Genomic DNA, 164,356 nt, shown 5'->3' on the forward strand with positions numbered 1-164,356 from the left:
TTGATCGCTGGCATGCCGGCAGCGATTGCAAGTTTGTCCGAAGATAATTGGTTTGCCGCAGCGGAAGCGATCATGACAACTGATACGCAGCCAAAGGCGGCTTCGAGTTTAATTGTGATAAATGGAATCCCGGTGACGATGACCGGGATCAGCAAAGGCGCAGGGATGATTAAACCGAATATGGCGACCATGTTGGGTTACTTGGCGTTGGATGCGAAAGTGTCACAACCCGTTCTTGATCATTTGGTTAAGCAAGCCGCAGATCAGTCATTTAATTGCATCACCATTGATGGCGACACTTCGACGAATGATTCCTTTATGTTGATTGCAACTGGAACCTCTGCTTTAGAAATCAATGAAATTGATACCCCAGAATATAAGGCCTTAGCGGATGCGGTGATTGCTTTGTCACAAAAGTTAGCGCATATGATCGTAAGAGATGGTGAGGGTGCTACCAAATTTATAAGCATTGCAGTCGAAGAGGGCAGTGACGTCGAAGAGTGTCGCAAAATCGCTTATTCGATCGCCCATTCGCCTTTGGTAAAGACCGCCTTTTTTGCATCCGATCCGAATTTGGGCCGCATTTTGGCAGCGATTGGTTATGCTGGCGTGAATGATTTGGATGTGAGTAAATTAAATCTTTATCTAGACGATGTTTGGGTTGCCAAAAATGGTGGACGCAATCCTGATTATCGGGAGGAGGATGGACAGCGCGTGATGAAACAAAGTGAAATTACGATTCGTGTCAAATTGGCGCGTGGTCTTGCGAAAGCGACGGTTTGGACCTGTGATTTGTCGCACGACTACGTGTCGATTAATGCTGATTATCGCTCTTAACACGTATGTCACAACTCGATCATTTTTTATTGCGCGCGGAGCAAGTGCTGAACCGCGTTGAAGCGCTGTTACCGGAGGTCGTATCGATTCCCGATTGGGAATCGGGAACAGCGTTCCGTTGGCGCAAGCGTGGTACGCAGGCTTATTTGCAAGTTGTGAAGCACGTTTCCAAAATTAGTTTTGATGACCTACAGCACGTCTCACAGCAAAAGAAATTAATCGAACAAAATACGCGTCAGTTTGTACATGGCAAGCCTGCCAATAATGTCTTGTTGACTGGTGCGCGTGGCACAGGTAAGTCTTCCTTGATCAAGGCTTGTTTGCACGAATTTGCTAGCCAAGGTCTGCGTCTGATTGAGGTTGATAAAGCGGATATGGCCGATTTGCCGGACATCATCGAGTTGATCGCCGAACGCCCAGAAAAATTCGTCTTGTTTTGCGATGATCTTTCGTTCGAGGAAGGTGAGCCAGGGTATAAAGCTTTAAAGGTAGCGCTTGATGGAAGTATCGCGGCACAAACAGAGAATGTCTTAATTTACGCAAGTTCAAATCGACGTCATTTAATGCCAGAAAAGATGTCCGATAATGCCGGTTATCATCATGCCGATGATGGCGATTTGCATCCGGGCGAGACGGTAGAAGAAAAGATCTCGCTATCGGAACGTTTCGGATTATGGGTGTCGTTTTATCCATTTAAGCAGGAGGATTACCTTGATATCGTGGGGTATTGGTTAAGTCGCTTCGCATGTACAACAGCACAAATTGAGACGGCGCGTGCTGAAGCTTTGCGCTGGGCCTTGCAACGTGGCTCGCGTTCTGGTCGGGTTGCTTGGCAGTTCGCACGTGATTACGCGGGTCGTTTAAATTCCCCCTAGTAAAGCGATTTTTCAAGCTTTTTGATTTTTTTAACTTGTCCTTGAATTGAATTCAAAGCGCAATCTATCAGACTATCGAATACATAGCCTTATCATGCACCCCCTCCTTTCTTGTACGCTCGCGTATTGTTATTCATGAACGCATCCAATCATCCAAGTCAAATCACGCCAGTTAATGTTGCGGTCGGTATTTTGATGAAGCAGAACGGCGACGTATTGCTTGGCCAAAGGCCTGAAGGAAAGCCCTATGCTGGCTATTGGGAATTTCCCGGAGGTAAAGTCGAACAAGGCGAGGAAATTTTCGCAGCACTTCAACGTGAGTTTATGGAGGAGCTCGGTATACGTATTTTGAGTGCTGAGCCATGGTGCTGTGTTGAGTATGTCTATCCGCACGCGCACGTGCGACTCCATTTTTATCTATCTCGTGAGTGGGAAGGCGAACCACAGAGCCTAGAAGGCCAAGCATTTGCTTGGCAAGGAACGGTCGCTGTGGAACCTCTTCTACCCGCAACAATTCCTCTCCTCGAATTTGTCGCGGAACTACGCGTCACGCCATCCTATTCAGTCTGACAGGATCTGGGTTTGGACAATAGATCTTGTTCGAATTTACTTTTAATTTGCGTGCATTCCCAATTACTGTTGCCAGATTCGATACTTGCAAGGCTATAAAATATTGTAAGCGATGAAGAATAGCGCACTTTTAGGATGAAATATTATTTTCATAATTCAGTAGTAATACCTGCCCGAAAAGCGATTCATCACGACCTTCAATTTGCAAAAAAGTTTCTGTAATTTCTAGCTAAAATGAAGTCATTAAAAATAATTCAAGGACGTTAAGAAAAACTTGTTGCTGGAATGGGATACTTCCTTTCTATCTATTAAGTATAGTGAAAAAACTATTTTAATTCCTTGTTGCTACCATTCTTGCTGTTTAATATATTGACTCCTGGTATGAAATTTTTCTTTCATATTTTGGAACTTCAATAAAAACACAAGAAAGGATTACAATGAAAAACCATCAGAAACAAGCCGGATTTGCGCAGCGAACGGCAATTGCGTTGGCAGTCAGTATGTGTTTTGCTACTTTGGCAATCGCGCAAAGTTCGGAGGGCTCAATTTACGGACGAGCTTCGCCTAAGGCTCAAGTCTCTATTGTCAATTTGGATACGGGTAACAAACGCCATATTGAAGCAGAAAGTGACGGTAGTTACGTATTTCCCAAGTTGCAACCAGGTCGGTATTCGCTTACTTCAGGCAATATTACGCGCGAAGTGAGTGTGACAACTGGAACGGGGATCGAAGTTTCACTCGATAATAAAGCGGTTGTCGTCGTTGCGGGCTCGAGAACTCGTGCCGCAATTGATATGAGCAGTACCGAATCAAATTCGGTGTTCACAGCCGCGGAGATTCGTGCGTTGCCTGTGAGTCGTGACACCACGGCTGTTGCGATGTTGACGCCGGGTACTGTGCAAGGCTCTGCGGGCTTGGGAAATTTGGCCTCTATTGGCGGGGCGTCAGTAGCGGAAAACGCCTACTATATCAATGGCTTTGACGTTACCAACATCCGAAACTTTGTTTCATACATTAATTTACCGTTTGAAGCGATCGCAGAGCAACAAGTCAAGTCGGGTGGCTATGGTGCGCAATATGGTCGTTCTTTGGGTGGTGTGATCGCGATGACGACCAAGAGCGGCACCAATACATGGAAAGGTGGTGCCTCGGTGTATTTCACACCGGCATCGATTTTACGTGCCAAATCGAAAAATATTGTCGATCAAGAATTGTATGGAACCAATACGGCGCCGACTCGCTATGTCTCGTTTGCAAGTAATGATAGGAGCGAAACTTTGACAGGAAACGTGTATTTAGGCGGACCTATCATTCGCGATAAATTATTCGTATTCGGCTTGCTCAATACCAGCATCAACAATTCAGATACCTACGATCGCACCACCAATACGAAAGGGCACAGTGAGCGTCCAAGTGGGATCTTGAAGATTGATTATTTATTGAGTCCAGATCATCGTTTTGAATTGACTGCGCTTTCAAACAAACCATCACGCTATTCCGATATTTATACAAATAAGATTGACTATTCTCTGCTGCGAGACAGTGCACCAGATCATCAGGAGTTCGAATCAAGTTCGAATGCTCTGATGGGGAAATATACTGGCTATCTGACCGATAACTTCAATATTTCTGCGCAACTTGGGCAAGTAAAGAGTCTGAGCGAAATCCGTACCAATAAAAATCAAAAAGGTCGCGATTGTCCATGGGTCTTGGATTGGCAATTAAATCCTATGGGGTGCTACGATCCCAATAACAATGGCTCTGAGAGAGATCCGAAAGCCCCACCCGATGGTGATTTGCGTAAATCGGGACGCCTTGATCTGGAATACAATTGGGGATCCCATACGCTGCGAGCTGGCTATGACGCACAAAAATTTACGACCTCACAAGCCGGCAGCGTACAGTCTAGTGGTGGTATCTACTATCGTTACTACAAGAGCACAGATGGTACGGTTAACAATGTCCCTAACGTCGTGAAGCCCGGTGAAGAATTTGTGCGTGTGCGTTTAGCCGCGAGCGGCTCTGGCGTCTTCGACGTGATCAATGTTGCGAAGTTTGTGGAAGACAGCTGGAAGGTCAATAAAGATATCTTGATTAATACCGGCTTACGCTGGGAATCTTTCGACAATCAAACCAATAGCGGAAAGAGTTTTGTCAAAGCGGACAATCTCCTGGCGCCACGTATTGGTGCAGCATGGAATGTGTTTGGTGATGGCGAGACCAAGATCTTTGGTAACTTAGGTCGTTACTATATTCCGGTCGCCTCGAATACCAATGTCCGGGCAACGCGATATGAATACACACATCATCGTTTCTATACCTTCACAGGCAAAGATCCGCGTACGGCTGCGCCAATTACATTGGGACCAGAGGTCGGTGCTGCTGAACTCATTGGTAGTGACCGTGAACCGAATCCTGGAACAGTTGCCGATACCCAGCTTCGTCCTATGTCGCAATTTGAATTTATCTTAGGATTCCAACAGGCGATCTCGAAAAACCTCGCTTTTGGTATGAAATTCAATCATCGTAAAGTGACTGATGGTATGGATGATTTCTGCGGAACCACTGGCATCGGTCAATTTATGAAAGACAAAGGGTACACTAAGTTTAATCCCAACACCTTGGCAACATGTGTCTTGATGAATCCAGGCCGTGATTTGAATTTGAACATTGATGTTGCCAACAACGGCGTATTGCAAGCTGTGACGATTCCAAGTAGTTACATTAAATTGGCAAAATACGAACGGACCTACAATGATTTACAGTTCACTTTAGATCGCCCGTTTGACGGCAAATGGGGTATGTCAGGTTCGTACACCTACTCACGTAGCCGCGGTACATCGGAAGGGTATGTATCGTCAAATAATGATCAAATCGATGCAGGCGTGACTTCTGAATTCGACTTCGCTTCTGGTACCGATGGGATTTATGGGCCGACGCCGAATGAACGTGCGCATTCAATCAAGTTATTTGGTTCGTATGCAATCAATGATGCATTTTCAGTCGGATTCAATAGCAGCTTGGTGTCCGGTCGCCCCAAATCTTGTTTAGGCAATGTACCTATTCCTGGCACACCGAATGCAGCCTTTGATTACTACGGTGCCGATGGAAAGACAACCAAAGGTGGCTCGGGAAGCTACGGCTATAGCTACTACTGCTTGAATGGCCAATTTGCGCCGGACTTGCTCAATCCCAAAAATACGATTGCGCAAAGCTCACTCGTTCCACGCGGCTCTCTGGGTAACCTGCCATGGACAAAAAACCTCAACCTCAGCGGCACGTACAAAATGAAACTTGAGAAAGGAATTCTCAGCTTCACTTTGGATATCTTTAATGTCTTCAATTTCCAAACAGAGCAGACAATTAATGAATTCAAAGACTATAGCCGAGCGACGCAACGAGCAGGTCGTGTCAACAAAAATTACGGCTTACCAAGCAGCTACCAAAGTCCGCGTTCAGCGAGGATTGCCGCGCGTTATGATTTCTGATCCTTGGGAATCGATCCGCACCTGTGCATGATCTAAAATAAAAAAAGCGCGCCGTGCCTCACGGTGCGCTTTTTGTTGGTCGATAAGTTAAGGAGATGGCGGCCACTAGCGTGTATCGTCATCTCATTTTTGTCGCCGAATAGAGAGACGATTACTTTCCGAATAGTCCTTTCAATTTGTCTTTTAGCTGTTCGTTCACCTTTTCTTTTAGTTCCTTCTTCTTTTCCTCAATGACCGGTGCTGCCTTTGCTTTGAATGCGGATTTCAGAGCTTCACTGCCAATTTGCGCAAATTGAATTTGATAGCCAAGCTTGTCGAATGGTCCGCTGATGCGTACCGGTATGGAAATGTCCTTTAGTTGAGAAAGATCGGCACCGTCTTGACCAGCGGATGTATTGACCACGGTGACTTTCGCGGTATAGTCAAGATTGCTCGCGCGTAGATCGATTCTTCCTTTCCCTCCAACTCGCAAAAATGGTGATTTCATGTCGAGATCATCGCTGTTGCCGATTCCATCGATAAACACGATGGAGGCCGAGAGTGCTGAAAAATCTGTCTTCTCATTTTTGTTTGCTGCTTGTTGTTGGTCGGTCTTATTGGTGATTTTCGCTTTGAAATCACGTAGAGACTTCGCTAGATTGATGCCTTTCACCGCACCGTCAACGAGTTGCGTATGAATGGTGCCATTTAGATTGTCTTTAAATTGACTGACCCGTTTTCCGTGAGTCTTAATTTGTAAATTTAAGTTACCTTTTCCTTCAACAATATCCTTGCTCATAAAGTCCATCAACAAAGGATGGATTTGAATGCTACTGAGCTTCTGTTGCATTTCAAATTGATTGCCATCAACTTGAAAACGCATGTTTCCTGCGACTGAGCCTTGGTATAGTTTCGCCGCGATACCGTTCATGGTGAACTCCCCATCGTGTGATCTGATAGGCAGCTGAATTTGTTCAATATGTAAATTTTTGACCTGCAATTGTCCAATTTTGATCGCGCCATCCAATTTGATTTTTTTCAAACTATCGAGTTTGAGATCTTGTTCTGGCTTATCCTCGGTTGTTGCTGTATTTTCCTTCGACTTCACATAGCGATCTAAATTGATCCGGTCGAGATTCATCGTGAAATTAATCGTTGGAGAGGAAAAATCTTGGACTTCCAATTTGGCCTGTAAGCTGCTTTCGTCGAATTTTGCATCGATATGACTTTTCAGATATTTGTCCTTCAGCCCAATCTCTGCGCGAGCTTTGATCGGTACGATAATTTGAGGCTGCCCCATTGCAGGGTCTTGAAGTTTTAATTGCACAGCGAGCTGCGACAAGTCGATTACCTGTGTGCGGGTATTCATATTGACTGGTGTCTGCAACTCAATTTGTTTCGACGCATTGCCTTGTTGGGCAGATGCATTGAGTTCGAGTCGTCCGATTTGTAATTGTTCGTCTTTCAAATCAAGCTGGTGAATCGCGAGATCCGATTTGATCGTCTGGGTGCCACCGAACTTGGCCTTTAACGAAATGAATTCACTCGCAGTTTGTTCTCTATGTAGTTTAATTTGCTTACTCTCGACTTGTAAATCCAAGCTTTCTTTATCGAATTGGCCGTTGATGAGCGTTGTTAGATTTTCTAGGATGACTGTCTTCGAATTGGCATTAAAACTGACAATCGTATTGAAATTTGTCTTCACATTGACTTTGGGCTGCTCAAACTGAAGTTGTGCATCGAAACTCACCGGTGCCTTTTGTTGATCGGCAATTTTCCCAGTTGTGAGATTTAAGCCAGTGATTTTTCCTCTAAGATCGGACTTTTGGTCATCAATCGCGAATTCAGCATTGGTAATCGCGATGCCTTCTATATCGAATCGCATAGTTTGATTTTTTGTGGTGTCACCGGTCTCTGTGTCCTTCTTGGTCTCCTTTCCGATCAAATCATCGATATTGGTTCGACCAGCTGGGTCGCGGTGATAACTTAATTGCAAGGCGTCCACCGCGATTTTGTCGACGACGATTTGCTTTTGCAATAGTGGCATTAATGCGAGTGAAATCTTGGCTTGATTTAATTTCGCAAAGACTTCTTTTGAGTCGAACTCGGATAGTTGAACTTTTTCTAAACTGACGCCTAATTTGGGAAAAAATTGAAGTTGAATCCGACCTTCAATGCTCAAGTCGCGATGATGCTTCTCTTTAACAAATTCGACCAACTGCGATTTGAACTGGTTCGGGTCAAAAATGAAGCTAAGGTAAGCGATGCCCAATCCGAGAATAAGCAAGATGGTAGCAACAAAAACAGCGAGAATTTTGAGTGGCTTTTTCATAGTGTTTCCCGAAAAATGCGATTTAATCAGTGAAGTGTCAGTACTAATTTGACCTGAATGCGTTTCCTCATTAGCTCGATCGATGATGTTTCAATCTCGTGCAAGCGAGGGTGCCAATGGGTCTTCGCTCTGACATGCAAGGATAGCTGCAATTTTATTTGCAACGTCAGGCACAAGCGATCATAGCATTATCGGAAAATGGAATCTGTTAAATGTTGATGCGAGAGTCGACGGCGGGAGGGGTATGCTAGCACTGCTAGCTTCGCTTTCATAAAGCTAGCAGTGATTTCTGAATTGATTACTTGTTGACGTTGATTAAGGGAGTGGCGTTGCCCATCAGTACAGTATTTCCCGCTTTCGATGCAACTGCAATCGCGGCATCGCGATGGATTTCCGCAAGACGCAGTTCTTTCAGGGCAGGCGTCAAGGATTCACTGATAATTTTGTTGGCTTTTGCTTCGCCCTCAGCTTGCACGATAAGACGTTCCGCTTCAGCCCGTGCGAGATCCACTTCCTTCAGTTTTTTCTGAATCGCTTGGTCGGTTTCTGCCCGTTGTCGGATGGCTGCCTCAATCGCGGGATCAGTTAATAGATTCCTGACGTTGACCGCTGTGATAAGAAATGCGCCTTTATCGTTAGCATCCAGCTCAGCTTGTAAACTTGCGCGCACCATCTCTGCCAGCTCTGTACGTTTAGTATGCATTGTCGTTGCGTCCAATTGAGCAACGGATTTGTATACAGCTTCTCGTGCTTCGCGCGACACTCGGCTGTATGCCATCACTAAATCGCTGCTGCCATCTTTAACGACTTGCTTGTGTTGTACAACATCACCTTGATACTTAGTGTAAAGCGTAGGAATTGCAGCAGGCATAGTCTTAAAATAGATATCGATATCCACGTCTTTCATCGTGAGATTGTCGCGACTCTTGGGTGTCATATCTTGCAGTTGAAAGCTCACTTCCTTGGCAGTAAATTCATCAACTGTTTTAAACACTGTAAAGTAGACACCAGGTGGAAGTGCATCTTTCCCAACCTTGCCCAAAGTCCTCTCAACACCGACGTTACCGGTATCAATCTGTGTACAAGCGGAGAGTAACGTGACGAGCCCCAAAACAAATAATGGGAGCGTTTTATTTTTGATTGTATTCATCATGGGTCCTTTATTAAAGTAAATGCAGTGCTGGTGTGTAATAAGCCGCTATGAGAAGTAGCAGCAATAGTCCTATAAATATGAATAGCCTATAGGCATGTTTGGAAATCGTCTTTGTTGCATTTTGTCTGATCAGTGGTGAGGTCAGCTGCCATACGCCATACATGGCAAGGCCGCTAATTAACAACAAAAAAAAGTGCCGCATGAGGCCTCCTTTAAAAAAATGTGATTCACTTCATTCGTAATGCAGAAAAGAATTGCAGTGTATTGGCACTTGGCAGGATCTGCATAGGTAATTCCACGTCGATAACACCGGACGCACATATTGCTACATCTGCTAGCGAGGCGGGTCCACCAAATTTGCGCACGACTGACGAGTAGATATTTTGTTACACTTGAGCCCCTTTCTCCCCACCTTTTACGTCAGGGCTATCGTGCCATTCACCGCATTCTTGTTGGTTATCCTCGCTGGTCTTATTCATGCGCTTTGGAATATTGCTGCTAAAAAAGCTGGCGGAGACGTACGCTTTGCCGGATTTTCGGCGCTGCTAATGGCAGTGGTATGGGCGCCTGTTGGTTTGTACGTCGGTTGGGATGTTGTGCCATCTTGGGGCTGGAAAGAATGGACCTTTATTTGTGCGAGCGGGGTGCTGCATGTTTTGTATTTCATTACCCTATTGCGTGGATACCGCAAGGCGGATTTGACGGTAGTTTATCCCTTGGCGCGCGGTTCTGGTCCTTTGATTTCGTCAGGCATTGCTATCGTCTTTTTGGGTGAACGACTAAGTGTGATTGGTGGCGTTGGTGTGTTAGCAGTCGTCGGCGGCGTCTTTCTGATTGCAGGTGGTCCACGTTTGCTCTTGGCGCTACGCCAAGCAGGAGCGGGGTCGGTCGATCAGCACAACGCCCAGTTGCGGATTCGGAAGGGCATTTTTTATGGGATGTTCACTGGACTTTTCATCGCGGCTTACACAGTTTTGGATGGCTATGCCGTTAAAATTTTGATGTTGTCACCAATTTTGGTTGACTATTTTGGTAACTTTGCCCGTGTAGCCTTGTTGGTTCCAGCTTTACTGAGGGATCGACAGGCCACGCGTGATTCGTGGCGTAAAGAATGGAAATATGCATTGGTCGTAGCAACGATCAGCCCTATTTCTTATGTTTTAGTTTTGTACGCGATGCAGGCGGCGCCGCTGAGTCATGTCGCCCCAGCACGTGAAGTGTCAATGTTGTTTGCCGCTCTAATTGGCGGTCATTTACTGGATGAAGGCGATCGCATCCAACGCATAATAGGCGCGATCTGTATCGCAATCGGTGTGATTGCGCTGGGAAATTTCTAATTTCGACTTTTTGCTTTTGCGATGATGCACGATTTGAATCATACATTGCATGAAGTGATGTAAATGCAACGAATGAATTAGTGGCGAGCATAAACGGCCGTTCGACAAAGCAAACCCAAGAATGGCAAAAGCACGGGATGCAAAAGCTTGGTGGAGTCGAGGACAGTTTCCTACAATCGATAGAAAATGCAGTGAAGAAGCACTGCACTTCAATCAGGAAGAGCCAAAGATATTTACACTCATCTTGCGAACATGTTGTGACAGCTCAATGCGGGAACTTTTCCCAATTTTTGTCGAGCTTGGGTTTGAATAATTGTTCATCGACTCGGTTGGGAGGAATTCTCGCGTCGCCCCTAGGTAGGCCACTGTCTTCAGAGGTCGCTTTGAAACGCTTGTCAATTTCTGCCAAGCTCCCTTTTTTGGGTTTCGCGTTTTCGAGTTCTGACTGGTGTTGCGACCACCAATAGGCTGCCAACCCGATCATCGCTGTGACGATCAATGCGATCGTCCCAGTGTTGATGCCGGATTTTTTCTGATTCACCGATTCGAGATAGAGTTCGAAATCATCTTTGCTATCTATCCGGCTTAAGGCTTGTCCCTCGTTTATGCTTAAGTTTTCAGTATGATTTGACGTGAGCGAGGAACCAGTTTGGTCAGTTTCAATTGCCAAGCTGAGTTGTGGGTTTTGCAAGGATCGAAGTTCGAGTTCGCGTTGATCGGCTGCACGGCTCAGTTCCTCAGCTTGTTGAGTCAATTCTAAGGTTTCTTTCTCTGCTCGCTGACGCGCAAGTTCTGCCTCAATCGCCTGTTCATGTAGGCTCAATCTGGCTTGTTCTGCTGCAATTGAGTTCGCGATGATTTCTGCTCGCTCAAGTGCGAGTCGCTGAGCTTCTTGTTCCCGCAATACGCGTTGTTGTGCAATCAGCATCGACGCTTTTTCTGCATTCAAGCTATTTTTTGCTTTTGCAATCAAGTCCAACTCTTGTGCGATTTGCTGATGTGCTTGTGCAAGCAAGAGTCTTTCTTGTCCTGCTTGTTCCGTAATCTCTTCAACTTTGCCATCCAAGTGTTTCACCTGTTCTTCGAGGGTCAGTCGCTGTTGTTGGAGGTTGTTGGCTTGTTGTTCTTGCTGCTGCCTATCTTCTTGTAAAGCAGAAAGTTGACGCGCTGCTTGTTCTTTGCGCTGAATCGTTTGATCATATAAAGCTTGGAGTGTTTGTAATTCTTGGAGCTGTACAGCAACTTGATTTTCCGATTGTAACCGAGCTTGTAATAATTGTTCCGCTTCTGCTTCCATTGCCAATTGGGATTGGCTACTGTGCACTAACTCAGCCTCTGTCAGAATTCGTTGTTCGACTAAGCGTTGCGCATCGAATTCCGCCTGTTGACGTTCTTGCGCTTTTTGCTGTGCTTGAATGGATATTGCGATGCGTTCGCGCGCGATCGCTTCTGCTTCAATTTCTGCTTTTGCGAGGCTTTGTGCCGCTTCTAATAAAGCTGATTCATGGGATAGTCTCTGTTGCTCGCTTTGCGCCGCGAGGCGATCATTCTCGATTCGTTGTTGGACCACGCGCTCAGCATCACGTTCTGCTTGTAAGCGCGCTTGTGCCGTGCGTTCTGCCTCTTGTGCGGCGGCAATTTGCGCAGCAGATGCCTGCTCCGCTCGTTGTTCCGCGCGCAGTCTTGCTTCAACTTGGGTGAGTAAATCTGCTTCCGCGAGTTGCTTGCGTTGACTGACAAGGAGCGCTTCATTTTCAGCTAGAACACGTTCTTCAGCTTTTTGGGTCAATAGTCGTTCTAATTCTGTCTTTTCTTTCGCCGCTTGTTCCGCTTCATCCTCAGCAATGGATAAGGCGACCGCCGTCTCCATCAACTCCTTCTCGGCTTGAATCTTTTCTTCGATCAGTGTGGCTAGCTCAATTTGCGCGGCGGCGCGCTCTTGCGCTTTTTGTTCTGCGAGACGGCTTACGAGTAGACGTTCTGTACTTTTGAGCTTGGCTTCTTTTTCAAACGCCAATTTGAGTTTGCTTGCCTTTAGCAATTCATTTTCAGCATCAATTTTCTTGTTGTTCAGTTCAATTTGCTGAACATCAATCTGCTCCTGTTCTTGAATCGCGATAATGGCTGCTTGTTCTTCTCGCAGACGCTCTTCTGCTAAGCGTATTGCCTCTTCCTCTGCCTGCAGACGCTTTTGGGTGTTGTTTTCATTTTCTCGTTGTGCAGCGTGCTTCTGTTGTTGCACTTGACTTAACTCTTGTTCCGTCGTAAGGCGCTGCTGCGCTAATTCTGCAGCTTGCCGTTCCGCCTCCATAAGATTTTTCTGTGACTCCAAAAGCGCTTGTTCAGTCAGAATCGTTTGTTCAGCGAGAGCTTTAGCTTGCTGTTCGAATTGGATTCTTTCATTCGTCAGTCGCTCTGCTTCTTGGGATGCCTTTAGTTTTTCTTCGCTTCCAGATAAAGCAATGGCTTGCTCGTGCGCTTGTTGCTGAGCAATGGCGAGTAACTGCTGCTCGTATTCTATTTTCGATTTGGCCGCTTGCTCTGCTTCTTGTTCCACTGCAACACGTTGCGCATGCAGTTGGATTGCTTGTTGTTCACTCTCTAGCCTTTGTTGCGCCAGCTTTTCAGCTTGTTTCTCTGCGATCAGACGTGTGCGAACTTTGACTAATAATTCTTGTTCAAAATTGGTGCGACTATTCGCGTCGATTAACATGTCGCGTTCAACTTTGGCGCGTGCATACGCGGCCTGCTGCAAATTCCACTCTCTGTCGATTTGGTCCAAAATACTTTCAGAGGCTTTGTCATTTTGAAAGCTAGCCACAAATTGGCTATGAGTTTCGAGCGTCGGGCTATCAGGCGTTTCAGTGCTTTGCTCGTCACTGCCTTTACCTAGAATGGATTGCTTAAAATGTTTAAACATGAATAGACCTAGATCAGAATAAATTGCTCGAGTTGCAGCAAGTCAGCTTTGTTCATTGCTCGTCGGAGTTTGGGCGCGAGGCCTTGGATGAACTGCAGACAGATAAGCCGTTCATTTTACCGAAAAACCCCCGAAATTCCTTGCAAGCAATGCCGCCTTTCGGTTGAAAAACGATTAAAACCACACTTTCTATTCAGACGAAAGTCGAATTGAAACTATCTGGCTTGAAAATTGCGCCAAAATTGATCGTTAGCTTGCGATCTTGCCGAAAGCCCTTCCCTTAAGAAATGAACCCCGAAGAACGTCAAAAGGGGGCGATACCGCGCATGAATCGCGAATAAAATTAACCTAGCGGGTTGTCAAACGAAGCATAGAGGCAATCAAGTAGTTGGGTGATTTTTTGTAAATTCTACAAATCTCCTCGGTTTAATTGTGACTGATCGCAGTAATGGGGGATAAGTTTGCTTAGAGTTCGGCAAGAATGGGTTGCAGTGCTCATTGTCGAATCAATAAAAATGAGTTTGAGTGGAACTTTCCTTTCAAACTGCAATCTAACGCGTGGGAAATATTTTCGGAATCAAGATCAAACCCCCGCTTTCTTCCACTTCTTGGAGTTTAATAATGCGTTTGCCGGTTTCAATAGCGCTCATTTGCATGAGCATGTCTGCCTTTGCGGGCGGTCAATCAGACGATAAATTTCGTCAAATAGAAGATTTATTACCAACGCCAACTTCGGTTCGAGCCGCTTCTGGTGCGCCAGGGCATGCGTACTGGCAGCAACGCGCTGATTATGTGATACGTGCGAGTCTCGATGAATCCAAGCGTGCCATTACTGGCGCAGAAACGATCACTTATCATAATAATTCGCCTGATACTTTGAACTATTTATGGGTACAGTTGGATCAGAATATTTTCCGTCCTGATTCTGACGCGAATACGACACGCACATTACCTTCGCGAGATGCTTGGAAGAACCCGAATTCAGTGAGTTTTCAGGCGATGGCTGTCATGAATGAACGTGACACATTTGACGGTGGTTTTAAGATTACAAGTGTGAAGGGCGCGGATGGTCAAACGCTGAAGCATGTGATTAATCGAACCATGATGCGGATCGATCTACCACATAGCCTCAAACCAGGCGCAAAATTTGTTTTTAGTATCGATTGGAATTACAACATCGGTAACGGGAAATTGCTCGGCGGCCGTGATGGTTTCGAGCATTTTAAAGAAGATAAAAACGACATCTTCGAAATCGCTCAATGGTTTCCACGCATGGCGGCTTACTACGATGTCTATGGCTGGCAACATAAACAATTTTTAGGATCTGGCGAATTTACCCTAGAATTTGGCGATTATGACGTGCAATTGACGGTGCCAAGTGACCATGTGGTATCCGCCACTGGTGAGTTGAGCAATGCAGAAAAAATCTTAACTGCAACGCAGCTCGATCGTTTGAAACAAGCTCGTACAGCCAAAACGCCGGTCGTGATCGTGACGCAAAAAGAGGCGGAAGAAGCCGAAAAGTCACGTGCGACCAGCACCAAAACTTGGCATTTTAAGGCAAAGAATGTACGTGACTTTGCATGGGCTTCCTCACGTAAATACATCTGGGATGCACAAGGCTACAAAGCAGGCACCAGTACTGGTTTAGCGATGTCCTTCTACCCAAAAGAAGCGAATCCATTGTGGGGTCAATATTCCACGCAAGCGATTATTCATACGATCGAACAATACAATAAGTTCTCACTTGATTATCCCTATCCAATCGCGCAATCGGTTAACGGTCCACAAGGCGGTATGGAATATCCTATGTTGTCTTTCAACGGCGGTCGTCCGACTAAAGACAAAAAGACAGGTGAATCCACTTATTCCAAGCGTACCAAGTACGGTTTGATTAGCGTGATCATTCACGAAGTCGGTCACAATTATTTCCCGATGATCGTCAACTCTGACGAGCGTCAGTGGACGTGGATGGATGAGGGCTTGAATTCATTCGTGCAAAGCTTGGCTGAACAAGCGTGGGAAGAAAATTATCCAGGAACTCGCGGTGAGCCACGTGGTATTGTGGATTATATGAAGAGTCAAAATCAAGTGCCGATTATGACGAATTCTGAATCGATCTTACAGTTTGGACCAAATGCTTATGCGAAACCAGCCGCTGGTTTGCACATTTTGCGCGAAACAATTTTAGGCCGTGAATTGTTTGATTTCGCGTTTAAAGAATACGCACAACGTTGGAAGTTTAAGCGTCCAACACCAGCGGATTTCTTCCGAACAATGGAGGATGCGTCTGGTACAGATTTAGATTGGTTCTGGCGTGGCTGGTTCTACACAACCGATCCTGTGGACATCAGCATTGACGGTATCGTCGAGTACACCATGTCGACTAAAGATCCTGAAATTGAAAAAGCATGGCGTCGTGCGCAATTCAATGCTGCACCTGTGTCGACTGCGAATCAAACCGATAAAGGTAAATTAGATCGCCGTATCGATTCTCATCCGGAACTCAAGGATTTCTATAATCAGTATGACGACTTTACGGTCACAAACAAAGATCGTAATAACTACAGCGATTTGATGAAAACATTGGATGAAGATGAAAAAGCGATGCTGAAGTCTGGCAAGCATTTCTATTTGGTCGACTTTTCGAATGTCGGTGGTTTGGTGATGCCTTTGATTCTGGAAATTCAATTGCAAAGCGGGAAGAAAGTGATTCAACGTATTCCAGCTGAGATCTGGCGTTATAACTCGAAAAAATTTACCAAGTTGATCGTCACTGACGAGCCTATGGTGAGTTTGACCCAAGATCCTTATTTGGAAACTGCCGACATCGATACAAACAATAACTCGTGGCCGCGTAAGATCACGCAATCGCGTTTGGAACTGTTCAAAATGAACTTCCCACAAGGCGATATGATGATTGATTTCAACACGCCATTGAAAACAGACAAAGCTGAAGCGAAAGCAGATGGTAAATCCGATGCGAAAACCGAAGCCAAGGATGCAGTGGCAACACCAGCTGCGAAGCTCGATCCGAATGCACCCGTGCAGGCAGCTGATAAGGCCGCAGCTAAGGTCGCGACTAAGGCAGCAACTAAGGCAGCAACTAAGCCGGTAACTAAACCTGCAGCCAAAGAAGTAAAATAATAGAAGTTTTTGTTGGAATTGAGATGAGCATGCCGAATAGCTTAAGATTGTTTAAGATTTCTCTGTTAAGCGCACTGATTGCGATCAGTGCTATGGCATATGCTCATCGTTTTCATGCAGCGATTACTGATATTAGCTTGAACTCGAATACAGGAAATACGGAAATTATCCATACCTTGATGGCACATGATATTGAGGCGATCTTAGAAAATCTGTACCAGCGTCAATTTGATCTGAGTGATCCCGATGATGTGCAGGTGTTTAGAAAGTATTTTGAGAAGCAATTTGTCATTAGTGATGTCAATGGTGTTTTACCAGTGAAGTGGGTAGGCTTAAAAGTGGATCCCAATAGCGTGATCGTTTTTCAGGAAATCGAAAAGCGAACTTTGCCAACACAGGTCAAAATTCGTCAGGCCGTGTTGACGGATTTTTTGAGCGATCAAGTCAATACACTTAATCTTAATAGAGATGGTAATGTGCAGACTTTGACTTTCACGCGAAGTCAACGCGAGATTGCTTTTCCTTGACGTAGAATGCATTTGTCTTGGTTTAAATTTGAATAAAATCCGCCTTGTATTGAATATGAGGAAAAGAATAGGAGCGCCTTGCGGCGCTCTTTTTTTGTGAATTGTGTTGAGCATTTTATCTTTATGAAACCACGTTTATTAGTTTCTCTCGTTTCAGTATTATTCGTACAAACTAGTTTTGCTGACGATTCCGTTTTACATCGTGTCGCAATTGATGGTTCCAAGGCTAGTCAACTTGGATTGCTAGATGCCGCAAACGCTGGTGTGGTTGGTCAAAGAAAATTAGAATCGATGACGACCTATCGTCCTGGCGAACTGTTAGAAGCCATTCCAGGATTAATCGTTAGCCAACATAGCGGCGAGGGAAAGGCAAATCAATTTTATTTAAGAGGCTTTAATCTTGACCACGGGACAGATTTACGAACGAGCTTAGATGACATGCCCGTGAATCAGCGTAGTCATGCACATGGACAAGGTTGGACAGATTTGAACTTTTTAATTCCTGAGCTCACAGCTCGGATGGAATACAAAAAAGGGCCGTATTCCGCAAGTACGGGCGATTTCTCGGCGGCTGGCAGTGCTGCGATGATTTATGCGAATCGTTTAGCGCAAAGTATTGCCAGTTTGAGTCTTGGACAAAATGGCTATCGACGCGCATTGTTAGCTGGATCACCTGAATTTTTGGATGGTAACTTGTTGTACGCTGTCGAGACGACGACGAACGATGGGCCGTTCATACATCCGGACCAATTTCGAAAATTGAATGCAGTGTTGCGCTATGCAGAAGGATTCGCGAATAATGGATTTAATCTGAGTGCGATGCTATATCGCGGTAAATGGAATTCGACAGATCAAATTCCACTCCGTGCAGTCGAACTCGGTCAATTGGATCGTTTCGACACCATCGATCGCAGTGATGGGGGGGAGTCGCACCGATATAGTGTTTCGGGTAGCTGGCGTCGCACAAATAATGATGATGCAAGTCGACTTAGTGCTTACGTGATTCAAAGTGGCTTAGATTTGTACTCGAATTTCACATACTTTATGGATGATCCTGTGAATGGCGATCAATTTAGTCAGCCCGACAGGCGAGTGACCAGTGGATTCAATGCGAGCCATACTTGGCATTCGCATTTGAATGGTAAAAATACGGATGTCACAATTGGCACACAACTGCAAAACGATAATATTTTTAACGGCTTGCATAAAACAAAAGCGCGACGACAATTATCTACCGTGAGAGAGGATCACATCGTCGAAACAAGTGGTGGTTTTTACCTCGACGTGAGTACAAGATGGACTGATTTTTTCCGCACAAATTTGGGTTTGCGACATGATCAATATCAGTTTCAAGTCGATGGCGATCGTACAGAAAATTCAGGTAAAGCGAGTGACCATATCACTAGCCCGACAGCGAGTTTCATTTTTGGACCATGGAATAAAACAGAATTCTATTTTAATGTTGGAAATGGCTTTCATAGCAATGATGCGCGGGCGACGTTGACGACACTAGATCCACAAACTTTAGAGGCGACCGGGCGTTCTCCTGGTTTAGTTCGCGCGCAGGGGCGTGAACTCGGCCTACGCACCGAGTTCTTACCGCGACTACAAAGTACGTTCTCTGTATATCAATTGAATTTTGATTCTGAACTCAGTTTTGTTGGCGATGCAGGAACCACTGAAGCGGGGCGCCCGAGCCGTCGTGTAGGTATCGAGACTTCGCATTCCTATCAGGCTGCAGATTGGTTTTCGATCGATTTTGATGCGGCTTACGCGAAAGCGCGTTCGCGTGGGGGTGACTCTGCTGGAAATTTTGTTGTGGGTGCGGTGGAAGGCGTTGCGCAACTATCCTTCAACTTTGATAAGCTTGGTCCTTGGTCAGGTGCATTGCGTTGGCGCTACTTTGGACCTCGAGCCTTGCTTGAAGATAATTCGGTACGTTCAAAAGCGAGTAGCACAGTGAATGGCCGAATTGCTTATAAATTCAGTTCGAGTTTGAAATTAGAGGTAGAAGGTTTTAATCTCACCAATCGTCGTGATTCTGCAATTGATTACTTCTATGCGTCGCAATTGAAAGGTGAAGCGAGTCCCCAAGAAGATATCCATTTCCATCCCTTAGAATCCCGTTCATTTCGCGTCATGTTGGTAAAGACATTTTGATGTTGATTCTTGATTTTTTTGATGATTAAAAAGAAGGCCAGCGAGTCAATGACTTGGCTGGCCTTTCCTTTTAACAGCAGTCATTTACCAAACTTAGATGGTTTCATCCATCGCATGCGTAGTCTGGACAAGACCAAAAACTGACTTTTATTGCACGGTCGCCACCAAGCTAGCGCCATTCACGGCAGAGTACGCCTTGATCAGCAAATAATAGGTTCCCGCTGCTGGCGTCGTATAGGTAATCGTTTCTGTGTTAGTAGAACCATCCGACTTCTTGTCGTAGACTGTCGTCGTGGGTGCGCTGCCGAGTTTTGCGTAAATATCGCCATCACCTGTGCCACCTGTCATTTTGAAGGTCAGCGAGGTTTTACCACTTGGGATCACAATCGTGTAAAGTTTAGTCGTATTCGTCGAGAGAGTGCCCACGCTGACGGCGACACCGCTGGTCAATACATTACTAGGAACGCCAGTTTGATAACTCGCCACTAGCGATGCACCACTCACAGCGGTGGCGGAATTGGCGAGCAAGTAATAAGTGCCAGCTGTTGGTGACGCGATCGTGATGGTCTCGGTGTTCGTCGCGCCATCTGCCTTTTGTAGATACGATGTCGTTGTTGGCAAGCTGCCTAGCTGGGTGTAGATATCAAGATCACCGGTTCCACCTGTTGTTTTGAAAGTTAAATTGCTCGCGCCAGTAGGAACGACGAAACTATAGTTTGCTTGCGCGCCAGCCCCACCATTGACTGCGACAGCGACGTCCTTGCTCAGGGCCGTTGTGCTAGGTGTGGTTGCGGGGCCGTCGCTGCCAAGTTCCACCGCAAATGAAGCTGCGAGCCGACCAAACTTCAATGCGTGATTTGCTTGGCTGCCCATATTCGCATAGGTATCTCCCGTTCCATGAATTTTCGGGTTACTCTCACTCATTGTTGTTTCGAAGGGCATTGACGTTGGATAGCCTTGCGCATGCCAAGAGGCGTGATCAGAGCATCCGTAGCCACAGCTATCATTGCCGACTGTTAAAGTCGGTTGATAGGTACTGATCAGGTTCGCCACGAAAGTGTTTTGTGCGGCATTGGTGTAATCTGTGTAGAGGTAAATGTCTTTCGCTGAACCTTTGTAATTCGTCATATCGAGTTGCATGACACCGACTACCTTCACACCATCGGTTTTATATTTTTTCGCAATTTCTGCCGAGCCTTTGAGACCCACTTCTTCAGCTGCATAAGCAATAAATTTAATGGTTCTGCGAGGTTGATAGTTACTCGCCAACATGACGCGAATTGCTTCCGTTAAGCTTGCGATACCCGAAGCATCGTCGTCCGCACCTGGTGCTTTCGTTGTTTCAGTGGTGCCCGCCGTATTAATTGAATCTTGGTGTCCACCTAGGACCACGACTTCAGACGCATTGTCGGTACCTTGAATGGTTAAAATCACAGACTTTTGAGGGAAGGCCGCATGAGTGAATTGCTCGACCGTGACATTGCTGCGTCCTGCGGCAAGATCGGTCCACTTATTTTTAATCCAGTTTGAGCCGCTTACGCCACCTGAAGTGGTGTAATAGCGATTGACGAAAGCGGATAAATCAACAATCGTTTGACCGATATTGCTTGCCTGCATTTGCGAGAGCAACGGTGTCACTGTAGCTTGGTTGTCGATGGTATAGGAAGGTGCCAAGCCCGCAACAGCGGGTGCGATTCCTCTCGATAAATTGGAGAGCGCTGCGCGTCCGCTTGGTTCATCGTAGTGGTAAATGAAGCCACCGCAGCGCTTTAATTTTTGGTGAATGACGTCTGAGAGGGAATGGATCACGGATTCGTCAATCTGTAGCAGATGTACTTTTTCGGTTCGTGCAAAGCCGGTTGAACCTGAGTTAATTACTTGGCTCTGCTTTACGGTGTATTTATTTGAGATTTGCTTTAGTTCGTTGAAAGCTGCATCACCCACTGTGATCCATACTTTCTTTTCAGCGGCAATGCTTGTGACATTGGCGGACGCACTGAGCACAAGGCCAAGCATTAAACTCGATAGAATTTTGTTTTGCATCTGTCTCTCCCTGACTTCTAGTTTAGATTGGTTATATTGTTATGAATAAAGATGGATTGCCAAACCTCACACGGATTCAGAGTCGTTTTAATTTGCGGTAGATTTGTCAATCAAAGCGAGTAGAGCAGAGAAAAGCATTGACGGAAAGTTATCAGTTGTTTTTTTAACAGCGAACAATCGTGAATTGTTTCGTAGAACGGAAGAAAATTTGGTGAACTGGGAATTCGCCTGTCATTTCAAACAATAATGCGATTTACCTTCGGAATATACGAGATAGTGTATGGTTTTGTAAAAACTATTTGTATTTTAAGTGATATAAATAAATGGCCCGTTCGGAAACTGGTATTGTGTAAAAATCTGAGAATTCGGTGGCCTATGCCGCGAATTCAAATGGGATGATGCTGGGTATGTTAGTTAATAAATAGAAGTGGTATGAGACGCTCATCCGAGAAAATCAGATTGTCGATTCTTAGTAAAGGCGATTGTTGTCGAGGCAGGTTGTAACAGGTTCGTCAAATAAGAATCCATGCATGCTGAGGTTTTCTCGCCTTTATTCGGTATGATTGTGCTTCGACTCCTTATCCCAATTCATTCAAGTATGAGCAAGCAACGTATCGCATTAGTTACTAGTATTGATTTACCTTATTTATTCGGTGGCGAGCAATTATTGCTCCCCGCTTTAGAGACATTAGGCTGTCAAGTTTCGATTGAAATTTGGAATAATGACGCGGTCAATTGGGCCGATTTTGATGCTGTCGTGATTCGATGTCCGTGGGACTATCATGAGAAATTAGCAGCCTTTTTGGATTGGCTGGATCGCCTACGCGTATGTGGTGTGAACGTGATTAATGATCTAGATACCTTGGCTTGGAATCTCGATAAAAAATACCTTTTTAGTTTGGCACAGCAAGGACATGCCGTGATGGCTGGCTTATGCTTGCAAGCTGACGATCAAAGAAGCTTGTCCGATTTAATGTTGGTCTTGGGAAGCAATGAATTGGTGATTAAGCCAGTGCAATCAGCCGGCGCATGGCGCACACTCAGAGTGAATGCACAGAATATTGAGATCGTTAATCAAGAGTTCGATGCTTGGCGACAGGAGCAGGAGTTCCTGGTGCAAGCTTTTATGCCAGAAATCATCAGCGAAGGAGAATGGTCACTTATTTTCATTGACGGTAATTTTAGTCACGCACTGTTGAAGCGAGCGAAGCCCGGCGATTTTCGTGTCCAATCCGATCATGGCGGCACGGTACATGCGGTGGATGTGCCTGACTCTATGCGTTTGCAAGCGCAGGCAATTTTACATAGTCTGCTGCGCATGCCATGTTATGCACGAGTTGATGGTGTTTTGCGTGATGGACAGTTTATTTTAATGGAACTCGAATTGGTCGAACCCGAGTTGTTTTTGGAATTGCATCCGCAAGCGCCATTGCGCTTCGCCCAGGCAATACAGGCTCGGCTTGGATGAACACAGGTCGATCAATAGCTGGGCGAAACGTGATCGTCGGGGGTAAGGTTTAAAGGTAAGGACTTTGTCGACTTAGGCTAGCTAATTTGAGTATGGTGTTCATGTTTCTAGCGGTACCTGATTTTGCCGCAGGAATCACGAGTTTAGATGACGCCATTCCTTCGCCATACAACACATATATGTGCTGAGAACCGAGTGCAATTAGTTCTTCTTGTTGCCCCCTGACTGTACTCAATATGTTTGATTCAGGCTGAGCATCGATGAAAATGCCAACCACGCGATTGTTGGCTTGCTCTTTGTACGGATTGTTTGAAATAAGTTCTTCTATTTCTTCAGGGGTACGAATAAAGACACCAACGGGTTTGCCCACATAATCTTGCAAAGCGAGTTCAAGTTTCTCGCGACATTGTTTTGCCGATAACTTGCTTTGAAAAATCACGTTTCCGCTCGCAATGTAAGTCTTTACATGGGCAAAATCGAGTTCCGAACATAGTCTAGACAAATCCTGCATGGCGAGTTTTCCTGTGCCGCCAACGTTGACGGCACGTAGTAAAGCAATGTAGGTCTGCATGTTTAGAGTAAGTGGGGATTGTCTTTGATTGATTTTCGATCTATGCACTTAAATAGGTGATGATTGCCGCATACAAGGTCAAGGAAATGCTGGCAATAAACAGCAAGGCAACGGTTCTCCATAAGGTCGCGAATCTTCCTAAATCATAAGCGTAGCGTAATTGCTTATACATATGAATCGGAGGTATGAAGGTGAATAAGATCGCAGCGACACCGCCCCATCCGATTTTACTTAAGATAGAAATCGTTGCCATAAGAATGCACATGAACGATAGCGAGTAAAGAGAAAAGACTGCGTGATCAAACATCACCACTTTGCGTTTGAAAGCAAACATTAACCATAAGAACGGTAATGATAATGGCATTAAAAGAAATGCCAAACTTGCTGCATTTTTCTTCATCTTATAAATGGTTAGTTCTCGATTCTGGTCTGCATGTGCGATTGTTTTGCCAATGTAGGGTATAGAGTAGAGCTCGGAAACTTTCGAGTCCGAAGCGTCATCTTGGGGCGAACGATTTGTATCGGCACTCGCTGACTCCTTTGTCGCTACGCCAAGCTCTTTAGCAGCTTTAGTGTCTTCAGCTGAAGCGGCTTGTTTAATGGCTTTCTTTAACTCCGCCTTGGCGAGTTCTTTCTCCGCTTTTGCAAGTTTTTTTGTATAGTATTTGACGTCCATTTCGGCGTAGTGCATCGAATGCTTAATTTCCTCAGTGCGATCTCGATGTCGTTCTGTGGATGCGCTTGGACTTTCATCAGAAGGTGGAGGCGACGTCTTCTCTTTGTTCAGGCGTGCTTTTTCCTCCTTGAGTGCCGCTTCTAGTGTTGCCAATTCTCGGCTCGCGTTATCCAATCCCGCTTGCCAGTCGTCTTTCGTTCTGGGATTTTCATCCAACTGATCGAGCTTTTCTTGAAGGTCACGGATCTCTGTGAAGCTTTCAAGCATATCATCACGTAAATCAAAATCAATTTTATTCGCGTCTACCGCAAGCGCATCGTTTTTCTTTTGCTCTTCATATTTCAGCTTTAACGCATCCAATTCTTTTACGATTTCGGCTCGAGTCTCTGGTGTGTTCATCATAAAATCTTTACTGGAATCATTCACAGTCCAAGAGAAGACATAGAACATCAAGAAAATGAGGAACAAAAATAGTGCGAGCGGTGAGACGTAAGACGTGCGTTTGCCTTGGATATATTCCTTGGTTAATTTACCAGGCTTAAAGATTAAAGCAGGAATCGTGCGCCATGCCTTGGTATCAAAATGAAAGACTCCATGCAGAAGCTCTTCAACCATATGCAAAAGAGATCGGTGAATATGTGCAGATTGGCCACAGCTGTGACAATATGGGCCGGTCAATCCGGTGCCGCAGTTACCACAGTTTTTTCCAGCGAAATCGTGCGAATGGTCCTGGCCTTTTGATATCTCGTCGCTGACCACAATCGCTGCCAAGGTTTCGCCTGCACTTCCAAGTTCTATTCCCATGATTCTCTCACTAAGTAGACGCACTAATTTGACACAATAGTTTGATACGCCAATTTGCTACGCAAAGCTGACCTACTCAGCTTACGCACGGGCATCCTTTGTTTTTTCAACTCGTCGTTGCAGAACAAAAATTGGTTGTGCCCACTCCGTATCTTTTTTCTTCTTGCTGGTAATTAAGGTTAATTCCGAAGGATCATAGACATCGGTATTATGCGTCAACGGCGTGGTCATCAAGTATTGTGCGTCGGTATTCTTGAGGAATTCACCGACTAGCTGAATATTGCGTATGTCGAGATGCGCAAATGGTTCATCAATGAAGACGAATCCTCCCGAGCCATCTTCAGATTTTAATAGTCCAATGAGCAGTATCAGTGACTTCATCACTTGCTGGCCACCTGATGCCTCGCCGTCGTTCATTCCGATTGGCCCTTTGCCATCAAACTTGAATCGGACATGTAAACCCGCTTGCGCAAGCAAGATGTCGTCATTTTCCAATTTGACTGGGTCTGTATGCACTTCAATACCAGCCAATTCACCAAGTTGTTTGATATTTTTGCTGTAGGTTTTGATGGTGTACCGTAAGCGGTCCATGTAGGCGGCACGGGCATTGACAGTTGCTTCCATCGCTCGGTTATTCTGATATCTGCGTTCGTCGGTTTCGGCTTGACGATTTTGTAGCAAATTATTCAGACGCGTGTATTGATCAACGACGGTTGAATCGGTCTCCCAATCCTCGCGTGCGAGATTATTGCTGAGGCTGCGCAGTCGTAACTCGATTTGGTGAACGTTCTCGTGTTCGGCGACCAGTTCTTTTCGATGCGAGCTACGTTTCCAGTTGAGTGGAAGAGTATGCCAAGTTTCTCGCATCTTCCGCAGTGTTTCAAATTGCGCTTTACGTTCTTCTGTATGGCGTTTTTCTGAGCTGCGTTGCTGCGCCTCAGCATCGGCAATAGCTGCCTTTGCCTGCTCCCATTTTAAATGCGCAACTGTGCGTTGTTCTGTCGCGGCCTTAAGTAGTGGAGCAATCTCACCGAGCCGTGTGCCCACTTCGATTCGTTGCTGTTTGAGTGGCTGCGTGTTGCGCGATGCTTCTTCAAACTCAGCATGACGAGCGCTGAGTTCTTTTGCAGCATCGACTCCAGCAAGACGCGCTTTGTAAGACGAAATCTCGCCAGCCAGTTTACTGATTTTGATTGTAAGTTGGTCTTCTTGAGATTGTAGTCGTGGCAGGGCCTTTTGTAAGGCTTCTAAGCGTTGTGTGCGCCCAGCATTTCCAAAACGATAGCGTGAGGCTTCGACGAATAATGAGCGACCGCCCCGGCGTTCAAAATGATAGGCGTCAGGAGTAATCCATTCCTGTGATCGATGCAATTGCATGCCGATATCAATGCTATCGACGGTTTCAATACGTTCGAGCTGTTCAATCAACCATGCTGGCGCCTTCGCGTTGAAGCTGACCACAGACAGCAGACTATCGTTCTTGACAACCGGTGCATGTATTCGATCTGGTACGATGAAATGGCTGTATCGTTGTTTTTCGCCAATTCGATATGCTGCGCTGGCATCACTTGGATTGTCCAGCAAAATAACCGAGGTATAAGCACGCAAGACCCCTTCAACTGCACCTTGCCATTTGGGATTCGTCACCTCGACAATTTCGGGCAACATGCTGTGCGGGATATTGGCATCATTGAGTGCTCGTCGCATCTGACGCACGTTGTCAGGATCAGGAAGACTTGCTTTGCCTTGAAGTGCGGAGATCGTTTCCATGTCAGCGGCGATCCGCTGACTGAGTGCATCACGTTCTTGCTTCTGTTGGGCGAGTTCTTCCTCTTTCTTTTCGAGTTCGTCTGCGACATTGGCGATGTCCGCATCCGCTTCTGCTGCGAGTTTTTGTAATCGCGCTTTTTGTTCCAGTAGGCTCTCTTGAGGCTTCAGTTTTGCATTCACCTGCGCAAGTTTTTCGCGTAAGTTGGACTCTTCTATTTCTAGAGCTGCTTCAGCCTGTTGAGCCTCGCTATGATTTTGTGCTTGTTGCGCTAAAGCTTGCCGACGTTCGGAGAGTGCTGCATCTTGCGCCTTTAAAAAACGCTTACTAGCTCGGAGTGATTGACTGGTGGCAGCAGCACGTTCTAAGTCTTCGTGGTATTGCATGGTCGGCAAAATCTCTTCCTGCAAATCACGCTTCTCTTTATTTAAACTTTCCCACTGATGGTAGTTCGCGACTTTTAAACGCAAACCCTCAAGATTGGTTTTCGCGCCCTCGAGTTCCGTTTCAAAACGTTGCAATTCTGATTCAGTATCACGTTGATGACGCTTCGCATCGTCATAGGCATCGAGAACTTCTTTATCGCCAAAGACTTGGAATACCAAATCGAGAAGCTGTCGCGGTGCGTACTCACAAAGTTTGTCCGTTTCGCCTTGTTCTAAGGCGAGCACTTTTCCCATCGCAGAGGAGAGACCTGCGTGAGACAGACGTTTGCGATACGTTTCAACGCCGAGCCAATCGTTTGCTTCTTGAATTTCTTCGATTTCAATTTTTCCACTACGCATCAGATATTGACGCTTCCAATCCCCACCATTTTTCTCAATCTTACAAAGAAGAGTGACCTCATCTTCATACAAACCCGACATCCGGAAAGGTCGATTGGAAATTTGTGGACCAACAGCACTGTTGTCGACGACAGCGCGTATCCAAGCCGTCTGTTGGCCCGAGTGGCGGGCGTAGTGTTTATAGGAACGACCCATCGAGCACTCGAGGCCAAATAGCGTGCGTAAGGCGTCAAGTAGTGTGGTCTTGCCTGAGCCATTTTGGCCCGCGATGGTAATGATCTTGGCATCCAATGGAATATTTTTAATCCGCTGCCAGTAATCCCAGTGAACCAGTTCTAGTGATTTGATGTGAAACATGATGGCTTATTCTTTTTCGGTGGTGTTATCAGTCGTATTGTCGTGATTCACGATGGACGTTTCTGCTGAGCTCACTTGGGTTCCTTCGCCTTGATCTTGACTCGATTCCTGATTATTTAGACTGGTCTCGGTGTTGTTTGCTGTGGAAAGCAATTCTGTTGTCATCGCTGCAGGCGTGCGTGGCATCGGGATATGGAAAATATCCGACAAAGCACCATTAATAATCCTGTCTTTTAACGCATCGGTGTCCATCAACAAGTCTAGCAGAGGGCCTTCCATGATTAAGTCTGATTTTCGTTCAATGAAACCGAGACGCGCGAGCTGGCCAAGATTCATATCCATCCGCGTTTTTTTACCGAGTTTTTCACCGAAGTCAGCGAGCAAAGTGCGATAGGAAATGCCGATCGACGTCTCCTCTGCGCGCGGTAGTGGTTTTTCCTTACCGAACATATCGTTTTGATCTTCTTGCGCCATTTGATGCGCTTCTTGACGTTCACGTTTCGGCAAGATAATGAGTGACCACAAGACCACTAAGAGTGCAACACCGTCGCGGGCGAGGCCAAAATTATTGTTTTGCCAGGTGTCCTTTGTGCCAAAAACTTTGGACTCGCTATCACGCGTCAGAGCGAGCGTGACATAGTCAGCATAGACGTTGTCAACAAACTTCATCCCGCACGCCTTTAAGCGCGCGTCGACATCAGCGCGAAAATTCTCGTCGGACAATGCGCGCTTCACGAGCTTGTCTTCACGTTTTAGAGTTTGATGCGCAAGCAGGCGTGCGATCAGGATTTGTGCATCTTCTGTCATGGAGTTTCTCTATTCTAAAAAACGGCGACTTGAGCGAAAGCAAACGCCACATGCTCAAGGTGTACGATGAACTTCGTCATCTTTGTTCACTTGCAAATTGTCGATCGGCTGCAAACTAGCGACGGAAATGGCCGCTACATGAGGGTCGTTGACTTTTTGCATCCTATCCTTGGAGCTAAATTCCAAAGGAAGGCGAGCTAAGCTAGCGGTCGCACCTTGCAATGACGCCTCATTTGCGTCACCGATCAAAGGTAATAATGAAGCACGGTAGGACGCAATGGCAAAACTCGCTGGTAATAAAATTTCTTGTAAAGCTTTTGGTTTCTTCGTCTCTGGGTCAATCGATTTTGCATCGATGCCGCTCAGTAAATCTAACCAGGTATCAAGCTCCAACAAGGCCTCGCTATTGTCGTTCGCAATGGAGGGGGCATCTTGCCCTGTTGGTAAGACACCCAGCACGGCTGATCCACGATGGTTGAGTAACTCACTCTCCGCGACATCGATCATTTCTGATGGCGTAATGAAGTGTGGTGTAACCGGATGTGAAAGCGCACCGTCCGCGAGAGACGCGAGATCGTCTCGTTGTAGTAGCCACATCTTTATGTCTGTTGTAGAAAGACCTGATTGACCCAAGTGCACGCGTTGTCGTTCAATTTGATTGAGTGCTCGTGAAAACATGCCTTGCATATTCAGTAGAGCACTTTGTGCACGACCAATTGCTTGTGCAGCACGATGGGTTGCGGAGTCAGCTCGCGCATCATTGGTAATCGCATGAATAATTTGTGAACCTTTTTCCACCCAATCGCACGCCGTGTGCCATTTTTGTTGTGCCGCCCGCAGTTGAAATTCAGACCCTGAGGCAATTGCGTCAGCGAATTCCTCGGTTAACTCGATGAGACGACCCAGTAGGTGGTGCAATTGTTCTACTGAGACCCCTCCCACGGCTTGCGCACCTGCCACCTGTGTGAGCATGTAGCTGACTTCTGATGCATCGTCTTGTTGTTCAACTTGGATGAGGGATTCAATTGCCGCTAGAACATTGCGTGCCATCGGTGCGATTCGATACACCGATTGACTGGGATCCCAAACTAAGAGCCCAGTGCTGCGCAGACGCGTCAATACCGTTTCTAGAGCTTCTGGCTCTAAATACCCTAATTTGGCGTTGATATCTGCGCGACTTAATGCGGGCGAGTCGACATCCGCAGTGAGCTCGCGCAAGACCAGTAAGCGCATCAAGACGCTATTGATGCCGCCGTGGAATAATGCTGTAAATGCTTGCAGCATAGGTTGCGCGCGCCGCAAAGGGGCGAGAGCTACAACGTCATCGGGAGTTAAACTGGATTTGAAGTAAGACTTGAGACTGAGGTCATTTTGATCTGACAAATCGTCTTCAATTCTTGCTATGGATTCTTCGTCGAAATTTTGCATGCCGCATTTTACCTGCTTGGAACCCGCTTTTGTATTGTTAAAATTTTACTTTTTTCGAGGGGGAATCGAATTCCTCGGTTTCGATGAAGATCGGATGCGCTAATGATTATTTCATTTAGAACAAATAGTGTGAGAATAAGGTAATAACAGAGCTTAAAAATAGACTAATTGTCGATAAGTAGGGCATTTTTATCAAATGGAGAAATAGCATGACACAGCAACATGAACAAATTGCGACTCTTGGCGGTGGTTGTTTTTGGTGTACAGAGGCAGTTTTCCAACAAATACGGGGAATAACTTTGGTGGAGTCTGGCTACAGCGGCGGACAAATACATCAACCCACCTACGAACAAATATGTACCGGACGAACTGGCCATGCCGAAGTGGTACGTTTGCGGTTTGATCCGGCTCTAGTTAGTTTTGCTAATATTCTAGAAATATTTTTCACTATTCATGATCCGACTACTTTAAATCGTCAAGGTGCCGATCAAGGTACACAGTATCGTTCTGTCATTTTTTATCACGATGAGACTCAACAGACGATAGCGCGAGAAGTGATGCAAAGGATGGCCAGCCTATGGAACGACCCGATTGTCACGGAACTAAGTCCTGCACCACAGTTTTATCTGGCAGAGGAATATCACCAGAACTATTTTGCACAACATCCTCAGCAAGCTTACTGTTCTTTTGTCGTCGCACCGAAAGTAGCCAAGGTGCGGAAATTGTTTTTGACAAAATTACGTTAAATATCCTTGGGAAGGGACGCTATTTCATTGCAGCTTAGATCTTGGTTTTGCGACCAACGTGGGGAAAAATGAGCTTGCTATTGTGAGGGATAGGACGTGAGATATTGATTTCTTTATCCATACCAGGCGTCGCTGTGACAAGTGATTTAAGTTAACTGCTTATACATTACCAAAGCAGAGACGAAACCTAAGCGAGGATGTTGGAAGGCACGGGGTATTTCGCCGACGATTTCAAAACCCATCTTCTGCCAAAGGCGAACGGCCTCTGTATTCGTCGATACCACGAAATTGAACTGCATGGCGAGGTAGCCGAGGTCTCGGGCAAGCATTTGCGAGTGCTCGCACATGATGCTTGCAATGCCTCTCCCACGTGCTGACGCAGACACCATATAGCCGCAATTGCAGATATGGGAACCGCCGCCACTCTGATTGGTTTTGATGTAGTAACTGCCGAGAATTTTTCCGTCTTCGACGACAACGAAGGTTTTCCTTGGCGCCGTCATCCAGAGCGCTTGAGCGTCTTCTTTGCAGATATCTGGCGGGTACGTATAGGTTTCACCAGCAGAAACAATCTCCTGAAAGAAGGGCCAAATTTGTTCAAAATCGGCAGTTTCTGCTTGGCGGATTTCTCGCATAGTCGAAGGGAATTTGCAGGGACGGATGCATAGTATGCCGCACAAGCTACCGTCTGTGTCAGGCGAGTTTGGTGAAATTGTATTCGCCTAGTTGATACTCGTCTTAAAACTACGGATTGCCTTTTGTGAGTTGGTGTCTTTGCCGGTCGGGCGTGTGCTGTAATATTCAATGTTTACCTGACGAATGCCTGGCGTATTTGTCAGGATTGCGCCTGCTACCGATTCAATTTTTTTAAACTCGGACTCTTCGTTTGCACCATAAATTAAGATATACACGGTGTCAGAGATTTGCCGGCTGATACGATAAATTTTGGTATGGCTATTTGACGCTTTGTCGCTGCTCTTGAAGTGGTTGTCAGTCGCGATATCTAATTGCATGCCAATCGACTCGGCGATTTTTTCTTCACGGGAATTTACAGACGGATGACTAGAGCGGGTCTTTGACCAATAAAAGCCTGCACCGATCGTCACAAGTAGGCACAAGAGAATCAATTTTTTCATTGTCTTTATATTTTTTAATAAAAATACATCTTATCTTTTTAATTTTAAAAAGACAATTTGAAATCGCGACTGATGATAAGTGTGGTGAGAAAAAAGAACCTAGAAGCAAGCAAGAGCTCACATCGCGTTCGTGGTGCTGAACACAGTTGAAGTGTCCCACCAAAATGGCGGATCACAGTCAACTGTATACAGCTATTGCGTAATCACTCAAAAATGTGAGCGAGAAGTCCAAAGAGGATGGGTAAAAAAACCGAGAGTACCTTACGTACGCACTGTTTACTTTCTCCCTTACTTCCGTGATTCCAAAATTTCATTCCACTTCGCGACCAGTTCAGCTTGCGAAGACAAGAGTGCAGTGGTATCGCCTTCAATCGTCACTTTTTCCATGACGTCGCCGCGCGCGATGCTATTTACAACTTTTTGATCTTCAGCGCTAGCAACCAAACCAAATACGGTGTGTTTGCCATTCAAGTGAGGCGTTGGACCGTGAGTAATAAAAAACTGACTACCATTTGTGCCTGGACCCGCGTTTGCCATCGATAAAATACCGGCCCGATCGTGACGCAGCTCGCTCGTGCACTCATCTTTGAAGCGATAGCCCGGACCGCCCATTCCAGTGCCATCTGGGCAGCCACCTTGAATCATAAAATCGCTAATCACGCGATGAAAATTCAATCCATCGTAGTAGCCATGTTGAATGAGATTGACAAAGCTGGCACAGGTAATAGGGGTTTGTTCAGCAAATAAATTTAGGTTGATAGTACCTTTGTTGGTTTGCATGATGACTTTGAGTTGTGACATAGGAGATCCTTTGCGGTCTGATGAACTTCTTTTGAGAACTGCAAAAATGGGCGGCTTAGGCCCAATTCAGCGCTAACCGATATTTTACCAGTTCGAACCACTTTGAACGGAGATGGTGCGGTTTGGGACGCTGTAGATATGCATCTCATCTATTCATGCACGGTGTACTGGCAATCCACATCTTTGCTAAAATGCACAACGAAGCTGGCTTATCCAAGCTAGGATGGTGATAGATGCTCCCAAAAAGACAGTGCAACATGTTTGCACGCACCAGTCGCATAAGGTTTTCGAACATTTGAATGGGTCAAAGTTCGGTCTGAGTTTCGATTATTTTGGGTGATCTAAGGTATGCATTTTTTTGAATTAAACCATCCTCAGCGCGTCGCGCTGGCGACGGAGATCCATTCACGTCCCTTTTTACGCTTACAGGCGCCTGAGCTTGTCTCTCATTTAGCTGTCTACAGCGAGCGTCAAAATGCGCCAGACATTTCTTTGCATGAGCAGCAGTATGTTTTGCTGAAGAATTTATGCCAACATCTGGGTGTGAGTCCGCCCGACCAAGAGGCCAAATACTACTATGTGGATACGTCAGTATTTCGTTTGAAATGGGAATGCCATACTGAGTTTGCTACCTACACTTTTGCGCAAACACAGAGCCGCGCTGATTCACTGGAGCAAAGCTTGATGCACATGCCGAGCACACGTATTCCCCAAGCGTGGCTGCATCAATTGCAGGGTAAAGTCTTGGTTGCTGCCCACCTGATATTAGATAATCGATCAATTTCTGCTGAGGATTATTTCAAAGAAGTACAGCAAGTTTTCCAAGGAAATCCACTAGCCGGTAGTCGTGTCATGCAGGGTGGTGAGTTTTGGTCCGATTTCGTTGTTCATGCCGATGGATTCTCGCGGTTTGTTATCCGTGATGTTGGAATGCGCTCACAGCAGGCTGGCCGTCTCGCGCAAAGAATTCTAGAAATCGAGACGTATCGAATGATGGCGCTGTTGGGCCTACCTCATGCCCAAAAAGCAGCACCAGAATTGAATACCATCGAAGCGCAACTGGTTGATCTCGCGAGCGCAATGGTGGCTGGCGATCGACCGTGGGAAATTCAGACAGAACAGGATGCTGGCGATGCGGAACGCATTTTATTAGAAGACATTACCCATTTGGCGGCTCGTATTGAAAAACTTGCCTTGGAAAATAATTACCGCTTTGCTGCCTCGAAAGCGTATTTCGGATTGGTTCACGCACGGATTGATGAACTACGTGAACAACGCATTGAGGGATTGCCTATGGTTGCGGAATTTATGGAGCGACGCCTGACTCCAGCGATGAACACCTGCGATGCTGTCGCCAATCGACAAGAGAGTTTGGCTGGTCGTATCGCTCACTCGAACGATTTACTACGTACGCGGGTTGGCATAGTGCAAGAACGACAAAATAGGCAGATTTTACAATCGATGAATATTCGAGCAGCCCAACAGCTCCACTTGCAGCAAGCGGTAGAAGGTTTGTCGGTCGCGGCGATTTCTTATTATGTGATTGGACTTTGGGGGTATGTTGCCAAGGCCGCAAAAGAAGTGGGTTGGCTTGCCCATACTGAGAGCGTGATTGGAGTTGCGGTGCCGGTCGTACTTGGTCTTGTTTGGATCGGTTTGCGAAAATTGCATCGTGCGCTGCCACATCAAAAAATGAGCTAAACGCAATCATCTGGTGTTTTTGTTTGCGAATCACAAAAGCCTTGATGCAACGCAAATCTCTGCTGCGATAACTTTACGCAGCGACGGCATCAGACTAGAATCAATCAGGAATTTTATCCTCACTCACTAGGAGTCAGCGCATTGCTAGCCGCCTATATTACCCACACAGATTGCCAGAAGCACGATATGGGCAATCAACATCCTGAGTGTCCAGAACGATTGGGCGCAGTGAATGATCAGTTGTTGATCAAAGGATTACTTGATTACATGGATCAACTCGATGCTCCTTTGGCGACGCGTGAACAATTGGCGCGTGCCCACAGTGAATTTTATTTGGACGAGTTTGCCGAAATCGCGCAGTCTGTGCCAGACGGAGGACACCGACAAATTGATCCCGATACCAATATCAATGAGTTTTCTTATCAAGCCGCTTTGCGCGCTGCTGGCGCGGCTGTGTTGGCAACGAATTTAGTCGCAGCGGGTCAAGCACCGGTTGCTTTCTGTAATATCCGTCCACCAGGGCATCATGCTGAACGGAGCAATGCTGGTGGATTTTGTTTTTTCAATAATGTTGTGGTCGGTATTCGTCATGCCCTGGCGCAACATGGGATGGAACGGGTCGCATTAATTGACTTTGACGTGCATCATGGAAATGGTAGTGAAGATATTTTATTTGATGATCAACGGGTACTTATGTGCTCGATTTTTGAAAAAAATCTGTATCCATTTTGTGGTGACGTGCCGATGGGTGCCAATATGATTAATGTGGGCTTACCTAGTCGCTCGGGTAGTGAAGCCTTTCGGCAGGCTGTGATGGATGCGTGGTTGCCCGCGTTGGAAAAATTTCAACCGCAAATGATCTTCATTTCTGCTGGTTTTGATGGACATCGCGAAGATGATATGGGTAATTTGGCTTTGGTGGAGTCTGATTACGAATGGGTCACAAAGCAACTAGTGCAGATCGCACAAAAGTACTGCCAAGGTCGTATCGTTTCTTGCCTGGAAGGTGGCTATGATCTGTCTTCGCTTGGTCGCAGTGCAACTGCACATGTGCGAGTTCTGATCGGTGCGGATTGACACCGCCATTTGTTGTAAAGGCTGCTTCAGGGTTTGGCTTATCGAATCCAAATGATTTTTCTAGAATGAGAAGAAAATGAATAAACATTATCTCAGTTCCTTGTTTTCACCGCGCTCTATCGTCGTGTTCGCTGGTGATCGAAGCGCGATAGAAACACAAACGCCGGTGACTCGGGTATTTCTACAGCATCTCGAAAACAAAGAGTTCCAAGGTAGTGTGACGTATTTGGATAGCCGCGTGAAGGGGACCTTGGCTGAGCTTGCCAATTCGCGAGCTGACTTGGCGATTCTGGCTTTACCAAACGAAGAGTTGAGTGCTGCGCTCGAAGTGGTGGGGCGGATACAGTGTCGAGCTGCATTGATACTCTCGATCGGCGTTGATGCAGTGCAGGCGAAGAACTTGCACAAGATTGCGAAACAACATGGTATCTCGCTGCTAGGTCCGAACAGTTTGGGATTCCAGCGACCCAAGGCGCATTTGAACGCGAGCGCACTGGGTAAGCTAGCGCAGCCCGGCTCACTGGCCGTCGTGTCGCAATCAGGGGCGATTACAAGCTCGATCCTGGATTGGGCAGCGAAAAATGGCGTCGGCTTTTCAGCTGTCGCTTCGTTGGGCGTTAACACGGCCGTCGATCTAGCCCAAGTGTTAGATTTTTTGGCAGATGATGCGGCAACACAAACCATCGTTGTTTATATTGAAGGTATTAAGAATGCGCGTCGGTTTATGAGCTCCTTGCGCGCTGCAGCCAACTCGAAACCCGTCATCGTTTTGAAATCAGGTCGAAAACCCGATGGCTCGAAAGCCGCCCTAACGCATTCAGGAAATATCGTCGGAAGTGATGCTATTTTTGATGCGGCTTTGCAGCGAGCGGGCGCAGTTCGTGTTCATTCTATGGTGCAGTTGTTCGCTGCAGCCAAATGTTTATCAGCGCGGTATTTACCGGTTGGACGGCGCTTGGCGATTATTTCTAATGGCGGTGGACCTGCAGTGTTGGCAGCAGATTTCTTGAATGAGGTCGAATTGGAGTTGGCGCGTTTACCAAACGAGGTAACGAAAGACCTGTATAAGAAGGTTTCTCCTTTTGCTGCATTGGAAGAGTTGATTGATTTGTCGCAGGCAGCCGATGCCGAACATTATCGTGCCGCGGTAACCGCTTGCGCGCATTGCAACGAAGTCGATGGGATTTTAGTGATATTGTCACCAATCGCTGGTGTAGACACGGGCGCAATTGCACAGGTTTTGGCTGATCTGCAGGCTACTGTCGGCAAACCATTGATTAGCTGTTGGATGGGTGACGAAAAAGTGACGGCTGCCAGAACCATCTTGTTTAAAGCCGGTATCCCGAGTTTTAGAACACCGGAGGCTGCTGTTGATGCATTTAATCATGTATCCCTATTTCATCGCAATCAACAACTCTTGCGCCAAGTTCCACCGCCACTATCGCAATTGGCGAAACCCGATTTAGAGGGGGCGCGGATCTTAATTGAAAGCGTACTAGCTGAACGCCGTAAAGTTCTTACCGAGATGGAATCGAAAGCGCTCCTTTCGGCATTCCATATCCCTGTCACCAAGACCATGTTGGCTCGAAGTTCTACTGAGGCCATGCTCGTCGCCAACCAATTGGGCTACCCAGTCGCATTAAAAATTGACTCGGCAGATATTTCTCACAAATCAGATGTGCAGGGTGTATTACTCAATGTCGCGAATGCAACCGGCGTTAGAGATGGCTGGCAAGACATGCTGCAAAGAGTGAGTCAATTGCGGCCAGATGCCAAAATAAATGGGGTGACCGTACAAAATATGTCGGGCAAACCTGAGGGGCGTGAACTATTTATTGGCGTTTCAACCGATGAATTATTTGGCCCCGTCATCTCTTTTGGCGCCGGCGGTGTGATGATTGAATTAATCGCAGATCGCGCGATTGAGTTACCACCCCTTAATCAGTTTTTAGCGCATCGTTTAATTGATCGCGTGCGTTGTGCAGAAATGCTCGGGGCATGGCGCGGCATGCCTCCGGTCCATCGTGATGCGCTCGAGCAAATTTTGCTGCGGGTTTCAGAGATGGTCTGTGCTTTGCCACAATTGCGTGAGATGGATATCAACCCACTCATCGTCGATCATTCTGGCGCTTTAGCCGTGGACGCACGCGTAGTGGTGGATCATTCACCAGCAGAACCAGGAAATTACGAGCATCTGGCAATTTCACCTTATCCGTCAGATAGAGAGACAGAATGGCCGCTCCGCGATGGTCGTATGTACGTGTTACGGCCTTTGCATCCCCATGATGCTGAAATGTTGCAAGATTTGGTACGTCGACTATCGCCTGAGAGTCGCTATTTCCGTTTCGTTTCTTCGATGCGTGAATTGTCCGACAGGATGTTGGCAAAATTCACCTTGATTGACTATGACCGTGAAATGGCTTTGGTTGCGATTCATAGCGAGCGGCATCCGCAATCCGACGGAAGTTTTCTTGAAACGGAACGGATCATCGGTGTTTCCCGATATGTGACGAATCCGGATAAAAGCACTTGTGAATTTTCTCTGCTGATTGCCGATGACTTCGCCGGACAAGGTTTAGGTACCCGGTTGATGCAATCGATTATCGAAGTCGCTCGTAGTCGCGGTCTTGCGTATATCGAGGGCTTGGTTCTGACCAATAACTCAAATATGTTGAAATTGATGCGAAGTTTGGAATTTGATATCCGTTCCTATCCTGAAGATCCGGATTTCCGCCTATGTGTTAAAGCATTGTAGATTGGTGCTTATTCCAATCCTCGCGAGAGGAACGGCGTGGTAGTGCACGCCAGATAGGACATTTGTTGTCGAATTAGGTCTTTATTTGCTTCGACGCCAGTTTTACACACGTTTGTTCCTTTCTTTGCGTGCATAGTAGTTGCGAATGTATTCAGGACGTACCAAAGCTTGAAAATAGTTGGGTATCCATGGCCTCGCGGACAGCATAAAACTCATTCTGAATTTTTCTTCAAATGGTAAGTTCGCATCTAAACGATGCTGGTCTGAAATATCCCGTGCTAGTTGCATTAAGCGTGTCAAAAATATAGCGCTGGATTGTTTTGAAAGCATGACGCTCACAAATTGCATCATGTCATTTTTGCCGTCAAAATTGGAATCAAGATAATCCGCAAAGGATTCGCGTCGGTGAAAGTTTTGGATAGGGCCATTCGGAATCCATCTAAACGTTCTCGATAATAAGAGTTTAATTCGATTGTTTGGCATTAATTCGATGATTCCTAAATGATCGAGTCTCACTAAATAAGCGATGACCTCGGTTTCACTCATTGCATAGATCTCGATAATTTGGTGGAGGCTGAGATAGTTCATCGCCGACACTGCGACAATAAATTTCTTTGGGTCGCTGATCAGTTCTTCTTCTTGCTCATAGGTGAGTTCATCAATTAAGGATTCTTCATAACTGCGTGAAGTGAGGTCGTGCAAATTGATTTGCGCGGCATCCAAGATTTGATCTAAACGTTGCAGGCTGAGATTCTTGGATGCAAACATGCGTTTGATACTCGACTCAGAAATACCGATTTTGCTTGCTAATTCTTGGTAAGTGATACGTCGTGCTTTTAATTCACGTTTTAATACGTCGATCAGAGAGGAAGCTTTTGTCATCGTATTATCTTTGAGTTAGGAAAGTAGCGAAAAATGATACAGCAAGGTACGAAATCTGCAACTTTTAGATTCGCGCTTGTCGAAAAATGCTACTTCGCTCGATAATGCCGCACCATTTTTTGTTGGCTCAATGTGGTCTTTGTTTAGGTTTATTGAGCGAGCAAACTAGACAGGTAAATTATTGACAAGATAATCAAAAGAAAACTAGATCAATAGTAGGTGAGAGGTGACAAAGATGGCAATTGAAACGATAACACTAGGTGGTGGTCGATTTTGGGATCTCGACGCTGTGTATCGGCAAATTCGTGGTGTGAAATCCGTGATCGCTGGATATTCTGGTGGTCATTTGGATTATCCGACCTATGAAGACGTCTGTAGTGGAGACTCTGGTCATGCGGAAGTCGTACGGATAGAGTTTGATACAGAAGTCCTTGATTTTGAGAATATCTTGGAAGTATTTTTTAAGGTTCATGATGCATTTGCCTTCATGCCTAGTACGGAATACTTGCATTCACCGCATCGTTCAGTGATCTTTTGCCATAGCCAAGATCAAAAAGATCAGGCTCAACTCATGGTGAGAAATCTCGTACGTTGCGCTCCAGCGCGAGCCGTTCTGCTAACGCAAATTAAATCCTGCACCGTGTTTTTTTCCGCCGAACCGGAGCATCAGAATTTCTATAAAATGCATAGAAATGATCCTTATTGCAGAGAATTTATTTTGCCAAAAATAGGCATTTCTCGAGGCGTGTTTAACAAGCGCCTTGCGGCTTAGGTCATTAAAAAAGGGTTTCGACTGAAACCCTTTTTCTTATGGTTGCAGACGTGAGATAGTCCAACTGCCGTCAGATTGTCGGCGATATGCAATGCGGTCATGCAATCGAGAGCTTCTTCCTTGCCAGAACTCAATGAAATCTGGAACGAGACGATATCCACCCCAATGTTCTGGGCGTGGCGGTTGATCTCCAAACTGTTGTACGACTTGCGCCAATTGATCTTCTAGTAGTTGGCGATTTGCAATCACCTGACTTTGTTTTGATGCGCAGGCACTTTGACGACTTCCCAACGGTCGACTATGAAAATAAGTATCGTTGTCTGCATCAGAAATTTTTTCAATCCGCCCTTCAATTCGTACTTGACGCTCCAAAGCAGTCCAAAAGAAGAGCAGTGCTGCTTGCGGATTTTGAGCGAGTTCTTGACCCTTTCGGCTGTCATAATTGGTAAACCAAGAAAAGCCGCGCTGGTCAAATTCTTTGATTAAGACGATTCTCGATGAGGGTTGACCTTGAGCGTTCACTGTCGACAGACACATCGCATTGGCTTCCGCAACCTCGGCCTTGAGTGCTTGCTCAAACCAATGCGAAAACTGTTGTATCGGATCGTGTGCGACGTCACTCTCTGCAAGGCTGGCAAGCTGGTAATCTTTTCTTAAATTGGCAATAGACATAGTGGAGTTCTGTAATAGTGAAATGTCAGGGATGGTAATCTAAATTCGTCAAATATTCGCGCGGAAATGTCGTGTCAAGGCGCGACGATTCCGCGCCGATGTTGCATCGCGAGGCCGAGAGTGTGCATTTGTTGCGCATTTAAGATGCGCATCGCCATGGGCGCAATTTGACTTTCTTCAATTTGCATGTGATCTTGATACAGCGAATTGAATGCGCTGATCTTTTCGCGTTCTAGCGAGCCTGTATTGCCCTCTGCGATCGCGCTGAGTTGTTGTGCTAAATCCTGCCACTGTAATGCCATTATTTCGTGTTGGTGAAGAATTTTCGGTAACACGGACTCTAAGATCTGCGCGTCCTCAGCTTGTGCTGTCTTTTGCAGTACGGGTAAGAGGTCGATTTCCTCATCATCATGATGCAGTGGTGCGGCGCTTTGGAAATAGCGCAAGATACCGACGGCAGCCTTTTGCGCTTCAATATCTGCGCCATTTTTTTCTAGATGCGATGGTAAGCGTTCTAAGGTGGCGAGTTGCTTGCGGATGCGATCATGGCAATGTTTAAGAACAGCCAGAGGTTGGTCAAATCCTGGAGCACTAGCAAATAAGATATCCATGCAATTTCACCTAATAGTTAATCAATTTAGACGGTTTTCGTCATGCTTCTGGGAGGGGTAATCGAATCCTCGAATCGTAAGGTACGGTAGCATCATGTGGAAGATTCCAGTGCTTACCTAAAAGATTCCCTTATTTTAACGAATTGTGCCCTGTGTGCGTGAGTTTGCCTTGCGTCATATCAAGATCCTGGTACTTCGGAAGCCCTAAGAATGTAAAATAGTGGTCTTTAGTTTGTTTTTTACTCGACGAAAATATTGGCATCCATGCACGCTACAACTACGTTTGACGATGAGATTGATTTTGACCGACGCTTTGGTGGGATTGCCCGCCTGTATGGGGAACAAGGCTTACAGCGCTTTCGACAAGCCCATATTGGCGTGATTGGTGTTGGTGGCGTGGGGTCTTGGGTCGTCGAAGCATTGGCTCGCAGCGCAGTTGGGCGTATTACGATGATTGACCTCGACAATGTTGCGGAGTCGAATATTAATCGTCAAATACAAGCGACGAGTGAAAGTTTGGGAAAAGCGAAAGTGACGGCGCTTGCTGAACGCATTGCGATAATCAATCCTTTCTGCAAAGTGCAAGCGATTGAAGAATTCATTGAGCCCGAAAATCTCGATGAAATGATAGGAACGCAAGGCTTTGACTACGTTATTGACGCAATTGACAGTGTTAAGGCAAAAACTGCTTTGATTGCTTATTGTCGTGAACATCAAATTCCGTTGATTACGATTGGTGCTGCTGGTGGGCAGACCGATCCGTGCAAAATCGAGATTCGTGATTTGGCACGAACAGAGCAAGAACCCTTACTTGCTTTGGTGCGTAAACGTTTGCGCCAGAATTTTGGTTTTCCGAGGGGAAGTAAAAGTAAATTCGGAATCGATGCAGTATTTTCGATGGAAGTTTTGACGATGCCAGAGACCGCTGAGCGCTGCGAGATCGATCCAGTTCAGGGAATCTCAGGATTGAATTGTGCTGGTTTCGGCTCGTCGGTCGTTGTGACAGCATCGTTCGGATTGGCCGCTGCCGCGCATGTGCTACGTAAATTGGCTTTTTCTTAACTATCTGTTTTTGTTACGTTTGTTTCCATTATGATAGTCGAGCGCGGCGTGACTAGCTTCGGAAGTCTGACATTGACTTGCAATCCTTGTTCGTGGTGATTGCAGACCTGAATCGTGCCGCCCATTAAATCGGTGATGATGCTGTGGGTGACCGTCAGACCAAGGCCGATACCATTGAGCCCGAGTTGTTTGCTAAAAAAAGGCTCAAATATTCTTTGAAGATTTTCTTCCGCGATACCTAAACCATTGTCACGTACGTCGATTTGAATCTGGTCTCCCTTTTCATATAATTTGAATTCGAGTCGTGGTTCCTGCACGTGATGTAAGCCGTGTCGAACAGCATTGTCGATTAATTGGTCTAGGACTTGAAAGAGGGCATTGGGATAGCCTACGTGCATGATCGATGTGGCAAGTTGAATCTGGGTTTCAATTCCCATTGCCTCAAATCGTCTGCTCCAATCGCGCAATAGATGTTCACAGCGTTTTGACAGATCAAATTCTCTCAACTCCTCTTGGTGTTGCTCGATGGCGAGGGCTCGAAAACGTTGTACCAATTCGCTCGCGGTTAGTAGTGCTCGATTCAGTAGTGCGTTTCCTTCTAGCATCGCTTCGATTGTATGGCGCAATTTACTGCGACTTATCGACGTGCCGTTTAGATCCTCGATCAAACTTTGGGCGTGAAATTCCAAGGTGCTGGCCGCAATTGTTGCATTTCCCAATGGGGTATTCATTTCATGCGCGATTCCCACGACTAAACGACCTAGTGCCAATTGTTTCTCTTGGCGCATGACGACGCTCAATGCCCGTTCCAATTCCTTGGTTCGTTGTCGTACTTGTTCCTCTAGATTGTTGTGGGCACTGAGTAGTGCTTGCTCGGTTTGTAAACGAATCGACGCCTCTTGTTGAAGTTGAATTAAGGTTTGGCTTAATTCGGTATTGCGACGCGCTAGGGAGGCTTCCAACCTATGCCCTTGTTGGCTCAGTTCTTGGTTCTGATGTTGTAGGGTCGGAACAGCCATGACATCTTCTAATGTCTCTCCCAGTGTCTTAGACAAGAGACAACGACGCTGTTGGTGTAGAGCCATTAATTGTTCCGCAGCGTGCAGAGCTTGTTCAAAATGCTCCCATTTTTTTCCTAAACTAACTATTTTTTTGAGTACCGCATCGCGGACGGGCGCGGTGCGTATATCGAGTAATTGTAGCTCTTGCTCTAGTGCTAATAATGCTTTCCAACCTTTGTCAAATTCGGCACTTTGACAGAGGAGCAGTGCTTCACAATAGCGTATCCAATATGACCAGCTAATATTGATATGCTCTGCCTGCTTTTGCATGCCTTCGATTTGTAAGAGATGTTCGGCGGTTTCTTGTCTCAGCCCAAGTGATGCACTCAGTATTGCGATATTGGTGTGCGCAATTAGGATGAATTTTTCTATACGTGCCGCCTGCGCTATCGTTAAACATTCTTGATGGAGTTTGAGCGCACTGATCCAAGCATTACGTGCTGCAATCCCTTCAGCTTCATTTCCTAAAAAGTAGTAGGCGGATGCACTTGATCTGAGCAAATTGCACAGCGCAACATCATCTAATAGTGTGCGGTTTTGTAGGAGAACTTCACTCATCTCTATGATTTCGCGATACATTTCGCAATGAATCATCACCAAACATCGGCTGACGCGCATGCTCATCGCATCTTTAGTCCGCCCGCAGTGTTCAAACGTTTCCGCCGCCATCGCAGTACTATGTAGCGCTGCATAATGTAATTGCAATTGAATTTGTATTGCTTGCATCGCTTCCCAAATCCAGGCACGCGCCAATGAATTGCCCATGGCTTGGGCTAATTCATGGAGACTCATTGCTCGTTGAAGAAGTGCTGTATGATTGGAAATTCCCGAATGCGCATTCGGGTAGAGCATTAAAATTTCGAGAAAAAGAGCATGGTCGGGGCTCAGATTTTGCGCAGCGATGTGCGGCAATAAGGCTTGAAATTCATTGAATTGGCCACCCAGACACAGACCCCGACCTTGTTCTAAGAGGGAATCGAGGTCAGATCGATGTAAAGCAGCTTGATCTTTAGATTGAAGGATCACTGAGTGCGCCTGAAACAAAGAAATTGCGTTCAGGATACTCCAAAATTAGTGACGCGCTATTCGTCCGACTTGCAATTCCAATTTCTGTGGCTTTTTCAGGACAGCCTCGTCTCTTTTTTTGGGGGGGAGGAATCAAGACTTGGCTTGCGGTTTGTCACGTAGTGCCCAAACCACACCTGCCAAGCAGAGTGCCATTCCGCTCCATTCTATCCAACCGGGTAAATAATTCTCTAATTGAATGGAAAGTAGTACGGAAATAATGGGGGTAATGACACCGATAAACACCGTTTTTTGCGCACCAATTCGATGGATTAGTGTGAAGTAACAGGCAAACGCAATGACGGATCCAAACAGCGAAAGATAAAGGAGAGAAAGCCAATAAGCGATATTTGTCGGCAGGCTCCAAGTCTGTCCGCTCAATAAGGCGAACAGGCTAATCCAAAGTGTTCCCCACGCCATCGCCCAAGCCATCGTTAACAGAATGTTTTGGCTATGTTGTCTGACTTTAATCACGGCTAAATTACCAAAGGTACTGGCTAAGGTGGCAGTGAGCGCTAAAACCAAACCCGGCAAAAAGTCTGTATGTTTTCCCGCGTGGGTTTCTATCCAATTTGCCCTCAATGCTGGATAGAACAAAAGTACGACCCCTGTAATGGAAACTGCAGCGGCCAACCAAATTTTTAGTGTGAGTGGTTTTCCAAAGAAAATTCTTTCAGCGATGGGTGACCAAATCACCATCAACGCAAATAAGACTGCGACTAGTGCGGAGACAAGATATTGCTCAGAAGAGTAGGTGCATAGATAACTCAGAGAAAACGTGAGAAAGCCTTGCAGGGCTAACCAACGATGCAAATGCCAAGGAACGGACAACTTATCTTTCCGCAAAAAGCACCATAAAAATAAGCTAATTGCCGCAATGCCAAAACGGTAGGCGACGGAGACTGCGGGTGCTACTTCACCCAATTGTTGGGTAATAGCCCAAAAAGTTGAACCCCAAATTAGAGAGGCGATAATAAAGAGAATCGAAGACGGCATAGAGCGAGTGTACCATTTTCCATTGACTATTTGCGTGCATACATTGCAAACGGGAGCAGGATGGTTCTGCGGGAACCTTATTGATCAATTGGATGTGTAGGACGCGGGATGTATCCCGCTCTGTCAGAATCCCCCGCGGCAGTTTCTAAGTACCGAATTCTTTCTTGGGTGGTCGGATGAGTTGAAAGGTAGGTTTCAATTTCATGGGTGATCCATGTGGGGGCAATGGGTTTGTTTTTTCCCATCGTATGTTTTTCTAGGTTGCGAAATAAGTGCGCTAAATGTTTTGGGGAAATGCCTTTTGACTTGAGTACCTGAATTGCATAGGTATCTGCTTGTCTTTCTTTTTCTTGAGAATACTGTGCACCGAGGAGAGCGCCGGCACCAGCAGAAACTAGCGAACTAAAGTCTCCAACTAGGGAACCGACCACAACAGTCATGAATGAGGTTTCCGTTAAATTTAGCATGCTGTGTCGAAGCTCGATGTGGGCAATTTCATGCGCAAGTAATCCAGCTAATTCATATTCGCCTTCTTGACTCAGTTGCTTTCCAGAGCGGGACAATAAGTCAAACATCGCATCTGTCACATAAATACTTCCATTCGGTAAAGCAAAGGCATTCGCCCCTAGCCTTTTGCTCGCGCGCATTTCAAGCCTGGGTTTTAGACGGGGATTAGTCGGTTGAATCCGACGAAAAACTTGAATAGCTTGATTGTATTGCGCATCGCTGGTCTTCGTTGGAGTAAGGTAAGCATCTTGTAGTAGAACTTCCGCTTGCTGGCCTAGAAATTCGTCTGCTGCTTGTGGAATAAGAGGAACGACCTGTCGTGCTAGCATCGGACCGCCATAGCGATAGGCGACGAATAGAAAGCTCAATGTCAAAACAATTGCAAGCAAAGCATATCGCCAGTGTTGTTGCCAGATCTCGACACGTGAGGGACGATAGGAAAGTACTTGAAGGATGAATTGTTGGTCGTCACGATTTTTAATCTCGCAATGCGTACCATCTTCAAACTCAAGTAATAAAGGCGCATTCGCGAAGGGTTCGAGCAATTGACTTTGGGTTGGCGAGAAATTTCTTTGGGCATTGTCGAAGATTAAGGAAATGATGTTTGTGTCAAATTGCACGCGGCACAGCTGAGGATTGCTGCTGAGTGAGTCGAAGTAGGTCGCGTTGACGGATCTTGTCATGTTTGTTGTCATGGCGCTCACCAAGATAAATCAAAACCAAAAAATTCAGCTGAGCTTTCGGCTGCTGCATTCTCCCCATCGTTTGTGCTGCTATGTGTGATCAATGACTGTTCACTCGCAAGGATAGCAATATAGGAAAGACGAAATTGATAACTGTTGACGACAGCAAATGGTCGATACAAGCCAAGACTGAAGAGAGTCAAGATAGCGTTCTTCGATTGCAGTCGTGTATAGGCCCAAAGTGGAAGTTGTGATTGAAAGCGTATGTCATCAAGGAGGCTGTGATTCCAGGCCTCGTTCCAGATTCGGGTTTGCAAATACGGTCCTAGAACTAAATAAGCAAGTAGAGTTACCACCCCCATTACGACTAAAGGCACCAACCATTTGATCATGGCGCTTTGTTCTCCTACATCATTTATCCCATGGGCAGCGACAATAATTCCGGTAAGAATACCGGCTAAAATTGTGAACAGCAGAATATAAATCCCTGTTAAGAAGTAAGGCCAAACAAAGGCGCCACCGGATAACGTGGAGGATGCGTGTTTTTGGCCAAACGCGAAGTTGGCATGTTGGTAGCGCTTCATCCGTGCGTGAAACCAAGGCCAAAGTAAATATAAGAGACTGGGTATCAAGCTATACCAAATTTCATCAGCAAGGACAGCAATTAAGGCAGGCAGGACAAACATGAGGGTGATCGGCAAATAGTTGGCATAGGCAGCCATCAAAGTCCCTGTAAAATCGAATCGTAGTCCTCGATAGCTAGTGTTGCGCAAGCGAAATCGTAAAGCACTGCGCATCATCCAAGGTATGCTGAAGAGCAAGAAAGTCGCGAACACAAGGGCGAATCCCTGTGACAACCCAAAAACATAGTGATACAAAAATAGGAGGACTGCGGCGATAATACGTCCTCGTAAAATTGTCAGTGGATTCCCATGAAAGTTAAAGCAAGCGCCAGCGATTTGGGTGTTCCTGTCAAAGTACTGGAGTCGCCTTACTTTTGCCCATGCCGAATAGATGCCTAGACTGATCAGTGTCAGGCACAAATTGACGATCCAAATCTTAAAATACTCTTGACCTGTTCCTGTAAAAATAGGCTGGTAACGATGTTCATCGTCGATCAATTTTTGCGATGCAGAACGAATATCCTGATGTACCAATTCCGTTGCGAAATCGAGATTCAGATGACTTCGAATGGGGGCGCTGGTTTGGGAGGAATCTTGATCGCTATTCGGTAGAGTCATTGCATCACGCACACAAAATGTCGTTCGGAAAAATATGAAATGATATTAACACAATGGAATCGATGAATAGACATAGGATGGATGACAAGCCGTCAATGGCAATTTGCTTCACCTCTATCGAGTACAGCTTCAGATCCGGTTGCGATAAATTGCCAGCGAAAGCTCTTTTCTTTTAATTCTAATTTCAATATGCCATGTTGGTCGTTTTGACGCATGGCGGTCGTTGGTTTGGAAAAAAATAGAGGCGATAATTTTGCCCCACCGGTTCCAACTACAAAGCTGTGGATGCCTGCTTGGGTGTCCTGCTCGAGATGTTTGTCTAATGGAACGAAGCGTTCATAGTGATGGTCATGACTAGCGAGAACAATATCTGCTTTTGCCTCAACTAAGATATCCCAAGCTGCACGCATAATAGCGACATTCCCATGACCACCTGACGAAACCACTGGATGATGCCAGAACGCGAGCAAGCAAGGCTGTGCATTTGACTTCAATTCCGCTGTAAGCCAATTTAATTGCGCTTGCATTGCTTCCCCTTTGATATTGCTGTTCAAAGAAAGAATGAGCCAATTGCCGATTTGACGGCGATAGTAGCCACGCCGATCAGGTCCTGCTAATTCATCAAAATAATTGTAGTAGCCCGCTGCAAAAGGAACGCCATAATCATGGTTGCCTGGAGAGGGCAAGGTTTTCGATTTGAACTTTCCCCAAGTTTTGTCATAGCACTCGCTGAATTCGGCGGGCCGACCGATTGGATAGGTGTTGTCGCCAAGTGTGACGACATAGGTGTTGGGGTCTTGATCGATGAATTTTGAGATGAGTTGGGCTGTTTGTTCGGCTTTGGTTTGTATCGCGGGAAGTTGGCGACAATCAGCGATGTCACCTGCCGCCAATAAGGTAATACTGGGTTTTTCTAATGCTTGTTTTTTTCTGCTAGACGATTTATTGACTTGAGCAAAACTATCCAAACTAGTAAGGTTGATGCTGCTTAGGATCAGGAGTGCAAGAAAGAAGCGGTTTTGCGTATGACGTTTTGTTGAGAATGGCATAGTGAAGAGGAAGCAAAAATCAAGCCTTTATTTTACTCCTGTCTGGTGCCGAGTCGTTGCGCTGCGGCGAATTTTCTGGTTTTCGATACCGTCGCGATGTCGACAATGCCCATTGATTGCTCAAACAAAGAACAGGCATTGTTCGCTCCACGAGTTCGTCGCACTTATCGATCGCTTATTGGGCAGTTTTCGATTGGTCACCCGCCGCGATGATTGATAAATTCTCGACTTGAATGAATTCGCGTATGGCTTGATTCACCTGTTTAACATTCAGAGCCGCAACCTTTGTCTCCAACGCTTTATCGAACTGCAGTGTGCGATTCAAGGATAGGTAGGCCGATAAGAGACTAGCTAAGCCACTATCTTGGCTACGCGTGACTTCTTCTGACTGCCTCCAGGCTTTTTTGGCTTCTGATAATTCGGCCTCGGTAAATCCTTCTTTTAGGACTAGTTGTAATTCTTCACGCAGGGCAGCCTCAACTTTGCCGACATTTTGTGGTGCGCTCATGGCATAGGCCGCCCACATACCAACTGGTTCGTGAGCAGGGACGCTGGCGAACGAACCAACCGCATAGGATAGCCCTTCTTTTTGTCGAATTCGGTCTGCTAGTCGGCTACGTAACGCGCCTCCACCTAACATGTGATTTGCCATCAGAAATGCGGGATACATGTCGGCCTGGTCATTCATGTTGATTGGATGAATGCTGAGTAAAAAACTACTCGTTTTATCGGGTGTGTTGAGGGCTAGTCTTTCACCACGAACTTGTTTAATCAGGTTGGGAATTCTTTGATAGCCTTGCTTTGCCTGCCATTTTCCAAATAAATTCTCTAACTGTCGTTTCAATGCGTCCTGATCAAAGTCGCCCACTGCAGCAAAATTGGCATGATTACTTCCGTAGAAGGCCGTATGAAATTGACGAAGTTGATCAACTTGGATTGTTTTTACTGCTTCAATTTGCTCTTGCAGAGTGTCGACATGCATGACATGTCCTTTTTCTCTTGCATCAATTAATCGTGCCATTGCGTTCGAAGCTTGGGCTTGTGGCTCAGGGATAGATTGTTCTATCGTGTTGATGAAAGCGAGTTGAAATTCTGTGAATTCATTGGCAGAAAAATTGGGCTTTTGTAAAACTTCGGCGAGTAAGTCAATGGTCGCTGGCAATTTATCGCGCGTCGTTGTAATGTTCGCAGTGATTCCTTGGGCTCCTCCGCTAATGCTGATGTCTGCATTCAATTGTGCGAAGGCGTCTTTGAGCTCTTGTCGTGATAGACGCTCTGTGCCTTTCATTAGCATAGCAGCGGTTATTTGCCCTACCTGTGCCAGACCCTGGAGACTATTCTCATTCCCCATATGAAGTTGCATATTCACATTGACCATTGCGCCTTTGGTCTTTTTGGGTAAAAGCGCGAGCTTCATTCCATTCGATAGCACGCTTCGTTGTGTGCGAGACTCAATGTTTTCAGGCGTCGTACTAAATGCCTCGCCTTGCGCAAGTACTGCCTGGCCACGATAGGCTTGCACCATGCTCTGCACGTCCGGTGTTGCGGGGACTTCAGTTCGATCTATGACATCGGTTGGAATAAAACGACCAATAGTGCGGTTGGTTTGTTTGAGATATTTCTCTGCGACCGATTGCAAATCAGATAGAGACATTTGATTTAGGCGATCGCGTTCGAGGAAAAATAGTCGCCAGTCGCCCGCGGCAAGTGATTCGGTTAAAGCGAGAGTGAGACTACTTGTGTCGGCTAAGGTGAGTTGGATATTCTTTCGAACACTTTGTTTTGCGCGTTCGAGTTCTTCTTGTGTAATGGGTTGCGATTTTAAATTCTCCAACACTTTCAACATGGTTTCTTGAACGAGTTCGAGATTACCGTCTTTAGCGACGCTTGCACCAAAGATGCCGTAGCTAGGTTCGAGATTGCTAACACTATTGAAACTCACTTCCGTCGCCAATTTGCTTTCAACCAATGCTTTGTGCAATCGACCACTCGGCGGACTAACGAGAATTTCCGCAAGTAGCGACAAGGCTGCTGACTCAATATGCGCGGATGGGGCGAAGTGGTAACCAACACCAAGATATTGGGTGCCGCCTGAGCGGCGGATAGTCACTGCACGTTCGCCATCCTGTGCTGGCTCGCTGGTATAGGTTGGTTCAATGACACGGTTTGGTTTAGGGATTTTTCCGAATACCTGTTGGATTAAGCGTAGGATTTTTTCTTCTTGAATTTGGCCTGCAATCATCAACACGGCATTGTCTGGCTGGTAGTATTTTTTGTAGAATGCACGAAGTCGTGGGATATTTACTTTTTCGATGTCTGAGCGGGCGCCTATCGTGGATTTGCCGTAGTTGTGCCAGTCGAATGCAAGCGCTTGGATCCGCTCAGTCGTTACGCCAACAGGGTCATTTTCGCCGATCTCAAATTCATTTCTCACGACAGTCATTTCCCCTTTTTGCGTGAGCGGATTCCACAAATCGTTTTGATCGATTGCGGCGTTGACCATGCGATCGGCTTCCATCGCTAACATTTGTTTAAGATTGTCGTCGTTGGCTGGAAAGGTGGCGTAATAGTTGGTCCTGTCATACCAAGTTGTCCCGTTAAACTCTGCGCCAGTTTGATTGAGTATCTCGACGGGTGTTTTACTTCCTTTCTTGCGACCAAAATTAGCACTAGGTTTAAACAAAAGATGCTCAAGTAAATGCGCCATGCCCGTTTCGCCATAATTTTCGTGACGTGAACCGACCATGTAAACCAAATTGGTTGTGATGGTTGGCTTACTTGCGTCTGGAAAGAGGAGTACCCGCAGACCATTGGCTAAGCGATATTCGGTAATCCCTTCGACTGAAGTGATTTTCTTTATGCCTAGCGATTTGTCGCAAGTTTGCGCTATGCCGACGGCGGAAGAATTGGGTTTCAGATTGGAACAAGCAAAGGAAGGCGAGATTAAACCAGCGCTGAGAAGGCAAAGGGACAACAATTTCACAAGAAATCCTTAAAAGTAGAGCAAGATGGGTAACATAGTTGATTCATATTTTAATTGCAATTTTTATTTTTCTATGAATTTTGGTAAGGAATCTATTGCAGCGCGAGTTTCGTCAGCTTGCTATCCTGGGTGTACATGTAATCAAGCATAGATCCCAGTTTATCCTTGCATCGCCAGAAAAAAGAAAGTGTGAGCACGCAATTGTTGAGAAAATTTTTCAAAGCAAAGTCAGTTGAATTGGCAGGTTTGTTTCGACTTTATCCCGCGATGCATCTAAATCTGTTTTAAGCGTTTGGGGGGATTTTATCGGAGCAGGTCGCGCCCACATTTTCTCCGCCGGAAACAAAGTCAAGTAGGCACGAGCAATTTCCGGATTAGTACAACTCAACCAGTCGTCATAATCCTCTTCGTGCAAAATGACTAAAGCACGTTTTTCATCTCCCGGTTGATGGAAGCGGCGCATCAAAGGATGTTCGTCGGCATTGATGGTAATCTGTGTGAACGAAAAGCTCTGTTGACCGTCCGGTTCGTCCCATATGCGATACAGTCCCGCAACCGCGAAGTCGCTGGCATCCTCGATGCCAATTTGCCAGCGTTCTGCTTTACCATTTTCATAATTCGGTTCGAAAAAATTTTGCAATGGAACCAAGCATCGTTGATTTGTTCTCCACGATTTTGCAAAACTGCGTAGTTCGCCTATGGTTTCCGCGCGCGCATTCATGGTGCTAAATCGCTTTGATCCCACTGGTATTTGGTTTTTAGGAATCATTCCATAAGTTCCCAATTGCGCTCGACGTCGCTTCAATGCATCGTGTGTGATGAATGGTGCACGATAGTCTTGCCATGTTTCAGGTCGCCATTCTTCACCAGTTTGGTCAAGTGCTTGAAATTTTGCTGCGATCTGGTCGCGTCGAGTTGGGGTGTAATTAACGCACATAGAAAAGAGGTAGTAAGAATTAACTGAACTGCGCTATATTGATTATGTTTCGCAAAAGCGATTGGCTTCTACTTTACTCGCTGTTGCGCTTTATGACTTTGGTATTTTACTTGCTGCGGAGGGATAGGATGTCATCAGGAATTGTGTCGATTGGTCAAATTGCAATTGCTGTCAGCGATATCCAGCGAGCAAAAGATTTTTATCATCAGGTACTCGGCCTTCCATGCTTATTCGACGCTCCTCCCCATTTAAGTTTTTTACAGTGTGGTGAAGTGCGTTTGATGCTGACCACATTACAAGGAGCGGAGAGTGATCATAGAACATCTGTAATTTACTACAAAGTGTCGGATATGACGCAAATCGTGCAAGAGTTAAAGAATAAGGGGCAGTTGCTAGTTCAAGAGCCCCAATTGGTTGCCAAGATGCCCGATCATACTTTGTGGATGGCATTTCTACGTGATCCTGACCAAAATTTGATCGGACTGATGGCAGAGAAGGCACTATAAAATGTCAATCTGCTAGTGAGTTTCAGCCAGTAGGCAGGTACTGTCGAGGTAGTTTGATATGCACCTCTTTGGAAGGCTAAAAGAAGATTGGCTAGCAGATGATTAACGACCCCGAAGCTACGCTTGTTCCGGCTGGCTTTGGGATTGAAATTCGATATGGATCATAAATCCTCCGAGTTGTTCTGAACGACTAGTTTTAATGACGAGTTGGTGCACCTCAGCGATCCGACGCACGATCGACCAGCCAAGACCGCTGCCGCTCTCGTGTTGTTCTGTGGTTCGGAAAAAACGCTCACCTAGCCGATCGATTGCGGCTTGATCTAATCCATTTCCACTGTCTTCAATTTCCACACATAGTTTTTTATCGACTTTATTTAGGCGGATATTGATGATGGCGTGCGAAGGGGAGTAGCGAATCGCATTGTCGATTAGGTTTCTGAAAAGTACTGTTAGGAGCAATTCATTTGCTTGAATTTGGTCAGATATCCCATCATCGCAATCAAAACTTAATTGCTGTTGTTTGTGGACGGCGCGCGGCGCCAAGTCCGCTAGGCATTGTTTGATGAGCCTTGATAAATGCGTACTCTGCAACGCAATTTGTGCCTGATTCTCTAGTTTGGCCAAGGTCAAGAGTTGGTCAACTAAACGGCCAGCGCGATCGCACGCAGTCAATGTATTTTGCATCGCCAGTTGTCGCCGAATCGGATCACTCTCTGCCATCGCAACTTGAGCTTGCGCGCGCAGTGCTGCAATGGGAGTGCGCAATTCATGAGCTGCATCGGCAGTAAAGCGTTGTTCCGCTTGATGCAATGCATTGGTGCGTTGGAATAGGTCGTTCAGAGCATTGAGCATAGGTAGAATTTCGATATTGCAGTGCTCGGTCGATAATGGTTCCAATGAACCCGCGTTACGTTGCTGTAGTGTGTAACTGAGATGCCGAAGTGGTCGCATACCACGCCGGATCGACCACCAAATCGCTAGCCCTAAGGCTGGTAGTGCTAATCCTAGAGGGACTAGTACGCTACGAAAAACGGCTTGCAAGATCGATGCACGTGTTTCAATCTTCTCGGCAACGAATACCTTGATATCGCTTTCTGCACCGTGAGTGGCAAAAACTCGCCAACTGTTTTCATCAATTTTGATCGTGCTAAAGCCTGCTGTAAAGTACTGATCGATAGGCCGAATTGGTGTGATCGGTGCGTTGGCTGATCGCAAACTGAGTCTGCCTTCGTGAAAAACTTGAAACAGCGTTTTCTGCGCGTATCGGTGTAGTACAGGTGCGTCAATTTGTTGCTCGTTTTCACCAATTTCATTGGCTTCCTGCACGACCAATAGGGACGCTGCTTGAGTTAGATGGCTATCGAGAATTTCATCAATTTCGTGACTAGCATCGAGCCAAGTCAAACTGGCAATCAAGATAAACACTGCTAGCACTGTTCCGAGTACGAGTGCAATTAATTCAGATTGCAGCGAGCTGGGTTTGGCGGTTTTCAATGCGTTGCAGCCTTTTGTAAGAGATATCCAACCCCGCGCACGGTATGAATATAGCCGGGACCGAGTTTGCGACGTAAGTTATGGATATAGACTTCGATCGTATTGCTTTCGACTTCTTGGCCCCAACTATACAGGTGCTGTTCTAATTGTTCACGTGATAAAACGCGATCGGCGTTGAGCATCATGGCCATAAGTAAATTGAATTCACGCGCGGATAGGTTAATTGGTTCTTGCTGCAGTTTGACGTTGCGAGCAGCAGGATCAAGCACTAAGTCTTGCACGCGCAAACATTCTTGACTCTGTCCGTGCGATCGGCGCACTAGCGCCCGAAGGCGAGCTGCTAATTCTTCTAGATCGACAGGCTTGGTCACGTAATCATCGGCACCGAGATTTAAGCCGCGCACTTTGTCAGGTAAAGCGTCACGCGCCGTCAAAATGAGAATCGGTGTGCTAATGCCATTTGCACGAATCGACGCTAATACCTCAAGTCCGTCTTTGCGCGGAAGACCGAGATCAAGAATTGCCGCCGCATAAGTACTGCCATTCATTGGTAGCGCACGTAGTTCGTGCTCGGCTGCCACGCCGTCGCGAACCCAGTCAACCTGAAAGCCGGATTGTCTGAGTCCAGCTTGCAGGCCATCGCCGAGTAAGGAATCATCTTCTGCTAATAAGATGCGCATTTAGTCGTCGTCTTCTTCATGTTGTGATTGATCGGCAGCACTGATTTGATGACTGTTTTGAGTTGGCTGCGCTATCGGCGCTTGCTGCCATTGCCAAAACCAAAAAGCCATGACGGACAATAGTATTACAAGCGCGACGCTACGCCAAGTTGAGGCAATGGCGGCGCTGGCGATGCGACGTTTTTTCCCAGTAATCATGGCCAGTGGCAGATTCTCTTTGTGCAGGTGGCTGGAAATGAGAACCGCAGTGATGTGAATGCATACGATGGCAAGCATAGTGTTGGCAAGGAATTCATGCGTTTCCTCAATCCATTCACCCCCCAAATCGTTATACAGGGCGTAACCCGAGACGCTTATTGCTGCCCCCAAGCCTAATAACAAGAGGACGGCAATGGCTCCGGCTGGATTGTGTCCCGTGAAGTGTTCGGGTGATGTAGTCATCAGGCTACGTAAATACTGCAACACCGCGCTCGGACTACGGACGAACACGGAAAAGCGGGCATAGCGAGTGCCGATCACACCCCAAATTACACGAAAGGCGATTAAGCCACCCATGGTGTAGCCTAAGGTCACATGGAGCAAGCGCCAGCTTTCGCTTTCTGCGGTTAAGTAAGCGCCTGTGAAACATAGCGCAATCAACCAGTGGATTAAACGTACAGGTAGATCCCATACTTTTACATAATCGGGTTTGCTATGACTAGCGAGTTCTGCGTTTGACATTGTATTTGGCTTGCTAGCATCGCTAGCGTTAGCGGGGGATGCGGACACGGTGTTCATTGAAATCTCCTAAATTTGCTTGTTGATGACAGGCCATGCAATTGGATGGGCTTTTGACAGCGGCTAACTTCCAGGTTTGCGCTGATACTTCGTCATGTTTGCGGATAAACCATGCGGATCGGGTGATGCGATCTTGCGGTGCTTCGCTGGTGACGCGTTTGTAAGTGCCGCCATAGAGCTGTAGCCATTGACTGATTTGTTGCACGCTGGCATTATCAAGTGAGGCATCGGTGCCAAAGTGATTGGGTAAATTGTTCATCAGGCGCTTCCATGAGGCAGTCGGTAACATGCCTGCTGGATAGGCTATGTGGCAGGCTGCGCACTCTTGTTGATATTTGGGTGACGCCGGAATGGCTGCGTGATTCGTTTTTTGGTCGGCGAACACAAGCTGAAAGCTGCATAAGCCCAGCATGACGACTAAATTCTTCAAGGCCGTTCTCGGACTTTTCGGAAATGCGAGGTTTTTCATTGTTGATCCCTAGAGTTTGATTAGCCAACTAAGAATGTCAGCCTTTTCACTGTTCGTGCATTCCCGTCCGAAGACATCATTGCAATTGCGACGCAGCCACTTTTCAACCTTACTGGTGTCGGTGAAACGTTCAGGATTGAAGCTCGGTGCTAGTGGCGTGATATTTTTCCCAGTCGATGCATGCTTGCCAGTTTGAGTAGGTGGGTTGCCATGACAAGAGCTACAGCTCCAATCTCGTCCATGATTCGATGTAAATAAAACCTGACCGCGATTTGCTGATGCGGTCTGTTTCGACAAGGCCTCGTACTGCTTGAGTATGGTCAGCGGTGTCTCCGCTGATACGGTTGGCGAAATAGCGATACTGCCCATCAGTAATAAACTGAGTAAGGGTGTTGCGATTGATTGCTTGACTTTGTTGACAGATGTAATTTGATTCATAGCGCCTCCATGAATGACATAGTGGCGTAGGAATCTTAAAGTTGGCTTAAGTCGAGTAATGGCCAGGTTTTACCGTGGAGTTTGTGATCGATAAGACAGTGACTGCTACACATTCATGATGAGTTAAATGCGCTTCAAATCCGCCTTGCGGTGATCCCTTGTTCAGTGATGATTGCGTTTAAAGGCAAATCAAATTCTTCTGCGATAAAGTTTGTTTCTAGCAATTGATAGGCAACACCAATGCTGCGTACCGATGGAAACTTTGCTAATGTGCGGTCATAAAAACCACCGCCGTAACCCAATCGGTAGCAAGCAGAATTAAAACCAACACAAGGGATGATAATCAAGTCGGGTTGAATCGCTTGTTCGCGCCGCTGGGGAATTGGAATGCCATATTCGTCCTGCTCCATCGCATCTCCCGGTACCCATGCAACAAACTTCAACGCCTCCACTTTGGACACGACGATAGGCAACGCGAGCTGATATCCTGCAATATGAAGTTGTTGAAAGCAGTCCTGTAACTCAGGCTCTTGTTTGATTGGCCAATAGATGCCGATTTGTTTTGGAGCGAATTGGCGAATTTCTTGTAAGAGGTGATGGGCGATTAGTCTGTCCCAATCTTGTTTGACAGGCAAGGGAATGTCATGCCGTTGTCGCCTTAGGGTATGACGCAATTGCGCGCGGATTGGGAGTAATGCGGGTATTTGCGCTTTTACGCTATCTGGTGGCTGTGTCATACTGTCAAACATTGGTTAATCAGTTAATTAAATTATTGCAAAATTAATTGAATCCTAAAAGTTTTAAAGGAATTAGCTTAAAAAATGTTAGAACATCAGTGTGGGGTCATTCCAATGTCGAAGCGACTTATCGGCATTTCAAGCATTATGCTTGCCCTCTTTTCACCAGTCGCAATGTCCACTGGCGCAGCAGAATTGCCGTCCTCTTATTTACCCGTTGGTATGTTACCAGACCCAGGGTTAGTGAACGACGACGATCGCTTCATGGCCTTGCGTGACGCGGCAATGCATGATGATGCGAAAGCTGCTCAAATGCACGCATCACAATTGACGAATTACGCCATTCCATCGTACGTCGAATATTATGTTCTTAGGACCCGGATCCGTTCGATTTCAGCAGCTGAAATTCAGACTTTCTTTAAAAAATATGAAGGAAGCGCCATTGCTGATCGGCTTCGAAATGATTGGTTATTGGTTTTGGGGTTTCGTGGTGATTGGACCAATTTTGATCAACAATTGCCCTTGTACGTGGTCAATGATGATAGTCAGGTCAAGTGCTACGCTTTGCTTTCTAAAGCAATCAAACAACAGCGGGTCGCGGTCGAGGCGCGAGCTTTGATCACTTCACCTAAACAATATGGTGATGGCTGTTATCAGTTAATAAATGTGTTGTATGAACAAGGCCAGTTCACCGACGCTGACATTTGGGCGCAAATGCGGATCGCTTCAGAATCGTCCGCGATGCCTCTCGCAAAACGTTTAGGAAAGATGCTCAATATTCCTGAGAAGCGTTTGGTCGAGGCGATGGATAAACCAGCGAATTTGTTCAAAAAAGAACCTGCGAATGATCGTATTAGCAGAGAATTGTTTTTAATGGCGCTGGGTAGGGCTGCGAAAAATGATCCAGAAAAATCTGTACAAGCTTTGAAAAAATATGCAGGACGATTAAACAGCGCAGAGAAAGCGCAAGCTTGGGCGAACATTGCCTTACCCGCGTCGCAAAAATTGCAAGCAGAAGCATTGAGCTATTGGAAGCAAGCGGACAGCGCTCATCTTAGCTTAGAGGCTTACCAATGGCGCACGAGAATGGCGTTGCGGGAAGGGGACTGGAAGATGGTGAAGAATACCATTGCGACGATGCCCATTAGCTTGAAAAACCAGCCAACTTGGATTTATTGGCATGGTCGAGCCTTACTGCAAGAGGGGAAAAAAGAAGAAGCGTTGGCGACTTTTGCCAGTATTTCAGATCAAATGCATTTTTATGGGCAGCTCGCTTTGGAGGAGCGAGGACAAAAAATTGGCGCCCCTGTTTTAGCGAAACCTGTGACGCAGGAAGAGTTAATTCCCATTACACAAAATCCGAATTTGCAAAGAGCACTCAAGTTTTATGCAATGAATTTACGTTTTGAAGGGACACGTGAGTGGAATTGGGCACTCCGTAGCATGAATGAGCGTGAACTGTTGGCGGCAGCAGAATTTGCACGGCAAAACGAGTTATTGGACAGGATGGTGAATACGTCCGATAAAACCAAATCGGATATCGATTTTAATCAGCGTTTTCCTACGCCATTTAATGACAGCATGTATAAGGCCACGCAAGCAGTTGGCGTCGATATGGCTTGGGTGTACGGTTTGATTCGACAAGAATCGCGTTTTGCAACCGCTGCGAAATCTCATGTTGGGGCATCTGGTTTGATGCAAGTCATGCCCAAGACTGCGAAATGGGTCGCGAAAAAAATTGGATTGTCGAATTATGTTCCGCATCAAGTCAACGAAGTGGAGACCAATATCGCATTGGGAACGAATTACTTGAACATGGTGCTAACTGATTTAGGTGGATCACAAGCTTTGGCATCGGCTGCATACAATGCAGGACCTGGCAGACCCAGAGCTTGGCGCGCGACTTTAACGCGTCCGGTTGAAGGTGCGATATTTGCAGAAACGATTCCGTTTTCTGAGACCCGTGATTATGTGAAGAATGTGTTGTCGAATGCAACCTATTACGCAGCGATCTTTGAAAAGAAACCGCAATCGCTCAAAAACCGTTTAGGAATTGTGATTCCGAAAGGAATGAGCGCAGATGAACCAGAATACCAGTAGGAGCAGATGATGCAAACAAATGACGATCTCGATTTACAACCGACTCTGGCGCCATTGCATAACGCCATGCGTAAAAGTAATTACCGCTTGGTGATCGGGAATAAAAATTATTCTTCGTGGTCGATGCGTCCTTGGTTAGTGATGAAAGCCTTCGGCATTCCATTTGAAGAAATCCGAATTGTTCTCGATAGACCTGATACTACTCAAAAAATTTCTGAATATTCCTTGTCGGGTCGGGTCCCTGTTTTGTTGGGTGATGATTTGGTGATTTGGGATTCCCTCGCAATCTGTGAGTATTTGGCAGAACGTTTCCCCGACTACAACCTGTGGCCAGAGAGTGTGGCAGCGCGCGCGGCAGCGCGAAGTATTTGCGCAGAGATGCATTCTGGTTTTAGTGCCTTGCGTGCCGCGATGCCTATGAATATTCGTGCGCATTTCCCTGGCAAAGGTCGAACTGCTGGATCTCAGGCGGATATCGGACGTATTAGCGAAATTTGGGAAGATTGTTTATCAAGCTATGGCGCACATCGGTTTTTGTTTGGTGACTTTTCGATCGCGGATGCATTCTTTGCGCCGATCGTGATGCGATTTAAAACCTATGGTGTCTCATTGGCTCCGGCCTTGCAAGCATACTGTGAACGGATTGAAGCGCATACAGCGGTCACTCAGTGGGTGCTTGGGGCGATCGATGAAAAAGACGATATGCCAAAATATGATTTTCCCTGATAGCACTTTCTCTAGAAGAGAAATTCAATGAAAACTTATGTAGTGGGCGGTGCGGTTCGTGATGCTTTGCTGGGTTTGCCTGTTCAAGACCGAGACTATGTGGTGGTGGGTGCGACACCAGAGCAAATGGTGGCCAAGGGGTTTAAACCTGTCGGTAAAGATTTTCCCGTTTTTTTGCATCCTCACACGAATGAAGAGTATGCCCTTGCAAGAACCGAGCGCAAGACCGCAGCAGGATATAAAGGCTTCGTTTTTCATACTGATCCGACGGTGAGTTTAGAACAAGATTTGGTTCGACGTGACCTCACCATCAATGCGATTGCGCGTGATGAACAAGGTGTTCTGATTGATCCATATCATGGACGTGCAGATCTTGAAAAAGGTCTATTTCGACATGTTTCATCAGCTTTTGAAGAAGACCCTGTTCGAATATTGAGGATAGCGCGCTTTGCTGCACGTTTTTCTGTTGCACCCCATGCTTTTACTGTTGCACCCGAAACGATGGAGTTGATGAAGTCGATGGTAGCAGCGGGGGAGGTCGATGCCTTAGTGCCTGAGCGAGTCTGGCAAGAGATCTCGCGCGGTCTAATGGAACAAAAGCCATCGCGTATGTTTGAAGTCTTACGGGAATGTGGTGCACTCGCCCGTCTGATGCCAGAGCTAAACGCACTGTGGGGTGTGCCGCAGCCAGCAAAATTTCATCCGGAGATTGATACAGGCGCGCACATCATGCTAGTTGTGGATTACGCGGCACAGCAAAATTATTCTCTCTCTATTCGGTTTGCTGCTTTGTTGCACGATCTGGGTAAAGCGGTGACAGATTCCAATTTATGGCCGCGTCATCACGGACATGAGGCGCTGGGTGTTGATCTGGTGAAGAAACTCTGCGAACGCTTGAGAGTACCTGTCGATTGTCGAGAACTCGCCGTGATGACGACTCGTGACCATGGTAACGTTGGCCGAAGTCGCGAGATGAGAGCCGCGACTCTGCAGGATATGCTGGAGAGAAATGATGCATTTCGAAAGCCTCAACGCTTTTTAGACATGCTAAAAGCGGCAGAGTGTGATTGTTTTGGTCGTTCGGGCCTGGACGATATCCAATTCCCACAAGTCGGCTTTTTAACCTCAGTTTTGAATGCGGCCTTAGCAGTCAATGCAGGTGCCGTCGCGCAACCATATCTCGGACAACCGCAGAAAATTGCAGAAGTGGTGCGGGTTGCCCGAATCAATGCAATTCGACCTTTACTCAACATCCAACACGACGGTGATTAAGTGCGTGTACTGCCTTAGTAACAATGCCATTTCTCTTAAACTCGGCCAGTCATTTGTCGAGGCGGTCGACAATTCGTTGAGATAGTTTGTAATCATCTCGTCACATCTCTTTTTTAAAATTACGTTCATAAAAAATACACCAAGTGATAACAATCCAAGGTGTTGGAACAGATATTAAATGCAGATGATAGAGAAAAACATGTTACAGAAATCCTTGAAATGCCTCTTTGCCTCGATGTTTTTTTGCGGCGCTGCTGCCAGTGCAGACTATCGACCCATTCAAGCACCCGGCGTGAATACGCCACCACCGCTTTTGACCGCAGGTATGTTTCGTCTTGAGTCCGAGCGTAGTTATAAATTAAGTTTGCAAATGGCTTTGGGCATCATGAGTGGTCAAACCGAGTTGGAGCGTGCACGATCCTTTGAAACCATTGCACGTTTGAGAAAAGAACTATCACGCCAGGTGCGCTCAGAGAAAGCGGGGAAAGCATTTAATCGTGTCAATGTCGCGCTGAATGATCAAGTGGAGTCCTTGCCCAGTTTAAATGTGAAGACCGCTGCAGCAATGTACGATGTCAACGAAGATTTGTTGATCAAGATGAATTTTCTCTCTTTCGCGATTGAGGCTGAATCGAATGATCCCAGTTCGCGAGTATCTGGCCTAGCCCTGCGCCAAGCATCCTTAGCACAGCGCATGGCAAAAATTGTTCTGCTCCGTTTCATGGATAAAAATATGCAAGGAAAGCAGGGCTTACAAGTTGACTTGGCTCAGTCGCGTATTGAATTCATTAATGGTATGAATCTCTTGGCGGATGAGGCACAGCACGATAAAGCTTTGAAAGATCGTCTGAAGCTGGCTCAACAGCAATGGCTATTTTATGAAAAGGCATTGAGTTCTCCTAGTTTCAAGGCCGAAGATTTACGCAATATTTCTTCCACTAGCGATCGCATCGCGCAAATGATGGTGGAGATCGTTCGTTTGGGATATGGCTTGATGCCGGATCCGACCATCATCGCAGAACGTTGATCATCAATTTACTTTTCCCACGCTTGTCTGAACTGTCTGGATTACCTATGAAACCTTCCCAACATAAGCAAATACTGAGTGCATTTTCTTTGATGCTGTTTGCAGCGATGATGAGCGTGCAAGCATGCAAGGCCCAAGCACAAACACAAACGCTCTCCGCAGCGACAATTAAAATTGATGGATCTAGCACTGTATTTCCAATCACGGAAGCCATGTCTGAAAGTTTTCGAGAAAAAAATCCTCAGGTTAAATTCACAATTGGTATCGCTGGAACTGGTGGTGGCTTCAAAAAATTCTGTAAAGGTGAAACGGACATCTCGGATGCATCTCGTCCTATCCTTAAAAAGGAAATGGTCGAATGCGCAAAAAATGGCATTTACTATTTAGAATTGCCGGTGGCTTTTGATGCTGTGACCGTAGTGATTCATCCTAAGAATAAGTTTCTAAGTAAGATCACGGTCGACGAACTTAAGAAGATTTGGGAGCCCGCTGCCCAAGGTCAAATAGTGACTTGGAATCAAGTGAATCCAGCTTGGCCAAAAACACCTATCAAACTGTATGGTCCAGGCGTCGAGTCCGGCACTTTTGACTATTTTACCGAAGCGATTAACGGAAAGGCAAAGTTGAGTCGCACCGATTTCACTACGTCAGAGGATGATAATGTGATCGTGCAAGCGGTGTCACGCGATGTGAACGCAATGGGTTATCTCGGCTATGCGTACTATTCAGAAAATAGCAAGCAATTGAAGGCCGCGGCAATTGTTGCGAAAAATGCGAAGCTCGCTGTTTTGCCTTCTGTCAAATCCGTACTGGATGCGAGCTATCAACCTTTGGCAAGGCCACTCTTCATTTATGTGAATGTCAAAGCCGATCAACGTCCAGAAGTCGCCGCGTTTGTCGATTATTATCTCAATCACGCTGAAACGGTGGCGAAACAAGTCAAATACATTCCTTTGTCGATGAAAGATTATCGTCATACGATGGTCAACTATAAAATCAAAAAAACAGGAACGGCATTCGGTGGTGAAGCTGAAGTTGGCGTGACGATTGAGGAACTATTGAAGCGCGAGCCTAAGAATTAAAAATCTTTGCAAAAGACGTATAAGCTGATGGGTGGAGTTGATTGTCGGTTCTAAATTCCACTTAAAGGCAAAGCGGTTGTGTCTTTAATCTCTTGTAAAGCAAAGCTAGACTTGACGTCGAGTACGGCGGAATGTTTGAGTAGCGTTTCCATCATAAAACGCGAAAAGTGATTCATATCTTCCACGCGTACGCGTAACAAATAATCCATTTCACCCGTCATCGCATAGCAGGCAACGACCTCCGGCCATTGCTCGACTGACGCAGCGAAATCGATACGTGGTGAGCGTGAATTGCCTTTCGCGGGCGTATCGGTATGTTTTTCCAGCCTTACGTTGATGTAGGCGAGCAAGCCCAATCCAATTTTCTCCGCTTCAATTAGCGCGACATACTTGCGGATCACACCTGCGTCTTCTAATCTTTTAATGCGCCGCAAACAAGGTGACGGAGAGAGATTGACGCGCTCTGCCACCTCTTGATTGGTCAGGCGACCATCGGCTTGCAAGATTGCTAAAATTTTACGATCAATCTTGTCGAGTTCTATTTTTGTCATTTTATGCTCCATTATTTCGATATTTGGCAATATTATTGCTTAAATTTACAGTGCTGTGCGTGATTTTGGCATTTTATGGCGTATTCCAAGCTTTATACTTTGGGTTTGATTTAGCGCAAACTCGCTTGAGTGTTTTGCTTGGGAATTGATTTTTTGTCCGAGCGCGTAGTGTGTGCTGAGGTAATTTTTTAACGGAGATGATAATGAGCTTTCAAACGTGGGAAAACCCGATGGGCACGGACGGTTTCGAATTTATCGAATACGCTGCACCAGAACCAAAAGAACTCGAAAAACTGTTTATTGAAATGGGTTTCACTGCGATTGCAAAGCATCGCACCAAGAATGTGACGTTGTACCGCCAGGGTGATGTGAACTTCATCATTAATGCCGAACCCAATTCTTTCGCACAACGCTTTGCACGTAAACACGGCCCTTCCGTCTGCGCTTTTGCGATCCGTGTGAAAGATGCGAACTTCGCCTACAAGCGTGCTTTGGAATTAGGCGCATGGGGCTTCGATAATCAAACTGGTCCAATGGAATTGAATATCCCCGCCATCAAAGGCATCGGCGATTCTTTGATCTACTTCGTTGATCGTTGGCAAGGTAAAGATGGCGCCGAAAAAGGCGCGATCGGTAACATTAGTATTTATGACGCTGACTTCGTGGCGATCCCTGGCGTTGATCCAAATCCAGTAGGCCATGGTTTGACTTACATTGATCATCTCACACATAACGTACACCGTGGTCGTATGGCGGAGTGGTCTGATTTCTACGAAACGCTGTTCAACTTCCGTGAAATTCGTTACTTCGATATCGCTGGTAAATTGACTGGCTTAAAATCGAAAGCGATGACATCACCATGTGGCAAGATTCGTATTCCGATTAATGAATCTTCAGATGATAAATCGCAAATCTCCGAGTATTTGGATCTATATCATGGCGAAGGTGTTCAGCACATAGCGATGGGCACAGACAATGTCTACAAAACTGTGGAAGACATGAAAGCAGCTGGCGTATCTTTCCAAGACACGATAGACACGTATTACGATTTGGTTGATCGTCGTTTGCCAGGTCATGGCGAAAACGTTGAAGCCCTGCGTAAATTGCGTGTTTTGATTGACGGTAAGAGTACAGAAACGACACGTGAGTTGTTGTTGCAGATTTTCACTACCACAGTCATCGGTCCTATCTTCTTTGAAATCATTCAACGCAAAGGTGACCAAGGTTTTGGTGAGGGCAACTTCCGTGCTTTGTTTGAGTCGATTGAATTGGATCAGATACGTCGTGGTGTATTGAAGGACGACAGTAAAACAACCGCCTAATCGCCATCGCGAGACAGGCATAAAAAAGGAAAGCTAACATCACAAGTGTTGGCTTTTTTTTGGAGACAAAAATGGATACCTCAGTTTCGAATGAAGATTTTCTCGCCACGGTCGCGACCAAGTCAAATGGTGCTGCACTGCGCGGTAACTATGAGCACATGGATGCGCATTACGTAGTGCAACAAGATTGGCACGCTTATACCGAAGCAGAACATGAATTGTGGCGCAAACTGTATCAGCGCCAGTTAGCGCTGTTACCAGGTCGAGCCTGCCAAGAGTTTATCGATGCCTTGGAAAAGATGGATGCCGCTGATGGCATTCCTGTCTTTGAGAAAACTTCCAAAGAATTATTCGCAGCGACGGGTTGGACTATCGTTGCGGTACCTGGCTTGATTCCTGAATTAACTTTCTTCGATCACTTGGCGAATCGTCGTTTCCCTGTGACCGTATGGTTGCGTAAACCTGAAGAATTCAACTACATCGTTGAACCTGATGTGTTTCATGACTTCTTTGGTCACGTACCTTTGTTGTTCAACCCTGTTTTTGCAGACTATATTCAACGCTATGGTCAAGGTGGTCTGAAAGCAATGAAGCTCGGTGGTCTCGATGAATTAGCACGCTTGTATTGGTATACAGTGGAGTTCGGTTTGATCAATACCCCAGAAGGCGTGCGCATCTATGGTGCAGGGATATTGTCATCGGGTGGTGAAGTGGAATACTGTTTGACGCCAGGCACCCAATCCCGCCATATCCGTCTCGATATCGAACGTTGTTTACGTACTTTGTACAAGATTGATTCCTATCAAGAGACTTATTTTGTAATTGATAGTTTCCAACAATTGTTCGACGGTACAGCGCCAGATTTCACGCCGCTCTACGAAAAATTGAAACATTTGGATGTGCTGCCGGCCAATACCTTGTTGCCACATGAAGTGGAGTTGTTGCCAGCGCCGCATTGAGTGTAGATTCAGACCTCGGCAGCATCGTTTCTCCTTAAAAAAAAGGTCCAATCTTTCTCTGATTGGACCTTTTTGTTTTTTTGAGGGGCATTTGGGAATCGAATCCGCCCCCAATTTGCACGAACTCGCTATCAACTTGTTTTTGAGCTTTGCACTACGGGTCTTCGTGAAGAAGCATTAACTGCAAATTCACATAACTCCCAGCAAACCATTTCACCACTAACTTCCGTTTCGCATCACCGATGCTTTCATCGCTCACATCTTTTCCGGTTCCATAGTTAATTTGCGAAAAAGCGTTCTTGTTGACGTTAAGGTAGACCACGATGCGACTACCTTTATGCAGACGCTTGCTGATCAATTTGGTTTGCGTTAATGGTAGACGAGTCACTTGATTTGGTTTTAGCAACTGTCGCTGGCTTGGGTCATGTAAATAGCTGGCGCGATCGATCACGTAGCCGAGGTGAAAATAGTGACCTTCAGGTGTCAGCTCATACAGCGTTACGCCGAAATCGAAATCGCGCTTGTTGATGCTGGCGATCAGCTCACCGCTGAATGCACCATTGAGTAAAATATCTTCCTTGAAGGGATCGCTAACAAAAATCAAGCCATTGCTGCGATCAATATTGTTGCGCAGGATAGGGTAGGGGTAGTAATCGTTATTGCTGTTTTTTCGGTCCGCAAAATCGACGATTTGTTCGACGTAATTTTGTTGAATTTCCAAGGTTGGTGTTAAACGATGCTGCTTGTGTTTGGTATCTGGCGTCAAGTACAAACGCAGCATGTGGTCGCTCATCGCTGAGAGCGATGGTGCATGTCGCCACTGGCTTTCACCGACGGGGAAGTAATTCACGCGATCTTTTAAGAAGCTCGGCTTTTGTTTTCCTTTGAGTACATAATCCATCCACGCGAACGTCAAAGCGTTGATGTCAAATAGTGCTGCGGGATGAATGTCCAGTTCGTTTAACTTTTTCTCCCCACCACGTTGCGCGCCAAAATGGCCATAGGGTCCGATCACCAAATAGTGTTCCGCCTGCGGATTGTGTTGCAGATGTTGCCGCAAATAGTCGAGACTGGAGACTTGCGAGTCGTTGAAGTAGCCATCTATCGTCAACACGGGAATCGTAATCTGAGCAAACTCTTTACCGTAGGGAGCCATATCTTGCCAATAGCGATCGTAGCTAGGGTGCTGTAACCAAGTTTGTAGCCAAGGATTGGACGTACCATCGACTTGGTCGATTTCGCGATATGGGCGACCTGAATACCACCAGTTAAATTGCATTTCTCGGAAACGTTGGCGGTCGTCATTGGTTTTATTGTCGAGCAAGCGTTGATTGCCGACATAGAAGGCCCACTGGTAATTCGGATTGATGAAAATGTTATTTTCCATCGGCAATCCCATGCCAGGGCGGTTGGCGACAATTGGCACGATGGTTTTCAATGCTGGGTGGAGTTGTTTGCTGGCAGCCCATTGCGTGAAGCCGTTATAGCTCCCACCCATCATTGCTACTTGACCATCGGACCATGTCTGCTTGCTAATCCAATCGATCACCGTACGGGCGTCAGCGCCATCCGTTTCATAGGGTTTGATCGCCTCCTCACTGAGATACTTTCCTCGGCTATACGCGATAACACCAACGTAGCCGCGATCTGCAATATCTTTTAGTGTCTGCAAGTCGCGTTCTTGGGGTCTAGCGTAGATAGTGAATTGCAGAATCGTTGGAACAGGTGTGCTTAGATTTTTCTTCTTTAATAACATACCCGATAGTCGTGCACCATCTGCTGTATTGAAGAATAACTTATCGTTCAATTCGTAGTCAGCTCCGAGGTCGATTGGATTTTCGACTTGCTGGGCATACACATCGCGATGTATGGCGAACGTTATAAGGAGACAAGTTATTAGGCAACTAATTAGGTAACTTGTTAGGGCACTAAACCAGTAACGGGTTGGCTTATTTAGTGGCTTATTTGGCGCGCACACCCAGTGAAATTCGTGTCGACCTTGAACTGAAAATAGTCGAAGAAAGCAGTTTTGTTTTGGCAAGTCGAAGCTAGTCGGGTGGATAGACATGGTCTCGATTCTTTCGTCTGTTTTAGAAAAGTAAATAATTCAGAATCACAATTTGAATCGAACTATATTGTCCCAATTAGGAGAAATTGTGGAGCAGATTACCTACATCACGCTGTCGCCCGCATGAAGGTCTATTGAGACAGGCTTACGACGCGTTCCGCCCTTTACATCGTTTGAATGCCAATACACTTTGCTGATAAACCCGGTATTACATTTGGGTTGAGCTAGTGTTTTTGTAGGAATGTGAGCAAGTGTTGATGAAAAATTTCAGGTTGCTCGATATGCGGCAAGTGACCAGCTTGATCAATCTCGACGAATTCCAAGTCGGGTATCCCCTTGCGTACATTAACGGCACCAGAGATCGGCAGGGTTGTATCTTGTTTTCCCCAAACTAACAGTACGGGAGTGTGTGCCACACGGATCGATGCGTACATGGCGTTGAAATCGGCAGCCGCAAGACGCAAGGATGATCGTCTTAACGCGCGACCAAATCCTTTGTATTGCATTTGTGGGCGATAGCGCTCTGCCCAATTAGGGTACTGTTCGGGATGGAGGAAGTCGACGCTTTGGCTTTCTGCTTTTTGGGGTAGCTCATTCACTTGAAATAAATACGCGCCCAACAATGGAATGCTGCGATGCCAAACCAATTGCGCGGGTGAATTAGAGGGATCCACCAAGCTTAGACTGCGTATCTTTTCGGGAAAATGGGCGGCGTAATATGCACCGATGAAGCCGCCGAATGATAGCCCGACCACGTCGACCTTTTGCGAAATGTTGAGTGTCGCGAGTAATTCGTTGATTTGCCGAGCATACATCGCACCGTCATACTGTGCATCTGGACGATCTGAATACCCTCGACCAAACAGATCAAAACGAATGACGCGATAACCTGATTTGCTTAAGATAGCAAAACTTGTGTCCCAAATATAAGAAGGGACAGAAAATCCATGCACCAAGAGGATCACGCGACCATCTTTCGGACCAGCTTCTTCGTAGTAGGTATAGCCATCGCTGAGTTGTGCGTATGTGCCACCTATCTGTTGCCTAACGGCTGAGTTTAAGTCGATTTTCTCAGGATTCCTAAATTCGTAATAAGACACGGCGGTGATAACAATCGCTGTGAGTCCGATTAAGATTTTCTGAGATAGTTTCATCGACATACCTTAGTAGGAGTGAGCGGGAACTTTAATGATGTGTATCTTGGAAGCGAGCCTGTGATTCCCGATAGACGTTGGATTCACCTTCTGGTCGTGTTTTAAATCGACGATGTGTCCAAAAATATTCCGCTGGCATGTGCAAGATCTCAGCCTCAATGTAACTATTCATGAAGCGGGTTGAGCTCACAATATCAGCATGGGGGTACTCGGTCCAAGCGTGATCGAATTTAACATTCCAACCGTCATAGTTTGGACGTATGCTGGCAATGACAGGGATCACCTTGGCATGCGTAGCGGCAGCAATTCGTGGTAATGCGGTCAAAGTCGCAGCTGGGACACCGAAGAATGGAACGAATTCTGCATCTTTGCGGCCAAAATCCATATCAGGCAACATGAAAAAAGGTAGGTTTTCTTTCATCGCGCGGATGATGGGTTTCACGCCTTCGGCGCGAGAAAACAGTTTGACTGGACGAAAGCGCGAACGACCACGTCGCAAGGCTTTGTCAAAGGACTTATTTCTTTGCGTTGTATAAATCGAGCAGAGTGAGGATTCCAACATGACGGCGACGCCAGCGACGTCAAGACTCACAAAGTGTGGGCACATAAAAATCGTTGGACTGCTAAGCATTTCTGCCATAGGCGCACTATATTCCACGTGAATTAGTTTGCGAAGACGCGCCTCTGATGACCACCAAAGAATACTTCGTTCCAAGACACTGCGAACATAGACTTGAAAATGGCGTCGTGTGATTTGTTTCCGTTCTTGCTCCGACATGGCAGGAAAACAAAGGCGTAAATTCGTCATGCAAATATGGCGTCGACGTTTTAGGCTCAAATAAAGTAGGCCGCCGATCAGTTCACCGATGCGCGCCAAAATCGGTAGTGGTAACCAGTGCAGCAACCACATCAAGCCGATCGCAAATCTCATGTTGTTTCCTGCTGATTGAATTCTTCTGGTCCACTGACTCCATCCGGTTTTTTGTAGCGGTGATAGCTCCAAAAGTATTGCGATGGTGCCTCGGCAATGAGTTTTTCCATTGCACGATTGATGGCACGGGCTTGCTCGGAAGGCTCACCGTCCAGAGCCTCTTCGAACGGCACAAATCGTTGTACAAAGCCACGACCGAAAGGCAAGCGCTCTGCATACGTCAGAATAATCGGTGCTCCGGTCATGTTGGCTAATTTTGCGGATAAGGTCATCGTGTAAGCTGGCTTACCAAAAAAATTAGCCCAAACGCCTTCGCCTTCTTGTGGAACTTGGTCAGGCAATAAACCAATCGCCTCTCCTTTTTTAAGTGCTTTCGCTAAAGCACGCACGCCAGAAAGATTCGCGGGCGCCAGTAACATCCCACTCGATGCTCGCGCATCTTCAAGTAGTGGCTTCAATGCTTCTTTACGCGGTGGCCGATAAAGTACGGTCATTTTGGTTCGCAAGGCAATCGATTTTCCTGACAACTCAAAACAACCTAAGTGGGGAGTTAAAAACACCACGCCTTTCTTCGCATCAATCGCAGCTTGTGCGATTTCCCAGTTTTCTAGAGAGACTTTGGCGGCGAGACGCTCGTGACTACCTAACCAAATCAGGGGCAGTTCCATGATATTTTTCCCTGCTTCACGAATCGCGCGCCCCAGATGGGGTTGAACTCCAGCTAATGCCATATTGTCACGCATACGTTGACGATAGGTAGGCGATAGCGCGTAGACTATATAGCCAAGAATGACGCCGACAAAATGTAATAGTGGCAGTGGAAAAACGGATAAAAAACGGAACAGTCGTAGCAGCATGAGCCAGAAAGTGGAGATGAAAATAGTAATGAAATGCTAAGGAGTATAAATGCGAGTCATATTGATACACCTCAAAAATCTAAGGCAATTCGACATGAAACCAATAAGAGGCGTAAAATAGCACATATTGGCAATCGAATGAAATTATCGATCGGTTCTGCGACATTTTTAGAATCGCGACATAAATAGGTTGGTTGCCCCCGCCGAGTTAAACAGACAACTTGCGAAGCGGGTTATAAATTTCGCTAAAGCGTCGCAGGAAACCTTTCTGACTGCGACTTAACGTCACTTATATAGGAGCCTGCGATGGCAAATGATTTTCTCTTCACTTCAGAATCCGTTTCTGAAGGTCACCCAGACAAAGTTGCTGATCAAATTTCTGATGCGATTTTGGATGCCATTTTCGAACAAGATCCTCGTTCTCGTGTTGCAGCAGAAACCCTGGTCAATACCGGTTTGGTGGTTTTGGCTGGTGAAATTACCACCAATGCACATGTGGATTATATTCAAGTTGCGCGCGATACGATCAAGCGGATTGGATACGATAATACTGAATATGGTATCGACTACAAAGGCTGCGCGGTTTTAGTCGCTTACGACAAACAATCCAATGACATTGCGCAAGGCGTGGATCACGCGTCGGATGATCATTTAAATACCGGGGCGGGTGATCAAGGTTTAATGTTTGGTTATGCGTGCGACGAAACACCAGAATTAATGCCTGCGCCAATTTACTATTCCCATCGTTTAGTCGAACGCCAGGCACAATTGCGGAAGGACGGTCGCCTGCCATTTTTGCGTCCAGATGCAAAGGGCCAAGTCACTATGCGATATGTTGATGGTAAACCACATAGCATTGATACCGTAGTGCTGTCGACTCAACATAGTCCTGATCAGAGTGATGGCAATAAAATGAAAGCTTCGTTTGTGGAGGCCATCGTTGAAGAAATTATTCGCCCTGTGTTACCGGCTGAATGGTTGAAAGATACGAAGTTCCTGATTAACCCGACTGGTCGCTTTGTCATCGGTGGTCCACAAGGCGATTGTGGATTGACAGGACGTAAAATTATTGTTGATACCTACGGTGGCGCATGCCCACACGGTGGTGGTGCTTTTTCAGGCAAAGATCCAACTAAGGTCGACCGTTCTGCTGCTTATGCTGCGCGTTATGTTGCAAAAAATATTGTGGCAGCTGGCTTGGCGAAGCAATGTCAAATCCAAGTGGCTTATGCAATTGGTGTAGCACGCCCAATGAATGTGACTGTGTACACGGAAGGAACGGGCGTGATTCCGGATGAGCAAATTGCAGCTTTGGTCAACGAATATTTTGACTTGCGTCCTCGCGGCATTATTCAAATGTTGGATTTATTGCGCCCAATTTATCAAAAAACGGCAGCCTACGGCCATTTTGGTCGTGAGGAACCGGAGTTTACTTGGGAGCGTACTGATAAAGCACAGATTTTGCGTGCTGCGGCAGGTTTATAAACCAATTCGAAATGGCTTGATTTTGAATCGTTTAGCGCCAGTGGTTTTGACGTCAAAGCAGATCAGTCAACTGATAAGTCGAGGAGCGATGTTGCTGTTGAGCGCATCGCTCTTTTCTTTGTCGGCACACGCTGTTGAAGAGACCAGTTTTAGCCCTGGATCTGGGGTGCAAAGAAATGTCAATCACCTCAAGGCATTACAAGATTGGTGTAAGCAAGTTACACCACGTCTGCCAAAAGTATCGTTGAATGAGTGTCGCACTAGTCGACTCCAGGTGAGCTCTGGTAAGTCGTTTAAAGGACTGCCTTTGATGACGAGAGATTTTTCGTCCGATCCTAAACTCAAACGCGCGAGAAAAGTTTTGTTGATCGGGGGCATTCATGGCGATGAAAAAACCGCGACCGCTGTGGTTTTTAAATGGCTAGAAACATTAGCAAAAAATCCCACACAAGAGTTTCAGTGGAAGGTTGCACCATTGGTCAATCCCGACGGTTTACTAGCGCCCAAAGCGACGCGTGTTAACGCGCGAGGTGTCGATCTGAATCGTAATTTTCCAACGCCCGATTGGGATAAAGAAGCGCTTAAGTATTGGGAACAAAAAACCAAAAGCGATCCGCGTCGTTATCCAGGTAAGACTCCTGTTTCGGAACCTGAAAGTAAGTGGGTATTTGAAACCATCACGACGTTCAAGCCAGATGTGATCATTTCTGTGCATGCGCCATTTGGCGTGTTGGATTTAGATGGACCAGCACAGCCACCGACGCGATTTGGTCGACTCCACTTTAATCGTGTCGGCGTCTACGCAGGTTCGCTCGGTAATTACAGTGGGATGCATCAGGAGACTCCAGTTTTGACAATAGAACTGCCACACGCCTTGAATATGCCTAGTCCTGCTGAAACTGCACGCATTTGGTCCGATATGCAAATTTGGATACGAAATAATGTATCGGTTCGTAAAAAGTAAGCTTTCCAAGATATTGGCTTTGACAGCTTTTTCTAAATTTTCTACGTAGTTTAGCATTGCCAAATAAACCGCTACGCGCACGGTTTATACTTTGTGCAGCTTGGACACCGTGGTAAAGCTAGGCGCTCCATGCCGTATCAAGTGGTTGACATTGAACCGAATTTCCAATGACTACATCAAATAAAGAAAAAATGAAGACAAATATGAAAATACTCGTCGCTGCGGCACTCGTTTTAGGTGCGCCAAGCATATTCGCACAAGTCGAAGATAAACATCAGTGGCTAGAAGACGTGGGTGGAGAAAAAGCTTTAGATTGGGTTAAAGCGAGGAATCAAGAGACACGGAATAAGTTAGACAGCGATCAAGGCTTTTTAAAATTGCGTAACGATCTTCAAGTGATTTTGGATTCAAAAGATCGCATTCCTGGTATTCAGAAGATGGGGAATTGGGTCTATAACTACTGGATGGACGCAGATCATCCACGTGGTATATGGCGCAAAACGAGTATGCGTGAATATCGCAAGCCACAACCAAAGTGGGAGATCGTGTTTGATCTTGATGCGATTGCCAAAGAGGAAAAAGAGAATTGGGTGTTTAAAGGAAGCCAGTGTCGAGAGCCAGAATTTGATCGATGCATCGTTAGCTTGTCCCGAGGCGGTGCTGATGCCGTGACCATTCGAGAACTGGATTTGAAATCGAAGCGTTTTCTAAAGGATGGCTTTGCTCTACCTGAGGCAAAGATGAATATCGCATGGCGCGACAAAGACACCTTATACATTGCGACGGATTTTGGTGCTGGCAGTCTGACTGATTCTGGTTATCCACGGATTGTCAAAGAATGGTCTAGAGGCACACCAATAGGAACAGCAAAAACTGTCTTTGAAGGACAAAAAGAAGATATCAGTGTGTCAGCCGGCGTGGCACGCCACCGCGGTATTGCCCATCAAATTGTTAATCGTGCAGTGACCTTTTACACTTCAGAAGTCTTCTTAATGCAAGGTAGTAAGTTACAAAAACTAGATATTCCCGCACAAACTGGCTACGAGTTTTTTGGGTCGCAATTGATCGTCACACCAAACGAGTCTTGGACCACAGGCGGCAAAACATATCCTCAAGGCAGTGTGCTAGCGATTGACTTTGATAAATTCTTGAAAGGCGACAGGAATTTTACGGTCTTATTTCAACCAACCGAGCATGCATCATTTACAGGTCTCACTGCGACAAAGAATTTTCTTTTGATGCAATTGCTGCAGGACGTTAAGAGTAGTTTGGTCGAGTTGCAATTCAAAGGCGGTAAGTGGAGTGCGCGTAATGTGAATTTACCGACGATGGGCGCGGTCGGCGTCAGCCCTCTGGATGCAGATAAGTCCGACGAATATCTACTCAGTTACTCTGATTATTTGACGCCGAGCGTCTTGCAGTTGGCAAAGGCTGGCACGGATCAGCGCGAATTATTGAAATCGGCTCCGGCCTTCTTTGATGCGAGCCCCTACCAAACACTGCAAAAGTTTGCGACGTCTAAAGATGGCACAAAAGTTCCGTATTTTATGGTGTTCAGAAAAGATATCCAATTCGATGGCCGCAATCCAACTCTGCTTTATGGATATGGTGGGTTTCAGGTTTCATTGACACCCTCGTATTCGGGTGGCACGGGTAAAGCGTGGTTGGAAAAAGGCGGGGTGTATGTGGTTGCGAATATTCGAGGCGGTGGTGAATATGGTCCACGTTGGCATCAAGCTGCGTTGAAACAAAATCGCCAGCGTGCTTACGAGGATTTTGCTGCAATTGCGGAAGACTTGATTGCGAGTAAGGTTACGAGCTCTCAACATCTAGGCGCGATGGGCGGAAGTAATGGTGGCTTATTGGCAGGCGTTGCATTGACACAAAGACCTGATTTATTCAATGCCGTGGTGAGTCAAGTTCCTTTGTTAGACATGCAGCGATTCAATAAACTGTTGGCAGGCGCATCTTGGATGGGGGAATATGGCAATCCAGATGTGCCGCAAGAATGGGAGTTTATTCAACGTTATTCACCTTACCACAACGTCAAAGCGGAAGTGAAATATCCCAACGTCTTGTTCATCACCTCCACTCGTGACGATCGTGTCCATCCTGGACATGCCCGTAAAATGGCGGCAAAGATGTTGGAGCAAGGCCATCCCAATGTATGGTATTTTGAAAACACCGAGGGCGGGCATGGTGGGGCTGCGAATAATGCGCAACGGGCTGATATGAGTGCGATTACCTATTCATTCCTTTGGAATATGCTAAAGTAAAAGTTATTCGTTATTTGTGTGTTGCGGTGTCAAACTAAACGACAAAAAAGCAGGTGAGTTTTCCCTGCTTTTTTGTTTTTTTTGCCACCGTAAGAAATCGTGCAAGACTTAGATTACTTGCTATTTGATTGAATTATTTGGAATGTCCCAAATGAGCTTATACCAGCTTCTCGCGCAATTTATCCGTCAGCATTGGCGCGCGTATAGTGCTGCCGCAGTGATGTTGTTGATGGTCGCAAGCTTTACAATTCTGATCCCACGTAAGATTGGACAAGTGATTGATGCGATGGTGCAGCATCATTTGCATGGCGAGGCCTTGATTTGGGAATTGGCAACGATTGTAATGATGGGCGTCGCCATTTACTTCTTACGGGTCGGCTGGCGTCTACAATTGTTCGCAGCATCCTATAAATTAGGCGCAGAATTGCGTTTGCGCTTATATCAGCGCCTGAGCCTGCAAAACCCCGCCTTTTTTCAACAGCAGCGTACTGGTGATTTAATGGCACTTGGAACGAATGATGCTGATGCGATTGAATTAGCGGCGGGCGAGGCGGCACTCGCTGGATTCGATGGGTTGATGACCTTCGTGTTGGTGATCGCGATGATGACCTTGGGCGTCGATTGGCGTCTTGCGTTGGCAAGCTTACTTCCTTTTCCTTTTATGGCATGGGCCTTCAAACGGATTACCCATCAAATTCATGATGCATCGAAAGAATCCTTGGAGCGGTTTAGTCAGCTTAATGATCATGTTCAGGAAAGTATTTCAGGTGTACGGACATTACGCGTACTTGGACTGGAGCAGCGCAGCGCAGAGCAATTCGCGGTACTGGCAGAACAGGCTGCTGCGGCAAGTTTGCGCTCGCAACGTTGGGAAGCAGCATACGAGCCAGCCGTTGGGATTACGCTCACCGCTGCAGGTGCATTGACCTTGGGGGTCGGTGCCTATTTGGTTTGGCACGGTGAAATGAGTATAGGCAACCTCACGGCATTTAGTATGTATTTGGGGCAGCTGATATGGCCGATGTTTGCAGCGGGTTGGGTATTGTCCTTGTTGGAGCGTGGAAAAGCAGCATGGGCAAGATTACGTCCCGTGCTGAAAGCAGAATTGGTAGTTCGAGATCTCGGAAAACTTGATGCACAACCCGTTGGAAAAATACGATTTGAACAGATTCATTTTTCTTATCCAGCACAATCTAAACTAGCCCTGAACAATCTCAGTTTTGAATTGCTGCCAGGTCAAACCTTGGGTATTGTTGGCCCGACTGGTGCTGGAAAGTCGAGCGTGTTGCGTCTTATCTTGCGTCAGTTCGAAGCACAACAAGGGCAGATCAGTTGGGGCGAAACATTAGTTCAGGCATTTCCCTTGGTACGTCTGCGTAGCGCTATCAACTGGGTTTCGCAAGAACCGTTTTTGTTTTCCGCATCGATTGCGGAAAACATTGCACTCTCTAACCCCACAGCAAGTCGCGAGCAGATTATGGTTGCGGCAAAATTGGCTGCGATTCATGATGATATTTTGCGTTTCCCAGAAGCTTATGACACGCCGGTCGGAGAGCGCGGTGTCACTCTATCGGGCGGCCAGAAGCAACGTGTTGCGATTGCTCGAGCACTGTTGACTGATAGTCCATTGCTTCTGCTCGACGATGCCTTGTCGGCAATCGATACTGATACAGAGACGCGCATCTTGCGCCATCTCGCAGAGTTAAAAACTGGGCATCCTGAGCGAACTGCAATCATCGTCAGCCATCGATTAAGCGCCGTCGTTGATGCGGATTACATTTTGGTCTTGCGCGATGGTTGCTTAGTTGAACAAGGTAGCCATGAGCAGCTATTGGCGCAGGACGCATGGTATGCAAGCCAATGGAAGTATCAGCAACTTGAGGCGGCAATCGAAGCGGCAAGTTAGTCTGTCGTAAGACATGTATTGGGTTATGCCGTGGCACACATGGATAACCGAGAGTTGAAATCGATAAATGGGGTCGTGAATTGACGTGATCCACACCATTTTCTGAAATGTATTCGATGAGTGAAATAATGAAATCGCCCGTATCTGAGAGAAAACTTGCAGTGCAGCTATTGATGAATGCTGCTAAACCAGAGCGGCGCCATGTTGTTTTGGGGGTGGTTTTTCTTTTGCTCGCATCTGGCCTCGAGGCTTTAGGTCCAATTCTTGGAAAAGCGTTCATTGATTACTACTTACTACCTCGCAATCAAGACTTGCCGATGATGGGAGTCTTGTTGGCAGTCTTTCTTGTGACCGGCTGGTGGGCAACTTGGTTACGCTATCTGCAGTTGGCACGATTGGCAGGTGTTGCTATGCGTTCCGTGAGGCGTTTGCGTGAACAGGTCTATGCGCATGTGTTGCGTTTGCCAATGGCGTTTTTTGATAAAGCGATCACGGGCCAGCTAGTCAGTCGTGTCACCAACGATACCGAAGCGGTAAAGAATTTATACGTGCAGGTTTTGTTCGTGATGCTGGATAGTTCTATTGTGGTACTTGGTGCGCTGATTGCGATGGCTTGGCTGGATTGGCGTCTCATGTTGATCGTATTGACCTTAGTGCCTGCTGTCGTTGTAATTGTCTGGTTTTATCAGCGTTGGAGCGCGCCTGCGGTGACTCGCGCGCGGCAGATGCGCAGCGAAATCAATGCGCAAGTCGCAGAGAGTATTAATGGAATGACTGCGCTTCAGGCGTGCAATGCTGAACAGGCATTCGGTACCCGATTTGAGGGAGCGAATCAACAACACTATGCTGCGCGAGTTGACGAGTTGCGGGCGAATGCATGGCTGTTACGTCCAGCATTAGATTTATTGAATTCCTTACTCTTGGTCGCCGTCATTTTTATCTATGGACAGCGCGAATTTTCTGGATTGGAAGTAGGGGTTTTGTATGCATTTGTTAGTTACATCGCACGGGTCGTTGATCCCCTGATACAGATTACTTTGCAATTCGGACAGATACAGCAAGCGGTGGTTTCCGCCGCGCGCGTGAATACTCTTTTGCAAGAAGAGCCGGCACCTTCTTCTCATACGAGTATGGAAGTATCGAAGGGTGCGTTAACAATTGAAAAACTGAACTTTGCCTACCAGGTGCCACAGTTTGTTTTACATGATATTGATTTGCGTATTCCGGCGGGAAGTTTTTACGGCATCGTTGGACACACTGGTAGTGGCAAATCGAGCCTGTTGAGCTTGTTACTACGTTTTTATACGGCGCAAAGCGGTACGATAAAAATTGATGATTTCGTATTGTCAGAACTGAGCGATGAAAATTTTCGTGCGAGTGTCGGCTTAGTGCCGCAGGAACCATTTCTACTTGCTGCCAATGCGCGTGAAAATATTACGATGGGACGCGATATTTCTGATGCTGACGTGATTGCTGCGGCCAAAGCTGCGCACGCACATGAGTTCATCTTACAACTGGAACATGGCTATTTAACGCCACTTGGTGAAGGTGGTGCGAAACTGTCAACTGGTCAAAAGCAGTTGATTGCGATTGCGCGAGCGTTGGCAGGAAAGCCCAAAATTCTGTTCTTAGATGAGGCAACATCTCATATCGACAGCGAAACTGAGCAAATCGTTCAGGTCGCACTCAATGCATTACGGGGATCAGTCACCGTGATTGCGATTGCGCACCGTCTCTCTACGATCCGGGATGCAGATCAAATTGTTGTATTAAATCACGGTCGCCTCGCAGAACAAGGCTCGCACAGCGAGTTGATGGAAATTCAAAATGGTTTGTACCAAAAACTGTATTTGCTACAAACCTTAGAATTGTGATCCTCTTCGATCTTTAATTTTTCAGATCTAGTTTGTACATCCCTTCGCAGATGATGATCGCAACTAAAGTACTATCGAAGGCAAGTAACCTGACGAACTTCGGGTTGGTGCAGATAGGTTCTGCCGGGATCTGGCGCCTTATAACAGCGCCCGTTCACCTTGGAAATTTTGCTTCCATCGCTCCTTGTATAGGTTTCGATTTCTGTGCCGGGTGGTTTGCCAGCTTGGGCGAGCTTGCCTCTTAGTTCATCCCGTTTGTCATGGAAAGGATAATTTTGTTTTTCCCAATACTCTCGGACAATTTGATTTGGTGGTTTGGCAGCCTCTAGTTTTTGCTGTTCAAAAAATTGGTCATGTTCTAATGCCCTGCGAATGCTAGTGAGGTCACGGTTAATGGAACCCGATCTCATAAGCGGAGATTCAACCGATTCGGGCGTGCCAAATGTGAGGTCGTGTTTAGATCCAATGACAGGCAAAACACTTATATTTTCTTTTCCTTTTGTTTGCTTCGTTTTTTTGGTACTAATGATATAGCTTGTTTCTGTGGTTTTTTTGATTCCTCCGGAGCCATCTGGATTGCGACTGATTTGCTTAGATTCGGATGTGTTTGTGAGATTTTTGTAGCGAGTGAAAAAGACAAGCTTAGTTGAAGTTTGAAGAAGCTTCGCTCTTGGCGAATAAAAATATGAATTTTCGAAGAAATTGATTATTAAATATCCGTGGATTAACAAGACGATGAATGCCGATATGGTTGTAGGGGAACGAACCTTTATGAAAATTGCCATAGGAATTTTGGATTTCTTTTTGTTTGTTGTGCTTCGCTACACCCAAGAGGGAAAGTGATTAGTCTAAACGAGGATCGACACAAACCCTTGTTTAATTAATAGAAATAGAAGAATGCCCTAAAAGGTATTGAATGGCAGTACCCGTGAAAGAAAGTGCTTGCTTCAAGATCGACTCCGATTACACTGTTTCCTTTCATCCTGTGCGCTAGATATCTGCTAGCTAAATTTTATGAAATTGTTATTCGCTGCCGCTGCCGGTGTTTCGATTTTTGTTTTAGCTGTATTGGCCTATGTTTTCTTGGTGTTAGCACCTGGATTGCCCGAGTTGACCGCGGTGACCGATTATCAGCCCAAAATTCCTCTTCGAATTTATACGGCAGATAACACCTTGATTGGTGAGTTTGGCGAAGAACATCGCGATTTTGTTCCGATCAAAGAAATTCCTGAAACTTTAAAAAAGGCCGTGCTATCTATCGAAGACGCTCGGTTTTATGAGCACACGGGTGTCGATTACATTGGTGTCGCGCGTGCGCTTGTCGCCTCGGTAACAGGGGGCGTACAGCAGGGGGCATCGACGATTACGATGCAAGTTGCGAGAAATTTTTTTCTGACACGAGAAAAATCGATGTCGCGCAAATTGCGCGAAATGCTGTTGGCCAAAAGAATCGAAGATGCGCTAAGCAAAGATCAGATTCTTGAACTATATATGAATCAAATTTATCTCGGCCAGCGTACTCATGGATTTTCCAGTGCGGCGCGTACCTACTTTAATAAATCGCTGAAAGATCTCAGTCTTGCGGAAAGTGCTATGTTGGCAGGCATCCCACAAAATCCAGCACGCCATAATCCTGCGGTGAATTTTGAGCGAGCAAAGAAACGTCAAATACTCGTTTTGAAAAGTATGTTGAGACACGAAGACATTACTCAGGCGCAGTTTGATGTCGCGAGTAAAGAACGTTTACACGTGACGAAAGTGCCGCAATTTGAGTCGCATGCAGCCTATGTTGCTGAAATGGTGCGTCAGAAAATCTATGAGCAGTTTAAAGAGGACGCTTATACGACAGGTATCAAAGTAATCACGACGCTAGATCGTGATGAGCAAGATGCCGCGTATGAGTCACTGCGACGGAATGTACTTCTCTACGATCAACGTCATGGGTATCGTGGACCAGAGGCTTTTGTTGAGTTGCCCAGTGATGATAGTCAGCGAGATGAGGTGATTGATGAATTTTTGCAAAAATTTCCGTCTAGTGAAGGCTTGATTTCTGCTGTCGTCACCGAAGTCTCGAGTAAGCTCATAAAAGCGGATTTAGCAACAGGGGAATCAGTTGAAATTAGCGGGGAGGGCTTACGCCTAGCGGTTGGTGCTTTGCAATCAAAAGCAAATCGGGACTTAAAAATTCGCGTCGGCGCATTAATTCGGGTGATGCAAGATAATCGTGGAAAATGGTCAGTTACACAGGCCCCCGAAGTGGATGCAGCCTACGTCTCTTTAAATTCTGATGATGGTTCGTATCGCGCCTTGGTCGGTGGCTTTGATTTTAATCGTAAGAAGTTTAATCATGTGACGAGCGGCTGGCGCCAACCAGGTTCGGCAATGAAACCATTTATCTACTCAGCGGCATTGGAAAAAGGTTTTTCACCTTCAAGCTTGATTAATGATGTTCCTTTGTCACAGACGAGCGAAGAAGAGTTGAAGTGGGATCCACGTAATGATGATGGTAAGTATGATGGTCCCATCGATATGCAACGCGCATTGGCACAGTCAAAGAACGTTGTCGCCGTTCGTATCTTGAAAGCGATTGGCGCGTCGTATGGGCGTGACTATTTGCCTCGATTCGGTTTTGAACAAGCGAAACATCCTCTCAACCTCACTTTAGCTCTCGGCACCGGTGCGGTTACACCGCTACAATTGGCGGGAGCTTATGCGGTATTTGCAAATGGTGGTTTTCAAGTACAACCTTGGTTAATTCAAAAAGTGTTAGATGGAAAAGGCAAAGTGATTTTCGAGGCAAAAGTCCCCGCTACCCCTACAGAAGACATGCGCGTGTTGGATAGTAGGAATGCATTCGTAATGGATAGCATGATGCGAGAAGTTGTCCGCTCGGGTACTGGCGCTGCGGCCACGCAAAAGCTGGGGCGACGTGATTTGGCGGGTAAAACAGGGACAACGAGTGATGCGGTTGATGGATGGTTTGCGGGTTATGCTGGAAATGTTGTGGCAGTTTCCTGGATGGGTTTTGATAATCCTAAATCTTTAGGAGGGCGTGAATTTGGTGCCACGGTCGCCTTGCCGATATGGATCGACGCGATGCGCCATGCTTTGAAGGGAAAACCTGAGTATTCAAGACCAGTACCAGAAAATCTTTTAATGCAAGATGGTAAATGGATCTACGCTGAATATGCAGAAGGGGGTGGGGTCAAAACCTTGGACATCGAAGAAAGCCAATCGACACTTCCACCGATTGAACAACCTTGAATGACTGAGTGGAGATTCGCTTCAGTTTATTTTCGCAAATTGCACTTCCAGGGCTTGATCGATTTGCGTGATCGGTAAAAAAAAGCCCGCAAATGATTGCGGGCAAAATCCACACCCTTGGAGGAGTAGTCAGATGAGTCTTCATCATAGCGATGAAATATGACCTGACGATGACGATCCATATTTTTTGTCGATTCTCAGTTTTAAGCTTGGTACTTTGTAATAGTTAGAAAATCTTTTGCAAATGGCAGGGGCACTAGTGGGTCACTCAGTTGATCTTTTCTTGTTCTTTCGCGGGTTCTTGCGGAGCTGGTGAGTGGAGTTGAGACATTTCGCTATCGGGCTTCTTCACATCATCCAAGTAACGTTCAACCAGATCATAGAAGCGGCTATACAGCTTGGCGTCTGAGATCGTTTCACTCGCGACTTTAACCATCGAATCGTTGCTCGCGCCGATAGGCAACGAGATGGAGCCGATGCCACCAACACCCAAGCTCGCACTTGAGCTATTCTTTTTAAGGGAATAGCGGTCTCGAACTGCATTGGCAAAGATGGTCGTACTATTGCTACCTTTGCTATTGGGTGCGCAAACTATGTTAAATTCAATTTCGACATGGGTTTCGTCGTCGGATTGAAATTTACGACGACCTTTTACATTGCTGTCATTCGCTTCACTGATGATGTAACCTTGGCTAAGCAAGGCGCGACGAGACGCTTCACAACTTTCTTGCGCGTTGCCCGGAACCGCGTAGGTGAACATATCTGCGGTGCCGAATTCATCGCGATGTACTAGTTTGGGTTTGACGCTACTACAACCGATCAAAACGAAAGTTACCAGCATTGACATGCTGGGATAAACGATAAATTTTTTTAGGTATCCCATGCCTTTCAGCTCCGTCTCAAGGTTAGAACTTGTTGACCCATTTCTAAATTTTTACTGATCGGTTGATCAAGCGGTGGTGCGCTTCTCGTATCATCGTTTCAGTTGTTCCCCAATCCACGCAGGCGTCGGTGACTGAACAACCATAAGTGAGTTGGGTTAAATCGGCAGGGATCTTTTGGTTCCCTGCAACGATATTCGATTCGATCATCACGCCAACTAAAGCGCGATTGCCATTGACGATTTGATTGATGACGTCGGCCATGACGAGCGGTTGCAATTCAGGCTTCTTGAAACTATTCGCGTGCGAACAATCGACAATAATATTGGCTGGTAATTGAGCTTTTTTCAAGGCTTGTTCAGCCATCGCGACGGAGACTGTATCGTAATTTGGACGTCCATCACCACCACGTAAAACCACATGCCCGTATTGGTTGCCACGAGTCCGCACAACGGATACTTTTCCTTGTCCGTTCAGACCAAGAAAAGAATGGGGATGTGAGGCTGATAAAATTGCGTTGATCGCAATGCTTATGTCGCCATCTGTTCCATTTTTAAACCCAACCGGTGTTGATAGACCGGAAGACATTTCACGATGGGTTTGGGACTCGGTGGTGCGGGCACCAATCGCAGTCCAAGCGATTAAATCTCCCAGATACTGCGGAGAGATCGGATCTAGCGCCTCGGTTGCGGTAGGCAATCCTAATTCGCAGATATCAAGTAAAAACTGTCGTGCTTTTTCCATCCCGATATCAACTTGGAATGAATCATCCATATACGGATCGTTGATATAACCTTTCCACCCAGTGGTTGTGCGTGGTTTTTCAAAATAGACGCGCATAACCAATAGCATGCTTGATTTGACTTCCTCTTGTAGCGCTTTTAAGCGGCGTGCATAGTCAATGCCAGCGACGGGATCATGAATTGAGCAGGGGCCCACAACCACAATCAGCCGCGAGTCACGTCGATCTAAAATTTGCTTTAGTTGCTCCCGGCCAGCATCGACCACCGCTGCCGCTTGCTCTGAGAGCGGCAGTTTGGCGTGTAATTCTTCCGGTGTTGGCATTGCAGCAAACGAAGTAACATTGATATTTTCTAGATCTTGGCTATTCATAGTCTGGCACTAGGTGATTGAGAGTGAATGAGAAACGTTGTCAGTCCATTATAGTTGATGCATTGCACAATGACTGTACTCTCAACGCCGAAAAATCCTCGGAAATTGCCAAAAATAGCCTTATGCGGCTCGAATGGCGATCAGAACGGGAAAATAAGCCTACTTTTTGGGGGGTGTTTCTAAGTTTGAAGTGGACTGGCGTCTTGTAAAGTAGAACAACTCTCCAATTCGTTTAGGTGCTTTATGGTTTCTACTTCCACTCGTCGGCAGCAAAAAAATTTTGATCCGCGTGCTTTGCGCGGCATACCAGGTCAAATTTATGCTTTACGTAATAGTGGGTTAAAGGAAGGCTTGCTACACATCGGTGTCTCGCGGCGCAGCGGTTGGGCAAAAGCATTAGAGTTAAATCGAGATAAAAGTAACTTGATTCCTGGTGCTTATGAATGCGTTTTTGAGATGCAAGCGCAGGACAGTGGTACGGCATTAGAAGCGATCTTTTCAATTTTGGCGCATACGCGACCAGAGCGTTCGACACAGGATTTTTTTGAAATTGATCTGGCTAGTGCAGAACATATTATTCGTCGCACGATTCAAGAAACTGATCGCCATTTCCGAGCACGATTTGAGCATGATATTGAATTGCGGGTGTATCGAGAGCTAGAGACTGCAGTTGCGTCCGAAGCTTTGATGCAAACCTCTGCACAAGGTTTGCAATCCGATGTCACAGTACGAGAGAGCATCTTTAAGAAAGCCAAGTCCTGGTTTAGTTGAAGGCTAGGCGAATATAAAAATAGATCGCCATATGCATCAGTCGATATCGGTATGCTGGTTCATAAATTGTTGACCCCCATCGTGCCATCGGCCCCCTTCATACCGATGGCACCAAATTTTTCTACGTCTCGACCCTGATTTCAGTTACCGTGAAAAAGGGCTTGCCATCACGTGTGTGGCAGGTTCCAGTCCAGTGTTGGTGTGATGTTGCACTCCAATGGATTTGACTCCCTTCAGATTTACCCCTGCAAGCTGCATGTGCCTTCTCTGGGATGTTTATATCAGGTGGTGGTGGTGGTGGTGGTGGTGGTGGTGGTGGTGGTGGTGGTGGTGGTGGTGGTGGTGGTGGTGGTGGTGGTGGTGGCAATTCTGGTAGATCCGCCAGATCAGGCGCTGAGGGCTGAGTCGGTGGTAGCGGCGGTGCAATTGGAAGCGGCGGCAATGGGGGCAGCGGTGAATTCACAGTACGGCGTGAGATTTTAGCAGGGCGAAGTGGCGCGGTGATTTGCTCACACTCTTGCTTACTATTTTCATCTTTACAGGTCGTATTGATAGGATTTTTCCTGATATTTGAATCTTCAATAAGGGCCTGCTGTTCTTTTCCTGAGTTTTGTCGTTGAGGCGTTTGAACTTCTTGCCTGGGTTCTTGGGCTGCGCTATGGTGAATGTGAGCGACACAACATGTCGCGATCAAAATTGTAATGAGTCTCATCATTTCTCCTTTTTAGATAGAGGTGCTGAGGTGAATCGAGAAAAAATCCATCGCGAGGTAGACGGATGTCTTAGAGATTTTTTTACCTCAGTGGATTTATGATGCAAGGGAAATGTGGAGAAATCGTGGATACTGATCGCGAATATCAAGTGCGAATATCAAGTGCGAATACCAAATCGAGAAGTCTGTTTCTAAGGTAAGCTTATCCCGTGAGCACCTTGCTTAACAGACGGAACCAACGCCATCAAAGCGATAGCCAACGCCGTAAATAGAATGAATGACAGCTTGTTCACCTGTAATAAGCTGTAATTTTTTGCGCAAATTTTTGATATGGCTATCGATTGCCCTATCTGTGACATCGAGTTTTTCTTCACATGCAATATCGAGCAATTGAGCACGTGAAAATACGCGACTTGGATGCATCACAAAGTGTTGCAGTAATAAGAATTCGCTACGCGTTAAATCGATGATTTTCCCTTCAAAGAGTGCAGACTGTTTCGCGATGTCAATAGATAGTTGAGCCTGATTCTTCTTCGAGAGTTCAGAATCGTAAGATTGACATCGCTTCAGAATTGTTTTGCATCTCGCTATGAGTTCACGTGGACTAAATGGCTTGCATAGATAGTCGTCAGCACCTGCGTCGAGTCCAATCAAGCGATCGATTTCCTCGACTTTCGCTGTGACCATAATGATAGGGATGTTTGAAAATGTTCGTACAGCGCGACAAAGACTGAGTCCATCTAAGCGCGGTAACATCAGATCCAGTACCAATATGGCGCTACGCGGCAGCGACTGTTGGTTTGGTATCGGTGATTGTTGTTGGAGAAGGTAGTCAAGTGCAACTTGGCCGTCATGGATAATTGTTGGTTCAAATTGATTGGCGCGTGCATAGTCAGCAATCAAGGCGGCAAGATCCGGTTCATCTTCAATAATCAGCATGGCGGGATGGCTGGTACTCATGTATAGCGAATCCTAATAAATGGCGTGAATGAAATCGTTCGAGTAGAAATGTTAGTGTGCCAGCGCGAAGCAGAGCTGGACTTGTAGGCCGCCTAGATTGGAGTGGCTAAACTGTATTCCGATTCTTTGTGCAGCGAGCAATTGCTTGCATAGTGCTAAGCCTAAACCTGAACCGCCCGATTGACGGTTGCGAGAATGTTCTCCTCGGAAAAAGCGCTCACCTAAGTGTTCGAGCGCTTGGGGAGAAACACCTGGCGCACTGTCCTCGATGTCGACCATAATCCGTTCGTTCTGTACGCGAATATTCACCTTAATTTGCCCCCCAACGTCGGTGTAACGTAACGAATTTTCGAATAGATTGCGACAAACTTGTCGAAGTCGCTCGACGTCGCCGAAGGTTTCAATTTTTTCGTGAGAGGTCTGAAGCGTCAAGCTTAACTGGGCACGTCGAACTTTCTCTTGAAAGTTTTCAATTTCTTCATGAATTAATTCCGCGAGATTGATTCTTTCAATTTGGTATGTCAAGGCGCCGACGTCGGATTGGGCGAGCAAGTATAGTTCGTCGATCAGTTTATTCAGCGATAAAACTTGCCGGTGCATTAAAGCTATGTTCTCTGAATTGATGGGACGAATTTGATCTTGGATTGCTTCAATCTGGGCGCGCAACACGGAAACGGGCGTTCTTAATTCATGCGATGTGTTGGCGACCCACTGCCGACGTTGTTGTTCAGTCGCCTGAAGTTTTCTTGCCAAATTATTGAAACTTTCGGCCAATGTGCCTAGTTCATCGCGACGGGATGTGTCGAGCTGCCAATTAAAATCCCCGTCTGCTAATTTGCGAGCTCCTTCAGCAAGGTTGAAAATTGGGCGCCGTATATGTAGCGCCAAAAAGAGTGCGAGAACGCCACTAAGACCGACGCTGATCAAAACGATCAAAAAAATTGTTTCCGACTGCTGTTGCAGAAAATCTTTTGCCAAAGCATCGGTGGGACGTGCAGATTGTTGCACAAATAGGTAACCAATGAGTTGGCCGTTGACGAGGAGTGCACGCTGTGAACCTCGCTTTTCTTCAAGTACTTGCCCTGCGAGATACTGTTGTTGCGAGTCGAGCAGGCTAATGCGCGATACCAATCCTGTGAACTCGCTATTGTCGTCTTTGCTAAAAATTGGATCCGGCGGTCCGACTGGCTCAGGATTTTGTGGTGGTGCTATGAGTGGCAGTGGTGGGAGTGGCGGTACTGGCGGCACTGGCGGCGCGGGTGGCATGGGGGCAGCAGCGGCACTCACTGGTTGAATTGGATGATGCCTTGAATTCGATCTTGCTTGCGCAGGTGCAGGGCTTTGTTGCGTTGCGAGATTCTGCTTTGATGGCGGTGAAACTTGGGTGGATTTGAGGGTATTCGGATTGTCCAGATTGAGGACTTCATTGGATATGCTTGAGTCCGCCGACTCTGAGTGAATTTTCTGTTGGTAAAGCTGTAGCAATTGGCGGTGAATCCATACAACTTTCTCCTGTTGTTTCTCTGGCAGAAAGTGCCACTCACCATACTGTTGATATTGCGTTTGAATCGATTCGCTGAGCTCCTGTAAACGGTCGAGCTCGATCTTTGCTGCATAGTCAGCAAAATTCGTACTGATCTTTCTTTGCATGAGAAATAATGCGATTGAGATCACGCTAAGCAATGCAAACAACACCGCAACAAATAAACGCCAGCCAATCGACAGTTTCACAAGTAGACCTCGTTGCCAAAGAAACGCAGTGTAATGGTTCAAACCATGTCAGGCAAATAGTGGTGTTGAAATACGGTCGGGATCTGACACTTGCGCAAAAAAACGAAGCATTCAATACATCTCCATCATTTCTCCATGATTGTTTGAGTCAAAAAAATCAAGCAAGTCGATTTCTACTTGCGTTAGGCTAAACTGATGGGTTCCAATCTAAGGATAATGTAGATCAGCGCAGATTTTTAAACAAAGGTGAACAATGGAAAGCCAAGAAACCCTGCCGTTTCTTCGAGAAACAATCTTATTCTTAACTTTGGCAGGAATATTGATTCCTTTGCTGCAGCGCTATCGAATCAATCAAGTTTTGGGATTTTTGTGTGTTGGTTTGTTGTTTGGGCCACATGGCTTAGCACAGTTTGATGAGCATATTCCTTGGTTGCGTCACATCGCTTTTCACGGCGATGAAGAGATGCATTCGCTGGCTGAGCTAGGCGTCATGTTCTTGATGTTTTTAATTGGATTAGAGCTATCGGTGGAGCGACTTTGGAATCTTCGCCGCTGGGTTTTTTTGGGCGGTGGTGCGCAATTATTATTGAGTGCGGTATGTATCGCGATCGGTGCTTATGTATTTGGAAATTCGACGAAAGTATCGATCTTACTTGGGTTGGTTTTGTCACTCTCTTCGACCGCAATGGTGATGCAATTTTTAACGCAACAGCGGCAGTTGCCGAGTCCACTCGGGCAGGCCAGTTTTTCCATTTTGATGATGCAGGATTTTGCGGTTGTCCCGCTTTTGATTTTGGTTGACCTGTTGGCAAGCAATGGCGATATGAATATGTCGGTTGTCGTTGCACTGACGCTGCTTAAATCAGCCGGCGCCGTGTTGGCGATTTTTTTTGTTGGACGACGAGTGCTTGGACCGGTATTTTGTTATTTTGCGAAGCATCGACAGCCTGAAGTGTTCATGGCATTAACCTTATTGGTGACTCTCGGCATTTCGGCTTTGACTGCTGCCGCCGGATTGTCTTTGGCTCTCGGTGCATTCTTAGCTGGCTTATTATTGGCAGAAACCGAATATCGACATGAGGTTGAGGTAACGATAGACCCATTTAAAGGCTTGTTAATGGGGCTGTTTTTCATGTCTGTCGGGATGGGAATCGATCTGAGTGCGTTGATGCGTAATTTTGTGTGGATTACTTTTGCAGTGTTGGGGTTATTTTTTATTAAAGCAGGCGTGGTGACGTTGATTATGCGCAAAGGCGGTTTAAATTGGGGTAAGGCGTTAGAGGGAGGGACATTGTTGGGGCAAGGAGGGGAGTTTGCATTTGTTATCATTGGTGTCGCAACCACAAATCAAATCTTTTCGAAGGATTTATCGCAATTCATGTTGTTGGTGGTAAGTCTGAGTTTGTTGTTGACGCCAGCTTTTGCGAAGTTTGGGCAACTAGTCGGTGAGCGTATTGATAAGTACTTGCAAAAAAACTCCCCTCCTATTATTGAGTCAGTACCAACAGAATTAAGTGCCCATATAGTGATTGCGGGCTTCGGTCGTGTTGGTCAACTTTTGGCACAGGTCTTTGAACAACAGGGTGTCGCTTATATAGCGATTGAGCATGACGCCCATGCTGTCGCGCAATTGCGGAAAAAAGGAAAGCATGTCTTCTATGGAAACGCAGCGCGTCCTGACTTGTTGCGCAAGATGCATATGCAGCATGCGACCGCATTTGTTGTCACCATGGATCAGCCTAACGCTGCGATGCATGCGGTCAAGGCGGCTAGGTCTGAGTATCCAAATTTATTGATATATGCGCGTTCCCGCGATGAAATTCATGCAAGGGAGTTACACGAAGCGGGCGCTTCCGCAGTGGTTCCTGAGACCTTGGAAGCAGGATTGCAATTGAGTTTTTTTGCGCTAAGTGCGCTGCATGTGCCAGACCAGCAGATTACGGCAATTCTTGATCAAGAACGTGAGGCTCGTGTAGCCGGACAGTAGCCCGACATCCTTCGCTTCACGTAGTGGAGTTGACTTTATATTGTTCGCGGCAATGGACGGAAGCGATAGTGTTCTTGTGAGAACAAATCAATGCCACACTGTAGATTGTCGATCCAGTCCAAGAAGGCTGGAATCGCTTCACCCATCAAGTAGCGACCATGCTGGGGTACTAGCATGTTAATTTCCATTTGACGCACCATATTGACCCAAAAACGACAAACCTTATTGGATACCATATACCGTTTGTGAAAACCACTCATGGTATGCAACTGATCATAAAACTCGGCCTTGGTGGTGATGGGTGTTTTTATACTTTGGGCATCGACTAAGGAGGCGCCCATATCGCCCGAAAATAATATTTTTGAAGTGCTGTCATAAAACTGAAAATTGCCTTCCGCGTGTAAAAAGTGCGCCGGAATCGCATACAGCGTTGATCCTGGCATGGGGACAGGCATGCCTTCATCCGGGATACCGATGATACGACCATCGGCGCGATTTAAATTGCAAAAATGTGGGACGAAGCGCGCCCACAACTGCGAAACATAGAGGTGGCAATCCGTACTGTAAAGCCACTTATCCAAAGCACCAATAATGTCAGGATCTTGATGGGAGGCAAATAAATACTGAAGATTTTTCTTCGGTAGGTATTTTTGCATTGCGAGGGTTAAGGCGTTGTAGGTGATATTGCCTGAGGGATCAAGCAATGCGCCAGCGCCATGCGATACGATCAAAAATTGGTTGGCCTGTACCGCATCTTCTGCAGAGCCCGTCACCAAGTCATTAAACATGATGCAGCTGTGATTGCCATTATTGAATAATTCGATCGCCACGGCGTCCCCAAAATAAATGTCGTTTAAATCCTGATTCTAGGATAGAAATTGAGACCATTTTTGATTTGGATTAAGAATTTGCTGTTCCTGTCGCATATTTGTTAAAAAACGAAAAGATTTATCCAATTCAGGTGGTAGTTGATGATCATTTCAATAATGGACTTGTTCGGGTCACTATGCGTCACGTGACTTGTTCTTCTGCATTTTGGTTTGCTTTTCTCGTTGCGATTTGCTGTTGAATGATTTGATAAATGGCGTCGCGATTCAGCTTCCCCATTGCATTTCGAGGAATTTCTTCAACGATAAAAATGATCTTCGGTGCCCGCATGCCAAGGCGTTCATGACAGAAAACCCTTAATGTTTCAGCTGTGTCTTCGACCAAATTTTTGAGTTGGACGGCACAGACCGGAATATCCTGCAAGTTCTTCGACGGCAAAGGAAGTGCTACGGCATCCAAGACATTTGGATGGGCACTAATCGTTGCTTCAATTTCAGCTGGATAGATATTGACGCCGCCCATATTCATCATGTGGTCGGCTCGACCAAAAAAGACTAATTGACCATCAGCGGTGAGCTTACCCAAATCACCAGGAATGAAGACGTCTTGTCGGAATGCACGTTGGCTTGCGATTTGATCATCCATGTAGGCGTGTACCATCCCTGGACTTTGGATGGCGATCAAACCGATTTCGTCAACTGGCAATGCGTTTCCTTTTGCATCCAAAATACGAATTTTGACGCCATCCAACGGCAAGCCAACAGTACCCGGTACTGTATAAACTTCTGGCGCCATCGCATCTGTGATCGGGCCGGTCTCGGTACAGCCATATCGAACGACTAAGTGCTCAGTGAGAGTATGTTTGATCCGTTGGCGCAGGCTATCGCTGACGGTTGCTCCCGCCGGAACCAGTGCTCGCAGACTTGGGAAAACAGGCAAATTCGCCGGATCTGCACGCGTGATAATTTGTTCTAAGCGGTTGACCGCCGCATACAGAATTGTCACTTGATATTTTTTGCAAAATTCAGTAGGGCGAAGTTTCTCTTCGGATGAAAACGCGATACTCGCACCAGAAAACAAGGCATTTAGGCACTGATTTTTTGTCGAAGGAAAGTCTAGGTGGGACAACCATGCTGCCGTATCAAGTGGACTAGTCTTTATTCTTGAGCTGTACAAGGGCATACGAGCTAAACAAGTGGCGTGACTGACTGGTATCATTTTAGGTTTGCCAGTCGACCCAGAACCAGTGATGATTAGCCAAGGTGCCACTGGTTCAGGATCTCGGATTTTGAAATTTACAGTTTTGATTGTTTTGGAAATAGTGGAAAGTTCAACTAGGACATGGCGCACATCTTGGTGCTGGAATGTGTCGACGTCACCCAATAGAAAATTCGCGTGGGCTTGCTGCAATAATTGCGCTTCCGCGAGTTGTGGGGACGGTGTAGGGACAGAAACCACGGTCGCTCCTAATCGCGCGCAGGCTAGCATGCATATCAGAACTTTGATTTCACTTTCAAAGCGCAGCGCAACCACGTCAGTTTTATGGATGCCCTGTTCGTGCAGGTACATGGCGGTTTTCCAAACCATGCTGTCGAGTTGAGAATAGCTGATATTGGAGCGGCTGCGCTTAATTGCAATCGCATCTGGATGTTGTTTTGCTTGGCGGATCAAAAGATCGGTAATGTTTTGAGCGTTCATATTGCCTGTAAATTCATGCGCCATTTGGCGCACTGTAATGATGTCGTGGGGTCATAGACACTGCCGACTCGCATACTCGATTGTTGTTATGTCTCGATTTTCAACGCGGCAGAAATGCTGATTGCTTGGCTCGCTCGACCGATTAAAAAGCGATGGAGCAAGCCAAATTGTGGTTCGACGAGGATCAGTAACCCAAAGCGCGACCGTCTGGATTACGTGGATCAGCGTAGGCTTCAAAGCCCTCTGGAGTTACTTTGATTGTTTGGGTCCTACCCATAGACCTGCCAATGCTAAATTGATGTCCTTTTTGTTTGAGAATTTCCAAGGTGTCGGCATTAAATCCACGTTCCAAGCGTATCGTGTCGGGTTCCCATTGATGGTGAATTCTCGGTGCAATCGTGGCTTCCGCAGCATTCATTTGATGGTCAATGACGTTCAGTATGATTTGTAAGGTCGTTGTGATGATGCGGCTACCGCCAGGGCTGCCAGTGACCAAATACGGTTTCCCGTCCTTCAAAACCATCGTTGGTGTCATTGAGCTCAGTGGACGTTTATTTGCTGCTACTGCATTCGCTTCGCCTCCGATCAGACCAAATGCGTTCGGGACTCCAGCTTTGACAGAAAAATCGTCCATTTCATTGTTTAAAGTGATACCGGTGCCAGTGGCGACGATGCCACTGCCAAATAGGAGATTTAAGGTATAGGTAGTTGCGACCACATTGCCAAAGCGATCTGCCACTGAGAAGTGCGTTGTTTGATCGCTCTCATAGGGAAGCGGCTTGCCAGGCTTGATTTGGGTCGAGGGGGTGGCACGACGTAAATCGATCTTCTTCACTAATTCTTCCGCATACTTTTTCGACGTTAATCCTGCGACAGGGACTTTGACAAACTCAGGGTCGCCTAAATACTCCGCGCGATCTGCGTAGGCTAATTTCATCACCTCAGTCATTTCATGGATAGTCTGAGCGCTGTTTAATCCTTGTTGACCCAAAGGGAAGTGTTCGAGCATGTTTAACATTTGAATTACATGAACACCACCAGAACTCGGTGGCGGCATAGAAACGACCTGATAGCCACGATAGTTGCCTGTGACAGCCTGACGTTCGATGGCGCGATAGTTTTTCATATCTTCGGCTGTGATGAGACCACGATGCTGCTTCATTTCGGCAACGATTTTTTGTGCAATTTCTCCTTCGTAAAACACCTTGGGTCCATGTGCGGCAATCAAGCGTAAAGATTGTGCGAGATCTTTTTGTACCAATCGTTCACCCGCTTTCAAAGGTCGATCACCTTTGAAAAAAATTGCGCGACTGGATGGCCATTTGCCTAATTGCTTACGGCTTGCTTCAAGAAGTTGGGCGAGATAAGGCGTCACTTCGAAGCCAGCTTCTGCTAATGCAATCGAAGGTTCCAGCAATTCTTTGAGTGACATAGTACCGTATTGGCGTAATGCTAGGTCTAAACCTGCAACTGTGCCAGGTACGCCAACCGCTAAGTGGCTCGAGGTGGAGCTGCCAGGGATAATATCGCCGCCATTGTTTAAAAACATGTCGCGATGGGCTAATGCTGGTGCCAGTTCGCGGAAATCAAGAGCAATATCTTTTCCACTTTTTGCATCGTGTATTAGCATGAAGCCCCCGCCGCCAATATTGCCGGCGTGAGGTAATACAACCGCTAGGGCAAATCCAACTGCCACAGCGGCATCAATCGCGTTCCCTCCCTTTTTTAAAACATCGAGACCTATTTGCGATGCCAACACTTGTTCGCTCGAAACCATGCCATTTTTTGCTCTTATTGGACTAACGATATCAAAGCTCGTGTCGTATTGAATTTGTGCCCCAGTCCCTTGTGCAAAGCTGTGTTGAACGGGGGTAATAATGGAGGCCGCAATCGCTGCAGCGATAATGGTAAAGCGAATAGGATTGAGAAAAGACACAGGTGTTCCTTCATCTAGATGAGTGACGGCGATAGTGCGCTTGGGAGGCTTTTTGTAAAAACATACAGCCCTTGCCATAAGGCATGAATTGTCGCTAAGTCTCGCAAAGATGTCGAGGGCAGAATATCGATTTTGTCTCTAAATAAAAAATTAAAAATTCTTTTTGTAATGTGATGATCGGCGGGAGTTTAATTGGTGCGATGGCCCAAGTGTCCAAGTGCTATGATGGGAATTGCTATGTATTTGATGTCACGAGTGATTTCAGCGAAATGAAAGATGCGTCCCAGCACGAGCGAACGATCAATTGTTCTGAGCGAACATTTTGACAAAAAAAAGCCACCGGCGAGGGTGGCTTTTCAATTTAAAAGATAAAGCTTTTAAATTATTTTGCGTCAGCTTCTGCAGAAGCTGCACCAGCTGGTTTAACAGCGATTGCAACTGTCGCATCATCACCGTGTACAACAGCAGAAACGCCTTTTGGCAATTTCAATGCAGATACGTGTACAGATTGACCAGCTTCAACTTTAGACAAATCAACTTCGATGAATTCTGGCAAGTCTGCTGGCAAGCATTCTACGTCCAATTCAACGGCTACGTGGCTGATAACAGCAGCAGACAATTTAACCGCAGGAGAAACTTCTGCGTTAACAAAATGCAGAGGCACTTTTACGTGGATCTTTTTGTTCGGATCAACGCGTTGGAAGTCAGCGTGCAATACCAATTGTTTAAACGCGTGCATTTGGAAATCGCGCAACAATACTTTTTCTACTTTGCCATCAACATCCATATCGAGAATGGAAGAGTGGAATACTTCTTTTTTCAATGCATGGAACAATGCATTGTGATCCAAAGAGATATTCACTGCTGGCTCTGTACCACCGTAGATGATGCCAGGTGTTTGACCAGCATTACGCAGGCGGCGGCTCGCTCCGGTGCCCTGTTCTTTACGTGCAAATGCGACTACTTTCATTTTAATACTCCAAAATAAGCAATGTATTTCAAATTAACATTGCGTTGACTTTCCCGCGACCAGGAAAGTGAAAAAGCGGGTCAGTATTAAAAAACTGACCCGCCGAAAACCGTTTCTTTATTCAGAGAACAAAGAAATAACAGATTCGCCTTTAGTAATGCGGCGGAAAGTTTCCGCTAATAGACTATCACATGACAATTGACGGATCTTAGGGCAAGCTTGTGCAGCGGCAGACAGTGGAATTGTATCGGTGACCACTAATTCGTCTAATGGCGAATTGTTGATACGATCAATCGCTGGGCCAGATAAAACAGGATGTGTGCAATATGCCAACACTTTTTTCGCGCCACGTTCTTTTAATACTTCAGCTGCTTTGGTCAAAGTGCCCGCAGTATCAACCATGTCATCCATGATCACGCAGTTACGACCTTCAACTTCGCCGATGATATTCATCACTTCGGATACATTGGCTTTTGGACGACGCTTATCAATAATCGCCAAGTCACAACCTAAACGTTTTGCCAAAGCACGGGCACGAACTACGCCACCGACGTCAGGTGAAACCACTAATAAATCATCATAATTCTTGGCAACCAAGTCACCCAGCAGAATAGGTGATGCATAAATATTATCTACTGGAATATCAAAGAAGCCTTGGATTTGATCTGCATGCAAATCCATAATCAATACGCGACCAACTCCTGCTTCTTCCAACATATTGGCGACCACTTTGGCAGAAATCGCAACCCGCGCAGAACGTGGACGGCGATCTTGACGTGCATAACCAAAGTAAGGGATCGCAGCGGTAATACGACCAGCTGAAGCGCGCTTTAACGCATCGACCATCAACATGATTTCCATCAGGTTGTCGTTTGTTGGTGCACAAGTCGATTGCAACACGAAAACATCTTTACCGCGGACGTTTTCGTTGATTTCGACCATCACTTCGCCATCAGAAAACTTGGAAACGTCTGCTTTACCGAGGCGAATACCGAGTTGCTTTGCAACACCTGCTGCTAAAGCAGGATTGGCATTACCAGTAAAGACCATCATGTTGTCGAGAGGGTGTGCCATGAGATCACCTAAGGGAATAAAAAAGCCACTTCAAGAGAACAATACTCAGTATCACTTTTTAAATTCTTGTTGTAATGATTACTGAAAATACCGCCGTAAAAAACCGAAAAGCCGCCGCATCATTTTGTATGCGGCGGCTTGGGAATTAAATGGCAGGGGAAAAAGGATTCGAACCTTTGCATGCCGGAATCAAAATCCGGTGCCTTAACCAGCTTGGCGATTCCCCTACACAACCGTTTATCAATTGCTTACTTCGTTTTTGATAAGCAGCGAAGCCGCTATTTTATATCGAAATCAGCAATCAACCAAATTTTTTATGCTGCAATCTATAAATTAATCTTTGAATTTATAGGGTGTTGACTAAGTGCTTTTGCAGTCCATGACTTCCAGCGATTTGGTACTTTGCTTTGTATTGATTTTGCAGTTTCTTCATCTGCAAATGAGCAAAATACACAAGAACCAGATCCGGTCATTTTCGCATCTCCGATGTTTAATTCAAACTGCCTTAACCAATCGATGGCTTGTTGAATTTCGGTATGCAAAGCACAAGCAACAGCTTGCAGATCATTTTTCCATTCAACTTTCGCTGCATTGGAAAAGTCCGTTATTTTGACGGGCTTCGTGTTTCTTGTCAACTCTTTGGCTGAAAATATTGTCGGGGTGGGTACATGCACGCCTGGTTCTATCACAAGAAACCATCGTTCCGGCGTTGCAAGAGAGGTCATTTGTTCGCCGATTCCCTCAACAAACGCATTTGTGCGACCAATAAAAAATGGTACGTCTGCACCAAGCTGGAGTCCCAGATGCATTAATTCTGCTTCTTGGAGATGGCAGCCCCACAAATAATTCAAGGCGAGTAAAGTGGTTGCTGCGTCCGATGAACCGCCACCGACGCCACCTCCCATCGGTAAGACTTTATGGAGTTGAATATCCGCGCCAAGTTGACTATTCGAATATTGTTGCAGAAGCCTTGCCGCACGGACGCATAGATCGTCATTTTCAGGGACGCCATGAACCGAATTGATGCGCTTAATCTGGCGGTCGTTACGCACATAAAAATCTAAAGTGTCGCAACGATCGATTAGCTGAAAAACGCTTTGTAGAAGATGATAGCCGTCGTCTCGACGCCCGATAATGTGCAAAAAAAGATTGAGTTTTGCAGGCGCGGGGCAGCCTAATAGTACAACTTCGGAAGACATGTCTTATTTCCATTCTGTGATGATGCGGACTTTAATTTCACCCATGTCCTCAGTGTTTCTCTGTAGGTCGATGCGTTTGGGTCTGGTCACGCCATCAACGTCTTGCCAGCTGACAAATTGCACCATCCAACCTCGCGATTGTATGGTCGTATAGTCTTGCGCAAGAACCATTTGCGGCTGGCCTTTTTCGTCGAAATGCAAACCTTGTAACCACGCTTTGAGGCCTTGTGCAGGAATCGACCAAGCAAAGTTCTCAGACAGTAATTGCTCGATATTTTGCGCATAGCGTGGTGGCTGCTTCGCCTGCTCAAGGCGAGCACCTTCGCTATTTTCAAAGATTGTCGCAATTGTTTGCCCTAAAGGAGAGCGCAAATGAATCTGTAGATCTTGTGAAGTTTGCTGCCATTCAAAGCTACCAGTGAGTGTTTCTGTCGCTTCATTTTGCTGATATTGAACGGAAATCCGTCCATTTAATTGAAGATCGTTTTGCCATTGTCGATGGATATTCGTTTTGGATGTCAGTAATGGCTGCGTTGTACTACATGCCACGAAGGAGAGACAACAAGTGAATATACATAGAAATCGTAACAATGAGCGAGTGAAGCAGTTTCTCAGATCGAATTTGTATGAGTAAATAGAGTTTGGCACGTTCGATTTTCCAGCGTAGTTGACTGTGTTGTGTCCTTTGTAAGACAACGTGACTACACCGCGAGGGAGCGTCACGATGATGACAAACTAAGGTAAATTCACGGTTAATCTAAGTAAAGTGCTCTTCAGAATGGCACTTTGCGGATCCTTTTGGCGCGCTTCTACAAAGAGACGGATAGCTTCATCTTTTCTATTTTGTATCCATAAAACTTCAGCCAGATGAACCGCTACGTCGGCGTCTTTGCGCATACTGAGTGAGCGGCGTAAGAAATGTTCCGCATCTTCATATTGTTTAAGCCGAAATTTAATCCATCCTAGGCTATCGAGAATGTAAGGGTCGTTGGGATTCAAACGATTTGCGGTTTCTATTAGGGCGTGCGCTTCATCGAGATTGAGATTGCGATCTGCGTAAGAATAGCCAAGAGCGTTATATGCCAGCGCGTTGCTTGGAGCGATTTGGATTAATTGCTTAAGTGCGAGTTCCATATCTGAGAACTGTTTTAGACTTTCCGCTAACATCGCAAAATCATAAAGAAGTTCGGCACTACCTGGGAACTCTCCCAATGCCATTTGCAGCACAACAAACGCTTCTGTCACTTGTCCCGCATCACGCATGATCTGTGCTTCGGTTTGAAGCAACAAGATCTGCTCACTGTCTTTTGTCGTCGCAATGTTCTGCAAGAACTGGCGAGCCTCAAGGAATTTGTTATCACTTGCCAATAGTTGTGCTCTGCGCATTTGAATATTGAACCAAGCGGGGTTTTTCCCGTCATTGAAAGGGATTTTGCCTAGCCATTGATCCGCATTGAGCTTATCCTTTCGCTGAAGGGCGATTTGTGCCAAGCTAAGGTAAGCAGAACTGGGGTCATCGTTTTCGCTGATTTTTGTGAGAAATTCATGAAAATACTTTTCTGCGGTGTTAAGTTGTCCAGCCTCCAATTCAATGCTCCCTAAGCTGTAAAGAATCTGGGCGTGCGTCAGGTCAACCTTGCCTGGCGTTTGCAAAAAATCGAGGAATTCAGTTCTTGCTGCGTCGAATTGCTTACTATCGACTAGCATGCTGGCATAGGCTAGACGTACATCTTTGGCAGCAGGATATTGCTTAAGGAAGTCCGCAACCAATTGAAAGCTAGTCGCTTTTTCGCTTGCTTGGGCCAGCGTTAAGATCGCTAATTCTGAGTCAGGCGACATACTCAGCGCAGTCTTTGCTTCTTTCTGCGCTCGTTCAAGATTACCACTACGATACGCTGCTCGCGACAAGGCAATATGACTTTGAATTAAATTCATGTCTTCAGAAAGAATTTTTTCTAAAGTAGTGAATGCAGCTTGTTTATCGTTCAGATGATTCAGGCTACGCTGAATTTGAAATATCAAGTTGCCACGCTCTTGAACATTGCTTGACTTGAGTGCGAGTACGAAAAATTTTTCAATTTCGGCATAGTCATTCTTGACAACCATTAAGCTTAAATAATTTTGCGCAGCTTCTTGCGAGCCGGTGTCAAGTTCTTGCCAAAGACGATTCGCTGCAATTGCCTCTTCTAATTGTTGTACTGACATCGCAATTTCTGTTGCGCGCTTGGCAAATCGAGGGTCTCTAGTTTGTTGGGCTAAGCCCAGTATCGTGACAAATGCACTTTGCCACTCACCACGTTGCAAAGCAATTTCAGACGCTGTAACTTTGTACATAATATCTTTTGCCTGTGTATTTTCCGAGTTTGCATTGTGATCCTCAGGAACTTTGACCGCTTTGCTTTTTTTATTGATTGGCTTACTGAGAGGAATTTTATCTTGCGAAGAAGGGGTTTGCGCTTGCACAATTGTGGAGCTACAAAACAGAAGAGAAGCACTTGCAAGTGCGTGGTAAGCAACACGTTGGGTTAATTTCATGCGATTCCATCAATTTAAAATAAGCAATGCTCGACAGATTACAAGTCTTTTGTCTTGTCGGTACAATAGATTTGCACTGCCTCAGTTCGGAAGTGATTTTACGCTGAAACGTGCAGCCAATTGTGTCAACTTGTATATAAGCTGTAAATGAAGTTTGCGTTCAAGGAGTGATATGCCTGAATTACCGGAAGTTGAAGTTACCCGTTTAGGCGTTAGTCCGCACGTCATCGGGCAACAAATTACGGCGCTGATTTTGCGCCGTGACGGATTGCGATGGCCATTTCCATCGGATCTCAATACAAAATTAGTCGGTAAGGAAATTTTATCTGCGGGGCGACGCGGTAAGTACTTATTACTACATTTTCCCCATGGAAGTTTATTGATTCATTTGGGAATGTCGGGCAATTTGCGGGTGATGCCGAGCGACACACCCCCACAAAAACATGATCATGTTGATATTATTATGGGTAAGCACATGCTTCGACTAACTGATCCGCGCCGTTTTGGTGCGGTTCTTTGGCATGATCAAACGGACGGATTGCTGGAAGAGCACGTGTTGTTGAGACATCTTGGAGTCGAACCGTTGACCGATGATTTCACCGACGATCTCCTATTTCGGCAGACTCGGCAACGCCAAGCTGCAATTAAACAAGTCTTGCTTGCTGGAGATATCGTAGTTGGTGTCGGGAACATTTATGCCTGCGAAAGTTTGTTTCGTGCAGGAATTAACCCTAAAACGGCGGCGCACAGAATAGGCCTTAAGCGCTATCAAAAATTGCGAGTTGCGATTCGTAGTATTTTGGCCGAAGCGATTGTAAAGGGAGGGAGCACGCTGAAGGATTTTGTCGGTGCCGATGGCAAGACGGGCTATTTTCAGCAAACTTATTTTGTTTATGACCGCGCTGGCGAGCCTTGCCGTATTTGTCAAGGGACAATTAGACACATCGTGCAAGGGCAGCGAAGTAGCTTTTATTGTGTAAATTGTCAAAAATAAGCCAGAATGTCATATTGTTGAGTTTCTCAGCGCTATGCCGGCGTCAATCCGGCGATGCACGACAAGAAAAAATTTGAGGATACTATGAGTAATTTGGTTCAGAACTTTGAGGAATACAGCGGATGGCGCAGAGGCGTCGCTCAGGCAATTGAGCAATACCGTGCTTGGATTTCCAGCTCTGATTTCGCAGATAGCATCCTAGACCAACGAATTATGCGTTTAAAGGAGCGTTTGGTTGATGACAAATTAACCATTGCTTTCGTCGCTGAATTTTCTCGAGGTAAGTCGGAACTCATCAATGCAATCTTCTTTGCTGATTATGGTCAACGAATTTTACCTTCGTCAGCAGGTCGTACAACAATGTGCCCAACGGAGCTCATGTACGACGAAAGTATGCCGCCATGTATTCGATTATTACCTATTGAGACACGTAGTGAGGCCTTAAGCACGACAGAGTACAAAGGTAACCAACATATTTGGACCGTTCTACCACTTGATACCAAGTCCGGCGACGGGATGCTCGAAGCATTTAAACAAGTGAGCCTGACCAAACGGGTTACTAAGGAATTGGCTAAATCGTATGGCTTGTATGACGAATCCGATCCGGATGCGGCTTTAGAGGTCGATGACGATGGTCTGGTAGAAATTTCTCAATGGCGTCATGCGATCGTTAATTTCCCTCATCCTTTGCTAAAGCAAGGCTTAATTATTGTCGACACGCCAGGTCTCAATGCAATTGGTACTGAGCCCGAGTTGACCTTGAACCTGATCCCGAATGCGCATGCAGTCTTATTTATCTTGGCCGCAGACACGGGTGTGACCAAAAGTGATATTGAAGTTTGGCGCGATCATATTGGAAGCGGACCAGGCAGAATGGTCGTTCTGAACAAGATTGATAGTATGTGGGATGAACTGCGTACGCCAGAAGAAATTGAACAACAAATTAAAAATCAAATTGAATCAGTGGCACATACACTGAGTCTCGAACAAAAGCAGGTATTTCCAATCTCCGCGCAAAAAGGCTTGGTGGCAAAAATCAATAAAGACGCGCCGCTGTTAGCCAAGAGTCGTTTACCGAAATTAGAATACGCACTCTCTAAAGAGTTAATTCCGTCGAAGAAAGGCATTATTCGTTCCCAGTTGGCAAGCGATATTCAAGAGATTACCGATGGTCAATATGCAGTCATCAATGCGCGTGGTCGTGGGGTCAGTGAGCAATTGCACGAACTGAAAAGCTTACGGGGAAAAAATCAAAATGTGATTGAACACATGATGAAACGTGTCACACTGGAGAAGCAAGAATTTGACGCGAGCCTGATGAAGATGCAAGGTACACGTGCCGTTTTTACTAGATTATCGACAGAGGTTTATACGACATTGGGAATGGATATTCTCAAGGAAGAAATTAAGTCCGCACGTGAAGAAATGGAAGCGAGTAAATTTTCATTGGGACTCAAAGAAGCGATTAAGAAATTTTTTACTCAGGTGAAGACCAATTTACAAGCATCAAACCGAAAAACAGACGAAATAGCCGAGATGATGGCGATCATGTATCGCAAGTTTTCGACCGAACACGGTCTGGCATTGACTGCACCAATGCCTTTTTCTTTGGATAAATACATGCAAGAAATTACAGCCATCGAGTCTGTTTTTCAGCGCCAGTTCAGCACGATTACTTTGATGACGACTTCCCAGAAAGTATTGATGCAAAAGTTTTTTGACTCGATCTCTGCACGAGTGAAGCAAAGTTTTTCACAGGCAAACCGAGATGTAGAAGCTTGGCAGAAAGTGGTGATGGCACCGATTGAGGCACAAATTCGTGAGCACAAAAATCAGTTAAAAAATCGGATGCAATCGATACAGAGAATTCATGTCGCCACGGACAGTTTGGAAGAAAAGATTTCTGCATTTGAAGTCATGATGGCAGAAGTTGAAGAACAAAAGAAAACCTTAGAACATTTGCGTCAACAGATACAACAAGCTTTGGCATTTGAAGTTTCAGCGGTCTAGCTATTTGCAAGTCGTTTTGTTGGCGAGTGCGTTATTTTTAAACGCCTGTAAATTGAATGATTTATAGGCGTTTTTTATTTATAGAATAGGACATAATCAATGAAAAGAATGAGCCAGCCGATCCACTTCCCCTACTTGATCGGATCACACCTCGCCCTCGTTTCGGCCCTATTTTTCGCCGGGAGTGTACCGGTTGCCGCGCAAGAGCAATGGAAAAAAGTCGAGAGCCCAGTTCAAGTTGAGTTACGGGGGCTCTCAGTTGTGAATAAGAACGTCGCATGGGCGAGTGGCGCAAAAGGAACCGTCTTGAGAACGACGGACGGAGAGACTTGGGAGAACGTATCGATCGCGAAATCCGATCCTGAGGCAATCGCTCTTGATTTTCGTGACATTCAAGGATTGGATAAAAGTACGGCGATTGCAATGAGCGCGGGCCCCGGCAAGGCCTCGACGATTTACAAAACACGCGACGGTGGTGAGCATTGGGAACGTGTTCTAGTCAATCAGGAGGCGAGCGGTTTTTGGGATGCGATTGATTTTTGGGATGCGCAAAATGGCGTGATTTATGGTGATCCAGTGAATGGTCAATTTCAAGTTTTACTCACCCAAGATGGTGGTCAGAATTGGCGTCCAGCCGCGCGAGATTCGAATCAATTGAACGCATTGGCAAACGAAGGGGCTTTTGCTGCCAGTGGAACTTGCGTAGCCACCCATGGTCGCGATGCAATTTGGTTAGTGACGGGTGGTGCGGAAAAAACACGTGTCTTTTATTCAGTGGATAGAGGGCAAACCTGGGAGGTATCGAGTACGCCATTAGCGGCAGGGAAACCGCCTCGAGGCTTGTTCTCGATTGCGTTTACGAATTCGCAAATGGGGATGGCAGTCGGTGGTGACTATCAAAAGGCGAAAGAGGAAGGTGTCAATGCGGTACTCACAGAAGACGGTGGTAAAACTTGGCGTGCAACAACGGCCTTACCCGTCGGTTTTCTATCCGTTGTTGTTGCTGTCCCAGGACAGCAGGGGATATTTGTTGTCGGTGGTCTTGCCGGTTCGGGCGTGAGTAAAGATGGCGGGGCGACTTGGGAGGTGCTCGGCGAAACACCACTCAATGCCATGGCATTTGCCGATGCATTGCATGGCTGGGCAGTCGGTCCTAAGGGGCTCATCATGAAATATGCAGGGAAGCGCTTGGCTCGAAAATGACGGCCTTGCAGACCCACGTTCATTGTAATTTAAACTGACGTTTTCATGAAAAAACAACTGTCCTTACCACCTCAACGTGACAATCAATCTGATTCAATTTATTTTGACCCTAGTTTTTCCGCCGCACTTATCGCGTGGCAGCGGGAACATGGTAGGCATGCCTTGCCTTGGCAAAAAACGTGTGACGCCTATCGAATTTGGCTTTCAGAAATTATGCTGCAACAAACGCAGGTGGCCGCAGTCATTCCTTACTACGAGAGATTTTTGCACCGCTTTCCAACAGTTCGCTCGTTGGCCGCTGCACCGATAGAGGATGTGATGACCTTGTGGAGTGGTCTAGGCTACTACACCAGGGCACGTAATTTGCACCGATGCGCACAACAGGTGGTTCACCAGTATGAAGGAGAATTTCCGAGTGATCCACGACTGCTGCAAGAATTGCCGGGAATTGGTCGGTCTACCGCGGCAGCTATCAGTGCCTTTGCGTATGAAACGAAAGCGGCCATATTGGATGGGAATGTGAAACGTGTTTTCGCGCGTGTCTTTGGTATCGATGCCTATCCAGGATTAAAGCAAGTTGAGAATCAATTGTGGTTACGAGCAGAGGCGCTGTTGCCTTCGTACGATATCCGATCTTACACCCAAGGCCTCATGGATTTAGGGGCTACCTTATGCACGCGGTCTAAGCCCGCTTGTGGGCGCTGCCCTTTTCAAACCCGATGTATCGCATTTGCCGAGCAACGCACTGCTGAATTACCTGTAAAGAAGCCGAAGCGCGAGCAAAAAGAAAAGCAAACTTGGATGTTCCTATTGGAGCACGATGGCGATATTCTACTTGAGCAACGTCCCATGTCGGGAATTTGGGGAGGACTCTTATCCTTGCCCGAGTTTGCTGGGATGCAAGAGTCCAGTTCGATTACCCAGATCGCTCTTGATAGTCCAGAAATCCAGCAATTTGCAATGCAATTTGGTGAGATACATACTTGTTCTAAATTGCCTTCGCTATCGCATGGTTTTACCCATTTTAGATTGCAGATTGATGTACTTTATTTCCATTTGGCAAATCGCACAACTTTATTATCTGATAGCCGATATGCTTGGGCACCCCTCAAGCAACTAGAGCAGCTGGCATTGCCGGCCCCCGTAAAGACCATACTTCAAGAACTTGCGGTGGGACGCGATCGTCTTCAAGCTTGAAAGTGAAAACTTTCCTATTTTTGAAACTCGACTTTCGTCATAGCTTGCTCGTGTTTCGTCGCAAGACATGGGATTTCGTCACATCAAGATTTACTTCTTTCGCTTGAACTACGACAATCAAAATGTGTAAGCAATCTTGGATTATGTGTGGCCTCTTAATGCGAGTATCACTGTGATTGCATCGAAATCAGTCTTAGGTTAAATCGATTTTTTATTGAAAAGGAGCTTCTGTTCATGCATACAAAATTGCTTCGTTTGTTGAGTTTTGCTGCCTTAGCAATGCCGGCGATCGCGCTAGCGGATACAAAACCCTGCCGCGTGCCGAATTTTCCGCAGGAAGTCCGTTGTGGTCAGATTCAACGCCCACTGGATCCGTCCAAACCTGACGGTAAAAAAATTGACGTGCATTATGTGGTTTTACCTTCGCAAGATAGAAATAAACTGCCCGATGCTGTTTTCCTCCTCGCCGGAGGGCCGGGGCAAAGCGCGATTGCTGCCGCAGGATTTGGTGAGGCGGTGCTAGGGAAATTAAATCGTCGACGCGATTTGGTTTTTGTTGATCAACGCGGCACAGGAAAGAGTGCACCTTTGAAATGCCCCGATTTGGAGTCGGCTGACAAAATTTTGGATCAGGCTGGCATGCTGAGAGTGGTTCATGCCTGTCAAGTTGCTCTGCAAAAGTTAGCTTACGGGGACTTAGAATTTTTCACGACTAGCATTGCCGTGCAAGATTTAGAGGCTGTTAGAAAAGTCCAAAATTACGGATCAATTAACTTAGTCGGTGCATCTTACGGTACGCGAGTCGGGTTGGAGTATTTACGTCAGTTTCCACAATCCGTGCGCCGTCTGGTAATTGATGGCGTTGTCCCGCCCGATTTGAATTTATTGGCTTCCGATGCTAAGCCAGCGTTGGAAGGCATTTTTGCCGACTGTGAACAAACGGAACGATGCCGTAACGCATATCCTGGTTTGGCAGAAACATGGAAAAGCTTACTGAGTCATACACCCAGACAATTCAGCATGACCCATCCACGCTTGGGACACACATTGAGTGCAACTTTGCAAAAAGAGGACTTGGTCGGCATGGCATTCAAGGCCTTGTACTCACCCGTGAATACGTCGGTACTGCCGTATGCGATTGTCCAAGCTGAAAAAGGCAAACTGGATCCTTTGTTGGCATTGAGCGGTAGTTTTAGTCAACCTGGCCCTGGCAGTCTGACGATGGGTATGCATTACTCGGTCTGGTGCACAGAAGCCTACGCGAAACCACGATCGTCAACTCCTACACCCGATGAGTTTGCGGCGGTAATGGGTGATATGTACGACAAGATCTGTGCGACTTGGCCACGTGGAAAAGTACCGAGTGAATTCTTCACGATTCCTGAAACGCAATCGCCTGTTTTGTTACTCAGCGGGGGGATCGACCCCGTAACACCGACCCGTAATGGTGAATTGGTCGCTAAAGCGTTGGGAAAAAAAGCACGTCACGTCAGTATTCAAAATGCGGGACATGGATTGTTGATGCATGGCTGTGTTCGAGAGCTAGTGGATAAATTTATCGCAGCGAAAACTGATGTCGAGGCACAGGCGATCGATAGTAGTTGTGTACGTCAGATTCCGCGCCCCTTGGTCTGGTTACCGGCGCTGCCGATGCCAGCCAAAGCTGCGTCAAGTGAAATAAACAAAGCAGGAGAATAGGCATGATTATCGTTGAAGATTTACATAAAGAATTTGTGAAACTGGGTAAGCCTAAATTCGGTATTGGATCGCGAACCCAAGAAAAGGTCAAAGCTGTTAATGGCGTCAGTTTTACTGCAAACGATGGCTCTATACTCGGATTGTTGGGGGCGAATGGAGCAGGTAAGACAACAAGTTTGCGGATGGTTGCTTCCATGTTGAAGTTGGACTCTGGCTCGATTTTGATTGATCAGATCCCTGTCAAAGAAGGTCAAACAGCGACCCAAGCGAAATTGGGCATCCTCTCTGACTCACGTGGTCTCTATCCTCGTTTAACGGCGCGGGAGAACATTCAGTATTACGGGAAATTGCATGGAATGGCGAAAGATTTGATTGCACAACGCATCGATCAACTTGCACATTGGTTGGAGATTCAAAAGCTTTTGGAACGCCGTACTGAAGGATTTAGTCAAGGTGAAAGAATGAAGATCGCGTTGGCTCGCGCACTGATCCATGACCCCAAAAATATCATTCTCGATGAACCTACGAATGGATTAGATGTAGTTGCGACGCGCGCGCTGAGAGAATTTCTACGATGGTTGAGAACCCCTGAGGGGGGCAGTAAATGTATCGTGTTTTCTACCCACATTATGCAAGAAGTAGAGCGTCTGTGTGACAACGTGGTGATCGTTGCGCAGGGAAAAACGGTTGCTGGCGGAACAGTCCAAGAGCTGATGCAGCAAGCGGAGGAGCCTGATTTTGAAGATGCCTTTGTCAAGTTAGCATTCTTAGATAAAACCCAAAATAACTATCTGTCATCGACAGAAAAAGCAAAGAACCTTGTGGAAGGGAGCCTAGTATGAGAGAAGTTGCTGCCATTTATTGGAAAGAAATTTCAGACGCAATGCGCGATAGGCGCACCTTAATGATGGTACTTGCGAGTTCATTGCTTTTGGTACCGATGTTGCTCTTTGTATTTTCGACCGTCATGTCGCAGGTAGAGTCGCAGGCAATCGATAGGACCGTGATTGCAGTGAATATGAAAGACGCTCCGCTTCTAGAAAATTACATTCTGCGTCAAGGGTATCAAATCAAAGCTGCGCCTGCGGATTATGAAGACAAGTCAAGGAAGAAGGAGCTAACCAAGCCCGTGCTATTAATTCCAGAGAATTTTGAAAAGGAAATGGCACAAGGTAATCGTGTTGAACTTGAAATTGCTTATGACACATCGAATCGACAAGCTGAGATGGGGCTGAATCCTTTGCGTCGTTTGCTAGGTGGCTTTGTTCAAGAAAAAAATGGTCTGGATCTGATGATGCGTGGTGTTTCTACCGAGTTGTTGCAGTCGATTGCAATCAAAGAACGTCATATTAGTCGTCCCGACGAACGCAAAGTAACGATCACTGGTATGTTGCCGATGGTATTGATTATGGCGATTGTAATGGGCGGAATGTTTGCGGCAATTGATAGTACGGCAGGCGAACGAGAACGTGGTTCTTTGGAGCCATTGATGATGAATCCTGTCTCGGGATTTCAATTGGCGTTTGGAAAAACTGCGGCAGTCGCGTCAGTTAGCGTGCTGATTGTGATTTTGACGGTGAGTAGTTTCTTTCCCGCACAAATTGTGATCGCAAATGAGGCATTGCAAGCAGAATTTCAATTTGGCGGAAAAGATGCATTGGCGTTCTTGTTCATCCTTGTTCCTTTAGCTGCGGCGCTTTCGTCTTTGCAGGTCGCACTGTCTTTGACCTGTAAAACATTTAAAGAGGCGAATGTACGAAATCAGCTGTTAAGTTTGACCGTGTCATTTATGCCGATGTTTTTCATCTTGAATCCGGGAAAAGAGCCAGCATGGTTAGCATGGGTACCCGTGATGGCACAAACACAAATGATGAATCAGGTCTTAAAAGGCGAGTTGGTCGGTGCGCATCCCATGTTGATTGCAATTGGTGTTTGCGTGTTAATCGTGACCGCCAGTCTGTATTTCGTTGCGTCAAAGATGCGAGAGGTGGTGATGGAGTAGTATTCAAGTCGGTGCTAGAGCACATTGCGCATAGCATTCAAGGAAAACGGGCCCTCGGGCCCGTTTTTTGTTGTCTACATCGAATATACTCTCTGTTTGATCCAAATAGAGTGAGATTGGGACTTTATTGGGTTGATCGATGAAAATTGGACGTGAATGTAATAAAACATCTCGATTCTTTTAATTTAATTGTTGTCTTGTGTTTTTGAGATGTGAAATCAGTTTCAATCAATTCTTTCTGAGGAAAAGTACGTGGATCTGAAAGTGCGGCGATTATGGTGACGGATTTGGTTCAAGAAGTCTTAAAAATTAGTAAGGCTAGACATATTCCCGGCTACTTTCCGGGAATGCCGCAAGCAGTATTCGCAGTCAGTATCGATTGCGATTGGAGTAAGTTACAGCAATCATCGTTGGCTTATTCACATGCCTATTTCGCCGAATTATTGCCAAGTTACTTAGAACAATATGCCAAGCTAAGTGCTTTGCAAGATATCCCATTGCGTCAGATATTTGCGGTGTGCCTTGCGATGTTGCATCAAGCTGGCTATCCGACAATTGATACAGTGCGGCAAGAGCTGCGCCTTAATCCAACAATTCCAAGCATTAAGGGATCCGCAAGGTTAACGAAAACATTTGTTATGCCAGCCTTGAGTATGGGCCAAATAGCCCACCAATTCGCATTGGAATGGGCAGCAAAGAATTTTAATCAATGGCAAAGCGGTCAACTGTCTCAGGACAGGCATGCAGACGCATATCCACAAATAAAAGCGAACTTAAGTGCTGTTATCAAAAGAATGGAAGTGCACGCACCGCTTGGACAAAATTCCTTAAGGTTTATCCAAGCAGCACAGCAGTTGAACATACCCTATGTCAGAGTTACCGCAAATGTGTTTCAGTTTGGTTGGGGGCGAAATGCGCGCTGGCTCGATAGTTCATTTACGGATGCCACTCCTAACATATCGGCGCGCCTTGCGCGAAACAAAGTTGCGACCTCACGCTTTCTAAGAAATATGGGAATTCCGGTTTGTCAGCAATTGATCGTTAAAAGCGCGGAGGAAGCAGCTGAAGAAGCGAAAAAAATGGGATTTCCCGTCGTTATCAAGCCCTCTGATCAGGATGGTGGTCGAGGTGTCTTTGTCGGACTGAAAAACGTCGAAGGGGTCCGCCAAGCGTTTGAAGAAGCGAAGAAATTGTCGTCTACGATACTTTTAGAAAAGCAATTTATCGGACAAGATTATCGGATCCAAGTTTACCAAGGTCAAGCATACTGGGCTGTGCATAGAATCCCAGGCGGTGTTGTCGGTGATGGCGAACATTCGATTGAAGAGTTGTTGGTGATTTTGAATGCACATCCTCTACGTGGTGAGCCCGGCAGCAATGCGTTGTTGAAGCGTATCGACATCAATCAAGAAGCCTCTGATTTATTGACCGAGCAAGAATTGACATTGAAGTCGATTCCGCACTTGGGGCAATTTGTGCGTTTAAGGCAAGCGGCCAACGTAGCCTCTGGCGGTAGTATTGTGCCAGTTTTAGAATTCGCTCATCCCGATAATATCCAACTTGCGGAGCGAGCCGCGCGAGTGATGCGACTCGATTTGGCGGGGATAGATTTATTAATTCCAGATATTCGACACTCATGGTTAGAGAGTGGCGCGGCAATTTGCGAAGTGAATGCCCAGCCCCAAATGTCCCCGCATTTACCCTTGGAGATTTTAAATAAGATACTTGTTTGTCGCGGACGGATTCCCGTGGTGGTGGTTTTCGGATCGATTACCGACTCGGACTGGCGATCTAAGGTCGTCGAACAATATAAACAGGTGTTCTCTGATCGAAATTTGAAACTTGGAATGATTGATGCGAGTAGCTGCTATTTGGATGCGGTGCCGATAACGGCCAAGGGGACAGATATGTATACCTCTGCGTTGGCGTTATTAAGTGATCCTCAGACGAGTGCTTTGGTCATACATTTCACCGATAGTCAGTTTTTGAATTCAGGCATTCCAGTCGACCAAATTGAAAGTTTGATTCTCTTACCCGAGAACAATTTCAGCGATCCGGAGTTAAGAGGGCGATGGCTATTCCGTGCTCAGTTTTTATTAGATATGTGTATCCAAACTGTGCATACGGCGAGCGAGTTAAGCGGACTGCTTCCAGAGTTGAAATTTCCACCTAGTGTCATAAGTAAAAATATGATGACTAACTTTGCAGAATTGATTTGTTCAGAGCTAAAGCGACAGTCTGAACACCATTTAAATGCAGCAAAAACTTGAAATGGTGTTGAGATAAAAGCGAATAGAAATTTGCTTCGTAAGCATGATTTTCAACAATGTATTATTCAGAAAAATGCGAATGTTTTAGTGTTCGACATACTAAAAGAGAGAATTGGTTAAAACATGAAATATCGACTAGATGAGGCTTCGATCGAGCGAATGTCCTCATATTATTTGAATGAAGGACGTAAGCAAGAGCAATGGGAGTTGAGTGATATTGAAATTGACGGCGATCACTTGAGTGCGAAAGTTGCTATGCGTTCTATGTACACTTCCGACACTGATACTGGTGGATTTCATCTTAGTATTTTCTCAACCTTAGAATTCTTGTCGCAGCTCATGATTATTTATGGACATGTCTGGTCAGGTCAAAGTGAAAAAACCAAAGAAGCTTGGATGGTTGAAAGTCATACAAAGACGGTCCGTGCAATTCGACGCTCAAGTGGCATACGTGTCGATATGAAGGTGAAAGCGATGCGGCGTCGGAACGCAAGTTTTTACTGTATTGCTGATTTCAAGATCTCCGATGATTTGGATGGTTTGTTTGAAGTCAGTTTAAAAGGCTTCTTAGTCTAGTGCGTCACGATAGTATCGTAACGGCTCAAGATCTATATTGTGCAACAACTGAATCGCATCAAAAAATTTATGTCAGTGAATATTCGTCAAGCAGAATTCTTTCAAGATCCTTATCCTTTCTACGAGAAAATCCGGTCGTCAGGAGAGCCTCTTTGGCTTGAGCACGAGCAGGATAGTTCGAGTCGGGGAGTTTGGCTTTTTAGTCGATATGCAGATGCAATGGACGTATTCAAAAATACGCAAACTATCTCGAAGAATATTCGCAGTGTCCGTACCCATGCGATGCAGCATCCATTCGATTTGCATTTATTGCATCGTGATGGTGCGGATCATTTACGATTGCGGCGCTTAGTGGCTGAATTTTTTGCGATTAAAGCGGTGACCTCGTTGGAAGGAAAGATACAGGCTCAAGTCAATCTCTTAATCGATACTTTTCCAAAGGACGTTTCTTTTGATTTCGTTGAAGTATTTTGTGAACGGCTTCCACTATTTGTGATCGCGACCATTATCGGGATACCCTATTCCGATTTGACAAAAATTCGTGAGTGGTCGTTGATATTAGGTGATGGTTTTGACTCTTTGTTGGCGCGACATGCTAATTTGCCCGCCCGCCAAGTCGCGCTGAATGAATTTACTTTGTATGTTCAACAGCTAGTGAACGTCAAGAAAAATGAGCACGATGGTAGCCTCTTAAATTTCTTGTTAGAGCAAAAAGATAGCGACTCGATTTCAATCGAAGAGCTGGTTGGTATGTGTCTTTTTCTTTTGTTTGCCGGGCATGAGACAACCATTAATTTGCTTGGAAATGGGATGAGCGCACTGTTAAGTCATCCAGATCAATGGTGCTTACTCAAAGCGGAGCCAAGTTTAATACCGAGTGCGGTCGAAGAAATTTTACGTTTCGAGAGTCCTGAACAACGGACTTCATTTCGAATCACGACAGCGCCAGTGACAATCGGAGAATGGCGCCTAGAGGCTGGACAACAGTTGGGAGTTTTTATTGGATCCGCGAACCGTGATTCAAGTGTTTTCGAAAACCCAGATCAGTTTGATATAAGACGTCAACACAACCCCCATTTAGCATTCGGGATTGGGCTTCACCATTGCTTAGGAAAGACATTGTCACGTGTCGAAGCAAGAATTGCATTGGCCACCTTGGTTCAACGTTGCCCGACATTGCAGTTAGCGGAAACACCATTTGTTTGGCGCCAAAATTCCTTTTTCCGAGGATTGGAAAAATTGATAGTCACACTTTCGTAGACTGGCCCTGATTGACGTCGATACCGTTCTGAAATTGCGAAGAAAAGAGATGAGAGAAATTTGCATAGTCGATATTTCGACAACCGCCCCTACCAGTTCAATTTACGTCGAATTAATGGGTGCACTTTCAACTTCCTTCACGCAACTTGGTGTTAAAGTTCATTTCGAAATTGATCGTATCCGGCATGATATGCCTAACATCATATTTGGTCGCTATCGGCAATTTGTTGACGAAACTCGAGTTGTGCAAGCTTTACCTCCCAACTGTATTATCTTCAATCTTGCGCCTTTATCAGGTGTCGAGAAAGCGCCTTGGCTAGGACCATATATTCACTCCCTAAAAGATCATCCGGTCATCGATTATTCTTACTACAATCTAGGGTTCATACCAGCGGGTGAAGAGGCACAGCACTTTTTATTTAAGTTTGGTTATCTTCCATTAAGTGCTTTTAAATTTCCAATGAAAAGTCGTCAATTTGTCTTTTACGGCAAAGTGACCGAGCATCGTTTGCCGATCTTGAAATATTTGCGTGAAGAATTGAAAATTCCTCTGCGGGTCTTAACCAATTGCTGGGGACATGAACGTGACATGCGTATTGCCACCGCACAAGCGACGATCAATATCGGAAAATTTGATGCGAGCTTATTGGAAGTCTACCGAATTTGGCATTCGCTTTGCCTTGGAACGCCTGTCATCTCGGAAAAAGGTGGCGACGCCCGTTTGGTAGACGACTGGCGCGAGTATGTACAGTTTGTTGATGCGCCCGAGTCGTGGCGGCATGTCAAAATTGATCGCACCTCGCCAACGAGGTATGCGAAAGACACCTCTTTTGTGCAGGAAACGGAACGATTGTTGCGCTGGATCGATCAATGCAATTTATCAACAAAGAAGCGCGCAAATGAATAGATCATTTGCGAAGGCTCGAAAATGACTTAGTGGTTTTGTCGATGCCTGATTAAGACACGTTCTGACTGTTGAAAGTGACGAGCGAGTCGTTCAACCATATAGACGGAACGATGTTGACCTCCAGTACACCCTATACCGACTGTTAAATAGCTGCGGTTGTCACGTTTAAACGATGGCAGCCATTTAGCGATAAAGTGTTCGATGTCTTGATAGAGGTCATGTGCCATCGGCTGTTCATCCAAGAAGTCAACCACGGCTTGATCACGTCCAGTGAGAGGACGTAAGTTTGGATCGTAATGTGGATTAGGTAAGATTCGTACATCAAATACAAAATCGACATCCAGCGGGACACCTACCTTAAATGCAAATGATTCGAACATTAAAATAAGCGATGCGTGTTCGACCGCAATCTCATCCTTGATCCAGTTTCTCAAATGATTGGCACTCAGATTTGAGGTATCAATCACGTGCCCGAGAAATTGCAGTGGGGCGAGTAAATCGCGTTCTGCTTGTATGCATTCAACTAGGCTTAAGGGCGAGCTGGCAATACGTTCTGCTTGTAAATGATGCGATAATGGATGACTACGTCGGGTCTCTGAAAAACGAGCGATCAAGGTTTCAGAGCTTGCTGTCAAAAACAGCACTTTGACTTCATGGCCTAGAGCTTGCAATTGTTGAATCGTACTCGCGACGCTCTGCAATTGATGCGAGCTACGAGAATCGATAGCCATGGCTGCCTGTTGAATCTTCTCTGATTCCAATGTGCGCACGAGATCAATCAGTAAGGATGGCGGCAAGTTGTCGACGCAATAGTAGCCAGCATCTTCCATCACATTCAAAGCGACCGATTTACCTGAGCCAGAAATACCTGAAATGAGCAACAAGCGCATTATCTCTTACCCGAGTGTTTCATCCATGGCGCGTCGTTGACGTTCCATAAATTCTTCCAGTGTGTTGATACCACGGAGCTGCAGAATAGTGTTTCGAACGGCGGCTTCGAGAAGAACCGCAATATTTCGTCCCGCAGCTACGGGGATTACTACTTTTTTAATCTGTAAACCGAGCACGTCTTCAGTGTGCGAATCGATCGGTAGTCGCTCGTAGTTCTCTTCTAGGGTACTACGGCGCACCAAATGCACAATTAACTTCAAACGCATTTTGCGGCGTACCGATGTTTCTCCAAAAATTGCTTTGATATCGAGTAAACCTAGGCCTCGAACTTCAAGTAGGTTCTGCAAAATGGGTGGACAACGCCCTTCGATCATGTTCGGTGCAATACGTGAGAACTCCACCGCATCATCGGCAACCAATCCATGGCTCCTTGAAATTAATTCCAATCCAAGTTCACTTTTACCGAGCCCCGATTCGCCGGTGATTAAAACGCCTACCCCAAGTACATCCATGAAAACACCATGCATCGTCACTTGCGGTGCAAGTTTCTTCGATAAATAGACCCGCAAGTAATCGATTACTTGTGCAGCCGGCAATGGCGTAGAGAATAGTGGGATATGATTGTCGTCACAAACGCTCAGAAAGGTTTGAGGTGATTCTAAACCTTGCGCAACAATCAAAGCAGGTGGCTGCCCTGCAACAAGTTCTTTAATAAGATTGGCCCGCGAACCAGGTGATAAACGATGGAAGTAGTCGATCTCTTGGTGTCCTAAGACTTGAATACGTCCCGGGTGAATAAGATTCAAGTGACCTACTTGATCGGAAGAGGCAGTTGCATCATCCGTGATTTGCTTGTCCCCACCAGAAAATCCTGCAAACCAACCTAGTTGCAACGTGTCGCGATTATCATCAAAAATTTTCTGTATCGTGAGTTCGGTAGTCAAGGGCATGGGGACTGTTCCAGCAATGATCGAAAGGAGACGGACGTTATAAATTGAGGCACTAATTACTCGGCAATTGCGGTTCCCAAGTGGTGATGTGTTGATAGACTAAGTTCACGTCTTGCTCTGTTTGGAGTGCTGCTCGAAACGCATCATCTGATAGCATTTCAGCGATCTCAGACAGAATTTCCAAGTGTTGTTGAGTGACATTGTCTGGCATTAATAAGAATATCAGTAAGCTGACCGCTTGCCCGTCAGGCGATTCAAAAGGAATAGCATTCTGTAAGCGTACGAATGCAGCAATCGGATTTTTGAGTCCTTTGATTCTGCCGTGGGGGACTGCAACGCCATGCCCTAATCCAGTTGAACCGAGGCGTTCACGCGCGAACAGATTTTCTGAAACGGTCGAGCGGGCAATACTGCAATTGTTTTCAAACAGTAAACCGGCTTGCTCAAATGCCCTTTTCTTACTCGATACATCTAGGTCTAACAACACATTTTCGAGGGGCAGGATTTTTGCGATATTGGTCATTTGGCTATATGTTAGGCCTGTGCTCGTTGACATAATTGTGGAGCGCCGAATACTTCTTAAAAACAAGAAAAACTGCAAAGAGATCGGGTATTCGCATCCAGTCGGCGATTATAGGCTTGTTTTATCGACTCAGTGAATTTACCTGTCTGTTTTTAAGTATTTTTTACGATAGTCTTGACTGACGTGAAAGCTTATGTTCACTTAGAAGTTGAGAGAAATGTTCAACTGAGATGGGTTTGCTGAAGTAGAAGCCTTGAATTTCGTCGCATCCAGCGCCGCGTAGAAAATCCATTTGTTCGATATTTTCAACCCCTTCAGCCGTCACACTCATGCCAAGTGCGCTCGACATTGCAATAATTGCTTTGGTGAGCACAACGGAATCTTGGTTCTCTGGAATCTCTCGAATAAACGAGCGGTCAATTTTGAGGTTGTCGATAGGAAATCGTTGTAAATAAGATAGCGATGAAAATCCTGTTCCAAAATCGTCAAGCGAAATGCTAATGCCCAGTGTTTTGATCGCGTCGAACACCGAACTCAAGTGTTCAGCTTCCACCATCAATAAGCCTTCGGTGATCTCAAGTTGTAAGGCGTGTGCGGGCAACTCTGAGGCCAGTAATACTTCTAGAATAAATTGAGGTAATTTAGGGTCTTGGAATTGTTTGGGTGAGATGTTGACACTAATTTTAAAATCAATTTGGTGTTCGACACGCCATTTTTGCGCTTGCTCGCAAGCCTTGCTCAAAACCCATCGTCCCATCGGCACGATTAAGCCAATTTCTTCAGCAAACGGAATAAACTCGTTGGGCGCAACAAGACCCATGTCGGGCATGTTCCAACGGATAAGTGCCTCGGCACCGACTATTTGGCCATCATTTAAGTTCAGCTTAGGTTGGTAATACAGTAAGAATTCATCTTCTACGAGGGCTCGACGCAGATTACGTTCTAGAGTGTAACGATGCTGCGCCCTAATCATGAGATCTGATGTAAAGAATTGGTAATTGTTTCGACCAAGTTCTTTCGCTAAGTACATGGCTGAATCTGCGCAACGAAGGAGTGTCGGACCGTCAGTACCATCATGAGGGAAAACGCTAATGCCAATCGAGGTGCCTAAATGATATTGATGTTGATCGATGACAAAGGGTTCGCGCATTTTGGTGAGAATGCGATCAGCTAATTCTTTTAGGTGTTGTGCGGTTTCGAATTCTTCAACCACAATGACAAACTCATCGCCACCTAATCTGGCCAGCATATCGGTTGCGCGTATACAAGAGCTAAGACGTTTGGCGACATCGCAGAGCAGGCCATCACCGGCGGCATGACCAGCTGTATCATTCACATTCTTAAAGTGGTCAAGATCGAGGAAAATGACAGCGACTTTTTGATCATAGGCATGCGCCAACGCAGTTGCCAAGCGTTGTTGCAATTGATGCCTATTTGGCAAGCCAGTCAAGGCATCGTGCGTCGCGATGTATTGTAGTTGTCTTTCGGTTTCTCGGACCTCGGTGGTATCTGTGAATGAGATCAATACAGCTTCGGTTTTATTGGTACGGGAATGTTTGATCGGCTGTACATTAACCAGTAACCAAACAATCGCATTATCTTGTAACTGCATGCCGACTGACAGATTTGAGAGTGCTTCGCCTGTGCGTAGTGCAATCGAGGCAGGATCGTCACCAATTTGAATCTCGCTTGCGTCTTCACGGAATAACCGTTTGAAGTAACGATGGCGGCGTCCCGTCGCATCGATATCTTGTATTTTTAAAATACGTTTTGCACTAGGATTGCAGGTGAGAATCTTCCCACCAGGTGCGATCACCATAATGCCTTCGGATAAATTGTTCACAACAGAGCGATACCGATCCTCACTGGTCGCTAAGCTATGCTCCATATTTTTTTTATCGATTGCGAGTGCAATGACATGCATCGCATCCATAATCAGTGTCTGCTCATCATCACTAGGTCTGCGGTGTTGATGATGATAGATATCAACCGTTCCCAAAAGTGTGTTGAAGGCCGTTTTGATTGGTACCGACCAGCATGAATGCAATCCGTAACGCAATGGCGTCGCACGGTGCCAATGCCAAATTTCGCTTTGCTCGAGATTTTCGACTATTTTGATTTTCGCGCTTTGAATTGCAACACCACAGGACCAACTACCTAAACCAATTTCGATATGGTCCATTTCATTTAAAAACTCTGCCTCCATCGAGGGGGCTGCTGCCATCCTGAGTTTTTGCGTTTCTTGATCGAATAGCATGATCGAACAAATAGAACCATTGTCCAATAGGCGTTCCATCCTATCGCAGACATCTTGCAAAATTTGGGTTAATGGATTGTCTAATGCAATCATTTCCAAAATTTCTTTTTCGTGGTGCAGCGCCTCGTGGCTCAAACTATTTTTTTGCAGCCCACTGATCGAAGAATGGAGATGAAAGGTTTTGGCGATCGGTTGCGTCTGTAGGTCACGAATTCGCAATATGTAGGCAGTATTTCTTTGTACTGGGAAGGTATGTAAGCGAACTTCGACTTCTAAGAGTTGTTGTTGGCGTGTCTTCAATTGACAAAATTCGGCAATTGCATTGGGAAGTAAACTGCTGCCAGCTTGAAGATGGGTTTTTAACTGATTCGGATGATGGAACTCGAGGAAGGCACTCCAGCGTAATCCCGCAATTTCGCTCAATTTTTTTGCACCGAGCAGGTGAATTCCTAGCTGATTTGCATGGACAATCGTCCCATCAATCAAGACGATTACAGCATCTTGTGTGTGCTGTTCAATGAGCATTTGCCAATTAACGGGATACATAAAGCCACTAAAAATGAATGAAAGATCTTAGCTTTGTGGATTTCGTCACAAGTAAGTTATCAAAAAAATCAATAAATGTACTGTATGCTAACACATTGCCTCAAATTTTCTGCATTTTCACCCGTTGGATTGATCAAGAAACTGGGGCGCAGTTGACAGTTCTTAATAAAAGTATAGAAATGATTGACAGAAATTACTTTGCGCTGCCGCAGAGATAGGCTTAAATTGAAACATCCTTGCATGCTTTTCCGAATAATTAATTTCAAATAAGAAACTTATTGCCCCGCATTATTGCCGCGCATTATTGCCGCGCACTACGCAAGTTCGATGGCATTTTTCCCGTAGAAAAATTACTACGCCAAGGATTAATATCCAAGCCGCCGCGTCGCGTGTAACGCGCATACACAGAGAGTTTTTGCGGTTTGCAATGCTGCATGATGTCGCAAAAAATACGCTCTACACATTGTTCGTGAAATTCATTGTGATTTCTAAATCCGATCAGATAACGTAGCAGCGCTTCTTGATCAATTGGTGCGCCGACGTAATGAATTTGTACGCTAGCCCAGTCAGGTTGCCCTGTGACTAAACAATTCGATTTCAGCAAATGGGACACTAAGCTTTCCTCAATCGCTGCTTGGCTGTGATCGGCACTTAAAATTTCTGGGATAGGTGAATAGTGATCGACTTCGATATCTAAACGATCTAATAACAAACCATCTAATTCATGAAATCCAGCTTTTGCAAATTGCTCTTGTGGAACGAGAGTGATTTGCACGGGGGCGCCGAATCCATTCGAGAGATCTGCTTGCAGCAAACTCAGTAAGGCATCAGTGCCCGCCAATTTGGTTTGATTAAATGAATTCAAATACAATTTGAAGGACTTTGATTCAATGATATTCGGCGAGTCCGCAGGGGCAAAGACGCTGAGTATGGCGACCTGCGGCTTGCCACGTAAATTCAACCAAGAGACTTCGTAAGCATTCCAAAAATCCATCCCGAAAAAAGGCAGATTGACAGCCATGCCATCGACAATTTTTAGACCAATTTCTGCACGCTTTTCGGCCCGAGGAATCGGAAAAATTAAGCTAGGATCATATTGCGTTTGATACGCAGAAGTCTTACCTAGTTGCGATTGTTCTGGTGAATTATTGGAAGTGCTCATAGTGCGTGTTTCTATCAAAAAATCGAGCTGGTATCGTGCATCCAGCTTCCTAGTTTTTATCCTAGGAAAAGTTTATAAACAGGATTCTCGCTCTCATCCCAATAGCGGTATCCTAGGCCATTCAAAAATTCTTTAAACGCCTTCATTTCTTTTTTCGGTACCTGCAAACCGACTAAAGTACGGCCGTAGTCGGCGCCGTGATTCCGATAGTGGAACAAGCTGATATTCCAATTCGGGGCCATGCTGTTTAAGAAACGCATTAAGGCGCCAGGGCGTTCTGGAAATTCAAAGCGATATAGCAATTCATTCTCTGCTAGTTCGCTCTTACCTCCGACTAAATGGCGGATGTGAAGTTTAGCCAATTCGTCGTCAGTTAAGTCCAAAGTAGGAAAGCCGTGCTTGATAAAGGTTTTGGCGATTTTGCTGGATTCTTCACGATTGGTGACTTGAACACCGACGAAAATGTGTGCCTCTTTTTTATCGCTGATACGGTAGTTAAACTCTGTCACGTTGCGTGGGCCAACCAGTTCGCAGAAGCGTTTGAAACTGCCTTGGATTTCTGGAATGGTAACGGCAAACACAGCTTCGCGTGCTTCACCGACTTCAGCGCGTTCGGCGACAAAACGTAGGCGATCAAAATTCATGTTGGCACCGCAAGCGATGGTCACCATGGTTTCATTTTTTAGCGGCTTTTTATTTGCTTTGGCGCGTTCAATATACGCTTTGCAGCCCGCGACAGCCAAGGCACCAGCTGGTTCCAAAATCGAGCGTGTGTCTTGGAATACATCTTTAATCGCAGCGCAAACTTCATCGGTATCCACTAAGATCACTTCATCCACATATTGCTTCGCCAAACGGAATGTTTCTTCGCCCACGAGTTTGACTGCAGTACCGTCGGAGAATAAACCAACATCATTGAGTGTCACACGTTTGCCAGCCTTCAGGCTTCGATACATGCCATCGGAATCCACGGTTTGCACACCGATAATTTTGATGTCAGGGCGCACCGTTTTAACATAAGCAGAAACACCAGCAATTAAACCACCACCACCGATGGCGACAAAAATCGCGTGGATAGGGCCTGCATGTTGGCGCAAAATTTCCATGCCGACCGTGCCTTGACCCGCAATCACGTCCGGATCATCAAACGGATGCACGAAAGTGAGTTTGCGTTTTTTTTCTAAGGTCAAAGCATGATCGTAGGCATCACTATACGATTCACCTTGCAACACGATCTCGACGGCATCGCCACCGTGCGCGCGCACCGCATCAATTTTGACTGGCGGCGTCGTGGTTGGCATCACAATCACTGCTTTACAGCCAACGCGCCTCGCGCTTAATGCCACACCTTGTGCATGATTACCAGCGGAAGCGCAAATCACGCCACGCTTGAGTTGTGCTGGCGTTAAGTGGGCAATCTTATTGTAAGCACCACGTAGTTTGAAACTGAAGACACTTTGCATGTCTTCGCGTTTAAAGTGAATTTGGTTGTCCATACGCTTTGATAGCGTCGGTGCCAATTCAAGTGGCGTTTCAAATGCCACGTCATAGACGCGGGCAGTCAGGATTTTTTTCAGATAATCGGTAGCCATGGATGCAATCTTTTCAAAATACAAAAGTTAAATGCGGACATCATGCAAGTCCCATGGTGTGTGGGATGGCGTCATTCTGAATGGATGAATTCAGAATCGACTGCGATACCGGCGCGGTGGCGCTGGTTTTGTTTCGTATTTCATGCGGGAGGCAATGGTAATGCCTAGTTGATGCAATGAAATAAGTGCAAATTATTTAAGTCCTGTTCCAAGCATTATAATGTATCCCTTCCTTCCCTTTACGAAAAAGCCATGATAGAAGCGGCTGTTGCTTGGTTGTTTAGTGTTTTTGCCATTTCAAAAATCGGCTTGACCGCCGTTTTTGTGATCAGCTTTGTGTCGGCAACTTTATTACCGATGGGATCAGAGCCGGCAGTGTTTGCCATGATCAAGGCGAATCCTGAATTGTTTTGGCTGACCATTCTGGTGGCGACTGTGGGAAATACCTTGGGTGGTATGCTGAATTATTTTATTGGCTACGAAGCCAAACAGACGTTTGCAAAGGAGCGCAATAGTCGCTGGTTTGGCTGGCTCGAACGCTATGGCGCAAAGACCATGTTACTGGCATGGCTGCCTGTCATCGGTGATCCTATCTGTGCCGTTGGTGGTTGGCTCAAATTACCTGCTTGGCCGTGTATGCTGTATATGGCAATCGGCAAATTCTTGCGTTATCTCGCCATGACTTATTTACTTTTAAAAGTGCCAGAAGGATTTTGGCACGGCATTGCATCTTGGTTGGGCTAGGGCGCTGGTCGTCGCCGCTCAGTTGCTCTGCCGTGCAAAGAAGTCCCAAATCATTGCTGGGCCGTTGGGTGTCATCGGTGATGGCCCAAGTAAGCGTGGGCGTTTCCAGTAGGCTTGCGGCATGCCGTGGCCACCACCGACAATGGTTACGAGTTCCACTTCTTTTTTGCCTTCGCTTGTTCTGTCACTTCGCCAAAGTGCGCGCTCAACATTGGATTTCTTTTCGCTACTAATCAAAGGAGCATCGCTAATTTGATTGAGGTTGACGAAAAACTGTGCAGACTCTTGCGACGATTTGAGTATGCCGCCTTTGTAGAATAGACCCCATAGACTAGTTTCACCTCCGCCATAATGAACGATGGGATCTTCAGTGCCATTCATCAGCATGACCGATGTGCTTGATCCGGTAGTCGTGCATTTAAAATTATCCGCCACGGGCAAATTCGCCGAAACCGCGGCAACTGCGCGAAAGCGGGTGGGGGCTTCTACTGCTAAACGCAAGGACATAAAACCACCCGATGATACGCCTGTTGCAAAAATACGCTTTGCGTCAAAGGCGTTTTCTGCAACCAGTTTATCGGTAAGCGAGGTCAAGAATTTAACGTGGTCAAGCTCTTGCCCATCGACTTTGAAATCGCCCACTTTGCTACAGTCGTTCCAATCAAAAGAACTGGCGCTAGGGTAGACCACGCCGAAACCATACTGATCCGCAAGACGGTCAAAGCCGTAACCCGTCTCTAAGCGAATCTGTGATCCATTTTGGCCCGAACCATGCATGACGATGACTAAGGGCGCAGTTTTGCGCATGCCCTTCGGCAAGTAAGTGCGGTAAGTGTATTGTTTGCCGTCGACGTCAATCGTGCTCTTGGCGAAGATGCCAGATAAGGGCGGTATTTCTGGATCGGGCGTATAGAGAAGCCAAACAAACAAGCCACCTGCAAGCGCGACCAAACCGAGTAACGCATACGAACTTTTTAGTAGAATTTTTTTCATGATTTAGCTTTTGTATAGGTAGACTGCTGGTGATGGCTCAGTGGCTGTCCCGATTTATGGCTATGTTTTACGCCATTGATCACCTTGTTTTTTAATGTAGTGACGATAAACATAAGACCAAGGAATCGCGGCATACACGAGTATGACTGCCCCAATTGCAAACACATTGGGCAGTAATTTGTCATCGAGTGTTCCATTCAACCAGAGTGGCAAAGGTACGGCAATTAACCAAATTGTTTTCCACAATAGTTCCCACATCAGTACAGGTAACAGCTGTAAGGGATAACGAATCCCAAGTACACATAGTAACCAAAATGCCGCCATCATGGAGGTTTCTACCCCACGAAAAAATTCCCATGCTGAGAACGGCTTTTTAGAAGCGAATACGCCTGGCCATAAACTCAGCGCAAGACCGACGACCACCAACAAGTACATTGCACGCAATACATAGAGGCGAGTGAGAGAGACTTCATTCATCATTTTTTCCTAGTGTTTTATATTCGTAATTTGGTGGAACGGAGTTCACTTCAGCAGCTTTATTTGCTCTTCTGCGTCCGCACGAGTTCTTGCGCTTACGGCGGGTGTGTAGGCTAGGGCTTTTTCAAAATAGGAAATGGCTTTGGTTTTATCGCCCAAGGCTTGCCAAGTTTTACCGAGTCGATAAAGCACGGCGCCAGTGTTCTCCATACTTAAGGATTTCTCTAAATGAGGTAGCGCTTCTTTTACTTTGCCTTGCTCCTGTAATGATCTGCCAAGTCCGAGATGCGCGGCTGCGGAATCCGGAAAGCGTTGAATGACTTCACGAAACATCTTTTCCGCATCCAGGAATTTTTTCTCCTTGACGAAGGTTTGAGCGATGTCGACAGCAATTTCGTTCTGTAGCTGCGCGATGACAGGGTTGCCACTACTATTCACGGCCAAAACGCCACTTTTCGCTTTTTCCAGTTCTTCATCTTTGAGATCAAATTTTGCTTGCAGTAGGTTCGCCGCCGCTGGGCTGACTTTCCGTGTTTCTGCAATCACATCTTTTGCTTTTGAATGACTGCCACCCATTAAACCTGGCACTTCCAAATAAAAAGTCATCAAGGAGTGCGCCGCATTAAAATTTTTGGGGTCTAGCGCTAGGGCTGTTTTGAAAGAATCACGAATTTTTCCGAGAGAGCTGATACCCGCCATCAGGCCGCCTTTTTCTGCTTTGATCCCTAGCACATTGCCAAGTGCTTCATGGCATTCAGAATTTTTGGGATTGTTGGCAATACATTGCTCGGCAATTTTCACGCCTTCATCGAGTTGAGCAACTTTGCCTGTAATTAAAATCAAATCCACTTTGGCCACCAAAGCATCGGCATAGTTGGCATCAGTCGCCAATTTGCTACTAATCGCACGCTCGACTTCGGCATATTTTTTCGCTTTGATGAGGGCGCTGTATTCGTGTGCCTGCGCTGTTTGCATCGCTAGCATGGATGACACTAATGGCGTCAATAGCAGCGAAACCATGATGGCATTGCGCATACGAGATGGTGGTGAGGGGAAGGTCGTCATAGTCATTTCCTTAATGAGTGAATCGGTGCCTAGTGATAGAAATGATTGCAATCAGCGCTTTCAAGCCGCAATCGATAATGAAGTATCCGCCGCTAGCCCCTAGGTTTTCTATCGAAATCGGACGGGCTACGGTTTGCTCACCATGAGTTGCGGTTGGCGTTCGATGAGTTACAGGTGTTACAGGTGAAAATCGAATAGTGGGATGGATGATGAGACGGGTAGAAGATCACTAGCGTTAGCCATTTGGGATGGTATTTGTTGTTAAAAATGTGCTACTTAAAACGAAAATTACTTGCTCAGGGCAACACTATTTAAGTAAATGCATTGTTTGGGATTCGACTTTTGACGTAGGATGCAGAGTGTGGTTTTTCGCCGCTTGGCAAATGACTTTGCTGGTCAATTCTAAATTGGAGTCTTCACGATGTATTCCCGTCTTTTTTCTCTGTCTACTTTGCTGTGCGTATTCACTGCGCCAGTTTGTCTAAACAGTGTTGCTGCGCCAGCAGTTCCCGCAGTGCCCACAGTCGCTGCTAAACAAGGCTTTCATGCGGTGCGTTTACCCGCTAGCTTTTTCTCTGAAAATCGCGCTCGTTTGCTCGCTGAGCTCAAAAAAATGGGACCCGGCACCATTGCTGTCATCAAATCGATGCCAGAACAAAATCGTAATGGCGACAGCACGCATATGTATCGGCAAGACTCCGATTTTTACTATTTAACGGGAGTCGAAGAAGCGGAAGCAGTAGCGGTGTTGGATGCGGATAGCAATCAAGCCTACACCTTGTATGTGCGCAAACGCGATCAGCGTCGTGAAGCCTATGATGGTGCGCGACTCGGTGTTGAGGGGGCATTAAAATTCGGTGCCAATAAAGCGGAATCATTTCCCGCCGCGGAAGAGAGTTTAAAAAATGTCGTGAGCAAGGCGCAGCGCGTTGTGCTGGTATCCAATTTTGATGAAGATTTCCGTAGAAAAATGCTCGATTGGATTTATCCTTTTGGCAGTGACAATAATCATTCTTCTCATAAGCGTATTTTGGTCGATGGTCGTCACCTCATCGCAGAAATGCGCGTCATCAAGCAGCCGGCAGAAATCGACATGCTACAACGCGCGGTCGACGTCACGGTTGCAGGACACTTGGCCGCAATGCAGGCATCGCTCACTGCTGCCAACGAAGGCGAAGTTGCGGGTGGTTTTCAAGGCACAGTGCGTAGCTTAGGCGCTCGATTTACTGGCTACGATACGATTGCTGGTGCAGGGCGAAATAGCTGTGTTTTGCATTATTTGACCAATGATCACGACATCGAAGCTGGTTCGCTGATGCTCCTCGATGCCGGTGCGGAAGTCGGCTATTACACTGCCGATGTCACGCGCACTTGGCCAGTGTCGGGTCAGTTTTCTAAGGAACAAAAAGCCATCTACGAATTAGTATTGAAAGCGCAAAATGCAGCCATCGATTTAGTCAAACCTGGCCGCGTTCATCATGAAGGCTTCGACGCCGCCATGCGCATTCTGAGTGATGGTCTAGTCGATCTTGGCTTACTCAAAGGCGATAAAGACAGCGTTTTCAAAAGCGGTGCCTACAGCCGTTTCACCATGCATGGCATTAGCCATTGGATAGGCCTTGATGTGCATGATACTGGCGACTATCAAATGGAGCCCGGTAAACGTGGAGGACAGCGCGTCTTGGCACCCGGCATGGCATTGACAGTCGAGCCTGGCATTTATATTCCCAAAGATGCGAATGATGTGGATGCTAAGTGGCGTGGCATAGGCGTACGGATCGAAGACGTACTCTTGGTGACGCCAGATGGTAATCGCAACATGAGTGGCAAGTTGCCGCGCACGGTGAAAGATTTGGAAGCGGTTTTGAAGAAACGGAATTGAATTTGGCTTGTTAGCTACCGCATCCTCACAGCAAGATGCGGTAGCTAAGTTAAAGCAACGCTGCAATGGATCGTTGACTTGGCCTTACCTGACAAATCAGCGGCCGGGAATCTACATCTGCTTAAAATGATGCAAATAACTACGACTAACCGGTAGCTTATCAGCGCGACCTTTCATAAACACGGTAGCCGTCTCGTTCTCACCGCGCGTCACGTGACTCACCATATTCATATTCACCACCACTGAACGATGTACTTGAACAAAGTGGGTGGCGTCGAGTTGGTCTAGCAGTTCTTTGAGTGAGCTACGAATTAAGGCTTCAGCGGGTTTGCCGTCTTCGCCGCGCCAAGCGATTAGCGTGTATTTTTCATCTGAACGTAAGAAGTCGATATCCGTGACTGGGATCATACGTAATGATTGACCGACCATAGCTTTAATCCAGCGCAAGGGCTCTGGTGCCGCTTTCTTTTGCAGTCGCGCTTCTAATTTATCCAATAAATTCTCGATGTCGGGCGCTTCTTGTGCGCTTCCTATACGTTCGCGTATACGCGCAACGGTATCGGCGAGGCGCACTGGATCGACTGGTTTGACGAGATAATCCAAGGCGCCTTGTGTGAAGGCTTCTACCGCGTACTCACTGTATGCCGTGACAAACACCAAATGGACGCCACGCCCGATTTGTCGTGCAGCTTCGATGCCGGTCATGCCTGGCATGTGCACGTCGAGAAAACATACAGTCGGCTTATGTGCTTGGTATTGTTCGACCGCTTCGCGTCCATTGCGTGCTTCTGCGACGATGCTTAATTCGGGCCAAGTCTGCGCTAGCATGCGGGTGAGTGAACTCCGCAAAAGAGGTTCGTCATCGGCGATCAGTGCGGTAGGGCGGGATGAGCTCATATTGATTTCCTATGACAAATTGTTTGTTGAACCCAGATTTTCCATTAGGCGCATCTTCGATGCTATTTGAGCGCTGGCGGCGCATTTTCGGTCATTTTTCACGTTCTTCGTTGCAAATAGCTCGCTATTTGCGCCTCATTCACGTCAAAACTGCCTCGAAAAGTGCATCCACCATCGTCTCAAATCCTAATGGAAATTCTGGGTTGAAGTAGTCAGTTGGGCTGGAAAGTTAATTTCTGCCAGAAAGCCATGCGGTTCAAGGGCAGTTAAGCTGAGCTGTGCTTGATCTGCAAATACTAAATGGAGACGTTCACGCAGATTGGCTAAGCCAGTGCCTAGGCCTTTGCTTTGTTGGTCGCTACTTAGGCCAATGCCAGTATCGCGCACTTGTGCCACGCAACGATCATTTTTTAATTGCACGCTCACCTCGATTTGTCCACCTTCTTCACTCGGATCAATGCCATGTCGCACTGCGTTTTCTACTAAGGTCAGTAAAGTCATGGGAGGGCAGGGTACTTTGAGCGCCGCTTCATCGACATGGAATGCATACTGTAATCGATCCGGCATCCGCATATGCATTAATTCTAGGTAGGCGCGCACTAATTCCAGCTCTTGCCCCAAGCTAGTTTTTGCATTACTTAGATTTGGCACAGCCGCGCGTAAATACGCGATTAAGCTTACCAATACCGTTGATGCCTGAGGAGAACCCGAGTCGACTAATTCGCGTATATTTGCGAGCGTATTGAATAAGAAATGGGGCTCAACTTGCGCCTGCAATAGACGCAGGCGCGAATCGAGTGCATCGCGTGCTAACTCACTACGCTCTAACTCAAACGAGAGTGCTTGCCTCTGTGCTTGTCCATTGATGTGGCGATACAATGCCGACATCGCAATCCACGGCGAGAATAGTAATCCCGCACCTATCATCTGACCACATCCATCTAATTTTGCCTGGACTTGGTACCAAGGAACTGGGTCGCCTATAGTCGTTAAGGCATAGGCCAGTGCAGCCGCAAATGGCACCACGATTGCCACTGCCGCGATTTGAAGCACCCAACGTGCGACCCAGCGTGGCGAGCGTTTCGGCCAACGCTCGACAATGCCATATACAGCTAATTGCATCATCGCGATAAAAAATAGACGGATAAAAATCGTCACCCACCAAGATGCCCAGGTGAACTTCATCATAATACTGAGTATGAGGGTGCCCACCAAAACGACTTTGATGCGATCCCATCCAAACATGGCTGGAGGTGTCAATAAGGCGTTCGATATTTCTTTGCTATTCATGATATAGGCCTGTACGAAGGTGGAGTAGTTGCAGTTCCTATTTATCTGAACGCAAACTAAGAATACTAAGGTTAAGCAGAGTTTACCCGCCTTGTTTGGATACGGCTATTTCTACCAGATGGTCGACGGTAGGCGGTAGTCGAACGACGTTATAGCTTGACCACTGGCGGCTACTTACCTGAGCTTGAGCGCAAAGCCGCTATTTCAACGTAACTATTCTTAGCATCAATTAAGCAGAACTAAGCAGAAAAATCGGTATTTCGATGCGTGATAAAAACAGATCCAATTTAGGCGCTTTGAAATTCGACGATAGAAATCTGGCAAAAGACACACATTTCATGCCAAATATTCAAAGTTTTTGAAATTCAACAGAATTTCCTCAGGCTTTTTCACAATATATCAAAAGATATCTGCAAAAAAGTAAAGGCTATTCCAGCATGGTGCAGCGCAATAGGCTAGAATGAGTTTTTAATATCCGTCTAACCATTTGCAGATGAATGCTCCAGCCCACCATTTAGGACTACCACCGCATCACGACAACGATGCTCAAGCTAGCGCAGCGCCAGTGCGTTTGCGCGAAATTCCTTATAACTACACTTCCTTTTCCGATCGTGAAATCGTGATTCGCTTGCTAGGCGAAGACGCATGGCGTTTGCTTGATAGTTTGCGTGGCAAACGGCAGACCGGTCGATCTGCGCGTATGTTGTACGAAGTCTTGGGTGATATATGGGTCGTGCGGCGCAATCCTTATTTGCAAGACGATATGCTGGAAAATCCAAAGCGTCGCCAGGCTTTGATCGATGCTTTGAATCATCGTTTGCATGAAGTAGAAAAACGTCGCGTCGCCACCGACACCGTCAATGCCGAAGATGCGGACCGGAGTAATTCGGTTGAGATTTTGGTGAATGCGGCGCGCAAGGCGGTGGCGGATTTTTCCAAAGAATTTCGTGATACTTACGATCTGCGTAAAAAGGCGAGTAAGTTATTAGCCAAACATACGGCCAAAGACAATATTAAATTTGACGGTTTGAGCCGCGTTTCGCACGTGACGGATGCGACCGACTGGCGGGTTGAATATCCATTTGTCGTGTTAACGCCAGATACCGAAGATGAAATGGCGGGCTTAGTTAAATCCTGTATCACGCTCGGTTTGACGATCATTCCACGCGGCGGCGGTTCGGGTTACACCGGTGGTGCGATTCCTTTGACGCCGATGTCCGCAGTCATTAATACTGAAAAACTTGAACAACTCGGCGCAGTAGAAATGCTGCGTTTGCCGGGTGCGGATCGTGATTACGCCGTCATTTATTCTGGTGCTGGTGTGGTCACCAAGCGCGTGTCAGATGCTGCAGATAAAGCGGGCTTCGTGTTTGCAGTCGATCCTACTTCCGCCGAAGCGTCCTGCATAGGTGGTAATGTCGCCATGAATGCCGGTGGTAAGAAGGCGGTATTGTGGGGAACTGCGCTCGACAATTTGGCGTCATGGCGCATGGTCGATCCGAATGGCGATTGGTTGGAAGTCACGCGCCTTGAGCACAATTTCGGTAAGATCCATGATGTAGAAGTGGCGAAATTCCAATTGGAATGGACCCATCCGGGCGACAAGACACCATTCAAAACAGAGCTGTTGAATATCCCCGGACGCACTTTCCGCAAAGAAGGTTTGGGGAAGGACGTCACCGATAAATTCCTCGCGGGTTTACCGGGTGTACAAAAAGAAGGCTGCGATGGTTTGATTACCTCGGCACGTTGGATTTTGCATCGCATGCCAAAATTTGCCCGTACTGTTTGTTTGGAATTTTTTGGACAAGCACGTGATGCCATTCCTAGCATCGTTGAGATTAAAGATTACCTCGATGGCGAAACCAAAAAAGGCGGTGCGATTCTCGCCGGCTTGGAACATTTGGATGAACGCTATTTAAAAGCGGTTGGCTACACCACCAAATCCAAACGTGGCGTGATTCCTAAGATGGCATTGTTCGGCGACATCGTCGGTGATGATGAAAACGCCGTCGCGCAAGCCGCTTCCGAAGTCATCCGCATGGCGAACGCCCGTGTCGGCGAAGGCTTTGTCGCAGTGAGTCCGGAAGCGCGTAAAAAATTCTGGTTAGATCGTGCCAAAACCGCAGCGATTTCTAAGCATACCAATGCGTTCAAAATCAACGAAGACGTGGTGATTCCGCTCGATCGCATGGGCGAATATACCGACGGCATCGAACGTATCAATATTGAACTCTCGATACAAAATAAGTTGGCGTGTATCGCTGCATTAAAAGAGTTTGTCCTGCGTGGCAACCTTCCTTTGGGTAAAAGCGAAGATGCCGATGGCGATGATATTCCAGCGGCAGAATTGCTCGAAGATCGCGTTTCACAAGCGGATCAATTGCTAAGTGATATTGCAGCACGTTGGACGTATTTGTTGACGCAGCTCGATCAACCCTTGCGCGATGCGCGCGTGGAGTTGAACAAATTAGGTTTAGATAAACTCGATTTCGTATTTGAACAACGCTTGCAAAAGCAGCCAGATGCACGTTTGTTTGATGTGGTGCAAGACCGCACGGTAAGGATCTCTTGGAAGACTGAAGTGCGTGCGCCTTTGCGCCAAATATTCAATGGTGCAGCGTTTAAATTGATTTTGGATGAATGCACGGCGATTCATAAAAAAGTCTTGCGTAGCCGGGTCTTCGTTGCCTTGCACATGCATGCTGGTGATGGCAACGTGCACACTAATTTACCGGTTAATTCCGATGATTACGACATGCTGCAAGTCGCGCACCACGCGGTTGCACGCATCATGGTATTGGCACGTTCTTTGAATGGTGTTATTTCAGGCGAACACGGTATCGGCATTACGAAGTTAGAGTTTTTGACCGAAGACGAGATCAAAGATTTCCGTGCGTACAAATTGCGCATCGATCCAGAAGGTCGCTTCAATAAGGGTAAATTATTGAACCTGCCTGAGTTCGCTGCCGACTTACGCAATGCCTATACGCCTTCGTTTGGTTTGATGGGGCATGAGTCCTTGATCATGCAACAAAGCGATATTGGCGCGATAGCGAATAGCGTGAAAGATTGTTTGCGTTGCGGTAAATGCAAACCAGTTTGCTCGACTCACGTGCCGCGTGCGAATCTTTTGTATTCACCACGTAATAAAATTTTGGCGACGTCCCTGCTGGTTGAAGCCTTCCTGTATGAGGAGCAAACGCGTCGCGGTATCTCGATTAAACATTGGGATGAATTTTCTGACGTGGCGGATCACTGCACGGTTTGTCATAAGTGCGTGAATCCTTGCCCAGTCGATATTGATTTTGGCGATGTGTCGATGAACATGCGCAATCTCTTGCGTAAAATGGGACAAAAGAAATTCAATCCCGGCACTGCTGCATCAATGTTTTTCTTGAATGCGACTGACCCAGCAACCATCAATGCAACGCGTCAAGTGATGATAGGCTGGGGTTATAAAGCCCAGCGCTTTGGGCATGAATTTTTCAAGAAATTCGCCAAGTCACAAACCAAAACACCACCAGCAACGGTAGGTAAAGCACCGATCAAAGAACAGGTGATTCACTTTATCAACAAAAAAATGCCGGGCAATTTGCCGAAGAAGACGGCACGTGCTTTGCTCGATATTGAAGACGATAAAATCGTTCCGATTATCCGTAACCCACAAACCACCACGGCAGACACGGAAGCGGTGTTTTATTTCCCAGGCTGTGGTTCGGAACGTTTGTTCTCGCAAGTGGGTTTAGCGACGCAAGCGATGTTGTGGAATGTTGGCGTACAAACCGTGTTACCGCCGGGCTATCTGTGCTGTGGCTATCCGCAGCGTGGTTCAGGCCAGTTTGATAAAGCAGAAAAAATGATGACGGATAATCGCGTGCTATTTCATCGCATGGCGAATACGCTGAATTATCTCGATATTAAAACGGTCGTCGTGTCTTGCGGTACTTGCTACGATCAACTCGCGACCTATGAATTCGATAAGATTTTCCCCGGTTGTCGCATCGTCGATATCCACGAATTCTTGATGGAGAAAAACGTCAAGCTAGAAGGTGTAACCGGCACGCGTTATATGTATCACGAGCCTTGCCACAACCCTATGAAATTGCAAGAGTCGGGCAAAACGATCAATAGTCTGATCACCACTGTGGACAATGTGAAGATCGAAAAGAATGAACGCTGCTGCGGCGAGTCTGGCACTTTCGCGGTAAGTCGTCCTGATATCTCGACGCAAGTGCGCTTCCGTAAAGAAGAAGAGATGAGCAAAGGTGCAGATAAATTGCGTAACGATGGTTTCAAGGGCGACGTGAAAATTTTGACTTCTTGCCCATCGTGCTTGCAAGGTCTGTCACGCTACAACGACGATAGTGGCACCCAAGCCGATTACATCGTAGTTGAAATGGCGCGCCATATTCTTGGTGAAGACTGGATGCCAGAGTATGTCGCCAAAGCGAACAACGGCGGCATTGAACGCGTCTTGGTATAAGGTGAGATCCATGCAATGTGAACTATGTGAAGTGGATGGCGGCGAGCTGATCGTGAAGAGCGAAAAATTTCGCGTCGTTTTAATCGACGACGCGAACTACCCCGGATTTTGTCGGGTAATCTGGAACGCGCATGTCAAAGAAATGACGGACTTAGCCATCTCGGATCGCTCCGTCATGATGCAAGCGGTGTGCAAAGTTGAACAGGCGATTCGTGATGTGATGCAGCCGCATAAAATCAATTTGGCCAGCTTAGGCAATATGGTGCCGCATCTGCACTGGCACGTGATTCCACGCTACCAAGACGATGCGCATTTTCCGAATCCTGTGTGGGCGGCGACGGACAGAACTTCTGCTGAAGTAGAGGTCAAACGCGCTTTGTTACCCGCTTTGCGTGAAGTTATTCGGCGTGAATTTGCGATTTAATTAATATTGAAAAAAATATTAGCTGTCGCTCCTGCGAAGGCAGGAGCCCAGTGGCGTAGCTTGATCAACGCAAGACACTGGATTCCTGCTAAAAGCATGCAGGAATGACAGAAATCACGTCTGCAGTTGACTAAAACAATTCCCTATCGAATAAAAAAAAATGAACCATCTACCTCCACCAATCACCCACAAAGTCCATCCCACCACACTCAATGCCAGAACGGTATCGCGTTTGTTAGAAATCGAATTCGATGACGGCAAGCGTTTTGAGCTGCCATTTGAACTCATGCGCGTGTATTCTCCTTCAGCCGAAGTACGTGGGCATGGTGAAGGGCAAGAGGTCTTACAAATCGGTAAGCGCTTGGTCAGTATCACGGGTATAGAGCCAGTCGGCAATTACGCGATCAAGCCAATTTTTACTGATGCTCACAGCACCGGCATCTTTACTTGGGAATACTTGTATTGGCTAGGCACGCATCAATCAGCATTGTGGCAAGACTATTTGGCACGCTTGCAAGCGGCTGGTTATGCCGGTGAAGCAGGGCGTGATGCGGTTCCCGCACCTAAAACTGGACCGAAATGCGGTTCATAGGTAATTTTTCGAAATTTCTACCGCAGAAATATTGACCTAAGTCCGAGTCGGATTCCCGATTCGGCTCTATAATCCCGCCTGTCGATTTCTAGTAACGCAGTTTCAGACTCGTCGACAAGTCTGAAAAACCGCGTAGAAATCCTAATCTTTCATTCTCTGCAGAGTACCAAGATGAGCGAGCAAGTAAATAAAACGGATGGGACGACTACCCATTTCGGTTACACCACGGTGGCTGAAGAAGAAAAAGTCCATAAAGTAGCGGAAGTTTTTCATTCGGTCGCTGCGAAATATGATGTGATGAACGATTTGATGTCTGCTGGTTTGCATCGTATCTGGAAAATTTTTACGATTGCGCAAGCGGGCGTACGTCCTGGATTTAGAGTGTTGGATATCGCTGGTGGAACTGGTGATTTGGCCAAAGAATTTGTTAAGCAGGCCGGTAAAACGGGGGAAGTTTGGCATACCGATATCAATGAGTCGATGTTGCGCGTTGGTCGTGATCGTCTCTTGAATAAGGGTTTGATTACCCCAACTTTGTTGTGTGACGCAGAGAAATTACCGTTTCCGGATAATTATTTTGATCGCGTCAGCGTCGCATTTGGTTTGCGCAATATGACGCACAAAGATCAGGCGTTGGCAGAAATGCGTAGGGTTTTAAAGCCGGGTGGGAAATTGTTGGTACTGGAATTTTCCAAAGTGCCAGAAGTTTTGCAAAAGCCGTATGACTTGTATTCGTTCAAGGTTTTACCTTGGTTAGGGCAAAAAATCGCGAACGATGCTGATAGTTATCGTTACTTAGCAGAATCGATACGCATGCATCCCGATCAAGAAACGCTCAAAGGCATGATGCAAGAAGCAGGTTTGGAACGCGTGGAATATTTTAATTTGACCGCAGGTGTGGCGGCGTTACACACAGGGGTTAAGTTATAAACCAGTAGTTTTATTGGAATAGTGTTGGTAGTACAAAAAGGAGATTCACATGAAACATATTTTATTAAGTATCGCTTTGTTGTTTGGTGCCACGACGATGATCGTCGCTGACGCCGATGCGCAGCGCATGGGTAAACGTAGCTCATTTGGACGTCAGTCGAATAACGTCACACAAAAAGCACCAGCAGCGAATGCGGCAAATCCAGCGCAAGCTGCCAAACCAGGTGCGCCTAATGCGGCAACACCAGCGGTACCACCGAAGCCATCTATCCCTTGGAAAGGGATTGTCGGTGGTTTGATCGGCGGCGCTTTGTTGGCTGGTTTATTCTCTTCTTTGGGTATGGGCGGTGCGTTAGCGAGTGCGATGGGTTCTATTCTGACTTTCGCGGTGATTGGCTTGTTGGTGTTCATGGCTTTCCGTTTCTTTACTCGCAAAAAAGCGGGTAATGCACCGACTATGTTTAATCAACAGCCAGCGTATGCGGGGATGCCGAACAATAACGCGTTACCAGAAATTGGTTCACGCATCGATACGGCGCCAGCCGCTTTCACACCAGCTTCAGTCAGCACCGCGAATTTGAACAGTTCAGGTTCTGTGCCATTGGCCAACCAGGGCAACTGGACAATTCCAGCTGATTTTGATGTAACAGGTTTTTTGCGTCATGCAAAATCGAACTATATTCGTTTGCAAGCGGCATGGGATCGTGGCGATATGAACGACATTCGTGAGTTCACTTCACCAGAGATGTTTGCTGAAATGAAGTTGGAATTGCAAGACCGTGGTAACGCGAAGAACGAGACTGACGTAGTGACTTTGGATGCGGAATTATTAGGCATAGAAACGCAAGCTTACGATTACATTGCTAGTGTTAAATTTACAGGCATGATCAGAGAAGGTGGTGCGACCAATCCAGAAGCATTTGCAGAAGTTTGGAACTTGGCGAAACCGATCAATGGTCAATCAGGCTGGTTGTTGGCGGGTATTCAGCAATTAAATTAATTGTTTTAAGGCAGATACAGCCTTGTTTTCGGACAAACTTGTGACTGATAAAAACACTTGAAATTGGCCGGATTGACGGTCTTTTAAGTGTTTGCTGTTAAACTGAGAACCGCGCATGATGTCATGTGCGGTTTTTTATTTTATCTCTATGATTTCCACTCCTTTTATCCTGTTTGTGAATCACTTGTTGGCACAAGAGCCGTGGGCTGCTGCTCGCTTACAAAAACATGCTGGCAAGACAGCCTGTATTGATATTGAGTTATTTCAGTTGCGTGTGAAAGTCGGTGCGGATGGTTTGTTGCAAGCCGCTGAGAACGACACTGAGACTCAAACCGATCAAGTCATATTGCGGATTAAACCAGCTGATTTGCCACTCATTGCGCAAAATCGTGAACGTGCGGTGTCTTACGTGAAGATTGAAGGCGATGCCGACTTTGCGAATACTTTATCGCAATTGAGTCAAGATTTGCGTTGGGAAGCGGAAGAGGATTTAAGCAAAGTAGTTGGTGATGTCGCCGCGGTCCGCATGGTCGCGACTGGCAAGAGTATCGTTGAAAATGCAAAACGCACTCATCAAAATTTACAAGAAAATCTCGCTGAATATTTTTTAGAAGAAAATCCTATGTTGGTGCGCCCGCTCGCGGTGCATGCCTTTGGTGAACAAGTAAGCAAAACCCGTGATGATGTTGAACGCCTGATGAAACGTTTAGAAAGATTAGAAAAAATGAAGGATTCGAAGCAATGATCTTAAATTCTCTACGCTTGTTTAAAATTGTTCGCATCGTTCTGAAATACGGTATTGATGAAATCGCGATGTCCGGCTTGCGCATTCCACGCACAGCCAAAGTCATTAAAGCACTTTTGTTTTGGCGTGATTTATCCGCTCCCCGTGGTGAGCGTTTGCGCAAGTCTCTAGAAGATTTGGGACCGATTTTTGTTAAGTTTGGTCAGGTCTTATCAACACGTCGCGACCTGATGCCACCCGATATTGCGAATGAATTGGCCTTGTTGCAAGACCGCGTGCCGTCCTTTGATCCTGATTTGGCGGTTGCACAAATTACCAAATCACTCGGCGCCCATCCTGATCAATTGTTTGCTAGCTTCGAACGCGTTCCAGTGGCTTCGGCATCAATCGCGCAAGTGCATTTTGCAACTTTAAAAGACGGTCGTGAAGCGGCTGTAAAAGTCTTACGTCCTGGAATGAAAGACACCATAGACCGTGACGTCGCTTTAATGAAAATCGCCGCCGGTTGGCTGGAGTTTTTGTGGGCGGACGGTAAGCGCTTGAAAGCCAAAGAAGTTGTCGGTGAATTCGATAAATACCTACATGATGAATTAGATCTGATGCGTGAAGCTGCGAATGGTAGCCAATTGCGTCGCAACTTCGCCGATTCGGATTTATTGATAGTCCCGGAAATGTACTGGGATTTTTGCTCGCCGTCTGTGATTGTGATGGAGCGCATGAAAGGCATTCCAATTTCACAAACCGAGCAGTTAAAAGAAGCGGGGGTTGATTTAGCCAAGCTATCTCGCGATGGCGTTACCATTTTCTTTACACAAATCTTTCGAGACGGTTTCTTCCATGCGGATATGCATCCGGGGAATATTTTAGTTTCCACTGATCCTGCCACACTAGGTCGCTATATCGCTTTGGATTTTGGTATTGTCGGAACACTCAATGATTACGATAAAGACTACCTATCACAAAATTTTTTAGCGTTTTTCCGACGTGATTATAAGCGAGTCGCTGAAGCACATATTGAATCAGGTTGGGCACCAAAGGACACGAGGGTAGATGAGTTGGAGGCTGCGGTGCGAGCTTGCTGTGAGCCTATATTTGATCGACCCTTGAAGGATATTTCTTTTGGTCAGGTCTTATTACGCCTATTTCAAACGTCAAGACGTTTCAATGTCGAGGTACAACCACAACTGGTATTACTCCAAAAAACACTCTTGAATATCGAGGGTTTAGGACGCCAATTAGATCCGGATCTTGATTTATGGAAGACAGCAAAGCCCTATCTGGAACGCTGGATGAGCGAGCAAGTTGGTTGGCGTGGTTTGATGGATAAATTAAGAGCAGAAGCCCCGCGCTACAGTCACATATTTCCGCAGTTACCAAGGCTTGCACATCATGCGTTGAGTAGAGTAGCGGAAGGCGGACAAAATGATACCTTGCTCGCGAACTTAATTGCAGAACAGCGGGCGACGAATTCCTTGCTGCGTGCTATTGTTTATATCGGTGTTGGCGTCCTTGTTGGCGTAATTGTCGCCTTTACCTACTTAAATTTCTTGATGATGCCCGCGGTATGACCGTAAGTTTCTTAAATAGGGATCCAACAAGACCAGAGTTTTGGTGTGAACGGTTTGAACAAGGATTTGTTCCTTGGGATAGTGGTACAGTCCCTAAGGCAGTGCAAGACTTCGTTTTTTCTCAAAACGGAAGATGTGAAACCAATTCAAATTGCCTGATTCCCGGATGTGGCAATGCCTACGAATTAGGTTTTTTGTCTGACGCAGGCTGGCAGGTAACCGCCATTGATTTTTCGGAGGTCGCGGTCGCCAAGGCGAAGACAAGATTGCGTCCGTGGGCTGATAGAATTTTACAAAGAGATTTTTTTGACTACACGCCAGATTTCGTGTTATCCGCGATCTATGAGCGAGCATTTTTCTGCGCATTGCCCCCAGGTATGCGGCCTGCTATTGTTGCGCGTTGGGCAGAATTACTTCCTGCAGGGGGGAAACTGTTTGGTTTTTTCTTGCTCGACGAGACAGAAAATGCGGTGAATAAAGGGCCTCCATTTCGAACTTCTACAAAAGAATTTTATGCATTGATGCAGGAACATTTCTTTCAACTTGAAGACACAGAAGTCAGTGACTCTCTGCCGATCTTTGGCGGCCACGAACGTTGGCAAGTTTGGCAGCGACAATAACAAAACAGCGGATAAAATTTATCCGCTGTTTTGTTTTGTTACTTGCAGATATTACCAAACACGAATGCGCTTTTCAGGTTCGACATACATTTTGTCACCCTTTTTGACATCAAATGCTTGATAGAACTCGGGCATATTCGTTAACGGTCCGTTGGCGCGGAACATGCCAGGCGCGTGTGAGTCTGTCGCTAATAAACGAATAGTTTCTGCATCGCGCGCTTTGCCTCGCCATACCTGCGCCCACCCCATAAAGACGCGTTGGTTGCCCGTGAATCCATCAATCACGGCGGCTTGTTTACCATTCAAAGACAATTGATAGGCTTTATAGGCAATCGAAAGCCCTGCATTGTCACCAATGTTTTCACCTAAGGTGAGTTTGCCATTGACTTTGTATCCATCAATTGGGCTGTAGTTAGCATATTGTGCAACAAGGGCATCGGTGACTTTGCCGAAATTCGCCTTATCTTCCGCTGTCCACCAGTCACGCAAATTTCCATCTCCATCAGATTGACTTCCTGAGTCGTCAAAGCCATGGCCAATTTCGTGACCTATCACAGCGCCAATTCCACCGTAGTTCACAGCATCATCAGCTTCAGGATTAAAGAACGGTGGCATCAAAATTGCGGCAGGAAAGACAATTTCGTTTTGACGAGAGTTGTAGTATGCATTCACGGTTTGCGGACTCATACCCCACTCGCTGCGATCCACGGGTTTTCCTAATTTGTCGATCTGTCTTTGATACGCGAAAGCGCGGCCTGCCTTGATATTGTTGATGAGATCGCCTTTGACAATTGTCAATTTGCTGTAATCTCGCCATTTGTCTGGGTAGCCAATTTTTGGCGTAAATTTAGATAATTTTGTGAGTGCCTCTTTTTTTGTCGCGTCACCCATCCAAGGCAAAGTTTCGATGCTTTGTTTGTAGGCAAGCAGTAAATTGTTCACTAAAACCTGCATACGCGCCTTGTTTTCAGCAGGGAAGTGTTTTTCAACATAGAGTTGACCTAGCGCTTCCGATAAACTTTCCTCCACTCGGCTCACGCCTCGTTTCCAACGAGGCTGGTTTTGAGGAATGCCGCGCAAGGTAATATTCGAAAAAGAAAAATCTTGATCAACAAAACGTTGGCTCAAAAACGGCGCATAAGTGTTGAGGACGCGCCAACTAAAATACGATTGCCAAGTTTCTACGGGTGTTTCTTGGATCAATTTATTTAAGCCTGTGAGGTAGCTCGGTTGTCGAACAATGACGGAATCCGTTTTACCACCTGTACCCATATCTGCGAAGTATTTGTTCCAATCAAATCCAGGCAATAAATCTCCGAGCTTGGCGATGTCAATTTTGTTATACGTTTTTACCGGATTACGATTTTCGACATTGCTCCATTGGATTCTGGCTATTTCGGTTTCTAAGGCCAAAATTGATGCTGCCGCGGCTTGCCCATTCTTGAAACCCGCCATTCCCAGCATTTTTTCCACGTGTTGTACATAGGCTTCTCGTACCGCCTTGAACTTGGTATCGTCGAGCTTAAGGTAGTAGTCGCGGTCAGGTAAGCTCAAGCCGCCTTGACCAACAGAAACGGTGTACTTCGACGAGTCCTTGGCGTCTTGAGTAACACCTGAGCCTATCGGCATCCCAACACTGATGCGAGCCAAATAGGCAAACATAGCGGGTAATTCTGACTTGTCTCGCAATTGCTGAATACGCGAAAAATCCGCTTGCAAAGGTTTTATATCCAGCTCCTCAAGTCGCGCCTCATCCATGAAACTATTGTATAGATCGGCGATTTTTTGTTGGTTGCTTCCTTGTGGGAGATCACTGCGTTTTGATAGTTCTTGAATAATCGCAGCCGATTGTTTGGCCGATAATTCGGCAAGTTGGTCAAACGCGCCGTAACGACCACGATCGGCAGGAATTTCTACCGTGTCCAACCATTTTCCAGACATAAAGCGGAAAAAATCGTCTTGTGGACGTACACTACGGTCTAGCCATTGCAGATCAATGCCGGATTGTTGTTTTGCAGCCTGCTTCTTGGCTTTCTGTTGTTTGACTACTGATGTTTTCTTACTTGCCGTTACGCCATCCTGTGCAAGTGCAGAAGTGCTTAAGGTGCTAGCAAACAAACCTGAAATAAGTGTGAAAAGTAGATGTTGACGCATTGAGAGATCCTTATTGTTGATTGTTATGGTGTAGTTCAAATTATTTTTTACTTAGCGTGATTCAGACAATAAGTTAATTGAAGAGTTCCTGTCCCGCCTTTTAATTAAGATTGCACTATCGGGTCATGTAAACAAAAAAATCCCCAAGTTTCCTTGGGGATTTTCATTTTACAGCTTAGATTCTAGAAGACTGAATCTTAGAACTTCAAGTTGCCAGTCAAATAAACTGTGCGTCCGAGAGGGTCAGTGTAACGACCATCGTAGCCCACTTGGTTGCCACCACCTGTGTTACGAATGGAAAGAGGTGGTTCTTGATTAAGTAGATTGCGTACACCTGCAGTCAACGTCAAGTTCTTTGATGCATTCGCTTTAATTTGCCAATCGAGTGTCAAATATTTTTTGACGCTTCTCTCTAGACCCGCTAACCCACCGATAGTTCCATCGGCGTTCACAAAGCGTAATTGAGCATCATCAGCAGCAATTACTTTATCACGATAGCCTGAGTGGTAATTCATCGTCAGTGAGTTTGAAATTGTGTCGCTAGATTTCAGTGAGAAGACCATTCTAGAAATGATCTTGAAGACGACGTTGTCAGATGAGTCGAACCGACCTACGCTTTTCTCTAAACCGACACCAGGAACGTCTTGCTCCGCTTTTAGCATGTATGTACCGGACCAGTTCACTGACAATGCACCAATTGGAGTAGGTGTTCTGTAAGTCGTATCCCAATCAATACCTTGATAGTGAGACGTCGCCAAATTCACAGGTGACAATTGCGCAACAATTACTTTTGAGCCTTGAATTGGATCAAAATACAATTGAATATATTTATCAGCCAAAGCTGGTGTAGTATAAATCTGATCTTGTGACAAAGATTGGATCTGATTTTTCAGCTTGACATCCCACCAATCGAAACCAACTGTCAAACTTTTCACTGGTTCAAAACGAATACCAAAAGCCATTTGATCTGACTCTTCGGCCTTCAAGCCTGCGGCGCCTTTGTTTGGATTACCTTTGGTTAACAAACCGTATTCCTGAGCACCACGGCAATATGGGAAGCGATAGTCAGTTGGGTTTGTAATTGGGCATGGGAAGAAGCTTGATGAACCCGCATTTTTAACTGGATCCGCAATATTGTTCATAGTAGGCGCTTTGAAACCAGTGCCATAAGATGCACGCAATAAAACAGTTTCAGTTGGTTGAAAGCGAGCTGACAATTTGTACGTTGCTTTCGATACCGCGTTACCAAGCTCTCCTGGTGCTGCAGCACTGCCATCCGTATTGTAGGTAGTATTGTTCTTTTTGACTGCTTCGTAGCTGTCATAACGAACTGCTGCGGTAACATCCAAATTTTTAATGACCGGCATCAACATTTCACCAAAAGCACCCCAGCTTTGGCGAGTTGCATCTAAATCTTGTGCGCCTGTACCGCCGCCAATTTGTGTATCGGTCCAATTCTTATCGGGATTCTGTGGTCCAGGTCCTTTAGAAATGGAGCTGTATTGGTCTTGATACGATTGTTTTGTGAAGTCAACGCCCATACCCAGAGATGCAGTTCCTCCAGACATTGCAAATAACTCTTTCGAGGTATTTGCGCTCAACACGTCAATTTTAGATTTTGTTGTGAGCAAATTTTGGTGCAAGACAGCTGGCGCCAGGATAGAAGATGCATTCGGATTCATGATGAATGGATTAAACGCTCCTGACTTAACCAAAGCATTGAATGTATTCGAACTCATATAACCTGAAACTGCTTCGTCTTTTTGGGTATTTTCTGAATGAGTGTAAGATGCTTTGTAGTCCCAACCAGCTAAATTACTATCGACCCCAACCACAAAGTGGTTTGCGTCGGTTTTGTATTCATCAGCACGTCCGCCAGCATCATATGCTCGGAAATAGAAGAAGGCATCGGTCAAATCTGCGGCATTGACCCCACGAGCGGTAAGCATCGGAACAACAGTTGAATTAAATGCGCCGATATAGTTTGGGTTGACAGTTTTAACTTTTGTAATTGGATCTGTACTAAATACAGTCAGCGGTTGTGCAGGCGCTGCATATTGAGCACGATTTGTAAAACGAGAAAGAACAGCCTCTCCAAACAAGGTTGTTTCATTCGTCAACTTTAGACTACCGTTCGCAAAAATGCTGTCGCGCGTTAATTTTGGAATTAAATCGACAGTTGAAGCATAGTCATAGCGGCAGAACTCACCACGTTGGAAAGTATTGGGGCCATTACATTTTCCGTTTTTGATGAAGTCAGGAGAAAATGCGTCATTTACGTCCGCATTGTTGTTATATACATCAATGTTGGCTGGGATTGAATTAATACTAGTTTGATAGATGGCATAATTTTTGCCACCTTCGCTAAATTTGCGTACACCAGACTTAGCAAAATCACGTTGAGTCGCTTTTAGAGCGTCTTGTTCATCGTGAGCATATGAAACTTGAAGGTTGTATCCATCTGTTGTTAGATCACCAAAACCTTTGGACAGCGAGAAGTTTGAGCTTCGTCCACCAGCTTCTTGTGGTGAGTTCAGAGTCGCTTCAACTACGAAATCTTGTTGATTTTTCTTTAGAATAAAGTTGATTACACCTGCAATAGCATCAGATCCGTAAAGAGTCGATGCGCCATCAGTCAAAATTTCAACACGCTCTACAGCTGAGAGCGGAATGCTAGCTAAGTTGACTGCGCTTCCTGTTCCATAAGGCGCCATGCGGCGTCCATTGAGCAGTACTAATGTGTAAGCTGTGCCAATCGCGTGGATCGACGCAGTTTGTACACCACCACCACCACCATTTACTGAGGCTGATGCTGTAATGAATCCTTGCATTGCTGGCAATGCTGCCACTAAGTCGGCTACGTTTGTGACGCCAGTTTGTTCGATGTCCTTGCGACTAAGAGTCTGAACCGGGAGGGCTCCTTCTTTAGCGATTCGTTTGATCGATGAACCTGTAATTTCAATCCGTTGCGGGGCGGCTTCTTGTGCTAGCGCAGTTTGTGCGAACACACCTGCTCCCAAAACGACACCGCTTGCGAACATCATGCGAACGGAGCGGGATAAGATTTTTTCTACCATGTTGACTTCCTCCAGTGATTAAACAACTAAATTAGCTTTCAAGAGAAGTAAATTCTACTGAGCTGATTTGAAAATGAATTTCTGATGGGACTTGTTTTTTTGAACAAAGATAAATTGATGTATACATAATTAAAGTGAAGAACCCATTACACTCTGTTTAGTATTAAACATATATACAAAAAAGTTATCTAGTTAACCCTAAAAATACATTCACCCGCAATGAGACCATTCGTGGTGGGAAAGTGTCAAGCGAAGGGAGTAGCGATTGTGTAAGTGATATTCGAGGTTCTATGTAGTCCAAATTAATACCACTTCACGTACAAGTACTGATTTATATTGCATGTCTAATATTTGTCAAAAGACCAAAAAAATTGAATCAGTCATAATTCGACGAATGGCACCAACTGCAGAATTTTATTCTTGGAAATATTCAAACAGCAGCTAGAAATTCGAAGAAAAATAGTTGTCATTAGAAAACTTATTTAATGTTTCCAAATGGAAATTTGTCTTTTGAGCTGACGTGATTTGTATACACATTTTGTGTTACAAAATTAAAGGCAGATTGATTTTGCGTTGCGGCATTTTTACAACAGATTTGTCTTTTTGGAAAGCAGTTCTAGATCAGGTTTGTCGCATTATTCTCATCCAAACTATGAGAGAAAACGAATACTAATTTGATTTTTATGGAGTTTTTTTGCGTTTGAAATTGGAATCGATGAAATTGAGATCGCAGATTGGCGAGATCCCAGAAACTCGCCATCCATCTAAATTTGATCCGCGATGCATAGCACGCTGCTTGTACAAGTAAGCATATCTGGTGTGTTGCGTGTCATTAGAGTTCAGTTCGGATGCTAAATAGTTCAGGGAAAAGAACAACATCGAGCATTTTCCGTAAATAGCTAACGCCCGCTGTGCCGCCTGTTCCAGTTTTAAAGCCAATGATACGCTCAACCGTAGTGACATGGCGGAAGCGCCAAATTCGAAAAGCGGTCTCCATATCAACCAATTTTTCAGCTAACTCGTAAAAGACCCAATGCTGCTCTGGCGCTTTGTATACCTGTTGCCATGCTTGCTTCACCGACTCATTCGCGACCACCGTTTTCGTCCAATCGAGTTGTAAGCGTTCAGGGTCAATCGCGAAGCCATTTCTTGCCATGAACATAATCGTTTCGTCGTAAATCGATGGGGAACTCAGTGCTGCTTCCAGACTAGCGTAAGCCTCAGGCACCTTTTCGTGAACTTGCAACAAAGTAGCATTTTTGTTGCCTAAAAGGTATTCGAGCTCGCGGTATTGATGAGATTGAAATCCTGAAGAATTCCCAAGGTAAGGCCGAATGGCTGTGTATTCACTCGGAGTCATAGTGGCCAGCACATCCCAAGCATGAACGAGTTGATCCATGATTCGCGCCACGCGTGAGAGCATTTTGAACGCTGGGGGGAGATCTCCTTGCCGAATTTGTTGGCGCACTGCATGTAATTCATGCAACATTAATTTGATCCACAATTCACTAGTTTGATGTTGAATGATAAATAACATCTCGTTGTGATTTGGCGAACGTGGATGCTGCGCGGACAGTATTTGGTCAAGTCCAAGGTAGTCGCCATAACTCATGTCTTTTTTGAAATCGAGTTTGGCCCCGTGCCATGACATCGGGCATTGGGACTCAGGTGCGGGGGGAGAGTCAGACATGTTTGCATTTCACTTTCAGTAGGAAATAAGTTGATTAGGGCCATATGGCTCGCTTCGTTTTGGGATGTTCAAAATGAACTATGTCACCACATTTCTTTGGATGTTCTTGTCATACAGCTGTTTGTCGAGAATGTCGCTTAAATGTTCCACTGCGTCCCAAACATCGGTGAAGCTTGTGTATAGCGGCGTAAATCCAAAACGCATAATGCCCGGTTCACGATAATCGCCGATCACTTGACGTGCAATGAGCGCTTGGATAATTGCGTAAGCATGCTCATGTTTAAAACTTACATGGCTACCGCGATGCTGGTGGCTCCGTGGAGTGACCAATTCGAGCTGATGAGAGGCGCATACATGTTCGACGCGTTGGATGAAGAGATCGGTTAACGCAAGGGACTTATCTCGAATAGTTTGCATGTTTGTTCGAGCGAAGAGATCCAAGCCAGATTCAATCATGGCTAAAGACACGATTGGTTGTGTACCACACAGAGCTCTTCGAATACCTGGTGTCGCTTCGAAATGTGTTTGCATGGCAAACGGTGCTGCATGTCCCCACCAACCCGTTAATGGATGCGCAAATTGGGCTTGGTGACGATGCGGAACCCAGATAAATGCTGGCGCACCTGGACCACCATTGAGGTACTTGTAGCAACAACCCACTGCAAAGTCGGCATTTGCCTTATTCAATTCAACTGGAACTGCGCCAGCTGAGTGCGCAAGATCCCAGATACACATGGCACCATGCTGATGTGCTTGCGCAGTGACATACTGCATATCATGTAGATATCCGCTTCGATAATTTACGTGTGTTAACATGACAAGCGCGGTGTCGTCGTTGATAGATGTCGCAAGATCCTCGGGTGATTCGATGAGTTGAATATGGTATCCGCGATCTAGCCAGCGTGTGATTCCTTCTGCCATGTAGATGTCAGTTGGAAAATTGCTACTTTCCGTAATAATTGTCTTTTTGTGTGCAGTTGCGGGATCGCGAGCTTGAATGTCCAGTGCGGCAGCGATTGCCTTAAAGAGATTGATCGAAGTCGTGTCAGTAACAACGACTTCATTTGGATCCGCACCGATCAGTGGAGCAAGTTGATTTCCCAAGCGAGAGGGTAAGTCAAACCAGCCAGCCGTATTCCAGCTCTTAATTAGATCGTTTCCCCATTCGTTTTCGATGACATGTTGGGCCTTGCGCATTGCCGCGTGCGGCTGAGCGCCGAGTGAGTTTCCATCTAAATAAATCATGCCATCAGCGAGGCGGAATTCTTTACGTAAATCATGCAGTGAATCGAGTTGATCCGCGGTTTGGCAAGCGTTGCGGGAGGTGAGACGCATGTTGATCCTTTTTGTTGCGCTTAATTGACCCAAAAGTGAGTAGCATTTGTCCGTTTCAACACAAAATAGTGCGTCAGTTTACGGACTCGATGAGTGATCTTCAATAGTGAGAAATAATTTACTATTTTATGTCGAAATTCTTGGTCTGTTCTTGCAAACGAAAGCATAATTTTGACTAATTTTAGAATATTATGTCGCCTTGCTTACAAATAATGATGGAAGTCACCAAAATGCAATTGGATGCGACAGATATTAAAATCTTGCAGCTATTACAGACCGATGCACGTATAAGCAATCAAGAGTTGGCAGAAAGAGTTTTTCTTTCGCCTTCTTCTTGTTTGCGGCGAGTCCGAATTTTGGAAGAGCATGGTATCGTGAAGAACTATGCTGCAGTCTTGAATCCCCATGTTTTGGGACTTGAAGTCGAAGCGTTTGTGCAAGTGACGATGCGACGAGATGTCGAGCATTGGCATGAAAATTTTTCCCATGCCATGCAAAGTTGGTCTGAAGTGGTCAGTTCCTACATTATTACTGGCGACGCGAATTATCTTTTGCATGTGCGCGCAAGAAATTTAAAGCACTATTCCAGTTTTGTTTTGGAGCGTTTATACAAAACAGCTGGCGTTCTCGATATACGTTCCAATATTGTATTGCAAACACTTAAAGACAGTAGCGAATTGGGTCCCGAACTACTGATTGATGCCTCATGAAAGAGTGGTGTTGATACCGCTCATTTTGTGTACCTGCAGAATACTCTCCCAGTTCTAGCAATGGGGGATACTACCTCGAGGTATTTGAAACTTAAAATTGCTAGATCGAAACTGTCGTGTCTCGGTTGAAAGGCGAAAAGTAAGCAGCCTGAAAGTTTGATCAACTAATGCCATTTTTACCTTGGATGTCTTTTGCGTGATGCCGGCTGGGTTTCGGATATTAATTACGTTTAAGCTATTGAGTTGCGGAGTTCGTTTGGAATTGAAGTTTGCGTAGCGAACTGTAATAAGTGGGAATCCAGTTGGAAGTCATCCCGCATGAAAATTTGATAGTCGTTACCATCTAATGAAATTCAATGAGATTGAACTGAGGTTGAATCAAAGTTGAATCAAGGCTGAACATAAGGTCAACGAGCCCCGAGTGTACTGTGGATGTAAAGAAGGATATTGGGTTGACGTTCCTGATTGGAAGTTAGATTTGAATTTCGCTCGTTAAATCTAGTTTGATGGGGCGTTAAATTTAAGTCGTTGGCGCCGAGTAGTTGGATTCAATAGACTTCGCATCTGTTCTCATTTTGTTTTATTCGGTTCGCACCCTCAATCTCGAAAAGAAAAGTCGCTACTAAGTCATATCGATTCCTCTACCTACATGTCAAATCAGTTTAGTTTATTTGGGAAGAGCCATACAAAATTTTGGGGGCGAATTTTTAGTCGGACGGAGAATGGAAGCAAATTTATGCGAGAATCGGTAGTGTAATTGGCCACTGTATCAGCTTGGGTAAATTTTATTTTTTGTATGTTCTTGAATGGTATGCGTATGTTTTTCCAGATTACTTATTGAAGTTCGATGAAATCACTTTCTAGTTATATGTCCAGCTTGCCGCTGCTGGCGATTTTACGCGGCGTACAAACCTCAGAATGCCTAGCAATTGCCGATGCACTAGTCGATGCTGGTTTTCGATGCATTGAGATTCCATTGAATTCGCCACAGGCGATGAAAAGTATCGAACTGTTAGCGAAACATTTTCCCGATGACGTTTTATTTGGTGCTGGGACCGTAATGACTGAAACTCAAGTGGAGCAAGTGTATCAGTCAGGAGGACGCTTGATCGTCATGCCGCATACAGATATTGGTGTAATTGGTGCGGCAAAGCGGCGCGGTATGATTTGTGCACCAGGTGTTGCAACCTTGACGGAGGCGTTTTCGGCCCTAGAAGCAGGTGCTGATGCTTTGAAATTATTTCCCTCAGAAAGCGTGCCACCTGCTGTATTGAGAGCGTGGCGAACTGTGTTACCTCCCGATGCACTTTGTCTTCCCGTTGGTGGCGTGAAGCCAGAAGACATGGCCGCATACATCGACGCTGGTGCGAGTGGATTTGGACTTGGATCTAATTTATACCGGCCTGGAAATAGTTCTGAGTCTGTTTCCAATAACGCGCATGGATACATCGCAGCGCTAAAAGCAATACGAAGTCTGAAATGAAATAGTTCTGTAGTCGACTTGCGCGTGATGTTATTGCACTAGTGTGACGCATTCTTTCATTTCACTGAAGCCCGCATTCATAAAATTTTTTTTGAGGCGGGCTTAATTATTTGTCGCTGTTGCCTTTTTTAATTCCCCTTTATTCTTAAGTTGGCTGGCATCGTTGGTGCCACGTTGGTTGCTACGGGTTTCGTATCGAATGGTCTTGCGGTTTCGATGTGCAAACTTTATGTCAGCAGCCACCTAAGTTGATTGTAAAAAATGGAGAAGAAAATGAGACTGACAAAAATTGCTGCGGCGATGCTGGCGATAGGCTTTGCATCGAGTAGTCTGGCCGCGGATGATGAAGACAAGAAACAGGAAAAAGTGCAACGAGTCGAAGTAACTGGCTCGAGTATTAAACGGGTGAATACTGAAACAGCATCGCCTGTGCAGGTAATTGATGCCAAGCAAATTGAAAATATGGGGGCCCGCACTTTACTGCAAGTGCTCGATAATTTGCCCGCAGCTCGCCCCGCTCAGCAAGATTTTCGGTCCATGTTCACGGGCTCAGACGGCGCCTCTCAAGCCAATCTTCGGGGGCTGGGTGCGCAAGGTACTTTGATTTTATTGAATGGTCGTCGTCTTTCCTTTTATGGCGCACCAGAAGGTTTTCAAACGCAGTTTGTCAATATTGATGCAATTCCTGCCGCTGCGATTGAACGGATGGAAATACTCACAGATGGTGCTTCTGCGGTGTACGGTTCTGACGCGGTAGCTGGTGTCATCAATATTATTACGAAGAAGTCGTATAAGGGTATCGAGGCGAGTGCCACGATTGATACTTCAAGCGAGGTAAAGTCGTATGGTGAGAAGCAGGCTAGTGCTCTGTTTGGTTTTGGTGATTTAGCGAAAGATAATTTTAATATTTATGGTTCAGTTAACTTGTATCAACGCGACCGAATTGCATTAGAAGATACTTATCTCAAACGCCCTGATCAGTTTTATAAAAATAATCCGAGTTACGTCAGTGGTTTTCGAATTAAGGAGGGAAGTCAACCTGGTATCTTGAATCCAGGAACGTTCTTCGTATTCGACAAGAACGCGAATAATAAGCGTTATCAACAAGCCGTTCCGGGCTGTTCTAATGCCATTGTCGAAAGTGCGGGCACCCGGTGCGTCTGGAATACCTTGCCCTACTCGTTGGATACAGGACCCAAATCTGACCGAGCAACTATTTTCTTAAGTGCGCGTGCCAATCTTTCTTCGGAATGGGAAGGTTTTGGCGAGTTGGCTTACACTGATATCGATATGCGCGGTGAGAATGGTCCTCGTTCTTTCAGTAGCGGCGGTGGGACAGCAAACTGGTATTCGCGCAATACTGGAACCACGTTAAATACTTTCTCTTATCCCTATTTGGGGCCTAACAATGTCTATTTGAAGAATCTAAGTCAAGATTTGAAAGACAAAATGGGAGGTGCTGCAGGTTTGACTTACTTGATGCAAGATGCTCCTGGGCATTTTGGTCAACGTAATACCGATAAGACTTATCGGGCCATGGCGGGAGTACGCGGAGCGTTAGGGCAGTGGGACTTCGAATCAGCATTGGCGGTGGCCGGCAGCCATTCAACTTTATTCCAAACAGTCAACGTGAATAAGGATGGATTTGAAAAAGCATTTGGTCCGTTCACTGTGGATCCTGTGACTAAACGAACCTACATCGCAGATAATCCCGCGTATCAATTCGGTGTGATGAGTGAAAAAAATGCTGCGCTTTTGCGTCAGGCTTATCCTACCTTTGATATTCAGTCCTGGACACAATTGGTGACATGGGACGCGAAAGTCGAAGGCGCTTTGTTTAAGATGCCAGCAGGTGAAGCACGCGCGGCTTTTGGCGTCAATGTTATGCGTGAGCAGTTCGAGACACCGGGGAATAAAGATGCTGCGGACGGTAAAATAACTCAGCAGGGCGGTTCGTGGTTTGATGGTTCTCGAACCATTGCTGCGGTCTTTGGCGAAGCGATTTTCCCGATAGCGAAGAACTTTGAAGTCAATACGGCTGCACGTGTCGATAAGTACCCCAACTTTGCCGCCAATCTCGCCCCCAAAGTTGGTCTCACTTATCGACCAATTGAAGATTTGCTTGTCCGTAGTACTTATTCGCAAGGTTTTCGTGCGCCCAATTTAGCAGAGTCAGGAATTGGCGGCGTTTATGCGCAAAGAGGCGGAATGCGTGACACGGTACGTTGTGATGAAACAAATGCGATCGCTAAATTGCTAATGAAATCAGTGAGTGGAACGGACCAAGAACTCGGAAAATCTTTATTAAATTCCAACTGCAGTATTAATATTGGCGGCCTCACGCCGCCGAACCCTAATTTGCAACCTGAGAAGGCGAAGATCAGTACTTTGGGGCTTGTTTACCAGGCTAGCAAACAGTTCGATATTTCTGCTGATTATTGGTTTGTCTATCGTCGGAATGAGATCGTACGCCAAGATTTCACTGAAGTTTACGATGACGCCGTAGAAAAATATGGGCCAGCATTGATTGGTGCGCCGAATGCGGTCCGTGCTCCGATTACAGACTTTGACAAAGCCAATATGGCGGCTGTTGCGAGTATGTGCGCAAATGCTGCGAATGCAGCGGCTTGTGCTAGTGGTGTGCCCAAATATTCGGTTGGGATTTTGGCAGGCTTGACAAATAAATATATGAATCGAGGTCGAACCTTAATCGATGGTTTTGATGTCGATGCACATGCTCGTTTTAATTTGGGTCAATACGGCAAGCTCAATTTCGGAACTTCAGCGACAATCATGAATCGGAATGCCTATAATGGCGATGATGGATATGGATTTTCGCAAAACTATGTTGGCTATTACGGCAATCCAAAATTGCGCGCCAATCTGAATGTTGACTGGCAATACGGAAATTTTTCTACTAGCATTTTTGTGAACTACACTGGTGGTACAAAGTGGGCCTATGACAAAAATGACGAGGAAAATAACAACCCCGAATCTTGTACTGCGGCAGACGTTCCGGTAGCCCCGAACAATTGTGGTGGTGCTCCTTCGTTTAAGACCGTGAATTTGGGATTGGGTTGGACGCCAGTGAAAAACCTGCGTCTTGGATTGAATATTAAAAATGTTCTCAATACCAAACCCTTCTACGATCCTTATGGTTGGGAAGGATACAACCATGCTTTGAATTTATTTGGTCGAAGTTTGAGTATTTCTGCGAGCTATAAATTCATGTAGGGGTTTAATATTTAGCATCTTTCACCCTAGAGTCCGTTGCTCTGGGGTGATTCGATTTGCTGTTGATAGGAATACTAACGATACTGAATCAGATCATGTGTAAAGTAGCAGGAACGGTGTGCGAACTGACACGTTATGTTTAAGCACCGAGCCAAGGTAATTCCGCCGAGCACCAACCACCAATCGTCTTTCGATGTCCCAAGTGATCTTTGTCGCCCTCAAAACCCTGCAATATGTCAAAACAGGAAACATAGCCATTTTCTGTCGCTAACTTCGCCCCATGGCGCGAACGTACGCCAGAACGACATAAAAACAAAATGACAACATTTTTGTTAGGAATTGCTGCTTCCAATTGTGAAATAAAATCTGGATTTTGCGTGCCTCCTGGGTACAAGCTCCATTGAATTGCATAGTGCTGTTCTTCTGGAATGTTAACCCGACCAACCCAATCCCGCTCCGCATTGGTGCGTACATCGACTAAGACGATTTTCGGATCGCTTTGCAAAAGTTGAAAAGCTTCTGCTGGAGTGACCGCGCCTGCGTAGGGCAGTGATTGCTCGTGAGCACGCAAGGTAGCCTGATCAAGTATTGCTTCCATGTGGTATCCCTATTTTATGAGAAAGTTAATTGATTATTTGATTTTGAATTGGCATGTGTTGTGCAACATCCCCCCCCACGCGTATCTTGATATTTGTTTTGATACCTACGTTTTGAGTGGATTGTAGCAAAGCTTGAGAATCTGAAAAAAGGGAATCTCAGCGATATAGAGAATCTCGATTTTTTAGGAAAATGTGACGGCAAATTAAATGCACATATTTAGTGCGGATAGAATGCACACTATTGGTGCGTTTCCGCAATTTATGCTCCAAATCTGTGCATTGCATAATTAGCATTTAATCTTTGAGTTTAATTTTTCTCTCATTTGATTATATAAAACAAGGGGTTAGCGACGAGCTGTCGATTCGTAAAATGCACTTGTGGATGGCACACTTTCTGCTAATATCAACGACGTATTCTTGTTTCCATGTTGCATTGTGATGGTGCGTCTTTGCAATCTCGGTGTCACATAGTAAAGGGAGAATAGAGATTAAAGGCGGTAAATAAACTTGATGTGGTTTTAGTAGACTTATTTTTGAACAATGATTTTGAACGATTTAAGGAGTTTCAAATGGCAATGACCCCAGCAGAAGTGTTGAAGATGGCGAAAGACAATGAAGTCAAATTCGTTGACTTTCGTTTTGCGGACACACGTGGTAAAGAACAGCACGTTACCGTGCCAATTTCCGCATTTGATATCGATAAATTCGAATCAGGCCATGCGTTTGACGGTTCTTCTATCGCTGGTTGGAAAGGAATTGAAGCATCCGATATGTTGTTGATGCCGGATCCAAATACTGCCAACATTGATCCATTCATGGAAGAAACCACATTGTTTATGCAATGTGATGTGATTGAACCTGCCGACGGTAAAGGCTATGACCGTGACCCACGTTCTATCGCAAAACGTGCAGAAGCCTATTTAAAATCCTCGGGTATCGGTGATACAGCTTACTTCGGTCCTGAGCCAGAATTCTTCATTTTTGACAGCGTACGTTGGAAAGTCGACATGTCTGGCTGTTTCGTGAAGATTGATTCTGACGAAGCATCTTGGACAACTGGCAAAGAAATGGAAGGCGGTAACCCTGGTCACCGTCCAACTGTCAAAGGTGGTTACTTCCCAGTGCCCCCAGTCGATAGCTTTCAAGATATGCGTTCTGAAATGTGCTTGATTTTGGAATCTTTGGGCATTCCGGTAGAAGTGCATCACCATGAAGTTGCTGGTGCGGGTCAAAACGAAATCGGCACTAAGTTTTCCACATTGGTAGAACGCGCTGACTGGACACAAAACTTGAAATACGTTGTGTGGAATGTAGCGCACACATACGGTAAGACAGCGACGTTCATGCCAAAACCAATCGTTGGCGATAACGGTTCGGGTATGCACGTTCACCAATCAATCTGGAAAGACGGTAAAAACTTGTTCGCAGGTGACGGCTATGCTGGTTTGTCTGATTTCGCGTTGTACTACATTGGCGGAATCATCAAGCATGCGAAGGCATTGAATGCGATTACTAACCCAGGTACGAACTCTTACAAACGTTTGGTTCCTGGCTACGAAGCACCAGTAAAATTGGCTTACTCTGCGAAGAACCGTTCTGCTTCGATTCGTATTCCGTACGTAGCGAATCCAAAAGCGCGTCGTGTTGAAGCGCGCTTCCCAGATCCATTGGCGAACCCATACTTGTGCTTCTCTGCATTGATGATGGCTGGTTTGGATGGTGTACAAAATAAGATTCATCCAGGTGAAGCGGCATCGAAAGATTTGTACCATTTGCCACCTGAGGAAGACGCATTGATTCCAACAGTGTGCCATTCTTTGGAGCAAGCGCTGGAAGCATTGGATAAAGATCGTGAGTTCCTGACTCGCGGTGGCGTCTTTAGTGACAGTATGATTGATGCTTACATCGAATTAAAAATGCAAGAAGTTCAACGGATGCGTATGACCACGCACCCGGTTGAGTTTGACATGTATTACTCTTTGTAATTAGAAATAAAAAAGCGGGGTTAGCCCCGCTTTTTTATTCAAAGTCTTATGGGTAATTGTGCAAATTCATTGCTTGGAATACACTAAGCTCTTCGTATCCACTCTACATTATCCATATGAAGCAATATCTTGTCGGTCTTAGTGTATCAATCGTGTGCAGCATCCCGGTGCAGGCGCAGTCCGATGTGTATTTGTGTGTTGATGCCAATGGTAAGAAAGAATACAAAAACACGGGCATTACGAAGGGATGTAAGTTAGTCGAGTTGCCGTACACAAACACAGTACCTGCACCACCTTCGGCAAAAAAGAGTGCACCTGCACCAAGTAGGGTGTCAGCGATTCCGAGCGGATTTCCGAAAGTTGATGAAGGAACGCAACGGGCGCGGGACTCAGATCGGAAACAAATATTGCTTGATGAGTTGAAATTGGAAGAGCAAAAATTGGATGCGGTCAAGAAGGAGTACAACGGTGGCGATGTTGAGCGACGTGCGGATGAACGTCAACCGTCGAAATATCTTGAGCGTGTGAATAATTTGAAAAATGATTTGGCTCGCACCGAGAAAAATATCGAAGCGTTGAAACGTGAAATTAGCAACCTCAAGTAGTGCTCCACGAGTCTGAGCGCACAGAAAAAGGTCGCTAAGTGCGACCTTTTTTAATTTGACATCGAGAATAGGGTTAATGAATAAATTTGCTGGACTAGATTTACTCGCTTCTGCGGTCTTGGTCATGGATGGGCAAGGGAAAATCGTTTATGCCAATCCTGCTGCGGAAAATTTATTGGAGCGTCCTTTCAAGCTATTGTACAAACTTGATTTGAAAGAGTTATTTCTAAATGGTGAAGAGCTACTAACTGGGTTTCAGCAAGCTTTAGAGCATCAATTCGCAGATCGTCGACAAGACCTTGTTTTGGAAAGAAATGGGCATGAGTCACTGCATGTTCATAGTATTGTCACTGCTCTTGATCACGTCGATACACCTGTGTTAATTGAGTTACGTGAAAATGTCCAGCAGCGCAAATTGGATCGCGAAGAGCGAATGCAAGACCAAAATAAAGAGAATAAAGAGTTGATTCGAAATTTAGCGCATGAAATCAAGAATCCACTCGGTGGAATACGCGGTGCAGCACAATTATTGGAGCTTGAACTTCCTGAGCAAGATCTTTCTGAGCGTCGTGCGAAAGAGTTGCGTGAATACACACAAGTGATTATCAAAGAGGCGGATCGTTTGCAGGTGTTGGTTGATCGTTTACTTGCTCCCAATCGCCTGCCTCAGCAAATTGCAGACGTGAATATACATGAGGTATGTGAACGTGTGCGTAGCCTAATTGTTGCCGAATTTCCGAAAGGACTGACGATAAAGCGGGATTATGATTTGTCGATTCCTGAATTTCGTGGCGACCAACAACAACTTATTCAAGTGGTCCTAAATATTGCACATAATGCAGCGCAAGCTTTGCGTATTAGGATGGTGGAAGGGGATGCAGAGATTATTTTCAAAACTCGCGTAGTGCGTCAAGTGACGCTAGCAAAAATTCGATACAGGCTGGCATTAGATTTGCATATCATTGATAACGGTCCTGGAATTCCTCCCAGTATTCGTGACCGGATTTTTTATCCACTGGTATCAGGAAGGGATGGAGGGAGTGGATTGGGATTGACGCTGGCTCAGGCATTTATTGCACAACATGCTGGTGTCATTGATTGCGAGAGTCGACCTGGATGCACAGATTTTCGAATCTTGATTCCATTGCCATGATCCATTTTTGCCCACCTTGTGCATGCTGGTATGCTCTTAAATAGTGCATTCTCCGTAAATAATTTTATGAGACGCTGATCAATGAAGAAAACCATTTGGATTGTAGATGATGATGATTCTATTCGCTGGGTGTTGGAAAAAGCACTGGCGCGCGAGGGATTTGTCACGCGAAGTTTTGTAAATCCAGACGACGTATTGGTGGTCCTGGATGAAGAAGTCCCTCAAGTGCTGGTTTCCGATATTAGAATGAACGGCGCCTCTGGACTTGATTTATTGCAAACGATTAAGCAGCGTTTACCAAGTTTGCCCGTCATTATCATGACGGCCTTTTCTGATCTGGACTCGGCGGTTGCTGCATTTAAAGGAGGTGCTTTTGAGTATCTTGCGAAACCTTTTGATTTATCGAAAGCGGTCGAACTGATTCGGCGAGCCCTGGAGGAGAGTGATCGGGAGACAACGATTGAACAGATCGTTGAGGTTGAAACTGAGATGCTTGGACACGCGCCCGCGATGCAGGAAGTATTTCGTGCAATTGGCCGCTTATCACAATCAAGCGTGACTGTATTGATTACTGGTGAATCTGGTAGTGGTAAAGAATTGGTAGCGCGTGCACTTCACAAGCATAGCCCGCGTTTTAATCAACCATTCATTGCACTCAATACCGCTGCAATTCCTAAAGATTTACTCGAGTCTGAATTGTTTGGGCATGAGCGCGGTGCATTTACGGGAGCACAAGCATCACGTAGGGGGCGATTCGAGCAAGCAGAGGGCGGAACTTTGTTTCTCGACGAAATTGGTGATATGCCTTTTGATCTGCAGACACGTTTATTGCGCGTTTTGTCCGACGGTCATTTCTATCGGGTCGGTGGACATCAACCCTTAAAGGCAAACGTACGTTTGATCGCTGCAACGCATCAGCACTTGGAAGAGCGAGTAAAAGAAGGGGCGTTCCGAGAAGATCTATTTCATCGGTTAAATGTTATTCGATTGCGTGTCCCCAGTTTGCGTGAACGTCGCGAAGATATTCCGCTGCTGGCAAAGCATTTTCTGATTCAAAGCGCTAAGCAACTTGGCGTTGATGCAAAGCGTCTCTCAGACAATGCCTTGCATTTTATTGCTAGCCTAGATTTTCCTGGTAATGTGCGTCAGCTTGAAAATCTGTGTAATTGGATTACCGTCATGGCTCCGGGTCAAGTTGTTGAAGTCAATGATCTTCCAAGTGAGTTAGTTCCTGTTGGCGTTACGACGCCTTCTCCACCTGCAAGTGTGTTTAGCTTGCCGCCCGCACCAACAAATTCATATTTGTCCGATGGTAGTTGGCATCTTGTCTTAGCGCGTGAGACAGACCGATTACTGCAGCTTGGGGAACAAGATATCATGACGCAATTGGGCCGTGATTTTGAAAGTGTTGTTATCAAATCTGCTCTGCGTCATACCCATGGTCGAAAGAATGAGGCTGCGATCCGTTTAGGTATAGGGAGAAATACAATTAGCCGGAAAATTCAGGAGTTGAGTATTGATGGCGTAAAGGAGGAGTAAGCTGGATATTAAGTCTTCCTGTCGTTTTTTTGCCCGACGTGAATGACATAAAAGATTTTCTAAATGCACTTATCGGAGTATTATTTCTTCACGTAAATTGATGTTGAAAGTGAAATTCAATTTATGGACAATGCTGCTTGCTTGTCATGAGAGATATAAATCGGTGATAAGTCAGGTCTGGCTTAGTTAGGTTTGTTCGAATTAAGCTTTGATACTGTAATAATTAGGGGATCTTTTATGAATTTCGACGCACTTTTTCAGCAGCAAAATGCTTTGCCTACCATCCCTAAGGTGGTACAGGAAGTCATTGATAGTTTTAACGATGACAATGTTTCAATCGATGATATTGCACGCAAATTGGCGGCCGATCAGGTCTTAAGTGCAAAATTGCTGCGTTTGGCCAATTCTTCTTATTACCATTCGTCCAGAAGTGTCGGTACGGTAGACGATGCCGTTCTCATGTTAGGTTTTATGACGGTTCGTACCCTAGTTATTAGTAGCGGGTTGACTGGCGGCTTTAAGTCAATGCCTGGTGTTGATTTGAAGCAATTCTGGCGTTACAGCATGCATACTGCTGTCATTGCAAAATGTTTGGCGAAGAAAATGGGTGGGAACTCAGATTTCGCGTTCACTGTTGGCTTGATGCATGCGATTGGTCAATTGGTTATGCATGCTGCGATGCCTGAACAAACTTTGCAAGTCGATAAAATTGCAGGTTTATTAGATGCCCGTCGATTAGATGTGGAGCGCACATCATTCGGGTACGATTTTTCTGATGTTGGTGCGGAGTTAGCCAAGCGTTGGCGCTTTCCAGATAATTTTGCCAGTGTGATTAAGGGCTTTCCTGAGCCATTGAGCGCAGCAGTTTTTGAACCGATGGCTGGCGTTATTCATGTTGCCGTCTGGCGTGCTCGCGCCGAAGAAAATAGGTACTCAAAAGAAGAGCTCGATGCAACTTTGCCTTCCGATGTTTTGTTAAAGTTGAATATTTCACGGGAATATTTGCTCGAGGAAATGCCGTCAATTTCGGAGCTCTCGGCCGGCTTGGAAGAATTAGTGAGCTAGTAAATTTCAAGTCAAGAAAGCGGGCAATTGCCCGCTTTTCTATTGATACTTCTTGTTGATACTGAGAGCAATCGCTTCAGCAACTCTGATGCCGTCAATTGCAGCGGATAAGATGCCACCAGCATATCCAGCACCTTCACCAGCAGGATAGACGCCTTGCGTGTTAATACTTTCGAGACTGAGATCATCTCGTTTGATTCGGATGGGCGACGAAGTTCTTGTTTCAATGCCGGTTAGGATGGCATCTTTCATCGAGAATCCTTTGATTTTCCGATTAAATTCTGGAATAGCTTCGCGAATCGCCTCGATCGCGAATTCAGGTAATGCATCGGCGAGATTGCAAAGAGTAATTCCTGGTTTGTACGAAGGTATTACTTGCCCCAGCTCTGTTGAAGCCCGATCGGCCAAAAAATCCCCGATTAATTGTCCGGGAGCGTTATACGACTTACCGCCCAATTCGAATGCTTTGCTCTCAAGTCTGCGTTGAAACTCAATTCCGGCTAAGGGATGACCTGGATAGTCGATTTCAGGAGAAATGCCGACAACGATGGCACTATTCGCATTTCGTTCATTCCTAGAATATTGACTCATTCCGTTCGTGACCACACGACCAGGCTCTGATGTCGCAGCAACGACGGTCCCACCTGGGCACATACAAAAGCTGTAGACAGAGCGGTTGTTTTTTGCATGGTGCACCAGCTTGTAGTCTGCCGCGCCTAATATCTTGTTCCCTGAATTTGGACCGAATCGGGCTTGATCAATGATCGATTGAGGATGTTCAATTCGGAATCCAACGGAAAATGGCTTTGCTTCAACATAGATACCCTTGTCATAGACCAGCTGAAAAGTATCTCTTGCACTATGACCGATAGCAAGTACCACGTGGTCAGCGGAAATTTGTTCGTCGCCATTGATTGTTATTCCCAAAATTTGACCATTTTGAATATCAAAATCGGTGACCTTCTGTTGAAATCTGATTTCGCCACCAAGTGAAATGATGCTCGCACGCATTTCTTCGATCATTTTGACAAGTCTAAATGTGCCGATATGTGGTTTGCTCACATACATGATTTCTTCTGGTGCACCAGCTTGAACAAACTCGGTGAGAACCTTTCTGCCGTAGTGCTTTGGATCTTTGACTTGGCTATACAGCTTGCCATCTGAAAATGTGCCAGCTCCGCCTTCCCCGAACTGGACATTGGATTCTGGATGAAGTTCGCGTTTGCGCCAGAGACCCCAGGTATCCTTTGTCCTTTCGCGAACTACCTTGCCGCGTTCCAAGACGATGGGCTTGTAGCCCATTTGAGCAAGTATGAGTGCTGCGAACAAGCCGCACGGGCCGAAGCCGATGATTACAGGGCGCTGGAATGAAACTGGGATTTGTGTAGAAACGAACTTGTAACTAGTGTCAGGGGTGCGACTAAGTTTGGCTTGTCCTTGAACGTTCTTCAGTCTATGCAGTATTAAATCTTCGTCTTTAACTTCGATGTCTATCGTATAGATCAAAACGATGGCCGTCTTTTTGCGTGCATCATAGCTTCTTTTGAATACCTCAAACTTATACAAGTCTATTTCCGCTATTTTTAGCCGCTTCAATATTGCATTTCGTAAATCCTCTTCAGTGTGGTCCAAGGGTAGTTGAATGTCGGTCAGGCGTAACATAATAGATGCGTTCAATAATTCAAAGCCGTATTCTAACTGTTACTGAATCAATGCCTCAATGAATCTAAGCTTGCGGGGATGCATATTTCTTTGCTATAGTTCGGCTCCCGCAGAAAAGCGTGGTTGAAATAAGAGAAGTGCAGGCGGTAAGGCGTTGATTTTCCTGAGGTTTGAATCGAGTGAGTTAAAACGATTTAAGCGAAATAAGAAAACAGGGGGTTGACGAGAAGT

125 protein-coding genes and 1 tRNA gene (1 of these 126 running past the window's edge) are annotated in these 164,356 nt (G+C 45.9%); 61 read left to right on the forward strand and 65 right to left on the reverse strand.

Going from position 1 to position 164,356, the window contains the following annotated elements; translation table 11 throughout:
- The 4 genes from argJ to KDM90_RS13175 form a co-directional block, all read left to right on the forward strand.
- Window positions 1–837: the 3' portion of a bifunctional glutamate N-acetyltransferase/amino-acid acetyltransferase ArgJ gene (argJ, locus tag KDM90_RS13160; protein WP_212676071.1), read on the forward strand. Its footprint begins 402 nt before the window's first position; only the last 837 of its 1,239 coding nucleotides appear in the window; its start codon lies beyond the left edge, outside the window; it ends in the stop codon at window positions 835–837.
- Window positions 838–842: 5 nt separating this feature from the next.
- Window positions 843–1,712: an ATP-binding protein gene (locus KDM90_RS13165; protein WP_212676072.1), complete on the forward strand. Its 870-nt coding sequence runs from the start codon at window positions 843–845 to the stop codon at window positions 1,710–1,712.
- A gap of 135 nt (window positions 1,713–1,847) precedes the next feature.
- Window positions 1,848–2,282 carry an NUDIX domain-containing protein gene (locus tag KDM90_RS13170; RefSeq protein WP_212676073.1) on the forward strand — a complete coding sequence of 145 codons (435 nt, stop codon included), beginning with the start codon at window positions 1,848–1,850 and terminating at the stop codon, window positions 2,280–2,282.
- 437 nt (window positions 2,283–2,719) lie between these two features.
- Complete coding sequence (locus tag KDM90_RS13175; protein WP_212676074.1) at window positions 2,720–5,770, forward strand: TonB-dependent receptor; 3,051 nt, start codon at window positions 2,720–2,722, stop codon at window positions 5,768–5,770.
- A 151-nt stretch (window positions 5,771–5,921) separates the two neighbouring features.
- Here the strand turns inward: KDM90_RS13175 and KDM90_RS13180 are convergent, their stop codons facing one another.
- The 3 genes from KDM90_RS13180 to KDM90_RS13190 form a co-directional block, all read right to left on the reverse strand.
- Window positions 5,922–8,081 (reverse strand): AsmA family protein, encoded by a 2,160-nt coding sequence (locus KDM90_RS13180; protein WP_212676075.1) that lies wholly within the window; start codon window positions 8,079–8,081, stop codon window positions 5,922–5,924.
- A gap of 298 nt (window positions 8,082–8,379) precedes the next feature.
- On the reverse strand, window positions 8,380–9,234 hold the full coding sequence (locus KDM90_RS13185) for an SPFH domain-containing protein (protein ID WP_212676076.1): 855 nt from the start codon (window positions 9,232–9,234) through the stop codon (window positions 8,380–8,382).
- A 10-nt stretch (window positions 9,235–9,244) separates the two neighbouring features.
- Entirely contained in the window at window positions 9,245–9,436 is a 192-nt protein-coding gene (locus KDM90_RS13190; RefSeq protein ID WP_212676077.1) for a hypothetical protein, read from the reverse strand.
- Between the two features lie 229 nt (window positions 9,437–9,665).
- Here KDM90_RS13190 and KDM90_RS13195 point away from each other — a divergent pair, with 229 nt between their 5' ends.
- The gene (locus KDM90_RS13195; RefSeq protein ID WP_212676078.1) at window positions 9,666–10,571 is read left to right on the forward strand and encodes an EamA family transporter; all 906 of its coding nucleotides are present in this window, start codon (window positions 9,666–9,668) and stop codon (window positions 10,569–10,571) included.
- Window positions 10,572–10,836: 265 nt separating this feature from the next.
- Here KDM90_RS13195 and KDM90_RS13200 read toward each other — a convergent pair whose 3' ends face one another.
- Window positions 10,837–13,491, reverse strand: coding sequence for a coiled-coil domain-containing protein (locus KDM90_RS13200; RefSeq protein WP_212676079.1), 2,655 nt, complete (start codon window positions 13,489–13,491; stop codon window positions 10,837–10,839).
- Between the two features lie 1,272 nt (window positions 13,492–14,763).
- Here KDM90_RS13200 and KDM90_RS13205 point away from each other — a divergent pair.
- The 3 genes from KDM90_RS13205 (at window position 14,764) to KDM90_RS13215 (ending at window position 19,325) form a co-directional block, all read left to right on the forward strand.
- The gene (locus KDM90_RS13205) at window positions 14,764–16,638 is read left to right on the forward strand and encodes a M1 family metallopeptidase (protein ID WP_438947439.1); all 1,875 of its coding nucleotides are present in this window, start codon (window positions 14,764–14,766) and stop codon (window positions 16,636–16,638) included.
- Window positions 16,639–16,661: 23 nt separating this feature from the next.
- Complete coding sequence (locus tag KDM90_RS13210; protein WP_230409791.1) at window positions 16,662–17,165, forward strand: DUF6702 family protein; 504 nt, start codon at window positions 16,662–16,664, stop codon at window positions 17,163–17,165.
- Window positions 17,166–17,288: 123 nt separating this feature from the next.
- Window positions 17,289–19,325, forward strand: a complete 2,037-nt coding sequence (locus tag KDM90_RS13215; RefSeq protein WP_212676080.1) for a TonB-dependent receptor — start codon at window positions 17,289–17,291, stop codon at window positions 19,323–19,325.
- A gap of 147 nt (window positions 19,326–19,472) precedes the next feature.
- On the opposite strand, the gene KDM90_RS13220 is transcribed toward KDM90_RS13215, so the two are convergent.
- Window positions 19,473–21,368: a M20/M25/M40 family metallo-hydrolase gene (locus KDM90_RS13220; protein WP_212676081.1), complete on the reverse strand. Its 1,896-nt coding sequence runs from the start codon at window positions 21,366–21,368 to the stop codon at window positions 19,473–19,475.
- 598 nt (window positions 21,369–21,966) lie between these two features.
- Between KDM90_RS13220 and KDM90_RS13225 the strand changes: the two genes are divergently transcribed.
- Window positions 21,967–22,836, forward strand: a complete 870-nt coding sequence (locus KDM90_RS13225) for an ATP-grasp domain-containing protein (RefSeq protein WP_212676082.1) — start codon at window positions 21,967–21,969, stop codon at window positions 22,834–22,836.
- A 49-nt stretch (window positions 22,837–22,885) separates the two neighbouring features.
- On the opposite strand, the gene KDM90_RS13230 is transcribed toward KDM90_RS13225, so the two are convergent.
- The 5 genes from KDM90_RS13230 to KDM90_RS13250 form a co-directional block, all read right to left on the reverse strand.
- Complete coding sequence (locus KDM90_RS13230) at window positions 22,886–23,407, reverse strand: DUF1697 domain-containing protein (protein WP_212676083.1); 522 nt, start codon at window positions 23,405–23,407, stop codon at window positions 22,886–22,888.
- A gap of 40 nt (window positions 23,408–23,447) precedes the next feature.
- Window positions 23,448–24,887, reverse strand: a complete 1,440-nt coding sequence (locus KDM90_RS13235; protein WP_212676084.1) for a DUF3667 domain-containing protein — start codon at window positions 24,885–24,887, stop codon at window positions 23,448–23,450.
- Between the two features lie 81 nt (window positions 24,888–24,968).
- On the reverse strand, window positions 24,969–27,797 hold the full coding sequence (locus KDM90_RS13240; RefSeq protein WP_212676085.1) for an ATP-binding protein: 2,829 nt from the start codon (window positions 27,795–27,797) through the stop codon (window positions 24,969–24,971).
- Between the two features lie 6 nt (window positions 27,798–27,803).
- Window positions 27,804–28,604, reverse strand: coding sequence for a hypothetical protein (locus tag KDM90_RS13245; protein ID WP_230409792.1), 801 nt, complete (start codon window positions 28,602–28,604; stop codon window positions 27,804–27,806).
- Between the two features lie 54 nt (window positions 28,605–28,658).
- Entirely contained in the window at window positions 28,659–30,032 is a 1,374-nt protein-coding gene (locus KDM90_RS13250) for a hypothetical protein (protein WP_230409793.1), read from the reverse strand.
- Window positions 30,033–30,241: 209 nt separating this feature from the next.
- Here KDM90_RS13250 and msrA (KDM90_RS13255) point away from each other — a divergent pair, with 209 nt between their 5' ends.
- The gene (gene msrA / locus KDM90_RS13255; RefSeq protein WP_212676086.1) at window positions 30,242–30,778 is read left to right on the forward strand and encodes a peptide-methionine (S)-S-oxide reductase MsrA; all 537 of its coding nucleotides are present in this window, start codon (window positions 30,242–30,244) and stop codon (window positions 30,776–30,778) included.
- Between the two features lie 146 nt (window positions 30,779–30,924).
- Here msrA (KDM90_RS13255) and KDM90_RS13260 read toward each other — a convergent pair whose 3' ends face one another.
- From KDM90_RS13260 to KDM90_RS13270, 3 genes are all read right to left on the reverse strand, one after another.
- Window positions 30,925–31,413, reverse strand: a complete 489-nt coding sequence (locus tag KDM90_RS13260; RefSeq protein ID WP_212676087.1) for a GNAT family N-acetyltransferase — start codon at window positions 31,411–31,413, stop codon at window positions 30,925–30,927.
- Window positions 31,414–31,500: 87 nt separating this feature from the next.
- Window positions 31,501–31,914 (reverse strand): hypothetical protein, encoded by a 414-nt coding sequence (locus tag KDM90_RS13265; RefSeq protein WP_212676088.1) that lies wholly within the window; start codon window positions 31,912–31,914, stop codon window positions 31,501–31,503.
- 288 nt (window positions 31,915–32,202) lie between these two features.
- A complete protein-coding gene (locus tag KDM90_RS13270) occupies window positions 32,203–32,715 on the reverse strand; it encodes a peptidylprolyl isomerase (protein WP_212676089.1) in 513 nt (170 codons plus the stop codon).
- A gap of 348 nt (window positions 32,716–33,063) precedes the next feature.
- Between KDM90_RS13270 and KDM90_RS13275 the strand changes: the two genes are divergently transcribed.
- From KDM90_RS13275 to KDM90_RS13285, 3 genes are all read left to right on the forward strand, one after another.
- Window positions 33,064–34,416 (forward strand): DUF3422 family protein, encoded by a 1,353-nt coding sequence (locus KDM90_RS13275; RefSeq protein WP_212676090.1) that lies wholly within the window; start codon window positions 33,064–33,066, stop codon window positions 34,414–34,416.
- 141 nt (window positions 34,417–34,557) lie between these two features.
- Window positions 34,558–35,493 (forward strand): histone deacetylase family protein, encoded by a 936-nt coding sequence (locus KDM90_RS13280; protein ID WP_212676091.1) that lies wholly within the window; start codon window positions 34,558–34,560, stop codon window positions 35,491–35,493.
- Between the two features lie 76 nt (window positions 35,494–35,569).
- Window positions 35,570–38,248 carry a bifunctional acetate--CoA ligase family protein/GNAT family N-acetyltransferase gene (locus tag KDM90_RS13285; RefSeq protein WP_212676092.1) on the forward strand — a complete coding sequence of 893 codons (2,679 nt, stop codon included), beginning with the start codon at window positions 35,570–35,572 and terminating at the stop codon, window positions 38,246–38,248.
- A 102-nt stretch (window positions 38,249–38,350) separates the two neighbouring features.
- Here KDM90_RS13285 and KDM90_RS13290 read toward each other — a convergent pair whose 3' ends face one another.
- Entirely contained in the window at window positions 38,351–39,130 is a 780-nt protein-coding gene (locus KDM90_RS13290; protein ID WP_212676093.1) for a helix-turn-helix domain-containing protein, read from the reverse strand.
- A gap of 235 nt (window positions 39,131–39,365) precedes the next feature.
- On the opposite strand from KDM90_RS13290, the gene msrA (KDM90_RS13295) reads away from it, so the two are divergent.
- Window positions 39,366–39,902: a peptide-methionine (S)-S-oxide reductase MsrA gene (gene msrA, locus KDM90_RS13295; protein WP_212676094.1), complete on the forward strand. Its 537-nt coding sequence runs from the start codon at window positions 39,366–39,368 to the stop codon at window positions 39,900–39,902.
- 36 nt (window positions 39,903–39,938) lie between these two features.
- Here msrA (KDM90_RS13295) and pdxH read toward each other — a convergent pair whose 3' ends face one another.
- Both pdxH and KDM90_RS13305 read right to left on the reverse strand, forming a co-directional pair.
- Window positions 39,939–40,574: a pyridoxamine 5'-phosphate oxidase gene (pdxH, locus tag KDM90_RS13300; protein ID WP_212676095.1), complete on the reverse strand. Its 636-nt coding sequence runs from the start codon at window positions 40,572–40,574 to the stop codon at window positions 39,939–39,941.
- Between the two features lie 74 nt (window positions 40,575–40,648).
- On the reverse strand, window positions 40,649–41,185 hold the full coding sequence (locus KDM90_RS13305; RefSeq protein WP_212676096.1) for a hemerythrin domain-containing protein: 537 nt from the start codon (window positions 41,183–41,185) through the stop codon (window positions 40,649–40,651).
- A gap of 264 nt (window positions 41,186–41,449) precedes the next feature.
- On the opposite strand from KDM90_RS13305, the gene tcdA reads away from it, so the two are divergent.
- Entirely contained in the window at window positions 41,450–42,247 is a 798-nt protein-coding gene (tcdA, locus tag KDM90_RS13310) for a tRNA cyclic N6-threonylcarbamoyladenosine(37) synthase TcdA (RefSeq protein WP_212676097.1), read from the forward strand.
- Here the strand turns inward: tcdA and KDM90_RS18355 are convergent.
- From KDM90_RS18355 to KDM90_RS13345, 7 genes are all read right to left on the reverse strand, one after another.
- The gene (locus KDM90_RS18355; protein WP_212676098.1) at window positions 42,244–44,334 is read right to left on the reverse strand and encodes a sensor histidine kinase; all 2,091 of its coding nucleotides are present in this window, start codon (window positions 44,332–44,334) and stop codon (window positions 42,244–42,246) included. The genes tcdA and KDM90_RS18355 overlap by 4 nt on opposite strands.
- Window positions 44,335–44,466: 132 nt before the next feature.
- Window positions 44,467–45,369, reverse strand: a complete 903-nt coding sequence (locus tag KDM90_RS13320) for a DMT family transporter (RefSeq protein WP_212676099.1) — start codon at window positions 45,367–45,369, stop codon at window positions 44,467–44,469.
- 77 nt (window positions 45,370–45,446) lie between these two features.
- Window positions 45,447–46,559 (reverse strand): M48 family metallopeptidase, encoded by a 1,113-nt coding sequence (locus KDM90_RS13325; RefSeq protein ID WP_212676100.1) that lies wholly within the window; start codon window positions 46,557–46,559, stop codon window positions 45,447–45,449.
- 17 nt (window positions 46,560–46,576) lie between these two features.
- Window positions 46,577–47,800, reverse strand: a complete 1,224-nt coding sequence (locus KDM90_RS13330; RefSeq protein ID WP_212676101.1) for a YjgN family protein — start codon at window positions 47,798–47,800, stop codon at window positions 46,577–46,579.
- Window positions 47,801–47,892: 92 nt separating this feature from the next.
- The gene (locus KDM90_RS13335) at window positions 47,893–48,849 is read right to left on the reverse strand and encodes a metallophosphoesterase family protein (RefSeq protein ID WP_212676102.1); all 957 of its coding nucleotides are present in this window, start codon (window positions 48,847–48,849) and stop codon (window positions 47,893–47,895) included.
- Window positions 48,850–49,024: 175 nt separating this feature from the next.
- Window positions 49,025–51,832 (reverse strand): M16 family metallopeptidase, encoded by a 2,808-nt coding sequence (locus tag KDM90_RS13340; protein WP_212676103.1) that lies wholly within the window; start codon window positions 51,830–51,832, stop codon window positions 49,025–49,027.
- Window positions 51,833–52,049: 217 nt separating this feature from the next.
- Entirely contained in the window at window positions 52,050–52,769 is a 720-nt protein-coding gene (locus tag KDM90_RS13345) for an SOS response-associated peptidase (RefSeq protein ID WP_212676104.1), read from the reverse strand.
- A 128-nt stretch (window positions 52,770–52,897) separates the two neighbouring features.
- On the opposite strand from KDM90_RS13345, the gene KDM90_RS13350 reads away from it, so the two are divergent.
- The gene (locus tag KDM90_RS13350) at window positions 52,898–53,275 is read left to right on the forward strand and encodes a VOC family protein (protein WP_212676105.1); all 378 of its coding nucleotides are present in this window, start codon (window positions 52,898–52,900) and stop codon (window positions 53,273–53,275) included.
- A 117-nt stretch (window positions 53,276–53,392) separates the two neighbouring features.
- Here the strand turns inward: KDM90_RS13350 and KDM90_RS13355 are convergent, their stop codons facing one another.
- The 6 genes from KDM90_RS13355 to KDM90_RS13380 all read right to left on the reverse strand — a co-directional run bounded on the left by KDM90_RS13355 (window position 53,393) and on the right by KDM90_RS13380 (window position 57,870).
- On the reverse strand, window positions 53,393–54,769 hold the full coding sequence (locus tag KDM90_RS13355) for an ATP-binding protein (RefSeq protein WP_212676106.1): 1,377 nt from the start codon (window positions 54,767–54,769) through the stop codon (window positions 53,393–53,395).
- On the reverse strand, window positions 54,766–55,449 hold the full coding sequence (locus tag KDM90_RS13360; protein WP_212676107.1) for a response regulator transcription factor: 684 nt from the start codon (window positions 55,447–55,449) through the stop codon (window positions 54,766–54,768). The genes KDM90_RS13355 and KDM90_RS13360 overlap by 4 nt, the downstream gene beginning before the upstream one ends.
- Window positions 55,450–56,226, reverse strand: a complete 777-nt coding sequence (locus KDM90_RS13365) for a cytochrome b/b6 domain-containing protein (protein WP_230409794.1) — start codon at window positions 56,224–56,226, stop codon at window positions 55,450–55,452.
- Complete coding sequence (locus tag KDM90_RS13370; protein ID WP_230409795.1) at window positions 56,198–56,695, reverse strand: diheme cytochrome c; 498 nt, start codon at window positions 56,693–56,695, stop codon at window positions 56,198–56,200. The genes KDM90_RS13365 and KDM90_RS13370 overlap by 29 nt, the downstream gene beginning before the upstream one ends.
- A gap of 9 nt (window positions 56,696–56,704) precedes the next feature.
- Window positions 56,705–57,133 carry a DUF1924 domain-containing protein gene (locus tag KDM90_RS13375; RefSeq protein WP_438947438.1) on the reverse strand — a complete coding sequence of 143 codons (429 nt, stop codon included), beginning with the start codon at window positions 57,131–57,133 and terminating at the stop codon, window positions 56,705–56,707.
- Window positions 57,134–57,267: 134 nt separating this feature from the next.
- Entirely contained in the window at window positions 57,268–57,870 is a 603-nt protein-coding gene (locus KDM90_RS13380) for a 5-formyltetrahydrofolate cyclo-ligase (protein ID WP_212676108.1), read from the reverse strand.
- 84 nt (window positions 57,871–57,954) lie between these two features.
- Here KDM90_RS13380 and KDM90_RS13385 point away from each other — a divergent pair, with 84 nt between their 5' ends.
- The 5 genes from KDM90_RS13385 (at window position 57,955) to KDM90_RS13405 (ending at window position 64,077) form a co-directional block, all read left to right on the forward strand.
- Window positions 57,955–59,970 (forward strand): lytic transglycosylase domain-containing protein, encoded by a 2,016-nt coding sequence (locus tag KDM90_RS13385; protein ID WP_230409796.1) that lies wholly within the window; start codon window positions 57,955–57,957, stop codon window positions 59,968–59,970.
- 9 nt (window positions 59,971–59,979) lie between these two features.
- Window positions 59,980–60,696 (forward strand): glutathione S-transferase family protein, encoded by a 717-nt coding sequence (locus KDM90_RS13390; protein ID WP_212676206.1) that lies wholly within the window; start codon window positions 59,980–59,982, stop codon window positions 60,694–60,696.
- A 27-nt stretch (window positions 60,697–60,723) separates the two neighbouring features.
- Window positions 60,724–61,968: a multifunctional CCA addition/repair protein gene (locus tag KDM90_RS13395; RefSeq protein WP_212676109.1), complete on the forward strand. Its 1,245-nt coding sequence runs from the start codon at window positions 60,724–60,726 to the stop codon at window positions 61,966–61,968.
- A 199-nt stretch (window positions 61,969–62,167) separates the two neighbouring features.
- Window positions 62,168–62,995: a hypothetical protein gene (locus tag KDM90_RS13400; RefSeq protein ID WP_212676110.1), complete on the forward strand. Its 828-nt coding sequence runs from the start codon at window positions 62,168–62,170 to the stop codon at window positions 62,993–62,995.
- 47 nt (window positions 62,996–63,042) lie between these two features.
- Window positions 63,043–64,077, forward strand: a complete 1,035-nt coding sequence (locus tag KDM90_RS13405; protein WP_230409797.1) for a PstS family phosphate ABC transporter substrate-binding protein — start codon at window positions 63,043–63,045, stop codon at window positions 64,075–64,077.
- A gap of 50 nt (window positions 64,078–64,127) precedes the next feature.
- On the opposite strand, the gene KDM90_RS13410 is transcribed toward KDM90_RS13405, so the two are convergent.
- A complete protein-coding gene (locus KDM90_RS13410) occupies window positions 64,128–64,628 on the reverse strand; it encodes an Lrp/AsnC family transcriptional regulator (protein WP_212676111.1) in 501 nt (166 codons plus the stop codon).
- 203 nt (window positions 64,629–64,831) lie between these two features.
- Here KDM90_RS13410 and hppD point away from each other — a divergent pair, with 203 nt between their 5' ends.
- Both hppD and phhA read left to right on the forward strand, forming a co-directional pair.
- Window positions 64,832–65,950 (forward strand): 4-hydroxyphenylpyruvate dioxygenase, encoded by a 1,119-nt coding sequence (gene hppD, locus KDM90_RS13415; protein WP_212676112.1) that lies wholly within the window; start codon window positions 64,832–64,834, stop codon window positions 65,948–65,950.
- A gap of 71 nt (window positions 65,951–66,021) precedes the next feature.
- Window positions 66,022–66,909: a phenylalanine 4-monooxygenase gene (phhA, locus tag KDM90_RS13420; protein WP_212676113.1), complete on the forward strand. Its 888-nt coding sequence runs from the start codon at window positions 66,022–66,024 to the stop codon at window positions 66,907–66,909.
- A 154-nt stretch (window positions 66,910–67,063) separates the two neighbouring features.
- On the opposite strand, the gene KDM90_RS13425 is transcribed toward phhA, so the two are convergent.
- The 4 genes from KDM90_RS13425 to KDM90_RS13440 all read right to left on the reverse strand — a co-directional run bounded on the left by KDM90_RS13425 (window position 67,064) and on the right by KDM90_RS13440 (window position 71,919).
- Window positions 67,064–68,767: a CocE/NonD family hydrolase gene (locus tag KDM90_RS13425; RefSeq protein ID WP_329605323.1), complete on the reverse strand. Its 1,704-nt coding sequence runs from the start codon at window positions 68,765–68,767 to the stop codon at window positions 67,064–67,066.
- Window positions 68,768–69,201: 434 nt separating this feature from the next.
- Window positions 69,202–70,131 (reverse strand): alpha/beta fold hydrolase, encoded by a 930-nt coding sequence (locus tag KDM90_RS13430; RefSeq protein ID WP_212676115.1) that lies wholly within the window; start codon window positions 70,129–70,131, stop codon window positions 69,202–69,204.
- Window positions 70,132–70,162: 31 nt separating this feature from the next.
- Window positions 70,163–71,062 (reverse strand): LpxL/LpxP family acyltransferase, encoded by a 900-nt coding sequence (locus KDM90_RS13435; RefSeq protein WP_212676116.1) that lies wholly within the window; start codon window positions 71,060–71,062, stop codon window positions 70,163–70,165.
- A complete protein-coding gene (locus tag KDM90_RS13440) occupies window positions 71,059–71,919 on the reverse strand; it encodes a lysophospholipid acyltransferase family protein (RefSeq protein ID WP_212676117.1) in 861 nt (286 codons plus the stop codon). The genes KDM90_RS13435 and KDM90_RS13440 overlap by 4 nt, the downstream gene beginning before the upstream one ends.
- A 306-nt stretch (window positions 71,920–72,225) precedes the next feature.
- On the opposite strand from KDM90_RS13440, the gene metK reads away from it, so the two are divergent.
- The 5 genes from metK to KDM90_RS13465 all read left to right on the forward strand — a co-directional run bounded on the left by metK (window position 72,226) and on the right by KDM90_RS13465 (window position 80,424).
- Window positions 72,226–73,404: a methionine adenosyltransferase gene (gene metK, locus KDM90_RS13445; protein WP_212676118.1), complete on the forward strand. Its 1,179-nt coding sequence runs from the start codon at window positions 72,226–72,228 to the stop codon at window positions 73,402–73,404.
- A gap of 16 nt (window positions 73,405–73,420) precedes the next feature.
- Window positions 73,421–74,368: a M14 family zinc carboxypeptidase gene (locus KDM90_RS13450; RefSeq protein WP_230409798.1), complete on the forward strand. Its 948-nt coding sequence runs from the start codon at window positions 73,421–73,423 to the stop codon at window positions 74,366–74,368.
- 203 nt (window positions 74,369–74,571) lie between these two features.
- On the forward strand, window positions 74,572–76,644 hold the full coding sequence (locus tag KDM90_RS13455; protein ID WP_212676119.1) for a prolyl oligopeptidase family serine peptidase: 2,073 nt from the start codon (window positions 74,572–74,574) through the stop codon (window positions 76,642–76,644).
- Window positions 76,645–76,795: 151 nt separating this feature from the next.
- A complete protein-coding gene (locus KDM90_RS13460) occupies window positions 76,796–78,550 on the forward strand; it encodes an ABC transporter ATP-binding protein (protein WP_212676120.1) in 1,755 nt (584 codons plus the stop codon).
- A gap of 128 nt (window positions 78,551–78,678) precedes the next feature.
- Window positions 78,679–80,424: an ABC transporter ATP-binding protein gene (locus tag KDM90_RS13465; protein WP_230409799.1), complete on the forward strand. Its 1,746-nt coding sequence runs from the start codon at window positions 78,679–78,681 to the stop codon at window positions 80,422–80,424.
- Window positions 80,425–80,495: 71 nt separating this feature from the next.
- On the opposite strand, the gene KDM90_RS13470 is transcribed toward KDM90_RS13465, so the two are convergent.
- Window positions 80,496–81,209 (reverse strand): hypothetical protein, encoded by a 714-nt coding sequence (locus KDM90_RS13470; protein ID WP_212676122.1) that lies wholly within the window; start codon window positions 81,207–81,209, stop codon window positions 80,496–80,498.
- Between the two features lie 229 nt (window positions 81,210–81,438).
- Here KDM90_RS13470 and KDM90_RS13475 point away from each other — a divergent pair, with 229 nt between their 5' ends.
- Window positions 81,439–83,688 (forward strand): penicillin-binding protein 1A, encoded by a 2,250-nt coding sequence (locus tag KDM90_RS13475; protein WP_212676123.1) that lies wholly within the window; start codon window positions 81,439–81,441, stop codon window positions 83,686–83,688.
- A gap of 268 nt (window positions 83,689–83,956) precedes the next feature.
- Here KDM90_RS13475 and KDM90_RS13480 read toward each other — a convergent pair whose 3' ends face one another.
- Both KDM90_RS13480 and KDM90_RS13485 read right to left on the reverse strand, forming a co-directional pair.
- Entirely contained in the window at window positions 83,957–84,571 is a 615-nt protein-coding gene (locus tag KDM90_RS13480; protein ID WP_212676124.1) for a DUF2242 domain-containing protein, read from the reverse strand.
- A gap of 43 nt (window positions 84,572–84,614) precedes the next feature.
- Complete coding sequence (locus KDM90_RS13485; RefSeq protein ID WP_212676125.1) at window positions 84,615–85,682, reverse strand: 3-deoxy-7-phosphoheptulonate synthase; 1,068 nt, start codon at window positions 85,680–85,682, stop codon at window positions 84,615–84,617.
- 243 nt (window positions 85,683–85,925) lie between these two features.
- On the opposite strand from KDM90_RS13485, the gene KDM90_RS13490 reads away from it, so the two are divergent.
- Together KDM90_RS13490 and KDM90_RS18170 are read left to right on the forward strand one after the other, a co-directional pair.
- Entirely contained in the window at window positions 85,926–86,453 is a 528-nt protein-coding gene (locus KDM90_RS13490; protein WP_212676126.1) for a hypothetical protein, read from the forward strand.
- Window positions 86,454–86,725: 272 nt separating this feature from the next.
- On the forward strand, window positions 86,726–86,857 hold the full coding sequence (locus KDM90_RS18170; RefSeq protein ID WP_268977751.1) for a hypothetical protein: 132 nt from the start codon (window positions 86,726–86,728) through the stop codon (window positions 86,855–86,857).
- 530 nt (window positions 86,858–87,387) lie between these two features.
- On the opposite strand, the gene KDM90_RS13495 is transcribed toward KDM90_RS18170, so the two are convergent.
- Both KDM90_RS13495 and KDM90_RS13500 read right to left on the reverse strand, forming a co-directional pair.
- Window positions 87,388–88,125, reverse strand: coding sequence for a winged helix-turn-helix domain-containing protein (locus KDM90_RS13495; RefSeq protein WP_230409800.1), 738 nt, complete (start codon window positions 88,123–88,125; stop codon window positions 87,388–87,390).
- A gap of 51 nt (window positions 88,126–88,176) precedes the next feature.
- Window positions 88,177–89,856, reverse strand: coding sequence for an ATP-binding protein (locus KDM90_RS13500; protein WP_212676127.1), 1,680 nt, complete (start codon window positions 89,854–89,856; stop codon window positions 88,177–88,179).
- Between the two features lie 253 nt (window positions 89,857–90,109).
- On the opposite strand from KDM90_RS13500, the gene KDM90_RS13505 reads away from it, so the two are divergent.
- On the forward strand, window positions 90,110–91,843 hold the full coding sequence (locus KDM90_RS13505) for a cation:proton antiporter domain-containing protein (protein ID WP_212676128.1): 1,734 nt from the start codon (window positions 90,110–90,112) through the stop codon (window positions 91,841–91,843).
- Window positions 91,844–91,878: 35 nt separating this feature from the next.
- Here KDM90_RS13505 and KDM90_RS13510 read toward each other — a convergent pair whose 3' ends face one another.
- The 9 genes from KDM90_RS13510 to KDM90_RS13550 form a co-directional block, all read right to left on the reverse strand.
- On the reverse strand, window positions 91,879–92,673 hold the full coding sequence (locus KDM90_RS13510) for an oxygen-binding di-iron domain-containing protein (protein ID WP_329605324.1): 795 nt from the start codon (window positions 92,671–92,673) through the stop codon (window positions 91,879–91,881).
- Between the two features lie 181 nt (window positions 92,674–92,854).
- Window positions 92,855–94,369 carry a class I adenylate-forming enzyme family protein gene (locus KDM90_RS13515; RefSeq protein ID WP_212676129.1) on the reverse strand — a complete coding sequence of 505 codons (1,515 nt, stop codon included), beginning with the start codon at window positions 94,367–94,369 and terminating at the stop codon, window positions 92,855–92,857.
- A 184-nt stretch (window positions 94,370–94,553) separates the two neighbouring features.
- Window positions 94,554–96,248, reverse strand: coding sequence for a gamma-glutamyltransferase (gene ggt / locus KDM90_RS13520; RefSeq protein WP_438947440.1), 1,695 nt, complete (start codon window positions 96,246–96,248; stop codon window positions 94,554–94,556).
- A gap of 439 nt (window positions 96,249–96,687) precedes the next feature.
- Entirely contained in the window at window positions 96,688–97,275 is a 588-nt protein-coding gene (locus KDM90_RS13525; RefSeq protein WP_212676131.1) for a 50S ribosomal protein L25/general stress protein Ctc, read from the reverse strand.
- 117 nt (window positions 97,276–97,392) lie between these two features.
- Window positions 97,393–98,349 (reverse strand): ribose-phosphate pyrophosphokinase, encoded by a 957-nt coding sequence (locus tag KDM90_RS13530; RefSeq protein WP_212676132.1) that lies wholly within the window; start codon window positions 98,347–98,349, stop codon window positions 97,393–97,395.
- Window positions 98,350–98,499: 150 nt separating this feature from the next.
- Window positions 98,500–98,576 (reverse strand) — tRNA-Gln (locus KDM90_RS13535).
- 99 nt (window positions 98,577–98,675) lie between these two features.
- Complete coding sequence (gene ispE, locus KDM90_RS13540) at window positions 98,676–99,548, reverse strand: 4-(cytidine 5'-diphospho)-2-C-methyl-D-erythritol kinase (RefSeq protein WP_212676133.1); 873 nt, start codon at window positions 99,546–99,548, stop codon at window positions 98,676–98,678.
- A 3-nt stretch (window positions 99,549–99,551) separates the two neighbouring features.
- Window positions 99,552–100,097 carry an outer membrane lipoprotein LolB gene (locus KDM90_RS13545; RefSeq protein ID WP_212676134.1) on the reverse strand — a complete coding sequence of 182 codons (546 nt, stop codon included), beginning with the start codon at window positions 100,095–100,097 and terminating at the stop codon, window positions 99,552–99,554.
- Window positions 100,098–100,283: 186 nt separating this feature from the next.
- Window positions 100,284–102,083 (reverse strand): tetratricopeptide repeat protein, encoded by a 1,800-nt coding sequence (locus KDM90_RS13550; protein ID WP_212676135.1) that lies wholly within the window; start codon window positions 102,081–102,083, stop codon window positions 100,284–100,286.
- A 172-nt stretch (window positions 102,084–102,255) separates the two neighbouring features.
- Between KDM90_RS13550 and mutM the strand changes: the two genes are divergently transcribed.
- The 11 genes from mutM to KDM90_RS13605 all read left to right on the forward strand — a co-directional run bounded on the left by mutM (window position 102,256) and on the right by KDM90_RS13605 (window position 116,200).
- The gene (gene mutM / locus KDM90_RS13555; protein WP_212676136.1) at window positions 102,256–103,077 is read left to right on the forward strand and encodes a bifunctional DNA-formamidopyrimidine glycosylase/DNA-(apurinic or apyrimidinic site) lyase; all 822 of its coding nucleotides are present in this window, start codon (window positions 102,256–102,258) and stop codon (window positions 103,075–103,077) included.
- An 84-nt stretch (window positions 103,078–103,161) separates the two neighbouring features.
- Entirely contained in the window at window positions 103,162–105,087 is a 1,926-nt protein-coding gene (locus tag KDM90_RS13560) for a dynamin family protein (RefSeq protein WP_212676137.1), read from the forward strand.
- Window positions 105,088–105,195: 108 nt separating this feature from the next.
- Entirely contained in the window at window positions 105,196–106,290 is a 1,095-nt protein-coding gene (locus KDM90_RS13565; RefSeq protein ID WP_212676138.1) for a WD40/YVTN/BNR-like repeat-containing protein, read from the forward strand.
- A gap of 45 nt (window positions 106,291–106,335) precedes the next feature.
- Window positions 106,336–107,487 (forward strand): A/G-specific adenine glycosylase, encoded by a 1,152-nt coding sequence (mutY, locus tag KDM90_RS13570; RefSeq protein ID WP_212676139.1) that lies wholly within the window; start codon window positions 106,336–106,338, stop codon window positions 107,485–107,487.
- A gap of 234 nt (window positions 107,488–107,721) precedes the next feature.
- Window positions 107,722–109,185 carry an alpha/beta fold hydrolase gene (locus KDM90_RS13575; RefSeq protein ID WP_212676140.1) on the forward strand — a complete coding sequence of 488 codons (1,464 nt, stop codon included), beginning with the start codon at window positions 107,722–107,724 and terminating at the stop codon, window positions 109,183–109,185.
- A gap of 2 nt (window positions 109,186–109,187) precedes the next feature.
- Window positions 109,188–110,027, forward strand: coding sequence for an ABC transporter ATP-binding protein (locus KDM90_RS13580; RefSeq protein WP_212676141.1), 840 nt, complete (start codon window positions 109,188–109,190; stop codon window positions 110,025–110,027).
- Window positions 110,024–111,187 carry an ABC transporter permease gene (locus KDM90_RS13585; RefSeq protein WP_212676142.1) on the forward strand — a complete coding sequence of 388 codons (1,164 nt, stop codon included), beginning with the start codon at window positions 110,024–110,026 and terminating at the stop codon, window positions 111,185–111,187. Before KDM90_RS13580 ends, KDM90_RS13585 begins: the two co-directional genes overlap by 4 nt.
- Before the next feature lie 275 nt (window positions 111,188–111,462).
- Window positions 111,463–113,457 (forward strand): acetate--CoA ligase family protein, encoded by a 1,995-nt coding sequence (locus KDM90_RS13590; RefSeq protein WP_212676143.1) that lies wholly within the window; start codon window positions 111,463–111,465, stop codon window positions 113,455–113,457.
- Window positions 113,458–113,616: 159 nt separating this feature from the next.
- Window positions 113,617–114,033, forward strand: a complete 417-nt coding sequence (locus tag KDM90_RS13595; RefSeq protein ID WP_212676144.1) for an MBT domain-containing protein — start codon at window positions 113,617–113,619, stop codon at window positions 114,031–114,033.
- Window positions 114,034–114,102: 69 nt separating this feature from the next.
- Window positions 114,103–115,293, forward strand: a complete 1,191-nt coding sequence (locus KDM90_RS13600; RefSeq protein WP_212676145.1) for a cytochrome P450 — start codon at window positions 114,103–114,105, stop codon at window positions 115,291–115,293.
- 49 nt (window positions 115,294–115,342) lie between these two features.
- Window positions 115,343–116,200: a hypothetical protein gene (locus KDM90_RS13605; RefSeq protein WP_212676146.1), complete on the forward strand. Its 858-nt coding sequence runs from the start codon at window positions 115,343–115,345 to the stop codon at window positions 116,198–116,200.
- Window positions 116,201–116,226: 26 nt separating this feature from the next.
- Here the strand turns inward: KDM90_RS13605 and rapZ are convergent, their stop codons facing one another.
- The 6 genes from rapZ to ilvA all read right to left on the reverse strand — a co-directional run bounded on the left by rapZ (window position 116,227) and on the right by ilvA (window position 124,121).
- A complete protein-coding gene (rapZ, locus tag KDM90_RS13610; RefSeq protein ID WP_212676147.1) occupies window positions 116,227–117,090 on the reverse strand; it encodes an RNase adapter RapZ in 864 nt (287 codons plus the stop codon).
- 6 nt (window positions 117,091–117,096) lie between these two features.
- A complete protein-coding gene (hprK, locus tag KDM90_RS13615; protein ID WP_212676148.1) occupies window positions 117,097–118,041 on the reverse strand; it encodes an HPr(Ser) kinase/phosphatase in 945 nt (314 codons plus the stop codon).
- 52 nt (window positions 118,042–118,093) lie between these two features.
- Window positions 118,094–118,564 carry a PTS sugar transporter subunit IIA gene (locus tag KDM90_RS13620; protein ID WP_212676211.1) on the reverse strand — a complete coding sequence of 157 codons (471 nt, stop codon included), beginning with the start codon at window positions 118,562–118,564 and terminating at the stop codon, window positions 118,094–118,096.
- A gap of 163 nt (window positions 118,565–118,727) precedes the next feature.
- Entirely contained in the window at window positions 118,728–121,367 is a 2,640-nt protein-coding gene (locus KDM90_RS13625; protein ID WP_212676149.1) for a sensor domain-containing phosphodiesterase, read from the reverse strand.
- Between the two features lie 301 nt (window positions 121,368–121,668).
- On the reverse strand, window positions 121,669–122,529 hold the full coding sequence (gene queF, locus KDM90_RS13630; RefSeq protein WP_212676150.1) for an NADPH-dependent 7-cyano-7-deazaguanine reductase QueF: 861 nt from the start codon (window positions 122,527–122,529) through the stop codon (window positions 121,669–121,671).
- Window positions 122,530–122,585: 56 nt separating this feature from the next.
- The gene (ilvA, locus tag KDM90_RS13635; protein WP_212676151.1) at window positions 122,586–124,121 is read right to left on the reverse strand and encodes a threonine ammonia-lyase, biosynthetic; all 1,536 of its coding nucleotides are present in this window, start codon (window positions 124,119–124,121) and stop codon (window positions 122,586–122,588) included.
- Window positions 124,122–124,373: 252 nt separating this feature from the next.
- On the opposite strand from ilvA, the gene KDM90_RS13640 reads away from it, so the two are divergent.
- Complete coding sequence (locus KDM90_RS13640; protein WP_212676152.1) at window positions 124,374–124,865, forward strand: YqaA family protein; 492 nt, start codon at window positions 124,374–124,376, stop codon at window positions 124,863–124,865.
- Between the two features lie 18 nt (window positions 124,866–124,883).
- Here KDM90_RS13640 and KDM90_RS13645 read toward each other — a convergent pair whose 3' ends face one another.
- Genes KDM90_RS13645 through KDM90_RS13655 form a run of 3 tightly spaced genes read right to left on the reverse strand, consistent with a single transcriptional unit; the run spans window position 124,884 to window position 127,400 of the window.
- Window positions 124,884–125,858: a CE1 family esterase gene (locus KDM90_RS13645; RefSeq protein WP_212676153.1), complete on the reverse strand. Its 975-nt coding sequence runs from the start codon at window positions 125,856–125,858 to the stop codon at window positions 124,884–124,886.
- 60 nt (window positions 125,859–125,918) lie between these two features.
- Window positions 125,919–126,338: a hypothetical protein gene (locus KDM90_RS13650; protein ID WP_230409801.1), complete on the reverse strand. Its 420-nt coding sequence runs from the start codon at window positions 126,336–126,338 to the stop codon at window positions 125,919–125,921.
- Window positions 126,339–126,380: 42 nt separating this feature from the next.
- Window positions 126,381–127,400: a tetratricopeptide repeat protein gene (locus KDM90_RS13655; RefSeq protein WP_212676154.1), complete on the reverse strand. Its 1,020-nt coding sequence runs from the start codon at window positions 127,398–127,400 to the stop codon at window positions 126,381–126,383.
- Between the two features lie 421 nt (window positions 127,401–127,821).
- On the opposite strand from KDM90_RS13655, the gene KDM90_RS13660 reads away from it, so the two are divergent.
- Window positions 127,822–129,282 (forward strand): aminopeptidase P N-terminal domain-containing protein, encoded by a 1,461-nt coding sequence (locus KDM90_RS13660; protein ID WP_212676155.1) that lies wholly within the window; start codon window positions 127,822–127,824, stop codon window positions 129,280–129,282.
- A gap of 111 nt (window positions 129,283–129,393) precedes the next feature.
- Here the strand turns inward: KDM90_RS13660 and KDM90_RS13665 are convergent, their stop codons facing one another.
- Complete coding sequence (locus tag KDM90_RS13665) at window positions 129,394–130,179, reverse strand: LytR/AlgR family response regulator transcription factor (protein ID WP_212676156.1); 786 nt, start codon at window positions 130,177–130,179, stop codon at window positions 129,394–129,396.
- A 186-nt stretch (window positions 130,180–130,365) separates the two neighbouring features.
- Entirely contained in the window at window positions 130,366–131,469 is a 1,104-nt protein-coding gene (locus tag KDM90_RS13670; RefSeq protein ID WP_212676157.1) for a sensor histidine kinase, read from the reverse strand.
- 493 nt (window positions 131,470–131,962) lie between these two features.
- Between KDM90_RS13670 and KDM90_RS13675 the strand changes: the two genes are divergently transcribed.
- From KDM90_RS13675 to KDM90_RS13710, 8 genes are all read left to right on the forward strand, one after another.
- Window positions 131,963–135,955, forward strand: coding sequence for a DUF3683 domain-containing protein (locus KDM90_RS13675; RefSeq protein ID WP_212676158.1), 3,993 nt, complete (start codon window positions 131,963–131,965; stop codon window positions 135,953–135,955).
- Window positions 135,956–135,965: 10 nt separating this feature from the next.
- Window positions 135,966–136,379: an HIT family protein gene (locus tag KDM90_RS13680; protein ID WP_212676159.1), complete on the forward strand. Its 414-nt coding sequence runs from the start codon at window positions 135,966–135,968 to the stop codon at window positions 136,377–136,379.
- Window positions 136,380–136,539: 160 nt separating this feature from the next.
- On the forward strand, window positions 136,540–136,971 hold the full coding sequence (locus KDM90_RS13685) for a gamma-butyrobetaine hydroxylase family protein (RefSeq protein WP_212676160.1): 432 nt from the start codon (window positions 136,540–136,542) through the stop codon (window positions 136,969–136,971).
- Window positions 136,972–137,142: 171 nt separating this feature from the next.
- Window positions 137,143–137,901 (forward strand): bifunctional demethylmenaquinone methyltransferase/2-methoxy-6-polyprenyl-1,4-benzoquinol methylase UbiE, encoded by a 759-nt coding sequence (gene ubiE, locus KDM90_RS13690; RefSeq protein WP_212676161.1) that lies wholly within the window; start codon window positions 137,143–137,145, stop codon window positions 137,899–137,901.
- A gap of 49 nt (window positions 137,902–137,950) precedes the next feature.
- Window positions 137,951–138,901, forward strand: coding sequence for a Tim44 domain-containing protein (locus KDM90_RS13695; protein ID WP_212676162.1), 951 nt, complete (start codon window positions 137,951–137,953; stop codon window positions 138,899–138,901).
- A gap of 115 nt (window positions 138,902–139,016) precedes the next feature.
- Entirely contained in the window at window positions 139,017–139,646 is a 630-nt protein-coding gene (locus KDM90_RS13700; protein WP_230409802.1) for a ubiquinone biosynthesis accessory factor UbiJ, read from the forward strand.
- Window positions 139,643–141,214 carry a ubiquinone biosynthesis regulatory protein kinase UbiB gene (ubiB, locus tag KDM90_RS13705; protein WP_212676163.1) on the forward strand — a complete coding sequence of 524 codons (1,572 nt, stop codon included), beginning with the start codon at window positions 139,643–139,645 and terminating at the stop codon, window positions 141,212–141,214. The genes KDM90_RS13700 and ubiB overlap by 4 nt, the downstream gene beginning before the upstream one ends.
- Window positions 141,211–141,834, forward strand: coding sequence for a methyltransferase domain-containing protein (locus KDM90_RS13710; RefSeq protein WP_212676164.1), 624 nt, complete (start codon window positions 141,211–141,213; stop codon window positions 141,832–141,834). Before ubiB ends, KDM90_RS13710 begins: the two co-directional genes overlap by 4 nt.
- 51 nt (window positions 141,835–141,885) lie before the next feature.
- On the opposite strand, the gene KDM90_RS13715 is transcribed toward KDM90_RS13710, so the two are convergent.
- The 4 genes from KDM90_RS13715 to kynU all read right to left on the reverse strand — a co-directional run bounded on the left by KDM90_RS13715 (window position 141,886) and on the right by kynU (window position 150,090).
- Complete coding sequence (locus KDM90_RS13715; RefSeq protein WP_212676165.1) at window positions 141,886–143,988, reverse strand: M13 family metallopeptidase; 2,103 nt, start codon at window positions 143,986–143,988, stop codon at window positions 141,886–141,888.
- Window positions 143,989–144,185: 197 nt separating this feature from the next.
- Window positions 144,186–147,065, reverse strand: a complete 2,880-nt coding sequence (locus KDM90_RS13720; protein ID WP_212676166.1) for a TonB-dependent receptor domain-containing protein — start codon at window positions 147,063–147,065, stop codon at window positions 144,186–144,188.
- An 832-nt stretch (window positions 147,066–147,897) separates the two neighbouring features.
- Window positions 147,898–148,755 carry a tryptophan 2,3-dioxygenase gene (kynA, locus tag KDM90_RS13725; protein WP_212676167.1) on the reverse strand — a complete coding sequence of 286 codons (858 nt, stop codon included), beginning with the start codon at window positions 148,753–148,755 and terminating at the stop codon, window positions 147,898–147,900.
- A gap of 78 nt (window positions 148,756–148,833) precedes the next feature.
- The gene (gene kynU, locus KDM90_RS13730) at window positions 148,834–150,090 is read right to left on the reverse strand and encodes a kynureninase (protein WP_212676168.1); all 1,257 of its coding nucleotides are present in this window, start codon (window positions 150,088–150,090) and stop codon (window positions 148,834–148,836) included.
- A gap of 230 nt (window positions 150,091–150,320) precedes the next feature.
- On the opposite strand from kynU, the gene KDM90_RS13735 reads away from it, so the two are divergent.
- From KDM90_RS13735 to KDM90_RS13745, 3 genes are all read left to right on the forward strand, one after another.
- Window positions 150,321–150,800 (forward strand): Lrp/AsnC family transcriptional regulator, encoded by a 480-nt coding sequence (locus KDM90_RS13735; protein ID WP_212676214.1) that lies wholly within the window; start codon window positions 150,321–150,323, stop codon window positions 150,798–150,800.
- Between the two features lie 847 nt (window positions 150,801–151,647).
- A complete protein-coding gene (locus KDM90_RS13740; RefSeq protein WP_212676169.1) occupies window positions 151,648–152,283 on the forward strand; it encodes a 2-dehydro-3-deoxy-6-phosphogalactonate aldolase in 636 nt (211 codons plus the stop codon).
- A 273-nt stretch (window positions 152,284–152,556) separates the two neighbouring features.
- Window positions 152,557–155,517 carry a TonB-dependent receptor plug domain-containing protein gene (locus KDM90_RS13745; RefSeq protein ID WP_212676170.1) on the forward strand — a complete coding sequence of 987 codons (2,961 nt, stop codon included), beginning with the start codon at window positions 152,557–152,559 and terminating at the stop codon, window positions 155,515–155,517.
- Window positions 155,518–155,656: 139 nt separating this feature from the next.
- On the opposite strand, the gene KDM90_RS13750 is transcribed toward KDM90_RS13745, so the two are convergent.
- A complete protein-coding gene (locus tag KDM90_RS13750; RefSeq protein WP_212676171.1) occupies window positions 155,657–156,115 on the reverse strand; it encodes a rhodanese-like domain-containing protein in 459 nt (152 codons plus the stop codon).
- A gap of 570 nt (window positions 156,116–156,685) precedes the next feature.
- Here KDM90_RS13750 and glnA point away from each other — a divergent pair.
- The 5 genes from glnA (at window position 156,686) to KDM90_RS13775 (ending at window position 162,463) form a co-directional block, all read left to right on the forward strand.
- Window positions 156,686–158,101 carry a type I glutamate--ammonia ligase gene (gene glnA / locus KDM90_RS13755; protein ID WP_212676172.1) on the forward strand — a complete coding sequence of 472 codons (1,416 nt, stop codon included), beginning with the start codon at window positions 156,686–156,688 and terminating at the stop codon, window positions 158,099–158,101.
- Window positions 158,102–158,253: 152 nt separating this feature from the next.
- Entirely contained in the window at window positions 158,254–158,706 is a 453-nt protein-coding gene (locus tag KDM90_RS13760) for a DUF4124 domain-containing protein (RefSeq protein WP_329605325.1), read from the forward strand.
- Window positions 158,707–158,782: 76 nt separating this feature from the next.
- On the forward strand, window positions 158,783–159,859 hold the full coding sequence (gene glnL, locus KDM90_RS13765) for a nitrogen regulation protein NR(II) (protein ID WP_212676174.1): 1,077 nt from the start codon (window positions 158,783–158,785) through the stop codon (window positions 159,857–159,859).
- An 81-nt stretch (window positions 159,860–159,940) separates the two neighbouring features.
- A complete protein-coding gene (gene ntrC, locus KDM90_RS13770; RefSeq protein WP_212676175.1) occupies window positions 159,941–161,398 on the forward strand; it encodes a nitrogen regulation protein NR(I) in 1,458 nt (485 codons plus the stop codon).
- Between the two features lie 237 nt (window positions 161,399–161,635).
- Window positions 161,636–162,463, forward strand: coding sequence for an HDOD domain-containing protein (locus KDM90_RS13775; RefSeq protein WP_212676176.1), 828 nt, complete (start codon window positions 161,636–161,638; stop codon window positions 162,461–162,463).
- Between the two features lie 39 nt (window positions 162,464–162,502).
- Here the strand turns inward: KDM90_RS13775 and KDM90_RS13780 are convergent, their stop codons facing one another.
- A complete protein-coding gene (locus tag KDM90_RS13780) occupies window positions 162,503–164,125 on the reverse strand; it encodes an NAD(P)/FAD-dependent oxidoreductase (protein WP_212676177.1) in 1,623 nt (540 codons plus the stop codon).
- Window positions 164,126–164,356: the final 231 nt, after the last annotated feature.

Origin of the sequence: Affinundibacterium fentianense (genome assembly GCF_018139545.1) — a bacterium.
GTDB classification, from domain to species: Bacteria; Pseudomonadota; Gammaproteobacteria; order Burkholderiales; family Burkholderiaceae_D; genus Undibacterium; species Undibacterium fentianense.

Coding starts and splice junctions, on each gene's coding strand:
- KDM90_RS13490 (WP_212676126.1), top strand. CDS start 85,926: ATGGTTTCTACTTCCACTCGTCGGCAGCAAAAAAATTTTGATCCGCGT.
- KDM90_RS13305 (WP_212676096.1), bottom strand. CDS start 41,185: ATGGATATCTTATTTGCTAGTGCTCCAGGATTTGACCAACCTCTGGCT.
- KDM90_RS13180 (WP_212676075.1), bottom strand. CDS start 8,081: ATGAAAAAGCCACTCAAAATTCTCGCTGTTTTTGTTGCTACCATCTTG.
- KDM90_RS13335 (WP_212676102.1), bottom strand. CDS start 48,849: ATGCCATTCTCAACAAAACGTCATACGCAAAACCGCTTCTTTCTTGCA.
- KDM90_RS13245 (WP_230409792.1), bottom strand. CDS start 28,604: ATGACAGAAGATGCACAAATCCTGATCGCACGCCTGCTTGCGCATCAA.
- ntrC (WP_212676175.1), top strand. CDS start 159,941: ATGAAGAAAACCATTTGGATTGTAGATGATGATGATTCTATTCGCTGG.
- KDM90_RS13660 (WP_212676155.1), top strand. CDS start 127,822: ATGTATTCCCGTCTTTTTTCTCTGTCTACTTTGCTGTGCGTATTCACT.
- KDM90_RS13640 (WP_212676152.1), top strand. CDS start 124,374: ATGATAGAAGCGGCTGTTGCTTGGTTGTTTAGTGTTTTTGCCATTTCA.
- KDM90_RS13265 (WP_212676088.1), bottom strand. CDS start 31,914: ATGAAAAAATTGATTCTCTTGTGCCTACTTGTGACGATCGGTGCAGGC.
- KDM90_RS13665 (WP_212676156.1), bottom strand. CDS start 130,179: ATGAGCTCATCCCGCCCTACCGCACTGATCGCCGATGACGAACCTCTT.
- KDM90_RS13720 (WP_212676166.1), bottom strand. CDS start 147,065: ATGGTAGAAAAAATCTTATCCCGCTCCGTTCGCATGATGTTCGCAAGC.
- KDM90_RS13600 (WP_212676145.1), top strand. CDS start 114,103: ATGTCAGTGAATATTCGTCAAGCAGAATTCTTTCAAGATCCTTATCCT.
- KDM90_RS13370 (WP_230409795.1), bottom strand. CDS start 56,695: ATGAAAAACCTCGCATTTCCGAAAAGTCCGAGAACGGCCTTGAAGAAT.
- KDM90_RS13735 (WP_212676214.1), top strand. CDS start 150,321: ATGCAATTGGATGCGACAGATATTAAAATCTTGCAGCTATTACAGACC.
- KDM90_RS13575 (WP_212676140.1), top strand. CDS start 107,722: ATGCATACAAAATTGCTTCGTTTGTTGAGTTTTGCTGCCTTAGCAATG.
- KDM90_RS13565 (WP_212676138.1), top strand. CDS start 105,196: ATGAGCCAGCCGATCCACTTCCCCTACTTGATCGGATCACACCTCGCC.
- KDM90_RS13585 (WP_212676142.1), top strand. CDS start 110,024: ATGAGAGAAGTTGCTGCCATTTATTGGAAAGAAATTTCAGACGCAATG.
- KDM90_RS13250 (WP_230409793.1), bottom strand. CDS start 30,032: ATGCAAAATTTCGACGAAGAATCCATAGCAAGAATTGAAGACGATTTG.
- KDM90_RS13240 (WP_212676085.1), bottom strand. CDS start 27,797: ATGTTTCACATCAAATCACTAGAACTGGTTCACTGGGATTACTGGCAG.
- KDM90_RS13460 (WP_212676120.1), top strand. CDS start 76,796: ATGAGCTTATACCAGCTTCTCGCGCAATTTATCCGTCAGCATTGGCGC.
- ubiB (WP_212676163.1), top strand. CDS start 139,643: ATGATCTTAAATTCTCTACGCTTGTTTAAAATTGTTCGCATCGTTCTG.
- KDM90_RS13625 (WP_212676149.1), bottom strand. CDS start 121,367: ATGTATCCCGTTAATTGGCAAATGCTCATTGAACAGCACACACAAGAT.
- KDM90_RS13430 (WP_212676115.1), bottom strand. CDS start 70,131: ATGAAACTATCTCAGAAAATCTTAATCGGACTCACAGCGATTGTTATC.
- KDM90_RS13775 (WP_212676176.1), top strand. CDS start 161,636: ATGAATTTCGACGCACTTTTTCAGCAGCAAAATGCTTTGCCTACCATC.
- KDM90_RS13435 (WP_212676116.1), bottom strand. CDS start 71,062: ATGAGATTTGCGATCGGCTTGATGTGGTTGCTGCACTGGTTACCACTA.
- rapZ (WP_212676147.1), bottom strand. CDS start 117,090: ATGCGCTTGTTGCTCATTTCAGGTATTTCTGGCTCAGGTAAATCGGTC.
- metK (WP_212676118.1), top strand. CDS start 72,226: ATGGCAAATGATTTTCTCTTCACTTCAGAATCCGTTTCTGAAGGTCAC.
- glnA (WP_212676172.1), top strand. CDS start 156,686: ATGGCAATGACCCCAGCAGAAGTGTTGAAGATGGCGAAAGACAATGAA.
- hprK (WP_212676148.1), bottom strand. CDS start 118,041: ATGCCCTTGACTACCGAACTCACGATACAGAAAATTTTTGATGATAAT.
- KDM90_RS13365 (WP_230409794.1), bottom strand. CDS start 56,226: ATGAACACCGTGTCCGCATCCCCCGCTAACGCTAGCGATGCTAGCAAG.
- KDM90_RS18170 (WP_268977751.1), top strand. CDS start 86,726: ATGTTTATATCAGGTGGTGGTGGTGGTGGTGGTGGTGGTGGTGGTGGT.
- KDM90_RS13385 (WP_230409796.1), top strand. CDS start 57,955: ATGTTAGAACATCAGTGTGGGGTCATTCCAATGTCGAAGCGACTTATC.
- KDM90_RS13185 (WP_212676076.1), bottom strand. CDS start 9,234: ATGATGAATACAATCAAAAATAAAACGCTCCCATTATTTGTTTTGGGG.
- KDM90_RS13235 (WP_212676084.1), bottom strand. CDS start 24,887: ATGGGAATAGAACTTGGAAGTGCAGGCGAAACCTTGGCAGCGATTGTG.
- KDM90_RS13700 (WP_230409802.1), top strand. CDS start 139,017: ATGATGTCATGTGCGGTTTTTTATTTTATCTCTATGATTTCCACTCCT.
- KDM90_RS13620 (WP_212676211.1), bottom strand. CDS start 118,564: ATGACCAATATCGCAAAAATCCTGCCCCTCGAAAATGTGTTGTTAGAC.
- msrA (WP_212676094.1), top strand. CDS start 39,366: ATGGCAATTGAAACGATAACACTAGGTGGTGGTCGATTTTGGGATCTC.
- KDM90_RS13395 (WP_212676109.1), top strand. CDS start 60,724: ATGAAAACTTATGTAGTGGGCGGTGCGGTTCGTGATGCTTTGCTGGGT.
- KDM90_RS13345 (WP_212676104.1), bottom strand. CDS start 52,769: ATGTGCGTTAATTACACCCCAACTCGACGCGACCAGATCGCAGCAAAA.
- KDM90_RS13505 (WP_212676128.1), top strand. CDS start 90,110: ATGGAAAGCCAAGAAACCCTGCCGTTTCTTCGAGAAACAATCTTATTC.
- KDM90_RS13465 (WP_230409799.1), top strand. CDS start 78,679: ATGAAATCGCCCGTATCTGAGAGAAAACTTGCAGTGCAGCTATTGATG.
- KDM90_RS13590 (WP_212676143.1), top strand. CDS start 111,463: ATGGTGACGGATTTGGTTCAAGAAGTCTTAAAAATTAGTAAGGCTAGA.
- KDM90_RS13230 (WP_212676083.1), bottom strand. CDS start 23,407: ATGCAGACCTACATTGCTTTACTACGTGCCGTCAACGTTGGCGGCACA.
- ispE (WP_212676133.1), bottom strand. CDS start 99,548: ATGTCTTCCGAAGTTGTACTATTAGGCTGCCCCGCGCCTGCAAAACTC.
- KDM90_RS13405 (WP_230409797.1), top strand. CDS start 63,043: ATGAAACCTTCCCAACATAAGCAAATACTGAGTGCATTTTCTTTGATG.
- KDM90_RS13715 (WP_212676165.1), bottom strand. CDS start 143,988: ATGCGTCAACATCTACTTTTCACACTTATTTCAGGTTTGTTTGCTAGC.
- KDM90_RS13455 (WP_212676119.1), top strand. CDS start 74,572: ATGAAAATACTCGTCGCTGCGGCACTCGTTTTAGGTGCGCCAAGCATA.
- KDM90_RS13375 (WP_438947438.1), bottom strand. CDS start 57,133: ATGAATCAAATTACATCTGTCAACAAAGTCAAGCAATCAATCGCAACA.
- KDM90_RS13320 (WP_212676099.1), bottom strand. CDS start 45,369: ATGCCGTCTTCGATTCTCTTTATTATCGCCTCTCTAATTTGGGGTTCA.
- KDM90_RS13170 (WP_212676073.1), top strand. CDS start 1,848: ATGAACGCATCCAATCATCCAAGTCAAATCACGCCAGTTAATGTTGCG.
- kynA (WP_212676167.1), bottom strand. CDS start 148,755: ATGTCTGACTCTCCCCCCGCACCTGAGTCCCAATGCCCGATGTCATGG.
- queF (WP_212676150.1), bottom strand. CDS start 122,529: ATGAGCACTTCCAATAATTCACCAGAACAATCGCAACTAGGTAAGACT.
- KDM90_RS13285 (WP_212676092.1), top strand. CDS start 35,570: ATGAATAAACATTATCTCAGTTCCTTGTTTTCACCGCGCTCTATCGTC.
- KDM90_RS13480 (WP_212676124.1), bottom strand. CDS start 84,571: ATGGGATACCTAAAAAAATTTATCGTTTATCCCAGCATGTCAATGCTG.
- KDM90_RS13360 (WP_212676107.1), bottom strand. CDS start 55,449: ATGCGCATCTTATTAGCAGAAGATGATTCCTTACTCGGCGATGGCCTG.
- KDM90_RS13350 (WP_212676105.1), top strand. CDS start 52,898: ATGTCATCAGGAATTGTGTCGATTGGTCAAATTGCAATTGCTGTCAGC.
- KDM90_RS13550 (WP_212676135.1), bottom strand. CDS start 102,083: ATGAAATTAACCCAACGTGTTGCTTACCACGCACTTGCAAGTGCTTCT.
- KDM90_RS13740 (WP_212676169.1), top strand. CDS start 151,648: ATGAAATCACTTTCTAGTTATATGTCCAGCTTGCCGCTGCTGGCGATT.
- KDM90_RS13595 (WP_212676144.1), top strand. CDS start 113,617: ATGTCCTCATATTATTTGAATGAAGGACGTAAGCAAGAGCAATGGGAG.
- msrA (WP_212676086.1), top strand. CDS start 30,242: ATGACACAGCAACATGAACAAATTGCGACTCTTGGCGGTGGTTGTTTT.
- KDM90_RS13680 (WP_212676159.1), top strand. CDS start 135,966: ATGCAATGTGAACTATGTGAAGTGGATGGCGGCGAGCTGATCGTGAAG.
- mutY (WP_212676139.1), top strand. CDS start 106,336: ATGAAAAAACAACTGTCCTTACCACCTCAACGTGACAATCAATCTGAT.
- ubiE (WP_212676161.1), top strand. CDS start 137,143: ATGAGCGAGCAAGTAAATAAAACGGATGGGACGACTACCCATTTCGGT.
- KDM90_RS13175 (WP_212676074.1), top strand. CDS start 2,720: ATGAAAAACCATCAGAAACAAGCCGGATTTGCGCAGCGAACGGCAATT.
- pdxH (WP_212676095.1), bottom strand. CDS start 40,574: ATGTCTATTGCCAATTTAAGAAAAGATTACCAGCTTGCCAGCCTTGCA.
- KDM90_RS13260 (WP_212676087.1), bottom strand. CDS start 31,413: ATGCGAGAAATCCGCCAAGCAGAAACTGCCGATTTTGAACAAATTTGG.
- KDM90_RS13330 (WP_212676101.1), bottom strand. CDS start 47,800: ATGACTCTACCGAATAGCGATCAAGATTCCTCCCAAACCAGCGCCCCC.
- KDM90_RS13580 (WP_212676141.1), top strand. CDS start 109,188: ATGATTATCGTTGAAGATTTACATAAAGAATTTGTGAAACTGGGTAAG.
- KDM90_RS13200 (WP_212676079.1), bottom strand. CDS start 13,491: ATGTTTAAACATTTTAAGCAATCCATTCTAGGTAAAGGCAGTGACGAG.
- KDM90_RS13710 (WP_212676164.1), top strand. CDS start 141,211: ATGACCGTAAGTTTCTTAAATAGGGATCCAACAAGACCAGAGTTTTGG.
- KDM90_RS13530 (WP_212676132.1), bottom strand. CDS start 98,349: ATGGCACACCCTCTCGACAACATGATGGTCTTTACTGGTAATGCCAAT.
- KDM90_RS13650 (WP_230409801.1), bottom strand. CDS start 126,338: ATGATGAATGAAGTCTCTCTCACTCGCCTCTATGTATTGCGTGCAATG.
- KDM90_RS13525 (WP_212676131.1), bottom strand. CDS start 97,275: ATGAAAGTAGTCGCATTTGCACGTAAAGAACAGGGCACCGGAGCGAGC.
- KDM90_RS13270 (WP_212676089.1), bottom strand. CDS start 32,715: ATGTCACAACTCAAAGTCATCATGCAAACCAACAAAGGTACTATCAAC.
- KDM90_RS13390 (WP_212676206.1), top strand. CDS start 59,980: ATGCAAACAAATGACGATCTCGATTTACAACCGACTCTGGCGCCATTG.
- KDM90_RS13605 (WP_212676146.1), top strand. CDS start 115,343: ATGAGAGAAATTTGCATAGTCGATATTTCGACAACCGCCCCTACCAGT.
- KDM90_RS13275 (WP_212676090.1), top strand. CDS start 33,064: ATGCATTTTTTTGAATTAAACCATCCTCAGCGCGTCGCGCTGGCGACG.
- KDM90_RS13225 (WP_212676082.1), top strand. CDS start 21,967: ATGAGCAAGCAACGTATCGCATTAGTTACTAGTATTGATTTACCTTAT.
- KDM90_RS13645 (WP_212676153.1), bottom strand. CDS start 125,858: ATGAAAAAAATTCTACTAAAAAGTTCGTATGCGTTACTCGGTTTGGTC.
- KDM90_RS13670 (WP_212676157.1), bottom strand. CDS start 131,469: ATGAATAGCAAAGAAATATCGAACGCCTTATTGACACCTCCAGCCATG.
- KDM90_RS13655 (WP_212676154.1), bottom strand. CDS start 127,400: ATGACGACCTTCCCCTCACCACCATCTCGTATGCGCAATGCCATCATG.
- KDM90_RS13440 (WP_212676117.1), bottom strand. CDS start 71,919: ATGCTGCTACGACTGTTCCGTTTTTTATCCGTTTTTCCACTGCCACTA.
- KDM90_RS13205 (WP_438947439.1), top strand. CDS start 14,764: ATGGCGGCTTACTACGATGTCTATGGCTGGCAACATAAACAATTTTTA.
- KDM90_RS13210 (WP_230409791.1), top strand. CDS start 16,662: ATGAGCATGCCGAATAGCTTAAGATTGTTTAAGATTTCTCTGTTAAGC.
- glnL (WP_212676174.1), top strand. CDS start 158,783: ATGAATAAATTTGCTGGACTAGATTTACTCGCTTCTGCGGTCTTGGTC.
- hppD (WP_212676112.1), top strand. CDS start 64,832: ATGAGCTTTCAAACGTGGGAAAACCCGATGGGCACGGACGGTTTCGAA.
- mutM (WP_212676136.1), top strand. CDS start 102,256: ATGCCTGAATTACCGGAAGTTGAAGTTACCCGTTTAGGCGTTAGTCCG.
- KDM90_RS13215 (WP_212676080.1), top strand. CDS start 17,289: ATGAAACCACGTTTATTAGTTTCTCTCGTTTCAGTATTATTCGTACAA.
- KDM90_RS13745 (WP_212676170.1), top strand. CDS start 152,557: ATGAGACTGACAAAAATTGCTGCGGCGATGCTGGCGATAGGCTTTGCA.
- KDM90_RS13485 (WP_212676125.1), bottom strand. CDS start 85,682: ATGAATAGCCAAGATCTAGAAAATATCAATGTTACTTCGTTTGCTGCA.
- KDM90_RS13515 (WP_212676129.1), bottom strand. CDS start 94,369: ATGAACGCTCAAAACATTACCGATCTTTTGATCCGCCAAGCAAAACAA.
- KDM90_RS13560 (WP_212676137.1), top strand. CDS start 103,162: ATGAGTAATTTGGTTCAGAACTTTGAGGAATACAGCGGATGGCGCAGA.
- KDM90_RS13410 (WP_212676111.1), bottom strand. CDS start 64,628: ATGACAAAAATAGAACTCGACAAGATTGATCGTAAAATTTTAGCAATC.
- tcdA (WP_212676097.1), top strand. CDS start 41,450: ATGCACGCTACAACTACGTTTGACGATGAGATTGATTTTGACCGACGC.
- KDM90_RS13325 (WP_212676100.1), bottom strand. CDS start 46,559: ATGACAAGATCCGTCAACGCGACCTACTTCGACTCACTCAGCAGCAAT.
- ilvA (WP_212676151.1), bottom strand. CDS start 124,121: ATGGCTACCGATTATCTGAAAAAAATCCTGACTGCCCGCGTCTATGAC.
- phhA (WP_212676113.1), top strand. CDS start 66,022: ATGGATACCTCAGTTTCGAATGAAGATTTTCTCGCCACGGTCGCGACC.
- KDM90_RS13290 (WP_212676093.1), bottom strand. CDS start 39,130: ATGACAAAAGCTTCCTCTCTGATCGACGTATTAAAACGTGAATTAAAA.
- KDM90_RS13470 (WP_212676122.1), bottom strand. CDS start 81,209: ATGGCAATTTTCATAAAGGTTCGTTCCCCTACAACCATATCGGCATTC.
- KDM90_RS13495 (WP_230409800.1), bottom strand. CDS start 88,125: ATGAGTACCAGCCATCCCGCCATGCTGATTATTGAAGATGAACCGGAT.
- KDM90_RS13165 (WP_212676072.1), top strand. CDS start 843: ATGTCACAACTCGATCATTTTTTATTGCGCGCGGAGCAAGTGCTGAAC.
- KDM90_RS13685 (WP_212676160.1), top strand. CDS start 136,540: ATGAACCATCTACCTCCACCAATCACCCACAAAGTCCATCCCACCACA.
- KDM90_RS13675 (WP_212676158.1), top strand. CDS start 131,963: ATGAATGCTCCAGCCCACCATTTAGGACTACCACCGCATCACGACAAC.
- kynU (WP_212676168.1), bottom strand. CDS start 150,090: ATGCGTCTCACCTCCCGCAACGCTTGCCAAACCGCGGATCAACTCGAT.
- KDM90_RS13695 (WP_212676162.1), top strand. CDS start 137,951: ATGAAACATATTTTATTAAGTATCGCTTTGTTGTTTGGTGCCACGACG.
- KDM90_RS13750 (WP_212676171.1), bottom strand. CDS start 156,115: ATGGAAGCAATACTTGATCAGGCTACCTTGCGTGCTCACGAGCAATCA.
- KDM90_RS13190 (WP_212676077.1), bottom strand. CDS start 9,436: ATGCGGCACTTTTTTTTGTTGTTAATTAGCGGCCTTGCCATGTATGGC.
- KDM90_RS13380 (WP_212676108.1), bottom strand. CDS start 57,870: ATGACACAGCCACCAGATAGCGTAAAAGCGCAAATACCCGCATTACTC.
- KDM90_RS13400 (WP_212676110.1), top strand. CDS start 62,168: ATGTTACAGAAATCCTTGAAATGCCTCTTTGCCTCGATGTTTTTTTGC.
- KDM90_RS13780 (WP_212676177.1), bottom strand. CDS start 164,125: ATGTTACGCCTGACCGACATTCAACTACCCTTGGACCACACTGAAGAG.
- KDM90_RS13220 (WP_212676081.1), bottom strand. CDS start 21,368: ATGCAAAACAAAATTCTATCGAGTTTAATGCTTGGCCTTGTGCTCAGT.
- KDM90_RS13475 (WP_212676123.1), top strand. CDS start 81,439: ATGAAATTGTTATTCGCTGCCGCTGCCGGTGTTTCGATTTTTGTTTTA.